General features: G+C 35.0%; 250 protein-coding genes, 1 other RNA gene, 3 riboswitches and 1 other annotated feature (1 of these 255 cut by a window edge). Of the genes, 44 read left to right on the top strand and 207 right to left on the bottom strand.

Translation table 11 applies throughout. The features are described from left to right. On the bottom strand, positions 1-653 hold the 5' portion of the coding sequence (locus ACFPM4_RS01255; RefSeq protein ID WP_382346728.1) for an MFS transporter. The gene continues 634 nt to the left of window position 1, outside the view; only the first 653 of its 1287 coding nucleotides appear in the window; it begins with the start codon at positions 651-653; the stop codon falls past the left edge of the window. A 143-nt stretch (positions 654-796) separates the two neighbouring features. After that, positions 797-1789 carry a zinc-binding dehydrogenase gene (locus ACFPM4_RS01250; RefSeq protein ID WP_382346725.1) on the bottom strand — a complete coding sequence of 331 codons (993 nt, stop codon included), beginning with the start codon at positions 1787-1789 and terminating at the stop codon, positions 797-799. Positions 1790-1940: 151 nt separating this feature from the next. Beyond that, positions 1941-2121: riboswitch (cobalamin riboswitch) on the top strand. Between the two features lie 136 nt (positions 2122-2257). Here ACFPM4_RS01250 and ACFPM4_RS01245 point away from each other — a divergent pair. From ACFPM4_RS01245 to ACFPM4_RS01235, 3 genes are read left to right on the top strand one after another with little or no spacing between them, the layout of a single operon-like run. Next, complete coding sequence (locus ACFPM4_RS01245; protein ID WP_382348124.1) at positions 2258-4516, top strand: ribonucleoside-diphosphate reductase subunit alpha; 2259 nt, start codon at positions 2258-2260, stop codon at positions 4514-4516. Next, a complete protein-coding gene (locus tag ACFPM4_RS01240) occupies positions 4501-4953 on the top strand; it encodes a flavodoxin (RefSeq protein WP_382346722.1) in 453 nt (150 codons plus the stop codon). The genes ACFPM4_RS01245 and ACFPM4_RS01240 overlap by 16 nt, the downstream gene beginning before the upstream one ends. Next, entirely contained in the window at positions 4920-5960 is a 1041-nt protein-coding gene (locus ACFPM4_RS01235) for a ribonucleotide-diphosphate reductase subunit beta (protein ID WP_382346719.1), read from the top strand. Before ACFPM4_RS01240 ends, ACFPM4_RS01235 begins: the two co-directional genes overlap by 34 nt. A gap of 48 nt (positions 5961-6008) precedes the next feature. On the opposite strand, the gene ACFPM4_RS01230 is transcribed toward ACFPM4_RS01235, so the two are convergent. Next, positions 6009-6209 carry a cold-shock protein gene (locus tag ACFPM4_RS01230; RefSeq protein ID WP_144919921.1) on the bottom strand — a complete coding sequence of 67 codons (201 nt, stop codon included), beginning with the start codon at positions 6207-6209 and terminating at the stop codon, positions 6009-6011. Positions 6210-6693: 484 nt separating this feature from the next. Beyond that, complete coding sequence (gene ku, locus ACFPM4_RS01225) at positions 6694-7530, bottom strand: non-homologous end joining protein Ku (RefSeq protein WP_382346716.1); 837 nt, start codon at positions 7528-7530, stop codon at positions 6694-6696. Between the two features lie 125 nt (positions 7531-7655). Here ku and ACFPM4_RS01220 point away from each other — a divergent pair, with 125 nt between their 5' ends. Then, a complete protein-coding gene (locus tag ACFPM4_RS01220) occupies positions 7656-9497 on the top strand; it encodes a DNA ligase D (RefSeq protein WP_382346712.1) in 1842 nt (613 codons plus the stop codon). On the opposite strand, the gene ACFPM4_RS01215 is transcribed toward ACFPM4_RS01220, so the two are convergent. Beyond that, complete coding sequence (locus ACFPM4_RS01215; protein WP_382346709.1) at positions 9498-10217, bottom strand: hypothetical protein; 720 nt, start codon at positions 10215-10217, stop codon at positions 9498-9500. It lies immediately after the preceding gene. 334 nt (positions 10218-10551) lie between these two features. Between ACFPM4_RS01215 and ACFPM4_RS01210 the strand changes: the two genes are divergently transcribed. Further along, the gene (locus ACFPM4_RS01210) at positions 10552-11118 is read left to right on the top strand and encodes a GNAT family N-acetyltransferase (RefSeq protein WP_382346706.1); all 567 of its coding nucleotides are present in this window, start codon (positions 10552-10554) and stop codon (positions 11116-11118) included. Between the two features lie 153 nt (positions 11119-11271). Beyond that, the gene (locus ACFPM4_RS01205) at positions 11272-12636 is read left to right on the top strand and encodes an MATE family efflux transporter (RefSeq protein WP_382346703.1); all 1365 of its coding nucleotides are present in this window, start codon (positions 11272-11274) and stop codon (positions 12634-12636) included. Positions 12637-12674: 38 nt separating this feature from the next. On the opposite strand, the gene ACFPM4_RS01200 is transcribed toward ACFPM4_RS01205, so the two are convergent. Continuing rightward, positions 12675-13388: a CAP domain-containing protein gene (locus tag ACFPM4_RS01200; RefSeq protein WP_382346699.1), complete on the bottom strand. Its 714-nt coding sequence runs from the start codon at positions 13386-13388 to the stop codon at positions 12675-12677. Between the two features lie 411 nt (positions 13389-13799). Here ACFPM4_RS01200 and ACFPM4_RS01195 point away from each other — a divergent pair, with 411 nt between their 5' ends. After that, positions 13800-14039, top strand: coding sequence for a DNA alkylation repair protein (locus tag ACFPM4_RS01195; protein ID WP_382348121.1), 240 nt, complete (start codon positions 13800-13802; stop codon positions 14037-14039). 63 nt (positions 14040-14102) lie between these two features. On the opposite strand, the gene ACFPM4_RS01190 is transcribed toward ACFPM4_RS01195, so the two are convergent. The 12 genes from ACFPM4_RS01190 to ACFPM4_RS01135 all read right to left on the bottom strand — a co-directional run bounded on the left by ACFPM4_RS01190 (position 14103) and on the right by ACFPM4_RS01135 (position 22194). Continuing rightward, positions 14103-15599: a lmo1851 family serine protease gene (locus ACFPM4_RS01190; RefSeq protein ID WP_382346696.1), complete on the bottom strand. Its 1497-nt coding sequence runs from the start codon at positions 15597-15599 to the stop codon at positions 14103-14105. Positions 15600-15724: 125 nt separating this feature from the next. Next, a complete protein-coding gene (locus ACFPM4_RS01185) occupies positions 15725-16516 on the bottom strand; it encodes a M15 family metallopeptidase (RefSeq protein WP_382346693.1) in 792 nt (263 codons plus the stop codon). Positions 16517-16542: 26 nt separating this feature from the next. Beyond that, entirely contained in the window at positions 16543-17250 is a 708-nt protein-coding gene (gene deoD / locus ACFPM4_RS01180; protein WP_144919903.1) for a purine-nucleoside phosphorylase, read from the bottom strand. 119 nt (positions 17251-17369) lie between these two features. Continuing rightward, on the bottom strand, positions 17370-17546 hold the full coding sequence (locus tag ACFPM4_RS01175; protein WP_144919901.1) for a YozD family protein: 177 nt from the start codon (positions 17544-17546) through the stop codon (positions 17370-17372). Positions 17547-17592: 46 nt separating this feature from the next. Further along, positions 17593-17817, bottom strand: coding sequence for a YozE family protein (locus tag ACFPM4_RS01170; protein WP_144919899.1), 225 nt, complete (start codon positions 17815-17817; stop codon positions 17593-17595). A 179-nt stretch (positions 17818-17996) separates the two neighbouring features. Continuing rightward, positions 17997-18143, bottom strand: coding sequence for a YjcZ family sporulation protein (locus ACFPM4_RS01165; protein ID WP_144919897.1), 147 nt, complete (start codon positions 18141-18143; stop codon positions 17997-17999). 126 nt (positions 18144-18269) lie between these two features. Next, positions 18270-18770: a PTS sugar transporter subunit IIA gene (locus ACFPM4_RS01160; RefSeq protein WP_144919895.1), complete on the bottom strand. Its 501-nt coding sequence runs from the start codon at positions 18768-18770 to the stop codon at positions 18270-18272. 61 nt (positions 18771-18831) lie between these two features. Then, complete coding sequence (msrB, locus tag ACFPM4_RS01155; RefSeq protein WP_144919893.1) at positions 18832-19257, bottom strand: peptide-methionine (R)-S-oxide reductase MsrB; 426 nt, start codon at positions 19255-19257, stop codon at positions 18832-18834. Beyond that, on the bottom strand, positions 19250-19795 hold the full coding sequence (gene msrA / locus ACFPM4_RS01150; RefSeq protein ID WP_144919890.1) for a peptide-methionine (S)-S-oxide reductase MsrA: 546 nt from the start codon (positions 19793-19795) through the stop codon (positions 19250-19252). Before msrA ends, msrB begins: the two co-directional genes overlap by 8 nt. A 23-nt stretch (positions 19796-19818) precedes the next feature. Then, positions 19819-20409 carry a YpmS family protein gene (locus tag ACFPM4_RS01145; protein WP_318280849.1) on the bottom strand — a complete coding sequence of 197 codons (591 nt, stop codon included), beginning with the start codon at positions 20407-20409 and terminating at the stop codon, positions 19819-19821. Positions 20410-20429: 20 nt separating this feature from the next. Further along, the gene (locus ACFPM4_RS01140) at positions 20430-21221 is read right to left on the bottom strand and encodes an SGNH/GDSL hydrolase family protein (protein ID WP_382346684.1); all 792 of its coding nucleotides are present in this window, start codon (positions 21219-21221) and stop codon (positions 20430-20432) included. A 130-nt stretch (positions 21222-21351) separates the two neighbouring features. Beyond that, positions 21352-22194: a DegV family protein gene (locus tag ACFPM4_RS01135; protein ID WP_382346681.1), complete on the bottom strand. Its 843-nt coding sequence runs from the start codon at positions 22192-22194 to the stop codon at positions 21352-21354. A gap of 150 nt (positions 22195-22344) precedes the next feature. Between ACFPM4_RS01135 and trhA the strand changes: the two genes are divergently transcribed. Further along, the gene (trhA, locus tag ACFPM4_RS01130) at positions 22345-22995 is read left to right on the top strand and encodes a PAQR family membrane homeostasis protein TrhA (RefSeq protein WP_144919884.1); all 651 of its coding nucleotides are present in this window, start codon (positions 22345-22347) and stop codon (positions 22993-22995) included. A gap of 38 nt (positions 22996-23033) precedes the next feature. Here the strand turns inward: trhA and ACFPM4_RS01125 are convergent, their stop codons facing one another. The 8 genes from ACFPM4_RS01125 to mntR all read right to left on the bottom strand — a co-directional run bounded on the left by ACFPM4_RS01125 (position 23034) and on the right by mntR (position 30091). Then, positions 23034-23519, bottom strand: a complete 486-nt coding sequence (locus tag ACFPM4_RS01125) for a dihydrofolate reductase (protein WP_144919882.1) — start codon at positions 23517-23519, stop codon at positions 23034-23036. Further along, positions 23516-24310: a thymidylate synthase gene (locus tag ACFPM4_RS01120; RefSeq protein WP_144919880.1), complete on the bottom strand. Its 795-nt coding sequence runs from the start codon at positions 24308-24310 to the stop codon at positions 23516-23518. Before ACFPM4_RS01120 ends, ACFPM4_RS01125 begins: the two co-directional genes overlap by 4 nt. A gap of 18 nt (positions 24311-24328) precedes the next feature. Further along, complete coding sequence (locus tag ACFPM4_RS01115) at positions 24329-25021, bottom strand: anthrax toxin lethal factor-related metalloendopeptidase (RefSeq protein WP_382346675.1); 693 nt, start codon at positions 25019-25021, stop codon at positions 24329-24331. A 118-nt stretch (positions 25022-25139) separates the two neighbouring features. Continuing rightward, positions 25140-25745: a YpjP family protein gene (locus ACFPM4_RS01110; RefSeq protein WP_144919876.1), complete on the bottom strand. Its 606-nt coding sequence runs from the start codon at positions 25743-25745 to the stop codon at positions 25140-25142. A 260-nt stretch (positions 25746-26005) separates the two neighbouring features. After that, positions 26006-26440 (bottom strand): BrxA/BrxB family bacilliredoxin, encoded by a 435-nt coding sequence (locus tag ACFPM4_RS01105; protein ID WP_144919874.1) that lies wholly within the window; start codon positions 26438-26440, stop codon positions 26006-26008. Positions 26441-26458: 18 nt separating this feature from the next. After that, complete coding sequence (locus ACFPM4_RS01100; protein WP_144919872.1) at positions 26459-27586, bottom strand: conserved virulence factor C family protein; 1128 nt, start codon at positions 27584-27586, stop codon at positions 26459-26461. Positions 27587-27670: 84 nt separating this feature from the next. After that, entirely contained in the window at positions 27671-29566 is a 1896-nt protein-coding gene (locus ACFPM4_RS01095; RefSeq protein ID WP_144919870.1) for an ABC-F family ATP-binding cassette domain-containing protein, read from the bottom strand. 84 nt (positions 29567-29650) lie between these two features. Next, positions 29651-30091 carry a transcriptional regulator MntR gene (gene mntR, locus ACFPM4_RS01090; protein WP_144919868.1) on the bottom strand — a complete coding sequence of 147 codons (441 nt, stop codon included), beginning with the start codon at positions 30089-30091 and terminating at the stop codon, positions 29651-29653. Between the two features lie 257 nt (positions 30092-30348). On the opposite strand from mntR, the gene cspD reads away from it, so the two are divergent. Then, positions 30349-30549, top strand: a complete 201-nt coding sequence (gene cspD / locus ACFPM4_RS01085; RefSeq protein ID WP_144919866.1) for a cold-shock protein CspD — start codon at positions 30349-30351, stop codon at positions 30547-30549. A gap of 36 nt (positions 30550-30585) precedes the next feature. Here the strand turns inward: cspD and ACFPM4_RS01080 are convergent, their stop codons facing one another. Further along, positions 30586-30777, bottom strand: coding sequence for a zinc-finger domain-containing protein (locus ACFPM4_RS01080; protein ID WP_144919864.1), 192 nt, complete (start codon positions 30775-30777; stop codon positions 30586-30588). Between the two features lie 23 nt (positions 30778-30800). Then, complete coding sequence (locus ACFPM4_RS01075) at positions 30801-31457, bottom strand: reverse transcriptase-like protein (protein ID WP_144919862.1); 657 nt, start codon at positions 31455-31457, stop codon at positions 30801-30803. An 84-nt stretch (positions 31458-31541) separates the two neighbouring features. Here ACFPM4_RS01075 and ACFPM4_RS01070 point away from each other — a divergent pair, with 84 nt between their 5' ends. Beyond that, complete coding sequence (locus ACFPM4_RS01070) at positions 31542-31934, top strand: reverse transcriptase-like protein (protein ID WP_144919860.1); 393 nt, start codon at positions 31542-31544, stop codon at positions 31932-31934. 184 nt (positions 31935-32118) lie between these two features. On the opposite strand, the gene ACFPM4_RS01065 is transcribed toward ACFPM4_RS01070, so the two are convergent. The 9 genes from ACFPM4_RS01065 to aroC form a co-directional block, all read right to left on the bottom strand. Beyond that, the gene (locus ACFPM4_RS01065) at positions 32119-32418 is read right to left on the bottom strand and encodes a DUF6123 family protein (RefSeq protein ID WP_318280848.1); all 300 of its coding nucleotides are present in this window, start codon (positions 32416-32418) and stop codon (positions 32119-32121) included. 15 nt (positions 32419-32433) lie between these two features. After that, a complete protein-coding gene (locus ACFPM4_RS01060) occupies positions 32434-33351 on the bottom strand; it encodes a 5'-3' exonuclease (protein WP_144919858.1) in 918 nt (305 codons plus the stop codon). Positions 33352-33564: 213 nt separating this feature from the next. Further along, a complete protein-coding gene (locus ACFPM4_RS01055) occupies positions 33565-37170 on the bottom strand; it encodes a dynamin family protein (RefSeq protein WP_382346664.1) in 3606 nt (1201 codons plus the stop codon). Between the two features lie 113 nt (positions 37171-37283). Next, the gene (locus ACFPM4_RS01050; protein WP_144919854.1) at positions 37284-37796 is read right to left on the bottom strand and encodes an isoprenylcysteine carboxyl methyltransferase family protein; all 513 of its coding nucleotides are present in this window, start codon (positions 37794-37796) and stop codon (positions 37284-37286) included. Then, positions 37796-38878 carry a type III polyketide synthase gene (locus tag ACFPM4_RS01045; protein WP_382346660.1) on the bottom strand — a complete coding sequence of 361 codons (1083 nt, stop codon included), beginning with the start codon at positions 38876-38878 and terminating at the stop codon, positions 37796-37798. Before ACFPM4_RS01045 ends, ACFPM4_RS01050 begins: the two co-directional genes overlap by 1 nt. A gap of 31 nt (positions 38879-38909) precedes the next feature. Further along, positions 38910-40199, bottom strand: a complete 1290-nt coding sequence (gene aroA, locus ACFPM4_RS01040; RefSeq protein WP_465262174.1) for a 3-phosphoshikimate 1-carboxyvinyltransferase — start codon at positions 40197-40199, stop codon at positions 38910-38912. A 14-nt stretch (positions 40200-40213) separates the two neighbouring features. Next, positions 40214-41323, bottom strand: a complete 1110-nt coding sequence (locus tag ACFPM4_RS01035) for a prephenate dehydrogenase (RefSeq protein ID WP_144919850.1) — start codon at positions 41321-41323, stop codon at positions 40214-40216. Between the two features lie 20 nt (positions 41324-41343). After that, positions 41344-42423 (bottom strand): histidinol-phosphate transaminase, encoded by a 1080-nt coding sequence (hisC, locus tag ACFPM4_RS01030; RefSeq protein ID WP_144919848.1) that lies wholly within the window; start codon positions 42421-42423, stop codon positions 41344-41346. Positions 42424-42530: 107 nt separating this feature from the next. Next, positions 42531-43703: a chorismate synthase gene (aroC, locus tag ACFPM4_RS01025; protein WP_144919846.1), complete on the bottom strand. Its 1173-nt coding sequence runs from the start codon at positions 43701-43703 to the stop codon at positions 42531-42533. A gap of 56 nt (positions 43704-43759) precedes the next feature. Then, positions 43760-43988 (bottom strand) — a binding site (T-box leader). A 331-nt stretch (positions 43989-44319) separates the two neighbouring features. On the opposite strand from aroC, the gene ACFPM4_RS01020 reads away from it, so the two are divergent. Continuing rightward, positions 44320-45393, top strand: coding sequence for a bifunctional 3-deoxy-7-phosphoheptulonate synthase/chorismate mutase (locus tag ACFPM4_RS01020; RefSeq protein WP_382348116.1), 1074 nt, complete (start codon positions 44320-44322; stop codon positions 45391-45393). A gap of 306 nt (positions 45394-45699) precedes the next feature. Here ACFPM4_RS01020 and ACFPM4_RS01015 read toward each other — a convergent pair whose 3' ends face one another. The 11 genes from ACFPM4_RS01015 to ACFPM4_RS00965 all read right to left on the bottom strand — a co-directional run bounded on the left by ACFPM4_RS01015 (position 45700) and on the right by ACFPM4_RS00965 (position 55406). After that, entirely contained in the window at positions 45700-47208 is a 1509-nt protein-coding gene (locus tag ACFPM4_RS01015; protein WP_382346655.1) for a carboxypeptidase M32, read from the bottom strand. Positions 47209-47315: 107 nt separating this feature from the next. Further along, a complete protein-coding gene (locus tag ACFPM4_RS01010) occupies positions 47316-47498 on the bottom strand; it encodes a hypothetical protein (protein ID WP_144919842.1) in 183 nt (60 codons plus the stop codon). Between the two features lie 66 nt (positions 47499-47564). After that, complete coding sequence (locus ACFPM4_RS01005; RefSeq protein WP_144919840.1) at positions 47565-48701, bottom strand: THUMP domain-containing class I SAM-dependent RNA methyltransferase; 1137 nt, start codon at positions 48699-48701, stop codon at positions 47565-47567. A 131-nt stretch (positions 48702-48832) separates the two neighbouring features. Continuing rightward, positions 48833-49227, bottom strand: an RNA gene (gene rnpB / locus ACFPM4_RS01000) — RNase P RNA component class B. A gap of 72 nt (positions 49228-49299) precedes the next feature. Next, positions 49300-49599 carry a cell division regulator GpsB gene (gene gpsB, locus ACFPM4_RS00995; protein WP_144919838.1) on the bottom strand — a complete coding sequence of 100 codons (300 nt, stop codon included), beginning with the start codon at positions 49597-49599 and terminating at the stop codon, positions 49300-49302. A 211-nt stretch (positions 49600-49810) separates the two neighbouring features. Continuing rightward, positions 49811-50245: a CotD family spore coat protein gene (locus tag ACFPM4_RS00990; protein ID WP_382346650.1), complete on the bottom strand. Its 435-nt coding sequence runs from the start codon at positions 50243-50245 to the stop codon at positions 49811-49813. 251 nt (positions 50246-50496) lie between these two features. Continuing rightward, on the bottom strand, positions 50497-51729 hold the full coding sequence (locus ACFPM4_RS00985; RefSeq protein ID WP_382346647.1) for a ribonuclease H-like domain-containing protein: 1233 nt from the start codon (positions 51727-51729) through the stop codon (positions 50497-50499). Positions 51730-51770: 41 nt separating this feature from the next. Further along, positions 51771-53993 carry a DEAD/DEAH box helicase gene (locus ACFPM4_RS00980; protein ID WP_382348113.1) on the bottom strand — a complete coding sequence of 741 codons (2223 nt, stop codon included), beginning with the start codon at positions 53991-53993 and terminating at the stop codon, positions 51771-51773. Between the two features lie 193 nt (positions 53994-54186). Next, positions 54187-54633 (bottom strand): YppG family protein, encoded by a 447-nt coding sequence (locus ACFPM4_RS00975; protein ID WP_382346644.1) that lies wholly within the window; start codon positions 54631-54633, stop codon positions 54187-54189. Positions 54634-54695: 62 nt separating this feature from the next. Beyond that, complete coding sequence (locus tag ACFPM4_RS00970; protein ID WP_382346641.1) at positions 54696-55073, bottom strand: YppE family protein; 378 nt, start codon at positions 55071-55073, stop codon at positions 54696-54698. Between the two features lie 108 nt (positions 55074-55181). After that, positions 55182-55406 carry a hypothetical protein gene (locus ACFPM4_RS00965; RefSeq protein ID WP_382346638.1) on the bottom strand — a complete coding sequence of 75 codons (225 nt, stop codon included), beginning with the start codon at positions 55404-55406 and terminating at the stop codon, positions 55182-55184. Between the two features lie 467 nt (positions 55407-55873). On the opposite strand from ACFPM4_RS00965, the gene recU reads away from it, so the two are divergent. Together recU and ACFPM4_RS00955 are read left to right on the top strand one after the other, a co-directional pair. Beyond that, on the top strand, positions 55874-56479 hold the full coding sequence (gene recU / locus ACFPM4_RS00960; RefSeq protein WP_382346635.1) for a Holliday junction resolvase RecU: 606 nt from the start codon (positions 55874-55876) through the stop codon (positions 56477-56479). A 35-nt stretch (positions 56480-56514) separates the two neighbouring features. Next, positions 56515-59175, top strand: coding sequence for a transglycosylase domain-containing protein (locus tag ACFPM4_RS00955; RefSeq protein WP_382346632.1), 2661 nt, complete (start codon positions 56515-56517; stop codon positions 59173-59175). Between the two features lie 41 nt (positions 59176-59216). Here ACFPM4_RS00955 and nth read toward each other — a convergent pair whose 3' ends face one another. The 15 genes from nth to ACFPM4_RS00880 all read right to left on the bottom strand — a co-directional run bounded on the left by nth (position 59217) and on the right by ACFPM4_RS00880 (position 74618). Continuing rightward, on the bottom strand, positions 59217-59867 hold the full coding sequence (nth, locus tag ACFPM4_RS00950) for an endonuclease III (protein ID WP_382346629.1): 651 nt from the start codon (positions 59865-59867) through the stop codon (positions 59217-59219). Positions 59868-59888: 21 nt separating this feature from the next. Continuing rightward, positions 59889-60590, bottom strand: a complete 702-nt coding sequence (locus ACFPM4_RS00945; protein WP_382346626.1) for a DnaD domain-containing protein — start codon at positions 60588-60590, stop codon at positions 59889-59891. A 138-nt stretch (positions 60591-60728) separates the two neighbouring features. Continuing rightward, entirely contained in the window at positions 60729-62021 is a 1293-nt protein-coding gene (gene asnS / locus ACFPM4_RS00940; RefSeq protein ID WP_382346623.1) for an asparagine--tRNA ligase, read from the bottom strand. 97 nt (positions 62022-62118) lie between these two features. Further along, on the bottom strand, positions 62119-63309 hold the full coding sequence (locus ACFPM4_RS00935) for a pyridoxal phosphate-dependent aminotransferase (protein ID WP_382346620.1): 1191 nt from the start codon (positions 63307-63309) through the stop codon (positions 62119-62121). An 18-nt stretch (positions 63310-63327) separates the two neighbouring features. Next, the gene (locus ACFPM4_RS00930; protein ID WP_382346617.1) at positions 63328-63804 is read right to left on the bottom strand and encodes a cell wall elongation regulator TseB-like domain-containing protein; all 477 of its coding nucleotides are present in this window, start codon (positions 63802-63804) and stop codon (positions 63328-63330) included. 183 nt (positions 63805-63987) lie between these two features. After that, positions 63988-66789, bottom strand: a complete 2802-nt coding sequence (gene dinG / locus ACFPM4_RS00925; RefSeq protein WP_382346614.1) for an ATP-dependent DNA helicase DinG — start codon at positions 66787-66789, stop codon at positions 63988-63990. Positions 66790-67099: 310 nt separating this feature from the next. Beyond that, on the bottom strand, positions 67100-67486 hold the full coding sequence (panD, locus tag ACFPM4_RS00920) for an aspartate 1-decarboxylase (RefSeq protein ID WP_144919812.1): 387 nt from the start codon (positions 67484-67486) through the stop codon (positions 67100-67102). A 2-nt stretch (positions 67487-67488) separates the two neighbouring features. Beyond that, positions 67489-68352, bottom strand: coding sequence for a pantoate--beta-alanine ligase (gene panC, locus ACFPM4_RS00915; protein ID WP_382346610.1), 864 nt, complete (start codon positions 68350-68352; stop codon positions 67489-67491). Between the two features lies 1 nt (position 68353). After that, on the bottom strand, positions 68354-69187 hold the full coding sequence (panB, locus tag ACFPM4_RS00910; protein ID WP_144919808.1) for a 3-methyl-2-oxobutanoate hydroxymethyltransferase: 834 nt from the start codon (positions 69185-69187) through the stop codon (positions 68354-68356). A 228-nt stretch (positions 69188-69415) separates the two neighbouring features. Beyond that, positions 69416-70402: a biotin--[acetyl-CoA-carboxylase] ligase gene (locus ACFPM4_RS00905; protein WP_382348110.1), complete on the bottom strand. Its 987-nt coding sequence runs from the start codon at positions 70400-70402 to the stop codon at positions 69416-69418. After that, positions 70375-71592, bottom strand: coding sequence for a CCA tRNA nucleotidyltransferase (locus tag ACFPM4_RS00900; RefSeq protein WP_382346608.1), 1218 nt, complete (start codon positions 71590-71592; stop codon positions 70375-70377). Before ACFPM4_RS00900 ends, ACFPM4_RS00905 begins: the two co-directional genes overlap by 28 nt. A gap of 12 nt (positions 71593-71604) precedes the next feature. Next, positions 71605-72726, bottom strand: a complete 1122-nt coding sequence (gene bshA, locus ACFPM4_RS00895) for an N-acetyl-alpha-D-glucosaminyl L-malate synthase BshA (RefSeq protein ID WP_382346605.1) — start codon at positions 72724-72726, stop codon at positions 71605-71607. Beyond that, complete coding sequence (bshB1, locus tag ACFPM4_RS00890; protein WP_144919802.1) at positions 72723-73439, bottom strand: bacillithiol biosynthesis deacetylase BshB1; 717 nt, start codon at positions 73437-73439, stop codon at positions 72723-72725. The genes bshA and bshB1 overlap by 4 nt, the downstream gene beginning before the upstream one ends. Before the next feature lie 35 nt (positions 73440-73474). Beyond that, positions 73475-74278, bottom strand: a complete 804-nt coding sequence (gene dapB / locus ACFPM4_RS00885) for a 4-hydroxy-tetrahydrodipicolinate reductase (RefSeq protein WP_144919800.1) — start codon at positions 74276-74278, stop codon at positions 73475-73477. Then, complete coding sequence (locus ACFPM4_RS00880) at positions 74271-74618, bottom strand: nucleotide pyrophosphohydrolase (RefSeq protein WP_144919798.1); 348 nt, start codon at positions 74616-74618, stop codon at positions 74271-74273. Before ACFPM4_RS00880 ends, dapB begins: the two co-directional genes overlap by 8 nt. A gap of 137 nt (positions 74619-74755) precedes the next feature. On the opposite strand from ACFPM4_RS00880, the gene ACFPM4_RS00875 reads away from it, so the two are divergent. Continuing rightward, positions 74756-75631, top strand: a complete 876-nt coding sequence (locus ACFPM4_RS00875) for a YitT family protein (RefSeq protein ID WP_382346600.1) — start codon at positions 74756-74758, stop codon at positions 75629-75631. Between the two features lie 34 nt (positions 75632-75665). Here ACFPM4_RS00875 and ACFPM4_RS00870 read toward each other — a convergent pair whose 3' ends face one another. The 35 genes from ACFPM4_RS00870 to prsW form a co-directional block, all read right to left on the bottom strand. Next, a complete protein-coding gene (locus tag ACFPM4_RS00870; protein ID WP_382346597.1) occupies positions 75666-75866 on the bottom strand; it encodes a hypothetical protein in 201 nt (66 codons plus the stop codon). Between the two features lie 2 nt (positions 75867-75868). Continuing rightward, on the bottom strand, positions 75869-76768 hold the full coding sequence (gene purU, locus ACFPM4_RS00865; protein WP_382346594.1) for a formyltetrahydrofolate deformylase: 900 nt from the start codon (positions 76766-76768) through the stop codon (positions 75869-75871). Positions 76769-76909: 141 nt separating this feature from the next. Continuing rightward, positions 76910-77599, bottom strand: a complete 690-nt coding sequence (locus ACFPM4_RS00860) for a zinc metallopeptidase (RefSeq protein ID WP_382346591.1) — start codon at positions 77597-77599, stop codon at positions 76910-76912. 60 nt (positions 77600-77659) lie between these two features. Beyond that, on the bottom strand, positions 77660-78439 hold the full coding sequence (gene ypjB / locus ACFPM4_RS00855; protein ID WP_382346588.1) for a sporulation protein YpjB: 780 nt from the start codon (positions 78437-78439) through the stop codon (positions 77660-77662). 63 nt (positions 78440-78502) lie between these two features. Next, on the bottom strand, positions 78503-79111 hold the full coding sequence (gene lhaT, locus ACFPM4_RS00850) for a lipoprotein heptaprenylglyceryl N-acetyltransferase LhaT (RefSeq protein ID WP_382346585.1): 609 nt from the start codon (positions 79109-79111) through the stop codon (positions 78503-78505). A 65-nt stretch (positions 79112-79176) separates the two neighbouring features. Further along, positions 79177-79947: a menaquinol-cytochrome c reductase cytochrome b/c subunit gene (locus tag ACFPM4_RS00845; RefSeq protein WP_382346582.1), complete on the bottom strand. Its 771-nt coding sequence runs from the start codon at positions 79945-79947 to the stop codon at positions 79177-79179. 47 nt (positions 79948-79994) lie between these two features. Beyond that, positions 79995-80669, bottom strand: a complete 675-nt coding sequence (gene qcrB / locus ACFPM4_RS00840) for a menaquinol-cytochrome c reductase cytochrome b subunit (protein ID WP_144919784.1) — start codon at positions 80667-80669, stop codon at positions 79995-79997. Positions 80670-80683: 14 nt separating this feature from the next. Next, positions 80684-81193: a QcrA and Rieske domain-containing protein gene (locus ACFPM4_RS00835; protein WP_144919782.1), complete on the bottom strand. Its 510-nt coding sequence runs from the start codon at positions 81191-81193 to the stop codon at positions 80684-80686. A gap of 149 nt (positions 81194-81342) precedes the next feature. Then, on the bottom strand, positions 81343-81801 hold the full coding sequence (locus tag ACFPM4_RS00830) for a YpiF family protein (RefSeq protein WP_144919780.1): 459 nt from the start codon (positions 81799-81801) through the stop codon (positions 81343-81345). 170 nt (positions 81802-81971) lie between these two features. Continuing rightward, positions 81972-82517 carry a ReoY family proteolytic degradation factor gene (locus tag ACFPM4_RS00825; RefSeq protein WP_144919778.1) on the bottom strand — a complete coding sequence of 182 codons (546 nt, stop codon included), beginning with the start codon at positions 82515-82517 and terminating at the stop codon, positions 81972-81974. A 28-nt stretch (positions 82518-82545) separates the two neighbouring features. Then, positions 82546-83805, bottom strand: coding sequence for a tetratricopeptide repeat protein (locus ACFPM4_RS00820; protein ID WP_382346576.1), 1260 nt, complete (start codon positions 83803-83805; stop codon positions 82546-82548). Positions 83806-83824: 19 nt separating this feature from the next. Next, entirely contained in the window at positions 83825-84715 is an 891-nt protein-coding gene (locus tag ACFPM4_RS00815; protein ID WP_144919774.1) for a hypothetical protein, read from the bottom strand. A 104-nt stretch (positions 84716-84819) separates the two neighbouring features. Then, entirely contained in the window at positions 84820-85896 is a 1077-nt protein-coding gene (gene aroB, locus ACFPM4_RS00810) for a 3-dehydroquinate synthase (protein ID WP_382348107.1), read from the bottom strand. A gap of 19 nt (positions 85897-85915) precedes the next feature. Next, positions 85916-86701, bottom strand: coding sequence for a CheR family methyltransferase (locus ACFPM4_RS00805; RefSeq protein WP_382346573.1), 786 nt, complete (start codon positions 86699-86701; stop codon positions 85916-85918). A gap of 120 nt (positions 86702-86821) precedes the next feature. Next, positions 86822-87268: a nucleoside-diphosphate kinase gene (ndk, locus tag ACFPM4_RS00800; protein ID WP_144919768.1), complete on the bottom strand. Its 447-nt coding sequence runs from the start codon at positions 87266-87268 to the stop codon at positions 86822-86824. A gap of 87 nt (positions 87269-87355) precedes the next feature. After that, the gene (gene hepT / locus ACFPM4_RS00795) at positions 87356-88318 is read right to left on the bottom strand and encodes a heptaprenyl diphosphate synthase component II (protein ID WP_144919767.1); all 963 of its coding nucleotides are present in this window, start codon (positions 88316-88318) and stop codon (positions 87356-87358) included. Positions 88319-88336: 18 nt separating this feature from the next. Beyond that, positions 88337-89041 (bottom strand): demethylmenaquinone methyltransferase, encoded by a 705-nt coding sequence (locus tag ACFPM4_RS00790; RefSeq protein ID WP_382346568.1) that lies wholly within the window; start codon positions 89039-89041, stop codon positions 88337-88339. A gap of 19 nt (positions 89042-89060) precedes the next feature. Continuing rightward, positions 89061-89870 carry a heptaprenyl diphosphate synthase component 1 gene (locus ACFPM4_RS00785; protein ID WP_382346565.1) on the bottom strand — a complete coding sequence of 270 codons (810 nt, stop codon included), beginning with the start codon at positions 89868-89870 and terminating at the stop codon, positions 89061-89063. A gap of 140 nt (positions 89871-90010) precedes the next feature. Continuing rightward, the gene (gene folE, locus ACFPM4_RS00780; protein WP_144919761.1) at positions 90011-90577 is read right to left on the bottom strand and encodes a GTP cyclohydrolase I FolE; all 567 of its coding nucleotides are present in this window, start codon (positions 90575-90577) and stop codon (positions 90011-90013) included. A 125-nt stretch (positions 90578-90702) separates the two neighbouring features. Next, the gene (locus ACFPM4_RS00775; protein WP_144919759.1) at positions 90703-90975 is read right to left on the bottom strand and encodes an HU family DNA-binding protein; all 273 of its coding nucleotides are present in this window, start codon (positions 90973-90975) and stop codon (positions 90703-90705) included. A 291-nt stretch (positions 90976-91266) separates the two neighbouring features. After that, on the bottom strand, positions 91267-92745 hold the full coding sequence (spoIVA, locus tag ACFPM4_RS00770; protein WP_144919757.1) for a stage IV sporulation protein A: 1479 nt from the start codon (positions 92743-92745) through the stop codon (positions 91267-91269). 202 nt (positions 92746-92947) lie between these two features. Beyond that, positions 92948-93652, bottom strand: a complete 705-nt coding sequence (locus ACFPM4_RS00765; RefSeq protein WP_382346561.1) for a hypothetical protein — start codon at positions 93650-93652, stop codon at positions 92948-92950. 29 nt (positions 93653-93681) lie between these two features. Next, complete coding sequence (locus ACFPM4_RS00760) at positions 93682-93870, bottom strand: DUF2768 domain-containing protein (RefSeq protein WP_382346558.1); 189 nt, start codon at positions 93868-93870, stop codon at positions 93682-93684. Positions 93871-94236: 366 nt separating this feature from the next. Beyond that, the gene (locus ACFPM4_RS00755) at positions 94237-95292 is read right to left on the bottom strand and encodes an NAD(P)H-dependent glycerol-3-phosphate dehydrogenase (RefSeq protein WP_382346555.1); all 1056 of its coding nucleotides are present in this window, start codon (positions 95290-95292) and stop codon (positions 94237-94239) included. 23 nt (positions 95293-95315) lie between these two features. Further along, the gene (der, locus tag ACFPM4_RS00750; RefSeq protein ID WP_382346552.1) at positions 95316-96626 is read right to left on the bottom strand and encodes a ribosome biogenesis GTPase Der; all 1311 of its coding nucleotides are present in this window, start codon (positions 96624-96626) and stop codon (positions 95316-95318) included. A 102-nt stretch (positions 96627-96728) separates the two neighbouring features. Continuing rightward, positions 96729-97325 (bottom strand): YphA family membrane protein, encoded by a 597-nt coding sequence (locus ACFPM4_RS00745; protein ID WP_382346549.1) that lies wholly within the window; start codon positions 97323-97325, stop codon positions 96729-96731. Positions 97326-97452: 127 nt separating this feature from the next. Then, positions 97453-98586, bottom strand: a complete 1134-nt coding sequence (gene rpsA, locus ACFPM4_RS00740) for a 30S ribosomal protein S1 (protein ID WP_382346546.1) — start codon at positions 98584-98586, stop codon at positions 97453-97455. Between the two features lie 163 nt (positions 98587-98749). Further along, on the bottom strand, positions 98750-99337 hold the full coding sequence (locus tag ACFPM4_RS00735) for a lysophospholipid acyltransferase family protein (RefSeq protein ID WP_382346543.1): 588 nt from the start codon (positions 99335-99337) through the stop codon (positions 98750-98752). Then, a complete protein-coding gene (cmk, locus tag ACFPM4_RS00730; protein ID WP_382346540.1) occupies positions 99334-100017 on the bottom strand; it encodes a (d)CMP kinase in 684 nt (227 codons plus the stop codon). Before cmk ends, ACFPM4_RS00735 begins: the two co-directional genes overlap by 4 nt. A gap of 113 nt (positions 100018-100130) precedes the next feature. Beyond that, the gene (locus ACFPM4_RS00725; RefSeq protein WP_382346537.1) at positions 100131-100313 is read right to left on the bottom strand and encodes a DUF5359 family protein; all 183 of its coding nucleotides are present in this window, start codon (positions 100311-100313) and stop codon (positions 100131-100133) included. A 47-nt stretch (positions 100314-100360) separates the two neighbouring features. Continuing rightward, the gene (locus tag ACFPM4_RS00720; protein ID WP_382346534.1) at positions 100361-101017 is read right to left on the bottom strand and encodes a flagellar brake protein; all 657 of its coding nucleotides are present in this window, start codon (positions 101015-101017) and stop codon (positions 100361-100363) included. 162 nt (positions 101018-101179) lie between these two features. Beyond that, positions 101180-101644: an inner membrane protein YiaA gene (gene yiaA, locus ACFPM4_RS00715; protein WP_382346531.1), complete on the bottom strand. Its 465-nt coding sequence runs from the start codon at positions 101642-101644 to the stop codon at positions 101180-101182. A gap of 222 nt (positions 101645-101866) precedes the next feature. Then, complete coding sequence (ypeB, locus tag ACFPM4_RS00710; protein WP_382346528.1) at positions 101867-103216, bottom strand: germination protein YpeB; 1350 nt, start codon at positions 103214-103216, stop codon at positions 101867-101869. Between the two features lie 18 nt (positions 103217-103234). Next, positions 103235-104047: a spore cortex-lytic enzyme gene (gene sleB / locus ACFPM4_RS00705; RefSeq protein ID WP_382348104.1), complete on the bottom strand. Its 813-nt coding sequence runs from the start codon at positions 104045-104047 to the stop codon at positions 103235-103237. Positions 104048-104191: 144 nt separating this feature from the next. Continuing rightward, positions 104192-104881, bottom strand: a complete 690-nt coding sequence (gene prsW, locus ACFPM4_RS00700; RefSeq protein ID WP_144919730.1) for a glutamic-type intramembrane protease PrsW — start codon at positions 104879-104881, stop codon at positions 104192-104194. Between the two features lie 83 nt (positions 104882-104964). On the opposite strand from prsW, the gene ACFPM4_RS00695 reads away from it, so the two are divergent. Then, positions 104965-105930 carry an asparaginase gene (locus ACFPM4_RS00695; RefSeq protein WP_382346525.1) on the top strand — a complete coding sequence of 322 codons (966 nt, stop codon included), beginning with the start codon at positions 104965-104967 and terminating at the stop codon, positions 105928-105930. Between the two features lie 117 nt (positions 105931-106047). On the opposite strand, the gene ACFPM4_RS00690 is transcribed toward ACFPM4_RS00695, so the two are convergent. From ACFPM4_RS00690 to ACFPM4_RS00675, 4 genes are all read right to left on the bottom strand, one after another. Next, a complete protein-coding gene (locus ACFPM4_RS00690; protein WP_382346522.1) occupies positions 106048-107022 on the bottom strand; it encodes a YpdA family putative bacillithiol disulfide reductase in 975 nt (324 codons plus the stop codon). A 75-nt stretch (positions 107023-107097) separates the two neighbouring features. Further along, on the bottom strand, positions 107098-107679 hold the full coding sequence (locus ACFPM4_RS00685) for an adaptor protein MecA (RefSeq protein ID WP_382346519.1): 582 nt from the start codon (positions 107677-107679) through the stop codon (positions 107098-107100). A gap of 70 nt (positions 107680-107749) precedes the next feature. Further along, positions 107750-108457, bottom strand: coding sequence for a metallophosphoesterase (locus ACFPM4_RS00680; protein ID WP_382346516.1), 708 nt, complete (start codon positions 108455-108457; stop codon positions 107750-107752). Positions 108458-108654: 197 nt separating this feature from the next. Continuing rightward, positions 108655-110565, bottom strand: a complete 1911-nt coding sequence (locus tag ACFPM4_RS00675; RefSeq protein ID WP_382346513.1) for a heavy metal translocating P-type ATPase — start codon at positions 110563-110565, stop codon at positions 108655-108657. 504 nt (positions 110566-111069) lie between these two features. On the opposite strand from ACFPM4_RS00675, the gene ACFPM4_RS00670 reads away from it, so the two are divergent. Then, on the top strand, positions 111070-111627 hold the full coding sequence (locus tag ACFPM4_RS00670; RefSeq protein WP_382348101.1) for an SLOG family protein: 558 nt from the start codon (positions 111070-111072) through the stop codon (positions 111625-111627). Positions 111628-111731: 104 nt separating this feature from the next. Here the strand turns inward: ACFPM4_RS00670 and ACFPM4_RS00665 are convergent, their stop codons facing one another. The 5 genes from ACFPM4_RS00665 to ACFPM4_RS00645 are packed head-to-tail and all read right to left on the bottom strand — an operon-like array spanning position 111732 to position 116080. Then, positions 111732-112178: a DUF2663 family protein gene (locus tag ACFPM4_RS00665; RefSeq protein ID WP_382346510.1), complete on the bottom strand. Its 447-nt coding sequence runs from the start codon at positions 112176-112178 to the stop codon at positions 111732-111734. Between the two features lie 60 nt (positions 112179-112238). Continuing rightward, entirely contained in the window at positions 112239-112982 is a 744-nt protein-coding gene (locus tag ACFPM4_RS00660; RefSeq protein WP_382346507.1) for a LysM peptidoglycan-binding domain-containing protein, read from the bottom strand. 13 nt (positions 112983-112995) lie between these two features. Continuing rightward, positions 112996-113580, bottom strand: coding sequence for a CPBP family intramembrane glutamic endopeptidase (locus tag ACFPM4_RS00655; protein ID WP_382346504.1), 585 nt, complete (start codon positions 113578-113580; stop codon positions 112996-112998). Positions 113581-113582: 2 nt separating this feature from the next. Then, the gene (locus ACFPM4_RS00650) at positions 113583-115031 is read right to left on the bottom strand and encodes a RecQ family ATP-dependent DNA helicase (protein WP_382346501.1); all 1449 of its coding nucleotides are present in this window, start codon (positions 115029-115031) and stop codon (positions 113583-113585) included. Continuing rightward, complete coding sequence (locus tag ACFPM4_RS00645; RefSeq protein WP_382346498.1) at positions 115028-116080, bottom strand: YpbB family protein; 1053 nt, start codon at positions 116078-116080, stop codon at positions 115028-115030. The genes ACFPM4_RS00650 and ACFPM4_RS00645 overlap by 4 nt, the downstream gene beginning before the upstream one ends. Before the next feature lie 239 nt (positions 116081-116319). On the opposite strand from ACFPM4_RS00645, the gene ACFPM4_RS00640 reads away from it, so the two are divergent. After that, positions 116320-116568, top strand: a complete 249-nt coding sequence (locus tag ACFPM4_RS00640) for a ferredoxin (RefSeq protein WP_144919718.1) — start codon at positions 116320-116322, stop codon at positions 116566-116568. Between the two features lie 105 nt (positions 116569-116673). On the opposite strand, the gene ACFPM4_RS00635 is transcribed toward ACFPM4_RS00640, so the two are convergent. The 14 genes from ACFPM4_RS00635 to ACFPM4_RS00570 form a co-directional block, all read right to left on the bottom strand. Continuing rightward, complete coding sequence (locus ACFPM4_RS00635) at positions 116674-117261, bottom strand: ECF transporter S component (protein ID WP_144919717.1); 588 nt, start codon at positions 117259-117261, stop codon at positions 116674-116676. A gap of 162 nt (positions 117262-117423) precedes the next feature. Continuing rightward, positions 117424-117559: riboswitch (FMN riboswitch) on the bottom strand. Positions 117560-117659: 100 nt separating this feature from the next. Further along, a complete protein-coding gene (locus ACFPM4_RS00630) occupies positions 117660-118823 on the bottom strand; it encodes a hypothetical protein (protein WP_382346493.1) in 1164 nt (387 codons plus the stop codon). Continuing rightward, positions 118816-119349 carry an RNA polymerase sigma factor SigX gene (gene sigX / locus ACFPM4_RS00625; protein ID WP_382346490.1) on the bottom strand — a complete coding sequence of 178 codons (534 nt, stop codon included), beginning with the start codon at positions 119347-119349 and terminating at the stop codon, positions 118816-118818. The genes ACFPM4_RS00630 and sigX overlap by 8 nt, the downstream gene beginning before the upstream one ends. A 221-nt stretch (positions 119350-119570) precedes the next feature. Further along, positions 119571-121337, bottom strand: a complete 1767-nt coding sequence (locus ACFPM4_RS00620; RefSeq protein ID WP_382346487.1) for an ATP-binding protein — start codon at positions 121335-121337, stop codon at positions 119571-119573. Next, entirely contained in the window at positions 121334-122050 is a 717-nt protein-coding gene (locus tag ACFPM4_RS00615; protein ID WP_144919713.1) for a response regulator transcription factor, read from the bottom strand. The genes ACFPM4_RS00620 and ACFPM4_RS00615 overlap by 4 nt, the downstream gene beginning before the upstream one ends. A gap of 75 nt (positions 122051-122125) precedes the next feature. Further along, positions 122126-123310, bottom strand: a complete 1185-nt coding sequence (gene ccsB, locus ACFPM4_RS00610) for a c-type cytochrome biogenesis protein CcsB (RefSeq protein WP_144919948.1) — start codon at positions 123308-123310, stop codon at positions 122126-122128. Beyond that, entirely contained in the window at positions 123303-124967 is a 1665-nt protein-coding gene (resB, locus tag ACFPM4_RS00605; RefSeq protein WP_382346482.1) for a cytochrome c biogenesis protein ResB, read from the bottom strand. Before resB ends, ccsB begins: the two co-directional genes overlap by 8 nt. A 14-nt stretch (positions 124968-124981) precedes the next feature. Further along, positions 124982-125515: a thiol-disulfide oxidoreductase ResA gene (resA, locus tag ACFPM4_RS00600; protein WP_144919711.1), complete on the bottom strand. Its 534-nt coding sequence runs from the start codon at positions 125513-125515 to the stop codon at positions 124982-124984. Between the two features lie 96 nt (positions 125516-125611). Then, a complete protein-coding gene (locus ACFPM4_RS00595) occupies positions 125612-126352 on the bottom strand; it encodes a pseudouridine synthase (RefSeq protein ID WP_144919710.1) in 741 nt (246 codons plus the stop codon). A gap of 107 nt (positions 126353-126459) precedes the next feature. After that, positions 126460-126993 (bottom strand): spore maturation protein, encoded by a 534-nt coding sequence (locus ACFPM4_RS00590; RefSeq protein ID WP_382346477.1) that lies wholly within the window; start codon positions 126991-126993, stop codon positions 126460-126462. Further along, a complete protein-coding gene (locus ACFPM4_RS00585; RefSeq protein WP_382348097.1) occupies positions 126993-127589 on the bottom strand; it encodes a nucleoside recognition domain-containing protein in 597 nt (198 codons plus the stop codon). Before ACFPM4_RS00585 ends, ACFPM4_RS00590 begins: the two co-directional genes overlap by 1 nt. Beyond that, positions 127582-128721: a D-alanyl-D-alanine carboxypeptidase family protein gene (locus tag ACFPM4_RS00580; protein WP_382346474.1), complete on the bottom strand. Its 1140-nt coding sequence runs from the start codon at positions 128719-128721 to the stop codon at positions 127582-127584. The genes ACFPM4_RS00585 and ACFPM4_RS00580 overlap by 8 nt, the downstream gene beginning before the upstream one ends. Before the next feature lie 121 nt (positions 128722-128842). Next, a complete protein-coding gene (scpB, locus tag ACFPM4_RS00575) occupies positions 128843-129430 on the bottom strand; it encodes an SMC-Scp complex subunit ScpB (protein ID WP_382346471.1) in 588 nt (195 codons plus the stop codon). Then, complete coding sequence (locus tag ACFPM4_RS00570) at positions 129417-130178, bottom strand: segregation/condensation protein A (protein ID WP_186324607.1); 762 nt, start codon at positions 130176-130178, stop codon at positions 129417-129419. The genes scpB and ACFPM4_RS00570 overlap by 14 nt, the downstream gene beginning before the upstream one ends. Before the next feature lie 257 nt (positions 130179-130435). Between ACFPM4_RS00570 and ACFPM4_RS00565 the strand changes: the two genes are divergently transcribed. Then, the gene (locus tag ACFPM4_RS00565) at positions 130436-130927 is read left to right on the top strand and encodes a DUF309 domain-containing protein (protein ID WP_186324606.1); all 492 of its coding nucleotides are present in this window, start codon (positions 130436-130438) and stop codon (positions 130925-130927) included. 23 nt (positions 130928-130950) lie between these two features. On the opposite strand, the gene ACFPM4_RS00560 is transcribed toward ACFPM4_RS00565, so the two are convergent. The 15 genes from ACFPM4_RS00560 to ACFPM4_RS00490 all read right to left on the bottom strand — a co-directional run bounded on the left by ACFPM4_RS00560 (position 130951) and on the right by ACFPM4_RS00490 (position 144507). Further along, the gene (locus tag ACFPM4_RS00560; protein WP_144919704.1) at positions 130951-131325 is read right to left on the bottom strand and encodes a GNAT family N-acetyltransferase; all 375 of its coding nucleotides are present in this window, start codon (positions 131323-131325) and stop codon (positions 130951-130953) included. 492 nt (positions 131326-131817) lie between these two features. Then, entirely contained in the window at positions 131818-133137 is a 1320-nt protein-coding gene (gene lysA, locus ACFPM4_RS00555; protein ID WP_382346466.1) for a diaminopimelate decarboxylase, read from the bottom strand. 174 nt (positions 133138-133311) lie between these two features. Continuing rightward, complete coding sequence (locus ACFPM4_RS00550) at positions 133312-134799, bottom strand: spore germination protein (RefSeq protein ID WP_144919702.1); 1488 nt, start codon at positions 134797-134799, stop codon at positions 133312-133314. Positions 134800-134913: 114 nt separating this feature from the next. Continuing rightward, on the bottom strand, positions 134914-135672 hold the full coding sequence (gene sigF / locus ACFPM4_RS00545) for an RNA polymerase sporulation sigma factor SigF (RefSeq protein WP_144919701.1): 759 nt from the start codon (positions 135670-135672) through the stop codon (positions 134914-134916). Positions 135673-135684: 12 nt separating this feature from the next. After that, on the bottom strand, positions 135685-136125 hold the full coding sequence (spoIIAB, locus tag ACFPM4_RS00540) for an anti-sigma F factor (protein WP_144919700.1): 441 nt from the start codon (positions 136123-136125) through the stop codon (positions 135685-135687). Position 136126: 1 nt separating this feature from the next. Further along, positions 136127-136477 (bottom strand): anti-sigma F factor antagonist, encoded by a 351-nt coding sequence (spoIIAA, locus tag ACFPM4_RS00535; protein ID WP_144919699.1) that lies wholly within the window; start codon positions 136475-136477, stop codon positions 136127-136129. A gap of 103 nt (positions 136478-136580) precedes the next feature. Beyond that, positions 136581-137723 carry a D-alanyl-D-alanine carboxypeptidase family protein gene (locus ACFPM4_RS00530; RefSeq protein WP_144919944.1) on the bottom strand — a complete coding sequence of 381 codons (1143 nt, stop codon included), beginning with the start codon at positions 137721-137723 and terminating at the stop codon, positions 136581-136583. Between the two features lie 163 nt (positions 137724-137886). After that, the gene (locus ACFPM4_RS00525) at positions 137887-138699 is read right to left on the bottom strand and encodes a purine-nucleoside phosphorylase (RefSeq protein WP_382346462.1); all 813 of its coding nucleotides are present in this window, start codon (positions 138697-138699) and stop codon (positions 137887-137889) included. 13 nt (positions 138700-138712) lie between these two features. Then, a complete protein-coding gene (deoB, locus tag ACFPM4_RS00520; RefSeq protein ID WP_382346459.1) occupies positions 138713-139897 on the bottom strand; it encodes a phosphopentomutase in 1185 nt (394 codons plus the stop codon). A gap of 80 nt (positions 139898-139977) precedes the next feature. Then, positions 139978-140871, bottom strand: a complete 894-nt coding sequence (xerD, locus tag ACFPM4_RS00515; RefSeq protein WP_144919696.1) for a site-specific tyrosine recombinase XerD — start codon at positions 140869-140871, stop codon at positions 139978-139980. Positions 140872-140878: 7 nt separating this feature from the next. After that, positions 140879-141199 (bottom strand): YqzK family protein, encoded by a 321-nt coding sequence (locus tag ACFPM4_RS00510; RefSeq protein ID WP_382346455.1) that lies wholly within the window; start codon positions 141197-141199, stop codon positions 140879-140881. Positions 141200-141483: 284 nt separating this feature from the next. Next, on the bottom strand, positions 141484-141948 hold the full coding sequence (fur, locus tag ACFPM4_RS00505; protein WP_144919694.1) for a ferric iron uptake transcriptional regulator: 465 nt from the start codon (positions 141946-141948) through the stop codon (positions 141484-141486). Positions 141949-142072: 124 nt separating this feature from the next. Further along, positions 142073-142714, bottom strand: a complete 642-nt coding sequence (spoIIM, locus tag ACFPM4_RS00500) for a stage II sporulation protein M (protein WP_144919693.1) — start codon at positions 142712-142714, stop codon at positions 142073-142075. Positions 142715-142798: 84 nt separating this feature from the next. After that, entirely contained in the window at positions 142799-143956 is a 1158-nt protein-coding gene (locus ACFPM4_RS00495) for an endonuclease Q family protein (protein WP_144919692.1), read from the bottom strand. Then, positions 143953-144507 carry an NUDIX hydrolase gene (locus tag ACFPM4_RS00490; RefSeq protein WP_144919691.1) on the bottom strand — a complete coding sequence of 185 codons (555 nt, stop codon included), beginning with the start codon at positions 144505-144507 and terminating at the stop codon, positions 143953-143955. Before ACFPM4_RS00490 ends, ACFPM4_RS00495 begins: the two co-directional genes overlap by 4 nt. 123 nt (positions 144508-144630) lie before the next feature. On the opposite strand from ACFPM4_RS00490, the gene ACFPM4_RS00485 reads away from it, so the two are divergent. The 4 genes from ACFPM4_RS00485 to ACFPM4_RS00470 all read left to right on the top strand — a co-directional run bounded on the left by ACFPM4_RS00485 (position 144631) and on the right by ACFPM4_RS00470 (position 147146). Continuing rightward, complete coding sequence (locus ACFPM4_RS00485) at positions 144631-145560, top strand: aldo/keto reductase (RefSeq protein WP_382346449.1); 930 nt, start codon at positions 144631-144633, stop codon at positions 145558-145560. Positions 145561-145799: 239 nt separating this feature from the next. Continuing rightward, a riboswitch (cyclic di-GMP riboswitch) is annotated at positions 145800-145883 on the top strand. 35 nt (positions 145884-145918) lie between these two features. After that, the gene (locus ACFPM4_RS00480; protein WP_144919689.1) at positions 145919-146074 is read left to right on the top strand and encodes an anti-repressor SinI family protein; all 156 of its coding nucleotides are present in this window, start codon (positions 145919-145921) and stop codon (positions 146072-146074) included. Positions 146075-146143: 69 nt separating this feature from the next. Then, positions 146144-146473: a helix-turn-helix domain-containing protein gene (locus ACFPM4_RS00475; RefSeq protein ID WP_144919688.1), complete on the top strand. Its 330-nt coding sequence runs from the start codon at positions 146144-146146 to the stop codon at positions 146471-146473. Positions 146474-146528: 55 nt separating this feature from the next. After that, positions 146529-147146 (top strand): class D sortase, encoded by a 618-nt coding sequence (locus ACFPM4_RS00470; protein ID WP_144919687.1) that lies wholly within the window; start codon positions 146529-146531, stop codon positions 147144-147146. 38 nt (positions 147147-147184) lie between these two features. Here ACFPM4_RS00470 and ACFPM4_RS00465 read toward each other — a convergent pair whose 3' ends face one another. Then, entirely contained in the window at positions 147185-147442 is a 258-nt protein-coding gene (locus tag ACFPM4_RS00465) for a YqkE family protein (RefSeq protein WP_382346444.1), read from the bottom strand. Between the two features lie 213 nt (positions 147443-147655). Between ACFPM4_RS00465 and ACFPM4_RS00460 the strand changes: the two genes are divergently transcribed. Both ACFPM4_RS00460 and ACFPM4_RS00455 read left to right on the top strand, forming a co-directional pair. Continuing rightward, entirely contained in the window at positions 147656-148309 is a 654-nt protein-coding gene (locus ACFPM4_RS00460; RefSeq protein ID WP_144919942.1) for a 5-bromo-4-chloroindolyl phosphate hydrolysis family protein, read from the top strand. After that, positions 148306-149472 carry a toxic anion resistance protein gene (locus ACFPM4_RS00455; RefSeq protein ID WP_144919685.1) on the top strand — a complete coding sequence of 389 codons (1167 nt, stop codon included), beginning with the start codon at positions 148306-148308 and terminating at the stop codon, positions 149470-149472. Before ACFPM4_RS00460 ends, ACFPM4_RS00455 begins: the two co-directional genes overlap by 4 nt. Before the next feature lie 218 nt (positions 149473-149690). Here ACFPM4_RS00455 and ACFPM4_RS00450 read toward each other — a convergent pair whose 3' ends face one another. Next, entirely contained in the window at positions 149691-150017 is a 327-nt protein-coding gene (locus tag ACFPM4_RS00450) for an iron-sulfur cluster biosynthesis family protein (protein WP_382346439.1), read from the bottom strand. 127 nt (positions 150018-150144) lie between these two features. On the opposite strand from ACFPM4_RS00450, the gene ACFPM4_RS00445 reads away from it, so the two are divergent. After that, positions 150145-150351 (top strand): CDGSH iron-sulfur domain-containing protein, encoded by a 207-nt coding sequence (locus ACFPM4_RS00445; protein ID WP_144919683.1) that lies wholly within the window; start codon positions 150145-150147, stop codon positions 150349-150351. A 44-nt stretch (positions 150352-150395) separates the two neighbouring features. Here the strand turns inward: ACFPM4_RS00445 and ACFPM4_RS00440 are convergent, their stop codons facing one another. The 3 genes from ACFPM4_RS00440 to ACFPM4_RS00430 form a co-directional block, all read right to left on the bottom strand. Next, entirely contained in the window at positions 150396-150731 is a 336-nt protein-coding gene (locus ACFPM4_RS00440) for a YolD-like family protein (protein ID WP_382346436.1), read from the bottom strand. Positions 150732-150745: 14 nt separating this feature from the next. Beyond that, a complete protein-coding gene (locus tag ACFPM4_RS00435) occupies positions 150746-152008 on the bottom strand; it encodes a Y-family DNA polymerase (RefSeq protein WP_382346433.1) in 1263 nt (420 codons plus the stop codon). A gap of 138 nt (positions 152009-152146) precedes the next feature. Continuing rightward, positions 152147-152953 carry an SDR family NAD(P)-dependent oxidoreductase gene (locus tag ACFPM4_RS00430; RefSeq protein WP_144919680.1) on the bottom strand — a complete coding sequence of 269 codons (807 nt, stop codon included), beginning with the start codon at positions 152951-152953 and terminating at the stop codon, positions 152147-152149. Positions 152954-153204: 251 nt separating this feature from the next. Between ACFPM4_RS00430 and proC the strand changes: the two genes are divergently transcribed. Further along, complete coding sequence (gene proC, locus ACFPM4_RS00425; protein WP_144919679.1) at positions 153205-154017, top strand: pyrroline-5-carboxylate reductase; 813 nt, start codon at positions 153205-153207, stop codon at positions 154015-154017. Between the two features lie 96 nt (positions 154018-154113). Here the strand turns inward: proC and rnz are convergent, their stop codons facing one another. Continuing rightward, the gene (gene rnz / locus ACFPM4_RS00420) at positions 154114-155043 is read right to left on the bottom strand and encodes a ribonuclease Z (RefSeq protein ID WP_382346429.1); all 930 of its coding nucleotides are present in this window, start codon (positions 155041-155043) and stop codon (positions 154114-154116) included. 176 nt (positions 155044-155219) lie between these two features. Here rnz and zwf point away from each other — a divergent pair, with 176 nt between their 5' ends. Both zwf and ACFPM4_RS00410 read left to right on the top strand, forming a co-directional pair. Further along, positions 155220-156710: a glucose-6-phosphate dehydrogenase gene (gene zwf / locus ACFPM4_RS00415; protein WP_144919677.1), complete on the top strand. Its 1491-nt coding sequence runs from the start codon at positions 155220-155222 to the stop codon at positions 156708-156710. A 561-nt stretch (positions 156711-157271) separates the two neighbouring features. Then, a complete protein-coding gene (locus ACFPM4_RS00410; protein ID WP_144919676.1) occupies positions 157272-157721 on the top strand; it encodes a YueI family protein in 450 nt (149 codons plus the stop codon). 6 nt (positions 157722-157727) lie between these two features. Here ACFPM4_RS00410 and ACFPM4_RS00405 read toward each other — a convergent pair whose 3' ends face one another. The 5 genes from ACFPM4_RS00405 to mce all read right to left on the bottom strand — a co-directional run bounded on the left by ACFPM4_RS00405 (position 157728) and on the right by mce (position 162679). After that, complete coding sequence (locus ACFPM4_RS00405) at positions 157728-158960, bottom strand: DNA polymerase IV (RefSeq protein ID WP_382346425.1); 1233 nt, start codon at positions 158958-158960, stop codon at positions 157728-157730. A 4-nt stretch (positions 158961-158964) separates the two neighbouring features. Continuing rightward, entirely contained in the window at positions 158965-159429 is a 465-nt protein-coding gene (locus ACFPM4_RS00400) for a chemotaxis protein CheW (RefSeq protein WP_144919674.1), read from the bottom strand. A gap of 109 nt (positions 159430-159538) precedes the next feature. Then, positions 159539-160660 carry a M20/M25/M40 family metallo-hydrolase gene (locus ACFPM4_RS00395; RefSeq protein WP_144919673.1) on the bottom strand — a complete coding sequence of 374 codons (1122 nt, stop codon included), beginning with the start codon at positions 160658-160660 and terminating at the stop codon, positions 159539-159541. A 52-nt stretch (positions 160661-160712) separates the two neighbouring features. Next, positions 160713-162263, bottom strand: a complete 1551-nt coding sequence (locus ACFPM4_RS00390) for an acyl-CoA carboxylase subunit beta (RefSeq protein WP_144919672.1) — start codon at positions 162261-162263, stop codon at positions 160713-160715. Then, positions 162260-162679, bottom strand: a complete 420-nt coding sequence (gene mce / locus ACFPM4_RS00385) for a methylmalonyl-CoA epimerase (protein WP_144919671.1) — start codon at positions 162677-162679, stop codon at positions 162260-162262. Before mce ends, ACFPM4_RS00390 begins: the two co-directional genes overlap by 4 nt. Positions 162680-162825: 146 nt before the next feature. Here mce and prli42 point away from each other — a divergent pair, with 146 nt between their 5' ends. Beyond that, the gene (gene prli42, locus ACFPM4_RS00380) at positions 162826-162918 is read left to right on the top strand and encodes a stressosome-associated protein Prli42 (protein WP_186324605.1); all 93 of its coding nucleotides are present in this window, start codon (positions 162826-162828) and stop codon (positions 162916-162918) included. 62 nt (positions 162919-162980) lie between these two features. Here prli42 and ACFPM4_RS00375 read toward each other — a convergent pair whose 3' ends face one another. The 10 genes from ACFPM4_RS00375 to bcd all read right to left on the bottom strand — a co-directional run bounded on the left by ACFPM4_RS00375 (position 162981) and on the right by bcd (position 174870). Beyond that, positions 162981-163484: a L,D-transpeptidase gene (locus ACFPM4_RS00375; protein WP_144919670.1), complete on the bottom strand. Its 504-nt coding sequence runs from the start codon at positions 163482-163484 to the stop codon at positions 162981-162983. 202 nt (positions 163485-163686) lie between these two features. Further along, a complete protein-coding gene (locus ACFPM4_RS00370; RefSeq protein WP_144919940.1) occupies positions 163687-164157 on the bottom strand; it encodes a BrxA/BrxB family bacilliredoxin in 471 nt (156 codons plus the stop codon). A 134-nt stretch (positions 164158-164291) separates the two neighbouring features. Further along, positions 164292-165326: a methylmalonyl Co-A mutase-associated GTPase MeaB gene (gene meaB, locus ACFPM4_RS00365; protein WP_318280842.1), complete on the bottom strand. Its 1035-nt coding sequence runs from the start codon at positions 165324-165326 to the stop codon at positions 164292-164294. Further along, a complete protein-coding gene (scpA, locus tag ACFPM4_RS00360) occupies positions 165319-167487 on the bottom strand; it encodes a methylmalonyl-CoA mutase (RefSeq protein ID WP_144919668.1) in 2169 nt (722 codons plus the stop codon). Before scpA ends, meaB begins: the two co-directional genes overlap by 8 nt. Continuing rightward, the gene (locus tag ACFPM4_RS00355; RefSeq protein ID WP_382346415.1) at positions 167480-168691 is read right to left on the bottom strand and encodes a methylmalonyl-CoA mutase family protein; all 1212 of its coding nucleotides are present in this window, start codon (positions 168689-168691) and stop codon (positions 167480-167482) included. Before ACFPM4_RS00355 ends, scpA begins: the two co-directional genes overlap by 8 nt. A 337-nt stretch (positions 168692-169028) precedes the next feature. Continuing rightward, positions 169029-170288 carry a dihydrolipoamide acetyltransferase family protein gene (locus ACFPM4_RS00350; protein ID WP_382346412.1) on the bottom strand — a complete coding sequence of 420 codons (1260 nt, stop codon included), beginning with the start codon at positions 170286-170288 and terminating at the stop codon, positions 169029-169031. A 22-nt stretch (positions 170289-170310) separates the two neighbouring features. After that, positions 170311-171294 carry an alpha-ketoacid dehydrogenase subunit beta gene (locus tag ACFPM4_RS00345; protein WP_382346409.1) on the bottom strand — a complete coding sequence of 328 codons (984 nt, stop codon included), beginning with the start codon at positions 171292-171294 and terminating at the stop codon, positions 170311-170313. Positions 171295-171308: 14 nt separating this feature from the next. Beyond that, positions 171309-172304, bottom strand: a complete 996-nt coding sequence (locus tag ACFPM4_RS00340; protein ID WP_382346406.1) for a thiamine pyrophosphate-dependent dehydrogenase E1 component subunit alpha — start codon at positions 172302-172304, stop codon at positions 171309-171311. A 22-nt stretch (positions 172305-172326) separates the two neighbouring features. Further along, positions 172327-173751: a dihydrolipoyl dehydrogenase gene (gene lpdA / locus ACFPM4_RS00335; RefSeq protein ID WP_144919663.1), complete on the bottom strand. Its 1425-nt coding sequence runs from the start codon at positions 173749-173751 to the stop codon at positions 172327-172329. A gap of 21 nt (positions 173752-173772) precedes the next feature. Then, positions 173773-174870: a branched-chain amino acid dehydrogenase gene (gene bcd, locus ACFPM4_RS00330; RefSeq protein ID WP_144919662.1), complete on the bottom strand. Its 1098-nt coding sequence runs from the start codon at positions 174868-174870 to the stop codon at positions 173773-173775. 151 nt (positions 174871-175021) lie between these two features. Between bcd and ACFPM4_RS00325 the strand changes: the two genes are divergently transcribed. After that, a complete protein-coding gene (locus tag ACFPM4_RS00325; protein WP_144919661.1) occupies positions 175022-175258 on the top strand; it encodes a DUF2627 domain-containing protein in 237 nt (78 codons plus the stop codon). 18 nt (positions 175259-175276) lie between these two features. Here the strand turns inward: ACFPM4_RS00325 and ACFPM4_RS00320 are convergent, their stop codons facing one another. The 27 genes from ACFPM4_RS00320 to ACFPM4_RS00190 all read right to left on the bottom strand — a co-directional run bounded on the left by ACFPM4_RS00320 (position 175277) and on the right by ACFPM4_RS00190 (position 198669). Beyond that, positions 175277-176011: a glycerophosphodiester phosphodiesterase gene (locus ACFPM4_RS00320; RefSeq protein WP_382346402.1), complete on the bottom strand. Its 735-nt coding sequence runs from the start codon at positions 176009-176011 to the stop codon at positions 175277-175279. 196 nt (positions 176012-176207) lie between these two features. After that, positions 176208-176999 carry a sporulation transcription factor Spo0A gene (gene spo0A / locus ACFPM4_RS00315; RefSeq protein ID WP_144919659.1) on the bottom strand — a complete coding sequence of 264 codons (792 nt, stop codon included), beginning with the start codon at positions 176997-176999 and terminating at the stop codon, positions 176208-176210. Positions 177000-177261: 262 nt separating this feature from the next. Beyond that, positions 177262-178548 (bottom strand): SpoIVB peptidase, encoded by a 1287-nt coding sequence (spoIVB, locus tag ACFPM4_RS00310; protein WP_382346398.1) that lies wholly within the window; start codon positions 178546-178548, stop codon positions 177262-177264. Between the two features lie 106 nt (positions 178549-178654). After that, the gene (recN, locus tag ACFPM4_RS00305) at positions 178655-180349 is read right to left on the bottom strand and encodes a DNA repair protein RecN (RefSeq protein WP_144919657.1); all 1695 of its coding nucleotides are present in this window, start codon (positions 180347-180349) and stop codon (positions 178655-178657) included. 29 nt (positions 180350-180378) lie between these two features. After that, positions 180379-180828, bottom strand: a complete 450-nt coding sequence (ahrC, locus tag ACFPM4_RS00300; RefSeq protein WP_144919656.1) for a transcriptional regulator AhrC/ArgR — start codon at positions 180826-180828, stop codon at positions 180379-180381. Positions 180829-180928: 100 nt separating this feature from the next. Next, positions 180929-181753, bottom strand: coding sequence for a TlyA family RNA methyltransferase (locus ACFPM4_RS00295; RefSeq protein ID WP_144919655.1), 825 nt, complete (start codon positions 181751-181753; stop codon positions 180929-180931). A 4-nt stretch (positions 181754-181757) separates the two neighbouring features. Then, complete coding sequence (dxs, locus tag ACFPM4_RS00290; protein ID WP_144919654.1) at positions 181758-183650, bottom strand: 1-deoxy-D-xylulose-5-phosphate synthase; 1893 nt, start codon at positions 183648-183650, stop codon at positions 181758-181760. A 194-nt stretch (positions 183651-183844) separates the two neighbouring features. After that, positions 183845-184729 (bottom strand): polyprenyl synthetase family protein, encoded by an 885-nt coding sequence (locus ACFPM4_RS00285; RefSeq protein ID WP_144919653.1) that lies wholly within the window; start codon positions 184727-184729, stop codon positions 183845-183847. Continuing rightward, entirely contained in the window at positions 184726-185004 is a 279-nt protein-coding gene (gene xseB / locus ACFPM4_RS00280) for an exodeoxyribonuclease VII small subunit (protein ID WP_144919652.1), read from the bottom strand. The genes ACFPM4_RS00285 and xseB overlap by 4 nt, the downstream gene beginning before the upstream one ends. Beyond that, positions 184949-186304: an exodeoxyribonuclease VII large subunit gene (gene xseA / locus ACFPM4_RS00275; RefSeq protein ID WP_144919651.1), complete on the bottom strand. Its 1356-nt coding sequence runs from the start codon at positions 186302-186304 to the stop codon at positions 184949-184951. Before xseA ends, xseB begins: the two co-directional genes overlap by 56 nt. 94 nt (positions 186305-186398) lie before the next feature. Beyond that, positions 186399-187262: a bifunctional methylenetetrahydrofolate dehydrogenase/methenyltetrahydrofolate cyclohydrolase FolD gene (folD, locus tag ACFPM4_RS00270; protein ID WP_144919650.1), complete on the bottom strand. Its 864-nt coding sequence runs from the start codon at positions 187260-187262 to the stop codon at positions 186399-186401. 27 nt (positions 187263-187289) lie between these two features. Further along, positions 187290-187676, bottom strand: coding sequence for a transcription antitermination factor NusB (gene nusB, locus ACFPM4_RS00265; protein ID WP_382346388.1), 387 nt, complete (start codon positions 187674-187676; stop codon positions 187290-187292). Positions 187677-187740: 64 nt separating this feature from the next. Continuing rightward, positions 187741-188157, bottom strand: coding sequence for an Asp23/Gls24 family envelope stress response protein (locus ACFPM4_RS00260; RefSeq protein WP_144919648.1), 417 nt, complete (start codon positions 188155-188157; stop codon positions 187741-187743). A gap of 104 nt (positions 188158-188261) precedes the next feature. Next, the gene (accC, locus tag ACFPM4_RS00255; RefSeq protein ID WP_144919647.1) at positions 188262-189611 is read right to left on the bottom strand and encodes an acetyl-CoA carboxylase biotin carboxylase subunit; all 1350 of its coding nucleotides are present in this window, start codon (positions 189609-189611) and stop codon (positions 188262-188264) included. 12 nt (positions 189612-189623) lie between these two features. Then, positions 189624-190106, bottom strand: coding sequence for an acetyl-CoA carboxylase biotin carboxyl carrier protein (gene accB, locus ACFPM4_RS00250; RefSeq protein WP_382346383.1), 483 nt, complete (start codon positions 190104-190106; stop codon positions 189624-189626). Between the two features lie 539 nt (positions 190107-190645). After that, the gene (locus ACFPM4_RS00245; protein WP_144920570.1) at positions 190646-191179 is read right to left on the bottom strand and encodes a SpoIIIAH-like family protein; all 534 of its coding nucleotides are present in this window, start codon (positions 191177-191179) and stop codon (positions 190646-190648) included. Continuing rightward, positions 191179-191811, bottom strand: coding sequence for a stage III sporulation protein AG (gene spoIIIAG / locus ACFPM4_RS00240; protein WP_382348093.1), 633 nt, complete (start codon positions 191809-191811; stop codon positions 191179-191181). The genes ACFPM4_RS00245 and spoIIIAG overlap by 1 nt, the downstream gene beginning before the upstream one ends. A 22-nt stretch (positions 191812-191833) precedes the next feature. Then, positions 191834-192451 carry a stage III sporulation protein AF gene (gene spoIIIAF / locus ACFPM4_RS00235; protein ID WP_144920566.1) on the bottom strand — a complete coding sequence of 206 codons (618 nt, stop codon included), beginning with the start codon at positions 192449-192451 and terminating at the stop codon, positions 191834-191836. Positions 192452-192464: 13 nt separating this feature from the next. Next, positions 192465-193658: a stage III sporulation protein AE gene (gene spoIIIAE, locus ACFPM4_RS00230; protein ID WP_382346378.1), complete on the bottom strand. Its 1194-nt coding sequence runs from the start codon at positions 193656-193658 to the stop codon at positions 192465-192467. A gap of 28 nt (positions 193659-193686) precedes the next feature. Beyond that, a complete protein-coding gene (gene spoIIIAD / locus ACFPM4_RS00225) occupies positions 193687-194073 on the bottom strand; it encodes a stage III sporulation protein AD (protein ID WP_144920561.1) in 387 nt (128 codons plus the stop codon). Between the two features lie 21 nt (positions 194074-194094). Next, positions 194095-194298: a stage III sporulation protein AC gene (gene spoIIIAC, locus ACFPM4_RS00220; protein ID WP_144920559.1), complete on the bottom strand. Its 204-nt coding sequence runs from the start codon at positions 194296-194298 to the stop codon at positions 194095-194097. 66 nt (positions 194299-194364) lie between these two features. Then, positions 194365-194880, bottom strand: a complete 516-nt coding sequence (gene spoIIIAB / locus ACFPM4_RS00215) for a stage III sporulation protein SpoIIIAB (protein ID WP_144920557.1) — start codon at positions 194878-194880, stop codon at positions 194365-194367. After that, positions 194873-195805 (bottom strand): stage III sporulation protein AA, encoded by a 933-nt coding sequence (gene spoIIIAA, locus ACFPM4_RS00210; protein ID WP_144920555.1) that lies wholly within the window; start codon positions 195803-195805, stop codon positions 194873-194875. Before spoIIIAA ends, spoIIIAB begins: the two co-directional genes overlap by 8 nt. Positions 195806-195923: 118 nt before the next feature. Beyond that, positions 195924-196481: an elongation factor P gene (efp, locus tag ACFPM4_RS00205; RefSeq protein ID WP_144920553.1), complete on the bottom strand. Its 558-nt coding sequence runs from the start codon at positions 196479-196481 to the stop codon at positions 195924-195926. 16 nt (positions 196482-196497) lie between these two features. Continuing rightward, complete coding sequence (locus tag ACFPM4_RS00200; protein WP_382346372.1) at positions 196498-197562, bottom strand: M24 family metallopeptidase; 1065 nt, start codon at positions 197560-197562, stop codon at positions 196498-196500. A gap of 1 nt (position 197563) precedes the next feature. Then, positions 197564-198007 (bottom strand): type II 3-dehydroquinate dehydratase, encoded by a 444-nt coding sequence (aroQ, locus tag ACFPM4_RS00195; protein WP_144920548.1) that lies wholly within the window; start codon positions 198005-198007, stop codon positions 197564-197566. A 161-nt stretch (positions 198008-198168) separates the two neighbouring features. Beyond that, the gene (locus ACFPM4_RS00190; protein ID WP_382346369.1) at positions 198169-198669 is read right to left on the bottom strand and encodes a YqhR family membrane protein; all 501 of its coding nucleotides are present in this window, start codon (positions 198667-198669) and stop codon (positions 198169-198171) included. A 197-nt stretch (positions 198670-198866) separates the two neighbouring features. On the opposite strand from ACFPM4_RS00190, the gene ACFPM4_RS00185 reads away from it, so the two are divergent. Beyond that, positions 198867-199214, top strand: a complete 348-nt coding sequence (locus ACFPM4_RS00185; protein WP_382346365.1) for an SA1362 family protein — start codon at positions 198867-198869, stop codon at positions 199212-199214. Here ACFPM4_RS00185 and ACFPM4_RS00180 read toward each other — a convergent pair. Together ACFPM4_RS00180 and ACFPM4_RS00175 are read right to left on the bottom strand one after the other, a co-directional pair. Then, complete coding sequence (locus tag ACFPM4_RS00180; RefSeq protein ID WP_382346362.1) at positions 199211-200095, bottom strand: patatin-like phospholipase family protein; 885 nt, start codon at positions 200093-200095, stop codon at positions 199211-199213. The two genes, ACFPM4_RS00185 and ACFPM4_RS00180, sit on opposite strands and share 4 nt — an antisense overlap. A gap of 108 nt (positions 200096-200203) precedes the next feature. Beyond that, positions 200204-202771, bottom strand: a complete 2568-nt coding sequence (locus ACFPM4_RS00175; protein ID WP_382346359.1) for a vitamin B12-dependent ribonucleotide reductase — start codon at positions 202769-202771, stop codon at positions 200204-200206. A 415-nt stretch (positions 202772-203186) separates the two neighbouring features. On the opposite strand from ACFPM4_RS00175, the gene ACFPM4_RS00170 reads away from it, so the two are divergent. From ACFPM4_RS00170 to ACFPM4_RS00160, 3 genes are all read left to right on the top strand, one after another. Then, the gene (locus tag ACFPM4_RS00170; protein ID WP_144920529.1) at positions 203187-203582 is read left to right on the top strand and encodes a rhodanese-like domain-containing protein; all 396 of its coding nucleotides are present in this window, start codon (positions 203187-203189) and stop codon (positions 203580-203582) included. A 251-nt stretch (positions 203583-203833) separates the two neighbouring features. Next, on the top strand, positions 203834-205534 hold the full coding sequence (locus ACFPM4_RS00165) for a DEAD/DEAH box helicase (RefSeq protein WP_382346355.1): 1701 nt from the start codon (positions 203834-203836) through the stop codon (positions 205532-205534). Further along, a complete protein-coding gene (locus ACFPM4_RS00160) occupies positions 205503-206306 on the top strand; it encodes a YqhG family protein (RefSeq protein WP_382346352.1) in 804 nt (267 codons plus the stop codon). Before ACFPM4_RS00165 ends, ACFPM4_RS00160 begins: the two co-directional genes overlap by 32 nt. 19 nt (positions 206307-206325) lie before the next feature. On the opposite strand, the gene ACFPM4_RS00155 is transcribed toward ACFPM4_RS00160, so the two are convergent. From ACFPM4_RS00155 to comGA, 8 genes are all read right to left on the bottom strand, one after another. After that, positions 206326-206505, bottom strand: coding sequence for a YqzE family protein (locus ACFPM4_RS00155; protein WP_144920523.1), 180 nt, complete (start codon positions 206503-206505; stop codon positions 206326-206328). A 50-nt stretch (positions 206506-206555) separates the two neighbouring features. Then, a complete protein-coding gene (locus ACFPM4_RS00150) occupies positions 206556-207059 on the bottom strand; it encodes a shikimate kinase (protein WP_382346349.1) in 504 nt (167 codons plus the stop codon). 455 nt (positions 207060-207514) lie between these two features. After that, positions 207515-207952: a competence type IV pilus minor pilin ComGF gene (gene comGF / locus ACFPM4_RS00145; RefSeq protein ID WP_382346346.1), complete on the bottom strand. Its 438-nt coding sequence runs from the start codon at positions 207950-207952 to the stop codon at positions 207515-207517. After that, positions 207924-208220, bottom strand: a complete 297-nt coding sequence (locus tag ACFPM4_RS00140) for a hypothetical protein (RefSeq protein ID WP_382346343.1) — start codon at positions 208218-208220, stop codon at positions 207924-207926. The genes comGF and ACFPM4_RS00140 overlap by 29 nt, the downstream gene beginning before the upstream one ends. Further along, positions 208210-208641 carry a competence type IV pilus minor pilin ComGD gene (gene comGD, locus ACFPM4_RS00135; RefSeq protein ID WP_382346340.1) on the bottom strand — a complete coding sequence of 144 codons (432 nt, stop codon included), beginning with the start codon at positions 208639-208641 and terminating at the stop codon, positions 208210-208212. The genes ACFPM4_RS00140 and comGD overlap by 11 nt, the downstream gene beginning before the upstream one ends. Further along, a complete protein-coding gene (gene comGC, locus ACFPM4_RS00130; protein WP_382346337.1) occupies positions 208638-208952 on the bottom strand; it encodes a competence type IV pilus major pilin ComGC in 315 nt (104 codons plus the stop codon). Before comGC ends, comGD begins: the two co-directional genes overlap by 4 nt. Before the next feature lie 15 nt (positions 208953-208967). Further along, on the bottom strand, positions 208968-209933 hold the full coding sequence (comGB, locus tag ACFPM4_RS00125) for a competence type IV pilus assembly protein ComGB (protein ID WP_382346334.1): 966 nt from the start codon (positions 209931-209933) through the stop codon (positions 208968-208970). 10 nt (positions 209934-209943) lie between these two features. Then, positions 209944-211038 (bottom strand): competence type IV pilus ATPase ComGA, encoded by a 1095-nt coding sequence (gene comGA, locus ACFPM4_RS00120; protein WP_382346331.1) that lies wholly within the window; start codon positions 211036-211038, stop codon positions 209944-209946. Between the two features lie 240 nt (positions 211039-211278). Here comGA and ACFPM4_RS00115 point away from each other — a divergent pair, with 240 nt between their 5' ends. The 3 genes from ACFPM4_RS00115 to ACFPM4_RS00105 all read left to right on the top strand — a co-directional run bounded on the left by ACFPM4_RS00115 (position 211279) and on the right by ACFPM4_RS00105 (position 213404). Then, positions 211279-211524, top strand: coding sequence for a DUF2626 domain-containing protein (locus ACFPM4_RS00115; RefSeq protein ID WP_144920511.1), 246 nt, complete (start codon positions 211279-211281; stop codon positions 211522-211524). 114 nt (positions 211525-211638) lie between these two features. Next, positions 211639-212571 (top strand): ABC transporter ATP-binding protein, encoded by a 933-nt coding sequence (locus tag ACFPM4_RS00110; protein WP_382346328.1) that lies wholly within the window; start codon positions 211639-211641, stop codon positions 212569-212571. Continuing rightward, complete coding sequence (locus ACFPM4_RS00105; RefSeq protein ID WP_382346325.1) at positions 212571-213404, top strand: ABC transporter permease; 834 nt, start codon at positions 212571-212573, stop codon at positions 213402-213404. Before ACFPM4_RS00110 ends, ACFPM4_RS00105 begins: the two co-directional genes overlap by 1 nt. A 44-nt stretch (positions 213405-213448) precedes the next feature. On the opposite strand, the gene ACFPM4_RS00100 is transcribed toward ACFPM4_RS00105, so the two are convergent. After that, the gene (locus tag ACFPM4_RS00100; protein ID WP_382346322.1) at positions 213449-214069 is read right to left on the bottom strand and encodes an MBL fold metallo-hydrolase; all 621 of its coding nucleotides are present in this window, start codon (positions 214067-214069) and stop codon (positions 213449-213451) included. A 226-nt stretch (positions 214070-214295) separates the two neighbouring features. Here ACFPM4_RS00100 and ACFPM4_RS00095 point away from each other — a divergent pair, with 226 nt between their 5' ends. After that, on the top strand, positions 214296-214469 hold the full coding sequence (locus tag ACFPM4_RS00095) for a DUF2759 domain-containing protein (RefSeq protein WP_144920503.1): 174 nt from the start codon (positions 214296-214298) through the stop codon (positions 214467-214469). A gap of 108 nt (positions 214470-214577) precedes the next feature. Here ACFPM4_RS00095 and ACFPM4_RS00090 read toward each other — a convergent pair whose 3' ends face one another. The 8 genes from ACFPM4_RS00090 to rpmG form a co-directional block, all read right to left on the bottom strand. Then, positions 214578-215690 (bottom strand): YqgU-like beta propeller domain-containing protein, encoded by a 1113-nt coding sequence (locus tag ACFPM4_RS00090; RefSeq protein ID WP_382346319.1) that lies wholly within the window; start codon positions 215688-215690, stop codon positions 214578-214580. An 80-nt stretch (positions 215691-215770) separates the two neighbouring features. Beyond that, on the bottom strand, positions 215771-217660 hold the full coding sequence (locus ACFPM4_RS00085; protein WP_382346316.1) for an LTA synthase family protein: 1890 nt from the start codon (positions 217658-217660) through the stop codon (positions 215771-215773). A 279-nt stretch (positions 217661-217939) separates the two neighbouring features. Next, entirely contained in the window at positions 217940-218908 is a 969-nt protein-coding gene (locus tag ACFPM4_RS00080; protein ID WP_382346313.1) for an ROK family glucokinase, read from the bottom strand. A gap of 3 nt (positions 218909-218911) precedes the next feature. After that, positions 218912-219118 (bottom strand): YqgQ family protein, encoded by a 207-nt coding sequence (locus tag ACFPM4_RS00075; protein ID WP_382346310.1) that lies wholly within the window; start codon positions 219116-219118, stop codon positions 218912-218914. 13 nt (positions 219119-219131) lie between these two features. Beyond that, a complete protein-coding gene (locus tag ACFPM4_RS00070) occupies positions 219132-220649 on the bottom strand; it encodes a rhomboid family intramembrane serine protease (protein ID WP_382346307.1) in 1518 nt (505 codons plus the stop codon). Between the two features lie 147 nt (positions 220650-220796). Beyond that, positions 220797-220976, bottom strand: coding sequence for a hypothetical protein (locus ACFPM4_RS00065; RefSeq protein WP_144920494.1), 180 nt, complete (start codon positions 220974-220976; stop codon positions 220797-220799). Between the two features lie 42 nt (positions 220977-221018). After that, the gene (locus ACFPM4_RS00060) at positions 221019-221597 is read right to left on the bottom strand and encodes a 5-formyltetrahydrofolate cyclo-ligase (RefSeq protein ID WP_382348089.1); all 579 of its coding nucleotides are present in this window, start codon (positions 221595-221597) and stop codon (positions 221019-221021) included. Between the two features lie 79 nt (positions 221598-221676). Next, complete coding sequence (gene rpmG / locus ACFPM4_RS00055; RefSeq protein ID WP_144920492.1) at positions 221677-221826, bottom strand: 50S ribosomal protein L33; 150 nt, start codon at positions 221824-221826, stop codon at positions 221677-221679. 179 nt (positions 221827-222005) lie between these two features. Between rpmG and ACFPM4_RS00050 the strand changes: the two genes are divergently transcribed. Together ACFPM4_RS00050 and ACFPM4_RS00045 are read left to right on the top strand one after the other, a co-directional pair. Beyond that, positions 222006-222359 (top strand): hypothetical protein, encoded by a 354-nt coding sequence (locus ACFPM4_RS00050; RefSeq protein ID WP_144920490.1) that lies wholly within the window; start codon positions 222006-222008, stop codon positions 222357-222359. 3 nt (positions 222360-222362) lie between these two features. Further along, positions 222363-222875: a hypothetical protein gene (locus tag ACFPM4_RS00045; protein ID WP_382346302.1), complete on the top strand. Its 513-nt coding sequence runs from the start codon at positions 222363-222365 to the stop codon at positions 222873-222875. Between the two features lie 10 nt (positions 222876-222885). On the opposite strand, the gene ACFPM4_RS00040 is transcribed toward ACFPM4_RS00045, so the two are convergent. The 4 genes from ACFPM4_RS00040 to ACFPM4_RS00025 form a co-directional block, all read right to left on the bottom strand. Next, on the bottom strand, positions 222886-224955 hold the full coding sequence (locus ACFPM4_RS00040) for a peptidoglycan D,D-transpeptidase FtsI family protein (RefSeq protein WP_144920573.1): 2070 nt from the start codon (positions 224953-224955) through the stop codon (positions 222886-222888). A 122-nt stretch (positions 224956-225077) separates the two neighbouring features. Beyond that, on the bottom strand, positions 225078-226289 hold the full coding sequence (locus ACFPM4_RS00035; RefSeq protein ID WP_144920486.1) for an MFS transporter: 1212 nt from the start codon (positions 226287-226289) through the stop codon (positions 225078-225080). Between the two features lie 110 nt (positions 226290-226399). Further along, a complete protein-coding gene (gene sodA / locus ACFPM4_RS00030) occupies positions 226400-227008 on the bottom strand; it encodes a superoxide dismutase SodA (RefSeq protein ID WP_144920484.1) in 609 nt (202 codons plus the stop codon). Between the two features lie 101 nt (positions 227009-227109). Beyond that, positions 227110-227595, bottom strand: coding sequence for a DUF456 domain-containing protein (locus ACFPM4_RS00025; protein WP_382346297.1), 486 nt, complete (start codon positions 227593-227595; stop codon positions 227110-227112). Between the two features lie 118 nt (positions 227596-227713). Between ACFPM4_RS00025 and ACFPM4_RS00020 the strand changes: the two genes are divergently transcribed. The 4 genes from ACFPM4_RS00020 (at position 227714) to ACFPM4_RS00005 (ending at position 230498) form a co-directional block, all read left to right on the top strand. Then, on the top strand, positions 227714-228217 hold the full coding sequence (locus ACFPM4_RS00020; RefSeq protein ID WP_144920480.1) for a DUF1189 family protein: 504 nt from the start codon (positions 227714-227716) through the stop codon (positions 228215-228217). A gap of 60 nt (positions 228218-228277) precedes the next feature. Next, positions 228278-228601: a hypothetical protein gene (locus ACFPM4_RS00015; RefSeq protein ID WP_382346293.1), complete on the top strand. Its 324-nt coding sequence runs from the start codon at positions 228278-228280 to the stop codon at positions 228599-228601. 120 nt (positions 228602-228721) lie between these two features. Continuing rightward, complete coding sequence (gene ispG, locus ACFPM4_RS00010) at positions 228722-229831, top strand: flavodoxin-dependent (E)-4-hydroxy-3-methylbut-2-enyl-diphosphate synthase (protein ID WP_382346290.1); 1110 nt, start codon at positions 228722-228724, stop codon at positions 229829-229831. Between the two features lie 85 nt (positions 229832-229916). Next, the gene (locus ACFPM4_RS00005; RefSeq protein ID WP_382346287.1) at positions 229917-230498 is read left to right on the top strand and encodes a hypothetical protein; all 582 of its coding nucleotides are present in this window, start codon (positions 229917-229919) and stop codon (positions 230496-230498) included. The last annotated feature ends 188 nt before the right edge of the window (positions 230499-230686 follow it).

Here is a 230686-nt window from a genome sequence, read left to right as displayed (position 1 = left end):
CGCAATATATTTACTTGCAATTCTTTTTTAACCGTTTGGTTTCTACTTATCTTTTCATCTATTCTTCCAATCGGTACAATCCCTAATAGAAAGATGACTGCACCTACTATTAATGTTAGCCTAATGCTAAAAATCGGTGTGAACACTGTACCAAAAATATCAGTCATTACACCACCAGATAAATTCCCTATTACATTAGCAGCGGTCATCAATCCCGAATGGAGTGCAAAAAGTTGTATTCGTTGTTTTGGTAATGAATTTTCCGCAAGAATTGGAATCATTGAAACTTGAATTAACGCTTGAGTGAGCCCAGTAACAAATGCAGCACCTACCAAAAATAATGCTGGTTCAATCAAACTCCTAGTTATAAGAGAACAACCAGTTAAAATGATACCAAACAGAATTAATTTCTTTCGCCCAAACTTATCACTAAACAAACCCGCAGGTATTAAAATCAATGCCGTTGCTAATGCGGTCATTGAAATAACTTTACCGTTTAATTGATCTGGGTAACCTAGCTCCCGGATATAAAAGTTATATATCACCATAAAAATCCCTAGACCAATCTGAGTTAAGACATTTCCATATATTGTATTCCTTACATTTGAACTGCATTTTTGCCATTTAGACCAAACCCCAAAACTCCATGACATACGATGTATCCTCCACAAAGTATTTCGCAACACTAAATAATAATACTTCGGGAGTCGAAAAATGTAAACAATAAACACTTTATTACTTTCCACATAAAAGAGGTCGAGACAAAGGAATATCATTTTGTCTCAACCTCTTTATCTTATTTTATTACGAAACCAATTTTCCCAAATTGATTTGCTGCTTCTAAGCGTTCAAATGCTTTCTGATAATCACTCAATGGGTACATTTTGTCCATAACTGGTCTTATTTCATGTTTTTCCATAAAATTAATTAATGCAGTTAACTCCTCTGCACTTCCCATTGTAGATCCTAGTAAATTATATTGACCATAGAAAAAATCACGGAGATTGAACTGGACAATATCTCCCGCTGAAGCTCCAAAAATAACAATCGTTCCTCCACGTTTTAACTGATGAAGTGATTTATCAAAGGTAGCAGCACCAACTGATTCAATTACTTTGTCTACTTTCTCACCTGCAAGTTGTAAATCCCAATCTCCATTACTATCAACTGCTTTACCTGCTCCAAGTTCGAGTGCCTTAACTGCCTTTTCAGTTGAACGGGATGTAACATACACATTCGCACCTACCACTTTTGCAAATTGAAGTATGAATGTCACAACTCCGCTTCCTACTCCAGGTAGCAATAACGTTTCACCTTCTTTTATGTTTGCTCTAGTAAATAGTGCCCGATATGCTGTTAAGGCAGCCAATGTAAATACTCCAGCTTCCTCCCAAGTTAAGTAGCTTGGCTTTGGAATTGCATTTTCAGCTGGAATAATAATTTTCTCTGCAAATGTCCCATGCCCAGGTAAACCAATAAGATCAAAGTTTTCCGGAGGTGCAGGGCTTTCTTTTTCCCAATGGAGTCCAGGATTGATAATAACTTCATCACCAACTTGTACATTTGTAACATCTTCTCCTATTGCTTCAATAATACCAGCTCCATCAGAACCAATAATTAATGGTGGATCTGTTGGTTTATGGCGATGGAGAACAAATAAATCCCGATGATTTAATCCGGCAACTTTTAATTTTACTTTTACCTCACCATTACCTGGATTTTTTTCTTCCATATCTCGATAGGTTAATCCATTTATTCCAGCTATTTTTTCATGTACAACTGCTTTCAAGCGAATCCCTCCCCTATATTATTACATTGTAACATTGCTAGATACATTCTGAGTTGAATGATGCTTTTTGTATTGCCAAATTTTATCTCACATGCTAATATGTAAATCGAACACAATATTTAGTTATTTTTAACAAAAGCAAATACAATATGTTGATCTTACGATATAAGGTGCCTATAAAAGGCTTAATAGGGAATCCGGTGTAAATCCGGAACTGTCCCCGCAACTGTAAATGTGGACGAACGGAGTAACCACTGCATCAATTGAGATGTGGGAAGGTCCTAGTAGAATGAAGCATAAGTCAGGAGACCTACCATATATTGTCTGAGTTTCAATTCTTCGGGGATTTGAGAAGATGAAACGATAGCGAAAGTTTTCTTGTCTTTATTTTCCCTATCGTTTGATCTGCTCCATTCCTGGGGCAGATTTTTTTTATGAAAATATGAAAGGGTGTATCCATTGTCTACAATGATTACAAAAGAAAAAGGAAATAGAAATCTACCGTTTGATGAACAAAGACTAATTTCATTTATTAACAATGTTGTATCTATTAATTCATCAGATTTTAATGAAAAAGTTTTACGGAGTATAAAAGCAAAAGATGAAATCAAAGCAGAACAAATAACCTCCCTATTAATAAAAACCGCATTAGAAAATGTGGACGAAGTGAATACGGAATGGTCCTATGCAGCTGCAAGAATTTATTTACGTGATTTGTATAAAAAAGCGAGTCAAAATCGAGCATATGATCAAGAAATGAAATATGGAGATTTCTATGGTTTACTCAAGACATTGGCAGGTATGGGGATTTATTCGCATCATATCCTTCAAAAATATTCTCGCCAAGAAATCATAGAATTTGCTAGTTTAATAGAACCTGAACGTGACTTATTATTTGATTATATCGGCTTACATACATTAGCAACTAGATATCTTGCTACCGACCACGAAAAAAATGTGTATGAGCTCCCTCAAGAAAGATGGCTAGTGATTGCACTTCATTTAATGCAAGATGAACCAAGAGAAAAACGCTTTGAACTTGTGGCTGAAGCATATTGGGCACTATCTAATTTATATATGACGGTAGCTACTCCAACTTTAGCAAATGCAGGACTTGCACATGGACAACTCTCTAGTTGTTTCATTGACACTGTAGAAGACTCATTGATGGGAATCTATAACAGTAACACAGATGTAGCAAGACTTTCCAAAGATGGCGGTGGAATTGGCGTATATATGGGTAAGGTTCGAAGTCGTGGGAGTTCCATTAAAGGATTTAAAGGTGCGTCATCCGGAGTTCTGCCATGGATTAAACAACTTAACAATACTGCAATTAGTGTCGATCAGTTAGGTCGTAGAAAAGGAGCAATTGCTGTCTATCTTGATGTGTGGCATGCAGATATCCTCTCCTTCTTAGACTTAAAATTAAATAACGGTGATGAAAGACAACGTGCTCATGATATCTTTACTGGAGTATGTATTCCAGATCTTTTTATGGAACAAGTAGAAAGACGTGGGGATTGGTATTTATTTGACCCGCATGAAGTTAAAAATGTAATGGGATTTGCTCTTGAGGATTACTTTGATGAAACAAAAGGAAATGGTACTTTTCGTAAAAAATATGAAGAGTGCATTCAGAATAATGAATTAAGGAAAACAAAAATTCCAGCGATCAAAATTATGGCCAGGATTATGAAATCTCAATTAGAAACTGGTACTCCGTTCATGTTTTACCGAGATGAAGTAAATAGAAAAAACCCTAATAAGCATAAAGGCATGATTTACTCTAGTAACCTATGTACAGAAATAATGCAAAATATGTCTCCGACAATACAATATGAAGAAATAATCGACGGAGATACGATCATTACGTATAAAAAGGCCGGTGATTTTGTTGTTTGTAACCTCTCCTCTATTAACTTAGGTAAAGCTGTTCCTGATAATGTGCTAGAACGACTAATCCCTATCCAAGTAAGAATGTTAGACAACGTTATCGATTTAAATACGATTGATGTAAAACAAGCAATGAGGACGAATAAAAAATATCGCGCAATTGGGTTAGGGACTTTCGGTTGGCATCATTTGTTAGCTTTAAAAGGTATTAAGTGGGAATCAAAAGCTGCAGTGGAGCTCGCAGATAATTTATACGAAAAAATTGCCATGTTATCAATAAAAGCAAGCATGGAATTAGCGAAAGAAAAAGGATTTTATCCAACATTTTCAGGCAGCGAGTGGGATACTGGAGAATATTTTAGTCAACGCGGCTATTTTGAAGGTGAAAATGCTAGTAATTGGAAAGAAGTTGCACAAGATGTTAAAGAATTTGGAATTCGGAACGGTTACTTAATGGCAGTTGCACCTAATTCTAGTACTTCTGTTATTGCAGGATCAACTGCAAGTATTGATCCTATTTTCAAACCTTTCTATTATGAGGAGAAGAAAGATTATAAATTACCTGTAGTTGCACCAGATTTAGATCATTATACGTACAATATTTATCGTCGTTCTGCATATATCGTTGATCAAAGATGGTCTATATTACAAAATGCTATAAGACAAAAGCACATTGACCAATCGATTTCTTTTAACTTTTACGTGCCAAATACAATCAAAGCTCAAATTATGCTTGATTTACATTTACAAGCCTGGGAAGCAGGATTAAAAACAACATATTACGTCCGATCAACTGCGTCGGATATTGAGGAATGTGAATGGTGCGAATCTTAATCTGTTATGCAAGTTTCAGTGGAAATACGCAAGAGGTTGCAAAAATAATGATGGATAAGCTTACATTGGATGGACATGAAGTAAGTTTGTATCGAATAGGATCTGGACAAATTCCAGATCCTCGCCAATACGATGTTATGTTTTTAGGCACCTTTACATGGGGAAAAGGTGCAACACCAATAGATGTAAAGGATTTTGTATATGAACTTGGATATAAACCACCGAATATTTACGTTTTTGGAACAGGTGATACACAGTTTGGTGGTGACCAATTATTTTGTTTTGCAACTGTCAAATTAGCAAAGTTTTATCAATCTACTTATCCCCCATTAAAAATCGAGCAAAGTCCTAGGGGTTTTCAAGAAATGAAGGTTATTGAATGGACGGAAGGAGTAATGAAACATTGTCAACAACACTTAGGAAAGTTAGTGTATTAGAACCAGTAAATCCAAATAAGTCAACCGCCCTTTTTGGAGGGAAAGCTAGTGGAATACTCAATTGGAATGATATTGCATATCCACATTTTTATCAGCATCGCGAACAAATACGAGCTTTGTTTTGGCGTGCTAGTGAAGTAGATATGACACATGATATTAAGCAATTCCCAACATTATCAATAGAAGAACAAGATGCATTTTTAAAAATAATTGGTTTACTTGCTACCTTAGATGGACCACAAACAGATATCGCAGCTAGAATAGCTCAATTCGCAACTGATCCATCAGTCAAATCTATTATGGCAACGATTGCTGATCAGGAAAGTGAACATAACCATAGTTATGCTTATGTACTCTCTTCGGTCACTACATTACAAGATCAAATTGAATCATTTGAAACAGGTAGAGTAGATAAAGTACTACTAGAGCGTAATCGAAGAATAGTTGAAGTATATAATGAATTTGCTATAAACCCTACTATTCATACCGTCTTAAAAGCAATGGTCTATACATCATTATTGGAAGGATTATTCTTTTATTCCGGATTTGCATTCTTTTATAATTTAGCACGCAACCAAAAAATGGTAGGTACATCTACAATGATATCATATATTAATCGGGACGAGCTTCAGCATGGACGTTTTATAAGCGAATTATTCCGTGCAACACTTGCAGAAAACCCAGAATATAATACAGAAGAATTTACAGAGTGGGTATATGATCAATTTCGCCATTCCGTCGAACAAGAAATTCACTGGAGTCATTATGTATTACATGCAATAGACGGGATTGATCTAATAGAGATGGAAGGGTATATTAAATATCGTGCCAATAAAATGCTTCGCCTACTTGGATTAAGTGATATATATGAGGAGCACACAAAAAATCCTATGAAGTGGATCCGTGCTTATGTTGATAATTTTGACGGGACAAAAACAGACTTCTTCGAACAAAAATCACGTCAATATACGAAAACGAGTGATTTAAATGGATTTGATGAGTTATAATGCAAACAAAAAACTGCCCATTAATAGGGCAGTTTTTCTGTGAACTTATTATAGTTTAACAACGTTTTCTGCTTGTGGTCCACGTTGTCCTTCAACGATTTCAAATTCAACTTGTTGACCTTCGTCAAGTGTTTTGTAACCTTCTCCTTGAATAGCGCTGAAGTGAACGAATACATCGTTTCCGCCTTCAACTTCGATGAAGCCAAATCCTTTTTCACTGTTAAACCATTTTACTGTACCTGTTGCCATTGGTAAAAACCTCCAAAAATTTTTTAATATGTTACTCATATTTACCGATGTAAATAAAAATTCACATATTATAATCAATACCTACATTGGAGCAGATATTCATTATAACATGCGAATCGTAACTCCAAAAAAAAGATAATATTGAAATGCAGCCTAGTGTTACGCGGTAATGACAGATAGCTTTAAATGATTACTAATTGATAATCCAAAACAACGAAAGCCCTTCCTCTCTCCCGTCTTTGCGGCTCCTTGACCGCGCCAATGAGAATTGACTTAGCAAACCAACCTTTGTAAAGATTGGAGAAAAAGGATTATTAAACGTTATTTAAGCTCATCCTTATCATACATGAGTGATAATGAAAAAGCAAGAAAATGGATAAAATCTTTTTTCCTTATCCGGAATTCTTTCCCAATAAAGGTTTGGGTTAGTCGTTATCTATTTTACCCATTTTCTCATAAATAAAACATTTTCCAGAAAAAAAATTTATGCTTCTTTTTTAACAGCTTTTTTTCGTTTTGCTGGTGCCTTTTTCGTTTGCTTTTGAGCTGGTTTAGTCCGGTCAATAGAAGCTTGCAATGCCGCCATTAGATCTGTCATTTGCTTAGCTGGCTCCTTCTCTTTCACACTTACCATTTCTTTACCATTTGTTTTAGATTCAATTAATTGAATCACTTTTTCTCGATAATCATCTTTATATTTTTCCGGTTCAAATGTAGTAGTCAATTGATCAATTAATAAAATAGCAGTATCGATTTCCTTTTTTGATACTTCATCACTAGCTGGTATATTTGGTACTTCTTTTACATTTCTAACTTCATCAGGGTAATGAATTGTTTCCATTAATAAAACACCTTCATACACACGAATAACAGCTAATTGCTCTTTTGATCTTAACATTATTTTAGCTAACCCAGCTTTTTCAGATTCAATAAGTGCTTTTCGCAGTAATCCATATGCTTTCGCTCCTCCGCCATCAGGAGACATATAATAGCTTCTGTTAAAATAGATGGGATCAATTTCGCTTACCTTAATAAAATCTATCATTTCAACAGCCTTCTCTCCTCCACCCTCACTTAGTGCCTTTAACTCATCATCCTCCACAATTACATATTTTCCTTTTGACACCTCATACCCTTTCACAATTTCTTTCATATCTAATTCCTTCTCACAAGTAGGACACATCTTTTCATATTTAATCGGAGTATGGCACTTATCGTGAAGTGAACGAAACTTTATATCTTTATCTTCTGTAGCTGCATGAAGCTTTATTGGAATATTTACTAAACCGAAGCTAATACTTCCTTTCCACATTGTATGCATCTATCTCACCCTTTCCTGTTTGTTTTTCTTTAGCTTTTGCATAGATGAACACTACATGCGCAGAAACAATTGGGAAAATTTTATTTTAAATAGGATACACTAATGAAAAAAATAGGAGTTGCAAAATGCTAAAACCAATGTTGCCAACGCTATCTTTCGATCCTCCAATGCATGGGGATTGGGTATATGAAGTTAAATATGATGGATTTCGAGCTATTATCGAATGGACAGAGTCTAATGTTCACATATGGAGTAGGAATGGGAAAGACTTATTACCACAATTTCCAGAATTACAACAATTCCTTCGAGAAAATACGAAAGCTGCATCCAAGTTTTTACCACTTATTCTCGATGGAGAAATTATTATTATGGAGAATAACTATAAGGGGAATTTTCAAGAAATCCAAAAACGAGGCAGATTAAAAAACAAAATAAAAATAAATGAGGCAGCTGAAAAAAGACCATGCACATTCATTTTATTTGATATTTTGCGTTCTAATAAAGAACGATATAAGCAACTTCCCTTCATGAAAAGGAAACAAAAATTAGCAAGTATCTGCGAGAAATTGAATTGGCCGTTAAAACCAAGCATGTCCGATACATGTTTGCTTCAAGCCATTCAAAGCTATCACAATTACTCAGAATTAGAACAATATGTGCTATTGCATAATAGTGAAGGCATTGTGGCAAAAACAAAAAATAGTACATGGGAGGAAGGAAAACGAACACATACATGGATGAAACTAAAAAACTGGCGTACTGTGTCTTGTTTTCTCACTGCATATGACGAAAGTAATGGTTATTTCTATGTTGGAGTATTCGATGGTGATGAAATTTTCACACTAGGTAATTTTGTTAATGGATTAGACTCAGAAGTTAAGCATGCTTTAAAAAGGACAATTATCCAAAATGCATATCAAAAAGCTGCAAACATCTATTACATTCATCCAAGTATTTGCCTAGAACTTCACTACTTAGAATGGAATGGAGAACAACTTCGCGAACCTTATTTTAAAGGGTTACAGCTAGAAGTAAAACCAACTGAGTGTACGTATGAGCATTTTTTAATATCAGATGCAAAATTTCCTCCATCCGTATCAATTACACATCCTGACAAAGTATTATGGAAAGTACTTGGTAATACGAAATTAGATTTTTTACGTTATCTTCGGAATTGCTCTAGCTATATTTTACCTTTTTTGCAGAATCGCTTCCTTACTGTCATACGTGCTCCACACGGTGAGTTTGGAGAAAGCTTTTATCAAAAAAGTAAGCCTGAATTTGCACCCGAATTTGTACAAAGTGCAATACATGATGATAATGAAATGATTATATGCAATGATTTAGAAACGCTTATATGGCTTGGAAATCAATTAGCAATTGAATTCCATATTCCATTTCAAACAATTGATAGTCCATTTGTAAGTGAAATCGTACTTGATCTTGATCCACCTTCTCGAGATGAATTTCATTTAGCAAAACATGCTGCAAAAATTGTAAAAAAAGTACTAGATTCATTCCATCTTACTGGATTTGTGAAACTATCAGGGAATAAAGGAATGCAAGTATATATTCCCTTACCAGACAATACATTCACATGGAAAGAAACTCGTGTTTTCACTGAATTTATTGCGAACTTTTTAGTTACGTACGATCCTGATTCTTTCACTATAGAGCGCTTGAAGAAGAACCGTGGTGGGAAGTTATATGTCGATTTTATACAGCATGCAGAAGGGAAAACAATTATTGCTCCCTATTCTGTTAGAAACCATTCGAAAGGGCTTGTAGCAGCACCCATTTTCTGGGACGAGATTAATGAAGAATTGTCACCTACCTCCTTCACCATCCAATCCGTCCAAAAAAGATTGCAAACGTTAGGTGATCCCTTTTCACATTTTTTTGTCACTAAGAAGGAACAGCCATTCCTACAAGTTTTAGATATGATTAACTCCGGTCAACTAATGTAATTACTTAAGAAATAATCCTAAACAAAAATGACGCTCGTAGTCTGTAATATCATTTGCAAAACCGATAATCGGGGTACTTGAATAAAATAACTTTTGCATACGTAATGGCATTAATCCCGTTGAGATTGTCATTATTTTATTTCCGTTTTTGGAAATTACACAATAGCTAGCTGACTTTAACATCCGATAATGATCTTGCCCATTATTGGCGATATACTCTCTTTTGTCGATTTTTAAAGCCTTAAAAACAATATGATTATTATCTGAGATAATCGTCATACTGTCCCGATTATTGAATATATTCCATTGCTTATTCTCATAATGATCGATTATTCGTAACGCCTTTGCTTTTTTATCATCCGCTTTTAATAACAACTTTTTTTCTTTCTTTGATAGTTTTAATATAGAGTATCGACAAAAACCATCTTCTGTATATAACTTCCAATTATACGAAGAGATTGATGTATCTATCATGATATATTTATTCGTTGCTTCATATTTATTAGGAATAGGTAATGTTGTACTTTTATAGGTAAAATACAAATAGCGAATGGAAAAATACACAATCATTATTATAATGAAAATACCTACACCTACTGTAGGTATAAATTGAATAATTTTTAAACTAGGAAGAATAAGGATACAAAAAAATATCGTACACAAAATCACTTGATGTAAATATAAACGCGACATGGCAGCATAGTATTCTCTAATATTCATAAAGCTCCCCCTATTGTGAGGTATGGAACCATTATATGAGAGGTTGTCCACATATATGCGTGGGAAAAAAGCAAATGTCAAAAAAGAGCGAAAAATAGCAAAATTTATATTTAACTTTCTTATTTTCAAACCCCATTTTTTTTTGTATGATGGCATTATGTGATAAAAACTAAATAAAGCTCATAATGGAGGGAAGGCAAATGGTGCGCCACCAGTTTCTTTGATGCTGGTTCTAGTGGGTTCGATTCCCACCCCGAAATTTTTTATGCAACTTTAAAAAATTTCGAGGGTAGGAACGGATACTACGGGACTGCCCTGACTTGGAGGGTATAAAATGCTCAAGAAACGCGAATTATCTGGGCATGAATGTCATGCTCTATTTGAATTAATGACGCACCCGGATGTCTTCCCTTTTGTTCGTCATAAAGCTTACTCATTCGAGGAATTTATGTTTTTAACGAAACAAACAATTGAAGCTGAAGAACGTGGTGAACTAATCTCTAGAACTATTCTAGATGAATGGGATAATCCAATTGGTACCATTAATTTATTTGATATTCGAGATAATGCGGGATTTCTAGGAACTTGGATTGGAAAACCATATCATGGTAAGGGATATAATTCTTTAGCTAAGGACGCTTTTTTTCAAGAACTGTTTTTTGATAAAGAAATTGAAACAGTGTATATGCGAATACGTCAAGAGAATATTCGCTCCAAAAAAGCTGCGGAGAAACTCCCCTACTCTACTTTAGCAAATGAGAGCCGTTCTGCTGTATTCCAGCAAATTAATCAAGAAAAAATAATTTATGACTTGTATGAAATTCCACGTGATTTATATACAATGCACTATTTAAGAATGGATTCAAACATACAAGAATTCCAACATCAATTAAAAGCATAGAACACAAGAACTGTCATCGTCTGACAGTCTTGTGTTTTTTTGTTTAGTTTACATAATAATTTTATTGTAACCATATACTTATATTGAAATAATCTAAAGCTCGTAAAAATGTGCTATAATCTGGAGTACTACAATAGAATCAGAGGGAAAGAAATGGAACAGACATTTACAATCAAAGAAAAAATGAAACAATTGGGAATTATTTTTGTCCCCATTCTTGTTACACAGCTTGCAATGTTTGCCATGAGTTTTTTTGACATACTTATGACAGGTAATTATAAATCAGATCATCTTGCCGGAGTAGCTGTAGGTTCCTCCTATTGGATTCCTATTTCCACGGGGATCAGTGGTATATTATTATCGATCACCCCTATCGTTGCTCAACTCATTGGTGCCCAAAAAAAGAAAGATGTCTCTTCATCGGTGTTGCAAGGTATATATGTAGCCATCACATTAGCAATCTTGATCATGGTAATTGGTGCGCTAACCCTACCAACCATTTTAAATAGAATGAATTTAGAAGAAAATGTAAGGCACGTAGCACAATATTATTTGATTTCGATTAGTATTGGTACTATTCCCCTTTTTATCTATACGGTGTTACGAAGTTTCATTGACGCACTTGGAAAAACTAGAACTTCAATGTTTATCACCTTATTATCACTGCCAATCAATGTGATATTAAATTATCTACTAATATATGGAAAACTTGGCTTTCCGGAACTAGGAGGTATCGGTTCTGGAATTGCGTCCGCCATCACATATTGGTTAATTTTGGTTATCGCGATCTACATCATTCATAAAAAGCGACCGTTTATTCATTTTGGTATATTTAATAGCTTTCCAAGAGCCTCTATCAAAAAATGGAAGGAAATAATTTTATTAGGCCTTCCAATCGGTTTATCAATATTTATAGAAACGAGTATTTTCTCTAGTGTAACTTTATTTATGAGTAAATTTGGTACTACCGTTATCGCTGCTCACCAAGCAGCACTTAATTTTACTTCATTTATTTATATGATACCTTTAAGTATCTCCATGGCGTTAACCATATTGGTTGGGTTCGAAGTAGGAGCAAAAAGATACAAGGATGCTAAATCATATAGTTATATTGGCGTTGGTTCAGGAATAACAATTTCCTTAGTCACCGGTATTTTATTAATAATATTGCGTCCACAAATTTCACACATGTATAGTAATGATTTAGCAGTAATCGAGTTAACAATGAAGTTTTTACTTTTTGGAGCATTTTTTCAATTATCCGATGCCATTCTTGCGCCAATTCAAGGGACATTGCGTGGATATAAGGATGTTAACGTAACCTTTATTATGGCAATCATTTCGTTTTGGATTATTGGCTTGCCAATCGGATATATCCTTGCTAATAATACGAGTATGGGCCCATATGGATTTTGGCTAGGATTAATTATCGGTTTAGCGATTGGAGCAATTACATTAGCGTTTCGTTTACTTATTGTCCAAAAGCGATTTTCTCTACAAGAAAGCGAGCAGTCATAGGTACTAGTAAGTACCATACTGCTCGCTTTTTTATATATTTATTTTCCAATAAATTGTTGTGTCCAGTAATTTCCATCTGCTACATAACCAACACCAATATGTGTAAAGTTCTTATTTAATATGTTTGCACGATGACCTTCACTGTTCATCCATGCTTGAACTACTTCCTGTGGTGTTCGTTGCCCCATTGCTATATTTTCACCTGCAGTACGATAAGTGATACCAAATTGCTTCATCATATCAAATGGTGATCCATATGTTGGACTATTATGGGAAAAGTAGTGATTATTCGCCATATCTTTTGATTTTTCTCTTGCAACTTTGCTCAATTCACTGTCAACTTGTAATGCATTTAAACCATGTTTCGCACGTTCTTGGTTTGTTAAAGCAATTACTTGTTGTTCAAATACACTTAAGTTAGTATTTGTTTCTTCAGTTGGATTTTGTTTGCCCGTATTATTATCAACTGGTTGGCTCGGTTTCGGTTGTTCAACTGGTTTCTCAATTGGCTGCTTAGTCTCTACTTCTTTTTGTTTTTCTAAAGGACGTATTTGTTTAAAGGATAATAATTGATTCCAATCAATTGGTACATTTTTGAGGAGAAACTGATACCAATTTATATTTTCGGAAACTTTCACCTGGTAATATATTTTTTCACTCTTAACCTCATTTTGTTCAGAAGCATCTGCTTTACCAGCAAATGGTGATGCAATTAATACTGCAGCTATTGCGGATACTACAACTTTTTTCATTTCAATTCCTCCTTAGTTACTATCTTCTTGCATCATCATATTATCATATGATTCTTGTAATATTTTTGGATGGAATTGGAAGTTTCATAGACTAGTATTTGATTTATTTTATAATACTTTTACATTCCTATTATTTAGGGAGATTTGCTTAGTAGCTGAAAGTTATATTCTATCTATTGATTGGTTGAATGAGGTAATATAACCATAAATTACTATTAATCAGCTCTTGACAGATTTAAAAAAGAGCTTGTTTATTACTTTCTTTACAATTGCTTCTCAATTTTTAAAGCAAGATGAATACCTTTTGTTGATACATTGCAGATGTCCTTCATGGTTCATGAAATAAGTAATAATTCTATCCATTTTGGTAAAACTACTGTTAAAAATACACATAAAGGAGATAACAAATATATGAGTACTCCATATTGTTGTCCTAATTGTAGAACAAATCGCACAAGGTTTAATATAATAGAACAAGTTGTACAAGCTGTGAAGTTGGACCCTCAATCTGGGACAATTGTAGAAACATTTGAAGAAAATAACGCTGGACCATTTCATGCTAGTTATAACGGCCCTGATAAGCGAATACAATGCGGATCTTGTGGTTTGATAGAAGACGAAAGAACATTTATTAAATTTGGAGAAAGATAAAAAATACCCAAGGTAAGTCATGCAAGCGACTTTACCTTGGGTGTCTTTTTTGTAAAGATCTGTTTATTGTTGAATTAATACCTCTATTGCTTTTTGAACTTGTGGATCATTCTCACGTAAATAATCACTTAAGTTTCTCATTAATCTTATAGTAGTTTCTCCAGTTACAATTCCTGTTTCCTCTAATTCTTCGGACTTTTGGAATTCAATTACAGCTTTTGCAGTTTCTTCATCAAAAAATGGGTCTACTTTTCCTGGATTGAATCCTAATACTTCAAGCATTTGTTCTATTGCCTCTACATCTTTGGACATCACAGATTCCTTCAATTCTAAATCTGGATTTATATATGGTAGAGATGCATACTCCGGTAGTGAAACTTCATAATCAGGCGTAATTCCCTTTTCATGTATCCAGTTTCCCTCAGGTGTTAACCATTTTGCCATAGTATATTTTAGATTAGATTCATCATCAAAATCTTTTTGCGTTTGAACTGTTCCTTTACCAAACGACTTTTCACCAACTAACGGAATATTTGCTGACTCACTTACAGCAGCAGCTAATATTTCAGAAGCACTTGCACTTCCTCCATCAATAAGGACTACTGTAGGGACATCAATTTTCTTCCCGCCCCTTGCCTTCTCGGGAATGACAGTTCCATCACGGTACTCAATCTGATATAAATTTTTACCTTCTGGAACAAATAGATTAGAAATCATTAGGGCTTGGTCTAAAAATCCACCTGGGTTTCTACGAACATCGATTATTAGTGATTTCATCCCTTGCTCTTCCATATCACTTATAGCAGTTGATAAGTCCTGTAATGTGTGGGAAGAAAAGTTTGTAATTTGTATTTTAGCTATGTTGTTTTCTAGCATTTCTGCATAAACCGTATTAATTGGAATTTGATCGCGAGTTATTGTAATTTCAATTAGCTCTTGTTGGCCTTGTCTTTGGATACCAAGAGTTACTTGTGTTCCTTTTTCTCCTCGTATTAGGAGAACTGCTTCAGTTGCACTCATTCCCTGAATATTTTCACCATCTACCGTTACAATTCTATCATTCGGGCGAACTCCAGCTTTTTCAGCAGGTGATCCCTTAATCGGAGATACGACAGTGACATAGCCATCTAATTCTTGAACTTCAGCTCCAATCCCTTCAAATGAAGATGTAACACTTTCTTGAAACTTAGCATTCTCCTCCGAAGTCATATAATCGGTATATGGGTCACCAATAGCATCTACCATCCCATTGATAGCACCATCTATTAATGCTTCTTTGTCAAGATCATCCATGTATTTTCCAACTAATTCATCATAGGCAGTAAAAAGTTTGTTGAATTCCATTCTGCCCATTTTGACTACTTTCTCATCTCCAAATGAAAGAGCTACTAAAGTAATACCAGCTGTTAAGAAAATAACAATAAAAAGCATCATTACAAATTTAAATTTTTTCATTCTTATGTAATTATTATTTTCTTCTTGTTTTACTAAGTGATCATCATTTTCCACTAAACTCACCACTTCCATTTTACAGCAGATTCGCGAAGTAATTCTGCTCATAATTTACAACAGCTTCTTTATTTTAACAGTTTTCTATTAAATATTAAAGAAGAACTATGTTGCAAACAGTCTTATAAATGAATCAAGCCTACCTTAAGTCTAAGGAGGCTTGATTTTTCAAACAACTATATTTTTTTCACATGTTGAAAAAACTCTTCGAGCGTCCAGTTTTTTTCATACATGATGGAAGCCGCCTGTTCACCTACATATCGAAAATGCCAAGGCTCATATTGATAACCTGTAATTTTCTCTTTATCTTTAGGGTAACGGAGAATAAAACCAAAACGATGAGCATTATGCTTGGCCCATTCTCCTTCATCTGTTTCGCCAAATGCTTCTGATAACAAAAACTGTGCACTTTCACTTGTTATATCCATGGACAAGCCTGTTTGGTGCTCACTCTTCCCAGGAAAGGCAACAGCTTGTAAAGCTTGTTCTTCCCCAATATTTGCTATTTCAGCTTGTAATATGGAATCCTGCCGTTTATACGAGCGATAACCGGATACAGCATATAAATAAATGCCATCTGATTCACTAGCTTGAAGCATTCTTTCTAGTGCTTCTGCTGCTTCTTTACGCAAATAACTTTTTTCCACATCTTCATTCCCAAAGATAAAACGTACATCAGGACGGATTAAGTCTTCCGGTACATAGTCTCCAGGTAATGCAAAATCCTTATTTACTAATGCTAGTGTATTATCAGGATTTTGAATTTCAAGTAACCCATTCACATCTTTAATATGATTAAAATACCCAGCTTCCAAAACCAACTCTGTTTCATTTGGATCACGATTTATTTTTTTCTCGTTTGCATCATTTTCTTCACTTATTACAATTGTATCATCTTTTGGTTTCTCATTTATTGCGCATCCTGTTAACAGAATTGTTGTCACTAAAACTAAAATTACTTTATTCATTTATCATCACTTGAATATTAAACAGATTAGACATTAGCGGTAACATTTAGAGCAACCTCAATCATTTCATTAAAAGTTGTTTGTCGTTCTTCTGCTGTTGTTTCTTCACCTGTAATGATATGATCACTAACAGTTAGTACAGATAAAGCTTTTCTTCCATATTTTGCAGCAAGAGTATATAATGCAGTCGTTTCCATTTCAATTGCTAATATGCCATATTTTGCCCACTTTTCGTGATCTGCATGGTCATTATAGAACATATCAGCTGTAAATACATTTCCCACCTTCACTTTTAAACCCTTTTGAATTGCTGCATCATATGCACTCTTTAGTAAGTCAAATGACGCTGTAGGTGCATAATCAATTCCATTACCAAAAATCAACCGATTCATTTGTGAATCAGTTGACGATGACATAGCAAGAATGACGTCTCTTACCTTCACATCTTTTTGAATTGCACCACATGTACCAACTCGTATTAAATTTTGTACATTATAGCTTTGCATAAGTTCATTAATATAAATGGATATTGACGGCACTCCCATCCCGGTTCCTTGTACAGAAATACGTCTACCATTATATTCTCCTGTAAAACCTAGCATATTTCTTACTTCATTATAACAAACTACATTCTCTAGAAAATTTTCAGCAATATATTTGGCTCTTAGAGGATCTCCTGGTAATAAAACAGTCTCTGCAATTGCTCCATTTTCTGCGCCAATATGAACACTCATGAAAAAATACCTCCTTGTAGTTGTACTACCATTCTAATTCTTTGACATTCATCATGCAAATATGTCTTATAATCAAAAAAAACGCTGGTTCAAGACCGAGCGTTGCAATTTCGTAAATATTAATACTCATCTATATCTTCTTCGTCGATAATACATTTCGATAATAGGTATTCGAAGGTGATATCAGCTAATTCATCTGTTTCCTCTTCAGAAGGAGTAAACCCTCTTTTAATTAACTCCTGATAGAAAAATTCAGCGATTTCCTCTGTATCAATAAAGACTTCCATTTCACGCACTCCCATCGCTCCCCTTTCTGAATATTCCACCACAGGTTAGAATTAGCTATTTACTTTCTGATTCTACATATAATTCCCACACATAATCAAAAAATGCAACGGTCGGTAAATAATCAACATTTAATTCTAAGTAATCGCTTAATTCTTGATAATCACTAGATTGTTTTGGGAAACTATGATCTTTATAGGCTGCATTGGCAAAGCTGCTTAACTCATCATTTGCAGATGGTTGGCGAAACTTCATTAAAAAGTGATAAAAAGACTTATTCATTCCTACGAACCCCTTCTAAAACTAACATTCTTCTTTCCAATATAGCGGATTATCAAATTAAGGTAAATAAAAACTGCCTAATTCCTATCGTTCTAATTTCAAATGTATGCTGTTTAGCCATAAACATTCACTGTTTTACATAATAAATTAAAGCCCCCTTTAAACAGGAGGCCTACATTTTATTTTGGAAATGCCCAGCATGCACCAATAATAATGAGTAATATGAACAATACAACAATTAACGCAAAGCTGTTACCAACTCCACCAACATATCCATAACCATAAGATGGGTAACAATAATCATGACATCCATAGCCTTGATACATATATTTCACTCCTCAATTCATTTATCTCTTCGTTCATATCCTATGTATGCGTCCAGTAGGCTGTTTGTGCATTTGCCCAATTATTTTAAAAAACAATAATAAAAGCACCCATATAGGGTGCTTTTATTATTTCGCGGTAATTTCCATGATTGGAGATTGACCTGCTTGTACTTTTCCTACAGATTGTTTATTTATTGAAGAAATACTATCACCATTTGTTATGATAATTGGAGTAATCGTACTACTAGCTTTTTCTTCAACTAATGGAATGTCAAACTCCACTAGTTTGTCACCTACTCGTACTTTTGTTCCTTCACTAATATGGGCTGTAAATCCTTCTCCATTCATTCCAACCGTTTCTAATCCGATATGAATTAATATTTCAGCACCATTTTTTGCTCTAATTCCAATTGCATGTTTTGTAGGAAATAGCTGTATAATCTCACCATCAACTGGACTAACAACTACGCCTTCATCAGGTTTTATCGCCATTCCATCTCCCATCATTTTTTGAGAAAAAACTGGGTCTGGAACCTCATCTAATTGTACAAGTGTACCTGTAATAGGTGAGTGTACAGTGACGGTAGAAGGAACCTCTTCTTTTTTTCCAAATAATTTTTTAAACATTAGCTTACAACACCCTTCATTAATCGGTAAATCATTATATTTTTATCATTTAAAGTAATAATTATTTAAATAACTTCTCATATTCTTCATATCCGTTCTTCGCTAAATCTGCTTTTGGTATGAAGCGAAGTGCTGCAGAATTAATACAATACCTTAATTTTGTTGGCCCAGGTCCATCTGGAAATACATGACCTAAATGAGAATCTGCATTCTTACTCCTTACCTCTGTTCGAATCATACCATGACTAAGATCTTCTTTTTCAATAATCTCTTCTTCATCAATCGGCTTAGTAAAACTTGGCCAGCCACAGCCTGCATCATACTGATCTCTTGAACTAAATAAAGGCTTTCCAGTTACAACATCAACATATATGCCTTCTTGAAAGTTATTCCAATATTCATTTTGAAATGGTGGTTCTGTCCCATTTTCTTGTGTTACATAATATTGAATAGGTGTAAGTTTTTGTTTCAGTTCATCTTTACTCATTTTTATTCCCCCAATGTCTCGAAATAAAACTTGCTCTCCCAGAACCTGTTTGGTATGAGTAGTAATGTTCAGGATTTTTTTTGTAGAAATCTTGGTGGTGGTCCTCTGCTGGATAAAATGGTTTTGCAGGTTCAATCGGCACTACAATTGGACTCTTAAAGCGACCACTATCTTGTAATTGTTGTTTGGATTTTTCCGCTAAGTCTTTTTGTTTATCAGTATGATAAAATATTACTGGTCGATAAGAATCCCCACGATCATAAAATTGACCGTCAGCATCTGTAGGGTCAATTTGCATCCAATATAATTCTAGTAATCGTTCATACGAAAATACATTTGGATTAAACGTAATTTGAACTGCTTCTGTATGACCTGTTCCACCTGAGCAAACTTCTTCATACGTTGGATTTTCTGTAGAGCCTCCGGTATAACCAGAAATAATCTTTTCAATTCCAGGTTGTTCATCAAATGGTTTTACCATGCACCAAAAGCATCCTCCTGCAAATGTTGCTTTTTCCAAACGGCTTGGGTTGTCCATCTGTATCCACCTTTCATTCATAATTATTGACTTACTGGAACTAACATTCTCATCGAAATATTATTCTTTGCAACATCAAATTCTTCTGCCCTTACTTGTATTCCTCCATTTAAACGCATTTCCTGTAGTGCTACATATATTTTCTTATCATTAGGTTGGATAATAACCCATTCAGGTAACTTATAACCATCTTGTATAAATTTTAAGATACGCTCTACTGGTAGTTTAATACCACCAAGAGAAAGTGATTTTTGTACTAGCAACAAGTCACCATTCTCTAAAGCTTGAGGTTCAAATGTCATTCTTAATTGAAGTGTCTTCGAAAAAACCTTAATTTCCCCAAAGAGTTCCACTTCGTCCGTTAATTTAATATAATAGTTAATCGGACCATTTAAACCTTCTTTTTCGATATAATGATTTATTAAGCGATTTAAATCGTGTTTATCGGTACTAATCGTAAACTCTGACATATTTTCTGTTTTTATATTTATTTCTGGATCTTGCACATCTTCCGGAGTATCAAAAATCAAAATTGAGATTAACAAAATTACTGCAATATTAAGTGTGAGTAGCATCAAAAATAGCCATTTCCACTTGTTCTTCATTTTCATCATGATTTAATCCCCTGTAGTCCTTATTCTATTATCTCATCAAGGATTTCATTTTCAGTAAGATGAGATATGATTCTTTCTGCTATTAATTCGTATCCTAAATTATTCGGATGAAAATAGTCTGTATGGAATAAACTTTCTTCTTGATTAAGGAAGATATCTTCAATTGGTACTAAACTAGCATGATCGAATGTTGAAATTATATCAAGACTCGTCTTATTCCATCTCGTTACAATCTCCTGCATCTCATGAATATCTGAAAACCAACCTAAGAAAGGATTATATATTCCTACTAAAAGAATCTGTGTATTTTGATTATAAGACCTAATCTTTTCAATTATTTCTCTTAATCTTTGGCTATACCCTTCCTGGGCAGACACAAACATACTTAATTTTAAATTTAAAATATTACTTTTAAAGACTTCCATTACATCATTCCCTCCAACCGTAATAATAACTGCATCTGACGATTGGATTGCTGATTGAAGCTCCTCATTGTTTAATCTATTCAATAAATCCTTAGTTGTATTTCCGGAAACACCAAAATTTTGAAACTCTGCTGTTCTTATTTCCTCTTGAGATTCTAATAGTGTTTTTAAATATGAAATATAACCACCTTGATTCGTTGTATCACCCACACCTTTTGTAAGGGAATCTCCAAATGCAACAATTGATAAATCTTTAGGAAAAAAAGATTCTGGAGGAAATGGTTTAACTTGTTCGTTTAACAGCTTACCACTAAAGACTGAATCGGAGAATGAACAGCCACTCAAAATCAAGATAAGACTGAAAGTCAGGAGGAAGATTCTTTTCATTTATTCGTTCACCCTAATAGTAAAGATATAATATTATAACATGCTATTGTTTATAGAAAAAATAATTAACCCTAATCTCATAAAAAAACGATCTAAGAAATAGATCGTTTTCTGCATTTTACATAAGCAGTTACTCTAAATAATAGCAAAAGCCAATTGCTCCTGAACCAGTGTGCGTACTTATTACTGGGGTTGTTTCTGCTATCTCAACATCATGAAACCCAATAAGTTCTTCAATTTTTGATTTTATTTCCGATGCTAAACCATACGCATTAGCATGTGATATTCCAATCCCTTTGAGCCTCATGTTTTGAACATCATTCTTAAGTTGCTTCATAATAAAGTTAATGGCTTGTGTTTGACTGCGAACTTTACCAACTGGAGTATATTCTCCTTCATTAAGCATTGCGATTGGTTTTATATTAAGCAAAGAACCGATAAAAGCTTTCCCTCTGCCGATGCGACCACCTTTAACAAGATTATCTAAAGTATCAAGAACGACATAAAGCTTCGTATTGGCTCTAACGTCTTTTAATTTATTTATAATTTCTGATATCGTTAACTTTTCATTTACCATTTTAACAGCTTCTTTTACTTGAAACGAAAGTGCTTTTGCAATATATTCCGAATCTATGACTGTAACCTTGGTTTTTGACATTTCTGCTGCGCTTCTAGCAGACTCTACCGTCCCACTTAGTTTACCAGCCAAATGGATGGACAAAATTTCACTATCGTCCTCCCCTAATTCATCATATAATTTTAAAAATTCACCGACAGCTGGTTGTGAGGTTTTTGGTAATTGTGTTGATTGGTTCATTTTTTCAATAAATTGCGATGGAGTAATATCGACTCGATCTAAGTATGTTTCACCTTCAATAGATATCGATAATGGAATCACATGTATATTTAAAGACTTAATTTCCTCTGGAGAAAGGTCACAAGTTGAATCAGTTACAATTTTTATATTTCTCACATCTACACATCCTTTAATGTTTCATTCCTATTATACAGGTTTTAGTTGGACATGGATATAACTATTTTGAGCACTATTTCCCATATATATTTATTTGCTATTATTTGCAAATAGAACTATGATTGAATAATAGAGAAAGGAGGAATTTCATTGTCAACAACATTTTATACAGACGGGCAATCATATAACTGGAAAGAAGAATTGGCTAACGCGATTACCCATGGAATTGGATTTTTATTGAGCATTCCTGCATTAGTCATTCTCATTGTTGCCGCTGCTCAAAATGGAAGTGCATTAGAAATAGTTAGTTTTACAATTTTCGGTGCATCCATGTTAATTCTCTATTTGTTTTCCACACTACTTCATAGCTTTAAACCTTCAAAAGCGAAAAATGTTTTTGCGATATTAGATCATTCTGCAATTTACTTATTAATTGCTGGAACCTATACACCTTTAGTGTTAGTTACTTTAAATGGAGCTCTTGGTTGGACATTATTCGGTATTGTGTGGGGGCTTGCAATTGCTGGAATAACATTAAAATGTTTTCTCATAAATAAATTTAGAATACTTTCAACTGTATTTTATCTAATTATGGGCTGGCTAGTAATCATTGCTATAAAGCCACTATATACAAGTTTAAGTGCGGAAGGATTTGCACTACTTTTAACTGGAGGAATACTCTATTCAGTTGGTGCCATTTTTTATATATGGCGTAACCTTCCATATTCACATGCAATTTGGCATTTATTCGTAATTGCCGGTAGTGCATTTATGTATTTCTGTGTATTATTTTACGTCTAATAGAATGAAAAAAAGCGAAGCCATGTTGGCTCGCTTTTTTATTTTCTTTCATATATGCGAAATTCATAATCATAAGGGTTTTTTTCATCTTTTACACCTGGTTTGCTTGAAATCAAGGACCAATTATCCCAATTAACTTCTGGAAAGTATGTGTCACCTTCAAAAGTATGAAGAATTTTTGTTACATATAAGCGGTCAACTACATCCATAAATAATCGATAGATTTCTGCTCCACCAGTAATAAAAATTTCTTTTTGTTGTTCTTTGCTCCATTTCAAAAGTTCATCTTTTGTATGAAATATGATACAACCATCTGCCTCAAAATTTTCGTCACGTGTAAGAATTACATTCGTGCGGCCAGGTAAAGCTTTTCCAATTGATTCATACGTTTTTCTACCCATCACGATTGGATGTCCTAAAGTTGTTTCTTTAAAGTATTTTAAATCAGCTGGTATACGCCAAGGTAGATCATTATTTCGACCAATTAAATGATTTTCATCTTCTGCCCACAAAAATGAAATCATACACTTACTACTCCTTTAATTGCTGGGTGTGGATCATAGCCTTCAATGGAAAAATCCTCATACTTAAATTCGAATAAATCTGTTACCTCTGGATTAATGTTCATTTTCGGCAATGCTCTCGGTTCCCTTGATAGTTGAAGTTCAATTTGTTCTAGATGATTAGAATAAATATGAGCATCCCCTAAAGTATGAACAAATTCACCTGGTTCTAAGTTCGTTACGTGAGCTATCATCATCGTTAATAGAGCATAGGAAGCAATATTAAATGGCACACCTAAGAAAATATCTGCAGATCGTTGGTATAGTTGACATGATAATTTTCCATCTGCAACATAGAACTGGAATAAACAATGACATGGTGGCAATGCCATTTTGTCAACATCCCCCACATTCCATGCATTTACTATCATTCTACGAGAATCTGGATTATGTTTAATTTGATCAAGAACCATCTTTATTTGGTCGATTGTCGTTCCATCCGCAGTTTCCCATGATCTCCACTGCTTGCCATAAACTGGACCTAAATTACCATCTTCATCTGCCCATTCATTCCAAATTCGTACACCATTTTCTTGCAAATAACGAATATTCGTATCTCCAGCTAAGAACCATAATAATTCATGGATAATTGATTTCGTATGGAGTTTTTTTGTTGTTAGTAACGGAAAGCCCTTTTGTAAGTCAAAGCGCATTTGATGCCCAAATACACTGATTGTTCCTGTTCCAGTACGGTCTTCTTTTTTCGTTCCATTGTTCAATACTTCTCTACATAAGTTTAAATATTGTTCCAACTAGTACACTTCCTTACGTCAATATAATTCACTGATAAATTGAAAGGTTTGCGGTGCAGTTGCCTTCAATAATGTTTGCGTTTCTGGTGATAAAAAATAATGCGCAAAGCTTTCCGCAAAGTATTCTTCTATATACTGTTGTAAATATAAATGATCAGGATATAAAAGCTTTGCTTCCGTCTGCCATATTTGTTTAAATTGACCAATTTCACTAGGGTCATTATACACAATATTGTATAGGCTATGTGCTAATTCATGATACTCTAGATTAACTGAACCATGTCCTTCTCCTTTATTACTACTACCAATCTTAACATAAACTAGATCAGTCCCACCAATTCCGGGTACATCATCCCATACAATACTTTTCGGATAACCACGGGGAGTAATTCCTCTTAGATGAGCTAAACTCTCGTTATCCGTAAGTTTCCCTTGAAAAAGCACAATTTTAATATTATGCTCGTGCACCTTCTCTAAAATATCTATAGGTAGTCGATCTAGGCGCCCAATTATTTCCTTTACAGCAATTTCATCTTGAAAATTCTCAGGGAGAATAATTATTTCAGCTAGAATTTCTCCCGATTGTAGAATAAGTAATGGGTAACTATCATATTCTGCTAAAGGAATACCACTATATTTTGCATCGGATTTATTAGAGAAGAGGAAAAATGGTGTAAAGATTAAAAATAGAATTATCAGAATTTTCCTCATCTCGTCGACTCCTATTCTAGTAATTGATACTTTATTATACCATCAATCATAGAGTTATAGAGTGAATTTTATAAAGTCCAAAAATTGTAAAAAGCAAGCACTTATTATGGTGCTTGCTTTACACTGTTTGCCATTTTGGTGGTGTATTTTTATCCCAATATATATCCCCTAATGCATAATGAGTTTGAAATTGATCATGGTACGTATGATAGTGAAAATTAAATGTATAGCCTTCTAATGGTGGTTTATCTCTGCGAACATGAAAACGAATAATATCCTTGTTTGTTTCTGTTTCGTAGATATGAAATATCTTTTCGCTAATACCACCAGCTGGCTTTTCCGTGATGGCGAGTCTTTCTAAAGATGCCTCTGGAAATTGCTCTACTGTCATTTCAATTGCTTGTTCAATTTTCGGTAAAATTATGTCTCGAAACTCATCTTCTATTACTCTTGTAATCTTTGGTCCAAATTTCAAAATAGATTGTCTCTCTGCCTCTGAAGTCATCATCGCAATAAATTGTTCTTTGCTAGTTTTTATAGATTCTTCTACAAAATCAGCATGGACCGTAACATTTGCAGTGCTATTTACATTGGACGATTCATCTCGGTGAGGAGATTTATGTAAGTCTTGGTTGTTTGACCAAAGTGCATGTGAAGGGGTTACAACACCAAATGTTAAAATAGAAACTACTACGATTAACGATTTACGTAACCATAATTTCATCGTAACAAATCCCCTTCCGTTTATTCCTTAATATTATTATACTAATTATGTACGGAGGAATAAACAAAAAGTTTCGTTTTTAATGGAATTATAGTAAGGTTTGGTTATAATAGGAATAATGAATGATGAAAGGGGCTTTCTTTTTTGGAGGATATAATTCTAACGATTGGCGCATTCGTAATGATTGGATATTTTGTATATTTAACAATTGCAGATTAATGAAAAAATAAAGCATTGGGATTTACCCAATGCTTTATTTTTTATATGTGTTTTTCAAATGCGTTCGCAAGATTTGCTACGATAGTCTCTACATCTTCGTCTTCAATTTCTTCTCTAGGAATGAAGTGGATAACTTCTTTCCCTTTCAGTAAAGCCATAGAAGGTGATGATGGTTCATATCCAGTAAAATACTCCCGCATTTTTGCAGTGGCTTCTTTATCTTGACCAGCAAAAACAGTAACTAAATTTTCAGGCTTTTTACTACTATTTGTTACAGCTTCAATCGCGGCTGGTCGGGCTAGACCTGCTGCACATCCACATACAGAATTCACAACTACTAGAGTTGTTCCAGTAACAGATTCCATATAACGCTCTACATCTTCTTCTGTTAATAATTCTTTAAAATTAGCTGCTGTTAATTCTTGACGCATTGGCTGTACAATTTGTCTCATATATTCTTCATATGCCATTGACATGTTTCACTCTTCCCTTCTTTAGTTATTCTTTTGTCTTGCCTCCGTCATTTGTTTCCATATCGAACCTTTTGCTTCTTCTCCACCTTCAATACGCTCAATTGCCATTTTTATTTGTAGCTTTACTTCAAATTCAGGATCATTTTCTGCTTCTTTTAATGCTGGTAAAACACTTTGATCCCCTACTTCATAAAGAAACATGGCTGCACGCCAACGGACAATTTTACTTTTATCGCGTAAAGCATTGCTCATTTCTTCCATTGCTTCTGGAAATCCTAGATCCGATAAACAGTCACCTGCAGTTCTTCTAACTGGTACATTGTTATCCTTAAGTCCTTTATATAAAAGGGGTAAAACTGCACGATCCTCAATCATTCCTAAATAAACGACTGCGAGTCTACGAATCGATGCTTTCTCATCATTTAATGCTTTTTCTAATACTGGAATATCCTTTACGGTCGGTGTGTCCATTTGTTCTAATAACTGAAATCGTTTTTTCCAGTCTGGGTAATCAAGCATTTCTGGTGTTAATTTAATTAGTTGTTTCTTTGTTAGTGTAGATGTTGGTTGTTTAGCTCTGTTGACAAGCACTTGTAATCGTTCAGGCGGATAGGTAGCATCTAGTTCTTCAACAATCTGATTACCTAATTCCAATAATTCACCATAGCGAACACCAAAGTCTTTCCATTTCCGAAGTAATATATAATTGTCTGTTTCTAGTTGAGCATCTGACATTGCTTGTTGAAAGCGCTCAGGTAGTCCAAAGCGTTTTTCTTCTGTATCTGTCGTTAACTTTACTTGAAGTGGAATGTCCTTAAACATTTGGACTTGAACATTCACCTCTCCAAAGTGCTCATCCACTTGTTCAGAAGTAGTTTTAGCTGTTTGCCCATCCTCTCCAAATGCTTCTCTAACTTTTGGAAGGATTTCTTCCCAACTATACTTTCCATTTCTTTCCACCGCTAAGAAGTCTGCGACATGATATACACCTTTTACACCGTCAATTTGTAGGATCTTTCGTATGGTTTCAGGTGCACCATTTACATTATCAGCTTTATAATTATTGCTTCTACCAGCAGCCAACTCCTCGTCTAAAATTACCTTCATTGTGTTAGGACTAGGAGTCGGTTCTATCGTTACTATTTTCATATTTACCTCCCCTTCCAACAATCAACTTCACATTACTTAACTTGATTGTACCATATAGATAACTAGCTCTCGAACATTGGGCATTTATGAGCCTTCGACAATCTCTGATAAGTATGTCCATCTTGAAATTAATGCTTCTAAATCACTATTCATTTTATCAATTTCATTTGTTAACTCTTGTGCTCGTTCAAAATCAGTACCAACATTCTCGAGCTCATTCGTTAATATTTCTAACTTATTTTCTATGCTAGAAATGTCATCTTCTATCGTTTCCCATTCTCTCTGTTCATGAAATGATAACTTTTTCTTTTTAGGTTTCTCTTCTTTTTTCTTCGTGATTTCTTCTATTTTTGGTTTATTGTTTGTGAATGTTTTCTCATATTCATTCTGTTCTTGTAAGTATTCAGAATAGGTACCGTAATATTTCTCAATTACACCTTCGCCTTTAAATACTAGTAATTGAGTTGCAGTTTTGTCCAAATAGTAACGATCATGGGAGACGGAAATAACTACACCTGAAAACTCATCAATATAGTTTTCTAATACAGTTAATGTTGCAGTATCTAAATCATTTGTAGGCTCATCCATTAGAAGGACATTTGGTTTTGTCATCAATAATTTTAATAAGTAGAGCCGTCTCTTCTCGCCACCTGAGAGCTTTTGAATTAATGTGCCATGAGTATGCATTGGAAATAAAAACCGCTCTAGCATCTGTGTAGCCGATATCTTTTCCCCGTGCTTTGTTTCAATAACTTCCCCTGCTTCACGAATATAGGATATAATCCGCTTATTTTCATCTAGCTGTTCATTTTCTTGCGTGTAATAAGCAATCTTTACAGTTTGTCCAATGGAAAGCTCTCCAGCATCCAATTCTATATTTCCTGCAATGATATTTAATAAAGTAGATTTCCCACTACCATTTTTTCCGACAATTCCATATCGATCGCCTGGCTTCACTAGTAGGTTAAAGTCTTCTAAAATTTTTTGATTTGGAAAAGCTTTATAGGCATGTTTAAACTCAAATACCTGTTTTCCAAGTCGACTACCTTGTATCGCTATGTCTACATCTGCATTAGTAGAAACTTTACCTAATTCATTTTCTAACTGTTCAAATCGATCTTTACGCGCTTTCTGTTTCGTCGATCTTGCTTTTGCTCCACGTTTCATCCAAGCAAGTTCTCTACGATATAGATTTCTTCGCTTATCTTCCGCTTGTTGCTCTTGTTCTTCCCTTAACGCTTTCGCTGCAATAAAGTCTTCGTAATTTCCCGGGTTCGAATAAATATTACCATTATCCAACTCCAAGATACGAGTTGCAGTTTGATCTAGGAAATAACGATCATGTGTAATAAAAAGAACGGATTTTGGATATTTACTTATGTATCCTTCAAGCCATTTAATTGTTTCATAATCCAGATGGTTTGTCGGTTCATCTAAAAGTAATAAGTCAGGAGTTTCGATTAGCACTTGCGCTAACGCAACCCGTTTCTTTTGTCCACCTGACAAATGTTCAATTTTCCTCGATACATCATTTAAACCAAGCTTTGACAAAATTACTTTAGCATTTGTACTTGCTTCCCATGCATTTTCAGCATCCATTCGTTTCTGTAAAGCGAATAATTTTTCTTGTATCTTCGTATTGCTGGGATTGGCTTCTAGTTGAACGAGGATCTCTTCATATGCTTTCATTAACTTAATGATTGCTGCGTCACTCTGAAACACTTGATCAAGTATCGTATATTCATCGTTTAATTCAGGTGACTGTGCTAGATAACCAATTTTAAAATCTTTTGGATGACTAAAGGAACCTGAATCTGGTTCTTCTATCCCTGCGATTAGCTTGAGAAGACTTGATTTACCAGTACCATTTACACCGATTATTCCTATCTTCTCTCTTTCATTAATATGAAAAGTTATATTTTGAAACAGTGTCTTTTCTCCGTACGTTTTCGTAATTTGTTCAACTGAAAAAATGTTCAATTATCCCCATTCCATTCTCGCAAAAGTTTACATTAACTATTGTAATTGTACCAAAATTCAACTGAGATTAAAAAAAGAACCAGATTAAATCGGTTCCTTATCAGATGATTCTTCATTTTCTACTTGAATTAATCTCAATTCATCCAACACTTTCGGATTTTCTTCAAAATATTGGACGAGATCACCTATGCGGTCTATAGAATTCCAGCTTAAATGGTGCTCGATACCTTCCACATCATCATAAATATTTTCTTCTTTTACTCCAATAAGTTTTAAGAAGTTTTCCAGTAAATCATGACGTTCTACTAACCTCTTACCAACTTTTTTCCCCTTTGTCGTCAAGATGAGACCGCGATATTTCTCATAAACAAGATAATTATCTTTATCTAGCTTTTGCACCATCTTTGTTACAGAGGAGGGATGTACAGATAATGCTTCCGCAATATCTGATACACGGGCATATCCTTTATTCTGAATTAAAATAAATATTTGTTCAATATAATCTTCCATACTTGGAGTTGGCAAAAAAATCCCCCCTATCCAATCAGTAGCATATAAAAGTTTACTATAAAGCAAGTTGTTTAACAAGTGAACGAGCAAACCCAAAAAACTGAATACATTGAATTTAACAATTAATATGAAATTTTCATGAATGTTTCCTTGACTGGATAAAATTTGTAGTGTATATTTTAATTATCATTGAAGAATTGCCTATTTTGACATTTTTTCATGATAATCTTTATGTAGCACTAATGTGCTGATGTTTAGGAGGAAAAAGAAACATGCAAAACGGTAAAGTTAAATGGTTTAACAATGAAAAGGGTTACGGATTTATTGAAGTAGAAGGCGGAGAAGATATCTTCGTACATTTCACAGCTATCCAAGGCGAAGGCTTCAAAACATTGGATGAAGGCGCAGAAGTTTCTTTCGAAATCGTTGAAGGAAACCGTGGACCACAAGCAGCTAATGTAAACAAACTTTAATTATACATGACAAGGCTGGCCACTACGGTCAGCCTTTTATTTATTTTTTAATGAAAGTAAATAGTTCCCCTTCTCTTGGAGAGATTGACCAATTGTACATTGCTTAATACAAAATTGGTGTGAATATGTCTTTCCGTATTGTTTTCTAAAATGTGATTGTAAAAAACAACCATTACAATAGGAAGTAATTAATTCATCAATTTCTCTATAAATGTCAGTACGTTTCATTCCTTCAACCTTTCTTCAACAATTCAATTTATTTTCATGTGACTCTGAATAATTTCTCCTAAGATTGCTTGACTAGCTAATTTATCTGCTTCTTTATTTTGTTTTCTAGATACAATTTCATAATTAACTTTTAGCCCTAGGTTTTTTATTTGTTCTTCAATCCTGTCTAACCATCTATTTAAGACGTCTTCATAACACGGCCATTCTCCTTCTAGTTGTTTTATAACCCCTTGAGAATCCCCAGTGACTTTAATTAGCTGACTTTTTATCCCTATTTCTTCTAGATTTTGAATTGCGTAATACAACGCTGCATACTCAGCTTCATTGTTATTTTCCAATTGTTCTAGCTGTGCATTTAGTCTATATCTGTAGTTATCTTTTCCTTTGTTATAGTATATTACTATGCCAATACCAGCAATTCCGGAATCTAAATGATACCCTCCATCGAAATAAATGTGTGCATTAGTAGGTTCTACTTCTTGTTTCTTTTTGAGCTTACCATATTCCTTCATACTCCATTCTCTCTCCATTTCATCAAGAATGGTAATATCATTAAATCTGCCTGTTTTCATGATATCCTGTAATAGTACATCGAAATGTTCTTCATCGATCCATTCCGATTCGAAATTTATACTAGTAGTCTTTGGACCTTTATATGTTAATTTAAGTTTTACATTCATGATGTACACATCCTATATAAATTCTTTATAATTTATCTATATCCAATCTCTTTTATATTAATCAATTTGTGAGGTGTTTTGTTAATGGTAGAGGTATATATTGATGGTGCAAGTGCAGGTGATCCTGGGTTAAGTGGAGCAGGAATTTTTATAAAAGATAATGGAAAAGTTGAATCATTTTCAATTCCACTTGGTGTAATGAATAACCATGAAGCTGAGTTTCAAGCACTTATACATGCGTTGAAAATTTGTATAAACAATAAATATAACATTGTATCCGTTAGATCTGATTCAAGTGCAGTAGTAGGTGCAATTGAAAAGGAATTTGCCCGAAATGAAAAGTATAGAAATTTGTTAGACCAAGTCCTTTCTTTAGCAGCTGAAATTGATTTATTTTTTATAAAATGGATACCTTCCAAAGAAAATAAACAAGCAGACCAACTCGCAAGACAAGCTATTCAAATGAATGAGAAATAAAGAAAAGTGTGAAGAGAACGAAGGTACACATCAGACGCCCGTGGAAAGCGGAGTGTATTTCCGTAGCAAATATAGTTACACCACCTTTAAAAAAGCCAAACTATCTTGTATATCTTCAAGTAATAGTTTGGCTATACATTCCATCAATATTCTTTTCGACTCAAGCTCTCACAAGTAATCTACATTATAAACTGAATTGATCATTGTTTTTTATAAGACCTATTTCTTCAATTAAGCGAACTGCCTCTGTTTTTTTCGAAATTTTATTTGCATTTAAGGTTTCTAATAAAGATAAGTAGAAGCTACCATCAAAGCTCTTCTGCGTCTTTAACGTCCATTCAATGGCAGTAGATACTAAAAAATCATTCGCACCTGTTAATTGCTTTCCGAAATAAATAAAGGAAATAGCATCATCTTTGAATTTAAATCCTTTACTATCCAATTTCATTAAGTACTGCTCTAATTCGTTACTATTCGTATCCAATCATAGTTCCCCTTTTTACACATTGCTTTCTAATAACTCGAATTTAGCTCCCCAAGTAGATTGCAATATATAATTCCGAACTGTTTTTAATTCTAGTTCGTTTACAATATCCAATGAAGATGGAAGTAAATCTCTCCATTGTGCAGAAAGAATATCAAACTCCAGTGGAACATCACATTTTATTTCGGCAAGAGTTCTCGATAAGTGAAGCATCTCTAAATCCGCTTGAATTTTCTTTTGTACGGAAGGAGCTAACTTCTCAATATTTGCTAATAGACTCTCGATATCTTTATGTTCTCTTATTAATTTATATGCTGTTTTTTCACCAATTCCTTTAACTCCTGGATAACCGTCACTTGTATCGCCCATTAGAGCTTTCACATCTATAAATTGTCTCGGATGTAATTGGTATTCTTCTAAAAAACTAGCCTTTGTATGTTTTTCATAATTCCCATAGCCTTTTTGGAGGATAAAAACATTCACTTGATCATCGACAAGTTGTAATAAATCGCGATCACCAGTTAAAACAGTAACTTCGTATTCTGACTTTTGCTGTTCACAAATCGTCCCGATACAATCGTCTGCTTCATACCCGACAATCCCAATATTTAGGATTCCAAATGCCGTCGTTACTTCCTTAGCTAAATCAAATTGTGGTCGCATTTCCACAGGTGCTTCGGGGCGATTTGCTTTATATCCATCATACAAATCATTCCGGAATGTCACACTTCCCATATCCCAACAAACAGCTGTGTGTGTAGGGTTTATATGTTCAATCGCAGTTAATACATGTTTAATATACCCTTGTACTGCATTTGTAGGTATTCCAGCACTATTAATCATAAAATTCTTACGTACAGCTGTAGCGAAAAAAGAACGGAACAATAATGCCATTCCATCAATTAACAATAAATGTTGTTTCACATTATCCACTCCTGATTTTTTGACTATGAGTATTATACCATATAAAAATAACCATGAAAGAGAATGCCAACAGCAATATATTATAGATACGCACAAAGAAAAGGGCTTATCACTTATGAATTAGCCCTCTTCCGTTCTTCCAAAATACATATTATGGTTTATTTACCTGTAAAATCTATCAGTAGTATTCTACATATCTCAAAGAAATGACAACTGTGACTTCTAAAGAATTTGAAGTTGGTTACGTATGTTTATCCAAGTCTCTAAGTCATCGCTATTGGATAATGCAGAAAACATTAGTTCATATTGCTCCTCCACATTAATGGCAATATGATCTAGTAACAGATTAAATTCTGTATTTAATATAGCTTGATAGAATTGATTCATCTTTTCCAATTCTGTATGCAAATACTCATCTGCTAATGGAGATATAGTATCCTTCATTGCCTCTTCCATCTTTTTCTTCTCATTTTGCTCAAAGAAAGACCGTGCATTTTTAAAGTATTTCAGGTGATTTTCTAATTGCTTCCTATCTATATCCTTAAATGCTTGCATGAATTCAGGAATAGCAGCATCCGAGACTTCAAAAACTGGAATAGATAAATCACGATTGATTTGTTGTAGTTCTTTTTCCATACTTTTCAAGCGTTCTTTTAGCATTTTGTTATAAAAGCGTTCAGCTCTTAAAGAAGTTGCTCGTAATTCTTGCAATAAATCATAACTTGTAGATCCCAATAATTCATCTAAACATTTCTTAAGTTGTTCTTTATTAGGACTTTGGAGAACTGCTGGATTAAATGCTTCTTTAAAGAAATCACTAAAACGATAAAACACTCTTTGTTTAACATAAAATAACAATTCCTTCATTTCTTGTGCTAGCCGTTCTGACACTACACTAATTTCTTGACTCTTTAACCACTTTTGAATTGTTTTTTGTGTTTCTTTTAGTGATGTAACTCGCTTTAGCTTCTCTTCTTCATTCATACTTGCGCTACTAATAAGTTGATCTAATATCGTAATAACCCGATTATACTCTGTTACCGCTGATTGAACTGCTATTTGTGTTAAATCTGCCTTTAGAAAGTGATGGAATTTCTCTTTGAATATATTGATATTTGATTCTAATTTCGTTTGTTCATTCAGGGCTAATTTACTAGAGATACCAAAAATTTTCGGATTACGCACACCATTTTCAGCTAGTTCGGACTGCACATAATCTAGTACTTCCTGTACCTCTTCCTCATCTTTGGCTAAATCAATTGCATTAACGATAAAAAACATCTTATCTAGTTCAAAAGCGTCCTTGACTCGACCTAATTGGATAATAAACTCACGATCTGCTTTTGAAAATGCATGATTATAATATGTTACAAACAGAATGGCATCGGCATTTTTTATATATTCAAAAGCTACACCAGTGTGTCTGGCATTAATGGAATCTGCACCTGGTGTATCAACTAACGTAATGCCTTGTCGAGTAATCTCACAATCAAAGAATAAGTCTATTGCTTCTACAAAACATGCCTGTACTTCATTCCCAACATATTGTTTAAATTCATCTAAACTAGTCGTTAATGTATTTCCTAGATATTGTTCAAAGGTTTCATATCCATTATAAAAAGCTTGTAAAAAGGAAAGATGAATTTTCTCTTTTCCATCTGCATCCGCTTTCGAAATCACTTGTGGAATTAGTTCATAAGCTTGCTCTAATGAATTACAAGTAACTTCGAACATTGACAATGAATGTACAATATCATCTAACATTTGCTGTTTACTTTTAAAATAGATTTTCGCTGTAGCATGCGGGTTTTCTTCCGTTACAGGACAAATTCGATTAATTGCTGCGGTTGTTGGATTCGGTGATACAGGCAGTACACCATCCCCCATCAACGCATTTGCAAATGATGATTTCCCGGCACTAAAAGCTCCAAATAAGGCTATCGTAAAAGATCGATCCTTTAAGCGAGCTATTTTTCTTTCCAATTGTTCACTACTTTTTTGTAGACCTTTTGTATTCCTTAAAATTGGAATTGCCTGCTCTATTGTTGAAAGAACGTCTTCCACTTCTGTAACTTTCATTGGAGGGGGAGTATTTACTCTTTCTTGTACCTCTGAGTATTCCTTTGTTTCCAATTTGACGTCAGTTTCTTCATACACTCGAACATTATCTTGTTCATTATCCCATTTATCTAATAAATCTCTGTAAACTTTTTCTTCCTCACCAGTAGAAATAGTTAATAATTCTACACTTTTCTCATATTCTTTCTCAATTTCTGCAATTTTTCGGTATGCATCAGCACATCTTGTAATGGGCTGTAGCTCTGTTTCTAAATCAGCAGTTTGGTGTTGAACTTTTATTTGTAATGCGTCTGTTATTTGATCAATAAAATTGTCCATTACTTTTTTGGCAATCTTTTTTAAGCGGTTACCAACTTCTTCACAATAATGAAGAATATATTCTCCTGTAACTCCTGCACCTTTATTAATGGCTTTAATAAAGAGGGTGTTATCAAATACAACTTCTAGTTTATTTGCAGAGAATTGTAATTTCTCATCAAATATTTCTAAATCTTTTAACGCTGTAGCTGCCCATTGACGTAAGTGCCAATCAATTTGACTCTCGACTTGCTTTTTAACATTTAATGCGAATGTCTCTAGTCTATTCTCTCTCTCGATATCTGTTTTCTTTTTACTAAATAATAAGCCCACTTTAAAATTCGGTTGATTAGCTTCCAGAAATTGTTCTGCTAATTCTCTAGTTTCAAATGGCATTAAATATGCATTTTTCAATAAATTATGTTGCTCGGTTATTGCTTCTTTTCTCCAATGCTCCACTTGTGCTTCCAACTTATGCTTCGTTTGAATGAGTTCTTGTTCTTTCTCTAGGATATTGGCAAAATCTAATTCGTCGTAGTTCAAAATAATCTTCTCATAAGGTTCGATCTGGTGTTGGACCTGTTCTTTTAACCACTGATTATGCTCATCCACTAGTCGATTCATTGCAATCGTAATTGTTTTATCCATCCATTCGTCCCGATGAACCATAGCATCATTCAAAATCAACTTAACTGCATTAAATTCATTTTCTACATGTGAAGATTGCTTTAATGAAGTAAAAAAAATGCCAGTTGGCTGTACATCCCAATCATCAAAAGATTTTATTACAGATTGTTTAAACTGTTTAAATGTTAATTCAGATTCATTATGTTTATCTATTTGATTAATAATTAAATAAAGATTTGTACCATATTCTAATAATTTTTTTGTATAAATGAAATTTAATTCAGACTGAACATGATTATAATCCATTACATAGAACACAATATCAGCTAGGTGTAAGGATGACTCTGTTGAAATCCGATGTGCATCATCTGTTGAGTCGACACCTGGTGTATCCATAATCGAAACCCCTTCTGGAAGTAGCGATTCCTTTCTACCGATTTCGATTTCTAGAACTTCTTCATTCTTACAATACTCTTTAACAGTTTCAAAACTATATGGTGCTTGAAATAGTACTGGTAGCTCTTGTTGATAATAAACCTTCGCATATTCCGAATCTGATTGAAAAATCTTGACAATATTTGCACTTGTAGGTATTGGACTGGAAGGTAAAACTTGCTCTCCGATTAAAGCATTAATCATTGTAGATTTTCCTGCTGAAAAATGGCCAGTAAATGCGACGATAAATTCATTTTGATGGATCTTTTTTAATAATTTTTCTACCTTTTCTACCCTTGTTGTGTCACCTTGTTGCTTGAACCGCTCCATTAAAGTTAATGTCCTTTGAAGCGGAGAGTTACTCACAGAAGATTGTAATACGGTTTCCATGTCAATAAAACTCCTCACTTGTAGTTACAACTATTTTACATGAAAATTCAATTATTTAATATAAAAAAAAGATTGGACGATAGCCGAGTATTTTCCGCTCGCCAAGTCCAATTCTATGAATAATTAGTGTGTTGTTTTAAAGCACGTTCTTCTACAGGTATTCTTATCGCTAACATTAGTTGGTTTAAGAGAAAGAATATAACAGCACATATATATGCTTGAAATAATAATGGAATTACCAGTAGTTCTAAAGTGACGATTAAATAGTTCGGATGCTTGAGCCATTTAAACGGACCATTATGAACAACTTCAATTCCAGGTAATACGATTATTTTCGTATTCCAATACTTTCCTAATACGGAGATAACCCATATGCGTACAATTTGTAGCAATAAAAAGATTGTTATGTATAGTGGCCACCATATACTTAATTCACGTTCCAATGCCACTACTTCAACTATTAATACAACAAAAAAACTAATATGCATTAGAACCATGTATTTATAATGGTTTTGTCCATACTCCAGTGCTCCTTGCTGTTTCATCCATATTTCATTTCTGCGCGCTATTATTACTTCAAAAAGTCGTTGAATGATAACAACACTAATAAATAGTGTAAAGATCATTACTCCCACCTCACAAGTAATAATTCCGAACTAAAACCTGGACCTAAGGCAGCAATGATTCCATGCTCTCCTTGCCTAATAACGTCATTCATGAAACGCTCTAATACAAATAGCACGGTTGGTGAGGACATATTTCCGTATTCTTTTAAAATATGAAGTGAATGTTCCATTATTTCATGCGGTAGGTATAGAGCTTCTTCATACGCGGTTATTACTTTTCTTCCACCTGGATGAGCAATAAAATGTGCAATATTAGCTTTTGACAAATGATTTTTATCAAGCAAATGAAGTACTTCAGGTTCTAACCAATTTCCTACGATTTCTGGAATACTTTTTGAAAAAATGACATGTAAGCCACTGTCTTTTACATCCCATCCCATCACATCTATGGAATTTTCTAATAAAGTTGATTGTGTATCAATGATGTTAGGCAATGGTCTTGAAGTAATGTCAGTATAATGGACCTCATCCCCTCCAACCAAAACAGATGCAGCACCATCAGCAAATAACGATGTACCTACAATATTTCGTTTGCTAATGTCGTCCAGCTGAAAAGTCAAACTACATAATTCGACTGCCACTACAACTACTTTCGCATGTGGAAAAGCACGGCAATATTCATATGCACGTGATAAACCTGCAGCACCGCCTGCACAACCTAAACCCCAAATTGGGATTCTTTTTGTATGACGATGAAATGGCAAGCGATTCATAATGTGAGCATCTAGACTTGGAGTGGAGATACCTGTAGTACTAATCATAAATATTGCATCAATTTCACTAAATGCAATATTTCTCTCCAAACTATTTGCATGTAGACAGTTTTGAATCGCCTGCACACTTAAATCAACTGCTGCTTCAATAAATGCATTGTTTTGTTCCGAAAATGAATGTTTCTCTTGATACCAATCAATTGTTTTTGCAAAATGTCGTTTATTAATTTCTCCATTTACAAAAACTTGAAGTAGTGATGGAAGATTTTCTACCTTACCTGTGTATAGCTGCCGAACGAATTGCATTGTTTGCTCTTGATCAATGATGTTTTCCGGTACTGTTGTACCAACAGAAATAATTCGTGGCACATTGACATCTCCTTAAGGTAGTTATAAAGAATCATGATTGTAATGCTTGTAATTGTTCAAAAAAGCCAGGATATGAAATTGTAATTGCACTCGTATTTTCAATTTCTGTTACACCTGAAGCAATACAGCTAGCCACTGCTAACATCATCCCAATTCGATGGTCACCGTGACTACTTACTCTTGCTCCATGAAGTTTAGTTGGTCCAGTAATTTTCATACCATCCTCTGTCGCTTCAATATTTGCACCCATCTTCTTAAGTTCAGCAACGACAGTATCAATTCTATTTGTTTCTTTTACTTTCAATTCAGCAGCATCTTTAATGATAGTTGTACCCTCTGCTTGTGTTGCAGCTAAAGCTAATATTGGTATCTCATCTATTAGCCTAGGGATAATATCACCACTAATTTCGACTGCTTGTAAATTTGATGTTTCTACAGCTATATCAGCATAAGGTTCACTAGCTTCATGATTGGCATTTTCGATTGTAATGTTGGCATCCATTTTTTCTAGTATATCCAAAATTCCAGTTCTAGTAGGATTAATCCCAACATTTTTTATCTTAATGCTACTGTTATTTACAATTGCACCCGCCACTAGGAAAAATGCTGCAGAAGAAATGTCTCCAGGGACATCAATTGCTGTTGCCTGTAATTTCTGTCCACCTTCAATCGACTTTGTTAAACCATCCACTTTTACATTACAACCGAATGCTTGAAGCATTCGCTCTGTATGATCCCTTGAATCTTCTGGTTCCGTTACGGATGTTATACCACTAGCATTTAATCCAGCTAGTAAAATGGCAGATTTAACTTGTGCACTAGCGACAGGAGATTGATAATTAATCCCTCTTAAGTTACCACCACGGATTGATATCGGTGTAAACTTACCATCTTCACGCCCATCTATTTTTGCCCCCATTTCTTTTAATGGAAGCGTCACTCTTCCCATCGGACGCTTTGCAATAGATTCATCACCGATTACAGTTGTATGAAAAGGAAGATTTGCTAAAATTCCGAGTAATAGTCTGATAGTTGTTCCGGAGTTTCCAACATTCAGCACTTCAGTTGGTTCTTTTAAGCCCTCTAACCCTTTACCATAAATTTCAACATATTCTCCGTCTCTCTTAATTTCCACTCCTAGCTTTTGAAAACATTCGATCGTACTTAAACAATCATCACCTGTTAAAAGACCAGTAACTGTCGTCTTTCCATGAGCAAGCGCTCCAAACATAACGGAGCGGTGAGAGATGGACTTATCACCAGGCACTTTCATCGTTCCATTCAGCTGAACCGGTTTTGTCGCTTCGATCGTCTTATCCAATCATGAACACTCCTTTACATACTGATATATGTTTCATATCCTTTATTTTCTAGACTAACTTTCGCTCTATTTAAATCTTGTTCTGTTTGGAAACTAAGTCTAAGAACTCCGTAAACATCTTCGCGCGCTTCAATAATTCTAATGTTTGTAATACTTATATGTTCTTTTGCTAACAAAGTAGTAATATCGGAAATAACACCCGGCGTATCCTCTACATCGACAAATAGATCATAGAAGGAGGTGATTGCACCTTTTGCACGGACTGGTAACGAATCTCGATATTTTTTGGCACCATGGAAATAGTCAAATATTAATTCACTATCTCCCTCCATTAACAAATTCCGAACATCCTGCATTTCAGCCATCCACTCATCTAACAAGGTTAATAGTTTTGGTTGATTATGACGTACTATATCTCTCCACATTTCTGGACTACTGGAGGCAATTCTCGTAATATCTCGAAATCCACCTGCTGCTAGAAAATTCACATGATCATTGCTTGCAGCATGTTGTTGAACATGTCTAACTAGACTAGCAGCAATAATATGTGGGAAATGACTTACAACTCCAGTAACTAAGTCATGTTCATCCGGATCCATAATAATAAAATTCGCATTTGTACCTATTAACCAACTCTTTAATTTATTTATCTTTGTCTGTGGTGTTGTGGAGGATGGTGTAATAATATAATAAGCATTTTCAAATAGATGAGCCCTTGCGCTCCCTGGCCCTACTTTATGGGACCCTGCCATTGGATGTCCTCCAATAAACGTTACATTACCTGTAAAATACTGTTCCGCCTTCTCCATCATTTTACTTTTTGTGCTACAAACATCTGTAATAATGACATCTTCCTTTAATGGTAATGTAGAAAGGACTTCTAAACATTGTTCCGCTTTTTCTACTGGGCAAGCTAAAATAATTAAGTCTGCTAGGGAAGCTTCCTCTTGAAAGTTCCCCGTACAAACATCGATAATATTTAATTTTTGCGCAAGCATACAATTATCATGATTCACATCAAAACCAATAATAGTAGCTTCTTTATGTTCCTTTTTAATGGCGAGGGCGACAGAGCCACCAATTAACCCTACGCCAATTAATAATACACGTCCCTTTTCACTCAACTATCTCACGCCTATTCTGTCTAAAGTTTTACTGGGGACAATTCTTTTAATAATCTCATTAATTCGTCATTATCCTCTTCTTTTCCAATAGTAATTCTAATTCCATTCGGAAATGCTCTTACAATCCATCCTTTTTCAATTAAATATTGGAATACATCTTGACTAGACATACCTGGAATCTTTATAAAGATGAAATTCCCTTCTGATGGATAGTAGAAAATTTGTTGCTTTTCAAAAAAATCATAGTATCTATCACGTTCATGTGTATTTAAAATTACTGATTCCTCCACAAACTGTAGGTCATTCAATGCTGCAATCGCTGCTGTTTGTGCAAGAGCTGAAGTATTAAATGGTAATCTTGAAATGTCAAGCTGTTGTATTAAAGATGGTGCACCGATACCATAACCGATTCGAAAAGCGGCAAGCCCAAATGCTTTTGAAAAGGTCCGTAATACAAATAAATTTTCATAATCATCCAATATTTGAAGTGTTTGTGGATAATCTTGGGCGGTAGCATACTCATAGTAAGCTTCATCTACAACAACTAATACATGTTTTGGTACTTTTTGTAAGAAACTTTCTAATTCTTCCTTATTTACATAAGTACCTGTAGGATTGTTTGGATTACAAATCCAGACTATCTTAGTTGCTTCATCTATTTGATTCGCCATTTCATCTAAATCGTGAACCCCATCTTTTAAAGGGACTTCACGAATCTCCGCATTCTCAATAACTGCATGGTGTTTATATTGAGAGAATGTTTCAGCTGCCATCACAGTATTTGTTTCTTCAGATAGTAGTGCTCTACTAAGAATTTGAATCATCTCATCTAATCCGCTGGAGAATAATAATTGCTCTTCTTTCACATGTAAGTAATTAGCCACTTGTTCTCTCAGTTCCATAGCAGCACCATCAGGATAAACAGCAAAGCTCGGAATCTTAGTAGAAATTGCTTCAACGATTGTTGGTGAACAGCCATGCGGGTTCTCATTTGAAGCAAGTTTTACAATTTTATCTAAGTTATATTCCCGTTTTACTTCATCTGTTGACTTTCCTGGTGTATAAGCTTTTAATGTAAGGATTTGTTTTTTTACATCCATGACTACCCCACCCTTTTCTATTTAACATTTATATTGTTGTCAACCACTTCAAGAGTTTCATTCTTTCCGCATTCAACAATCACTTTGTTTTAATTACTTTTATATTATTAGAAGTCTTTAGCGTATTCGTTATGCCTTTGAATATTTTCTTTAATTGCATCCATGCGATCATGACCAAATTGTTCTAAGATTGCTTGTGCTAATTCCCAAGCGACTACTGCTTCTGCTACTACACTTGCTGCAGGCACTGCACAACTATCTGATCTTTCAATACTTGCTTTGAACGGCTCTTTTGTATCTATATCTACAGATTCTAATGGTTTATACAATGTTGGGATTGGTTTCATAACACCTCTTACTACTATTGGCATTCCTGTAGTCATGCCGCCTTCAAAACCACCTGCATTATTTGTTCTTCTTGTATAACCATTTACTTCATCCCATTGAATTTCATCATGAACTTGGCTACCAGGTAAATGTGCTGATTCAAAACCGATACCGATTTCTACTCCTTTAAAAGCATTGATACTCATAATAGCAGCACCTAGTTTAGCCTCCAGCTTTCTATCGTATTGAACATAGCTACCAACACCTATTGGCATCCCTTCTACGATTACTTCCACAATGCCTCCAATTGAATCCCCTGCTTTTTTTGCGTCATCTATTGCTTGCATCATTTTTTCCGCTGCTTCCGGATCTAAGCAACGAACAGGTGATTCTTCTGTTACTTTTTGAAGCTCATCCATCGTGTTATATTGAGTTTTTTGTGCTTTAACTCCACCAATCTCCAGTACATGGCCACCAACTTTAATTCCTAATTCAGCAAGAATGGTTTTAGCTACTGCTCCAGCTGCAACTCGAACAGTTGTTTCACGTGCAGAAGATCTTTCTAATACATTACGCATATCGCGATGACCATATTTAATTGCACCATTCAAGTCAGCATGACCAGGACGTGGTCTCGTAATTTTTCTTTTCACATCTTCTTGTTCTTCGGGGCTAATTGGATCTGCCCCCATAATTTTTCTCCAATGCTTAAAGTCATTGTTCTCAACGACAAGCGCAATTGGTGCTCCTAATGTAACACCATGACGAACTCCACTAGTAATAAGAACTTGGTCTTTTTCGATTTGCATTCTACGACCACGACCGTACCCTTTTTGTCTTCTTGCTAATTCGTAATTTATTTGCTCAGCTGTTAATTCTAATCCTGCTGGAACCCCTTCTAAAATTGTTGTTAGTTGTGGGCCATGTGATTCCCCTGCTGTTAAATATCTCATTTCTCATTCCTCCAGTTATTTGTTTAATGTAAAATACAAAAATCGCCCCTGCAAATTGCAGGGACGATTAAATATCGCGGTACCACCCTCATTGTGAAATAAACATCTCACCACTTAACAAGTTAACGGCTTTTACCGACTTTTTCTACTGATCTAATATTGCAATGTTCGAAAAAGCAGCTCAAGGAAGTAATTCGCAATCAATACTGTGCTGATTCTCACCAACCATCAGCTCTCTGATACTACATGTTAAAGAATGCTACTATGTCCTGTCTTCGCTTTTTTAATTATTATTTAAATTTAATTTTTAGCACATGAACGAGATATTGTAAAGTAATATTTCATTATTTAAAAAACTTTTTCATATGTTCATCTGTTTTTCACACACTTTACACTCAATAATTACATACTATTAAGAAATTTTGTGATATAATAATGGACATAAATCGAAAAAGAAATAAAAGTCCAATAATTTATTTTTTTGTGTTGACATTTATTCCGTTTAGGTCTAATGTATTGAGCTATCAACATAATAAATTCGTACACGCTTTACAGCGTTGAAGCGATGAAGAATTATAGATGTAATAAGGAGGGCATATTCGTGTCAGAACTAGAAATGTTACGTTCAAAAATTGAAAAAACAACTTTAGAAATCTTAGAATTACTTAATGAACGTGGAGAAATTGCACAAGAAATTGGTAAGCAAAAAGAAATGCAAGGTGTAAAACGGTTTGATCCAGTACAAGAAAGAAAATTACTTGATCTAATTGCTGCTAATAACAAAGGCCCATTTGAAACATCTACTGTACAGCATATTTTCAAACAAATCTTCAAAGCAAGCTTAGAATTACAAGAAGATGATAATCGCAAGGCATTACTTGTCTCCAGAAAGAAAAAGCCAGAAAATACTGTTGTATCCGTTTTGGGACAAAACTTTGGGGATGGTTCTCAACACTTTATTATGGGACCATGTGCAGTTGAAAGCTATGATCAAGTAAAAACTGTGGCACAAGCTATGAAGAAACAAGGCTTAACATTAATGCGTGGTGGAGCATACAAACCAAGAAGTTCACCATATGACTTCCAAGGTCTCGGCTTAGAAGGATTGAAGATTCTTAAACAAGTCGGAAAAGAAGAAGGCATGGCAATTATTAGTGAAATTCTAAATCCAAATGATGTGGAAACAGCACTAGACTATGTTGACGTGATTCAAATTGGAGCACGTAACATGCAAAACTTTGAACTGCTTAAAGAAGCAGGTAAAGTTAATAAACCAATTCTACTTAAGCGTGGCCTTTCTGCTACAATAGAAGAATTTATGTATGCAGCAGAATATATTGCTTCTCAAGGAAATAACCAAATTATTCTTTGTGAACGTGGAATTAGAACATATGAGAAAGCTACAAGAAATACATTAGATATTTCTGCAGTACCTATTTTGAAAAAAGAAACGCATTTACCAGTTGTTGTTGACGTAACACACTCTACTGGTCGTAAGGATTTACTTCTTCCGTGTGCAAAAGCTGCATTAGCAATTGGCGCAGATGCTATTATGGCGGAAGTACACCCTGATCCAGCAGTAGCATTGTCTGACTCTGCACAGCAAATGGATATTAATGAGTTTAATGAATTCATGGCAGAAGCAAAAGCTTTCGCTAACGTTGTCCAAAGTGCTACAGTAAACAACTAATATAATAGTATAAAAAGCCAAACATGCTTTGAGGCAAGTTTGGCTTTTTATTATGAATATTTTTTCAAAGGCTCTGTTAAAGTTCATTGTTGTTAACAACTTAGTTGATTGTAGCGGATGTACACGAGACTCCTGCGGGAACAGCACGAGCCGAAGATCCACTTGGCAAAGCGGTTTTCTTTGCCAAGTTAGCTGAGGCCGTGCCCCCGGAAAGCGAGTGTACAGGAGCGAAAATCAACAACAGAGTTTAACAGAGCTTTTTCAAAAAGTATAAATTTTGTTTATTCAACTTGTAAAACACACAAGTTACAAATTATATACTTTTGAGAACTTCTCTGTTAAATAGTTCCCTAAATATTTTGCATTTAACCCTTCTCCTGTTGCACTTTCTAATATTTCCAATGGTTTTTTCGTTTTACCATATTGATGGACATGAGTAGTTAACCACTCTTTAATAGGTAATAATTCTCCGTTCCTTAGTAACTCCTCATAATTTGGCAAATCTTTTAACATCGCATTTTTTAATTGTGCTGCATACATATAACCTAGAGCATAGGATGGGAAATAACCGAAACTACCACCTGCCCAATGAACATCCTGTAACACACCTTCCCCATCATTCTCTGGGCGTATTCCTAAATATTCTTCATATTTACGATTCCAAACTTCAGGTAACTCACTTACTTCTACTTCGTCATTAAATAGTGCTTTTTCAATCTCATAACGAATAATAATATGAAGTGCATATGTTAGATCATCCGCTTCAATTCTTATTAAAGAAGGCTTCGCTTCGTTTATGGAACGATAAAAATCTTCCAAAGAAACATGATCAAACTGACCACTTGCATATTTTTTTAATACATCATAATTTTTCTCCCAAAATGCTAGATCACGGGCTAGAATATTTTCATAAAATAGTGACTGTGATTCATGAATCCCCATCGATGTGCCTGTACACAGTGGTGTTCCTACTAAATCCTTAGAAATATTTTGTTCATATAAAGCATGTCCACCTTCATGTATAGTACCAAACACACTAGTTCTCCAATCATTCTCATCATATCTTGTTGTAATTCTTACATCTCCTGGATTAATACCAATTGCAAATGGGTGTACGGTTGTATCTAATCTACCAGAATTAAAATCATATCCCATTTGTTTTAAGATTTCATGACTAAATGCTTTCTGCTGTTCAACAGGAAATGGTTGGAATAGGAAATCTGTTTGAGGTTGTTCTGCTTCAGATATCTTTTTCACGAGTGGTACTATTACATCTTTCAATTCACCAAATACTTTGTCAATTATATCAACTGTCACACCAGGTTCATACATGTCTAGTAATGTATTATATTTATTTTCTTTATAACCCCAATAGCTGATAAACTTTTTGTTAAAAGCAACTAGTTTTTCTAAATATGGTTGGAACATATTAAAGTCTGCTTTTGCTCGAGCTTCTTCCCACACGCTTTCAGCATTAGCTTGTAAAATAACATATTCTTCATATTCTTTTGCTGGTATTTTCTTATTTTTCTCATAGTTCTTTTTACATTCTTCTAGCGAAAGTTTAGCAACTTCCGATAGTTCTTCTGTTCGTTCTGATAGTTCATTAATAAATTTAGCCATTTCTTCAGATGTTGACATTTGAAATGCTTCTGATGATAGAACACCAATGACTTTAGATCGTTGTTCTACACCATTTTTCGGTGCACCAGTACGCAAATCCCAATATATAAGAGCAAGTGCTTCTTCATATGCCTGCATCTTCTTTATGTAATCTAAAAATTCCTTTTCGAGAACATTAACTTCTTTGGACATTATATAATCTCCCCTTGTAATAATTATTGTTGCCATTATAGTATATCGGTTTTTATCAAAAAAAGGTAAATATAAAAACGCAAGTGTACAAAATATACACTTGCGTCTTAGGAATAAGGGTTATTTCCATTGTGTGTTAACTGATAATTTAGTGCTTTACTAAGACTCAACTCTGCATCTTTTAATTGATCTAGTGCTGATTGAGATGATGTCTGATCTGATTGTAACAATTCATAAGTAGAATGTATTGCTTTAGAAATTATATTAAATTCTTGTATACTCCTAGGCATCGTTTCTCCTCACCTCCACAAAATATACATATAGTATATTCACAAAGGGAGAACTTTATTCCTTTATTATTGTCTAGGAGGTCTAGGTCCCCAATATTGATAAAAGTCAGTTCTTATAAATCCATTAAACAATTTCCGTTTTTTTGTTGCATCTTTCCCAAAGAGCTTTTCAAAATCTGGATGTGATGTAAGGATATAAAGTGACCATGTATCCAATTGTTGGAATACTTTTCCGATATCAACATACAATTGTTCTACTTGTTTTTTTTCACCAATACGTTCACCATATGGGGGATTCCCGATAATGGCACCATATTCATGTCTTGATGTTAAGTCTTTTGCTTGCATTTGTTTAAAAGAAATCATATCACCAAAACCTGCTTCAATGGCATTATTTTTTGCAATATCAACCATCCTATGATCTATGTCAGTACCGATAATTTCAAGTTCTTGATCATAGTTTGCCACGTCTTCCGCTTCCTCACGAACCTTTTCCCAAATCTTTGAATTAATTAATGGCCATGATTCGCTTATAAATTCACGATTAAAACCTGGTGCAATATTCTGGCCGATAAGTCCCGCTTCGATTGGTATTGTTCCAGATCCACAGAATGGATCATGAAGTAATGTCGATGGTTGCCAATTAGCAAGTTTTACGAGTGCAGCTGCCAATGTTTCTTTAATCGGCGCTTCCCCTTGTCCTACTCTATAGCCACGTCGATGTAAACCTGCACCACTAGTATCAATTGTTAAAGTTGCTTTATCTTTTAGTAGAGATACCTCTATCTTAAATAATGCACCTGTTTCTTCCAACCATGATGATTTTTTATACACTCGTTTCATTCTTTCCACTATCGCTTTTTTTACAATAGCTTGGCAATCAGAAACACTGAATAAGGTTGATTTTACGGATTTTCCTTGCACAGGAAAATTAGCGTCCTCTGGCAAATAATCTTCCCACGGCAACGCTTTTGTTTGCTCAAATAATTCATCAAATGTTGTAGCACGAAATTCACCAACAATAATCTTCACACGATCTGCTGTACGTAACCACATATTAGATCGTGCAATCGCGAGTTCATCCCCATCGAACAATACTTTCCCATTTTCTACTTTACATGAATAGCCTAAATCTTTTACCTCTGAAGCTGCAATTGCTTCAATTCCCATTGCCGTCGTAGCCATTAATTTATAGTTTCCCATAGTCTTTCACCCTACGTTTCATAAAAATTATGTAAAAAGACTGTACCTTGCAAATACAATTGACTCGATAGAATCAACTATATTATAGGAACAGTCTCTGTTAGTTTTCATATTGGAACCTATCATAACATTCATGTAAGCCATGTTCTGTACCTTTGTACTACAAGCGGTCATAGGCGGACCTCGTACTCCGGCGGTAACCATCTGTCTGCAAGTATAAAACTTGCCTTTTCCCTTGTTCATTTCCTCAGGAAAAGTGCCCCTACCAAAATTTGAGTTTCTCGCTCGTGGGGTTTACCTCGTTCCACCTCTGTTGTTTCCAACAAAGCTTCGTCACTGTGGCACTTTAAAGGTAGTTGCACCATATCTTTTAAAAGACTTAGGTACTTTCCCTGCCGTCAATCCAGTTAAACCGGATTGCCCTGGCTTATTGTTTCGCCAGGCACGATCACTACGTGCATCTCAGCTCCGTGCGAGCATGGACTTTCCTCTACCGCAATGAATGCGGCAGCGATTACCCGAATGTTATGTGTCTTAGCGACTTCTAATATTATCTCTTTTTCGTATTGAATGCAAGTGTAATTTATGGAAGTACTATTTATTGTTCATCTAATTTTGCACCGAAAACATGCTTTTCTAAATTAGATAGACGCTTTAATATATCAAAGTTAGTTGTTCCAGCTGGTTGAATAGATTGCTTACGACTTTGTTCTTCTAACTGTTTTTTAAGTCGTATATTCTCTTGCTGTAGCTCATCTACTATTTCATGCATACTTTCATAATCTTTAATAATAACATCTAAAAATTTATCAACTTGCTCTTGTTTATAACCACGAAATCCAGTTTTAAATTCTTGTTCTAGAATTTCTTTTGAAGTTAATTTAAGTTTATCTAACATCCGAGACACCACCTTAATCATTCACAATTCCATAACTATATTCTTTCAAAACAAACCGATTTTGTCAATTTATTGATTATGTAAAAAGGAGCATGTATATATTAAAAAACATTTACAAAAAATAGATTTACAGCCGACAAATGTATACATGACAATAGTTTTAATCAACAAAAACGGGAATGAAATATATCATCCCCGTTACTTTTCTTTATTAAAATGGGAAATTAGGCCTTGGACCAAATCCTGGGCCTGGCATTCCTGGACCCTGCATTCCTGGGCCGAATCCTGGGCCTCCCATTCCTGGACCTGGCATTCCTGGGCCGAATCCTGGGCCTCCCATTCCTGGTCCTGGCATTCCTGGACCAAATCCTGGGCCTGGCATCATTCCTGGACCGAATCCTGGGCCTGGGCCTGGCATTACTACATTTTGATTTGTTACCTCAGTTACATTTGATTCTGTATGTGGGAAATAGTGTTGATGCACGATATTTTGATGGTGAACATTTGTTGTGTGTGATGGATGAATTTCTGGTTGAATAATATTTGATTGAGTATGTTTTACACAACATTTTGTCGGATGAACTACAGCTGGTAGCACCTGAGTTCCACAATTTTTCACCGGACCTCCACAATGTCTTTTATTCATGGCATTAACTCCTTTCTCATCAGTAATAAGTTTACACTTACAGCCTATGTAGAAATAGAGGTACATGTACTAATCCAAACACCTATATTTCCAATAAGGGGCTAATAACCATGTTGATTTCCCATCATGAAAACATCACATCTTCAATATTCCGACAGCAAAAAATATAAAAGACATTATTTCGATGTCACTTTTTGTTATTTTATTGTAAAATAGTCGAATGTTGCGCTTACCCGGGAAATGTTTACTAATTAACTGTTTTTATCATATTTCCCATACAAGCGTTGTAATCTTTTATTTACTTCCATAATAAATGAATCACGATTTTTACTATCAATATCATCCAGTTGTAAATGAATTTCTTTAGCCTTTTGGGTGCGTTGTATAGCTGCGTAATAATCTTTAAATTGGTGCTCCATTAACTTAGCTAATTCAATATTTGCATCTCTTTGTATGATCGAATCACCAATATCAGCCACTTGGGCCCATTCTTCGTACGCCTCTTTATATTGCTTTTTACGTTTTAGAGAAAAAGCAAGCTCGTGGCGGGCTACAATGTCTCCTTCTCCTGCTGCTGTCTCAAAAATGGTGGATGCAGCATCCCTTTCTCCAATGTAGTCAAACCACTTTCCAATAATGACTTTATCTTTAGCTGTTTGATGAGGATCAAGGCCATGAATTTGAAAGGTTAAATGAATATATAACGTAATTAGCGATAATATATCCAGCTCATTATGTTTCAGTACTTGGAGCACTGCTTCGGGATCTTTTCTATCCACATAATCAAAATAAATCATCGGTGCTAAATAACCAGGGATGTCATCTGTTCGATGAACCCCTAATATTTCCCTTTCCACATTCACTAGCTTGACCGAGTCCATTCTATCCTTCCATAACCTACGAGCTGCATGATATAGGTCAAAATGTCCATAAGCAGGTAACTTCGGAACATGATCACGCACCAGTCGATGCTGCGTTTTTACTTGTGGCCAATCAAATGCTTTGCCATTATAAGTAACCAAGGTTGTATAATCGACACTTTCCAAAAAACTTTTATAAAAAGGTACTTCAAAACCTGGTTCTGGGAGAAAGTGTTGTTTCAGTATAACCTCATTTTCTCTTACTTGAGCATGACCAAGAAGGAAGATGGAATTCCCAGCACCACCAGATAAGCCTGTTGTTTCCGTATCAAAGAAAAACAAATTGCTAGCTTTTAGGCCCTTTGCTGATAACGGGTGATTACTAGTAGATTCCTCCCAAGCATTGATAGCTGTATATAAATCTAAAAAGGAATAATGTCCATGACGATAATCAATTGGAAATCGCTTCTCCCGTATGAAACAATAATCATCCTCTAATATATAGGGTTTTACACCAGCTGCCTCCCATTTTTCTGAAAAATGTATATCTATTTTTCTTTGTTCTACATTTGCTTCTGGAAAATCAGATGGTTTATCTGTACCACGTATAATATTCCCCTTCATCAGATTCAACTTGCTTTTCAGAGACAATTCCTTTCACATCCTTACGTACTAACGAGATTTCGGATCCTGTTAAGCAACTTAATCGTCGTCTGTTTAGTTGTAGTTGTTCGTAATTCAGTGCCAATGCAAGATGGACAACCTGAATCACATGGACAATTTTTCACCATTGTAAATGCCTCATTCATGATGTCCGCCATCACTTCGTATACTTTCTCACTAATTCCTATACCACCTGGATAGCGATCATAAATAAAGATAGTTGGCGTGTCATTATGAGCTGCCTTTACTTGAGGGACAACATAAATATCTCCTGGATCACACATTGCAAATAAAGGTATAATCGAATTTATCGCATGTGCCACCCCAATTAATCCATACTCTAAGTCCTCTAAGTTAAGATCACCCCAAGTTTGTTTCAGTGAAATCCATGATGCATTTGTATGCAACTCCATCTCAGGTAAGTGGATTGGACCTGAGCCAATATTCTCATGAGTTTCAAATTTTATTTTCTTAAATATCGTTGCCATTGCATTTACAGTTACATCACCAAATGCAATTTGGATATCCTCAGAGTTTTTCTCTTTATCTACTTCTAAAACTTTTAATTGAACAGCTAAATTTGCATCTGTAAAATAATCAACTTCCACCTCTGTAACATATGCTTTTTTCTCTTCCCAATCTAGCTTTTCAACCTGATATTGGATCCCTTGGTGTAAATAGATAGCCTCATCATGCAATAAGGTCATAGCACTAAATGTATCCATTTCACCGATAACCTTTACGTTTGCTGTTTCTGTTTGATCAATAATTACCACATTTTCTTGTGATGCAGATCGTAAACTTATGTTATGAGCTGGAAAAGAATCATTCATCCAAAACCATTTATTGCCATTACGATGTAACACTCTTTCTTCCGTTAAAAAGTCAAGAATATCTTCAATTTCTAAGTCCCCAAAACTTTCCCCAGCTTGAAATGGTAATTCATAAGCAGCACATTTTATGTGATCGACTAAAATAATTAAATTATTAGGATTGATTCTTGCTGTTTCTGGTGATTGTTTAAAAAAGTAATCAGGATGTTCAAGTATATATTGATCAAGTGGAGACGAGCTTGCAACCATAATTACTAATGATTCACCAAGTCTCCTCCCTGCCCTACCAGCTTGCTGCCATGCACTAGCAATTGTTCCTGGGTAGCCTGTCATAAAGCAGACTTGAAGTTGTCCAATATCAACACCTAGTTCAAGTGCATTCGTACTAACAACACCGTAAATATCTCCATTACGTAACCCCTTTTCTATCTCTCTTCTTTGAGTAGGTAAGTAGCCACCTCGATAACCTCTTATTGCTTTAGGTCCGAGTTTATGCTGAATTAATTCCTGTAAGTATTTTAATATGATTTCTACTCTTACACGGCTACGTGCAAAGACAATTGTTTGGATATTATTTTTTAAAAACTCCCCAGCTAACTTACTAACTTCTAAAGTAGCGCTCCTCCTTATGTTCAATTGTTTATGAACAATAGGTGGATTATAAAAAACAAAATGCTTCTTCCCACTGGGAGCACCATTTCTATCAATTAACTTCATATCCACACCACAAAGCATTTCACCTAGTTCTTTTGGGTTAGCAATTGTGGCTGATGTACAAATAAATATTGGATTTGAACCATAAAAATTACATATTCGTTTCAATCTACGGATTACATTTGCCACATGACTTCCAAACACACCACGATATATATGAAGTTCGTCTAACACAATGTATTGTAAGTTTTCAAATAGCGATACCCATTTCGTATGATGTGGTAATATTGCTGAATGAAGCATGTCCGGATTTGTAATCACAATATTTCCTGCTTTTCTTACTCTTTGGCGTATATTAGCTGGCGTATCGCCATCATATGTATAACTATTTATAGGTAACTCTCCGAAATCTATCAATTCATTTATTTCGCTTTTCTGATCCTGCGCCAATGCTTTCGTTGGAAAAATATATAACGCACGTGCGGAAGGATTAGATAATATCGTTTGTAATACAGGTAAGTTGTAACATAATGTTTTCCCAGATGCTGTAGGAGTAACTGCTGTGATACTTTGACCACTGATTGTATATTTATAAGCCTCTTCCTGGTGTGTATAAAGTTCCGTAATTCCACGTGAAGTTAAAGCATTTATAATTTTCGGATGCAAATTTTCAGGAAAAGGAACAGTTTTTGCTTCTTGCTCAGGTAAAGTATGCCAATGTACAATTTGTTCTTTCATTACCGGGTCGGACTGTAATTGTTGTATTAAATCATGAAAGTCTTGCTTCCATTTCAACACTCATCACCTCTAATGCCATTTTAACGAATAAACGTTCGTTTTCAAAGGGGTTACATACAAATATTTATCTACTTACACAAATAGTTATAAAAATTAAAAAAGGAATCGCTGCTCAGATTCGATTCCTTCTTTGTTAAAATTTGAATAATCCCCCTAATCCTTTTGCCATGCCAGATACTTGATTAAATATGTTCATCAATTGACCGGCAGTATTAACCACCTTGTTATAATCAAAGCTACCGTCCTGGGTTTTAAAGGATTGTAAAATACTGTTAAATTGATTATTCTTTGGTTTTATAAATGGGTTTGGTTTTGGATAATAGTGCTGATTCCCTGGCTGGTTTCCATATTGCTCATATAAGTAGCTTTCTTCTGGTTGCAATGGATTTTGAAATAATTGACTTGTTTTATTCCATCTCCCTGTTTGAGTGGGATAGCCATACGAACTTTGCATTGCCTGATGCCCATATATATTTGGAAACGATGGTGGATAATGATTTGGAGGATAAGGACTTTGATAGTGCTGTTGGTACAGCATCCATGTAGGCATAGGCACATGTTGACGAAATTGATGCTGCATGATAATTTCCTCCTGATCTTTTGTTTACTGCTATACACTATGCCTATTTTATGGAAATTGTGTCAATCGCCCGTCTTCAAATAATCATTTAATATATCTAGGAATCTTTTTAATATATATTGGTTAGATTGGATATGATCATTAAATCGTTTTAAACTCGTATCGGGAAAAAATGCACGGATAGAAACCATTTGTATGTTTTCTGCAGTATTTTTAATTTGCATTGGATATAAGTTTTTAGGTTTATGTATCATGATCCAATTAGTAGCAGCTGGTTCCCAAACATCACAAATTTCTTTTATCTTATCCGCAAACGGTTTGACTTGGGTATAGAAGTCTCCCTTCTCCCCTGTTTTTTTACTGTTGATAAATATTTCATTCGCCTGTTCATTAAGTTGATATAATTCCGATGTATATAATTTTAACTCATCTATATTCATTCTTTCTTAAACTCCTTTATTCAAACGAAAAAGCAGCTTCCAAAAAAGCTGCTGTCAATTTTTCTTCATTGTACTTTTTATATCTAAATTTTTCAAGAAAGATTAACTTTATCTTGCAAGAGCAATAGGCTGAGTTTCTTGATTCACTCGTTTTTGAGAATTGTATAGGGACTCCAGCTCCACAATTTTTTGATTCATTTGTTTATCAGTATGTTCCATACGGCTTTTCATCCAATTTTCTTCTAAACTGATTTTTTCTGCGACCATCTTCTCTAAATTATCGATTTGAGAGCTAATGGATTCCAATTTGTTTAATAAATCATTTCTAGTCATTGTTTCGCGCCTCCGTCCTCACCCGTTTTGTTACTTAAATTCGGCGTTTGTTCTGAGCTTCCTGCACGCTTGACAAAACTAGAAGCAATTCGTCAAAGAAAGTGTAGTTCTAACATAGGAAAATAACACTTTCGACAATCCTTCACATCACGTAGAAGGTCTATTTGGACCAGAAAGCTTTGGATTCCCTTCACCAGCTTTTTTATTTCGATCATTCATTCTTCTCTGTTCATTTTTATTTTTCTTTTTCATAAATATATTTCCTCCTTACATATACTTACCTGTGTAAAACACCGGTATATCTATATCATTTGGAATTAGCTTAATTTGATTCATGATTTTACAATTCACTTTTTTGCACATTTTTGAAACAAAAATGGGGGTATAATCGTCAAATAGTGATATCGACCCTTCTCGCTCTCATTTTTTTAAGTTATGTTATAATTTAGCAAGCGAGGTGTAGCAAGATGGAGTTTCATTACCCAAACGGAAGGAAATATAAAGGTAACCCTACTCCTAATAAAAATAAATCAAAAAAGGAAATCTCGTACAGCAATAGGGGTATGACACTAGAGGATGATTTGAATACTACGAATGCTTATTATTTAGCAAATAACATAGCAGTTATTCATAAGAAACCAACACCAATACAAATTGTTCATGTGGATTACCAATCCCGAAGTACTGCAGTAATAAAAGAAGCATATTTTAGACAAGCCTCTACTACTGATTATAATGGAGTTTGGGATGGACGATATATAGACTTTGAAGCAAAGGAAACAAAGAATACTACCTCTTTTCCTTTAAATAACTTTCATGACCATCAAATTAAACATATGAAGTCTGTAGTTGAACATAAAGGTATTGCATTTGTTATACTGCGTTTTGTTAAAACGGATGAACTATTTTTATTAAAAGCGGAGGATTTATTTTTTTATTGGGAGCGAATGATCAATGGAGGGCGAAAATCTATAACAAAAGATGAAATAATCAAATCTGGTTATTCGTTAAAATACTCTCTACATCCTAGAATTGATTATTTGGAAATTGTACGCCATGTATATTCTTTATAATACACCATGGATGAACGTATATAAGAAAGTGAGGAATGATGCAAATGGCTGGAGATTATAAAACTCGAGAAGAACGCCGAAAGCAATCAAAACCTAATAAAAAAACAAAAACAAAAGCAAAAAGTGGTAAAGGCCAAATAATTAAAAAAGCTTTTTTAATTGTATTTTTCATAGGAATACTCGGACTTGTAGTTGGAGGAACGATGTTTGCTATCTATGCTAGTGATGCACCACCGATTGATGAAGTGTTATTAACGGACCCTGTTGCTTCAGAGGTACTTGATATTAACGGTGATGTTTTTGCTGTACTAGGTGCAGAAAATCGTGATTATGTTTCGTATGATGACATCCCTAAAGAAGTTGAGGATGCTGTCTTAGCAATTGAGGATGTCCGATTCTATGAACACAGTGGTATAGATTTACGAAGACTTGCAGGCGCAGTCCTTGCTAATGTAACTCGTGGATTTGGTGCAGAAGGTGCATCTACGATTACTCAACAAATTGTAAAACTTTCTTTCTTATCTGAGGAAAAAACTTTAAAAAGAAAAGCGCAAGAAGCCTGGCTCGCCTTAAAATTAGAACAAAATTATACGAAAGAACAAATCTTTGAAATATATGTAAATAAAATTTACTACGGTAATGGTATTTATGGAATTGAAACAGCAGCTCAATTTTATTTCGGGAAAGAACTAAATGAACTAGAATTACATGAGCGTGCATTTTTAGCGGGAGTACCACAACGTCCAAATGGATATGACCCGTATGTTTATCCAGAGAACGCTGAAAAAAGAAAAGACTTAGTGTTAACCCTAATGGAGATGCATGGAAAAATTTCTGAAGAAGAAATGAAGGCCGCACAAGATATTCATGTAACAGAAACATTAATACCTGAAGAAGATAATGTGGGAAAACCATATAAGTATGACTCATTTGTTGGTCAAGTAATTAAAGAAGTAGAAGCACTTGGTGACTATAATGTTTATGCGGACGGATTAAAGATTCATACTACTTTAGATCCTAAAGCACAGGAATATACGGAAAAAATGTTACTAACTGATGAAATTGTTCAATTTCCTAATGATGAAATGCAAGCTGGTCTTGTCCTTCTTGATACGAAAACTGGTGAAATTAGAGCGATCGGTGGAAATCGATTTAAAGATATAAAACGAGGCAGAAATTATGCTACTCAGCTTTCTGATCGCCAACCAGGGTCTACAATTAAGCCAATTCTAGATTACGGCCCAGCAATCGAATATTTAAACTGGTCTACTTACGAACAAATTGTGGATGAACCATATAAATATTCTGATGGTACTAAGATTAATAACTGGGATAACAAACATTATGGGCAAATGACAATTCGCCAAGCTTTGTATCAGTCTAGAAATATCCCTGCACTTAAAGCATTTCAAGCAGTTGGCAGCGAAAAAGCTAAAGAATTTGCTGCAAATTTAGGTTTACCATTTGATGAAGTATTTGAATCAGCATCTATTGGGGGTATTGAAAATGTGTCCCCAATGAAGCTAGCAGGAGCTTATGCTACTTTTGGAAATAATGGAATGTATAATCAACCACATACGGTTAAAAAAATTGTCTTTCAGGATGGAGAAACAGAGGTAGTAAATAAGGTTACTTCTAAAGTTGCCATTAAAGATTCAACCGCATATATGGTTACAGATATGCTGAAAGATGTACTATCCAATAAAGCTGGTTCCACTGGTAAAAGAGCGATCATTCCTGGCTTACCTGCAGCAGGAAAAACGGGTACCACCAACTATAGTGATGAAGAATACGAAAAATACGACTTAAATCGAAATGAAAGTCCAGTTCCGGACGCATGGTTCGCAGGCTATACAACTAATTATACAATTGCAGTTTGGACTGGATATGATAAACGCAGTACACCAATTCCTTATAAGGATCAACGTATCGCAATGGATCTATATAAAAATCTAATGAGCTATATTTCCAAAGATATTGAAACACCAGATTTCAAAATGCCAAAAAGTGTTGTAGAAGTTGCTGTTGAAAAAGGCACCAACCCAGCAAAAAAACCAAGCAAATACACACCAAAGAGTAATATTGTATATGAATTATTTGTGAATGGTACACAACCAACAGAGGAATCAACTATCTTTGATAAATTAGAAGCTCCAAGTGTATCGGGAGAATATAATGAATCCAATTATCAAGTGAGCTTTACATGGAATCATCCAGAACAAGAAGAAAAAGAACTTCAATTTGAAGTAACCTTGAAGACTTCTGATGGTGGTGAACAATCTCTCGGGACTACTACTGATACGACTCTAACGATTGAACACGCAGAACCAGGTATTTCTTATACACTTGATGTAAAAGCCATTTCTAAAACACAAACAAGTTCATCTGGTACCGCAACAGTAACGGTGCCTGAAATGGAAGAAGAAGTACCAGATGATATACCAGATAATAGTGAAAATCCGAACGGTAACGGAAATGGTAATGATAACAGTAATGGTAACGGTAATGGTAACGGTAATGAAGGAAACCAAGATGGGAACACAGATGGAAACAACACCCCTAACCCAGGGGAAGATAATAAAGATGAGAATACAGAAAATCCTGACGAGAATGAAGAAGACGTTCCTACAGACACACCACCTGAAAATGGAAACGAAAATGGAAATAACGAAAATAACAGAAATAACCAAAACTAAAGAAAGGGCAAGATCCTCTTTTACAGGATCTTGCCCTTCTCTTATTTCATCTTTTTTATTCGTTTCTGCCCTTCTCTACATAAGTCTAACAATGGACATGATAGACATTGCGGATTTTGCGCTTTGCAATGATAACGACCAAAGAAAATCATACGGTGATGTGTCACAGACCATTCATCTTTTGGTACTTTTTTCATTAATGTCTTCTCAACTTCTAACACACTATCTTTCCACCGACAAATTGCAAGACGCTTACTTACCCGCTCCACATGAGTATCAACAGCGATAGCAGGTACACCAAATGCAACGGATACAACAACATTAGCAGTTTTTCTACCTACTCCTGGTAACTTTACTAAATCCTCGATATTGTCAGGAACAACTCCATCAAATTCCGTTATGAGCATTTCACACAACTTTTGAATATTTTTAGCCTTATTTCGAAATAAACCAATCGAGCGGATATCATTCTCTAATTCCGAAAGTGGAACCGCCAAATAATCTTCTGGAGTTTTATATTTCTGAAATAAATCCTTCGTCACTTTATTAACTAATGCATCTGTACACTGAGCAGATAATGATACTGCAATTACAAGTTCAAATGGATTTGAATGAATTAATTCGCAGTGAGCATCCGGAAACATTTCCCCCATCGTATCCAAGCAAAAACGTATTTGTTTTTTATTTAACATCTTATCACCTAATTTTAAGAACTATTGCTCTAACCAATTATATAAAGGCACAGTACCTGACTTCTTGTTATTTAACTGCTGCCCCGCAGTTGTTTTTGGCTTTTGTCTAAATTTTGCTGAATGGATTTTTACTTGTTCCAAAGTTCTTATTCCATTCTTTTTCCATTCAAATAAAATACGATCAATATAACGGAAATTCACTTTTCCAGACAATACTGATTCCCGAAGTGCAGCCTTAATGATAACAGGATCTTGCTTATCTTCATCTAACCACATAGCTAGTGATTCACATTCCATAGGTGAAAGTGGTCTTCCGAATTCTTGTTCAAACATTGTATAAATATCCTGACCTTCATCCAAAACGGTTTGTAAATCTTTTTGCTTTTGTTCTGACATCAGTTCATCCGCAAGCTTTGTCCATAATGGAGCAACGGAATATTTCTCCGATCTTACTTCTTCGGAATTGTCTTTTTCAATCTTTAATAATTGTAATTGAATTAACCTTCTTAATATAAGCGAGCACTCTTTACTCGTTATCGTCATTCTTTCTGATAGCTCTTCTGGAGTCGGAAAGTGATTTCCTTTCTCAATAAATGAAATTACTTGTAAGAGGACAATGAGCTCTTTTTCATCGAGACCGATTTGGCGGTATTTTTCCATAAGTAAAATGGGAATTTGCATCATTCCCGATTCCATCCAGGCAACAATCATTTTATTATCCATGCAACACACCTCTATCTCACTATAACATGGTTTCCGTATTCGATGTTAAAGCCACGCACAAGTTGTACGTGGCCAATGTCAATTTCTTATCTAAAGCTTCTGCACTTAAGTTTTTTAAAGTGCGATTAGTTGTTAGAATTATGGATATAAGCGATTTAATAATCTTGGGAATGGAATAGTTTCTCTTACGTGTTCTACACCTGTAATCCATGCTACAGTTCTTTCTAAGCCTAATCCAAATCCTGAGTGAGGAACTGCACCATATTTTGAAATATCTAAATACCATTCATAAGCTTCGAGTGGAAGATTATGCTCATCCATGCGCTGTTTTAAAAGCTCAGGGTCATGAATACGTTCAGAGCCTCCAATAATTTCACCATAGCCTTCTGGAGCAATCATATCTGCACATAGCACTACATCATCACGATCAGGTGCAGGTTGCATATAGAATGGCTTAATCTTAGTAGGATAATGCGTGATAAAGACAGGTTTATCAAAATGATCCGCTATCGCTGTCTCATGTGGAGCACCAAAATCATCTCCCCACTCAATATCATTAAAACCTTGCTCATGTAAAAACTTAATCGCATCATCATACATAATTCGTGGGAACGGAGCCTTTATATTTTCAAGCTTCGAAGTATCACGCTCAAGTCGTTCTAGTTCTAACGAGCAGTTTTTGAGAACAGATTGAATAATGTAAGATACATATTCTTCTTGGACTTTTAAGCTATCTTCAAATTGGTAAAACGCCATTTCTGGCTCAATCATCCAAAATTCAATTAAATGGCGTCGAGTTTTTGACTTTTCCGCTCTGAATGTAGGTCCAAATGAGAATACTTTCCCTAAAGCCATTGCAGCAGCTTCCATATAAAGTTGACCACTTTGTGATAAATACGCATCTTCATCAAAGTACTTTGTATGGAAAAGCTCCGTTGTTCCCTCAGGTGAGCTTCCTGTTAAAATTGGTGGATCTACTTTAACAAAATTATTATTGTTAAAGAACTCATAGGAAGCTCTGATTATCTCATTTCTCACCTTCATAATCGCGTGTTGACGTCTAGAACGCAACCATAAATGACGGTGGTCCATTAAAAACTCCGTACCATGATTTTTTGGGGTTATCGGATAATCAATTGCTTGATTTATTAATTCTACTTTAGATACGAGCATTTCATATCCAAATGGTGAACGGCTATCTTCTTGGATAACTCCTGTAACATACATGGATGATTCCTGAGTTAACGATTTTGCTACTTGGAACTGTTCATCTCCTACATCGTTTTTGACAACGACTCCTTGAATAAAACCTGTCCCATCTCGAAGTTGCAAAAATGCAATCTTACCACTCGATCTTTTATTTGCTAACCAAGCTCCTATCGTAACCTCTTGGCCAACATATTGATGAACTTCTGCAATTGTAGTTTTCATTTATATACAATCCTTTCCAAACACTTATCAAAGATATTATACAGGGGTCTTAGAAGCAAAACAATTGATGGAAAATTCCCTTATCTTAAAAGGATTGTTACTTCATCATTTTGTTATCTACAAAGTTGTGTATACGGCTAACTGCTGCTTCTAACGCTTCTAATGATGTTGCGTAGGATAAACGAATATTATCAGGTGATCCAAAACCAGAACCAGGTACTACCGCAACTAATGCTTCTTCTAATAATGCAGCTACAAAATCATCTACATTTTCGTACCCACAATTAGATGCTGCTTCCTTTACGTTTGGAAACAAATAAAATGCTCCTTGTGGTTTTTTACATGTGAATCCTGGAATAGCGATTAATTTATCATAGATTATATTAAGTCTCTCTTCAAAGGCATTTCTCATCTTTTCCACTGCTTCTTGAGAGCCGTTGTATGCCTCAATTGCACCAAACTGAGAAGTAGTGGTTGGATTAGATGTAGAGTGACTCGCTAAGTTAGTCATTGCTGCGATAATCTTAGCATCTGCAGCCGCATAACCAATTCTCCATCCCGTCATAGAATGTGATTTCGAAACACCGTTAATAATAACAGTAAGTGCCTTTAATTCAGGTGAAATTTCAGCAATTGAAACATGCTTATTATCACCATAAATTAATTTTTCATATATTTCATCTGAAATGATTAAAATATTATGCTTTACACATACATCGCCTAATGCCTTCAGTTCAGCTTGTGTATATAGCATCCCTGTTGGGTTACTTGGAGAATTAATCACTACTGCCTTCGTTTTGTTAGAAATTACTGTTTCTAGCTGATCTGGAGTGATCTTATAATCATTATCTTCTTTACCTTCTACATAAATAGGTACTCCACCTGCAAGTTTCACTTGTTCTGGATAACTAACCCAATATGGTGTTGGAATGATTACTTCATCACCGTCATTTAACAAAACTTGAAAAAGTGTATATAATACATGTTTTGCTCCACTACCTACCATTATTTCTGAGTTTGAATATGTAAGTTTTTGATCTTGTTGTAGTTTGTTAATAATCGCTTGCTTTAATTGTGGTAAACCACCTGCTGGTGTATACTTTGTCATTCCATCATTCATTGAATCATATGCTGCCTGTATGATATTATCTGGAGTATTAAAATCAGGCTCACCAGCTCCTAATCCGATAACATCTAGTCCTTGAGCTTTTAATTCTTTCGCTTTTGCTGTAATTGCTAACGTAGTCGATGGAGTGAGTGCATCTACTCTTTTTGCTAATGTCCACATAACATTTCCTGCCTTCTTTTATAAATTTTCAATCTTACGCCACCATTTTCCTGAGTCAAAATGTATATAATAATAATTTAGCTTGGAGTCATTATTGATATAAGAAACTTCCCAAATGGGTAAGTCATTTTCCATTCCTAATGTTACATTTAGAATTTCCTGAGGATTTTCTTCAGCGAGTAATTTATTCACTACTTCTTGCTTTGAAACTCCATCTGCTAATTTCTTCTTAACCAGCTTTTTTTCTTCATCTTCAGGAATCCAAACAACCATTTCCTGTTCATCTTCTTGTTTTCCAATAATGACATAATACGTTTCTGACCCATTATACATGTAAAATTCCTCGATAGAGACAATACCAGCTTCTGAAGAGGCTATTTCCTCTGCATACTCTTTAGCAGCTTCTAAAGGTGCACGAGTACTCGTATATAGCCAGTAAATTCCACCTGCTGCTAATAGTAGGAGAACCGCAATTATAAGTATCCATTTTTTCAAAAGAAATTGTCCCCCTTACTAAACAATATTTGTCATTCATAACGTATACTACTAAGGCAATAATACATGTAAGCAAAGCATATTATCATTATATCAGGAATTGTTGATATATGATGTAATTTGCGTACAAAATAACAAATTTTAGCCCACATAGTCTGGGGTTAACTAAGTGTTAACCCCAGTTTATAACCACTCGTTGATTGCCTTAATAATATCCCTAATTTCGCCTCTTTCCACTTGGACAGGAGGAATCGATCGCAAGAATGCTTTTCCATATGTAGTAGTATCAATCCTACGATCAAACACTATTGCAATTCCCCGATCCGTATCCCCGCGTATTAATCTGCCAAACCCTTGTTTAAAACGAATAACAGCTTCTGGTAACGAATGAGTAGAAAAAGGATTTTTACCAGCCTCTTTGATTTCTTCATATTTAGCAGAAATGACAGGGTCATCAGGAGGTGAAAAAGGAAGTCGAACAATTACCAAACATGATAAATCTTTACCAGGAATATCAATGCCTTCCCAAAAACTACTTGTTCCAAACAGGATTGCTTTATTAAATTGTTGAAAACTCCTCGTTAATCTTGTCCTACTTCCTGCAGTAATCCCTTGACCTAATAAAACAAAATCTTCTAATGCCTCTGATTCCTTCACTAAGTTATACGTTTTACGCAACATGTCATATGATGTAAATAGAACAAGCATCCGTCCCTCAGTAGCATCAGCAATCGCAATTAAATGATTCGAGATTTCTTCTATATACTGATCATCCACAGTGCCTCTAACTTCTGGTAAATCTGTAGGAATCATTAATTTGGCGATATTTTTATAATCAAATGGTGATTGAATAATTTTTTTAATTGCTGAATCGTTATTTAAACCAATTTCATTCACGAAGAAATGGAATGAACTATTTACTGTTAAAGTAGCGGATGTCATTACTACACTATTCTTCTTCGTAAAAAAGCCGTCAGATAATACAGTAGCGAGATTAAGTGGTTGCCCAAACATACTTATGCTATTTGGCAAGGCACGAATATCACCTTCTACCCAAACAACCTCTTTCTCTTCAGGCCTTATAATCAATGTTTTCAATGTATCTCCAAATAACTGCCATTTTTTCATGAAACTGTTTACTTCCTCTAAAAATGCACGTTCGCTCTCGGATAGTTCTTTATATTGTTCCTTTAGTAATTGTAAACGGTTATCCAGGCCTCTTAATATACAGCGATGAAAATCATACACTCTTTCAGCACACATTTGAAGAGCCTGCCAACTTCTACTTTCTAGTATCTTTTTTGTAATTCGAAGTTGATGCTTTGTCGTCAGTTTTCCATTGTGGACCGAGTTATATAATAACTTACCTAAAATAAGAAAAAAGTCATCTAATTCCACTTCCAATTGTGAAAGTGCATTTTCTATTTTCTCAGAAGGAATTTTTGGTTTTAATTTCCTTTGTACAATCAACTCTTCAAATTTATATAAAAGTTGTTTTTTCTCTAATGACCCTAACCTTCCCAACCAAAATTTAACCGAATTGTATTCGAGCTTCTTACCAAAACATTTTCTCGCTGCTTTTTCAAAATTATGTGCTTCATCAATAATCATGTACTGGTAATGAGGAAGAATATCCCCATCTTTTTCTGCATCAGCCAGTAACATTGCATGATTCGTAATTACGATATCTGCATTAGTTGCTTGGTTTCGAGCATGCAAATAAAAATCCCTAGACTTCCATGGATCTTTTTCTTGTGAATAAAACCAACCATCATGTTCTACTCTTAAACGATATATTTGTCCACCACTTGAAAAATTCAACTCATCTAAATCACCAGTTTCGGTTTGGACTAGCCAAACAAGAATCTGCATTTTTGTTAGAACTGTATCGTAATGGTGATCAACTTCACTTAAAGAATGCTCAAACTTCAACATGTTAATATAATTCCTTCTTCCTTTGAAAACTGTAGCTCGGAATGAAAAAGGAACAATGTTTTTTATTCGTTCAAGTTCTTTATATAAAAGCTGATCTTGCATCTGAATCGTATATGTACTAATGATAACTGGCTGCTTATTTTCAACTGCAAAATAAAGTGCTGGGATTAAGTATGCCAATGACTTCCCAATCCCGGTTCCAGCTTCAATAATTGCATGTTTATTCGTTGTAAACGCTTCGTTTACTGTATCCATCATCGAAATTTGGCCATCTCTTAGTAAGAGGCGATTTTTACTATTATCGAAAAGGAATTGTTTTTCTTTTTTAGTTTTTGGAAAAGATACCTTTTGAGAAAGTATAGGTGTTTCTGGAACTTGTTTTTTCCTAATGGCAATTCCTCTAAAAACTTCTAATTCCACTTGTAAATCATCAATTGTTCTTCTTTTATCCATTACAATCTTTGTAAATAAGGAATCGATATCGCTTTTCAAATAATAAGCTAATGCAGATAATTTTTCTAAAGTAACTAATGGTAATTTTCTTGCTTTGTTAATGAGTAATAATAATAATTCTGCCGTAACCAGCGCATCACTATCAGCTTGGTGTGGATTTTCATGTTGAACACCAACTAATTCTGAGAGATCAGATAACTTATAACTTTGTGCTTCCGGAAGCATGATTTTTGCAAGTTCAACTGTATCCACTGTTTCGATATTAGCTAATGGCAAGCCAACTTCTGACAATTCATTCTTCAAAAAACCTAAATCAAATGGGACATTATGCGCTACAAAAACAGAATCTAATAACAATTTATATATTTTAGGTGCAATTTCTGAAAAATCAGGTGCATCTGCGACCATTTCATCATTAATTCCGGTTAGCTCTTCAATAAATGGAGGAATCTCTACTCCAGGATTAATAAAAGATGTATATTGATGAATAATCTTATAATTTTCAATGACAACAGCAGAAATTTGAATGATTCTATCTCCACGTCCATGCGTATTTCCTGTTGTCTCTAAATCGACTACAACAAATTTTTTTGCCATTATGACCACACCTAACATCAAATTCAAATAATCTTAGAAAATTATACCATACTTACAGATAAGCAGAAATAAAACCAGCCATAATATAAATACTGGCTGGTTTCATAATTTTATTAATTGGCTCTGTTAAAGTTCATTGTTGTTAACAACTTAGTTGATTGTAGCGGATGTACACGAGACTCCTGCGGGAACAGCACGAGCCGAAGATCCACTTGGCAAAGCGGTTTTCTTTGCCGAGTTAGTTGAGGCCGTGCCCGCAGAAAGCGAGTGTACAGAAGCGAAAATCAACAACAGAGTTTAACAGAGCTTATTAATTAAAAATTGTTGATTCTGGTTCATAGTCAATCATTTCAACTATCTTGTTTTCTGCATTCATTAGAGCAACTCTTGGACGATGTGTTGCGACTTTGTCTTCTGGAACTAATGCATATGAAATAATAATTACAATATCTCCAGGTTGAACAAGTCTAGCGGCCGCACCATTTAAACATACAACTCCTGAGCCTCTCTCACCTTCAATAACGTATGTCTCTAATCGTGCACCATTATTATTATTAACAATTTGAACTTTCTCATTAGCAACAATACCTACTGCATCTAATATATCTTTGTCTATCGTAATACTACCTACATAATTTAAATTTGCTTCTGTTACGGTTGCTCTATGGATTTTGCCATTCATCATTGTACGAAACATATTCAAGAGCCCCCCATTTCCTCTAAGTTGATAATCATATTATCTATTAATCGTGCTCTAGAAAACTTCACGGCAATCGCAATAATTATTTTGCCTTCAATTTGATTTATCGATTGTAATTCGGGATACTTCAGAATCTCAACATAGTCAATTATTCCATTAGTATTTTCATTAATATGATTTTTAATAATTTCTACGAGTTTAGTCGTATTATATTCTCCATTCATCATTGCTGTCTCAGCCAATTGTAAACTTTTGTAGAGATGTGGCGCTTGTGCTCTCTCTTCCTCATTCAAGTAAACATTACGTGAACTTCTTGCTAGACCATCTTGTTCACGAACAGTAGGAACAGGAACTAATTCCACTGGTATGTCTAAATCTTGAATTAGTGCTTCTACTACTGCAACCTGTTGGGCATCTTTTTGTCCAAAGTAAACATTATCCGGCATTGTTATATTAAAAAGTTTAATTAATACGGTCGCAACACCATCAAAATGTCCAGGTCTACTTTTCCCACACAAGACATCCGTTCTACTAACAGCTTTTACATCAATGGATAAGTCACGTGGATACATATCATCTCTTTGAGGTAAAAAAAGTATATCTACTCCAGCTTCCATTGCTAGTTTTTTATCTCGTTCTACATCCCGTGGATATGCTTCAAAGTCTTCACCTGGACCAAATTGTAAAGGATTAACAAAAATACTCATAATAGTAATGTCATTATTTGCAACTGATTCTTTCACCAGTCTTAAGTGGCCGTCATGTAGAAAACCCATTGTAGGGACAAATCCTATAGATGCACCTGTTTTCACTAAGCCTTTTGCTTTTTCTTGCATGGCAGCTTTTGTTGTAATAATATCCATATTACTTTCCTCCATACAATGATTGAACATCTTCTTCATTCATTGTAAATGTGTGCTCTTCTGCTGGGAATGTTCCTGATTTTACTTCACTAATATATTGTTGAAAACTTTCCTTCATTACATGGTTCACATCACCATATTGCTTCACAAACTTTGGTAAGCGATCAACACCAAAAGTGACAATATCATGCAAGACAAGAACTTGACCATCCGTATGCTTTCCCGCACCTATCCCAATTACTGGAATATCTAGTTTTTCGCTTATAAGCTTACCTAGTTGCCATGGGATGCATTCTAGCACTAATGCAAATGCCCCAGCTTCCTGACATTTAATTGATTCCTGCAATAATGCTTGGGCAGATTCAGCTGTCTTACCTTGTACCTTATATCCACCTAACACACCAACTGTCTGTGGTGTAAGACCTAAATGTGCTACTACTGGAACACCTGCAGTAGTCAAGGCTTTAATGGTATTAATAACCTCACCGCCGCCTTCCACTTTAACAGCATGGGCACCACCATCTTGCATAAGACTTGCAGCAGCAGTTAATGCAGATTCTTTACTTATGTGGTATGACATAAAAGGAAGATCAGCAACGATGAATGTTGATTTTGCACCTCTTTTTACTGCTTTTGTATGATGTACCATGTCTTGTATTGTTACTGGAATAGTTGAATCATAACCGAGTACAACCATTCCTAATGAATCACCTACAAGCAACATGTCAATTCCAGCTTCTTCCGCTAGTTTTGCTTGTGGATAATCGTAGGCAGTAAGCATTGTTATTTTCTCACTTGCCTGCTTCATCTTCATAAAATCATGTGTAGTCTTCATTTTCTCGTCAACCTCCTAAAAATATTCAGAGGTGGCGAAGGAGCAATAATGTCAAAAAAAATAGTCCTCTCCATATAGGCAGAAGGACTCCTTTATTCCATTACTCGTTTCGGCCCTCTGTCCTAGTCCACAATGGATCAAGGCAGAAAATATGATGGTAAGGGTATTTCATGGTGCAGTTCATCTGATACTGCCCAAAGAAATTATAACAAAAAAATATAATTTTGACTATGTACAGATATCAATGTCTGCAGAATAAATAAGTTGAATATTTCCTTGATTATCTGCTAGCTTTAATACACCTTCATCCGTTATCCCAATTGCTTTTCCATAAATATTACCGGAAACGGTTCTTGCTATTATTTCTTTTCCGATACTAATTGCATATTTTTCCCAAATTTGCTTTAATGGCACAAAACCTTGTTCCACATATAATTGATAATATTCTTCAAAATATTGCATAATCGATTGAATTAGCGCAACTCTTGATACAGAATTGTTGGCTTGTATAGAAAGTGAAGTCGCAATATCGCGAACATCTTCAGGAAAATCATCTTGTGTATGATTTACATTAATACCGATACCAATGACAAGATAATTAATATGATCAGGCTCACCTTGTACTTCCGTTAAGATTCCAGTTACTTTTTTCCCATCTAACAATATATCATTGGGCCATTTTATTTCTGGACGTAGTTGCGTAACTTCTTCTATTGCTTTAGCAACAGCAATGGCTGTCAACAATGTAAATTGTGGTGCTTTTTCGAGGGGGAGTTTTGGTCGAATAATTAAACTCATCCAAATTCCTTTCTTCTTACTTGAATGCCATTCCCTTGCCATACGTCCTCTTCCTTGAGTTTGTTCCTCTGCAATAACTAAAGTTCCTTCTGGCGCTTGATTACGCGCAAACTTTTTAGCCTCAATTTGTGTAGAATCGACTGTTTCGTAATGGATAATATTACGCCCAATGAAGCTCGTACGAAGACCAAATAATATTTCTTCCTCGCTAAGTTGATTTGGTTTCCTAATAATCCGATACCCTTTTTTCTTTACAGCTTCCACTTCATACCCGAGCTTACGGAGATCCTCGATATGTTTCCATACAGCTGTTCTGGAACAACCAAGTACATCGGCAAGATTCTGACCAGATAAATATTCATCATCACTTGCTGAAAGTAATGCATTCACTAATTTTTTTCTGATGGAATTTGACAAGACTGTACCCACTTTCTTATCTCCATTTTCTCATTTTGCAAACGACTATCCAATATCATTTGTTCTATCTCTTCTAACATGTTTTTAATCCATGGTCCTGGTTCACGATTTAACCATTGAGCTAACTCTGTTCCATTCACCTGCATTTCAGAACGTTCATGAATTTTTAATTTCTCATACTCTAGTTTTAGTTTTTTTAAACGACGATCGGTATCATTTAGTTTGTGAATAGTAGTAAAGATTTTTTCGACCGAACATGCAATTTTAAATCCAGCACTGTATAAGCTATAACTTGTCCAATCATTTTCTAATCTCCATAATAAAAAATGATACATTGTCGTTATTAACTTTATCTTTTTACTTGGTAATTTCCATTTACTAAGGTCATTTTTTATATCCTTAGACTTATGTAAGTATACTGCTAACACCCATAATTCCACCTCATTTAATTGCTGAATAGGTAGTGTTAAAGCAGTCTGAATGGTAGCTTGATTATGATAGAGTGATGGCCAATATTTGTATATGTTTGTTTTTAGCGCTATAGCCAAAGCTTGGTGGTTATATGCCCCACTTAGGAGTTTTACCATTTCTGCTGTAATTCTTTCTATCGCAATGTGTTGTAATAAAGGAGCTTTATGAAAAAGCTCCTGCATTGTATTATCCTCCACTTTAAACCCTAACTGGCTCACAAAACGAATCGCACGCATCAGTCGTAATGCATCCTCCTCAAACCTATCAGCAGGGTTACCAACAGTTTGAATCAATTTAGATTCCAATGCTTCCTGCCCCTTAAAAGGATCAATTAGTTGTCCGTCGCCTGAAAGTGCAATAGCGTTAATGGTAAAATCACGCCGTTTTAAATCTTCTTCTAAGGAACGGATAAATGTTACAGTTCCTGGTCTTCGATAGTCCACATAATTAGACTCAGAACGAAATGTAGTAACCTCAAAACTTTGTCCTTTATACAGTACAAGTATTGTTCCATGCTCAATTCCAACATCAACCGTAGAAGAGAAAATTTCTTTTATTTCCAGTGGTGTAGCAGATGTCGCTATGTCCACATCATGGATTTCTCTATTCAGCAAGAAATCCCTGACAGCTCCACCAACGAAATATGCCTCATATCCTGCTGCTTCTAATTTGCGAATGACAGGTAAAGCTTCTATAAATAATTGATTTAACTTTATCATTCGCGACCCACCTTACATAAATGATTGATAGATTTCTTCATATTTAGTGACGATATTTTGCGAGTGAAAATATTGCTTTGGTGTTGCTGTTGCATTCGCAGAAAGTTGTTCCCAAAGTTCATTATTCTCTAATAATTTTATTGCTCGATTACTAATTTCCTCCGTATTGCCTAATTCACAAATATAACCATTATGACCATCCATAATCACTTCAGGAATTCCACCAATATTTGTACCAATACAAGGAACACCACAAGCCATCGCTTCCAAAGCAACTAGACCAAAACTTTCCTTTTCTGAAAGGAGAAGCATTAAATCACTTATAGAGTAGATTTTTTCAAGTTGATCTTGTCTACCGAGAAATAATATCTTATCATCTAAATTTAATTTTTTGATTAATTGACAGATTCGATTTTTCTCAGGACCATCCCCGACAAGTAATAGCTTCGCACGTAATTTATGCGAAATCTTGTGAAAGCTTTTAACTACATCTTCTACTCTCTTCACTTTGCGAAAATTGGAAACGTGGATAATTACTTTTTCATCTGCTTCAATATCTAATTCCGCTTTTAAATGATGAGAATTTACTTTTCGATACACTCTTTCGTCTATAAAGTTATGGATTACATGGATTTCTTTATCAGCGGCGATTACTTCTGCTGTTTGTTCTTTTAATGCATATGATACAGCAGTAACCGCATCTGATTTCTCAATTCCAAATCTAATTGCCTCCACTAATGTAGAGTCATATCCTAATACTGTAATGTCTGTACCATGCAAAGTTGTTACAATCTTTACATTCGTTCCTGCCATTTGCTTGGCTAGAATAGCACAAACGGCATGTGGTATTGCATAGTGAACATGTAATATATCGAGATTCTCTCTCTTAATGACTTCAGCCATTTTACTTGCCAAAGCGATATCATATGGAGCATATTGAAAAACAGAATATTGATTCACACTTACTTGATGAAAATGAATATTCGGATGTAATACATCTAATCTGAACGGCATATTGGATGTTATAAAATGTATCTTATGCCCTTTCTCAGCTAATAATTTTCCTAGTTCTGTCGCAATGACACCTGAGCCACCCACTGTTGGGTAACATGTTATACCAATTCGTAAACTCATACATTATCACCTAACAGGTCATTATTTATTAACAGTGGCTTACTAGATAAGAATCCTTCCGCAAAGCTTACACCTACTTCTTTCCCGAAAAGTCTCTCTCGTGCAGTTACACTATCAATATATCCATCTGTCAAAGGAGTAGAAACCCCATCATCACTAATGAAAAACTGTGATGAATATGCTTCAAGAGCATTAATTTTTTCCGTTATAAAATCAGAAATATCAACGACGAAATCTGGTCTGGAAAAACCATTAATCATATAAAAATATAAATTCTGAGCTTTATGAGGCTCTAACTCACCTTCAACAGTATATTTCTTTATTCCAGCTGAAAAAAATGCTTCTTTTACAAGATTGGCACAATTCCCATGATCTGGATGTCGATCTTGAAAATACGGTGCAAAAATAAGTTTTGGCTTATATGTACGAATAATCTGAGTGATTTTTCTAATATTATCATCTGTTACGTAAAGACCTCGGTCAGGTAATCTTACATTTATACGCTCTGCAACGCCTAAAATTTCTGCTGCATTTTTTGCTTCTACTTTTCTACTCTCCACTGTTCCATTAGATGACAACTCCGCTTCTGTCAAGTCACAGATGACCACTTGCTTATTTCGAGCTGTCCATTTAGCAATGGTACCCGCCATGCCAATTTCTACGTCATCAGCATGGGCGCCAAATGCTAAAACATCGACCTGTTGATCATTCATTCCAATTCCCCTTTTTTACCTTCGTATCCATTTCATTAATTTATTATATTGTCTAGACCATAAACTAATGTATTTAGGTTCATGACTGTATCCACAGACATCTTTACTCCTGACATGAAAGAAGCACGGTTGTAAGAGTCATGACGGATTGTTAATGATTCTCCTTCTGCACCGAATTGTACTTGTTGATGAGCTACTAGGCCAGGTAACCGAACACTATGAATTCGCATGCCCTCAAAATCTGCGCCCCTTGCTCCTTGGATCGTTTCCTTTTCATCTGGATGACCTTGTTTTTGTTCTGGTCTATTTTCAGCAATCATTTCTGCTGTTTTAATGGCAGTGCCAGATGGTGCATCAAGCTTATTATCATGATGAAGCTCGAGAATCTCCACATTAGGAAAATATTTAGCGGCCATTTGCGAAAATTTCATCATTAAAATAGCCCCAATTGCAAAGTTCGGTGCTATGATGCAACCAATTTCTTTTTCTTCCGCAAGTGACTTCAGTTCAGTTAGTTGTTCTTTCGTAAACCCTGTTGTACCTACTACAGGTCGAACTCCATGTTGTAAAGCAGTTTTCGTATGTACATAACCTGTCTCTGGGATAGTTAAATCAATTAAAACATCCGCAGGAACGTTGCCTAGACACTCTGCTATATCAGAATATATAGGGACCGCTACGTTTGGTAAACCTTCGACATCTGAAAGCATCATACCGTTATTTTTACGATCAATGACAGCTACTAACTCAAAATTTTCTACTTCTTGAACAAGCTTTACTGCTTCTTTCCCCATACGTCCTCTTGGACCTGCTATAACTATTCTTACGTTATTATTCATTTGTTTCACCTTCTCCTATTCTAGTCCATCTATCCTTGTCACGTGTATTAAATTTGTTCATTACATGATCATGTGCAGTTTGCAAATCAATTTGTAATGAATTCGCCAAACACATTATAACAAACTGTAAGTCTCCAAGCTCTTCTTCAATTGTTTTTTCTTCCTCAGATTCTTTCTTTGGTTTTTCCCCATAATAATGATTTACTTCTCTTGCAAGCTCACCTAATTCTTCTGTAAGACGAGCTATTAAAGCAAGTGGACTAAAATATCCTTCTTTAAACTGACTTATGTATGCGTCCACCTCTGCTTGCATTTGCTGAATCGTTTTTTCTTTGTTCATATGCAGCCACCTTCCAACTTTATGTTAGCTAATTATTTTTTTATATACAAATAATAATGCTTTATTGTAGTAGTTTTATAACAATTGTGGAATATTGTAAATAGATATTTTCATTATAGACTATTGGAGAGGATAAAATGGTTTTTCGAATTAGAATTAAAAATGTAATATTTATTTTATTAGGAGCAGCCATCTTTTCATTTGGCATTGTTCATTTTAATATGCAAAATAATTTAGCGGAAGGTGGATTTACAGGAATCACCCTCCTCCTTTATTTTTTATTTAATTTAGACCCTTCTATATCAAATCTAGTTTTAAATATTCCCCTCTTCTTAATTGGTTGGAAGTTATTAGGTAGTAAATCTTTTATTTACACTATGATAGGTACAGTGTCCGTTTCTATCTTTTTATTTATTTTTCAACGCTTTCAATTTGATATCCCCCTTGAAGGAGACTTATTCTTAGCAGCTTTGTTTGCAGGAATTTTTATTGGTATTGGGCTTGGTATTACCTTTCGCTACGGTGGGACCACAGGAGGAGTCGATATTATTGCACGCCTTCTCTTAAAATATAAAGGTTATAGTATGGGGCGTACCATGTTCATTTTTGATGCCATCGTGATTACCGTCTCTTTAATTACATATTTGAGTTATAAGGAGGCAATGTATACACTTGTTGCTGTTTTTCTAGGGGCTCGAGTAATTGATTTTATGCAGGAAGGTGCCTATGCTGCACGTGGCGTAATGATTATCTCAGAGGAAAAGCATGAAGAAATTGCGAGTGAAATATTAAAACAAATGGATAGAGGAGTAACAGTATTAAGAGGTTATGGCTCATTTACGAAGAAAGAAAAAGAAGTATTGTATTGCGTAGTAGCACGTAATGAAATAGTTCATCTAAAGAAATTAATAAACGCCATTGATCCTCATGCCTTCGTTTCCGTTACAGTCGTGCATGATGTGTTAGGAGAAGGCTTCACACTTGATGAAAATAAACGGCCAATAGAAAGATAAAAATAATGTTAAAAGCAAAAGCATTTAGACAATGTTAAAAAAGGTAGCGGAAATCAACTAAATTAATTAACATATAGTTCAAAGGAATTTTTAGCTCCATAATGCAAAATGTATTTCCTCCGCTAGGATTTTTCCAATTATTTTGAATAAAAGCCAAACTATCTTGAAAATTCAAGGTAGTTTGGCTATTAATTCTATCAACAGTCTTTTGCTCTAACCTTATCATTCTTAACATAATTAAAAAACAATCGTTTTATTTCCATCGACGATGACTCTGTCCTGTAAATGCCATTTTACAGCTCTTGCTAGAACGCTTCTTTCAATTTGTCTACCAATCCTTTTTAAATCTACCACTTTATCACGATGATTAACTCGTTCTACGCCTTGTTCAATAATCGGACCTTCATCTAAATCATTTGTCACATAGTGTGAAGTAGCACCAATTAGTTTTACTCCACGTTCATACGCTCGTTCATATGGTCTTGCACCAATAAATGCTGGTAAAAATGAATGATGAATATTAATTATCTGATTCGGGTAATGAGACACAAATTCAGGAGTTAAGATTTGCATATATCTCGCTAATATAATTAGTTCTATATTATGTTTTTTCAAAATTTCAAGTTGTTGTGCTTCAACTTGTTTACGGATATCTTTATTGGCAGGAATATAATAAAACGGAATTCCTAGTGATTCTACAGCTTCTCTAGAATCTTCATAGTTACTAATGATACATTCAATGTCCATGATTAACTCACCATTTTGCCACTCCCATAGTAACTCCATTAAACAATGCGGTTCTTTCGAGACAAATATCGCAGTTTTCTTAATATCAGTAACGTAAAGAAAATCGTATTCCATATTAAACTGTTGAGCTATGTCTGAAAAAGCTGTTTCTAATAAAGTCCGTTTTCCTCTTAATCCTGGACATTCAAATTCCATTCTAATAAAGAAATTTCCACCCTCTGGGTTAGCAGAATACTGACTTGATTCAATAATATTTGCGCCATTATCACGTAAAAAACTGGAAACTGCAGCAACAATTCCAGGTTGGTCAGGACATTTAATTAATAGTCTTGCTCGATCCTCATTTTCTTTTCGAAATAACTTATTCTTTTCACTAACATGATTCCCCATCTAAAATACCTCTTTACTTTTTTAATAGATATTGTACGGCTTTTATTAGAATAATGCAAAAGGTAATTGATAAGATACAAATCGACTATCAATTACATAAAATAAACAAAAAAAGAAAGAAGCTGAGTGGTTCAGCTTCTATTAATCATCACTTGTAATATTTGTATAAATTAGTATTAAACGAACTAGTTCTAAGACTGCAACTGCAGCTGCTGCAACATATGTCATTGCTGCGGCGTTTAGAACTTTTCTTGCATCACGTTCTTCGCTATTATTGATGATACCAAGTGAAACCACTTGATCCATCGCTCTTGTTGATGCATTAAATTCAACTGGCAGTGTAACAATTTGGAATAATACTCCTGCTGCCATTAAAATAATACCGATTAACATTAGTTGAGAAAATGCAGTAAAAAACATACCTGCTAGGATAAATATCCAAGCAGCATTTGAACTAATGTTAGCAACAGGGACTAATGAATGACGAAAACGTAATGCTGCATATCCTTCTGCATCTTGAATAGCATGTCCTACTTCATGAGCTGCTACTGCTGCACCTGCAACGGAATGATTGTGGTAATTCGCTGAAGAAAGATGCACCGTTTTTGTAATAGGATTATAGTGGTCACTTAATAAACCTCTTGATTCGTGAATAGTGACATTGTGTAATCCATTTGCATCTAGTATTCTTCTAGCAACTTCTGCACCACTCATCCCAGCTGTGGTTCGAATTTTAGAGTACTTCTTGTAAGTACTTTTCACTTTCATCTGTGCCCATATTGGAACTATAATGATTATCGCTAAATATATCAAGTAATTACCTAAGCCCATTTCTTCCCTCCATAAAATACAAATACTATATCTTTATTTTATTGGATTATTACTATCTGGTCAATCATCAAGGTCTCTCCTTTTTTTCTGTACCTTTTGACCACGATATTTCCGCCAACTAACATAAGATAGAGTAGAAACTATAATACTACCAGTCATTATAATTACCCACCATATAGATGGATCTGTATCATCTTCATCAAAATCAGTAAATAATTTTTGTAAATCAACTTCAAAGCTATCTAACTCTTGTAACCAAGCTTCTTCCGAAAATGCAGTTCTAGAATTATCAATAAAAGCTACTTTAGAATCAAGCATTTGTACTTTCTCTACTGATACATCGATCTTAATACTAGGTTGAATAACAGAATATACAGCAAGGAAATCATTTAATTGCTGATTGTATAATACCGCATCACCTTGTAACGCAGCATTTTTTACAGCACGAAAAGAATTTAAAACAGAACCTTCCATCCCGACCCATAATGGTTGATATTTAGACATAACTGCATCTGTAGCAAGTCTAAAGGAAGTTACTTGTCTAATCCGCTCATCCTGGTTGAGACTTACACTTGTAACTGCATTTAGTGCATTATGATGTGCTGCTGTTAAAATTCTTAGTTCATCCATCGTAAATTGGTATTCCATAATACCTTGTTCTGAAAAAAGCTCCCCAAATCTTTCTAAAGACAATTTCGCCTCTTCTAATTTCGAAAACTTTGTTAACTTTAATGCTTCATCCGCAAGTTCATCAAGTTCAGCAAGCGATGATTTTGCATGGACTGGAAAGCTTATACACAATAAGCAAATAAATAACAGGAATACGGATTTCCATTTCATACTTGTCCCTCCCCATACTACTGTTAAACTGTATGAGTAAATGGACAAGAATAGACCTTATAATCAACTATGATACGAAGGAATATGAAAGTTTTTTCCTTGTTTCATTATTCGTACATAGTATAATGCGATTCCAATACAAACAATACTGAGCCAGAATGTAAAATAGCCAATTTCTTTTACATATAATTCTAATCCCGGATACTGTGGGTAGTGCATATACACATAGTCTATAACATCATTATGTAAAGTCCATACAGCTGCTAAAAGAACATGCCATAATTTAAGTTTATAAAAACGACCATATAAAATAGCTTGAAGCGCCATGGCACCGTGAGAAGCAATTAACATATACCCTTGCCAAGACAAATCACCTAAAACAATAAGGGATAGTATATTCATTACAACAGCCCAGATTCCATATTTCACTAACGTGATTAATGCTAGTGCTTCTATGATTGGCCAGTTTTTGCCGAGGATAAAAGCGAGTAAAACGAAAGTGAAAAATAAACTAGCTGTAGGACTGTCCGGTACGAATGGGATAAAAATCGATGGGGTAGTTGCTAGCTGGCTTTCATACCAAATATATCCATAAATAGAGCCTGCTCCATTAATAAGAAATAAAAGCCACAGAAATCTTTTATCAGCTAATATTGTATAGATTACATTCATACGGGAAACGGGATCCTCCTCTGTTTTTCAAAAAAAGAGCCGGCAATGCCGACTCTTTTTTATCCCTATTCTTCTTCTAAGCTTACGATAAATTCTGCAAGTTTTTCTAAATCTTCCTCAGAACCTTCGTATTGCCCTGCTGGCATTTTTCCAATACCATTATGAGCAATATCGATAATTTCTTCAGCAGATTTGTCAAGGTTTGTCAAAGCTGGTCCGACTCCACTAACTCCTTGGAGATTATCACCATGACAGTTAATACAGCTTTGTGCAGCATATACTTTATAACCTTCTGCTTCTTTATCAACTTCTACTCCTTGAACAATCTTCCCTTGTTCTTTCGCAGCAGCCCAGTCATGCATGTCTGCTGCTTCCCAAGTTAAATAGAAGACAGCTGCGATTGCTAGTAACATAAAGCCAGTAGCAAATGGACGTTTTGTAGGTCTGCGTTCTGGCCCACGATCGATAAATGGAGCAAGCATTAATCCACCAAATGCTAGTCCAGGAATTACCGCAATACCAATAATATTATATGGACCTGATGCATATGTGTATTTAATTAATTGATATAAGAATAAGAAGTACCAGTCTGGCATTGGAATATATCCTGTATCAGTTGGATCCGCAATCCTTTCTAGGGGACTTGGATGCGCAACTGTTAAACATAAAAATCCAATTAGGAAAACAGCCCCTACCAACCATTCTTTAAGTAGAAAGTCAGGCCAGAAAGCTTCTGTTTTACCCGGATATTCTGAATAATCCTTAGGTATATTTGGTGTTCTTTCTGCTTTTACACGTGAATCACCAACAAATTTCATACCTTTTCCACGATGCATTACGTTCCCTCCCTTTTTAACGATTTTAGTAGTTGGTTAACTTAATTTTACAATGGTCCGGAAATACCTTGTCTCCGAATCATGATAAAGTGAGCAGCCATTAAACCAATTAATGCCGCAGGTAGGAAGAATACGTGAATCGCAAAGAAACGTGTTAATGTTTGAGCACCTACGATTGTTGGATCTCCCGCAATTAATGTTTTCATCCAAGGTCCAACTAACGGAACGGACTCAACGATATCTAATGTAACTTTTGTTGCGAACAACGCTTTCATATCCCATGGTAATAAGTAACCAGTAAGTCCTAACGCTAACATAACAAAAAAGATAAGTACTCCGACTATCCAGTTTAACTCACGTGGTTTCTTATAAGCACCTTGGAAGAAAACGCGTAGCGTATGTAAGAACATCATTACAATTACAAGGCTAGCTCCCCAGTGATGCATGCCGCGGACAATTTGTCCAAAAGCAACTTGATTTTGTAAATAGTATACAGATTCCCAAGCATTTTTAATATCAGGTACATAATACATTGTTAGGAACATACCTGATAGAATTTGGATGACGGTAATGAAAAATGTCAAGCCGCCAAAGCAGTAAACAAATGCAGAAAAATGATGTGCCGGGTTAACGTGTTCAGGTACTTCATGATCTGCAATGTCTCTCCATATCGGCGTAATATCCATCCGCTCGTCAATCCAGTCATATACTTTATTAAGCAATGATTACGCCTCCTTTACTTTACGAATGGATTTTGTTCTGGTGTTCCAAGCATTAAAAAGCCATCTTGCTCTCTAGTTGGATAAGCATCCAATGGTCCTCTTGGTGGTGTTCCTGGCACGTTCTTACCATCTTTCGTGTACAATCCAGCATGGCATGGACAAAAGAACATATCAGGATGTTTTTCACTACCGTTCCAGTTAACGTTACAACCGAGGTGTTTACAAATTGGTGATAGAGCTACAATTTCTCCATTATCATTTTTGTAAACCCAAGCAGAACTAGTTGTTTCTGCAGTATACCAAGCATCCTTTTGTTCATAGGTGAAATCGACACGAACTGGTTCTGATGTAATATCAGCAATTTTCTTATCTGTCATTTTGAAATCACCGCTTGCTTTTGCACTTAATACAGGATCAATTGCAAAACGAAGCATTGGCATTAACATTCCCGCAGCCATGAAACCACCAACTCCTGTGAGTGTGTAGCTGAGAAATTGTCTTCTTGTTACAGGATTCTTGCTCATCCTTTTCCCCCCTCTATCAGTAAGGTAAAGTCCATCGGACATTTTTTATGCACATTACAAACTAGGACATTATCATGATATATCAATATTTGAGTGAGGTCAATCATATACAGAACTAAAGATTGTCAACAATGTGGCAAAGTTGTTAACTATTCAGATAACTGCCATCCTTCAATAATATCATCCATAATGTTATTCAATTGCTTGTCCATCATGGAATGTTTATAATGCTCATCCATATCCTTTATAGGTATAGAAGGTACATAAATAACTTTACCAGTCAACTCTTCTTCGTGTTGCTTCCATTTCTTATCGGAAGTTAAAAAGAATACATGTGAGAACCCACTCGTAATTGCCTGTTGTGCCCATTGTTGAAGCTCGACTTTTTTAAGATCAGGTTCACCCATATATGTAAATGGAGGAATAACTAGCATTCTTCCTTTAAACTGCCTTTCTAAGTGCAACGATAACAAATCAATAAATTCACCTTGCTCTACTACACGTCTCATTGACTCTGTAAAGCTAATAGGTACTAATGGGATAATGGCAGTATCAATATATTCACGTTCCTTTAGAAAAACTTCCACATCTTTAGCTGTCCAATTCACGTATTACACCTCTCTATCTATTATGTTCTATATGCTATATTATCATTCATCATCTGAATGTTCATTAAAAAAGTATACTGAGCGTGGAAAATAAAAAAGCCTAACTATCCTTGAAAGAATTCAAGTAATAATTGGCTTCTAATTTGATCGCACTTTTTTGTATTAGTTTATTATGATTTCCTTAATTCATTTAATTGCTTAGATAAACGTATAAAAGTTTCTCTATCTTCATTATCTAAAGCTTCGTCAATTGCTTGTAAGAGGCGATTTTCCTTAAATGATTTTATGCTATGTTGTAAGAATCTTTCTGCGTACTTGCGGTCCTTTTCATCTAAATGGACTTTCTTCTCTACATATGGATTTTCCTCTAGTACTGCAGCATATTGATGTGATGCATTCGAACCTCGAAAGTTTATTTGAATAAAAATATCCTCATCACGATTTAGTCTAATATCATGAAAAGACTTTTCCGCATCCGTTGTCATGATATTTTCCTTATAAAATCGGAAAGGTACTTCTCGTGAACAATGTGTTGACATTATTAATCCACGTGGGCAACATTGAGCATCTTCTACAAAATGCACTTTCTCCATTAGTTGATCATGACTCATTAAATAGTTGAGAATCCATACAGATTCTCTCCTCTTCAATTGATATCGATTTAGAAACCAGCGAATGAAATCCTTTTTCTCGTTGACAGATACAGGGGTTTCCATTATTTTCCCTCCTCTGCGTAAGATTTTCTTATTCCTCAAGCCGCTCTAAGATTGAAATCCACTCTTCATTAGTCGGATCATTTTCCTTCAGCTTTTTAAAAATGATAGTTGCTTCACTTCTTCTGCCTTCTTCAAGTAAGAAATAACCATAATCCTTTAAGAACTCATTGTTATTGTTAACTTCATTATATGCAACTTCATATTCATTTAATGCCAGTGAATATTGTTCTAAGTTTTGGTAACTTAATGCAGCATCCCAATGAAATTGAGCGTCATCCCCAACTCCATCTGAGAACATTTTCGAAATTTCCAACACATCTTCATATCTTTCTTGATGAAGAAGTAATTTATTTAATGTTAAACCGGCCTCTGTAAATTCTGGATCAAGTACAATTGCTTGCCTTAAATAATTTTCTGCATCTTCTTCATTTCCAAGTTTCAATGCTAGTTTTCCGGCATAATGATACAACTCTTTATTAAATTCATCCACTTTCATCCCAGCTACTACTGTATCTAATGCCTCTTCTAATCTTTCTTCATGTTCAAAGCTATGTGCTAAATATAAGTATAAAGAGTGATATTCTGGATCAATTTCTCTCAGTTCAGTAAAAGCATCAATAGCTTTTTTGTAATTACCTGACTGATAAGATGTTAATCCATAACCAAATAACACATTGATTTCTTTTTTATTCTTTAAGGCATTTTCATAATAAACAAGTGCCTCTTCAAATGCTCCTCCAGCACTAAGTGCTTCAGCCATTCTACTATTGATATCTACATCTGCAATGGTGAATTCCTTTGCATCTAATAATTCTTTAAATATGCGCGATGCTTCTAGAAAACGACCTTGGGTTAAAAACAATTCTGCTAAAGCATAATCAATTACAGTTTCATGTGGGAGCATTTGTTTTGCTTGTTTTAGTTTATTTTCACTAACCTCATATAATCCCTGCATTTCATATAAGTCTGCTTCTAATAGCAATGCTGCTGGATAATTAGGATCATCTGGTTTTACCATTGATAAATACTGATATGCTTCATCTTCTCTATCTAATTCAACAAGTAGTTCAGCAATACTAACAATTATTTCACCGTCATCGTTATAGTTTTTCAGTAGGTGTTCATAAAGTTCTTTTGCTTCCTCCAAGTATCCAAATCGTGCTAATTCAAGTGCGGCATTGTATTTATCCTCATCTGATCCAGCTGATTTTATTATTTCAAATTGCGCTTTGGCTTTTTGTAAATTTTGTTCTTCTAAATACTTCAACATACTTTCTACGGCTTTCATATAAATAATCCTTCCTTCGTTAAACAAATATAGCTGTTTTATGAATAATTAGTTCCTCACCCGTTCCTGAACGAAATATTGGTACTTGATTTATCGAGACATATTTTCCTTTATGAACGGATACATCTGGGTATAAATCAACACCATACGGATACCCACGCCGCTGTTCATCGTCCTTTTTCATAAAAAAGAGATTATAACTTAATTCGCCACCTACTTTTAAAATTCCTTTTTTCGGATACAAACCAATTTTTTTGATTATGTCGATTGATAGTGGCTTATTCTTTTGTAATGGACTGGGGAGATGGACAATTTTTTCATCTTCTAAAAGGGTTGTCCACTTTTGCAATAACATTTTTTCACTAAATAGTTTTAATTCAGATGTAAATATTGGAATAAATATTGGATTAAGAGGAAAAGAAATATCTCGTATCCATCCCCACGGAATAGAGTACAATTCTTTCATTTTTGTGATTTCAACAAATATGATTGGTATTTTTTCTCGTTTACATTTTCGAATTAAATCTGTTGTTATTAATTTAGCATTTATTTGGATTCCCAACAAAAAATCAACAGGACTATTGAGAAGTGACATTCTTTTTCTACGTAATGCTTGATCAAATTCACTTATTCGATTAATTGTAAAATTAGTAATAATTGTGCCGCATCCTTTTAAGACATATTCATTTAAAAATTTTGCTTTAAACTGCTCAAAAGGAAATTCTGGAAGGTCAGGAGCAAAGAAAATATAAGAGGGAGTAATGAGAAAAGTGCTAGCTTCCATTTTCATTACATTGTGGTAACTTATATTAGGTCCAATATACCGAAACTCGTTATCTTTAATCATAAAGGACAATTTTTCTTTTTGTCCATTTTCAATGTATGCTGCGTTCTCTATCACATATTGCATATCTACATATCCCTTCCTTTCATTCTACTACGAAATAATGCTCCTATACATAGCTATGAATGAAAGAAAGGAATCATGCTCATTAATCTAGTGAATCGTATAAATTAATTAATAGAAAAGCTTGAAAAAACACTTCTTAACACATCTTCACTTATTTCTTGGATTACCGGTTTGCCAATATCCTCTAATAAAACAAAACGAGGTTTATTAGCATAAGACTTTTTATCACGTTTCATTCCTGCCAAGCCTAGTTCAAAGTTAAAATCCTTCGGTAACTGCGATTGATAACCAAGCTTCTCAATCCATTTTTTAAATGTTTCTATATCAAATTGTAATCCTAATACCTCTTCACTTAAATATAAAGCATAAACCATACCGGTCATAACTGCTTCTCCATGTGTAACTTTTCCATATCCTGCAGTTGCCTCAATAACATGACCCAACGTATGGCCGAAATTCAATATTGCTCTAAGACCTGACTCACGTTCATCTTCCGCTACAACTGCTGCTTTTATTTCAATTCCCTTTTTTAATATATAATTTAGTTTCTCTTCGTCCACTTGTTGTAAATCTTGGATATTCTCTAGTAAATAGTAATAGAAATCTCGATCAGCAATAAGAGAATGTTTAACAGCTTCCGCAAAGCCTGAACGTATTTCGTGAGCAGGTAATGTCTTTAAGAATGTTGTATAATAAAATACAGCTTCTGGCTGATGAAAAGAACCAATCATATTCTTTCCGAGTGGATGATTAATTCCTGTTTTACCTCCTACTGCACTATCATGAGCTAGTATCGTTGTAGGTACTTGAATAAACGGAATACCTCTCATATAAGTAGCAGCTGTAAAACCAGCTAAGTCCCCTACAGCTCCACCACCAAATGCAATAATACAAGATTTACGATCTAAGCCATTTTCGAGAGCAAAAGTTAGACATTGCTCATATACAGAAAATTGCTTTGCTTTTTCACCAGTTGGAACTTGGAAGAAAAAAACATCGTCGTTTTTAGGGAGTACATCTTTCAGTGTATTTAAATGTAATTCTCCTACTTTTTCATCAGTAATGACTAACAGTTTTGTATAATTTCGTTGTTGGAGGTGATTAGAAAGCTCTGTTAAGGCACTGTTCCCAATAAACACTGGATATTTTTTTGATGGAGTTTCGACTGTTATTTCCACTATTGTTCCCCCTTATTTCCCTTTATTTTATTTCTGCAACTTTACGGTAGAAGAAAGTGTCTTCTATTTCAAATCCATATTGACTAGGTGTGAATATTTGCTCTGTACTTCCTACAAATAGAATTCCTCCTGGAGCTAATGCTTTTGAGAATTTCCTATATAAGTCATCTTTTGCAGGCTCTGTAAAGTAAATAGATACGTTCCGACAAACGATTAAATCAAAATTTGATTGGAATTGGTCTGATAATAAATTTAACTGCTGATATTGAACTGTTTTTTTTACTTCATCTGATATTTTATAAAGAGAACCATCTTTCTGAAAATGCTTTTTCAGCATATCCTCTGGCACTTCAGCAATGGAACGTTCATAATATATACCTTGCTTAGCTTTATTGATCGCTCCTATATCTATATCAGTAGCAAGAATGGAAATATCCTTCAAAGGTAAGTAATGTGATAACACCATTGCTATGGTATATGGTTCTTCTCCTGTAGAAGATGCAGCACTCCATATTTTCAACTTATTTTTCTTAGCTAACAATTTTGGGAATATTTTATTTTGTAATACATCCCATCTACTGCGGTTTCGATAAAATTCTGTTACATTGATTGTCATTCTATCAAGGAATTCATCAAGTAAAGCTGAATTATGTAACATCCCTTTATAGAATTCTGCAAAAGAGGAAAAACCCCTTTTTTGGTATAAGGATGTAAGTCTTCGTTTCATTTGCGCTTCCTTATACAAAGATAAGTCAATCCCTGTTTTTGCTTTGATATTCTCAATAAATTGCACATAATCATTTTCCAACCTAAAATACCCCTATCATCTTGCATTTTTCAACATGTTAAAGGAAAAACCACCTGCTTTAACAGGTGGTTAAAAGCTTATGTAATTATTTTCTGTTCCTAATTGATTGGATGATGTACATTAATATATCCAGTTATCAATTAACTTAGAGTATTCAAGTAGTTCATTTTCCTTGAAAAACAACTTAATTTCTCTATCTGCACTGTCAACCGAATCTGAACCGTGGATAATGTTTTTTCGAACAATTAAGCCAAAATCACCACGGATAGTACCTGGAGCTGCTTCATGAGGTCTTGTCACGCCCATCATTTGTCGAGAAATTTGGATGACATTTTCGCCCTGCCAAACCATCGCAAATACTGGACCCGATGTAATGAAGTCGACTAATTCTCTATAGAACGGTTTGTCTTTATGCTCTATATAATGCTGTTCCGCTTGTTCTTGCGAGATTCGCATTAATTTCGCCCCAATTAGTTGGAAGCCTTTTTTTTCAAACCGTGCAACGATTTCTCCTATTAAACCTCTTTGTACCGCATCTGGTTTCACCATTAGAAAAGTTTTTTCCATTCATCCGTCACCTCAGAAATAATATCGAATAAGCCCAAAAAATCTTATAAAAATAATATCATTATTTTCTAACAATAGCAAAATTTATTAATACTTTCTATTACCAATATAATTTATTATCTCTTCAAGTGGTTTCTTTGCCTTATTATTTGGAAGTTGTTCTAAAACATTTTTTGCTTTTTCTAAATAACGACGACTTATTGCTTTGGAGTATTCAATTGCTCCTGAAGATTTTATTAATGCAATGATGGAATCCATTTCTTCTCTAGATGTATACTCATTAACTTTGATAATTTTTGACTTAATATAATCATCGCGCATTGCATAAAAAACAGGTAGTGTTATATTACCTTGGTGTAAATCCTCACCTGCAGGTTTTCCTAACTCTTTCTCTGTACCAATGAAATCTAAAATATCATCGGTAATCTGGTATGACATGCCGATATAATAACCAAATTTAAAAAGTTGCTTATGTATTTTCTCACTTGTACCTGCAGCTACTGCACCTAACTCACAGCTAACTGCTATTAACAAGGCTGTTTTTCTTTTAATTCTTCGCAAATAATCTCTTACTGATTGATTGAATCGATATTTATCCTTTATTTGTTCAATTTCACCTAAGCATACCTCGATAATCGCATTGGATAAAATTTTATGTGCAATAGAATTCTCAATGCTTGTCATATACTCTAGAGATCTAGCTAAAATATAATCTCCGGTATGTAATGCAATTCGATCATTCCATGTATAATTTATCGTTGGCTTACCTCTTCGTAAATTGGCATTATCTATGACATCATCATGTACGAGTGATGCCATATGTATCAATTCCAACGCGATTGCAGCATTTTTAATTTTTTCGATATCATAGGACCCAAACTTAGCTGAAAGAAGGACAAAGACAGGTCGTATTCTCTTTCCCCCTGCCTTTAATAGCTGAATAGAAGCTTTTTCTAAAAGTTCTACATCCGATTTGACAGCTACTTCCATTCCTTTTTCAATTATCTCAAAATCCGCTTTCAAGCTCGAATTAAGTAAAGTTAGTTTCATTTTTCTTCCACCTAGGGTTCATTTCTCTTTCGTTCCAATATGGGCAGCAGCAACTCCACCACTGAATGATTTGTAAATTACGTTTACTAATCCAGCTCTCCAAAACATTTGAGCTAGTTCTTCCATTCCAGGGAAATCCCGTGCTGATTCTTGTAACCATGAATATTCTTCATAACTTTTTGCAAAGACTTTACCAAATAGAGGCATGATATAGCGGAAATAAGCGTAGTAAGCTTGACGGAACACTGGGAGAGTAGGTTGCGAAGTTTCCAAACAAACAGCCATCCCGCCTGGTTTTAAGACACGCTGCATCTCTCTTAATACTTGCATATAATCAGGAACATTCCTTAGTCCGAAGCCAATTGTTACATAATCAAAAGAATTATCATCAAAAGGAAGTTCCATTGCATTACCTTGTATTAACTCTATTTGTTCTAATTTTTCATGTGATACTTTTTCTTGCGCAATTTTCAACATATTATTACTGAAATCTAGTCCAATAACGGTTCCACTACTTCCAACTGCCTTCGCTAAAGCAATCGTCCAATCACCAGTCCCACAACAAATGTCTAATGCTTTTTGTCCTGGCTGGACGTCCATTTTTTTCATTGTTTCCTTACGCCATTTTTTGTGTTGTTGAAAGCTAATGATTGAGTTCATTTTATCATATTTTTCATGAATATTTTCAAACACTTTATGTACACGTTCTTCTTTTGTTTGCATGGTTGTAGAGTTCCTCCACTTATTGACTTGACAATAAAGTAAACTGTTTAATTACTTCATTCAATCTTGTTTGGATTGTAATAGGAATGTTAGGAATGATTTTTGACAGCTCTTCTAGCTTTGCCTTTGATTCATAAATATAATGAGTACATTCGTTAATAATAATATTTTTTTCATCATTACTAAGATTTTCTATAGGAAAATTATCATCTAATTGTAAACATGCTAGCTTAAGTTTCTTGATAAAGATTGTTTCATTTTGAAAATGGATAGATTCCAATTCAGAAACCATTTTTCTAAAAAACAAAAATTCCATCATTAATTCTTTCTTCGTATCATCCACATGAAAGTTTTCGCTAAATTGATTTACTAATGTAGACTCGATGTTCTTCATATTTTCAATTAATGACTCTACTTTACCATTTTGGAATTGATATATAGAGATTTTGTGCTCATTAATAATTTTAATAGCTGTAGCCAGTAATCTAATCAATTGTATATTAGAGTAATCTGCTAATATACTGTAATACAAACCACTATAATAATCTCCTGCAAGGATGGCAAGTTGTCGTTTCTTCATGGGAACATTAGGATTTGCAACTTGCTCATGGGTTTCCATTGCAAGATGGGCAAGCACTGTTGCTGTAACATAATCAACAATTTCTTCCTTCGAAAGAGATGAATCATGAAGAGACCAAGATAGAAAAAGAATTCTATCCATATCTAAATCCAACGGTTCAATATGTTTATTTAAATAGTGATTGTTTCTTATATTATTTATATTTACAATTATTGATTCAACTTGTTGATTAAGGGTATTAACCACCATATTTGTAAGCCTCGTTTCTATCACGGAAAATCACAGATCAAATAATTGCTCTAGAAGTAGTATACCATAATGATATACTTCATGTTGATTCTGAATCGTTATAAAAGAAGCAAATACCATCATTTTTTATTCCTTCTACTTTATCGATGAATCAACGAAAGAACTTCTGAACGAGTTTGACGATCTGATGCAAATACCCCGCGAACTGCTGAAGTAATTGTTTTTGATCCAGGCTTCTTAACGCCTCGCATTGTCATGCACATATGTTCAGCTTCTATTACAACCATTACCCCTTGTGGTTCCAGCTTCTTCATCATAACATCAGCAACAGTTGATGTGATTCTTTCTTGTAACTGTGGTCTACTAGCAACTGCTTCCACTGCTCTTGCTAATTTACTTAAGCCTGCAACTCTCCCATTTTGCGGTATGTATGCAACATGTGCTTTCCCAAAAAAAGGAACAAGATGATGCTCACACATTGAAAAGAAAGGTATATCTTTTACTAGAACTAGTTCTTCATGCTCTTCACCAAAAATTGTATCAAAGTAATCAGCTGGGTCTTTTCTTAGACCAGCAAATACCTCTTGATACATTTTGGCAACTCTTTTTGGAGTATCAATTAATCCTTCTCGTGATGGATCTTCTCCAATTGCTTCTATTATCATTCGCACAGCTTCTTCTATCTGTGCGACATTAACCTCTGCCATTACTTTTCCTCCTGAGTAGAAAATGATTACTTATAATAGTTCATATTAGCATATGTTATCGGATAAATAAAAATAGAACTGCCTAAAAGGCAGTTCTAGATTTTTGCGCATAAAAGTATATGTAATTATTTAACAGCATCTTTAAGCGCTTTTCCTGGTTTGAATGCTGGTACCTTACTTGCAGCGATTTCGATTTCTTCACCAGTTTGTGGGTTACGTCCTTTACGAGCAGCACGCTCACGAACTTCAAAGTTACCAAAACCAATAAGGGCTACTTTATCACCGTTTGCTAGTGCATCTTGAATAGATTGGAAAACAGCATCAACAGCTTTAGTTGCATCTTTTTTAGAAAGCTCAGTTGACTCAGCAACAGAGTTAATTAGTTCAGTTTTGTTCATACCATTCACCTCCTCCCGGTTATTGAGAGATCTTGTTCTGTAGCTTTTAGTACATTTGTGAACAATTTTTTGAATTTCTATACATACAAATGCTAGAAATCGGAAAAATTACTGATAAAAGTGCGTTTTAACAGCAATTCTTTTAAAAGATTAACATAACTTAATAAGCTTAGCAAGAATAAAGAGTGTATAAATAGAGAAAAGATGCCGATTTTAGTCGATTTCGGCACCTTTTTTTACTTCTTTATTCATTTGATTTGTCGTTTCCATTTCGCGACACTATTACACTACTTATAGTATTATCGCAATTAGGCCACCTGAACCTTCATTAATTATCCGTTCAAGTGTTTCTTTCAGCTTATACCTTGCATTTTCTGGCATCATTGCAATTTTCGCCTGGATACCCTCTCTAACTAAAGAACTTAGGCTTCTGCCAAATATATCAGAATTCCAAATGGATAATGGGTCATCCTCAAAATCTTGCATTAAATATCTCACTAGTTCTTCACTCTGTTTTTCTGTTCCAATAATTGGAGCAAATTCTGATTCTACATCTACCTTTATCATATGAATGGATGGTGCTACTGCTTTAAGTCTTACACCGAAGCGCGCACCCTGTCTAATGATTTCTGGCTCATCCAAACTCATATCAGCAATCGAAGGTGCAGCAATTCCATAACCTGTCTGTTTCACCATTGCTAATGCGTCTGAAATTTGATCATATTCTCTTTTTGCATCCGCAAAGTTCTGCATTAGCTCTAATAAGTGATCCTTCCCTCTTACCTCTACACCCACTACTTCTTTTAATACATTGTCATATAAATCATCTGGAGCAAACAAGTCAATCTCCGCAACTCCTTGCCCCATATCGACACCAGCTAATCCCGCATTTTCAATAAAATCATACTCATAGAATTGTTGTACAACACGGTCTACATCACGAAGACGTTTAATATCTTTCACAGTTTCTTTTACAGCTTCTTGATAGTTATTTCGTAACCAATGATTTTCTTTTAAGACCATAACCCAGCTTGGTAAGTTTACATTTACTTCTAATACTGGGAACTCATACAACGCTTCACGTAACACATTCATTACATCTGCTTCTCTCATTCCCTCTACAGACATTGCTAATACTGGAATATCGTATTTTTTCTGTAATTGGGAGCGAAGTGCTTCTGTCTCTGAGTGATGTGGTCTTGCTGAGTTAATAACCATGATAAATGGTTTACCAACTTCTTTTAACTCATTAATTACTCTTTCCTCCGCCTCGACGTAGTCGGATCGCGGTATTTCGCCAATTGATCCGTCTGTCGTAATGACTACACCAAGGACAGAGTGTTCTTGAATTACCTTACGTGTACCAATCTCTGCTGCCTCATGGAATGAGATTGGTTCTTCATACCAAGGAGTATGAATCATTCTAGGACCATTTTCATCCTCGTATCCTTTTGCTCCAGGTACAGTGTAACCAACACAGTCTACAAGTCTAACATTTACTTCCAACCCTTCTTCCACTTGAACGGATACAGCTTGATTAGGAACAAATTTTGGTTCTGTTGTCATTATTGTTCTACCAGCTGCACTTTGAGGTAGTTCATCTTGCGCTCTAGCTCTATCTGCTTCACTCATGATGTTTGGCAGTACTGCAAGCTCCATGAACTTTTTGATAAATGTGGATTTACCCGTTCGAACAGCTCCAACTACTCCTAAATAAATGTCTCCACCTGTTCTTTCTGCAATATCTTTGAAAATATCCACCTTTTCCAAGAGGTTCCCTCCCATCATTAATTTAAAGCAAGTGTTCAAAAAGGAGGACTCTTTTTGAACAACCTCTTAAAGGGACATAACATCCGTTAAACGTTGGTTCATTTTATGTTTATGATGTTGTCCGATTCTAATATGACTATATTTAAAAGAATATAAGAAAAATCCTTCTTCCACATTATATTTAGCGAAAGAAGGATTATTCCTATTCCAAGTAAATAGGTTCATTGTTTTTATCAACAGTATATGGTAATGAGTAAGCAGGAACAAAATAAGAATCTTTAGTTAATAGATTTATTATATTTTCTCCTGGTTGGAAGGATTCCTCTGATTCTTGTATGGCGTGGTATAAATCACTTATATAATCAACATATATTTCGCCAGAACCAGTTATTACAAAGGATAGATTGTTTTGGGTAAACGGTGATATTACATATGGTTCACTATCATATCCTAATTTAGAATAGTCTAGTGTAAAGATACTTTTTGTAATGGAATCTTTGAAAGGTGGATAACCTTGTGATCTAATTCTTATTTTAATTTCTCTTATCTTTTCAGCAATTCTTAAATCAAATACTTTTACAGTTGGATTTGTTTCAACATCCACTAACACATATTGAAATACTCCTCCACTTTCATAAGCATTTCCTGGAGGCTCTGGTATGTATTTTGGTTGTAATTTTTTAAAATCAATCGGATATTTAATATAGATAGGCGTGTCCTCGTCACGAGTTTTAATTGGTAACAGTCCGCCTTCATCTTCTTGGTATTTTTCTACAGCATTTTGGACTGAAATAATTTGGTCTTCATAAGGAACCTGATTCTCAGCTTTTCTTTCCTCTGGATACATACACCCTGTTAGTAAGAAGGTGACAACTATCGTTACTAACAATGCTGCTTTACTTTTCATAGGTGTTCATCCTCTCATATACAATATTGTTAATTTGTAGGTCCAGTTAAAACGATCAGCATAACGATTATTCCACCAGTAATCATCATTATCCAAGCGATAATACTCGTTAACACTTTTAATATCTTATTTTCAAGTTTATATCTACTCACATAGATTACAAACATCGCTAAAGCAAGTAAAATCATCCCAATTATTGAGATCCACATTTTTTGCATAGAAAGTGACATAATTTCTCCTCCGAATATACTAAATACATAACAAATATTATAACATCTTTACATCATAACTTGTCCGCAAAATAATTACAAAATAGTGATAAGTAACTAAGAAAAGAGGAAGGCGGTCGTTTAGGGGCGACAAGCAAATGTTCTGAGACAAAGAAAGGTGCTCTTTACCTTTCATTGGCTCAGGTTATTTGACCTCGAGCCCCTACCGCCTGAAGCTAGACAAAAAAACATGAAGCAATGATAAATCATCGCTTCATGCAGTGACAAATCCATACCCATTCCACCTGTTTAAGCAATTCTACAATGCATTATATGCAGTTAAAAATAGAACGCATCGTCTTTTGCCTAGTGTTTCTATTGTTGTTCCATTTGTTCATGAAAAATATCTACAAGTTCTTCCATTTCATTCGTTTTTAGGCGAGCCATTAATCGTTCAACGCCTGTTCTAGCATCAACGCCATTAAAAAGAACATTATATAATACTTCAGTAATAGGCATAGTACAATTGTATTTTTTCGAAAGTTGGTATGCTGCCTTCGTCGTTCTTACCCCTTCAACAACCATACCCATATTTTCTAATACTTCTTCCAGCTTTTGTCCCTTACCAAGCATATTACCCGCTCTCCAATTACGAGAATGTACACTTGTACATGTAACAATTAAATCTCCTATGCCGGTTAGTCCAGAAAATGTTAATGGATTGGCACCCATTTTGGTACCTAATCTGGAAATCTCTGCTACACCACGTGTAATTAATGCAGCTTTGGCATTATCACCAAAACCTAACCCATCTGAGATACCTGCAGCAAGAGCAATAATATTTTTTAATGCTCCACCTATCTCCACCCCAATTAGATCAGGGTTTGTATAGACTCGAAAATGCTGGTTCATGAATAAATCTTGTACCTTTTCTGCTACTTCCATATTTTTTGATGAGACTGTAACGGTCGTAGGATGTCTTAAACTAACTTCCTCCGCATGACTTGGTCCAGATAAAACAACAACTTCATTTAAAATTCTTTCTGGAGCTTCTTCCTCTATCATCTCTGAAATACGCATTAACGTATCTGGTTCAATCCCTTTGCTTACGTGGACAAAGGTTAATGGATTTTCTTGAAATTCTGCAATATCTTGAATGATACTTCTAATTGCTTTCGTTGGGACAGCAATAATGACAGTTTGAATTTCTTTTATTGCATCCTTGAGTGATGTGTAGGCAACAATGGAATGTGGTAAATCGATATTAGGCAAATATTTTTCATTCGTATGTTGCTGGTTGATTTCTTGTTTCTGATTGTCATTTCTTGTCCATAAACGTACTTGGTGCCCATTGTCAGCTAATACCATAGCAAGTGCTGTTCCCCAGCTACCTGCTCCTATGACAGCAATATGTTCTATTACTTTGCTCATTTTCTCACCTACTTTTTAAAAAATTAAGATCGTTGCCTAGTAATTATTCGGATTGGAGTGCCTTCAAATCCAAATGCATCTCTTATTCGATTTTCAAGAAATCTCTCATATGAAAAATGCATAATCTCTGGATCATTTACGAACACAACAAAAGTTGGTGGTTTAACAGCAACTTGGGTCGCATAAAAGATTTTTAGTTTTCTACCTTTATCAGATGGTGTCGGATTCATCGCAACTGCATCCACAATCACTTCATTTAAGATACTTGATTGTACACGCATGGAATGATTTTCGCTTGCTGTTTGTATCGCAGGTATTAAAGTCGTTAAGCGTTTGCGCGTTTTAGCTGATACAAACACAATAGGAGCATAATCCAAAAATAGAAAATGCGCTCTAATTTTCTCTTCAAATTTCACCATTGTTTTCTCATCTTTTTCTACTGCATCCCACTTATTAACAACAATAACTACTGCTCTTCCTGCTTCATGAGCATAACCAGCAATTTTCTTATCTTGTTCGAGTATTCCTTCTTCTCCATCGATAACAACAAGCACTACATCAGATCGATCTATTGCTTTTAATGCCCTTAAAACACTATACTTTTCAGTGTTTTCATATACTTTCCCTTTTTTTCGCATACCTGCAGTATCAATGATTGTATATTTTTGGTCATTATATTCATAAGTAGAATCAATAGCATCACGAGTTGTTCCTGCAATATTACTTACAATTACTCTTTCTTCCCCAAGAATTGCATTCACAAGAGATGATTTCCCAACATTCGGTCTTCCTATTAGACAAAATCTGATTACATCATCCTCTACTTCATCCGTTGTTTGTGTCGGAAAATGCTTTACCACTTCATCAAGTAAATCACCTAAGCCGAGTCCATGTGCACCGGAAATCGGAAATGGATCACCAAACCCAATTGCATAGAAATCATATATTTCCGCTTTTTGTTCTGGATTGTCCACTTTATTCACGGCTAATACAACAGGTTTTTTAGAGCGGAATAATATTTTCGCTACTTCTTCATCAGCTGAAGTAACACCTTCCCGACTGTTAACGATAAATATAATTACATCCGCTTCATCTATCGCAATCTCAGCCTGTAAACGGATTTCCTCTAAGAATGGAGCATCACCTATTTCAATACCACCTGTATCAATGATGTGAAACTCATGTGTAAGCCAGTCACCTACACCGTAGATTCTATCTCGTGTAACGCCTGGAGTATCTTCGACTATCGATACTCTTTCTCCGATTATTCTATTAAAAATTGTTGATTTTCCAACGTTAGGTCTTCCTACAATTGCAACTGTCGGTTTTGCCAATTTAATCACTCACTTTTATGTCTTTTATGTCACGTTAGTAAATATTGGAACTAGCCAATTACATCCATAAAATATACCATATTATGCTACAATATGATATTTTTATTGGCTAATTTTCCTCATCTTATTAATTTTTGGTACTTTACTTAATTTCATAATAGTCTCGATGCAAATAAATGCTGCTGAGACAATTACAATGATATCCATATATTCAAGAGATCCAACAATATAAGGAAAATCCATTCGCGATAGTATTGCTGCAAATACTATATCACCTTGTAAGGAACCAAGACAAACAAAAATACATCTTTTAATAATGGAGGACGGATAAATCACATAAGAAATAAATAGTAGCAGAAATGATAACAGTATTTTTCGATCAATAAAAATCATGACTGGATCATATAACTCTAGTAATAAAAAACCTGCATAACCAACCATTAATGCAAAAACTGCAAATAAAAGATGTAATTGTTGTCTCCAAGAAAATTTACTTGTTAAATAATAGCAAATCAATAGCAATATGATACTAGAACCACTAATTTGTAATGACATGACGGAAAAATGTACCGGATGAAATATTATCATTATTAGTGCAAAAGCTGCTATTGGCAGACGAAAAGCTTTACTTTTCTCCATAATAAATGTCGAATAAATCCATAGTACCCAAATAAATAATAGATATAAACTGCCTTCCAATTATATACACCTCCCCTAACATTATAGGAAAGGATGTATGAGTCTAATCAAAAAAACATACAAAATTCTACATACACACAAAGATTTCTCAATAAAAAAAGGATGTCATAACGACACCCTTGAATTTTTATTGAAATTTCTTTAGTTTATCACCAATAACATCACTTATAGAAAAACCTTTATTCTCTTCAGGTAATTCATAGTCGTCTTGCTGATATTCTTGTTCTTCTAATTCTTTAATACTTAATGATAAACGATGGTCATTTTCATTCACATCTAGAACTTTTACTTTTACTTTTTGACCTTCTTCTAACACTTCATGTGGAGTGCCAATATGTTTGTGGGAAATTTGTGAAATATGAACGAGACCTTCAACACCAGGTAGAACTTCAATAAATGCTCCGAACGAAACTAGACGTTTTACAGTACCTTCTAGTACTGCCCCACGTGGAGCTTTTTCCGCTACACTTTCCCAAGGTCCTGGTAAAGTATCTTTAATAGATAACGAAATTCTCTCATTATCACGATCGACAGAAAGGACTTTTACCTTTACTTTTTCGCCTTCTGAGACAACATCTGATGGTTTTGCTATATGTTCATATGAAATTTGTGAAATATGAACTAGTCCATCTACACCACCAATGTCTACAAAAGCACCAAAGTCAGTTAGACGTTGAATTGTACCATCCAATACCGCTCCAACCTCTAGTTTTTCTAGTAATGCTTGTTTATCGCGATTTTTTTCTTCTTCTAATACTGCGCGATGAGATAAAATTAGGCGATTTTTGTCTTTATCTAATTCTACAATTTTAAAAGTAAGAGTCTTTCCTTGATAATCAGAAAAGTCTTCTACATAATGATCCTCTACCATAGATGCAGGCACAAATCCTCTTACACCTAAATCAACAACAAGTCCACCTTTGACAATCTCATTAACTTCAGCTTCAAACACTTCATTATTCTGATAGCGTTTTTCTAATGTTTCCCATGCATTCTCCGCATCTACTTTTCTTTTCGAAAGTACGAGTAATTCTTCCTCTACCTTAGTTACTACTAAATCAAGGATATCCCCTTCACTAACGACATCAGATGCCTTTTCAACATGAAGACTTGAGAGTTCACTGATAGGAATAATACCATCTAGTTTACTGCCTTCAACATCTACTAGTACTTGCTTTTCTTCAATTTTAGAAACAGTTCCTTTTACGCGATCTCCCTCAGTAAAATCCTTCACTTCAATACTATTCATGTCTTCAGTCATATGTATTCCTCCTATCCGACTTTAAAAACTATTAGGATATAATTATTCAATATGAATGGTTATATTTATCCAATCATTAAAATAATTGTCTTGTTACTAACTTCTTACAATATGGTGACTTTGTCAAGCAATTGAGCCTAAAGCATGTACAAAAAATCCAAATTTATTTTACACGATTTTCATCATATAATTTTTTAATTTCTGCCATAATTACATCTGTTGCAATATCTGCTGACACTTTATTTTCACGCAATTCCGTAAAGTCAATTGGTTTTCCATAAACAACTTTTAATTTTTTAAATGGTTTATATGGTCCAATGATGGCACATGGTACAATTTGAGCATTTGATCGTAAGGCAAAAAAACCAGCTCCTGCTAACCCTTTTCCAACCTCACCATTTTTACTCCGTTTACCTTCTGGAAACAACCCAACAACCTTACCTTCTTTTAAATATTTTAGTCCAGTTCTTAATGCTTCTCTATCACTCATACCTCGTTTGACCGGGAATGCATTTATATTTGTCATTAGCTTTTTGGACCATTTATATTTAAACAATTCTGCTTTGGCCATAAAATGGATTGGCCTTGGTGCAGTTACTCCAACTGTTGGAGGGTCTAGATTGTCAATATGGTTAGCACATAAAAGCACAGGCCCTTCCATCGGAAAGTTCTCCACACCTTTTATTTCAATTCTATATAATGGTTTTAAGATTGACTTCACTACCATTTTCGCAAAACTATAAAAGGTCAAACTTCTTCCATCCTTTCCATAGCTAATGCCAGTATTTCATCCGCAACTTCATCAATTGATAAGTTTGAAGTATCGATTTCGACTGCATTTTCAGCCTTTCTAAGAGGAGAAATTTCACGCTCTGTATCTTGCTTGTCCCTTAATGCAATTTCTTCCTTCAATTTTACTAGATCGGAAGGAAAACCTTTCTGGACGTTCTCGAGATGCCGACGTTGTGCACGAATTTCTACACTTGCCAACAAGAATATTTTTAACTCGGCATGTGGTAAAACGTGTGTTCCAATATCCCTACCATCCATAACAATTCCGCCATCTTGTCCCATTTGTTGTTGACGTAAGACCATTTCTTCGCGAACTATTCCTAATGCAGCAATAGAAGAAACGGTATTCGTAACTTCAGCTTCACGAATTTCATTTGTAACATCTTTACCATCAAGTAAAATAATTTGCCCATTGGTAGCTGGCTTAAGTTCAATATTCGTTTCAGACAATAATTGTCTTAATAAACTTTCTTCCTTTATGTCTATTTTCATTTTTAGTATTTTATACGTTATAGCTCGATACATTGCTCCTGTATCCACATAGACATAGCCTAATTTCCCTGCGACTATTTTAGCTACAGTACTCTTCCCTGCAGCTGCAGGGCCATCTATCGCAATGCTAATTTTTTTATTTTTCATTTTTTCTCACCTGCTTAGTTATCTGATTACGATCATTTCTTCCTAATCTATATTACCATATAAACATGAACTTCTTACATTTTTCCATAAAAAAATGAAGACGAGTTTTGTCTTCATTCTTTATTATTAAATACGTCTAATTTAGGTTGTTCTTCAGAATCCATTACACCTTCATACAAATAAACTTTATTTAAATAATCGATTACAGGTGTTCTATGTATATAAGTTTGCACGATTACTAGTATAATTAGCTGTATTAATAAAATTTTAAATATTATACGCTCCACTGTCTTCATTTAAAACACTCCACTTTTTTCCATAGCATCGGCAATTACACAAATTATTATTCTATATGTACACCTTTTTTTCGATATTCTAATTGCTTTTCAAAACAATAGCGAATAATTAATTGTTGATCATGTTTGCTAATATCGGAAAACTGTAAGGATACTAGATTAATTTTATTGTGTGTAAAGGTTCTGATCACTTGACAGGACACTTTCATATAGTGCGGCTCAGTTGTCGAAGGTATGATTATATACGCATTGCCTTTAACACCAGGATTCAAATGCATGTCATTAGGTAAAATAGCTGAACAACCACCAGCACTAATATCAAATGTAGTAGTTGGAAGAAAATCTTCAGTGTCAACAAATTGTAGGGATATATCTAAAGATGCCTCTACTCGCACAAATTGTCTGCGTTGAATTTTTGACATTTGTTCAAATGGAGGCAATGTCAGTACTAGGAGAGGTATTGAATTCATTTCTCTACCAATTACTTGTGATTGAAAGGTATATGCAACATGTGTTTCCTGATGAACAAAATTAACATGTAACAATTCATCCGTAATTAAGTATTTTGTCTTTTTAGAATCTACACCTATTGGATATGAAATATACAGTTTATCATTATTGTAATCTTCGATAGTTGCTTTTAACTTCTCCCCCTGATTCTCTTCGCTTAATTCAATAATAATTTCCATTCCAATTGTAAACATCGTATGTCACTTCCCAACCGTATTCTCTGTCTATTATCTCATGGAAAGTACAATTCTTCTACTTTCTATCTATTTAATAAACTAAAAGTCTAGAGAAAACTAAAAACCCACTCCAGTTTACAAAAAAATGGAGTGGGCTTATACCTAACTTACAGCATTTATTTATTCCATTTCCCTTGCTCTTTGTGTATCTCTCACGTTTTTCTGTACTGTAATCGCTGCAAAAATAGAAAGTACATAAGCCATCCCAAAGAATCCTTTTTCAGAAAGCACAATACTGCCTGCATTGTATAGACCAATTGCCATTAATGCAATCGCTATGATTAAAGCAAACCAACTTACCCCATAATAAATATTTGTAACGGGTATCCCTTCATCCCTATCCCTTACAGACTTTTGAAGTGAAACAGCTGCAAACAATCCAAATACGAGAACAGAAAAATAATAGCCTTGCTCATTCAGTTCCATATTTGAGTTATACAAACCGATTAAGTATGAAATGACACCGACAAATAACGCACCCCATGCAGCTGCTTTAAATGGACCAGTAGGCTCGCCTTCCCTTCTAACAACTTCACGACCAGTTTTCTCTTCCTTTGCGACTACATCCTCATTATTTTCTGACATTCTATCCCCCCTCGGTCCAATCCATATTGTATATATATTATGCAACCATGAAAAAAAGCACTCTCTCTATAAGATGCATATAGCTCTTATAAAATGAAAATGCCTAGACAAAAGAATGTATGTAGAATTTAAGCCAAACTATTGCTTGAAATTATAACTATTTCAAGATAGTTTGGCTTTGTATGAGCAGCAGTATTGCTACACTAACATTGTTCCATATTGTTACAATACATTATCATATATAGGTTCTGCGTTTTGGAGTTTTTCAATTTTTTCTTCTATACCATTTTTCGCATTAATATAAATACGATATGTGTCATTATCTAATGTACCAATAAACTCATAGCAAAGTACTTCTTCCCCTAAATCATTAACAATAATCGCAAGACTATTATCCATAATTTCTACATTTGAATTAATATAACCTCGTGCATCCTCCATTGAAATCTCGGGATCGACAATCTCTCTATCACGTAGGCCTTTTAAATAATCTCCAGCAGAGAATCCAACCACTTGCCCATTATCTAGTGCTACTTTTACTTTTATTGATTCAGGATAAATCAATACACCATTTTGGACTGTTACAAAAGTAAGTAACCCTGTATTATCATATTGCATACTTTGTGATAATTCCAAATTCTTATAATTATGCTTTTGTAAAAAATCACTCGCTTTATTCACAGCATCATTTAAACTTATCTTCCGATCTCCTACTTCACGATGATTCATAAACCAGATAGGATATCCACCTTTTTTTGTTAAATCCATACTAACACCTTGACCTTTCCCATCATCAAGGTTGACACTAAAAAATCCATACGGTGAACCTTTACCGCTTTCTGCAACATTATATTCGGTTACTTTTTTTAAATCCGCATGTTTCTTAGCAAGTTCAAGCGCCTCATCTTCAGAGATTTCTTTACCCTTTATATGCTCAAAATTTTCTTCTTTTTCTTGAAAAGGCATAATAGATGGATTTTGCAAATTTTCCTGATCAAAACCTTCTGCAGTTTTTTCTACAGTTTTAAATCCATCAATGATTGTATTATCTGCCGTTTCTTTTCCTGAAGCTAAAGCCAGCTCCACATCCATCCAGCGCAAATTGTTTTCTAAAACTAAATGTTGAACTTTACGTAATTCTCCACGAATTTCATCACTTTGTGCGTACAATTCTTTTAACAGTCCATATTCATCATCCGAAAGTGGTTCTTTATCTAAGTCTCTTACTGCAGTACGGTAACTAAAGTTTCCAATATTCGTTAAAAACTCTTCCGTTTTATTAAATGGCAGTAATGTTAATGGTAGTTGCCCTACATTTCCTCGAGCTTCGGATGTAATTCTCCACACGTCAGCAAGTGCAGGTGATAACGATTTCCTTGAATTCATTGCAAGTGCTGTACCAATTTTATCGTGAAGAATATCAATTTGGTAGGATAAGTCGTGGAAAGAGCGCTGATAATTATTTTCTGCATTAATTAATATAGCGTTCTTTTCCTGATGCTCTTGATAACCCCAATATGCTGCTCCAGCAACTCCAATTGCCAATACAACAATCAAAATATTCCTAACCATATATTACGACCACCTTTATTATTTACAAAATATATGTTTCCCAATTCTTTTAATTTGCGGTCTAGACCAAATCCACCCACTTGTTGCGGTATCTGGATTGAAATAATATAATGCATTTTGCGATGGATCCCATCCATTGATCGCGTCGAGAACAGCTTCCTTCGCTCTTTCATTAGGAGTTAGCCAAATTTGTCCATCAGCAACAGCTGTAAACGCACGTGGCTCAAAAATAACACCTGCTACAGTATTAGGAAATGATGCACTATTAACTCGATTTAATATTACAGCTGCAACAGCAACTTGTCCCTCGTATGGTTCTCCACGAGCTTCTCCGTATACCGCATTAGCCATCAGCTGTATATCATTTTGTGAAAACCCAGCAGGAGTATTTGTAGCTGTTGGTTTCGTCGGTGATGTAGGTGTATTTGCTTGTGTGTTATCTCCTTGTTGTTGTTTTCCTGTACTTGTATTTCCTTTTTTATTTGCTTTTGTTTGTTTTGCCAAATCCGTACCACCGTAATGTGTAAATGTATTTCCTTTTCTTATTTGTTCTTTTACCCATTTTTCGTGGTACTTTGATGCTTTAACTAACTTATCCTTTGTCTCACTTCCAGCTAATCCATCAATATCCAATCCATAGTCTTTTTGAAAGTTCCTTAACGCCCAATATGTTCCCCAACCGAAAACTCCATCAATTTCACCTTTATAAAATCCAATGTATTGAAGTCTAGCCTGGAGCTCAATCACATCATCTCCTACAGCACCTCTTTGAATAATTTGATTAGAGAATGCATGTGCATCATTTACAGGAGTTGAAGAAATTGTAAGCATTGTGCAAAGTAATAAAACGGATATCAGCTTTATTGTTCTGCTATATCTCATTTTCATAGCCTCCAAAAATTATATTCTTTGGATAGTGTCAGATAGTTTCTATACTTTTATGCACAAAACAAATAAAAAAACGCTCATTCTTATTTAGAATGCAGCGTTTTTATTTTCATTTTGATTATGAAAATGTTTTCTTGACAAAATGTGAGCATGTTTTACTTTACGGAGACCAAAATACCATAAAAATAACATAAACGGCAGGATGTAATACATCCAATTAGTACCTATTACTAAAATATAATCATATAACCCATGCAATATATAAGGCACGACGAAGGATGCAACTAGCCAATAATGGAAGCGACCATATATGTTAAATTTCGCTTTACCAAGATAATAACCCATTAGCACTCCAAATATCGCATGACTCGAAACTGGTAATAAAGCTCTACCAATTGCAAATTCTATTCCATTAGCAGTTAGAAATAATATATTCTCAACAGTTGCAAATCCTAATGAAATACTAGTACCATAGACAATACCGTCATATGGTTCATCAAAGTCTGCATGCTTATATATAGCTATAAATAAAAGAAACCATTTAAAGAATTCTTCCATTAAAGCTGCAGAGAAAAATGCATGTAAAAAACCATTATTAATTAAACCTTCCTCTTGTAATACAAATTGTATAAACATAATTGGGAAAGTTAATATAGCTCCTAATAAAAAAACACGAAATACATTTCTAACCGGCTCTTGCTCAAATTGATCACGTAAGTAAAAATAACTAACTAGAGCAAGTCCAGGGGCAATACCGGCAGAAATAACGCCAAGCATATGCAGCCCTCTTTTCATTCTTTTTATTAATCGTATCATGGAAAGCATGAGATGGAAATAACAATTTATTCAGAGGTGTTATAATGAAACGCATTCTTGTAATTCATACCGGAGGTACTATCGCAATGGAGGAGAATCACGAAACAGGAGTTGTAACTCCTAAAGATGAAAATCCTCTTCCACAGATTTCAAAACAATTTGAAACTACCGCAAAATTAATTTTAAAACAACCTTTTCTTCTTCCCTCTCCACACATAACACCTAAGGAGATGCTTTTATTAAAAGAACTAATAGAAGAAGAATATGAGAAAAACAATCTAGATGGTGTAGTAATTACCCATGGTACAGATACACTTGAAGAAACTGCATATTTTCTTGACTTAACAGTAAACTTGAATATCCCCATCGTTTTGACAGGTGCAATGCGATCCAGTAACGAAATTGGTTCAGATGGATTATATAATTTTATCGCTTCCATCCGTGTTGCATGTTCCGATAGTGCAAAAAACAAGGGTGTACTAGTTGTTCTAAACGACGAGATTCATACAGCAATGAATGTAACAAAAACACACACAACTAATGTATCTACTTTCCAAAGTCCACAATACGGACCTATTGGTCTTGTTACAAAGCGTGATATAATTTTCCAACAAAAGCCGGATAAATCGGAAAAATATGCTATTAAGGATATTAATGTAAGGGTGGCACTGTTAAAAGCTTATTCAGGCATGGAAGCAGATGTTTTCCACTCCCTTCATCAATTAAAATATGATGGAGTAGTTATAGAAGCATTTGGAACAGGTAATTTACCACCAGCAACAATCGAGGGAATAAAGAAGTTATTAGACGCACATATTCCAATTGTACTTGTATCCAGGTGCTTTAATGGAATAGCTCAAGATACATATCAATATGTCGGGGGTGGTAAACAATTAAAAGAAATGGGGGTTATCTTCTGCAATGGACTAAATGGTCCAAAAGCAAGAATCAAAGTATTAGTTGCATTATCATCACAAATAAAAAAACCACTTAATGAAGTATTCACTTAAAGAATAATCGGAGAGGTATTTTATTAACAAATGTAAGAAATACAACTTAAAAAAAAGTGGAGAAAAATCGTTTTTTCTCCACTTTTCTAGATTTGTTCACTTTTTAAATTATGCCATTTATAGAACACTTTTTTCCATTTCGAGAATATGTTTAGCAATTTGTTCTCCATGAAACCTTCCGTTTTCGATGAAAATTTCATTTGCATCATTTCCTGCCGCAATAACTCCGGCTATAAATAAATTCTTCACATTTGTCTCCATAGATTCTGGATTAAAATGAGGTCTTCCAGTTTCAGAATCAATTTGCACTCCCATATTACTGATAAATGTATGATCTGGATGATAACCTGTCATTGCAAATACAAAATCATTACTTATTTCCGTCTGCTTACCCTCAACCTCATATACAACTGAATGCTCTGTAATTTCTTTTACATGTGCATTGAATTCCATTTTAATTTTGCCATGTTTCACGAGGGATTGGAACTCTGGAATAATCCACGGTTTCACACTTGGAGAATAATCGCTTCCCCGATACAGACAAGTAACATGTGCCCCTGCATGATGTAATTCCAATGCTGCATCTACTGCAGAGTTTTTACCACCAATAACAACTACATCCGTGTCGAAGTATGGATGTGCTTCTTTGAAATAGTGGAAAACCTTGTCTAGTTCTTCTCCTGGAACCCCCATATAATTTGGACTATCATAATAGCCTGTTGCAATTACAACATATGTAGTTTCATAAACCCCTTTACTAGTTGTAACCGTAAAAACATCACCATGTTTTTCAACATTTTCAACCTTTTCAAAACGATTAATTCGCAAATCCTTCCTTTTTACTACTTCGCGGTAATATGTAAGAGCTTGATTTCTTCTAGGCTTACGTTCTACCGTAATAAATGGTACATCGCCTATTGCTAATTTCTCACTCGAACTGAAAAAAGTTTGATGTGTTGGATAATGGTACAGCGCATTTACGATATTACCTTTTTCTATAATTAAAGGATTCTTCCCCGCATCTTTTAAGGCGATGGCAGCAGCTAAACCACATGGGCCTCCACCAACGATAATACAATCTTCTTTTTGCATTACATAACTCCCCTATCCATATCATTAAAAAACTCCTATTAATATGATAGGAGTTTTCAAAATATAGTGCAATTATTAAGTTCTAAAGTAATGATTTAGTGTATTAATTGCATTATTTTCAATAATCATTTTTCCATAATCATCTAGGAATGCAGAAGTAATAGTTGAAATCTCACCAAACTCTTCTGTAATCGCTAAAAGTGATTCATTTGGTTCTGTAGATTTTTCTATAAGTAAATAATACACTTCTTCCAATATATATAAAGTACTTATTAATTCATTAAATTGAAGATTTTCAAGTTCATTCACTAATGTTATACAATCCTCTATATCAGCAAAAGCTACTGTTAAATAAATTGGATCCAAATTTACTTTTAGAGTCATTTCATCGCTGGAAAAGAGCTCATCTACTTCATCTTCATCAATCGTTAATATGAGAACTAATTCTTTAGCTGTTAATGAATAAATTTCAATTGATACGGCTCCTGTTGATTCAAGTTGAAACATTCTACTCGCCTCATCCAGCATTTCGTCAAATAATGTATCCCATACAAATGATTCTTCTAGCAACTCTTCTTCCGAAAGGCCTTTATATGTCAATTCTTCAAATGAAATGATATATTTTATTTGATTTGGTGCAATTCGTTCTAATTTCACTGAATCCGCCCCCTGCATGTAGCTCTTACACCATATTATGAAACAGGGGTTAGATGGTTCATAAGAAGTTTTATCGAGGTTTTAATGTAATTAAATGCGTTTCAGGTTTGGCCCCTAATCGTAAAGGAATTAAAGTTGTGCCATATCCATTGCTTATAAGAAGCTTACAACCCTTTTTTTCCTCAATGCCACCTTTTTTATATCTGCCAAAACCCAATATGCGAATTTGCCCTCCATGAGTATGGCCGCTTAATACTAACGACAAACGATGATTATCGGGCAACATATCCATTACACTAGGGTTATGACTTATTAAAATTTGAAATGAACTTGGTTCAATATCTTCCAATAAGCTTTCTAGCGAAGGAACTTCTTGCGTAGTGACATCATCTAATCCAATAAGTGCAATGTTATTGTGATTCATGTAAAAAATTTCATTTTTAAGCAAAATTACGCCACTTTTTTTTAATAACTCTTGAAATTTCTCTTGGTTGACTTCATAATCATTATTCCCCCAAGTAAAGACAACAGGTGCGATTTTTCTTAATATCATTACATTTTCTTGTACTCTTGATAATGGTACACCCTTTTCAGTTAAATCTCCCGCAATAATAACGATATCCACTTTCCCTTTCACTTGTTCAATCATGGTAGAATTAATTTTTCGTCTATGAATATCAGAGATAAAAAAAACGCTTAGCTTTCCTACTTCTTTCGGGAATTCAGGAAAAGTCATTGATACAAGTTCAAGGTTGTTTTCAAAGGCTTGTAATAACATATAAATGAACAATAGGGATAGTACGATACACCCGAAAATTATTCCATAAACCATGAGGGACCACACCTTATTTTTAAACTGATTATACCATTTACTTCATTATTGTACGATAAATAGTAATAATCATTCTTATTTCACAATTCTCCATAAAAAAGGCTAAGCAGAAATCGCACATACATTTCTACTTAACCAAAGCTTTACTTTAATAATCTTAAACCATTTAATATGACTAAAATGGTACTTCCCTCATGCCCAATTACCCCTAACGGTAAATCCAATACTTGAAAAAAATTAGATGCTATTAGTAATAAGATCACAATTATAGAAAAAGCAATATTTTGTTTAATAATTTTATTCATTCTTTTTGATAATCGGATGGCTTCTGATATTCTTATTAAATTATTCTTCATCAACACTACATCTGAAGTTTCTAATGCTACGTCAGTACCTTCTCCCATGGAAATACCTACATCTGCAGTCGCTAATGCTGGTGCGTCATTAATACCATCTCCGACCATTGCAACATGTTTGTATTTTTCTTTTAATTTTTTAATATGTTCTACTTTATGAACGGGCAGACATTCCGCTATATATTCATCTATGTTACTTTCAGACGCAATATTTTTTGCTGTTTCTTCACTATCCCCAGTTAACATGATAGTATGAATTCCCTCTGCTTTAAGTAATTCAATTGCTTTTATTGCATTAATTCGAACTTTGTCTTTCAAAGCAAATAATGCAATAACTTTATTTTCTAAACTTACATATATTACTGTTTTTCCATTTTTAGCAAGAGATTTTCCATAGCCATCTAGAAAGTTATTTGCTGCTTCTTTTCCAACAAATTCAGCTTTACCAATTTTCCACGTTCTTGAATCTACAACGGCCTTTATTCCCCAACCCGGCACATCATCTAAACTATCCGGATGTAACAATTTATCATGTCCTTGTTCTTTCCCGTATCTAACTATTGCATTAGCTAATGGATGGTTTGATTCGTTCTCAATCGATGCAACTATTCGAAGAATTGCTTGTGCATTTAACTCATCATCGACAAACATATCCGTAACCTCTGGCATTCCTCGCGTCAATGTTCCAGTTTTGTCAAATGCGATAGCATGAATATTACCTAGTTGCTCTAAATGAACTCCTCCTTTAAAAAGCAATCCCTTCTTTGCGCCGTTAGAAATCGCTGATAAAGTTGCTGGCATAATGGAAGCCACAAGCGCACATGGAGATGCTACTACAAGTAAAATCATGGCGCGATATAAAGTTTCCGTCCAACTCCATCCTAATACAAAATGTGGTAAAAACATCATGACCCCTACAACAACTAATACAATCTTTACATAAACACTTTCAAATCGTTCAATGAATAATTGTGATGGTGATTTTTCACTTTGAGCCGATTGTACTAATTCAATAATTTTTTGAAATAATGTATCTTTGCTAGTCTTCGTAATCTTTACAGTAATAGAACCATTTAAATTTACAGTTCCTGCAAATACTTGATCAAGCTTACTTTTTGTTACTGGTATTGATTCACCAGTTATAGTTGATTCGTCTAACGTGCTTGCTCCTTTAATAATTTCACCATCTGAGGGAACCCTTTCACCAGGTTTGATTAAAATATGATCACCTATATTTAACTCCTCAACATGAACTAATTCTTCCTTATCATTCATTATTCTTAAGGCTTTTTCAGGCTGTAATTCCATTAACGATGAGATTTCAGCACGACTCTTATTCATTGTATAAGTTTCAAGAGCACCACTAATAGAAAAAATAAAAATAAGTATCGCGCCCTCTGTCCAATAGCCGATACTAGCTGAACCAATTGCAGCAAAAATCATTAACATCTCTACATTCAGCTTCTTCGTTACTATTGTTTCTTCAATTCCTTCTTTCGCCTTTGCAAAACCTCCAATAATAAAAGCTACTACGTATAAAATGATTGGTATTACTGACATATTTCCTTCTAATATCCAAGCAATGATGATTAATATTCCACTAAAGATTGCAGCAACTAATTCACTATTTATCCTTATCTTCTCTAAATAATTTCTTGAGGCTATTGATTTCTCACTCTTTAACACATGTGCATCCATCCTTATGTGACACCTCCATATGACTCGTACCTTATTTATAATAATTATTATATTTTAATGATATTAAACTAATCGTTTGTTGTCAAATTTTAACTGAGAAAATACATCTTTTAGCGATAATGATTATTAATATCATGTGTTATACAATTCTATATCAGTTATTTAATTATAATTATTATAATTTATTGCAAGTTTATTAGTATGAATTTCCATTGTATATCTCAACAAACTGGTATATACTATATATACAAGCTGCATTGCTCGTATTGATAGCAAGTTTTAACCTTTAAGCTGTAATAGGGAGTTTAAAATCGAAACAGAAATGGCAAGCCTCGTTCACTTATGTAACAAGGACATACAGGAATGTTTCTGCGAACACCCACTTTTAGGAGTGGTGGTTTAAAACTTTCTTTGACAAATACGACAAAGGCGGCTTTAATTAAACATGACTTTGAACCAGTTTCCTACGGGAACTGGTTTTTGATTTGGACTGGGGATGTTTACATGAAACGACTTATCGTGACTGGTTATAAACAACATGAACTTGGTATATTTGATGAAAAACACCCGGGAATAACATACATAAAAAAAGCAATTGAAAATCAATTGCTACCATTAATCGATGAAGGATTAGAGTGGGTTATTATTAGTGGACAACTAGGAGTAGAAATATGGACAGCGGAGCTAATAATCGACTTAAAAAAACGCAATTTCCCCATCAAATATGCAGTAATCACCCCTTTTTTTGATCAAGAAAAAAGGTGGAATGAACACAACCAAGAAAAATATCAACCGATCATTGCAAATGCTGATTTTTACACAAGTGTGACAAAAAAACCATATGAGGCCCCTTGGCAATTCATCGAAAAAAATAAATTTCTGATTCGCAATGCCGATGGGTTATTGCTTATTTACGACGAAGAAAATGAAGGATCACCGAAATATATAAAAGAATTAGCTGAACACTATGCGGAGAAACTTGATTTTGAGATCTTCATCATTAATGGATATGATTTACAAGTGATAGCTGAAGAAGAACAGGCGAATCAGGATTTTTATTAATTGTAGATTATTTGGAGTGCCTGAAGCTTAAATAAACAATTAGAGTAAAAGTGAATAGGGGCTCTCAAAAAGTCAGTTTTCTTGACTTATTTGAGAGCCCCTTCTCATTTACTTACATGGTATAAATTAATATCATACTTCTTTTTCATCTTTTCGTATATTGCATTTCTTTCGTGTTTGCTTTCGCCCTTCCACACATCATTTGCCTTATCAATAATTTCACATCGAAGAGCATGAAATTCTTTCTCGAGTTTTTCTTTTTTTTCATTAAATATTTTAACTGCACCAAAAAGGATGAATGCAATACAAATAAGTGTAGCGAAATGTGAATTACGAAGAAACGAAGAAAAAGCATCCATCATAGATATATCATAAGGTTCTATTCCAGTTTTATAAATAAAATAAAAGGCAAAAAAACTATATAGGAATGCCGAAGTTAAGAAAATAAAATGAATATTTTTATAGCGAATGAATTTTAATTTTTTATTTATTAAATTTTGCAGCATATACTTCGTACTATGATCATCGATATTTAGCAAGAATGGTTCCATAAAAACCCCCCTCGATAGCCGTTCACTAATAAATATGAACAAGCTTATCAAGGTATGCCATTAAGATTGTGGTATTTTTAATGTTTGTCCAATCTTCACTTCGATTCCTTCTAGTCCATTTTCATTTTGTATAATTTCCATTCCAGTTTGACTATTAAAGTACTTCATCGCAATACTAAAAAGCGTGTCCCCTTTTTGTACAGTGTGAAATATATACGTTTGTTCCTCCTTTACAGGTTCCTCTGTTGACGTTTGCTCAGGTATTGTTTGCTCTTCCTTCGAGATTTTTTCTTCCTGTTCTATTTGATTCATGTTTTCATTTTCTTTAGGTTCTTCTGGAACTTGTTCTTCATCTTTTACATTCTCAGGTTGAGTGTCTTGATTATTCATCTCGTTAGTAGATGGTGTTTCAATAATGTTCTCATTATCATTAACTTCTTCGAGATTCTCTAATTCATTATCAGTATCTAAACTAACATCTTCTTGACCTTTATCGTCCCCTTCTACAATTCCTTCCAGTTCATCCTCATCTTCATGAAATGAAATTTGTTCTCCTCCCCTATTTACCGTCTCTGCATTTGATGGTTTTTCATTATTAATGTAATAAATAAGAAATGAAGCTGGTAATAATAAGAGAATTATTACAAGTACAAGTGGGATTGATACTTTAAAACTTTTTTTCTTTTGAGTTGAGTTCTCATTCTTAATATTTTTTCGTTTCTTCGTTTTTTTACCGTGAAATTCACTCCTTGACGGGAGAGATGTGGAAGCTTCATAAAAGTCATGCTTCTTATCAGATGCCATCGAAATTACCTCCTCAATCAATATTGTTCCTTATTGATTTACGACTTATATATATACCCAGTAAAAAATCAATAGTAAAATGCATGACGATACTTGGCAATAATTGCTGTTCCGTCCAATCATATATAAAACCAATCCAAAAGCTTAATACGATAATATTGATCAGAAGGAACCATTTTGACCAGTAACGGATGTGTGTCAATGCAAATATAATACTCGCAACTACTAATCCAAACTTAGTTTGAATAACACCTCTAAATAACAATTCCTCCGCAACTGCAATTAATAAAGTCATTGCAAATATTTTTGGTATAGATAATCCTTTAAAAATCTTCTCATTTATACCACCATCATCAAAGTAGTGAGGTGGCACAATCTTCATAAATAGCAGATCTATGATTACTACAATAATTCCACTTACAGCACCAATGGCTAAATAACGGAAATTTATTTGGAACATGGAGTCAGGAATGTTTTGCATAAAAATAAAACCTAATATAATTGCTAATAAAATTATTGCAAACTGAGATATATAAAGGTGAAAACGCAACTCCTTACCAGTTAAGTTTTTCACTATTTCTGCCTGACTATGCTTCATCATTAATCACTTCCCAAAAGCAGCAATCGCAAATTATGTTGCCACGTTGTTTCCCGCTCGCTAGAAATTTGTTTATTCGTATCAAAATATTGATCGACTTCTATTGAGCAAATATCACAGCATTGTGCTGGTACTGTTTCACAATCTTCATCAAAGTACGAATATATTTGCTCTCTTCTGCAATACTCTGAGTGAATCCAACTTATCATTTGCACTATTTTTTTTTGCTTGTACTCCATTCGCTCCTGACAAATATTTCTAACATCGGCAACACTTACTTTATTATTATAATAAAATGCCAGAAATCGTAATTGAGTTTCTGAAAGCTGCAGTTCTTGAATTAGCTCCTCTTGTTTCTTGATATTAGCTAATTGAAAATAACGATCAATTTGGTTATCGTCTGGTAACTCTGATTCTATAAGCCGTTTTGGTATTTGTTCATCTCCACGAGTGTAAAGGAGAACCGCAATACTAGGCTTCCCATCACGGCCAGCTCTTCCAATTTCCTGCAAATAGGATTCTAACTGTGCAGGTGGATGATAATGAATCACAAAGCGTATGTTCTCTTTATTAACTCCCATACCGAAAGCACTTGTTGCACAAATAATTTGTAACTGATCATACAAGAATTGTTGCTGTATTAATATACGTTGCTCTTGATCCATACCACCATGATACACTGATACCTTAGCAAAGCCTTCAGCCTTTAAGAATTCTGCAGTCTCCTCTGCTACTCGTTTACTAGAGAAATAAATAATACCTGGTTTCTGTATTCTAGCTATGAATTCCCTTAACCGATCTCTTTTCTCTAAGCTATTATCAAGTTTTTCAACCACCATACTAATATTCGGGCGATCTACAGAGAAGATAAATTCTTTTGGGCTGTCAAGCTTTAAAAAATGTATAATATCTTTCCGAACATCTTTCGTTGCAGTAGCAGTTAAAGCTAATGCTGGTGGGTTTCCTAGAATTCCCCTTATTTTCCCTACACTCAAATAATCTGGTCGAAAATCAGGTCCCCATTGTGAAATACAATGTGCTTCATCAATAACAAATAAGGATATATTTACATTTTTTAGGTGTTTAATGACCTTTTCATTACTAAGCATTTCAGGGGAAATAAAAATAAAGCGATAGTCATGTAAATTTTGAAACATATGATATTTCTCTGTATTTTGCAAGAAAGAATTAATAGCTACAGCTTTCTTCTCCCCTAATATTCGCAACTGTTCAACTTGATCCTGCATTAGTGAAATTAATGGTGATACAACTAGAACAGTTCCCTCTACCATATAAGCAGGCAATTGATAACATAGAGATTTTCCTGTTCCAGTTGGGAGCATTGCCAAAACATCATGCTGGTTTAGTACCGCTTCAATAATTTCTGATTGCCCAGGACGGAAAGATGTATAACCAAATTTTTCTTCAAGTACTTGTAATAGTTTATTCACCGTTTAACACCTGCCCTTGCAAGAACTAAGCGAATTTGAAAATAGGAAGATTCTTTCACACATTCTTTAATTGGCTTTAATTTTTTTATTCCTAGTTTATTAGCTGCTTCAGATACTCGCTTCACCAAGTGTTCATCAATAAAAGGTGTGATCGAAAAATGAGGGTCTGCATATGCAATCTCGATAATATGGTCTTCTATAGTACTCACTTTTAACTGTCTGATCCTTGCTATTTCATCAATTGAGTAATTTTGATTTAATAAGTTATATGTATAAAGTGTTGATTGCGTGAAGGGAACTTGTTTAAATACATCCTGTATTAATGAGAATAATACAGAGAATTGATCCTTATGAGAAGCTACCTTTTCTACAATATAATGGAGACAATTTAGATAGCGGAAATATGCTTCAATTTCATTCATCGTATATTTTTCTGCAATCTGACTTCCAGTTAATCCTATCTTTTCATATCCGCTAAACCTCTCAATGATAAAATTGGGTTCCTCCGGAAAATCATTTGAAAAGATATAAAACAATTCGTTATATAATTGTTCTTTTAATTGTGAAATATTTTTATGTCTAAGAATATATTGCTTTACCCATGTAGCAGTATCAGGGTCTCTTTGTATTGGATAATAACGTGTACTGGAATAATTGAAATGAGAAATTGCCTGTATCAATAATGTCAATCGCTTCCACATCTGAATAGAAGCATCTTGAAATTTCCAACCATGGATAAAAGTTGGAAATGGGTGTTTTTGAAAGAAAGCAATATAAGCCTCTTGACCTTGATTGGAAACAACAGCATGTAGATTAGATTCTGGAAAGTGGATATATTGTTGTTTCTTTAATTGTTCAATCAGTAAATCATATTGCTGACGCTTTAAACGTGGTAATACCTTAAAGAACGTAAGCATGTCATATAAATGCCCATCTTGTATCGTCTGTGATGATTTCTTTCCTGTTAATAAGTGAAAGATTGAATATATGGTCCGTTCACTATTTACTTTATGTAAACAATGTAATATAACAGCTTGCAAAAAAGTCATATGTTCCAATCTCCTTGGTCAATCGTTAATATCATATTAACATGGAAAACAATTTTCGACTATGTATTCCTACAGTTGGACGTTTTCGACAAATCATATTCGGTTTTCTTGTCAATCTTTCTATTAAAATGTAATTTTGTTGAAATATTCACGAAAGAGTCTTAAAATGAAGGAGTAGTTTTTTCAATAATTATCCGATTACATGGTTAAATATAGAGGTTCACTGAGGAGGATGGCTTATGCCAAAGTTTACGATAGTTGATAAAGATACATGTATTGCTTGTGGAGCATGTGGCGCTGCAGCACCTGATATATATGATTACGATGATGAAGGCCTTGCCTATGTAATTTTAGATGATAATACCGGTACAGAAGAAGTACCAGATATATTAGAAGATGATTTAATTGATGCTTTTGAAGGCTGTCCTACAGATTCGATTAAAGTATCTGATGAACCATTTGATGGCGATCCGTTAAAATATGAATAACAGAACAAAGCGAGCATCTATAGCGGAAATTAACAGTCAAACTTAAATATGAAATAAGAGGCTTCCAACAAGTCAAATTTTGGTGACTTATTGGGAGCCTCTTTTTTATATCGTATTATTTTTTATATTAAAATTCTTCATTAATCTACTACTTAAACGACTATATAATAGTAAGAAAAGGACGGTAACAATCAATCCCTTAATAACATTAAATGGAAGAATTGATGCTACAACATAGCTGCGTAACTGTGCATTTGTCATTGGATCCCAACCTAATAATCCAATATATGCTGGTAAAAGTACAAAATAGTTAAATACACTCATAAATACAGCCATGAAAATCGTACCAACAATTAATGAAATAAGTAATCCTTTTTTCATTTTCAAATATTTATATACGTAATACGTTGGTAATACAAATAATACACCTGCTAAGAAATTGGCTATATGTCCAATTGGAATTCCTGTAGCACTACTTGAAACGGCATAATCAATAATATTTTTGAATAACTCTACAAGTACTCCAGCTAGTGGACCAAAAAGTATTGCAGCGATTAGTGCAGGAATATCGCTAAAATCAACTGTTAAAAACGGTGGAAATGGTGGGATTGGAAATTTAATTAGCATTAATACAAAGGATAAACTGCTAAGCATTCCAATCATAACTAGTGTTTTGACATTAAACTTCTTCATGTTTCCTCTCTCCTTAGAGATTCATCTCTATTGTAGAAGAAAGGTTGACTTACTACTTATTAGCAGCCAAATAAAAACCCCCAAAAGAATAATCTTTTGAGGGAGAATAATAAGGCATACATTAATAAGCGTTCAAAACCTGCAATTTGAACACAAGACAACCTCCATCTTCTCCCATCCAGACTATACTGTCGGCTTTGGAATCGCACCAAATCCTGCTTCATCAGAAGCTCGCGGGCTTAGAAGCTATTGCTTCATCACCGCCGGTGGGGAATTGCACCCCGCCCCGAAGACGAATCATATTTTTTTATTGTACAATAGTATTATACATGACTAATTTATATTTGTGAAGTGTTAATATGAAAAAATAATGTACTTCCTAATTAAAAGTAGCTTTTTTATTGTGAAACATACTTATTTGATGCCAGTGGTACTCTCACAGGTTCTTCTAAATTGATTCCTTCCCACATTTTTGGTGTGAGATTTTCAAATTGAACAGTGTCATAACCAAATTCCATACTAGTTAATAAAATCCCTTCCAGCATTCTCATATTATCCTCTTGATTTCCTTCTGTTAAATTAAAAACTTCTTTGAAACGGATGCTTAATTGACTATTTTCAATTGCAACTTCCAATTCAACATTTTCTGGAATAAGTGAGAAATAAAAATCGCTTGGAGAAACTTTCATATCTGCAATTGCATCTAGAACATTATCTGACTCTAAATCAGCAGGAACTATATATTTATTCCCATTTTCTATTGGGTATACATAATAAGGTCTTTTTAATATGTCATTTATTTGTAATTCTGGCACTTCTCCATATTTCCCTAATTCTACTGGATTTCCATGTCCATCAGTAAATTTCACCACTTCTACATCATCGAACCTTAAATTGTATTGAAGCATTGTCATAATATGATTCTCAAATTGCTCAAAAATCTCTCTGTTACTATCATCAATTGATATGATGACCTCTTTAGAATTCCCTTCATATTTCGCTTGTTTTATCATTTCATTTAGCTTATAGAAATTAGGATTAGCTTCTTTAAGTTCTCTAGAAATATCAGCTTGTAGCGTAGATGAATTTTCCCCTTTTGGCACTACTACACTTATTGGAACAACGATTGCGTCATTTGTTAAAATTGTAGATAGATTTACTTCATTATTTGTCATATCTTCTTCATATACAGCGGTTTTTAAACTAGATGTCATAATCGACTGTTGCTGATCTGAAGTATCGAAATGTTGTACACTTTCTTTTTGTACTGCATTTTCATTATCAAGTGCTATCGATTTACCTTCATATTTTTCTAACTGCACAGAATCATTTGAACTATTATTTGATGAAAGTAAATCCTGTTGCAATAGTGTTGGTATTAATAATAAAAATAGTAAAATACCAGCTACACTTGAAAGTGCAGGAATTACTATCGATTTTCTCCGTTTTCGGACTTGTCGCCTATTTATATCACGCAATATCACATGTTCGGGGCGTTCATCTGTAATACTTGGTAGTTTCTTAAAGAGTTTAATTAACTCTTCATCTTTCTTATTACTCATAAACACTCTCCTCCTTTCCTTGGACTAGCTCCATCTTGGCTCTAAGTGCTTTCATAGCTCGATGTTGTGTCGTTTTCACTTTACTTTCTGTCCAATTAAGAGCTTCAGCGGTTTCGGAAATAGAAAAATCATTAATAAATCGCATAATTAATACTAAGCGATGATTCGTCGAACAAGAATCCAAACATTTATACAACATTTTTACTTCTTCATTTAATATTGTACTATCCTCAGGCAACGGGGATGTATCTTTTATTGATTGGCGATCCCAATCAAATTTATCATACAAGCGATCACGCCAACTTTTCTGTTTACGGAAATGATCAATTGCTACATTTTTAGCAATGGAAAATAACCATGTTTTTTCAGAACTTTTACCTTCAAATTTATCATAAGAATTCATCACTCTTATATATACTTCTTGTACTAAGTCTTCAGCCTCCTCACGGTTTTTCACCATATAGAATAAGAACTGAAATAAATCTTGATGATACTTGCTATATATGTCTTGAAACACGGAGTTCATTTATTAACCTCCCCCGTTATTAATTAGTCGTATTAGAATCAAAAAAGTTACAAAAAAGTTAAAAATGTATGTAGTTATTAATTTTGACATAATAAAACGGATTGAACAACCTTTTCAAGATTATTCAATCCGTTAATGAAAAAATATAACGATTTACAGATACTACGTATAGTTTTGTTACTCATGGAACAAGATTTCTTTACAGATTTCTACATTTTCTCTTATTGAGGTAGGTTGAAGGAGAATGTAGTTCCATTCCCTAATTTACTTTGTACTGAAATTTGCCCATTGTGTGCGTCTATAATATTTTTGGCGATAGCTAGTCCTAAACCTGTTCCTGCTCTACCTCTTGTTCTTGCTTTATCAGCTTTATAGAAGCGTTCAAAAACGAACGGAAGGTCTTCAGCTGGAATTCCAGCGCCATTATCCTGTACAGAAATATTAACTCCATTCACCGTCTTAGTAAGTGTAATAATTACATGACCATTTTCCGGTGTATAGCGAATTGCGTTGTCAATTAGGTTCGTTAGTACTTGCTCGATTCGATCAGGGTCAAGCTTCACTACTATATCATGAACTTCAAAGTTTCCTTTCAGTTCCACACCATTTTCTTTCGCAATTCCACCAAATTTATTTATGATTCGATGGAGAAATTGTTCCATATTCACTTCTTCATAATTCAAACTTAAATGTCCGGCTTCCATTCTCGCAAGGTCAAGCAGTTCATTTACAAGTCTTCCGATACGAAGCGATTCATCGTAAATAATTTGAGCTAATTCCTTTTTCTCTTCGTCTGTTTCGACAACATCATCTATGATAGCTTCACTATAACCTTGTAACATTGAAATCGGCGTCCTAAGCTCATGTGAAACATTCGATACAAAGTCAATCCGTAATTTATCCAATCTTCTTTCTTCCGTCATATCGCGTATAACGGTCACAGCTCCACGTACACTCTCTTGATTTTGAGTATAAAGTGGGCTAATGATCATTACATAATATCTTCCTTGCAGCTCTAGTTCACCTGTTTGTTCTGTTTCAGTTTCTATCGCTTTCTGCAATAATTCTGCTAGTTTGAAAGGTATTGGGCTTCCTTCTTCTTCATTTTCATAATGCCATTGCTGTAAAAAGCGATCTGCTGGTGGATTAGTAATTAATATTTCACCGCTTTGACTAAAGGTCATCACACCATCCGCCATACTACTTAAGATACTTTTCAATTGCTCTTTTTCTTGACTTAAAACGTTCATATTAATTTTCAAACGTTTTCCCATTTGATTAAAGGCAATGGCCAATTCACCGATTTCATCATGACTTAAGAATGGTACTTTCGTATCAAACTTACCTCTTGAAACCTCAAAAGCCGCTTCTTTCATCTTTCTTAATGGTAGCGTAATTCGTGTTGATAAGAAAAAAGCGAAAAATGTTGTCAATACAATAGCAATTCCAGCTGCAAGAAGAATAATTTTTGTTGTTTGCTGGGTTGTGCTTTGTAATGATGACAAAGATTGATATACAAAGATGGCTCCATTCTCATCATAGCTATTATGGAGCGGAACACCAACGACTACTAAGTTGTTATACCTAGTAATCTTTTCATCGGCTGAAACTTCTAATTCCTTTATAACTTGTTCCTTTTGTGAGAACACCTTTGAGAGGTCATTGTCCTCTATCAAGATATTAAAAGGTAATTCATTATTTGAGGTATATGGTGAGTACACGTAATCATTTTTATTGTACGCAATAATTACTCCTAAAGGTTCTTCTACTATTTCAAATATGATCTTTTCACCTTGAGTATCATTCTCATGTGATGCCATAATGCTTGATATCTTACTAGCTTGTTTTTCAAGCCCCTGCTCAATTTGATCAATATGGTATTTCTCAAAAAACTCTAATAACAAAATCGTTAGAATGATTAGAACAAATGAAACAAGAGCAAGAATAGTAAGCCATAGTTTACCTACAACGCTACGCCATAATCTCATTCATTACCTGCCTCAAACTTATAGCCTACTCCCCATACTGTTACAATCATTCCTGCTGCCTTTTCTGAGACTCGATTTAATTTTTCACGTAGTCTTTTCACATGGGTATCAACAGTACGTAAATCACCAAAAAACTCATACTGCCATACTTCTTTTAATAAATGTTCCCGATCAAATACTTTATCTGGCGATTTCGCAAGGAAATGTAGTAATTCATATTCCTTTGGTGTTAAGTTCACTTCTTGTCCATCAGCCATGACTCGATGTGCGTCATGATCGATGGAAAGATGTGGGTATACAATAATATCCCTTGCAGATGCATTAGCTGCAATAAAACCAGTTTGAGCTGATCGCCTTAATAATGCTTTAACCCTTAGTACTACTTCCCTAGGACTAAAAGGTTTTACGATATAATCATCTGTTCCAGCTTCAAAACCTTGAACTCTATTTGTTTCTTCTCCCTTAGCAGTTAACATAATCACAGGGGTTGTTTTCTCTTCTCTAAGTTCGTTACAAACCTCAATACCATCTTTACCTGGCATCATTAAGTCAAGTAAAATACAGTGATAATCATTGTTTAATGCTAATTGTAGAGCATCTTCACCATTATCTGCTTCGTCAATGACATAGTTTTCACGTTCTAAATACATTTTCAATAATCTGCGGATACGTTCTTCATCATCTACTACTAAAATCTTAATTTGCTGATCCATTACTATCCCCCCGACATACTATTATTATTATTATACTACAATATTAACAAAAGCTCTTACTTTATGGGGTTCTACTTATGCCGCATATGAATGTAATCCGGCAAGTATTAGATTGACTGCGATTAAATTAAACATCATAATACCAAATCCGATTACAGCTAACCAAGCAGATTTTTCGCCATGCCATCCTCTTGATAATCTTAAATGGAGGAAAGCCGCATAGAATAAGAATGTGATGAGAGCCCATACCTCTTTTGGATCCCAACCCCAGAACCTACTCCATGCCTCTTGTGCCCAAATCATTGCAAATACAAGAGCACCTAGTGTGAAGATTGGAAAACCAATTAGTACAGAACGATAACCTACTTCATCAAATAAATCTAAGTTTATCTTCTTGACTAGTGGTTTTAATAACGTACTAATTCTACGTCTAGTTATTAATCTTACTAACCAATAAAGTGCTGTACCAGTTAAAATAGACCAAAGGAGTGTATTAAATCGTTTAGCATCAATGATTGCCGGCATATGGATACTAGGATCTAATCTATCTTCGGTTAATAGTACACCTTCATTAGGTCCAATTAATGCAGGTAAATTATAATTTTGAACCACTTTTTCTCCATCTTTGTTAATCCATTCAAAATCAGCTTGATAATTTGCGAACGAAAATGCTGTTGAAATAATGATGAATCCCACTGTGACTACGAGAGTATACATAACAGCCTCTAGCCAAAAAGTTCTTTTACCTTTTTGTGTTGTATCTACAGCTTTTAATAAATATATAATCCCAGCTACAAAGCTAATTGCTAATATCGCTTGACCCATTGCTGCGGTTGTAACATGGATATATAGCCAATGACTTTGTAATGAAGGAATTAATGGACTAACATCGGATGGGAACATACTTGCATATGCAATCATTAACATCGCTACAACAAGTGCAAATAATCCGAGAGTATTTACTTTGTAAATAAAATAAATAATGATAAAAGCTCCAACAAGCATCATTCCGAAGAACGTTGTAAATTCAAACATATTACTTACTGGTGCATGTCCAGCTGCAATCCAGCGTAAAATAAAGTAACCGACCTGAGAAACAAAGCCGATGATGGTGATAATTATCCCAATTTTCGACCATGTATTAGGCTTATCATTTTTCTCACGATTTCTCTTATCACGAATTCCACCACCGAAAAACAAGGTAGCGATTAAATAGAGAATAAAGGAAATTTCTAAAAGATTACTGCTTGTATTAAGCAAGGTCGTCATTTGTCTTCCCACTTTCTTTACCATTTGTTTTCTCTTCTTGCTGATCCATAGGTTCTGGAATACTTGTATCTGTAATTATCTTGTTAATTTCACGCTTTAATGTATGCCAGTTTTTATTCGTATGGCCAGCAATCAATACGTCACCGTTCACTTGTTGTAACCAAATTCTTCGGTGATTCCAATATGAACCTTGAATAACACCAATCATAAAAATTGCACCACCAAGGGAAAGAATCCATAATGTTAAATCTTTCCTAACCGTCAATACCGTTGCATTTCGAGTAGACATCGATTTAAACGCCATTTTATAATCTGTTTCTCCTAGAGGCTCAACAGTTTGCTGTATTGCAGCAAAACTAACTTCCCCTTCTGGGTGCTCTGGTGAGAACATTTTAAATAAAAAGGCAGGATTATTTGGTACTGTTAAATTTGTTTGTGGTTCGCCATTCTCAGCAAATCCTGAGAAATCCGGATAATAACCCATTAATTCTAGCTTATAACCAGGGCTAACTTCGTACTCGTGCTGAGGATCGAATAAATCAATCGTAACTTCTCCAATTATTTTTTCGGATTCTTTTTCAAGAAAATTAAATGTCATTTTATGAAATTCATTTATCTTATAACTCATTTGATATAAGGCATAATTATCAAATTTTAATGGTTCATTCACCCGAATTTGAAATTCATCAATTTTTTCTAATCCTTCACTTTCACCAAGAATCATATCAGGATCTCTTTTATACAGGACAACGTCAGATTGAAAATTTTTCACAACTACTCCAGCCCGATTTATCGCATCACCAAAAACTTCTCTATCTGTTTCCGGATCATATACATCCATTGTGAACTTTTTATTTTCGAGAGCATATTCATCATTTGTACCTGGTATTGTTTTGATTTCTCCTTCACGTAACCATAACTCTTCATCGATATACATTCCTGGAACAAATCTCAACATACCACCAATAAGAAAAATGATTAATCCGATATGATTAACATAAGGACCCCATCTAGAAAAGCGCCCCTTTTCGGCGAGAATATTGCCATCTTCTTCACGAATTTTATAGCGACTTTCTTTTAAGCGTTGTTTAATTGTTGCAAAATCATCCTTCGTACTTTCTGTTGCAGCTACCCTATTAAACAATCTTTGTCTTTTCAGGAAGCCCTCATGGCGACTTACTCGCTGATTTTTTAATGCTCGGTATAGTGGAATAAAACGGTCCAAACTACAAATAACAAGTGAAACTCCAATTGAAGCTACTAATAATAAATACCACCATGATTTATATAAATCATGAAAACCTAGTAAATAATAAATAGAGCCAAATACACCATAATGTTCCGAATAATATGTATGTGGGTCAACATTAGGTGTTATATACATTATTTGTGGTAGGATTGTTCCAAGTGCAGAGGCAATTAACGTAATGATAATTAACCAGACACCAACTTTAACAGATGAAAAAAAGTTCCATATTTTATCTATTATCGTTTTATTATACGTCTGTGACCTACGTGCACTTCCTTCATAGCGCATATCATGTAAGCTTTCTTTTTTCGCTTTTTCGGTTAACGCTCTTCCACAGGATTCACATAGAATAGTACCGATTGGGTTGACATGACCACACTCACATTTTATTTCTTTCATAACTTAGTCTCCCCTTATGGCTTAATACTTTCCATCATTGCTGCAATTTTCTCCTCCGTGAGACGACCTTCCTCTATTTTAATTATTTCTCCCTCTGGGTTAATTAAAAAAGTAGCAGGTAAATTGTATATATTATAAACATCTCGTACATCACGATTTTTATCTTTTAATACTGGAAATGATAGAGGATATTTATCTAGAAATTTTTCTATGAAATAATCAGGTTCCCCTACATTGACAGCAAGAATTTCGACTCCTTGATCTTTATACACTTTATACTGGTTTTCCATATCTGGCATTTCATCTTTACAAGGCTCACAATAAGTGCCCCAAAAATTCAAGAAAATGCCTTTTCCTTTATAATCAGACAGCTCATGCCGATCACCGTTCATATCCACTAATGAAAAGTTTGGCGCTTTATCACCTACTGTCACTTTAGAATGCTTGTCTTTCGTAAAGCTCGCATATAATGTATAGGCAACCGCAATAGCCATAATTGATAATATGATGGTTCTAATAACAAGGCGCTTTTTTTTCTTGTTGGCCATTCACAAATACCCCCTAGCTGTGATTCTTATCGAATCCATTATATCATTAACGGATTTATATCCATTGTTATTGTTTTGAAGGTTATGTGAATCTTTCTAACCAAGATTTCTGCCTTCACCATTTTCAGCTAGATGACGCAATTGTTTCACTTCATGCGGAGTTAACTCTCGAAACTCACCTGCATTCAAGCCACGCAAATGTAAAAAACCATATTGCTCCCGTTTTAATTTAAGTACTGGGTGTCCAATTGCTTCCATCATTCTTCTAACCTGTCTATTTCTACCCTCCGTGATAACTATCTCAATAATTGCACTTCCTTTGCTCTTGTCGATCGATTTCAATTTAACTTTCGCAGGAGCAGTCATACCATCTTCTAGTTTTATACCTTTTTCTAATCTTCTTAACGATTCTTTAGTTGGTATCCCTTTTACTTTTGCAATATACAATTTTTGTATACCATATCGGGGATGAGCTAATAAATTAGTAAATTCACCATCATTAGAAAGAATTATTAATCCGGAAGTATCGTAATCAAGCCTTCCAATTGGATAGATTCGTTCACTAACATGTGGAAAATAATCTGTCACTACTTTTCTTCCTTTGTCATCACTTACGGCAGAGATAACACCACGTGGCTTATAAAAAAGGAAATACTTTTTATCTTCTCGACTTATAGGAATTTCATTGACTTCAATTTTATCTGAAGAGGATACTTTTGTACCAAGCTCCTTAACTACTTTACCATTAACTTTAACCTTACCTTCTTTTATCATTTCTTCCGCTTTCCTTCGGGATGTAATCCCTGCTTGTGCTATTACTTTTTGTAAACGTTCCATTTACTTCACCTCAATATTCATTATCCGGCATTTACTGTATGAATTATTACATAAGTTAGGTAAAATTCAAAGAAACAATACTTTGCATGCATAAAAAAAAGTCCAGTTTAAGAACTGAACAAAAATGTAACAATTATTATTGCTGCTGTAATTCCAACAAGATCTGCGAGTAATCCTACTTTAAGCGCATCTCCCATTTTCTTTATCCCTACTGCACCAAAATATACAGTTATTACATAAAAGGTCGTATCTGTACTTCCTTGTATGGTAGAAGCAAGTCTCCCAATAAATGAATCTGGACCATGAACCGAAATGATATCACTCATTAACCCTAATGCAGCATTTCCAGAGATTGGTCTAATTAAAGCCAATGGTACGATTTCAGCTGGAACACCGAGTATATTTAATAAAGGTCTGAACAATTGAATAAAAAAATCCATTGCTCCTGATACTCTAAAAACTGTAATTGCAACGAGCATTCCCACCAAAAACGGGATAATAGTTACAGCAATTTTTACTCCTTCCTTACCACCCTCCACGAAATTTTCATATGCAGGCTTCTTTTTTATTGCACTATAAACCAAAATAAAACCGATAATGACGGGGATGATCCATAATGAAATAAACGAAATAATTTGCATTATTTTTTCCCGCCCTTTCTCATTCTTCGATTATAGAAAAAGCGATCTATCGTAATAGCTGCTACTGTTGCACAAACAGTTGCAAGTAAAGTTGGGCCAACTATTTCTGTAGGTGACGCAGAATCGTAATTCATTCTAATTGCTATTACAGTTGTTGGTATTAGTGTAAATCCTGCTGTATTCAAGGCCAAAAATGTAATCATTGACCTACTCGCTGTTGTTTTTCCACCGTTTAACTGTTTTAATTGCTCCATTGCCTTAATGCCTAATGGTGTTGCTGCATTCCCTAACCCTAACATATTAGCTATAATATTCGACAATATGTAGCCAACAGCTGGATGATCTTTTGGTACTTCAGGAAACAATCTAACTATTAAAGGCTTAAAAAGAGAAGAAAGTTTATCTAAGAGACCTGACTCCTGAGCAATCCTCATTATTCCTAGCCAAAATACTAAAATACTAATTAAGCCAATACACAAGGTTACAGCTTCATTTGCTGATTGAAAGATTGCTTCGTTCACTTCATCCATTCTTCCATTAATAGCTGCAAAAATAAGCCCTATCACTGTCATAGCTATCCATATATAATTAATCATGGATCGCACCAATCTTTCCAAATAAAGAGTTAAACAATTTTTGCCACCATGGTAAACTATCTTCAGTATCTAATGTACGTATAAAGACTGGGAATTGTAATACCTCTTCATTTTGAAAGTATAGAACCCCAACTCCGATTTTCCCGGAAGATGTTTTATTTAATTTATTAAGATGAAGTAACTTGTATTCTATATTTACCTCATCTGTTTCCTTATCGTTTAATGGATAAAAGATAGGATCCTCAATATATATCTCTCTATTTTTTAAACCATCTACCTTTACTTTAATAGGTCCTTCTTCTAACACTTTCCTTACCGGAAAAGCAGAAAAACCATGTTCATACATATTTATGTGGTCATTCCAATCGTTACCATCATTTAATGTAACGACTATCAGCTCTGTACCATCTTTCTCAGCAGTTGTAATTAACGTTCTACCTGCTCTTTTTGTAAACCCAGTCTTACCACCTGTAGTATATTTATATTTTTTTAGCAATCTATTTTTATTTGTCCATTGTTGCATTCCACTTTCGCGTTTAAATTTATACACTTTAGTACCCGATATTTTTTTAAACTCCTCATTATTCATAGCATAGCGTGTTAATAATGCCATATCATAAGCAGTAGAATAGTGCTCTTCATGATCATCTAGCCCATGTGGATTTGCGAACACGGTATTTTCCATTCCTATTTCTTCTGCTTTCTGATTCATTAGAAATACAAATCCTTCTAAACTACCACCTACGTGTTCAGCAATAGCACGTGCTGCATCATTTCCAGATCTAAGCATTAAACCATAAACTAAATCCCTTAACTTGATTTTCTCTCCTACTTGAAGATATATGGAAGAACCCTCTGTATATACAGCCTCTTTACTAACAGTTACAAGTTCGTCCATTTTTCCTGATTCAATCGCTAGAATAGCTGTCATTACTTTTGTGATCGATGCTATTCGGTGTACTTCATGAGGATTAGTTGCATATAATATCCTGCCAGAATCCTGCTCCATTAATACAGCACCAGAAGCACTAACATTAAACGCAGAGCTTTCCTTCGCAAAAACAAGATTGTATAGCAAAGTTAAAACAAGTGTAGATATGATCATGAATGTTATATTTTTTCTACCTCTCATACTCTCGCCCCTCTAAATGCACGTTCACCCTTTACATGAAAAGGTATTTGTACAAGTCTATGCATGTACACCTTTGATATGAATAAAAAAAATGTCGGGATTATCTCCCGACACTTGTAATTTACTTCTCTATATGTTCATTAAACTTCTCAAAAAATAAATCTGTTTCATCCTGAAACTCATCTTCCTCCAACTTGGTTGGAATTTCCGGAAGTTCTTGCAAATTTTTCAATCCAAAATAATCTAGAAACTCATTGGTTGTTCCATATAACTTTGCTCTTCCAGTTCCTTCTGCTCTACCGACTTCCATGATTAATCCTTTAGATAATAATGTATGGATGGGACGTTCTGTTTTCACACCACGTATTTGTTCAATTTCTTGTCTTGTTATTGGTTGTTTATAAGAGATAATCGCAAGTGTTTCCAGACTTGCTTGTGAAAGTGTAGATACACTAGGATTCTCAACGAGCTTCTTCAAATAATCACTTAGTTCTTTCTTTGTTGCAAGTTGATATGTTTCCGCTAGCTCTATAATCGTAATTCCTCTAGAGGTATCATAATCATACATTTCCTTTAATTTGTCTATTAGAGTAACTGTCTCTAATTCACTGATATCCATTGCAGCACTTATTTGTACTACAGATAAGCCTTCATCGCCTGCTGCAAACAATAAACATTCCAATATTCCTAGCAATTTAGCTTCTTCCAACCTGAATACCTTCCTTTCGATTCGACAAATAAATATCACCGAATGTCCCATCTTGTTCGACAATAATTTCGTTACGTTTCATTAATTCAAGCATTGCCAAGAAGGTAATAACTAAATAACGCTTATCATTCAGTGGAAAAAAATGAAAAAATGAAAGTTTAACATCAGACTTTCTAAGTTCTTCTAATATTTCTGTCATCCGCTCATCAATAGAAATATCTTTATTTGTAATTTTTGTCGTTAAAGGTTTTTGTAATTTTTTTCTTCTTAATAATTTATGGTAAGCACCTAACATATCAAATATGGTTACATCCATTTGAAGAGAATCTATCTGATTAGCATCGACATACGGAGATAAATCTACTGGTGGCTTTGTGTACATCAAGCTTCTTTCTTTTTCTTTCTCTTTTAAATTCTTCGCTGCTTCCTTATATTTTTTATATTCTACAAGCTGTTCTACTAACTCATCACGAGGATCTTCCTCTTCAAAAAATTGTTCCTCTAGATCATCTTCTTCATGATTTGGAAGAAGCATTTTACTCTTAATAGCCAGTAGAGTAGCAGCCATTACAAGGTATTCACTAGCTACATCTAATTGAAATTCTTTCATTGCATGTATATATACTAAATACTGTTCCGTTATTTCTGCCATTGGTATATCGTATATATCAATCTCTAGTTTATTAATTAGATGAAGTAATAAATCAAGAGGTCCTTCATAGGCCTCAATTTTCACGTTATATTCCATCTTCATTCACCAAATTTCAAACAATATTAAGGGCACACCAATATGCTATACCTTATAGGCATAGAGCTACAGATAGATGCATATTAATTGTGTTATCCCTTAAATAAAGATAATTTTCCACTCTTAATCATATAACAGTTAGAATGGAAAATGAAGAAAAACTGATACAAAAAGACAAAAAACGACATTTAGATTATTTATCGTTATATGCTATGATAGTATTTTAACTGAATGCTTTTTGGTTGGGAGTTGAAATTTTGAAATACCCGTTAGCTTATATAGAGTATTTGTATTATTTTCACATAGATAGAGATTACTTCGAATGTCATGAAGTATTAGAATCACATTGGAAGAATAACGGAAAAGAACGTACATCCATATGGGTTGGTCTAATACAAATTGCAGTTAGCTATTACCATTACCGCCGTGGGAATAAAATAGGTGCAATCAAAATGCTAAATAAGTCTCACCTATTATTATCATACAAAGAAAAAGAGATAGAAGAACTCGGGTTGAACTATAACGAATTAATGCGAAAGCTAGAGAGAAGCCTTTTAGATTTGCAAGAGAACTTGCCATATAGAGCAATCACCTTGCCAATAAACAATCCTATATTAATGCAAAAGTGCTTAGATTACAGTAATAATTCCGCTATTCATTGGTTTGATGAAATCGATGAAGCTCCATATGAAATTATTCATAAGCACAAATTACACCGAACAAAAAATTATGTATATGCTTCTAGGTAAAATTTTAAAAGCTCAGAAGGAAATTATTCTTCTGAGCTCTCATCGTCATTATGAAAATTACATTTTTCAAAAAAAGGTACTGTAAAATCTGTAGGGTAAATCTTCTTCCCTTCAAAGATTCCTTTTAAGGAATGGAGCATATTCTTCCCTATTCCTTCATGGCGGTGTGATGGATTAACAGATATATGGTGCACTTCCACTTGATCTTCTAACATGCGGACACCAATTAGTCCTGTTATAGTAGTATCTTCTGCTTTCCATAAAAAAAGCTGCCATTCTGGATCTGTCTCGTATTTTTTCATTGTAGATTGGAGTACTTTTAAATCTTTCTCATTAGGCATGAAAGATAAAAGCCCCATAGCGATCTTTTCAAAGTTTTTCTTATAACGTATTAACATAATATTGATCCCTCGTTTTTTCTTTTCCCCGTGGTTGCAAATTACATGTATCTTTCATTCTGAGGTAAAATAATCACTCGCCTTACATGGATCACTAAGAAAATCAATTCTTGGATGATTAGCGATTAGGTGCAACAAACAGCCAATAACCAAATCCCCATAGTATTGTTATGATGAAGATCAAAATAAATAAAAGTAAATTTTTGTTACGCAATGAAAAGTAACACCCCTTAGTCTACAATAAGCAATAAAATGGATATTGTGACTTAATATGTATCATTGTACCGAGATTTTTGTATTTTAGCAAATGTATCGTAAAAAAGTAAAAAAACCGTAATTATTACCACGTATATTTTGTCGAAAAATAGATTTTATGGAACTGACTCGAAGCTGTCCATAATTTTGACACTGATTTCTTCATATTATTCCATCACCGAAAAAAAACTGCAGGCAACTCATTAAAATCGAGTTTCCTACAGTTTGTACCCGTAATTATATACGGGTTTTCTCATTAAGTGGAAGATCAAGTCTTAGTAAATCTTCATATGTTTCACGTTTTACAACAAGCTGAGCATGACCATTCTCAACAAACACCACCGCTGGTCTTGGGATACGGTTATAGTTATTTGACATCGAGTAACCATATGCGCCCGTACAAAAAACTGCTAATATATCATTTGATCCTGCTTCTGGAAGTGGTAAATCCCAAATAAGCATATCTCCTGACTCACAGCATTTTCCAGCAATTGATACCGTTTCTTGTGGTTTTTCATCTGCTCGATTTGCAAGAACTGCCTCATATTTTGCATCATACAATGCTGGTCTTAAATTATCTGTCATCCCACCATCAACAGCGAGATACTTTCTTACATTTGGTACTTCTTTACTTGAGCCAACGGAATATAAGGTTGTACCTGCATCTCCTACAAGTGATCTACCTGGCTCAATCCAAATTTCAGGCATAGGTAAACCTAATGTCGTTGTCACATTCTTAACTTCTGCAATCATCGCTTGCACATATTCAGAAGGCTCTAATGGTGTATCGTCTTCCGTATAGCGAATTCCAAATCCACCACCTAGATTTAACACCTGTGGTAAAAATCCAATGGTTTCATTCCAAGCAGCTAATTTTTCAAGTATTTTCTTCGCAGCTAAAATAAAGCCAGTTGTTTCAAAAATTTGCGAGCCAATGTGGCAATGAAGCCCTAGAACATTTAAGTAATTACTTTCTAATGCCATTTTCAACGCTGCTTCTGCTTGACCATTCGCTAAATCAAATCCAAACTTAGAGTCTTCTTGACCAGTTAGAATATAATCGTGTGTATGAGCTTCAATGCCAGGGGTAACCCTAATTAAAATGTTCACTTTTTGCTCACGTCTTGAACAAATATCATTTAATAAGTGAAGCTCGTGGAAATTATCCACAACAATGCAACCGATTTGATAATCTAATGCCATTTCTAATTCAGTTTCACTTTTGTTATTACCGTGAAAATGAATTTTTTCGACAGGGAATTCAGCTTTAATAGCAGTATAAAGCTCTCCTCCTGACACAACATCAAGGGATAAACCTTCTTCTTTAATTACTTGTAACATTGCTACAGTTGAAAAAGCCTTACTTGCATATGCAACTTGAGCTTTTACCCCTAATTGTTCGAATGTTTTTTTAAATCCTTGTGCCCTTTGTCTGATTAGTGCAACATCATACACATATAATGGCGTTCCGATTTGCTCTGCAACTTCGACCATATCTTTCCCGCCAATTTCTAAATGTCCATTCTCATTGATTGTTGCAGTTCCGTATAAATGCATTATTCTCCCCCTATTTTGGCTACACAACCGTCCTCCGGAAAATATAATCCTACCCATTGGTTATACGCACAAATACGTTCGATTGCTCCTCGTTTTTTCAAAAGAAAGACACTATGATAAGTGTCTTTCTTTTTTTGTGTAATAAACTTTACCATACTATTAAAAATTGCGCAATTACTTCTCCGATTTAGGAGGTTGGCGATATCTATCCTGCGGATGTACAATACTCGGGCGGAGTAATGCTCCAGGAACAGCTCTTCTAAAGATGATATGCGTAAATGCGGCAGGATGGAATGGTAAAAGCGGCCATAAATATGGTGCGTCTAAAGGACGTAAATGAGCTAAATAGATAATGAAAATTGTTGCACCGATTACTAAGCCTGGTCCATGAAAGATCGCTACTAGTACTAATAGAAACATCCGAACTATTTTATTAGCAACACTTAGTTCATAACTTGGAGTAGAAAACGTACCTACTGCTGCGACGGATACGTATAAGATAACTTCTGAATTAAATAAACCAACATCCACTGCTATTTGACCAATTAACACCGCAGCAATTAAACCCATTGCGGTTGATAATGGTGTTGGTGTGTGTATAGCTGCAATTCTAAGAAATTCTATTCCAAGGTCGGCTAATAACAATTGAACTACTAATGGTATTTCTGATTGTTCATTTGGACCAATATACGCTAATGTATCAGGTAACATAGTTGGTTGTAATACAAATAGAAACCATAAAGGCAGAATAAATATAGATGCCCATATCCCTAAAAATCTAGTCCATCTAACAAATGTACCCACTGTAGACGATTGCCGATATTCTTCTGCATGTTGGACATGATGAAAATAAGTAGTGGGGGATATGATGACACTTGGAGATGTATCTGTATAAATTAATACATGTCCTTCTAATAAATGAACAGCTCCTACATCAGCTCTCTCCGTATACCTAACGAGTGGAAATGGATTAACTCCCTGCTTCATTAAATATTCCTCTAATGTCTTATCTGCCATCGATATACCGTCAACATCTATTTCCTCAATTTCTTTTCTAATCTTATCAACTAGACGTGGATCGGCAATACCATCAATATACCCGATTGCAACATCTGTTTTTGACCTTTCACCAACTTTAAACATTTCAAACCTTAATCGTTCATCCCGGATCCTTCTGCGAGTTAAAGCTGTATTAACAATAATATTTTCTACATATCCATCTCGCGAACCGCGGATAACTTTCTCTGTATCAGGCTCTTGTGGAGTTCTACCTGGATAAGAACGAACATCGACAATGAACGCCTTCTCATCCCCTTCAATAACAACAGCAATTAGACCTGATAAGACTTGGTCTACTAGCTCATCTGTTGTCTTTACTTCCTCTACAGAATAGTGAAGTAAACGATTTTCCACAATTTCATGTATTTTTGATGTTGGTCGTTCATGATCATTTAAATTGACTAACTCTTTAATGATTTCTAGCACGTACAACGTATCTACTAGTCCAGTTACAAAATAAATATGGATATCCTTTTTTAATACTACTAATTTTCTTACCCCAACATCAAAACTTGTTCCAAGCCCAATTCGTTCTTTAAAGTATTGTTCTAGATTATCTAGATCCTTATCGATTTTTCGTGCTGTAATCTCTTCTTTGCTCATCGTTTCTTCTCCCTTTCCAGGTTAATAACGATAATCATACTGGTTTTTGTGAATCAATCTTTAGTATGCTGCAATTTCTTGCAATCATTCAAAAAAAAGAACACATGGCACCTACTAGGTATCCATGTGTTCTTTCATTTGCTCTAATATTTTCTTTTCTAACCGTGAGACCTGAACTTGGGATATACCGAGACGGGCAGCAACCTCCGATTGTGTTTGATCCTTATAATATCGGAGGTACACAATTAAACGTTCTCGTTCATCTAACCCCCTGATTGCTTCTTCTAGAGCGATCTTATCAAACCATTTATGTTCGTTTTGATCTGAAATTTGATCTATTAAAGTAATTGGATCACCATCGTTTTCATACACTGTTTCGTGAATGGAAGCGGGCGTTCTGCCTGCATCTTGTGCCATAATTACTTCTTCGCGTGATACCTCTAAAAAATCAGCAATTTCACTAATTGTCGGAACTTTTCCGTCTCGCTTTGCAAGTTCATCCCGAGCTTTCCTAATTCGATTGGATAATTCTTTTAAAGATCTACTTACTTTTACTGTCCCATCGTCACGAATAAAGCGTTGAATTTCACCTATAATCATTGGAACTGCATAGGTAGAAAATCTCACATCGTAAGATAGATCAAATTTATCAACCGATTTTAATAAACCTATACTGCCTATTTGAAACAAGTCATCTGGTTCATATCCACGGTTTAGGAAACGTTGTACGACAGACCATACGAGTCTAACATTCTTCTCTACAAGAATATCCCTCGCTTCTTGGTCACCTTCCTGACTCCGTCTTATATATTCTTTCACTTCGGCATCTTTTAGAAAGCCCTTATCTGTATCTTTTTTAAGTTCCACATCCATAGGCGCGGCTCCTTAATTACATAAAGCTTTTTTTTTCGTTACATATTTTATTAAACGAATCGTGGTGCCTGACCCAGGGTGTGATTCTACTTCCAGTTTATCCATAAAATTTTCCATAATCGTAAAGCCCATACCTGAACGCTCTAAATCTGGCTTGGTAGTAAATAATGGTTGCCTTGCTTCCTCAATATCTGCAATACCGACACCATTATCCCTAATAATGAGATCTATCATATCATCATCAATTGTTACAGAAATATATACAATACCAGCCGGATTTTGTTCATAGCCATGAATGATGGCATTTGTTACGGCTTCTGACACAACTGTTTTTATTTCTGTTAATTCATCCATGGTTGGATCCAATTGGGCGATAAACGCTGCAACCGTTACACGTGCAAAAGACTCATTTTGACTTAAAGCACTAAATTGAATCTGCATTTCATTTCTCATATTATGCAACCCCCAATCTTTCTAAAGCAAATTGTTCTGATGTTTCCAGTCTAATTATCTTAAACAATCCGGACATTTCAAACAATCTTTTAACTGGTGGGGTGATTGCACATACAACCATTTCGCCTTCTCTTAATTTAATTTGTTTGTATCTACCAAGTATTACTCCCAGACCTGAGCTATCCATAAATGATAACTTTTCTAAATTCAAGACGATGTGATGAATATCAAATTTTTCAATTGCATCCGTTACTTCCTTACGAAGTTGTTCCGAAGCATGATGATCTAGCTCACCTTCTAGTCGAACACATAGAACATCTTGTTTTACTTCTAAATCAATTGTAAGACTCACTACACATTAGCCTCCTCGCTCTTAAGGTATAGTGAGTCAATTCTACTTTAAGTAGGTGAATTCCTTCTTAAAGACAAAACTAGAAGTAATTCGTCATTATTTCCTATTTTATTTGCGTAAATAAACCGAATGAACGCTTAAATAGTTGCCACCATTTTGCCTTTTCTACGTCATTTTTTGCATATAATGGTGTCTCCACAAGGACCTTTTCATTGTTTTTTATAATTAGAGTCCCTACTTTATCGCCTTTTTTAATAGGTGCTTTTAGTGATTTGTCTAATTCAATATCTTTCGTTAGCTTATCTAGTTTCTCACCTTTTTTAGTTAAAACGGAAATAGGCTCATCGGTAACAGCTTCCACTTTTTTTTCTGCACCTTTACTTACCTTAACAGTACCTAAAGATTCTCCTTTTTTATGCACTGGATGTGTAGCATATTGAGAAAAAGAAAAATCTAGCATTTTAGAAATTTGCGCATTTCTACTTTTAGAAGTTGGTGCCCCAAATACAACTGCAATTACACGCATATTATCCTTCTTTGCTGTAGCGGTTAAACAATACATTGCATCTCTTGTAAAACCTGTTTTCAAACCGTCAACACCAGGATAAAATTTAACAAGTTTATTCGTATTAACTAACCAGAATTCTTTCTCGGTATCTTCACGTAAATAAGACTCATACATTTTCGTAAACTCTGTTATTTCTTCATACTTTAATAATTCCTTCGCCATCATTGCAATATCATAAGCGGAACTGTAATGACCTTCAGCAGAAAGACCATTCGTGTTCTTAAATTGTGTATTTTCTAGTCCTAGCTCTTTTACTTTGTCATTCATCATCGCAACAAATGCCTCTTCACTTCCAGCAATTTTCTCAGCTAGTGCAACAGAAGCATCGTTTGCAGATGCAAGGGCAATTGCCATAAGTAACTCTTTAACTGTCATTTCCTCGCCAGGCTCAAGAAAGATTTGTGATCCACCCATAGAGGCTGCATTTTCACTAGTTGTCACTTTCTCATCATAAGAAAGTTTACCACTATCAATTGCCTCCATAATTAGTAGCATTGTCATTATTTTTGTCATCGATGCTGGGGGTAATTTTTCATGAATATTTTTATCATATAAAATGGTTCCAGTATCTCTCTCAATAAGAATGGCTGACTTTGAATCTTCCGAAAGTTCTACTTGATTACTTTGTTTTTCCTCGGCTATTACAGATTGCGAAAATACAGCTAGAATCATAAACATACTAATGAATACACATGTTATTCTTTTCACACTAACCCCTCCAATAATATCCTTCTCTTACGGAAATGTTTTCCATAGCCCCATTTTCTCCAGACTAACTTTATTTATACAAAAAGGCATGAAAAAAAGCCGAAGAAGAATCTTCAGCTTTTGTATTTTACAATTAAAGTTCTTTCACGATACCTTCAATTAATTGGAGAAAGTTAGTTCGAACTTTTTCAGTTGTTTCTATTACTTCGTCGTGAGAAAGCGGTTGGTCTAATATTCCTGCTGCCATGTTGGAAATACATGATATTCCGATAACACTCATACCAGAATGAACAGCTACAATTACTTCAGGCACAGTTGACATACCAACTGCGTCCCCTCCTAGCGTTCTTATCATTCGCACCTCTGCAGGCGTTTCATAAACTGGACCCGTATTTCCTACATAAACACCTGTTTGGACATTTATCTTAAGATTGTTTGCAACATCTTTCACTAACTGTATATGTTCTTTATTATATGCATTTGACATATCTGGAAAACGAACGCCGAATCTCGATTCATTTGGTCCAATTAGGGGATTGCCTCCCATATTATTGATATGGTCGGTAATAATCATTAAGTCTCCAGGTTGAAACTGTTCATTTACCCCTCCTGCTGCATTGGTAATAATCACATCTTCCACACCTATAGCCTTCATCACACGAACAGGGAAAGTGACCTCGTTAAATGAATAGCCTTCATAATAATGAAATCTTCCTTGCATCGCTATAACTTCTTTTCCCATTAATGTTCCCATTACTAGTTGACCTGCATGTCCCTCTACAGTTGACAACGGGAAATGAGGGATTGTTTCATAAGGAATTTTAACAGGTTGCTCTATTTTATCTGCAAGTACTCCTAAGCCAGACCCGAGTATTAGGGCAACTTTAGGAGAACCTGAATATTGTTTGCGTATATATGTTGCAGCTTCATTTATTCTATCTAACATTATGCATTCCCCTTTATACCAAATCTGTTAAAAAGCTTGTTCCGGCACCTTGCCAAGATACGTTAAAATTATGTGCAATTGTAGCACCAACATCCGCAAATGTTTGACGTAACGGTAATTCATTACCATTATCAAATTTTTTCGAATAAATTAGTAACGGTACAAATTCTCGTGTATGATCTGTGCCGTGATGTGTTGGATCATTTCCGTGATCTGCTGTAATGATAAGTAAATCATCATCATGTAGACTCTGCATTATCTCTGGAACTCTAGCATCAAATTCCTGCAATGCTTCTCCATATCCAATTGGATCACGTCTATGGCCATATAAGGCATCAAAATCCACCAAATTCACAAAGCTAAGACCAGTAAAATTAGAGTTCATGACCTCCAATAACTTGTCCACCCCATCCATATTTGAAACTGTTCGAATCGCTTTTGTTACCCCTTCACCATCATAAATATCGTTAATCTTTCCAATCGCAATTACCTCTAATCCTGCATCTTGTAACTCATTCATAACAGTTCTACTAGATGGTTTTAAAGCGTAATCATGACGGTTGGAAGTACGTTTAAAGTTACCTGGCTCACCAATAAAAGGGCGCGCAATAATTCTTCCTACTTTATATTCTTCCGCTAATGTTAACTCACGTGCCTTTTCACAAATCCGATATAATTCATCAATTGGAACTTCTTTCTCATGGGCAGCAATTTGTAGTACGGAATCAGCAGAAGTATATACAATCAATGCACCAGATTCCAAATGCTCTTCCCCAAGTTGTTCAATTATCTCCGTTCCACTTGCAGGTATATTACCAATAATGCTTCTGCCAGAGAATTGTTCAATTTCTTTCAATAATGAATTAGGAAAACCATCTGGGAATACTTTAAATGGTTCTGTTGTAATTAAACCCATTATTTCCCAATGACCCGTCATCGTATCTTTTCCGTTCGATGCTTCTTGCATCTTTGTATAATACGCTATTGGTGTTTCTACTGTTTCTATCCCTTTAATTTTTTTTATGTTGGAAAGCCCAAATTTTTCGAGATTCGGCATTTTGAGCCCATTCATTTTTTCTGCAATATGTCCAAGCGTATCGGCGCCTTCATCATTAAATTGCTTTGCATCTGGAGCTTCGCCAATACCGACAGAATCCAATACAATTAAATGGACTCTGTTAAACTGCTTTTGTTCCATCAACTGCTCCTCCTTCATTAAGATACCATTATCATACCCTGTTAACGAAGAGTTAACAGGGTAATTTGTCAGTTCTTTTATTAGGCGCGTGGATGATATTGGGCATACACATCTTTCAACCTTGTTTTTGACACGTGAGTGTATATTTGAGTAGTTGATATATCAGCATGTCCAAGCATTTCTTGGACGGAGCGTAAGTCCGCTCCATTTTCAAGTAAGTGGGTAGCAAAGGAATGTCTTAACGTATGTGGAGTAAGATCTTTTTCAATATTTGCTTCTGCGGCTAGCTTTTTAATTATTTTCCAGAACCCTTGTCTTGTGAGACGATTACCGTGATGGTTTAAAAATAATGCTTCTGTTTTATGTTTTGCGGAGCGTAATTTTGAACGTGAGGAATGTAAATAATTCTCAATTGCTTTTGCGGCAATATTTCCAATTGGAACGATTCTTTCTTTGTTTCCCTTCCCAATACAACGTACAAAACCCATCGTTAAATGTACATGCTCCAAATCAAGATTAATTAGTTCACTTACCCGTATTCCTGTAGCATAAAGAAGCTCTAGCATTGCTTTATCTCGTATCCCAAACGGAGTAGTTTCATCTGGTGTATTCAGTAACAATTCTACTTCCTTGAAATTCAGAACCTTCGGCAATGTTCTTTCCATATGAGGTGTCTCTATATGCACGGATGGGTCTTGATCAACAGCCTTTTCTCTTAACAAAAATTGATGAAATGCTCTGATAGAGGCTATGTGTCGAGCTACTGTTTTAGCCGACTTCCCTTCTTGTTTAAGAAAAGCTAAAAAATGAACAATGTGAATACGACTAACATCATTCAATGTTTGGATTTCTTCCACTTGCTGTAAATATTGTAAATAGCGTTTTAAGTCTCTTTCATAAGAAATAATCGTATTATGAGCTAACCCCTTTTCCACCATCATAAAATGAATGAAATCTTGCAATCGATCTTGCATCTATACCCTACTCTCCATTCTGATAAAAAAGCAAGAGCCGAGAAAACCAATCATTCCCTTCGTTCTCAATTGGTTGAAAAGCTTTCACTGCTTTACCCTCTGGCTCATCATAACGCTTATAATTTTGGTATTCTTGATTTATCCACATAATACCATAATAGAAGAGGATCGTGCATCCAATAAACAATATTAGAATTCGAAAGGTCTTAAAAAAAGTCTTAAATATGTTTTTCATTATAATCATCCCTTTTGAAGGCATTGTTTTATGTATGTTAAAGATAAATTCTTCCTTTACCATCATATGTCCAGCTTGTCTTTTATTATTCATGCGGAACGATATTTTTTATAAAAACATATAAAAAACCTTTTCTATCGAGGTAAACATTGAAATTTAGTGGTAGACAATTTATATATGAGGACAATTATTTAGATAAAAATGAAAAACTGTCTTCATAAAGATGAGTAAAGTAACAGCATCCCTATGATTCCATAGGGTGTTCGCCATACCTCATCGAACTCTATGGCTACTAAAAAACAAAATCTTTATATCAAAAAAGACCGTAGGCAACTCGATTTCATCGAGACTGTCTACGGTCTAGTAATGTTAATTGATCATTCATTTTCTGATTTATCTTCAGTCTTATCATGGCAGCGCCAGCAAATTCCGTGAAAGGTTAAACGATGGTCTTTAACTTTAAAATTCCAGTCGCGTTCCACAATCTTCTCTACATCTTCAAGTAAGTCTTCTTGGATTTCATCAACTGCACCACACTCTATACATACTAAATGATGATGAAAATGTGCTGCGCCTTCTTTCCGTAAATCGTATCTTGATACTCCATCACCAAAATTAATTTTGTCAACTACTTTTAATTCTGTTAATAGTTCTAATGTTCGATATACTGTAGCAAGACCTATTTCAGGTGCTTTATCTTTTACAAGCATAAAGACATCTTCTGCACTCAAATGGTCTTCTTCGTGTTCTAATAGAACTCGGACCGTGGCTTCACGCTGAGGAGTAAGTTTGTAACTTCCGGAATGTAATTGTTTTTTTATTCTATCAATTCGACTTTCCATTCTATATGTATCCTCCCTTGCCACTATCCCCTTCATTATATCAGATTGACTATTATTTTCAAACTAAAATAATTATTAAATAGAACTTAATAAGGGAGACTTGGCATGACAGGAAAATCGATATTTAAAACCCTGCAATAATTGCTTTCATTAGAGCTGGTGTTAGATACGCTTCAATACTTGCAGCAATTGTTATCACTAATATTGTAGCAATATAAGCAAGAACATATCTTGAAAATACTGGTACTAGTTGAAATGAAAATGTTTGTCTAATAAAAATTTTTCTAATTAATTTTATCGATAGAGATACCGAACAAGCTGCAACGAAAATGAACGCAGGAATAATAAATAAATTTTGAGGCAATAAAGAACCAAAAGCAAGTAATAAGCCCTGCCATCCCATTTGATTAACAAAAAACCCTACAGAAAAACCAACAACAATCCCCTTAATAAATAATAAGACAAAGATAAGTGGAAGTCCGATGATGGATACCCCTAATATCCAGATTAAACCAGCAAATTTCAAATTGTGTAGAAAACTTAATTTTAGCAAATCTTGCGATGAGACCATTGCCCCTTCTTCCACTTGTCCAAAAAATTGATTTAAATAATAAAATAGATCTTCTTTTTGATGATCCGATAAACTATTAACCATGATAGCCCCAAAAATAATCCCCATTAAGAATAACACCATAAGGAATAAATATATGGATGAATGTTCTTGTAAATGCCTAGTTATAAGATTAGAAGAGAGTCGTTTGCGCATCTATTATTTCCTCCTGTCCTCCAGTTAATATAATTTATGAAGGACAGAACTTATATATGACTCCAGAATCTATTATTTCCTATACTATTTTTTTACACTTCCGTATTTCCCTCCACCACCAGCTGTTAACTCTAGTGTACCGCTCCTAGCAGCAATAATTAACTCTACTAAATTTTGTTTTACTACTTTTTGTAAATCAGCCGCCTCGACTCGATGAAGTATATTCATCTCTGTCCCAAAATGATAGAGAAGGTTTTCCATCGCCTTCGGTCCAAGTCCTGGGATGAATTCCAATGGAACCTGATGAATGTATGGTGGTCTTTCCGGCAAGTTCTTTGCATCTGCTAATTGTGCTATTCGTTCAGAAACACCTTTAGTGAATTTAGTAGAACCACAATTCAGGCATGTTTCTGCTTCTTGTGGGGCAAAGCATGTAGCACATGTTGTGCGGTAATATTTGCCTAAAAATGGATTCAATCCATAATTCGCGATTACTCTATTTCCACTTTCCTGGCGCAATGCTTTTAATAAAGCTTGAAAAGTTGGTGCCTCTAGTTCGAGAATTTGATACTCTCTAGCAATTTTCGCTAATGAATGTGCGTCTGAATTTGAGACAAAGATAAAATGATGCAATTCCGCTATTTGATCTGCCATTTCGGTATTAGAACTTAATCCAAGTTCTATTCCATCTATTAAATCCGGATTCAAAACTTCTGTTAGTGATTTGTTAACCCCTTTTCCATATAAACTTTTAAAAGGAGTAAATACATGTGCAGGGATAAAGATACCACCAAGTTCTTTCACTTTTTCTTGTAAAACAAGTGCACTTTCGTACATCCTCTGAGTACTTAATTGCAGATTTTTCACTCGCAATTGAAGCCAATATGAAAACTCCTTTAATACAGACAGAGTTGGAAAATATGCCAATACATGAATCGGTCCTTGACAATTATCATCATACACTTCTATTTCAGAGCCTGGGATTAAAGTTACTTCATCCTCGTAACGAAAACCTCCTCCTTCCTGCTCTACAAGTTGTCCAGAGTCTAGCAATTGCTCTATTTCTGCAATCACCTCTGGGGAATGACAATCTATTACCCCTACAATATCCAATCCTTTCGGAAACTTTGCTGCTTGTAAAATATTTGTTAAGGTTAACGTCTTACTAGCAGTAATTTTAACTGGTTTATTTGTAAATGTACGCCCGATATGTATATGTAAATCCGTAAAATATTGTTTCATTTTGATATCATCGCCAATTTCATTTGTAAGTATTGGACAGCATAAGCAGTTTTCGCATCATAAATCCACTTTGTTTCCACTGCCTTTAACGCGTCATCTAATGATAATTCATGAAGTTCCACAAATTCATCTTCATCTCCGGCTAATGGGTTTTCCACTTTTTCTAAGTTTGTTGCAATATAAAGATGGAGTAGCTCATTAGCAAAACCAGGAGAAGTATAGAAGGAAATAAGATGCTCTATATTCCCAGCACGATAACCTGTTTCTTCTTCTAATTCTCGTTCAGCTGTTAACTTGGGCTCTTCTCCAACCTCGAGCTTTCCTGCAGGAATCTCCAGTAAGGACCGTTCAAGTGGTTTTCTATACTGTTCTACCATTATTATCTTATTTTCAGCGGTTAACGCAATGATAGCAACCGCACCTGGATGTTTTACAATCTCTCGTTTCGCCTCTTTACCATCTGGGAGTAATACGTCATCCACTTGCAATTGAATTATTTTCCCTGAAAAAATCGCTTCTGACTTAATTGTTTTTTCTTCAAATTTCTTCACTGTTTTCCCCCCTAATTTTACCTTTCCATATCATAGCATAGTGTTACCAGAACTTTAATTTTGTTTTCATCTAATTATATCAGTTAATATAGAAAGTAAACGAATGTGAAGGTGGGAGGAATTATGGAGAAAAGAAGACTTGGCAATTCCGATTTATTTGTATCAAAAATTGGACTTGGTTGTATGTCACTAGGTACTAATAAAGAAAAAGCTACTTATATAGTCGAAGCTGCACTGGACGAGGGAATTAATTATTTTGACACAGCTGACTTATATGATTATGGAATAAACGAAGAAATAATCGGCAGCATCTTACGTCCTCACCGTGAGGAAGTCATTATTGCAACGAAAGTTGGTAATAGATGGACGGAGAAAAAAGATGGATGGCACTGGGATCCATCAAAGTCATATATTAAAAATGCTGTAAAAGAAAGCCTCCGCCGGCTAAATACAGATTATATAGACTTGTATCAACTCCATGGTGGTACCATTGATGATCCTATTGACGAAACAATTGAAGCTTTTGAAGAATTAAAGGCAGAAGGACTTATTCGGTACTACGGAATATCCTCTATACGCCCTAATGTCATACGTAGCTTCGCAGAAAAGTCAAATATTGTTAGTAACATGATGCAATATAGTCTGCTTGATCGACGTCCTGAAGAACTTATGCCTTTCTTAAAGAAACATAATATTAGTATTGTAACGCGTGGTTCTGTTGCAAAAGGTTTGCTTAGTGAAAAAATGATTGAAAGTTTAGAAGCAGAACACTATGATTGGGAAAGTTATTTAGATTATTCAGCTTTAGAAGTAAAGGAAATCATTAATAGTTTAAAAGCAAAGCTCTTAGATACAAATACTCGTACTCTTAATGAAATCGCATTACAATTTAATTTAGCTCATGACCAAGTCGCATCTGTCGTTACAGGAGCTAGTTCAGTAGAACAAATTCGCGACAATGCTCGTGCAGTTAACGCGCTTCCGCTATCAAAAGAAGAGCTTGCATATATTGAAATGATTACAAAGAAAAGCATCTATACCAATCATAGATAACTTTATAAATTTTGTTCAACAAAACGATCGTAATAACTGTTTTTCTTAACAATTTTCACCCTTATTTTTATAGACATCACGCATAAATTTTTTCCGTTTTATTTAAACCGTCTATTTTCGACACGATTCGATATATGTAGCGTAATAATACACCCTATAAAAAACCCTTCGACATCGACATTTTTCTTGAGATTGTTACTTTTGGAGTAGCTATAATATAGGTATAAAGTGATATGTTTCAAAGATAAAGGCAAGTCTGATCGAAAGGCAGATACGCAAAGCCACAGGCCTACGGTAGGAACTACGGCGGCTGGGTTACCTAAAACATACCTAAACTATTGATGTCGGAGGGGTAACATTGGGTAAAACACTAAAAGATATTCACCTAGATGAGGAATGGGTGGAATTAATTGTATCTGCTATAGAGTCAGGAATAAGTGTAGAAAATATTCGCCAATTTTTTAGAGAGCGCTCTCATGTTGTTCCATCAACATCTACTGGAAAATTGAAATGATTTTTTGTTCTAAATATGAAACATGCCTTCGTTATATGTTATAATATACCCGAAGGATGGTGACGATACATGATTGGTGAACGCATACGTGAATATCGAAATATCAACAAAATGTCTTTATCAGAATTAGCCGAAAAAGCTGGTGTTGCAAAATCTTATTTAAGTTCGATCGAGCGCAATATCCAATCGAACCCTTCTATACAATTTCTTGAAAAAGTCGCTGCCGTTTTAAACATCTCTGTTCAAACATTACTGCATGGAGAAACAGATGGAAACCAAGATGCAAATCTTGATAGTGACTGGGAAGATCTTGTCCGTGAAGCAATGTCTTCCGGTATATCCAAACAGGAATTTCGTGAATTTCTTGAATTCAATAAATGGAAAATGAGAAATAAATAATAAATCAAATAGTAGCCTTCTATACTTTCTATTAAGGATGGTGTTCACGATTATTATGCGGAAGCGACTATTTCAACTTGTCTCCGTTGTTTTGATTTTGACTGGAATCATCTTAGTAGCTACTGCACTGAAAGACATTTATCTTGTAGAAAAGAAAACGAATCTTTCATTGGCACAAGCAAAAGAATTAGTTCATCATGAGTCAGGTCTCAAAAAGGAGATACCTAAGAATGAAACAGAAGTATTGGATATTTCCTTTGAAAAAGGCGAAGTAATTGGCATATTAAATATCCCTAAGTTGGATGCGGAACTTCCTATCATCGAAGGTACAGATGAAGAAGAACTAGAAAAAGGTGTTGGACATTATTCCAATACTGTGTTCCCAGGTCAACCAGATCAAATACTATTATCTGGCCATCGTGATACTGTTTTCCGTAAATTAGGTGATTTAGAAAATGGTGATATTTTTCATGTAGAAATGCCTTATGGGGATTTTTATTATGAAATTATTGGTTCTCAAATCGTAGATGCTGATGATACAACTGTTATTCGCTCTACTGCTCCTGACGAAATCCTAACTGTATCAACTTGTTATCCGTTTTATTTTATTGGCGATGCTCCTGATCGCTATGTATTAACAGCAAAGAGAATTGAATCGCCTGAATCTATTTAAAAAGGCTTGGTTTCCACATGTGGAACCAAGCCTTTATATTATTTAAAATCTTTCCAGTTCAGTGATGTTTCGTTTAATAATTCCTCGAAAGATTTATTTTTTTCACGTTGTTTTCTTTCCTTTTGTAAACGTGCCTTTTCAGCCGCTTTTTTCGCTTCTTCTTGCTCGAGCAATTGTTTTTGAGTTTGTTTGAGTTTCTCTAACGTCTCTATATTTAGACCATCTTTTAAAGTGAGCGCATCTGAATCTTTTTTCTGCTTATTATGCTGTGGTTGTTTTTGTTTTCTTTTTGCCAATTTCATCCACCCCTTTTTCCTCTACTTCCTATCGTCTTACATTTTTTATTGTAAATCAATCTTTTCAACGTATGTTTTTATAGTTTTTTGTTTATCGCTTTCTATACTTTAAATAGCACAGTTAATTACTTATAATAGATATATAGGTGAAACTTTTCTTACCATCAGTCCGTAAATAATGTAAGGATAGTTTGGGATAGGAGTCGATGCATGTTGAGGTCTATTTATTCATTTTTTCTCGGTATGTTTACTGCCGGCGAAACATTTATTATTTGGTTAATTTTATTACTTGGTTTTGATTTGAATTTTCTTAATTCCTCTCTCCTTGCAATTGCAATCGGTGGAATTACTTTTTTCACAATTAAAACTGTGATAAATTATAAATTTTTGAAAAAGAATAAATTAACAAGAAAAGAATATGCCTATATTCAAAGAAATTTACAAGACGCAAAGAAAAAAATCAGTCGACTACAAAAAGCGTTCTTCTCTGTTAGAACAATGGGTGCGTTTAAGCAGCTATATGAATTGACAAAACTTTCGAAACGCATGTTTGGAATTATTAATAAAGATCCTCGTCGTTTTTATCGTGCAGAACGTTTTTTCTTCTATCATCTTGATTCTGTAGTAGAATTATCTGAACGTTATGCAATGCTTGCTGCACAACCTGTTAAAAATGAAAAAATGTATATTTCCTTAAAAGAAACGCAAAGCACCCTAGAGGATTTAAGCGAATCGATAAAAAAAGATATATACCATGTTTTATCTGCTGATATTGATGACTTAAACTTTGAATTAGATGTTGCTAAACATTCACTAAAAAAACTGGACTACAAGCCGCTTGATGATGAAAGGAGCACGAAAGAATGAGTGAAAATAATCAAACGAATTCCGTTTTAAAAACAGATAGCCTAGATGACTTACTTGCAAATCCATTTGGAGATGATGAGCTCGTACCACAGCCTGCCCCTAAGGTGGAGGCCAAACCTGCACGCTTAGTTGATACATTACCTGAGGAAAATCGAAAGCGAGCACTAGAACTTGCAAAACAAATTGATCCAGCTAATCATCAGGCCGTGATTGCTTACGGTACTCAAGCACAAGGCCAACTATTGAACTTCTCTACCCATATGTTGGATCACGTTCAAAATAAAGATATCGGTCCTATTGGGGATATTTTAAATGATTTAATGAGTAAGCTTCGCGATGTAAATCCGGATGAATTAACACCTGAGAAAAAGAATTTCTTTGCGAAGATGTTTGGAAGAATTTCTAACTCGATTCAAGAAATTATGTCTAAATACCAAAAAACTGGTGCGCAAATTGACCGAATAACAGTTAAATTAAATCAATCAAAACAAACGTTAGTTGATGATATTAAAACGTTAGAACAGTTGTATGAAAAAAATAAAGAGTACTTCCATGCCCTAAATATTTATATTGCTGCTGGTGAACTCAAAATAGAAGAGTTACGTACACAGTTAATTCCTGAATTAAAGAAAAAAGCAGAAGCATCTGGGGATCAAATGGCTTATCAAGAAGTAAATGATATGGTACAATTCGCGGATCGCCTAGAAAAACGTTTATATGATTTGAAATTAAGTAGACAAATTACGATACAAAGTGCACCGCAAATCCGAATGATTCAAAACACAAACCAAGCACTTGCGGAGAAAATTCAAACTTCCATTATGACAGCAATTCCACTTTGGAAAAATCAAATTGCAATTGCATTAACTTTAATCCGTCAACGTCAAGCTGTTGAAGCTCAAAAGCAAGTTTCGAAAACGACGAATGATTTATTGCTTAAAAATGCCGATATGTTAAAAACAAATACAATTGAAACTGCACGTGAAAACGAACGTGGACTTGTTGATATTGAAACATTGAAGAAAACACAGTCTAACCTAATTACAACATTAGAAGAAACAATTAAAATCCAACAAGAAGGTCGTGCAAAACGTGCACAAGCAGAACAAGAACTTGTCACTATGGAAAACGAGCTGAAAGAAAAGCTGCTAAAATTAACATAACAATAGTAAAGAAGATGGGACAAAACCATTTGAAAACTAGACGTAATTAGGACAATGTATAGTGTAACTATACGCTTTGGAAATACACTTCGCTGATTAGTTTATATTCGTATAGTGGACCCCTTCTCGAACGCAGAATAAAACCGAACTATCTTTGATTCAAACGATAGTTCGGTTTTTAATTTCATCTATTTTCTTTTGTCCCAGTCTCACTGTTGTTATTGAATCGTGCAACTCATTCTGCCATTTAATATTTCTCCTGGGCTCACTAAGCGGAATAATCCTGTTTGTACGGAATAATCTAGCTTTAATTCATCTGCAAAGAAAATTTCCTTTGATTTTTCTATATAAACATCCATGGCATTTGTTTTTAAGGCAATATCCTCTTGATCTAATGACTGCTGCTTCATTAATTGTAGTGTTGGTACTCCACTTACTGCACAACCACAGCCATCTGTTTCATATTTTAATTTTACCACAAAATCTTGATTCTGCTTTTTTGCTTCGATTTGGTTTACAGCTTCGTCTGTAATCGTTAGTTTCATCAAAATGCACCATCCTTTCTCCCTTTTATTTTACCATATTACCCTCACTCTCATATATAAGGTTGCATTTCTTTGCTTTACCTTCTAGTATTTTAATTACAAGAATATATAAGGGGTGTGTTTAGTTATGGATAAAGTACAAATTAAAGTGAATGACAATGGCTCTTATCGAATTACCGGTAATGTAGAATTAATAGATGGAGAAGGAAATGTTATCCCTACGAAACAAACATTTTCATTATGTCGCTGTGGTCTATCCAAGCGCAAACCTTTTTGCGATGGATCTCATAAAGGTGTATTTGAATCATCTGTAAGAGCAGAAGAAATTGACTAAATTTCTTGTAAAAAGCCCGCAGTCATTTATGATTGCGGGTTTGTTCATTCATCTATCATATCGATTTGATCAATAGTCTCTACATTAATCCATTGCTTTTGCTCTTCTTCATCCAGTAGGCATAACTGCTGTTTTAAAGGGTTGTAAGAAATAATCCTCCCTTTTATTTGATCATACTGAGCAACGTTAAAATACGTAATAATCACTTGCGTACAATCCTTCATTGCCTCTTCCGCTCTCTCATTTAGTATCTCTAATTTCTGTTCATCTAACTGTTTGGCTTGCTCTTGTAAATCTTCCTCTGCCCAACTCCGCAGCATTTTTACATGTTCTGGAAGCATCAGTGAATTCCATTTTATTCGCCCCCTGTCACGAATCATACGCTCCCCTCCTTCTATGCTTTATGCCCACCAACAAGAGCTGCTCTTCTCCGTGTTGTTCCACCTTCTGTATAAGAGATAGCTCTCAATAGAGACGTTGCTCCATGCCGGCGACGAATTTGATCAACGACATATCCAAGTTCCTTTTCGCGCACCTTGTTTGGCTTAAATAAATCTAATTGCATGTGCTGATCATCTGTAATCTTAGCTAATGTTATAGATATTTGTCGCACTATCTTTCCAGTGTAATGTGTTTCGAAAAGTTTACAGCAGACCCGATAAATATCCATTGTTGTATTTGTCGGCTCCTCCATCGTGTAGGAACGCAGAAAACCACCGCTAAATTCCTTTTCACTATAACCAATGCCGAGACTGACTGTTCTCCCCGCCTTACGAGATTCTCGCGCTCTTCTTGCAACCTCCTCACACATTTCTAATATGACCGTCATGATTTCTTCTTTTTTCTCATAATCACGTAGTAAAATTTGGCTTTTTCCAAAACTAATTTGACCTTCCATAATCGGTGCACCTAATTCGGAAAGATCCACTCCCCATGCGTGATGGTAAAGTTGATTCCCCATTACCCCAAACTTCTTTTCAAGCAAATTTAAATCACTCTGTGCAAGTTGACCTACTGAAAAAATCCCCATATTATTTAATGTTTTTTCAACACGCCGACCTATCCCCCACATTTCTCTTAATGGGGTTACTGGCCAAAGTTTATCCGGTACATCCTCATATGTCCATTCTATAATCCCATTTTTCTTTGCCTCTAAATCAAGAGCAAGTTTTGACATTAACATATTAGGACCAATACCAATGGAACAAGTCAATTGAAATTCACGCAGTAAATCATCTTTGATTTTTTCGGCGACTGTTCTAGCATCGCCCCAAAGAGCACTCGTTCCATCAACTTTAATAAAACTTTCATCGACACTATAGACATGAATTGCTTCCTTTGGAACATAGCGATGAAGAAGCCGGATAATTTCCGTAGATATTCGTAAATACAGACTCATTCGTGCTTCCACGAGTTTAATTCGTTTATCATTTGGAATTTCAAATAATCTTGATCCAGTTTTGATACCGAAGTCTTTCTTCATACGTGGAGATGCAGCAAGGACAATACTTCCAGGCTGGCTTAAATTACCGACTACAGCAAGATGACATTGTAATGGATCGAGTCCTTGCATTACAGCTGAACAGCTCGCATAAAAGCTTTTCATATCAATACAAAGTATTTTATGACGTGGTAGCATATTATACTCTACAGCCATTTTCCTCGTCTCCTTTAACAACGAACATTTGTTCTAATTATACGCCGATTATAGAGAATTATTCAATGGAATTTATTCCCTAAAACAATAAAAACCCGCTTCCGTAGAAGAGAGTTTTTTGTTTTAACTTATATACATTTATTTTTTGAAAAAGGCCTTTTTACCAAGTCGTTCTACAATACTTGGCATCATTGTATGCAGAGTAGCAATACTATTCATCCAACGCGGCAAATTGATTTCGCGTTTGTTTGAAAGCATCACTCGCACAATTTTTTCTGCAACCTTTTCTGGTTCTAGAAGTAAACGTCCAACATTTTCAAGATAAGAACCACCTGGATCTGCCGTTTGGAAAAAACCCGTTCGAATTGGCCCAGGATTAACTGCTGTTACATACACACCAACTTGCGACATTTCCATTCTTAATGCATTCGTATAACCTAAAACAGCATGTTTAGTTGCTGCATATACACTTGACTTCGGAGTCGCAATTTTACCCGCCTGAGACGCAATATTGATAATATGGCCATACTGCTGTTTTGACATCGATGGTATCACTTGCTGTGTACAAGTGATTAAGCCAACAGCATTAACAGAAAACATCGCCTCAACATCCGCTGAATCAGTGTTTTTTGCCTCTGCAAATATCCCAAAACCAGCATTGTTCACAAGTACATCAATCGTCCCTGCTTGTTTCATTATTTTTAGAAAAACTTGTTTGACTTGCTCTCCCTGAGAAACATCTAATGCAAAAGCCGTACATTTTACAGCATATTGTTGATGAACAGTTGCAACTATTTTATCTAACTTCCTTTTATTACGAGCAAGCAAAAAAAGATTAGCCCCGTTTTTGGCGCATAAATATGCTAGTTGTTCACCTAATCCTCCAGACGCTCCAGTAATCACTATATTCTTTCCGCGAATCCTATTATTTAATATGCTTGCCATACCATTCAAACTTCCTTTATGAAAAAATTCACTTAATTATACATGCCATGATTAAATCTCCAATTTGCTAGTGACTTCTTATCATTTTCCTATAACTACGGTGGAGGTTCAGCATTAATCTCCGCCTATGGACAGGAACTAACATTATTCTACTATACTAACAGATTATTGAGAAAATATCTTGACAATTATTGTTATAATAAGCATAATCATATAAATCTAAAGATTATTAATATTAAGGGGGGATCGCGATGAAAATAGCATTTGTAGGTGCCGGTTCAATGGCAGAGGCAATCATCGCAGGTATGCTTTCAAACAATATCTGCCCATCTGAAAATATATATGTCACAAATCGCCATAACGAAGAAAAGATGACGAAACTAAGACAAAAATATGGGATTTCCTCAACATATGATATGAAAGAATTACTGAAAGATACTTCGATCATCATACTAGCAGTAAAACCAAAGGATGCTAATGAAGTACTCGAAAAGATACGTACATATATACGAAATGATGTATTAATCGTTTCTGTTATGGCAGGAATATCAATAGAACAGATGAAAGATAAGTTAGGGATGGATTGTGCAATAGCTAGAGCAATGCCGAATACCTCTGCTAGTGTAGGGCTTTCTGCAACTGCCCTTGTCTTTAATAATATCGTTACGGAGGAACAAAGAAGCGTTGCGACTGATATTTTTTCAAGTATCGGCATGACAACCATTGTAGAAGAGCATCAACTTGATATCGTAACAGGTTTATCAGGAAGTGGACCAGCTTATATCTATTATATTGTAGAGGCGATGGAACAAGCAGCTATTGAAAATGGTTTAGATAAATCAGTTGCTAAAGCATTAATTATCCAAACATTGTCTGGAGCAGCAGAAATGCTTAAATCATCTGGAAAAGAACCAGCTAAATTAAGAGAAAATGTTACAAGTCCTGGAGGAACCACTGAAGCAGGCCTCCACGTATTAGATGAACTAGGAGTTGGCCAAGCTTTTATAAAATGTATAGAAGCCGCAACGAATAAGTCCAGACACTTAGGACATTCGAAAATATAAAAAAAAGCAGGTAAGCTACTACACCTACCTGCATGAGATTGATATAATATAAAACAGTCTAAAAGAAAATAGGAATCGAAGTGAAATTAGCAGTTATCATTTACTTCCAACGGGAACAGCTAATTCAAAAAAATCCGAAGCTATTACCGTATTTGGAAAGATACCTTTTGCTTCTTCAAGCAATTGCTTTGACTGCTCTTTCAAATATCGTGAACTAATATGATTTAAACATAACATCTTAACTCCTGCTTCCTTTGCGAGCTGAGCAGCTTGTGTAGTAGTGGAATGAAAATATTCAGTAGCCATACCTTCACTTCCTGCAGCAAAAGTTGCCTCGTGCACTAATAAATCTGCACTGTCTGCGAGTTTAAGAGCATTTGTACATGGTCGCGTATCACCCAGAATGGTGATAATACGCCCTTTTTGGTCCGGTCCTAGGTAATCATGGCCAGCAATGGTCCTACCATCATCTAAGGTAATAATTTCACCGTTTTTTAAGCGCTGATAAATTGGTCCTGGCATGATACCTTCCGCCATTAACTGGGTGGCATCAAGTGTACCAGGTTTATCTTTTTCCGTAATTCGGAAACCAAAACTTGAAATGGCATGATCTAATAAACGAGCTTCTACAAGAAATTGCTCATCTTCAAAAATAATCCCTTCCGTTATTTCAACAATTTTAAGTGGATATTTTAGATGCGTTTGACTTACTTGTAGGGAAATATCAATATAATCGCGTATTCCTGGTGGACCATACACCGTTAAATCGGACAATCCGCCTTGAAAAGATCTACTGCCTAATAAACCTGGAAGGCCAAATATATGATCACCATGCAAATGAGTAATAAATATTTTTTCTATTTTTCTCGGTTTCAAAGATGTATGTAATATTTGATGTTGAGTTGCTTCACCGCAATCAAAAAGCCAAACTGCATTTCTCTCATCTAATAGCTTCAAAGCAAGTGAAGAGACATTGCGATGCTTAGCAGGAACTCCGGCTCCTGTTCCAAGGAATAATAATTCCATTTTCATCCCTCAATTATTAAAGTTTTTTTATATTTTATCATAGTTAATTAAGCAGCAATGAAACTTTTCTGAAAAAATCAGCAATATTAGTCGTCTTTTCTCAGAGTAATTGGTAATATATAAGAAAGCAAATTTTTGATGGGAAAGTTTACGTACAGAAAAGAGAGGTATTCGATATGATTCAAACAGAAACGCCAGCATCACTGATAATGATTTTCGGAGCAACAGGTGATTTAGCGAAAAGAAAACTATACCCTTCCCTTTATCACCTTTATAGAAAGGGCAAACTTGCGGATCACTTTGCAGTTATCGGTGTAGCAAGACGCCCTTGGACAAATGACGTTTTAAGAGAACACGTGAAGGATTCTGTCCTCACTTCGATAAAAGATGCTGAGAATATTGATGACTTTATTTCTCATTTTTATTATCAACCACATGATGTAAGTGATTCTAACTCATACATAGAGTTGAAAAATTTAGCAGATGAACTCGATAATAAATATACTCTACAAGGAAATCGCATTTTCTATTTAGCGATGGCACCTGAATTTTTCGGTACAATCGCAGAGCATTTGAAAATGGATGGATTAACAAACACAGAAGGATTCAACCGCTTAGTAATTGAAAAGCCATTTGGACATGATTTAGAATCTGCCATTCAATTAAACAACCGGATTAGAAATGTATTTCCTGAAAACGAAATATACCGAATTGACCATTATTTAGGAAAAGAAATGGTGCAAAATATCGAAGTAATACGCTTCGCAAATGCTATTTTTGAACCTCTTTGGAATAACCGCTTCATTTCTAATATCCAAATCACTTCAAGTGAAGTATTAGGAGTGGAAGAACGAGGCGGATATTATGAAACAAGTGGAGCATTACGAGATATGGTTCAAAACCATATGCTACAAATGGTTGCATTACTAGCAATGGAACCACCAATAAAACTTACACCGAAAGAAATTCGCAGTGAAAAGGTAAAAGTACTTGGTGCTTTACGACCTGTTGAAAATGAAGAAGTACCACAATATTTTGTACGTGGACAATATGGACCAAGTAATTTAAATGGTCAAGAAATTCCTGGTTACCGCGAGGAACTTAATGTGAATCCAGATTCAAATACGGATACGTATGTTGCAGGAAAGTTAATGATTGATAATTTCCGTTGGGCTGGTGTCCCATTCTATATTCGTACAGGAAAGAGAATGCAAACAAAATCAACAAAAATTATTATTCAATTTAAAGACGTACCAATGAACTTATACTATAAGTCAGATAATCAACTAGCACCGAACTTACTGGTAATCCATATTCAACCAGAGGAAGGTATTACATTACATCTAAATGCTAAGCAATCGTCTGGTCATTCAACAGAAACTACTCCGGTGAAACTAGACTTTTCTAATAATGATATTGCAGGTCTCAATACTCCTGAAGCTTATGAGAAATTATTACATGATTGCTTACGTGGTGATGCCACAAACTTCACACACTGGGATGAGGTTGCATTATCATGGAGCTTCGTAGATAAGATTAGTAACTTCTGGGAAAATGAAAAAGCAGCATTTCCTAATTATGAAGCAGGATCTATGGGACCAAAAGAAGCAGACCAACTACTTGAAAAAGATGGATTCTTCTGGTGGAATGTATCAAATCTTGAATAAGTTGTTTAAAGCACTTAAAAAGTGAGGCTGGGACAAAATAATGTAAATGGAATTAAAAGCCAAACTATTTCCTGAATTACTCAGGATAGTTAGGCTTTTTTCCTATAAAAATTAATTTGTTATGAAAAACGTTTTTTTTAAAATTGCAGTGCTGTTCTAATAGGATGGAATTGTCTACAATGTAAGTAGATTAATTTTTAAAGTGTAATCTAATAAGGAATGACGTGTATAGCGAAGGAAATACACGAAGACTCCTGCGGGAACAAAGGCCTCGATGAGACCCCGAAGGCGCAAGCCGAGGAGGCTCATTAGCCTTGTCTAGTTGTAGGCGCTATCGGCTCGAGGTCAAATAACCTGAGACATGAAAGGCAAAGAACGCCTTTCTTTGTCTCAGAACATTTGCTTGTCGCCGATAAGCAAGCGCCTTTCACTTTTCTAAGCCCGCGGAAAGCGTAGTGTATTTCCGTAGCGGTATTGAAATTCTAACATTGTATAAGACCTATTCCCTTATCCGAACCTTTCCACCACTAGAAGAATATAAATACCGCGGAGGTGTTTGCCGTGAATAATTCCAATATAGATGATTATTTAAAAAAAGGAATGTACGGCGTAAAACAAACTAAGCCAGACGAACGCAGAAAATTCCTTGGTACCATTAGAGAAAGAATAGTCGTCGCACTGACAAAGAGTCAAGTGATGGAAAAAGGAGTATATCCTGAGGTAGTAAAACTAATGAAAGATCATCCAAAAGCAACACTATTATTAAACGGAGATCTCGACTATGCTTATCTTTCTGATTATATTGCCAATGCAAGAAAAATAAATATCCCCTTTTCAATCGTAACCAATAAGGAATCCAATACAGACATCGGTTTAGTACTCGCATATGACTATGCTATAGATAAAGAAGAAATCTATATAGAGAAACAGGAACCAGAGCATAAGCCAGAAGAAGTGAAAACGAACAAAAAAAATGTAATCAGTAAGCTCATACACTTTTTAAAAAAGTAATATGTACTATTTTTTGTCATTTTCACCTTTTTGTAATTCGCTTCCCTTTCGAACAACTTTTTTTCCATATTTATTTACAAGTGTATCAATTGCTTGATAGAGCGGCTCTTTCTGAGCTGCTTTTTCATATGTAAATAAGTCAAGTTGTTCATAAGCTTCATCTTCATCAACTATGTCCTGGGCAGATAACCCTAGTAGTCGAACAGGATTTCCATCCCAATTCTGCATAAACAATATTTTTGCAGCATGAAATAAATCCACTGGTTTCCTAATTGGATTAATTATTTTCCTGCCTCTCGAAATTGTTTTTCTATCTTTATAACGAATAATTACTGCTACATTCTTCGTCATATACCGTTTCCGTTTCAATCTATCCGAAAGACTAATTGCAAGATTCTCTAAAATATCCAATAGTTCGGATTGATTTGTGATATCACGTGGTAATGTAATGGAACTGCCTACACTTTTATTTTCTTTCCCTGCTTCTGGATCAACAGGACGTGGATCAATCCCATTTGCTCTTTCTTGTAATTGGATGCCACGAATACCAAGAACAGCTCTTAATTGGATGTCATTTGCCTGAGCAAGATCGCCGATTGTATGAATATTAATGGTTGCTAACTTCTCAGCTGATTTTGCTCCTACACCATGCATTTCAATCGTTGGTAGTGGCCAAAGCAAGTGATGTATATCGCGCTTTCGCAAAACCGTAATCCCTAAAGGCTTTTTCATATCAGACGCCATTTTTGCCAAAAATTTATTAGGAGCAATACCAATACTACATGGCAAATCAAGTTGATTCAGTAGCCTATTTTGAATAGACTGAGCTATTTCAATTGGTGTTCCTAACTCATAACATTCTGTAATGTCTATATACCCTTCATCAATAGAAACAGGCTCAACAAGCTCAGAATATTGACGTAGCTCCTCAAACATTGCACTTGATGCTTTGCGATAACGATCAAAGTTAGGTCGTTTCACAATTAATTGTGGGCATAATTTTTTAGCTTCCCACAGTGGCATTGTTGTTTTAACCCCAAATTTACGTGCTTCATAACTACAAGTGACAATAATTCCTTTGCGCTCTTCTTCATTACCAGCAATAGCTAGAGGCTCGCCCTTTAATGATGAATCATAAGCCATCTCTACAGATGCAAAAAAACTATTCATATCCACATGAAGTATGACACGGCCATTTTTAGGATAAAAACTCGTTACCTCATTTATTTGTGAATACATTGCATTACACTGTTTCCTCTTGAGATTGTAAAAAATCTTTAATTTTCTCCATGTCTTCTAACATTTCAAGGAGATTGACTGGATCAAGAATAGCAATTATCCCATCCTCCATGCTCGAAAAGGCAGATATATATTTGGTTTGCTCCTTGATTAACTCTATTTGTCGTAACACTTCTGGTGCTATTTCTAAGATTTCTTTAGTCATTTTAACTAACAATCCATATGTAAAATCAGCTGCTTTTAAAATAATGATACGAGATTCACTACTAATCTCCATTATGTCGCCGTAAAGAATACATTCTAAATCAAATACTGGGATTAATTCGCCTCTTACATGGATAGTTCCTCGCATGTATTCAGGAAGATTTTCAACCATTTCTATTTCGGATGTTTCAATAGATTGGACAGCAGCAACTGGAATCCCATATTCCTCACTTCCAGCATGAACGACTAATATAGTGTCTGACATAATAATTGTCCTCCTTCCTTAGGAAAAAGCAGGTTACTATAACAGTACCTGCTTTTAATATCTATTATACTGCATATGGTACAATGCAGACTAGCTGAAAAAAGCAACCTTAGCGATTTGCTACTTCATCAACAATTGCAACGACGAGTTCAGCAAGCTTATTTAATTCTACAATTGGCATCCGCTCATTAACAGTATGAATCTCTTCATAACCAACACTTAAATTAACTGTAGGGATGTTAAATCCTGCGATAATATTAGCATCACTGCCACCGCCACTTGCATGTAATTCTGGAGAACGACCTATTTTGGTCACAGCGCTTTTGGCAACTTCAACAACTTCATCACCATCTGCATATTTAAATCCTGGGTACATAATTTCAACTGTTACATCAGCAGAACCACCCATGCTTTTAGCCGTTTCTTCAAAAGCGGATTTCATTTTTTCGACTTGAGCCTCCATTTTTTCTGGAACAAGTGAGCGTGCCTCTGCCAAGATATACGCTTTATCTGCAACGATATTTGTTGCTTGTCCCCCTTCAAAACGGCCGATATTAGCTGTTGTTTCTTCATCAATTCTTCCAAGTGGCATTTTTGCAACTGCTTTTGCAGCGATGGTAATCGCTGAGATTCCTTTCTCAGGTGCTACACCAGCATGAGCTGTCTTCCCATGGATAACTGCACTAATCTTGGCTTGTGTCGGTGCTGCAACGATAATATTACCAACCTGCTCATCACTATCTAGTGCAAAACCATATTTTGCATTAATTAGTGAAGAGTCAAGAGCTTTAGCACCGACAAGTCCAGATTCTTCTCCTACAGTAATAATAAACTGGATATCCCCATGCTCGATATTTTGTTCTTTTATTACTTTCAACGCTTCTAACATTGCAGCTAGCCCTGCCTTATCATCTGCTCCTAAGATTGTTGTGCCATCTGTTACTATATAACCATCTTTAATAGATGGCTTTACTCCATTACCTGGTACGACGGTATCCATATGTGAAGTGAAATAAATCGGGTCAACCCCCTCTTTATTCGCTTTTAGAGTACAAATTAAATTTCCTGCACCATGTCCTGTTTCTGCAGTTGTATCATCTTCAAATACTTCCACGCCTAAACTTGAAAATTTCTCTTTTAATACTTTTGCAATTTCAGCTTCATGTTTTGTTTCTGAATCTATTTGGACCAATTCAAGAAATTCATTTAATATTCTTTCTTCATTAATCATGTTGTGTAAAGCCTCCATATTTTTATATTTTCTATCATATTACTGAGAAACCCTATAAAGGAATATTACCATGTTTTTTCTTAGGTCGCACTTCTCGTTTATTACGGAGCATTTCTAATGCTTGAATTAACTTTATTCTCGTTTCACGAGGATCGATGATATCATCTACCATACCATGGGCTGCTGCAATATATGGGTTTGCAAATTTCTCACGATAGCTCTCCATTTTTTCTTGGCGTGTTTCCTCTGGATTCTCACTATTTTCAATCTCACGTGAAAAAATGATGCTAGCAGCACCGTGTGGTCCCATCACGGCAATTTCAGCATTAGGCCATGCAAATACTAAGTCTGCACCAATCGCTTTACTGTTAAGCGCTACATATGCACCACCGTAAGCTTTTCTTACAATAACAGTAATCTTTGGGACAGTGGCCTCTGAATAAGAATAAAGAATCTTGGCTCCATGCCTAATGATACCACTATGTTCCTGTTTAATACCTGGAAAAAAACCTGTCACATCTTCAAATGTGATAAGCGGTATATTGAATGAATCACAAAAGCGAATAAACCGTGCTGCTTTATCAGAAGCATCAATGTCTAAGCTACCAGCCATAAATTTAGGTTGATTGCAGATAAGCCCCACTACTTCACCGTGTATTCTTGCAAACCCTACGATGATGTTTTTAGCAAATTCTTTATGAACCTCAAAAAAGCTATTGGAATCCACTACTTCTAATATTACTTGTCTCATGTCATACGGTCGAACTGAATCAAACGGAACAATATCGAGCAATTTAGATCGATAATCATCTTTACCATCAAATTTCTTTTTATCAGATGTTTCTTGATTATTTTGTGGTAAATAGTCTAATAACTTTCGGACCATCGTTAACAATTCTCTTTCCGAATCAGCTCGAAAGTGAGCATTTCCACTTATGGTATTATGAACTCTTGCACCACCTAAATTTTCAGAGCTAATATTCTCTCCTGTTACGGTTTCTATTACCTTAGGTCCTGTAATAAACATCTGACTCGTATTATTTACCATAAAAACAAAATCAGTAATTGCTGGTGAATATACCGCTCCACCTGCACAAGGTCCTAATATGATCGATATTTGCGGGATAACACCAGAGTATATGGCATTACGATAAAATACATGTCCATAACCATCAAGCGACACTACCCCTTCTTGAATTCTCGCTCCACCAGAATCGTTTAATCCGATAAACGGTGTTCCATTCTTAGCTGCTAAATCCATCACTTTGCTAATTTTCTCTGCATGCATTTCTCCTAATGCTCCACCTAATACCGTAAAGTCTTGCGCGAATAAATAAACTGGCTTTCCATTAATTTTGCCAAAGCCAGTTACAACTCCGTCACCAGGATATTTCGTTTTGTCTAGTCCAAAATCAGTCGATCGATGCTCTATAAAAGGATTGAGTTCAACAAAAGTACCACGGTCAAGTAATATATTGATTCTTTCCCTTGCTGTTAGTTTACCTTTATCATACTGTTTTTGAATGCGTTCATCCCCACCACCCAATTCTGCTTGCCGACGACGATCGTAAAGTTCATTTAATTTATCATATATATCAGTCATGATAAGTCGCCCCCTGCAATCTTCTTTTCATATAATTCAACTAGTACTCCATGTGCCGATTTGGGATGAATAAATGCAATTAAACTATCATTCGCCCCTAATTTAGGCGATTCATTTACTAATTTGACCTGATTTTCGGTTAGTTCTTTCATGCTCTTTTCTACAGAATCTACTTGAAAGGCAATATGATGGATTCCTTCACCATACTTTTCAATAAATTTTGCTATTGGGCTATCACAACCTGTTGCTTCTAATAATTCAATTTTGATATTATCTGCTTCCAGAAATGCTACCTTTGTTTTTTCGGATGCTACTGTCTCTATTGAAATCAAAGTTAATGGTAAAATTTGTGTATAGAATGGAATCGTATTCTGTAATGACTTAACGGCGATGCCAATGTGATCTATGTGTTTCATTGTTCCGCCTCCTAAAATATATTGAAAAAAGTCTCCATTCTATATATATTCCTATTTACGTCATACTTTCCTATAAAAGAAAGGTTGTACAAAACAGATTTTCTCGATAAAATAATAATAAATCAAATTTTTTAGGGGTGCATGACATGTCCAATAAAAAAATTCAAAAGATAGTAATTTATATCATGCTCATCTCAATGATTGCAACGACAATTTTTGCTGGAGCTTCCATGTTCTAATAAATGAATAAACAAAAAAGGTGAGATAGATCCACATTCGGATTATCTCACCTTTTTTCATATTAAATTGCTCCATATTTTTTTGCTAATTCTTCCATTGATTCAGAAGAATTTACAATTAAGATTTTCGTCCCAATTAATACACGGTCATATAATTGCTCTAGTTCTTTTTTTGGCATTCTTATGCAGCCTTGCGATATATATTGCCCTATCGATTGTGGTTGATTAGTTCCATGGACTCCATATGTTCTACCATCAGTGCCTCTTGCATCAAAACCTATCCATCTTGACCCCAATGGATTAAGTGGACTTCCACCCGGAATGTCTAATTTTCGATAATAAGGATTAATCGCCTTCACTGTGATAGAGAATAATCCTTCAGGTGTGAGTTCATTTGTTTTTCCCGAAGCTATGCTACTTTCTAAAACAATTTGTCCACCTTCAAATAAAACGAGTTGATTGGATTTTTTATTTACAATTACAAGCGAGTCACCTGGTAGAATATTAGCATCAAATGGCCAAAACGTTGTGTTGATTAACATCATGATAGAAAATAATAATTTCATTATAACAACCTCTTTTCACTTAGTTTGTGAAAAAAGAAGAAATTACATACAATAATAATGATGACAATAAAGGTCTTGACGAAAGTAAACCGACTCGGCATAGCAGAATATCCAGTTGTGTCATTTCATGTATGCAAAAAAACCAAACTATTTAGAATTTAATTCCAGTAATAGTTTGGTTTTTCATTTTAGTACTTTTTAATTAAACCTCTTCACAATATTCATCGAAATATCTTTGTAGTTTGTTTACAACAGACATTGGATCATGGCCTTCAATTTCATGACGCTCCACCATTGTTAATATCTTTCCATCTTTTAATAATGCAAAAGAAGGCGAGGATGGTGGGTAATCAGTGAAATAACTACGAGCCTTTGCTGTTGCTTCCTTATCTTGTCCAGCAAAAACAGTTACTAGATGATCTGGACGCTTATCATAGTGAATAGCATGAGCTGCAGCTGGGCGTGCAATACCTCCAGCACATCCGCAAACAGAGTTAACCATTACTAATGTTGTTCCTTCTCTATTTAAAGCAGTATCAACATCTTCAGGTGTAGTAAGTTCTTCGTAGCCTGACTTAACCATGTCTTCACGTGCCTGTGTTAGAATGTCATTCATATAAAGATTAAAATCCACTGTACACAACTCCTTATAGGTATGTTTACTTATATTCATATCATAGCAGTAAATATACATTTTTATCAAATATGTTGATGCTCCATGTTTAATTCTTGGAGGAAAAGGGAATGATACTACTACATCTAGATCCATACCCCTAAACTCCCTAGATGTTTTTTTGGACAGCAAACTTAGCGCTGTCCATTTTTTTTGGAGTTGTACACAGAAAATAGTAAATCTACAGCTTGCGGGACTGTAATTTCACCATTTTCCAATTGCTCATCAATTCGCTTTTTCTTCTCTATCACTTGTTTATTTTGAAAAAAAGACCTTTCTAGCCTCTCCATCACAAGTGAGTGAAACCATGCATGCACTTGAAATTGACGATTCGTTTCAAAGTAATTTCGAATCTTAGCTTCATGTATAAACCCCTCTATTAAACTCCATATTTCCTGCCAACCTTTACCAGTAATAGAGGAACATAAGAGAACTTGTGGTTTCCACCAATCGATTCTTGAATGTATTAGGTGTAATATTTGCTTGTATTCTCTCCGTGTTTGTTCTGCTATTGATAAATTATCACCGTCTGCTTTATGGACAATGAGAGCATCTGCTAATTCCAGTATTCCTTTCTTTATACCTTGTAGTTCATCTCCTGCTCGCGTTAATACTAATAATAAAAAAAAGTCAACCATGCTCCGAACAGTAACCTCGCTTTGTCCCACGCCAACAGTTTCCACCAAAATAATGTCATAACCTGCTGCTTCACATGCAATAATCGCTTCTCTTGTTCGTTCGTGGACACCACCTAATGTCCCACTAGAAGGACTGGGACGAATATATGCATTCTTATGTTTACTTAATGCTTCCATTCGTGTTTTATCTCCTAATATACTTCCACCAGTAATGGTAGAACTTGGATCAATAGCTAAAACTGCTACACGAAATCCAGCATCACATAACATCATTCCAAATCCTTCAATAAAAGAACTTTTCCCAGCACCTGGTACACCCGTAATACCAATTCTTATCGAACGACCAGCATATGGTAACAGTTGTTGAATAATCGTTTGTGCCTGTTCTCGATGTCGTTCCGTTTTGCTTTCGATAATTGTGAGGGCCTTAGCAAGTATTGCAATGTTTTTCTTTATGACTCCATCTACGATTTGCTGAATAGACATTTCTCGATCATGTTGCTTTTTAAAGAAGCGAATTTGGTCAGGCATCATCTTCATCTTCTTTCACGTAACCAAGCTTTTCAAATATCTTCTCTAGTACCGTTTTAGCAGCTTGAGGAATGATTGTACCAGGTCCAAAGATTGCTGCAACCCCATTTCTTAGTAATTGTGCATGATCTTGCTTAGGTACTATCCCACCAAGAACGATGAGAATATCATCACGTCCAACTCTTTTTAATTCACTTATTAATTTTGGTACGAGTGTTGTATGTCCACCAGTTAACGAGCTAATACCAATTACATGTACATCATTTTCGATTGCTTGTTTAGCAGTTTCCTCCGGGGTTAGAAATAAAGGTCCAATATCAACATCAAAGCCAATATCAGCAAATGCAGTTGCAATTACCTTTGCTCCGCGATCATGACCGTCTTGCCCCATTTTAGCAATTAAAATCCTCGGTCTTCTTCCTTCCTGCGTTAAAAAATCATTTGCCATTTGCTTTGCCAAATTTATCTCCTCATCATTTGTATAATGAGATTGATAAACACCACTAACTGATTGATTTATGGCTCGATAACGGCCAGATACTTTTTCAATTGCAGCAGATATTTCTCCCAATGTTGCCCGTTCCCTCGCAGCAACAATCGCAAGTTCTAATAAATTAGTACCATCTCTATTTGCCCCTTCTATTAACAAGCTTAGAGCTTCCTGTACCCTCTTATTATTACGCTTTACTTTGAGTTCTCTTAATCTTTCTATCTGTAAATTCCTTACTTCCATATTATCAATATGCAATATTTGCATCGATTCCTTCTCTTGCGGTTGAAAGCAATTTACGCCGATAATTTTCTCGCTTTTTGAATCAATTTTCGCTTGTCTTTCAGCAGCTGCTTCTTCAATGCGTAACTTTGGTATACCAGTTGCTATTGCTTTCGCCATCCCACCTAATTGCTCCATCTCCTCCAGATGCCCCCAAGCTCTACTCATTAAGGAATTTGTTAGAGATTCCACATAATATGATCCACCTAAAGGATCCACGACATCGGTTAACCCCAGACCGTTCTGTAAGTAGATTTGTGTATCCCTTGCAATACGCGCTGTTAACTCGGTTGGCAATGCAATGGCTTCATCCAATGCATTTGTGTGTAATGATTGTGTTTGACCTGTTACTGCTGCATGAGCTTCAATTAAAGTACGAATAATGTTATTGTATGGATCCTGTTCAGTTAAGCTCCAACCAGATGTTTGACAATGTGTTCTGAGAGCAAGTGATTTAGGATTTTTGGGATTAAATTGACTCATCAACTGTGCCCACATCATTCTGCCAGCACGTAATTTTGCTACTTCCATGAAATAATTCATCCCAATACCCCAGAAGAATGAAAGTCTAGGTGCAAAATCATCAATTTGTAGTCCAGCTTCAACACCCGTTCTCACGTACTCTAATCCATTTGCCAATGTATACCCAAGCTCTATATCTGCAGGTGCGCCTGCTTCTTGAAGGTGATAACCAGAAATAGAAACACTATTAAACTTTGGCATGTTCTTAGTTGTGTAGGAAAAAATATCTTTAATGATACGCATCGACATATTAGGAGGATAAATGTACGTATTTCGAACCATATACTCTTTTAAAATGTCATTTTGTATAGTGCCTGCTAATTGATGGGTCTTCACACCTTGTTCTTCCGCAGCAACAATATAAAATGCCATAATCGGGATAACTGCACCATTCATCGTCATGGATACAGACATTTGATCTAAAGGAATATCCTTAAATAATAACTTCATGTCTTCTACAGAATCAATTGCTACTCCAGCCTTCCCAACATCTCCTACAACCCGCGGATGATCCGAATCATAGCCACGGTGTGTTGCTAAATCAAAAGCTACAGATAATCCTTTTTGCCCATTCGCAAGACTATTACGATAAAAGTTATTACTCTCCTCTGCCGTAGAAAAACCAGCATATTGTCTTATCGTCCATGGACGAGTTACATACATTAATGGGTATGGTCCTCTTGTATAGGGTGGTAAACCGGGGAAATTATTTATATGTTTCGTATCGACTATGTCTTTATCCGTATATAGTGATTGAATAGTAATTCTCTCTTTTGTTTCATATTCCATTTTATTTATATGAACATTTGGCAAAATTCCACTGTTTTCCTTAAAAGGATGAATGGATTGAAAGTTAGGTTTATTCATCTATATCCCCTTCTTTGTTCTGCCATTTTCCTATCGTATTTTGAAAATCACTCTCTCGTAGTGAGTGTAATATGCCACCATTTTGGTCAATTTTCTGAAAAATCTTCCATGCTCCATCTATTAGTTTTTCAGTCAATGCCTCCACATAAAAGGAACCTCCACAAGGATCTGATACTCGATGGAAATATGCCTCCTCCCGCATAATTAGCTGAGTATTGCGAGCGATTCTAGTCGCCAACTTATCTTCTTCATGAAATGGTGTTACATGTAAATAATCAATTCCACCGATAGAAGCTGCTAACGCCGCTGTTCCTGCACGTAGAATAATATCATGTTCATTAAAAGGTCCACTTGATTGCTGGAATGTAGCTGTTTCTGCTGATATTGTGATATCTGCTTGATGAATCTGATAAGCATTAAGTATCGTTCTCCATAAGACTCGAAAAGCCCGAATTTTTGCTATTTCTACATAAAATTCATCCCCAATCTGAAAATGAAATGCTATTTTATTTACCGTTTTCTCAGGAGACCAACCTAGCTTTTTCATACATTCGATATAATAAACTGCCTCTGCAATAGCTAACGCTAATACAGCTAGAGTATTAGCACCTCCATTGCTATATGGTATCATATCAACCAAAATGACTTTCAGCTCTCCAAATGGATCAGCTAGTTTTTGGACATTCTCTAGCCATTCAACTGATAATTTGCTTATCACTTTCTTGTTTAGTTGCGCAGAAATAGGATCGGTAGCAATAATGCCTATTACATGTTTGAATGGAACTTCTAGGAGTTTTTTGATGATAAGTGGATAATTTGACGTACGAAGAACAAAAGGAATTTCATTTACCGTCATTATTTTTTTCAAATCATTAAAATCTATTTGTTTATGATCAGATAAGTAATCACAATCTATTGCAATAGCATCTTGTCCATTACATATGGCTAGCCTAACCATATCCACCAAAGTATTCCAATCACGATGTTTCATCTTTTGTGAAATTTTCCAGTTATTATTAAAATCACGGGCATTAGAATATAGTTCAGAGTTAACACGGTGTTGCCAATCTGAATTAACATATAAAGGCTTTATTAGCATACCTTCTTTAGTATGTTTTACTGGGATAGATTGCTTTATTAACCGCTCCCATGTCTTGTAATTGTAATCAGGAAACAATGTTTGCTTCGCTTTTTCAATAAACAAAGAGTATCCCTCCTCTTTTAAAAAAAGATTCGTTATACTAACATATGGCAAGCTACATTCATGTTAGTACTGCAGAATAAGCAAAAGAATAAAAAAAGAAGCTGTTACAAGATAAAATGTAACAAGCTTCTTCTTTCTGTTTGGCTCTGTTAAAGTTCATTGTTGTTAACAACTTAGTTGATTGTAGCGGATGTACACGAGACTCCTGCGGGAACAGCACGAGCCGAAGATCCACTTGGCAAAGCGGTTTTCTTTGCCAAGTTAGCTGAGGCCGTGCCCGCGGAAAGCGAGTGTACAGGAGCGAAAATCAAGATCAGAGTTTAACAGAGCTTTCTGTTTAATAAACAGATGTATTTTCTTTTGGTATATTTTCTAGAATTTCTTTTACTCGTTGGAGGAAATGGCCACAAATAAGACCATCCAATACACGATGATCTAGTGATAGACAAAGATTCACCATATCTCGTATTGCAATAGCATCATTGACCACAACAGGACGCTTTACAATTGATTCCACTTGCAATATTGCAGCCTGTGGATGATTGATAATCCCCATCGATTGAATGGAGCCAAACGAACCAGTATTGTTTATCGTAAAAGTTCCACCTTGGGTCTCTTCACTTTTTAGCGTACCATTACGAACTTTTTTAGCAAGTTCAGCAATATCACGAGCAATTCCCTTTATTGACTTTTCATCCGCATTTTTTATGACTGGAACAAATAATTCATTTTCCTTTGCGACAGCAATCGAGATGTTCACATCTTTCTTTTGTACAATTTTATCTCCTGCCCACATCGAATTAATCATCGGGAATTCTTTTAAAGCTTGAGCTACTGCTTTAACAAAGAATGCGAAATAAGTTAAACTAAAGCCTTCACGTTGTTTAAATTCATTTTTTAATGATTCTCGGTAGCGAACTAGCTTTGTTACGTCTACTTCCATCATCATCCAAGCATGCGGAATTTCATCAAGACTTTTACGCATTTTATTAGCAATTGCTCTTCTTACACCGGTAACAGGAATTTCTATATCACCTGCAGCAGTTGGAATAATAGTTTGTTTTTGTTGGCTATGAGTTTTCACTTCAGGAGTATTTTCCACTACCGGTACATTCGCTGGAATAGAATTTGTATCAATTAACTTCTGAAGGTCTTTTCGCGTTATTCTACCATCTTTACCAGTTCCATTGACTTTGGATAAATCAATATCGTGTTCTTGTGACATTTTTAAAACAGCTGGAGAAAATCTAGTTTTCCCCGTTTCATTAGAATCTGATTGTTTTACTACTGTCGGGTTATCACTTTCATTTACTTCTTGCACTTCGGTATTTGTATCATTAGCTTGTCCAGTGGTTCCTTCTACATTGATTGTACATATTGTTACACCGACTGGCTGCACAGACCCTTCCTCTACTAGTAACTCGTTAATAATTCCTGAGAATGAAGATGGGATTTCTGCATTAACTTTGTCTGTCATGATTTCCGCTAATGGGTCATATTTATTTACATGATCACCAGGCTGTACAAGCCACCTGCTGATTGTTCCCTCTGTAACACTCTCGCCGAGCTTTGGCATGGTAATTTTTTCTGTCTTCATGATGATAACCTCCTTTTACCTGTTAGAATTCAGCAAGCTCCCTCATTGCATTTTCGACTTTCTCAGGATTGACTAAGAAAAACTTTTCCATCGTTGGAGCATAAGGCATAGCAGGAACATCAGGCCCAGCCAATCTCTTAATTGGAGCGTCAAGATCGAATAAACAATGTTCAGCAATAATCGCGGCAACCTCACCTAAGATACTGCCTTCTTTATTATCTTCTGTCACTAATAATACTTTTCCGGTTTTTTTAGCTGCTTCAATTATTGCTTCTTGGTCTAATGGATATACTGTACGCAGATCTAAAATTTGTGCATCAATTCCATCTTCCGCTAATCTTTCAGCTGCTTGTAATGCAAAATGAACACACAGTCCATATGTAATTACAGTAATATCTTCTCCTTCCCGCTTCACTTCCGCTTTTCCAATCGGCAAAACATAATCATCTTCAGGGACTTCCCCTTTAATCATCCGATATGCCCGTTTGTGTTCTAGGAAGAGTACAGGATCCGGATCTCGAATAGCTGCTTTTAATAAACCTTTTACATCATAAGGAGTGGAAGGCATCACTATCTTTAAACCAGGTTGATTAGCAAAGATAGCCTCTATAGATTGAGAGTGATACAAAGCACCATGAACACCACCACCATATGGTGCCCGTACAACAATCGGACAACTCCAATCATTATTGGAACGATAGCGAATTCTCGCTGCTTCTGACATTATTTGATTCACAGCTGGTAAAATAAAATCAGCAAACTGCATTTCTGCAACAGGACGATACCCATACATTGCAGCTCCGATTCCTACACCTGCAATAGCTGATTCAGCAAGTGGAGTATCCATTACCCTTTGTTCTCCGAATTGCTCGTATAGACCTTGGGTCGCCTTAAATACGCCACCTTTTACTCCTACATCTTCCCCTAATATAAATACTTTTTCATCGCGTTCCATTTCTTCCCGAAGTGCCATCGTGACAGCTTCAATATAAGAAATTACTGGCATTTAGATTCCCCCTCTTACTCTGGAGCATAAACGAACGTTAAGGCATCTTCAGGCTTGGCATACGGAGCATTTTCAGCGTATTCTGTCGCTTCGTTCACTTCCTGCATAACCCGATCGTTTATTTCCTTCTTCATACTTTCTGTTAGAATTCCACACTCCTCAAGATAAGTTTCAAAAAATAGTACAGGGTCTTCTTTCTTAATTTGTGTTAATTCTTCATTAGAACGATAACCACGGTCATCATCATCAGAGGAATGAGCTGTAAATCGATGTGTAATGGTTTCGATTAATGTAGGTCCTTCTCCACGACGGCCTCTATCAGCTGCTTCTTTGACTACTTTATATACTTCTAATAAATCAAGTCCATCGACCGTAACGCCTGGCATACCATAACCAATCGCACGATCGGATACTTTTTCACAAGCCAATTGTTTCTCAATCGGTACGGAAATGGCGTAGTTATTATTCTCACACATGAAGATAACTGGCAACTTTTGCACACCTGCAAAGTTTAATCCTTCATGAAAGTCACCTTGATTGGATGAACCTTCTCCAAATGTAACAAATGAAACTAAATCACTCTTCTCCATACGTGCTGCAAGCGCAATTCCAACCGCATGGGGAACTTGAGTTGTTACAGGTGAAGAACCTGTTACAATTCTATTTTTCCTTTGACCATAATGACTTGGCATTTGCCTTCCGCCTGAGTTAGGATCTTCTGCCTTTGCATAAGCAGAAAGAAAAATATCCTTTGGTGTCATACCAAATGCTAGTACAACGGCTAAATCTCGATAATACGGTAAAATATAATCCTTCTCTCTATTCAATGCATAAGCAGCACCAACTTGGGCTGCCTCTTGCCCTTGACAAGAAATGACGAAAGGAATTTTACCAGCACGATTTAATAACCACATCCGTTCATCGATACGCCTTGCCATTATCATTGTCTCATACATATTTAAAACATCTTGATTACTGAGGCCAAGCTCAGTATGCCGATTATTTGCCAAATTAACTCCTCCCCAAATTGAGTTATATATGGATCGCTTTTCCATCCACCGCTAATGCCGCTTCCCCAATCGCTTCACTTAAGGATGGATGTGGATGAATAGTATTCCCAATTTCCCATGGTGTAGCGTCAAGAACACTTGCAAGACCTGCTTCAGATATCATATCTGTTACATTAGGTCCGATCATATGAACTCCTAAAATATCATTCGTCTTCTTATCTGCAATGACTTTTACAAAACCATCTGATTCTCCAAAAACAAGGGCTTTTCCTGTTGCTTGAAAAGGAAATTTGCCCATTTTTATTTCATAACCTCTTTGTCTTGCTTCCTCTTCTGTATAGCCAATACTAGCAACCTCTGGATGACTATACACACACTTAGAAATATGCTCATAACGAAGGGGCTCTGTTTTAGTACCAGCTATATGCTCGACAGCTCTTATACCTTCATGGGATGCAACATGTGCTAATTGCAAACCGCCAATCACATCACCTATGGCATATATATGGGATTCCTTCGTTTGATAATGAGCATTCACTTGAATATATCCATTGTCTGTAATAATGTCAGTATTTTGTAGCCCTATATTTTCAATATTCCCTTCCCTACCAATAGAAACGAGAATACGATCAACAGTAAATGATTGGAGTGTTTCATTTTTTTCAGCGGAAATTGTTACGGATTCCTCATTCTTCGTGAATGTCTCCGGCAATATTTTTGCATTTGTAATAATACGGATTCCTTTTTTATGCAATAGTCTTTCCAATTCTTTAGAAATTTCTACATCTTCCGTAGGAATAATACGATTGGCATATTCGACTACTGTTACGTCTACACCAAAATCAGCTAGCATTGAAGCCCATTCAATTCCTATTACTCCTCCACCTACAATAAGCATCGATTTGGGTAAATTCTCCATTTCTAATGCTTCATCAGAGGTAATAACAGTAGAACCATCTATATGAAGTCCAGGCAAGCTACGTGGCTTAGAACCTGTAGCAATTATAACATTTTTTGGAATTAACATTTCATTTTCTTGTCCATCTTCTAATTCCACGGAAATGGTCCCGGGTACTGGAGAAAAAATAGATGGTCCTAAAATTCTTCCAAAACCATTATAAATATCAATCTTCCCTTGTTTCATTAAATATTGTACACCTTGGTATAGTTTTTCTACTATTGCTGTTTTTCGGGATTGAACTTTAGCAAAATCAAGGGTTGTGGTATTTGTAACAACACCAAATTCATCACTACGTTTTGTTAATGAATATACTTCTGCACTACGTAGCAATGCTTTACTTGGGATACATCCTTTATGAAGGCATGTCCCACCAATTTTATCCTTTTCTACAATTGCTGTTTTAAGACCAAGCTGTGATGCACGAATTGCTGCAACATAACCACCTGTTCCTCCACCAAGGATAACTAAATCATATTCTTGTGCCAAGTTACTTCCCTCCTGTTTTTCTTACATCCTATTTGCTAATATATGTTTATTATTAAGAAGGAATTGGCTCCTTGATTTTCTCATTTTTTCAATTCGCTCCTCAGCCATACGGTCTGCAGCAATATAGGTTGGTATTTGATCACGCTTGGATATTTCAATAACTTTTTCTACATTTTGATAAATTGCTTCTACCTTTTTCAATGCTCGTTCTTTGTTATAACCGTATAATTCATCCGCGACATTAATTACTCCGCCAGCATTTATTACATAATCAGGAGCATATACGATACCCAACTCATGTAGTTTGTCACCATGCTTTGTCGATTGTAATTGATTATTTGCTGATCCTGCAATTACTTTCACTTTAAGTTGAGGGAGAGTTTCATCGTTTATCACTGCACCAAGCGCGCATGGTGAAAATATATCTGCCTCTACAGAATAGATATCATTCGGATCAACTGCTTGTGCTTGAAATGCTTCTTGGGCACGCTTAACAGCTGCTTCATTAATATCCGTTACAATTAACTTCGCACCCTCTTCGTGTAAATAACGGCAAAGCTCAAATGCTACGTTACCTACCCCTTGGACAGCAACTGTCTTCCCTTCAAGTGAATCAGTTCCAAACGCTTCTTTAGCAGCAGCTTTCATCCCAACATAACACCCATATGCGGTGACTGGTGAAGGGTTACCGGATGAACCAAAAGCAGGAGAAATTCCAGTAACAAAATTTGTTTCTTCATGAATAATATCCATATCTTCTACTGTTGTACCTACGTCCTCTGCAGTGATATAACGGCCATTTAATCCTTGAATAAAACGACCAAAGGCACGAAACATTTCTTCATTCTTGTCTTTACGTGGATCTCCAATGATGACTGTTTTACCACCACCAAGGTTTAATCCTGCGGCTGCATTCTTATATGTCATTCCTCTTGCAAGGCGTAATGCATCAATAATTGCATCCTCTTCAGATTTATATGTCCACATGCGTGTACCGCCAAGTGCCGGTCCTAAAGTTGTATCATGGATTGCAATAATAGCTTTCAAACCAGATTGTTCATCTTGGCAAAACAACAATTGCTCATAATCATACTCATTCATATATTCAAAAATTTTCATTATAATCCTCCAGGAAATAAAATTTATGACCTTATCATGATACCTAATCATAATTCCATTCTATACCATTGTAACGAAAAGCGTCATTCTTGACAAATCATAGCATTGGTATATGATTTTTTTATGGCAATTTTTTTTAAGGGGTAGTGGTATGGGACGAGTTATTGCACTAATTATATTGTTAATCCCCGGTGTTCTAGCTGGATATGGTATTAAATTAATGAGAGATATGCTATTTGGTGTACTTAACCCGCCATTTGGCTACTTATGGTTACAATTTTTATCTGGACTTATATTTTTTGTATTAGGTCTAGGTTTTATTGCTGGGTTTATTTTGCATCGTGATCGCAAGAAAAATAATGTACAAGATCGTTTTAAAAAACGCTAGATCTCTGATAGATGAGATCTAGCGTTTAATTTTCGCTCTCAATTTCACTGCTTTTTCAGGATAGTCGGTTATAATCGCAGAACAATTTGCTTGAATAAAGCGTTTCATATCTTTTTCTTTATTAATAGTGTACGGCCTAACTGCAATACCGTTTTCAATGGCTGTTTCAATCATTTCATTCGTAATAACCTTATATTTTGGGTGGATTCCAATTGACCCTAACGTCTTAGCATATTCCCAAGGTTTGTATAAAATATCATTGTATAGTGGTGCAGTCTCCATCTCTGGATATTGATTATTTATGTATACAAGTGAATAGTGGTTAAATGATGAAATAAAAGTCCTTGTCACAAGGTTAAATTCTTTTATGAGTTCAATTACTTTATCTTCTAATCCTTCATGTGGTTGATCACTATTTTTCAATTCAATATTACACAATAACTGATTCCCGGAAAGCCATTCAAACACTTCACGTAATGTTGGAATACGTGAGGCTTTATTAAAAAAGTGTTTATAATGGTAATTTGCTTTCAGTTTTTTTAATTCAGCTAATGTAAGCTGATTTATATATCCGGTCCCGTCTGTTGTACGATCTACTGTATTATCATGGATTACGACAATCTCGCCATCTTTCGAAAAATGAACGTCCAATTCAATTCCATCTGCACCGGCCTTCTCTGCAGCTTTAAATGATTCCATTGTATTTTCTGGGTGTGTCCCGGCTGAACCCCGATGTGCTAATATAAGGGTCATTTTTTCACCACCTGTATTTTTAATAAATTTTTTGCTAGTTCAAGTATACCACTAAGAAAAAATATCCTCATGTACACTCTATTCAAAGAGATTAATTTAAAGAAAACAAAAGCCGAACTAACTTGAAATAACAATTCAAGAAATAGTTTGGCTCTAGTGAAGAAATAATTATATTGTCCTTTTAATCAAAAAATCATTATGATGCCTTATGCTCTAAACGTAATTTATCTGCTACCATTGCAATAAATTCCGAGTTTGTTGGTTTTGCTTTTGACATACTTACTGTATAACCGAACAAGGAGGAAATAGAATCAATATTACCACGACTCCATGCTACTTCGATAGCGTGGCGAATTGCTCTTTCAACACGGCTTGCTGTTGTGTTATATTTTTTCGCTATGTCTGGATACAGAACCTTTGTGATGGATCCAAGTAACTCAATATCATTGTATACCATCGTAATTGCTTCCCTTAAGTATAGATATCCTTTAATATGTGCTGGTACACCAATTTCATGAATAACGGAAGTAATACTAGCTTCTAAATTTTTGGGTTTCGATTCAGATTGTGACTTCGCGGCCATTGTTGGTGCTTTCCGCTTCACCTCACTACCTTTACCATTTACTTGGCGTATGTGATTTGCCAGATGCTCTAAATCAAATGGTTTCAGTATGAAATAAGAAGCACCAAGTTCAACAGCTTTTGTTGTAACATCTTCTTGGCCGAATGCAGTTAGCATGATTACGTTTGGAAATTTAATTTCCTTGGATTCCCGTAATTTTTCTAATACACCCAGACCATCAAGATGTGGCATGATGATATCTAATATTAAAACATCAGGTGATATATCTTCTAAAAGTTGAAGGCAATCCTGACCGTTATGTGCCATACCAACAACTTCCATATCATCTTGCGAAGAAATAAATTCATCCAATAAATTGACTAATTCTCGATTATCATCCACAATACAAACTTTGATTTTTTTCACTTCTTTTTCCTCCTCAAGTCCGAAAAATATATATATAATTGCTACTTTATTTTCCCCTAATACTTAAATACGCCAAAGAATAAGAAAATCCTTTAAATTTATTCAAAATAAATAAATAGTACTATGATATCTCACGTTTTCATTAAAATGCTTCATTATTCAACGGTTTTCGACAGGCAGAACAACCTAATGTCGAATTATCTTTATTTTATCATATTTTTCACTAAATTCGCACACAAAAAAAAGAAGAGGGTCTACACCCTCAACTTACCTTTTCTTCCGATTTGCCTCGATCATATATATTAATTCCGGCCTCATGCAACATCCATTCTATGTGTACACCATAGCCAGAAGTAGGATCGTTTACAAACACATGAGTTACTGCACCTATTATCTTTCCATTTTGAATGATTGGGCTACCACTCATTCCCTGTACAATACCACCTGTCTTTTCAAGCAATTTAGGGTCTACCACTTTAATTACTAACCCTTTTGTCGCAGGGAATTTTTGTGGAATCGTACTAACAACATTTATATCATATTCTTCCACTTTATTACCATCAACAACAGTTAATATTTTTGCTGGACCTTCTTCCACTTGATGAGAAAGAGCAATCGGTAACGGTTTATCCGTAATTCCGTTTGATATCGATTGATTAAGTTTTCCAAATATCCCAAAAGGACTATTGATTGTAATATTACCTATCACTTCTCGATTCGCTGAAAAACGTGCAAGTTTTTCACCCGGAACACCATTCTTACCTTTTTCAATTGCCGTTACTGTTGATCTTACAATTTGTCCATCTTCGACAACAATTGGTTTCTTTGTGTCCATATCAGATATTACATGACCTAAAGCACCATATTTTTTTGAAATTGGGTCAAAAAAAGTCATTGTTCCAATACCAGCGGCTGAATCTCGAATGTATAAACCTAATTTGTATGTTTTATCTTTCTCATCTAACATCGGACGAAGTTTTGTGTCAAATTTCTCTTCTCCACGTTGAATAGAAAGATTTAACGTTTTTCCGTCTTTCCCAGCATTATTGACAAAAGGTGCTACATCCGAAAGGCTATTGATTTTTTCACCATTTATTTTTGTGATAATATCTCCTACTTTTATTCCAGCTTCTTCCCCAGGAGATAACTTATCTTTTTCAGTAGATACTAAATGGTGACCTACCACTAGTACGCCCAATGTATTTAGCTTAACTCCAATAGACTGACCACCAGGATAGATTCTAAAATCTTTTAGTACATCCACATCCACTTTTTTTACTGGAAACCCGGCAATTTCTAAAATAATTTCATCTTCACCGGCATATTTTCCACTTACAGCTAATGTGGCGTCTTCATTATGAATATTTATACTGGTGGGAGTTGAAGATACAGCTATAGCATCCCCAGTATGAATACTTTGCTTTTGTCCCTCAAAAACAGTAATTTTATCAGGTATTTGTAAATATTGTTGAAATGGCTTATAAAAGCTAAGCATTAGAAGTGAAACAAGGAGAATTCCACCTGTTATTTTTCTTATTTTCTCATACATACTTATGATCATCTCCTCGCTTTCTAGCCCACATCTATAATTTAGCCTGCTTTGTCATCATTTATAAGTGGAAGAAAATAAAAAAGCTGTCCAATGAAGGATAGCTTTAAATATTTTTTACCTTATATGCAATTTCTAGCAATTCCTTTGCATGTTCCTTTGTTAATTCCGTTATTTCCACACCTGAAATCATACGAGCAATTTCATTAATTTTATCTTCTTTACTCAATGATGCTACTGTTGTTTTCGTTCTTCCAGCAGTGGATTGTTTTGCTATAAATAAGTGAGTATCTGACATTGCTGCTACTTGCGGTAAATGAGAAATGCAAAGTACTTGTGAATTTACGGAGACCTTATGGATTTTCTCAGCTATCGCTTGAGCAACTCTACCACTAACACCAGTATCAACTTCGTCAAAAATTATCGAAGTTATACCTTGATGTTTGGAAAAAATGGTTTTTAAGGCAAGCATAATACGTGAAATTTCTCCACCTGAAGCAACTTTAGATAAAGGTTTTAACGGTTCACCTGGGTTTGTAGATATATAAAATACAATTTCATCTAACCCATCTAGTTTAAACTCGGTAAAATTTTCATGATTCGATAAAAACTTTGGTTCAAAAATTGTTTTTTCCATATATAGTTCTTTTAATTCTTGGTGAATTGCTGCCGTTAATTTTTTCGCCCATTTTTTCCTAATTTGACTAAGTTGTTTCCCTTCTAATTGTAAATCTTCTTTTAATGAATCCAGCTTACTTTGTAATTGACCAATACTTTTATCACGATTCGTTAGCACTTCTATTTCTTCTTCAATTTTAGAACTATATTCTAAAATTTCTTCCACAGTGGATCCATATTTTCTTTTTAATTGGTTAATCTCATTGATGCGTGCTTCTATTTCATTTAATCGTTCTGGGTCATATTCTAATGAATCTAATTCATTTCTAAGGGTTGAAGCTGCATCTTCTAATAAATAATAACAATTCGCGATTGTATCATGTAATTTTTGATAGCGACTATCAATTTCTGCAGCTACTTCCATATGTGCCATTGAATGACTTATGTAATCTAAACCTGAATGTTCATTTTGTAACCCTTCATAACTTGATTTAATTGCAGCAAAAATCTTCTCGAAATTATTTAATTGTCTTCGTTCATCAGCAAGTAGCTTATCTTCATTTAACTCTAAGTTAGCTTGTTGTATCTCTTGTAATTGAAATTGAAGTAAATCCAACCGATGTGCCATTTGCTGTTCATTTTCACTTAATTGTTTAATTTTCTTAGCTGTCTGTTCATATTGAACATACACTTCACGATAATTTTTTAATGCTGGGGCAATTTCTACTTTGCCATATTGATCAAGTAAATGAAGATGGATGGACTCGTCCATTAATTCTTGATGTTCATGCTGACTATGGATGTCGACTAAAGTAGCACCAATTTCACGTAATGTAGAAATTGTTACTAATTTACCGTTAACTCTACATACACTTTTTCCATTTACGGATATCTCTCTTCGTAAAATGATCATACCTTCCTCTATCTCTATGCCAAAATCCTGTGCTCGCGAATAACACGGATGGTTTTGATCTACGAAAAACAAACCTTCAATCTCCGCTTTTTTCTCCCCATGACGGACAAACTCTGATGAACCACGACCACCTACTAATAAATGCAATGCATCAATTATGATCGATTTCCCAGCTCCAGTTTCCCCTGTTAATACGGTAAGGCCTTTATTAAAAGTGACAGCTATTTCATCTATAATCGCAAAATTCTTAATCGATAATTCTTGTAACAAATTATCTCCCCCTATTACGGAATGCCTTTTTATAACATATCAATAAATCTGTCGTGAATAGTAACTGCATCTTCATTCGTTCTACAAATGATCAAGCACGTATCATCCCCACAGATTGATCCCATAATTTCATCCCATTCTAGATGGTCAATTAATGCTCCAACAGCCTGAGCATTTCCCGGAAGTGTTTTCATCACAATCAAATTTTGCGCATAGTCAATCCCAACAAATGAATCAGTTAACGCACGCTTTAACTTTTGCAATGGATTAAAGCGTTGATCAGCTGGAAGACTATACTTATAACGCCCATCAGCTAAAGGTACTTTAACTAGATGTAGTTCTTTAATATCACGAGATACTGTCGCTTGTGTAACATTGAAGCCTAAGTTTTTTAATTGCGATACTAAATCATCTTGTGTCTCAATTTCTTTTGTTCCAATTAATTCACGTATTTTAATATGGCGCTGACCTTTCGTCATTAAGTTACCACCTTTTTTGAATCTGAATTTTTATACCTACTTACTGATTATTATAATATTATGTAAAGTAAAGGACAATCCAAAACGGATTGCCCTATCGCTAACTTTTAAGTTTTGCATGTGCTTCTTTTACGATTTCATAGAGTGGGGCTGACAAATGATCGATACCACCACGATCATGTCCCTTCCACTTTAAATGAATTAAAAACTCTATATTTCCTTCCCCACCAGTAATGGGTGAATAGGAAAGATTTTGCACATCATATCCTTGTTCCAGTGAAAAATCTTTTATTTTCTTTAACACTTGCTCATGAATTTCAGGCTCTCTTACGATTCCTTTTTTGCCAACTTGTTCCTTACCAGCTTCAAATTGTGGTTTTATTAATGCAATAACATCACTATCTGTCACTAGTAAGTTACGAAGTACAGGTAAAATCAGTGTTAAAGAGATAAAAGAAACATCAATCGTAGCAAAGTTAGGCAAATCTTTTATAAGATGTTCTGGTTGCACGTAACGAAAATTCGTTCTTTCCATCACGACTACCCTTTCATCCTGACGCAACTTCCATGCTAGCTGATTATAACCTACATCAAGCGCATAAGACATTGTCGCTCCATTTTGGAGGGCGCAATCAGTAAATCCACCTGTCGATGCTCCAATATCTATTACTACTTTTCCTGCAACAGAAACATTAAACTCTTTTAAAGCTTTTTCTAGCTTTAATCCACCACGACTTACATAAGGCAAAGGATTCCCCTTTACAACTAGAGGAATATCCTCATTTACCTTCTCTCCTGGCTTATCAAGTCTCGTTTCATTAGTAAATACAATTCCAGCCATTATAGCTCTTTTTGCTTTTTCTCGTGTTTCACATAAACCACGTTCTACGAGCAAAATATCTAGTCGTTGTTTTTTTGGTTTCATCTGCTTACGCCCTTTTTTTCTGTTCAGGAAGTATCTTGGTTAACTTTGCCTTAATTGCTTCTGAAGTCATGCCAATCTCAGCATAGATTTCCTTCACACTACCGTGCTCAATAAATTGATCCGGAACACCTATCCGTTCAATCGTTGCATTATGATAGCCATGCTCATGTGCAAATTCTAGAATACCACTACCGAAACCGCCTTTTAATACAGCTTCTTCTATCGTCAGGATTGGTACTCCAGTAGCAAAAATATCGTGTAACATGGACTCATCTAATGGTTTAATAAATCGAGCGTTCACTACTTGAACAGATATTCCTTGCTTTTCAAGACTATTAGCAGCTTCCAGAGCCATTGGTATAGTAGTTCCAAATGTAAGAATGCATGCATCTGTTCCTTTTCGTAATATTTCCCATGAACCTATTGGAATCTCTGTTAATGTTCCATCCATAGGGACACCGTATCCATCACCTCTTGGGAATCTAAGTGCGATTGGTCCCTTATCATATTGTACAGCTGTGTATACCATATGTTGGCCTTCGTTTTCGTCCTTTGGCATCATCACAACCATATTTGGCAAATGTCTTAAAAAAGCAATATCAAAAACACCTTGATGCGTCTCTCCATCTGCTCCTACTAGACCTGCACGATCAACACCTATAAATACATTCAAATTTTGCCTACAAATGTCATGTAATACTTGATCATACGCTCTTTGTAGAAAAGTAGAGTAAATAGCAAGAAATGGTTTCATTCCTTGGGTGGCAAGGCCTGCAGCCATTGTCGCTGCATGTTGCTCAGCTATCCCAACATCAAACATTCGTTCCGGGAATTCTTTTGCAAAGTTTTCCAGTTTTGAACCAACTGGCATTGCAGGTGTAATTGCAACAATTCGTTTGTCTGTGCGTGCAAGGTATCGAACAGTTTCACTGACAAGTGAACTCCAAGATGGAGCTTTATTTACAGACTTTATTAGGTCACCAGTTTCGATTTTATATGGACCTGTTCCATGCCATGTTCCAATCTTGTCATCTTCCGCTGGACTATAACCTTTTCCTTTTTTAGTGATAACATGTAACAAAACTGGGCCTTCTGTTTTCTTTGCGTACTGGAAATTTTCAAACAAGTCATCAAAATTATGTCCATCAATAGGTCCTAAATAAGTAAAACCCATTTCTTCAAAAAACACACCGGATACAAGCAAATATTTTAGGCTATCTTTCACTCGTTCAGCTGTAGCTGCGAGCTTTCCACCTACAGCAGGGATTTTCTTCAACAAATATTCTAATTCATCTTTCGCCCATTTATACTTACCTGCAGTCCTTAATTTTCCGAGAACATTATGAAGTGCCCCTACATTAGGAGCAATCGACATTTCATTATCATTTAGGATAACCGTAATATTTTTCTGACTATCCCCAATATGATTTAATGCTTCTAATGCCATTCCGCCTGTTAGTGCACCGTCACCTATTACAGGAATAACATAGGAAGACTCCCCTTTAACATCTCGTGCAATAGCCATTCCCATTGCAGCAGATAAAGAAGTAGAACTATGTCCAGTCTCCCAGACATCATGTTCGCTTTCAGACATTTTTGGAAAGCCACACAATCCTTTATATTGTCTTAACGTATCAAACTGGTTTGCTCTACCTGTAAGAATTTTATGAACATATGATTGGTGTCCAACATCCCATATTATTTTATCTTGGGGGCTATCGAATGCCTTATGTAGGGCAATTGTCAATTCAACTACACCTAAATTAGGTCCAATATGGCCGCCTGTTTTCGAAAGCTTTTCAATCAAAAACTTGCGGATATCCCCACTTAGTTCTTCTAGTTGTTGATTATTCATTTTTTTTAGAAATGAAGGGTCTTTAATTGATAAAAGATCCAACAGGACCACTCACTTTCATTCATCAGATTTTATCTTGATGTTAAATTTCTGTAACATTTGATTGAAAAAATAGCCGCTAGCACTTAAGTGATAACGGCTAATAACACTTCATATTCATTAAGTTAAAACATATTCGCACAAGTGAATAATTATAATGGGATTATAACACAAGCATATGTTTTCATCAATCATTGTTAATTATTGCGCCCTGCAATTAAGTCCGTTAAATATAAGAGCAGACCGCTGTTTAAATTTAATTGTTGTAAAATCGTTTTAGCTTCCGTTATTTGCTTATGTAAATGGTCCTTAGCACCATCTAATGTGAGCAGTGCTGGATATGTACATTTCAACTTTCCATCATCACTACCTATAGGTTTACCAATCACGTTTTGATCTCCGATGACATCTAAAATGTCATCTCTGATTTGAAATGCCAGTCCTATATGTTGTGAAAAACGTTCCAAGGATTGAAGTTGTTCATCACTAGCTCCACCAATAAGCGCTCCTGCTAATACACTAAAAGTTAAAAGCTTACCTGTTTTATGGTGATGAATATATTCTAAGTCGGCTAGCTGAAGAGCTTTATTTTCCGCTTGAATATCAGCTACTTGACCAGCAACCATCCCTTCTGGGCCAGCGCTTTTTGCTAATTGTGCTATTAACCATAATTTTTGTTTATCTGTAAGGTTTGAATCTTCTGCGATTAATTGAAAACTATATGTTAATAGTCCGTCACCTGCTAAGATTGCAAATCCCTCTCCGAATACTTTATGATTGGTCGGAATACCTCTTCTTAGATCATCATCATCCATACTTGGCAAATCATCATGAATGAGTGAATACGTATGAATCATTTCCAATGCACATGCAGTTTTCATTCCTAATTCAGGCTTTTCATTAAAAGCATCAATGGTTGCAAATAATAGTATGGGACGAATCCGCTTCCCCTTTGCCGTTAATGAATATGTAATGGATTCTTTTAATACTTTCGGAGCTTCTAAAACATTAACCGCTGCAGCAAGTTCCTTATCTAAAAGGGTTTTGTACTTTTCCACGAAACTTTCATATTGTACTGTCAATCGCGTACCTCCTCTTGCAAATGAAACTCCTCTTCACCATCATCTGTAAGTACTTTTGTAAGCTGAGCTTCTGCATTTTTCAATTTGTCATGGCAAATCTTAGAGTAATCAATACCTTTTTTATACATATCCAATGCTTCTTCTAATGGAATATCTCCTTCTTCTAGTCGCTGTACAATAGTTTCTAATTGCTCCATTGCTTCTTCAAATGAAATTTTTTTATCCAAGATTCTCACCCTCTTCAATAAAATCAACAGTACAATAATACCTTCCATCCGCAACATGAACTTTTATTTTATTACCTTGTTGAACTTGGGAAGTCGATTTAACTACCACATTATCTTCTGTGTAAGCAACACTGTATCCTCTACGTAAAATATTTAATGGACTAAGTGCATCCAATGTAGCAATTTTATTTGAAAATGTTGCTGACTTTTCCTTTAGCATTGTAACCATAGACTGTTGTAGTTGTTGCTTCAAATGTTTCAATTTTGTTTTACTTATTTCCAACTTCATAGCTGGGTGATGAGTTGCTAGTTTTCGATCAAGTTTTTGCAACTTATCTCTTTTTTTATTTATGATTATTTCTTGACTTCTTATTAAACGTTCTTGTACCCTATCCAAGTATTGCCATTTTTGTTCATAAAGTTTCTGAGGGTTTCGAAAAATATATGATTGTTCTAAGTTGTGTAATTTACTTCTCTGCTCTTTTACAATTGTGGACATCCCTCTAAACAAGCGATTCTTTCGGTTAAGTAGGCGTTCCATTAATTCTTCAATATGCGGTACTGCCAATTCAGCTGCTGCTGTTGGGGTTGCAGCTCTAATATCAGCTACAAAATCAGCAATTGTAAAGTCTGTTTCATGTCCTACAGCTGATATAATGGGGATTTTTGAGTTAGCAATCGCTCTTGCAACTATCTCTTCATTAAAAGCCCATAGTTCTTCAATAGAGCCACCGCCACGACCAACAATTAGCACATCAGCAATTGATAATTTGTTTGCTTTATCAATAGCACTAGCAATTGACATACCAGCTTGTTTACCTTGAACTAATGCTGGTAGTACAATCATTTGTCCAATCGGGTATCTTCTTTTTATTGTTGTAATAATATCTCTGATTGCTGCACCTGTTGGTGATGTAATAATTGCAATCCGTTTTGGATATTCTGGAATTACTTTTTTTCGATTAGTGTCAAATAAACCTTCATTTTCCAACTTTGTTTTTAGTTGTTCATAGGCAAGAAATAATTCTCCAACACCATCAGGTTGCATTTCTTGCACATATATTTGGTATTGACCACTAGATTCATAAACGGTAATACTGCCACGCACCAAAACGTTCATACCGTCCTCAGGAATAAATCTTATCGTTCTTGCTGCACTTGTAAACATGACAGCCATTATCCTAGCCTTATCATCTTTTAATGTGAAATAAAGATGTCCACTGGAGTGTCTCTTGAAGTTAGATATTTCGCCTTTCACATATATATCAGTTAAATGGGGATCTGCATCAAATTTCCGTTTTATGTATTTCGTTAATGCTTTTACTGTCAAATAAGGAACATTCGTCATGCATTTTCACCTTCTATTCAGAAAGAAAAGCTGCACCCAAATATATGGAGGATGTCAGCTTTTCTTTTAGTTAACCTTATTTTACTACGTTCTTTTACTGATTGCGATTGTTTAGCACATTTCTAGCGGATTTTACAGTATTGGCTAAGAGCATTGTGATTGTCATTGGACCAACTCCTCCTGGAACTGGTGTAATATATCCTGCTTTCTCTACAACGTCGTCGAAATCAACATCACCACATAGTTTATTGTTTTCATCACGATTCATTCCAACATCTATCACGACTGCCCCTTGTTTTACGTAATCCTTCGTAATCATCTTCGCTTTACCAATAGCAGCAACTAAGATATCAGCTTTTTGTGTAAATGATGCTAGATCAGGTGTTTTTGAATGGCAGTAAGTGACTGTTGCATTTTCTCTTAATAGTAACTGCCCCTGTGGTTTACCAACAATATTACTTCTTCCAATAATCACTGCATGTTTACCTGAGATTTCAATACCTTCATGCTCCAGCATTTTCATTACCCCGTAAGGAGTACATGGAAGGAATGTATCTTGTCCAATCATCATTTTACCTACATTTATTGGATGGAAGCCATCTACATCTTTGGTATGTGAAATAGTTTCAATTACTTTTTGTTCTGATATATGTGCGGGAAGTGGGAGTTGAACTAAAATACCATGAATATCATCTTGATTATTTAGCTCTTCAATTTTAGCAAGAAGTGTTGCTTCTTCTACATCTTCTGGCATTTCAATTAATAATGATTCCATTCCAATTGCTTTACAACTTTTTTGTTTTGATGTTACATATGTTCTGGAAGCGGGATTATTCCCAACTAAAATAACAGCAAGTCCAGGTTTTATACCTGCAGCAGTCAATTCTGCAACTTCCTGCTCTAATTCTTTTCTTATTTTGGCAGATATTTCTTTACCATTGATAAGTGTTGCTGACATTCCATCTCCCCCTAAGTATGCAAAAGCTTATAAGTTGTCTTTTACCTTTGATAGTATACCATTAATGAATTTACTTGATTTTTCATCTCCAAAACGTTTTGCAATTTCAATCGCTTCGTTTAGCACAACATTACTTGGAGCATCTTTTAAGTATTTTAATTCGTACACACCAATTCTCAATATATTTAAATCAACTTTAGCAAGTCGACTTAATGTCCACTTCTCTAAGTGTTTTTCGATTTCTTCATCAATTTCATTGCGATTTTCCATCGTCCCTTCAATTAACGTCTTTAAGAAAATGTCTGATTCTTCTTCCTCCAGGACATATTCAAGGGCTTCCGCTGGATCTGCACCACTCATGTCAATTTGATATAAAGCTTGCAAAGCCTTTTCGCGAGCAACTCTTCTCTTCATGTCATAACTCCTTTAAGTAAAAAATCCATGAAAAAGCCAAGGGTGATTTACCCTGGCTTTCTCATCATTGCTCATCAAAATCTTGACTGTTATCATTCTTATGATTTTCAAAGGCAACTCCAACAATATGGACGTTTACTTCAGAAGCCTCTAAAGCTGTCATATTATACAAAGTTTGATTGATGTTATCTTGGACTTTTTGTGCAACTGTTGGGATCGATACACCGAAATCCATTAAGCAATAAACATCTATTTTTATGCCTTCATCCGTTAAATCAACTCTAATCCCTTTACCATGAATTTTTTTACCAAGACGTTCAACAACTCCAGATGCAAAGTTTCCACGCATTTGTGCGATTCCTTCTACTTCAGAAGCTGCAATTCCTGCAATTACTTCTATGACTTCAGGTGCAATCTCAATTTTCCCATGGTTTTGACCATTTTCGTTTGTCATTTCTAACATATTTAAGTTTTCTTCCACTATAAAGCACCTCCGGTTTATTGTACTTGTTCCATTCCAAAGCCTACCGACTTTTCCTTTCAGCTGAGGGATCCATCGTAGGAATGTCGATGAACAAGCATTTCTTATTTCATCACATCGTGAAGTTCAAGAAATTTAGTATTAAAATCACCACTCACAAACGTTTCATTTTCCAATAAGTTCAAATGGAATGGAATGGTTGTTTTAACTCCTTCAATAATAAACTCTTCTAGTGCACGTTTCATTCTGGCAATTGCTTCTTCACGTGTTGCACCGTATGAAATTACCTTTGCTATCATTGAATCATAATATGGCGGAATTGTATAGCCAGGATATGCTCCAGAATCAACTCTCACACCTAACCCACCAGGTGGTAAATACATATCAATCTTTCCTGGAGATGGCATAAAGTTCTTCTCTGGATTTTCCGCATTTATTCTACATTCAATGGACCATCCACGGAATTCCACTTCATCCTGTGATAGTGATAGTTTTTCACCATTTGCCACTCTAATTTGCTCTTTAATTAAATCTACCCCAGTTACCATTTCTGTAACAGGATGCTCAACTTGGATTCTAGTATTCATTTCCATAAAGTAATACTTACGATTTCTATGATCATAAATGAACTCAATTGTACCCGCACCAGTATATTGTACAGCCTTTGCTGCTTGGACAGCTGCAGCACCCATCTGCTCACGCATTTCAGAGTCAATAGCTGGAGACGGAGTTTCTTCTAATAGTTTTTGCAATCTTCTTTGTATAGAACAATCACGTTCACCAAGATGTATTACATTTCCGAAGTTATCTGCTAATACTTGAATTTCTACATGACGAAAATCTTCGATGTATTTTTCAATATAAACTCCAGCATTACCAAAAGCAGTTAATGCTTCTTGTTGAGTAATATTAATACCCTTTATTAATTCTTCTTCCGTTCTAGCGACACGGATACCTTTACCTCCGCCACCTGCAGTAGCTTTAATAATTACAGGATAGCCAATTTCTGATGCTAGTTCCACTGCCTGTTCTATATTCTCTATTATTCCATTTGATCCCGGAACAATTGGGACTCCTGCAGCTTTCATTGTTTCTCGGGCAACATCTTTTGTTCCCATTTTGGCAATTGCTTCAGGACTTGGCCCAACAAAAGTAATATTACATACTCGGCAAAGCTCAGCAAAATCTTCATTTTCAGCTAAAAAACCGTATCCTGGATGGATGGCATCACAATCAGTTAACTTAGCTATACTAATTACGTTTGCAGTATTTAAATAACTTTCTTTTGAAGTTTTAGGTCCAATACAGTAAGCTTCATCCGCTAATTGAACATGTAAAGCTTCACTATCTGCCTCAGAGTATACTGCTACTGTTTCGATGTCCATCTCTTTACATGCTCTGATGATTCGAACTGCTATTTCTCCTCTGTTTGCTATTAAAAGTTTCTTAATCATGGATTTCTCTCCTTATAACGGCTTTACTAGGAATAATGGTTGTCCATACTCAACAAGTTCGCCATCTTTCACGAGGACTTCCACAATCTCTCCTTCAACATCCGCTTCTATTTCGTTAAATAACTTCATTGCTTCTACAATACATACCACTGTATCAGCTTTTACTTTAGATCCTACTTGCACATATGCTGGATTGTCTGGAGATGGCGATTGATAGAATGTCCCTACCATTGGAGAAGTAATTTTATGTAAGTTCTCAGCAATGTTATTCAATGGTTCCGACGGTGCAGCCTGTCCCTGAACTGCAACTACAGGTTGTTGGTTTGTTACAGGAACTTGTTGTACGCTTTGTTCTTGAACTGCTTGTACTACTTGAGTTGTTGTATTATTTTTTTTCAGTTCTAACTTGGATCCTTCATGTTCATAAATAAATTCATCAATATCAGATTGTTCAATTAGTTTTATAATTTCACGAATTTCTTGTATTTTAAGCATAGATGACACTCCTTTAAATTTATGAGTAGCTGCTAATATCATAATATAATACCTTATCAAAATTCAATGCTGTTCGTCGATAAATTAATAATTATAAACAAAATAAATATTTTTCTCTAGTAATTTTCTAACATAACATTCATAAAAGCGAGAAAAACTTTTTTATTAAATCTAATTCCTTTCTTTTTCATAGTTTTTCACTGAGAGAAATACACATTAAAAACTGCAGAGAAATCGTTTGTTCTAAAAAATAAATGGCTCTGTTAAAGTTCATTGTTGTTAACAACTTAGTTGATGGTAGCGGATGTACACGAGACTCCTGCGGGAACAGCACGAGTCGAAGATCCACTTGGCAAAGCGGTTTTCTTTGCCAAGTTAGCTGAGGCCGTGCCCGCGGAAAGCGAGTGTGCAGGAGCGAAAATCAACAACAGAGTTTAACAGAGCTAAATAAATAAAAAAAAGCCTAACTATCTTGAAAATAATTCAAGCAATAGTTTGGCTCTTAATTCCATATACATTCTTATTTCCAGTCATAAGAATTAATTAGATGCAAATTTTACTTGTGGAATATATTGAGTACCTACTTCTGCACCAACAAGTTCCATGATTTCTACTGCAGCAGAACGGGAATGCTCTTCATCTGCCTTTACTGTAATATCAACTAAGTTATTTTCAATTTTAACTAATGCATCACTGTAACCTAGGTTCTTAATATAGCTCTCTAACGTTTTTTCAATTGTACTTATCTCACTAATTTCTTCCATTTGATTATAAATATCCATCTTTTCATCTGCTGTTAACTCATCAGATGCTACTTGTATTGTTAAATCTTCCAGCATTTTTCCTCTCTTATCTTCTAAGTTCATTCGAACCATATCAAAAACTTCATCTCCAGCAGCATCCGTGATAATCTTCATATCTTCATCACTAATATTCTTTCCAGTTTCGTCCGACTCCTGTCCACCAGTTGCTAAGTTATTATTTGCTGGATCTGATGTGACATAATATACAGATAGTACAACTACAAGACTTAACATTGTTAATAACCATACTGTTTGCTTTTTTAATAACATTAGGAATCCCCCTTAGATTTTTTAGGTAGTACCGATACTCTGTGACTTGGTACATCTAGTGATCTCGTTACAGCTTCTCGTATCCATTTCGCCACTTGTAAATTCTCAGCACCTCCCGCTACAACTAGTACACCTTTAATTTCTGGTTTCCTTGTTTCTAACACAATTGGTTCATCATTAATAATGACTGTTTGGTCTTCTTTTGTTTGTTGTTCTGTTTTTCTAGTACCGTTATTACCATCTTCCTCCTGAGTAATGCCATTTGTGATGACCGTATTTTTATCGATTATTTTCTTCTCTGTTGATTCTACATTTACGACTACAGTTACATCTGAAACGCCTACAATACTCTCTAATGCATCTTTTAATTGTGTTTCATAGTAAATCTCATATTCTTCTATTTTATTATTTACGTCGCCTTTGCTTTTCCCAAACGTTTCAGTACTAGAGTCATCTTCACTTTGGAATACTGCAGCAGGTTTATCTTCTCCACCATCTTTCCAAAATGTTCCTATTATCATAAATAGAGCTCCTAAAATTAATAAAATCAGTAGGTATACTGGTTTTTTATCATTGTTTTTACCGGGAGGTTGAATTTTAAGAGCTGAAATTTTTTGTTTGACCCATTCCATAGGAGTTTTTTTGTTCATAGACTTAATTAGATGCCTCCCCCGACACAATCTCAATCATATCTTCTTGGACTTCCCAGCGATCCACTAATAATGATTTGATTGCTTCATAATCGGTCGTTTCTTCATCCATCTGTTTTTCGTTGATGTTGATTTCTATTGGTTTAATGGCTTCTATAGCACTTCCTTTTGTAGCAGAATCGACTGCCTTTAGCTCGACAGTAATATTTTGTATGTCATCCATTGTGAGGTCATTTTCTGCCGGAGCTTTAATATTAATGCTTTGAATCTCTACTTGATACTTCTCTATCAACTCCTTTTCCACTCCTGTTTTCATTTGGACAGCCATTTGCTCTAATGTATATTCGGCTTGAGCAGCTTGTATCACATTTTTTTTCGATTCTATTTTATTTCCGATTGAAAATTCTTGGATATCCATATTTTTTGTTAAGGAGGAAAGGACTTCTTCAAAATCAGCCGATAATATTTTAAATATTGGTGTAATAATAATGGCCATTAAAATTAAGCCTGTTGCAAGTTTGGTATATTTCTTTAATTCTGTATCTGGGAGGAGCATATCAATGACCATGGCAAGAAGGAGAAATATTATAATGTTTCCAACCCATTCGCTAATAAATGCCAAATGTACTCCCTCCTTACCTAATCATTAATGTTATATTCCCAGAAGAAATAATAATCGTCATACTGATAAAAAACATAAAAGCTACGATTGCTAGAGCAGCAAAAATATACATCATACATTGGCTAACAGCATTGAGACAACTAATAACTGGACCATCACCGACTGGTTGTAATAAGGCTGCTGTCAATTTATAAATGAGAGAAATAACAAGAATTTTTACTGCAGGGAAGATTGCAATTAATAAAATAATGACGGCACCTGCGATCCCTAATGTGTTTTTAAGCAATACAGAGGCAGTCAACACAGTATCAGCAGCATCCGTAAACATCTTTCCTACTACAGGCACAAAATTACCAGTTACATATTTTGCTGTTCGAATCGCTACCCCATCCGCAACTGCAGCAGTAGCCCCTTGAATGGAAATTACACCTAGTAATACAGTAATAAAAATCCCTAATACCCCTAAACTTACCTTCTTCAATAAATCTGCTAATTGAGAAACTTTAAACTGGCTACTTAATGTATTGGCAATACTTAAAAATGTTGATAGAAATAAGAGAGGTAGAACGATATTTTTCATCACAATTCCACTTATATTCACTAAAAACACTAATATAGGACTAAAGAATGCAGATGATGCTACTCCACCTGAAGAAGCTATTAATGCTAATAACAATGGTATTAGCGCAAATATAAATTGACTCATCATATCAATAGCTCCGATAGCATATTCCGCTGCAACTCGAAAACTATTGAGGGCAATGATGACTAACACCATAAAAATAACCGAATAGGCAACCTTGCTAACAGATCCTTGTTCAAATGCACTATGGAGAGATTGTAAGAATACACTTAATATCGTTAGAAGCATCAGCGAACCAAGCAATTTAATATTGAGGACAATCTCTTGAATCATAAAATTCATTATTCCGCTTACCCAATCCTTAAACGAAAAAGACTTGTCCCCTTTAATAAATTCAAGCAATGTCCCTCTTTTGCTTTCTGGTAAATAACTGCCATAGTCATCTACGATCTTATCCCAATACTTCGTAAGCTCATCAACACCTAGCTCGTCTAAATAGCGATCCATATAGTTGTTATTTGCTGCGTCATCTACCTGTTTGTTTTCTGGTTCTGTTGCATGTGCATTGTTAGTAAACAATAAAGGCAGGAAGCAGATACAAAGAATTAGCAGCCATTGCCGCATTATTCTCACTCCGTTCCTTTTAATAGATTTAGTTGGATGGAATCATCGTAATAATCGTTTCTACTAATGCAGTTAAGATTGGCACTGCCAATGCCAGTATTAATATTTTTCCCGCAAGCTCCACTTTCGAGGCCATAGAACCGAGGCCAGCATCTTTACTAATCTGTGCTGAAAATTCAGCGATGTATGCAATCCCTATTATTTTCAATATTGTTTTAATGTACATTGAGTTTACGTTAGCACTAGATGCCAGACTTTCAATCATGGAGATGATTTTTTGAACTTGATCAACAAGAAATAGAAATATACCGGTGCCCGCAAATAACACGAGTAAAAATGCAAAATTAGGCTTATGTTCCTTAATGGCAAGTGCTAAGAAAGTAGTTATTAGGGCAATCCCAGCAATTTGTAAAATAGCAATGGTGGATTCCCCCTATCATTGAAATAAAAACACGGATCTTATTTTTTGAAACAGACCATCTACAATGGAGACGACCATAAATAAAATATAAATAAATCCAAACAGTGTAACCCATTGTGCATATTCTTTTTTACCAACCTGGTCAAGTATGGTATGTAGAAATGCTACAATAATACCAACTCCGGCAATTTTGAAGATGACATCTACCTCTATGCCCATCTAATTTCCTCCTATCATTAACAAACCGAAATCCAATCGAAATTATCAACTTATTATTCCTCTCGATTAGATAAGAAGAATAACAATTAGCATCCCCGTCAATATTCCAAAGCTTTTTGCCATTTTTTCATATTTCACTTGTTTTTCTCTTGCCCCTTCTTCTTCACGGGTTAGATGGGAAAGAGTTAACATAATCTGTTTCTGCTCTGTTTCACGATCATGACGTCCTAAGTTTTCTCCAAATTGAAGTAGTATCTCATATTCTCCTTGCTTTAAAAAAGTCTTCTTCCAAATTGTTTTAAGACTTTGTTCCCATGCTGCTTTAACGGTTATTTCTTCTTGAAGTAAGTTTTGTTCAAATAAGCGAAAATGACTGGCAATAGGTTCAGCCATTTGCTTCGATATTCTTCGTGCTGCCTCCCCAAGCGGGGTGTGTCCAAACATGATTTCTGCCTCTAATGTTTCCAATGCATTTCTAAATTGTTGTAGCTGTTTCGGTCTAATACTTAACCGTTTTGAATATTCAAATCCTGCCCATGTTGTCGCAGCCAAAATAAAAATCGCACCTATCATCTTAAACATATACGGCAGTTCCTTTCTTAAGAGTAAGTATATTTCCAATACTATCTCGAATAGCTGAGACCGTTCCTGGTCCATTTCCGCGAGATAGTTCTATGAATCTACCAAATACTTGTTGATCTATTATTTGCTGTAATAATGGCCGTTTCTTTATTTCAGAAAACGTATTCCCATGTGTTGTCATGATTAGTGTAATACCAGCGTTTACCGCTTCCATAATCGCAATACTATCTTCCTCACGCCCAATCTCGTCGACTATAAGGACATCTGGGCTCATGGAACGAATCATCATCATCATTCCTTCTGCTTTAGGACATGCATCCAGAACATCTACCCTTGTCCCAAAATGCAATTGAGGCGTACCGTTCACACAACCTGCGATTTCAGATCGTTCATCTACAATTCCTACCTTCAATGGCGGTATGCCCTTTTCTTTTATACCAGTAGAAATGATTCTTGCTAAATCCCTTAATAAGGTTGTTTTCCCGGTTTGTGGAGGACCAATAATCATTGTACTTTTCCATTTTTGTTCGTAAATGTATGGAAGATAGGATTCTGCCACACCAATTTTTTCACGAGCAATTCTAATGTTGAAAGATGATAAATGTCTAATTGCTTTAACATAACCATTTTCTAGTATTACTTTCCCTGCTAGACCAATTCGATGTCCTCCGCGGATCGTAATATAGCCTTTTTTTAATTCTTCATCCATCGTATAGAAGGAATGATTAGCAATTTTACTTATAAACTGATCTGCATCATTTTTCGTGAAAATATATGGGAGAAAATAAGGAACACCGCGAGAAGCAACTTCTACTTTCCTGCTAACTCGAAGTCTTATTTCTTCAATTTCAGCGACTATACTATCAGGAAGCTTGGCTATTTGTTCACTAATTCGTAACGGCAACATTTGCAGGACTGATTCCATCATGTTTCTCTCCTTCCATCACTCACTACTAATATGTATTCAGCTTGTCTTCAAATATGAGATTTTCTAAACATAAAAAAACCGAGGAACAAAAATCCCTCGGTTTTTTTCATCATTATTATGCTCTTGAAACATATGAGCCATCTGAAGTGTTAATAATTAGTCGATCACCAGTATTAACGAAGAATGGTACTTGTACCACTAATCCTGTTGCAAATCTTGCTGGTTTTGAACCGCCAGATGCAGTATCACCTTTAATTCCTGGATCAGTTTCAATTACTTCAAGTTCTACTGTATTTGGTAATTCAATTCCTAATGTTTCTCCACCATACATGATAATATGAACTTCCATATTTTCTTGTAAAAACTTTAGTTCATATTCGATTTGAGATGCAGGTAATTCGATTTGCTCATATGTTTCATTATCCATGAATACATGCATATCGCCACTCGCATACAAATATTGCATTCTTTTATTGTCTATTTGTGCTTTTTCAACTTTTTCACCGGCTCTAAATGTCTTTTCTTGAACTGCACCAGTGCGAAGATTTCTTAATTTTGATCTTACAAATGCAGCTCCTTTTCCTGGCTTTACATGCTGGAAATCCATTACGCGCCAGATAGAACCATCTGTTTCAATCGTTAATCCTGTACGAAATTCATTTACTGAGATCATTTAATTTCCTCCAAAATTATAAGATAATAAGATCTTTTGTGGAATGCGTTAATGTTTCATTCCCGTTTTCGGTGATAAGAATATCATCTTCAATTCGAACCCCGCCAATGCCAGGTAAATAAATTCCTGGTTCCACTGTTACGACCATTCCAGGAACTAACTTAGTTTCAGAGCGAAATGATAGACCAGGACCTTCATGTACTTCTAAACCAATACCATGTCCTAGAGAATGACCGAAATTCTCACCATATCCTTTTTCAGTGATATAGTCTCTAGCGATTGCATCTGCCTCAATCCCAGTCATACCAGCCTTTATTTGGTCCATCGCTCGAAGTTGTGCCTCTAAGGTTACATCATATATTTCCTTTAATTGTGACGATGGATTTCCTACGGCTACTGTGCGAGTAATATCCGATACATATCCTTTATGTAGTGCCCCGAAATCCATTGTGACGAAATCGCCAACTTCAATTTGTTTATCAGTAGCTACTCCGTGTGGTAATGCAGCTCTTGCACCAGATGCTACAATAATATCAAATGAAGAGGATGTTGCACCACATTTTCTCATGAAAAATTCAAGTTCATTTGATACTTCTAATTCTGTAACTCCAGGTTTAATATAGTCAAGAATATGTTTGAATGTTGCATCCGCAATATCCGCCGCTTCTTTCAGAATACTAATTTCTTCTTCATCTTTGATTAAACGCATATTCTCAATCATATTAGAAACAGGTACTAATTCAGCAGTCTTTACTTGCTCTTCATATTGCTTCCAAACAGAATAGCTAAGATGGTCCTGTTCAAAGCCTAATTTTTTAATACCAAGTTCTTTCACTCGTTCAGCTACCTCACTAATGATAGGGCCGTTATGCTTTATTATTTCAAAATCAGTAGCTTGTTCAGCAGCTTGTTCTGTGTAACGGAAATCTGTAATGAACAGCGCTCTATCTTCTGAAATTAGAACGACACCTGCAGTACCTGTGAAGTTAGTCATATAACGACGATTATATGTACTAGTAATTAATACACCATCAATATTAAATTGATTAAATTGTTTTCTAAGTTTATCTAGCTTTGACATTTTACCCCCTCTTTCCTAAATAATTCATCATTGCATGGACTGCCATCTCATACCCGTAAAACCCAAAACCAGCAATTTGGCCAATACATTCTGGAGCTGTAACAGAATGTTTTCTAAATTCTTCTCGAGCATGTACATTGGAAATATGAACTTCAATCACTGGTATCTTAATTGCCGCAATTGCATCTCTAAGCGCGATACTATAGTGAGTAAGAGCTCCTGGATTTATAATTACTCCTTCAAATCCTTTTTCTTCAGCTTGATGTAAATGATCAAGTAAAGCTCCTTCATAATTAGATTGAAAACACACGATATCGATCCCAATCTTTTGACCAATATTCACAAGGCCCTCTTCTAATTGGTGCAACGTGTTATTCCCATAAATGCCTGGTTCTCGTTTCCCAAGCATGTTGAGGTTCGGTCCATTTAATACTAGCATTTTCATCCATTTTCACACCCTAGAAAGAAAAGTTTTCCAGTACACATTTTACCACAAAACCTTCGGGTACACATACTATAAATAGTGAAAGTAAGGATGATTGAAAAAGATTATAGCTCTTTGTATATCAATAATATCCATTTTCCATGTTAGTTCGTGTTACCTTATTACGACTCTTGTTGCTCTAATTTTATTTTCTCCCAGTACTGCTGTTCTTGGTACTCGTAGGAAATCGAATACCCGATAAATATACCATATAATATAAAGAAACAAACTTCTGTTACAATTGTAAGAAGCGGATATTTCCAAATTTGATCTAGTCCTGGAATGATTGGATATAAGACGAAGTACAACAATAGAAAAATAACAGCTCCAAATACTGCTCCCCAAATAATTGATTTTTGCTTCCTTAATGTAAAGTAATACAAAAGGGCAACAACTATGGATATTATTCCATATAGTAGAGTAGCAATCACGATTCCAAGCCACCCTTCTTTCCATTCACCTTGAAAAGGTGCAAGAATGAGATCCGGATTAATATCAGTAAATTTAAAAGTGTGCGCAAAAAAACCGATTAATGAACCAAGTATTCCTGCTACAAGTCCTGTTATAATCGTCAATTGCATAAGATTCATATGTGTTTTATTTACATTTTTTTCTTTTTCCAAAACATCCACCTCCATTTATATCATGTCCAGCATTACTTAAATTTGTGCATGATTTTATTTAAGGTGGTGAAATTTCCTATATTTTAGTACAATAGTGATAATGACGAAGAAGTTTTTCAAGTTAAAATAAATATATTTTAGTATACTTACGGTTCTTTCTGGGAAATATAGTAATAAATTCCTGAGGAGGTGGGGGCTTGAACATTCGTAATTGGATAGTAGGAGTTGTAGCAATCCTTGCATTAACTGGTTTAGCCTCAACATTAATACGTAATCCTTCTAGTCTACTTAAACAATTATTAACGATGGTTGTTATTACAGCATTAATTATTGTCATTTATAAAGTGTGGATGCGTAGGAAACCTAATAGCAAAGATAGTATCGCATATGCGAAAGCAGTAAAACTATCAAAAAAACGTAAGCGACAAGCTAATAAAACAGTAATCAGTTCGTCTCGAAAACGGCCACTTCGGAAAAAATCTACTGCTCACCTAACTGTAATAGAAGGTAAAAAAAATAAGAAAAAAGATCGAGCGATTTTTTAATAAGTCCACTTATTTAAAAAGTCGCTCGTTTTTTTACGCCCTCTTTCTATTAGTGTTGCTTTTTTTTCATCAGATAATGAGAACTCTGCGGTTAGACCATCTTCCATCGGAATAAATATGATGTCCTTTTCGTGTTTCCGAGATATATACCTCGTATCGTGAGCATCTTTCATCGTAATAAACAGTGCTTCGAAAAGGCCCAATCCATTTTTTATTATTCGTTTGGGTTGTTCTTCTAAATTTTGACTTAATTTCACTCCAATAACTGGCCTGGATCGTCTTCCATTCTCATTTTCAAATAACCATATTGGGAAATTACTAAGTAATCCGCCATCGATCACAATACTTGTTCCTGCAAGCGAGCGGAGTTTTATAGGTTCGAAAAAAAACGGCAGCCCACAACTCATTCTAACAGCTCGGGCAACGGGAAAAGTCTCTTTAGGTATTCCATATTGATCTAATTCATTTGGCAAGACAACCATTCTCCCTGTGGATAAATCAGACGCTATTAATCTTAATTTATTTTCTGGTAAATCGCCAAATGTATAGATTCCTTTTGCAGCTAACTTTTTACTTAACCACTCTTCCAGTGCTTCTCCTCGATACATACCCATACGCCAGTATAATAATAGCCATTTTGCAATTGAAAATGGGAGCAATGTGTTTCGCGCATCTAAAAAATCCTTCATGTCTGTTTCTTCCATGATTGATAATATTTCTTTACTCGTATAACCAGCAGCAATAAAGGCTGCCATAATGGCCCCTGCGCTTGTGCCAGCAACTTGTTTAAAAACAAAACCTCTTTCCTCTAATTCCTGGTATGCACCAATAAGGGCAAAACCTTTTATTCCACCACCCGAAAAAACACCATCAATTTCCACGCTGTCATCCCTCTTTTCGGAAAGCTTTATATATTTTTAATTGTTTATTGTAGTATTTAGAACAAAAAACAGGCCTTCCTATAAAGGAAAGCCTGTTTTAATTATTTATTATAGTCCGCACTTAAGTTGGGCATTACAGTTATCACATGTGTTACATCCACCGATTTCTTTTACTTGTCCTTTTCGACATACTGGACAAGTATTACCGATTTCAGAACCAATTGTAACACTTGTAGAACGAAGATCTTGGATTGTATCAACCAAGACAACTGGTTGCTTAAAATCTGGTTGTTTGAACTCTAGTTGTTCGCTTTTTTCCATTTGATTGTCTTCAGCTTTTAAAGTCAATACTTGTGAATCACGGCTTCCATCTACATAGACAGTACCGCCTTTTGCTCCACCTTTGTATAGACGTTCGTATACTTTCTCCACTTGTTCAACAGAATATCCTTTAGGTGCATTTACCGTTTTAGAAATAGAGCTATCAATCCAACGTTGGATTACACATTGAACATCTGCGTGTGCTTCTGGTGAAAGGCTCATTGCAGTTACAAACCAGTTTGGTAAATTATCTGGATCTACATCTGGATTGCTCTTCAAGTATTCTTCCACAATATCTGCTTTTACTTCGATAAACTTACCAAGTCGTCCACTACGGTAATAAGTGAAAGAGAAATATGGTTCTAATCCAGTTGAAACTCCAACCATTGTTCCAGTGGATCCTGTAGGAGCAACAGTTAATAAATGAGAGTTACGGATTCCATTTTCTAAAATTGATTTCTTTAAACTTTCAGGCATTTTTTTCATGTAACCAGTTTCTGTAAATGCTTCTCGTAGACGTTGTGTTTCTTCAGGTGTTTCACCTACTAAGAATGGGAAACTTCCTTTTTCTTTCGCTAATTCAACAGATGTTTCATAAGCAGTAATCGCAATCGTTTCGAACACCTTGTCCACTAATTCATTTCCTTCAGGTGATCCGTATTCTTTCTCACAATAGATTAATAAATCAGCGAGACCCATAACACCAAGACCAACACGACGTTCGCCAAGAGCCTGTTTTTTGTTTTCTTCTAAGAAATACGGTGTTGCGTTAATAACGTTATCTTGCATACGCGTTCCAATACGAACAGTTTCTTTTAACTTCTCAAAGTTAACAGTTTTATTTTCTTTATCTGCCATTTCAGCTAGGTTTACAGCAGCTAAGTTACATACAGAATATGGTGCAAGTGGTTGCTCACCACATGGATTTGTTGCTACTACTTTTTGACCATAGCTTTGTGCATTTGTCATGTCATTAGCATTATCAATAAAGAAAATACCTGGCTCTGCAGAGTATGTTGCGCAAATGTTAATTAAGTTCCAAAGTTCTTTCGCTTTTATTTTGCGATATGTGCGAACTTTGCATCCTAATTTTTCCCACTCACGAACGTCTCCAACTTTTTGCCATTCTTCATTATATATTTTCATTTCTTCTTCATTGTAATTTTCCACATCAGGGAAGCGGAGTTCATACTCAGCATCGTTTTCAACAGCTTCCATAAACTCTTTTGTTAAGCATACTGAAATATTAGCTCCAGTTAAAAATTCAGGATTATGAACTGAATATGTTCCACCATCCGCTAGTTTTTCTTCTGCTTCACGGAAAATAGAATCACTAAATCCACCAGCACCAGGGATATTACGGTAGTTTAGGATACCTTGGTACATAGCTTCTTCTGTCATTGTTAATGGTGTAAATTTAAGCTTGTCTTTTGCAAGTTTCTTAATTACTGGATCTGTTGTATTTTCAATTAAGAATTTCAATATATGTGGATTTTGCATTTTTGAAATAATAAATTCAGCAATATCAGGATGCCAGTCTGCAAGCATGATCATTTGTGCTCCCCGTCTGGATCCACCTTGTTCCACTAAATGTGTTAGTTTCGCAATGTCGTCAAGCCATGAAACAGAACCAGATGATTTACCATTTACACCACGTGCAAGTGTGTTACGAGGTCTTAATGTAGAACCATTTGTTCCTACACCGCCACCACGGCTCATAATTTCCATTACTTGCTTACGATGCTCAGAAATACCTTCTCTTGAGTCAGCAACAAATGGCATAACATAACAGTTAAAATACGTTACATCTGTATCCGCCCCTGCACCATATAAAACTCGTCCTGCAGGAACAAAATTTAAACTAGCTAATTCTTTATAAAATTTCTCGAACCATTCTTTGCGCTTCTCTTCTGTTGTTTCAACAGCTGCTAAACCAGTAGCATTTCTTTTGGCAATTTGTTCATAGAAGATTTCAAGTGGTTTTTCAATAATGTCTAGAGGGCGAACAATTAGGCCAGTCTCTCTTTCTTTTTCATCATCGAGGGAATTACGGTATTCATCTTCCACTAATACCTCAGCAACTTTGGATTCCCAATCAATTTTTTTAATGAATCCTAGTCCTCTTGCTGGGAATTTTGGATCTTCCTTAATTGTTAAGACTACGAAGTCTCCTTCTGTTAATGTTATTTTTTCAGTATCCTTAAATGCATAACGGTCAATCATGACAAGTCTAGATACACCTTTATGGGTGATCTTCATGTCTGGTGTAATAGGATGTACAGGATTGAACAAACGAATATCCTCATTGAGCCTTTCTACATTCAGGGTTAATTTATTAGTAGATGTAATAGACACTACTCCAACTCCTTCATACTTTACTCTTAATAAAAGTTACCACATATATATCCTAAAAATCAATGATTAAACACAATATGTTGAATATATTTTTCGGCAACCACACTACATATAGTAAAAATTAAACCACAAACCTTTTTTGTCAAATTTAAAAATAGTAGATATCGATAGAAAATGATAGATTACATGATAAAACCTCTCAAAATCTGCGGTTTTTGGACAATTTTTGCACTTGCGATAATCCATTCGTCTCCAAACATGCGATGTAATGCTATTTAGAAGCAAAATCATATAAAAGTGACTATTTATTAAAATCTTTTTTAGCAGAAAATCAATTATCTATAAAAAGATTTTGATTCAATACGTAATGATGCATATAATAGAGGTAGGCTATTAGTAGAAAGGGGAAAACAAATTGGGTTTTTTATATACCATACTTATCATATTAGGGGTATTTATTATCGTCTCCCTATTTAATTACTTCCAGCAAAAAAGAATCTTAAAAACATTAACAGAAGATGAATTCCGAGCTGGATATCGTAAGGCACAACTTATTGATGTTCGAGAAGCAAACGAATTTGATGCTGGACATATATTAGGAGCACGTAACATTCCAGTTACACAACTTAAATCACGATTGAAAGAAATCCGTCCAGATTTGCCAGTCTATTTATACTGTCAAAGCGGTATGCGTAGTGGAAGAGCTGCACAAATTTTACACCGCAAAGGTTATCGCGATCTCTCCCACTTACAAGGTGGATTTAAAAAGTGGACCGGAAAAATTAAAACAACAAAAAAATATAATAGTTAATCATCAGGCTGTCCCTAACATCATGTAGTGGACAGCCTTTTGTATAGATAGAAATGATGGACTTTATTTATTAGCTGAGTCTGAGACTCCAAACTTTTATCCGACATTTTACGATAATATAAAAAAACCAGATTACCGTAGTATCTGGTTTTTTTATATGTTACTGATAATAAATCCAATAAAATTTGAAGAATTGGGTATAATACGTAAAACCAACACTGAATTTCCCTTTATCTGCTAGGAGGATTTGTATGTCTATCAAAGTTAACTTTGACCAAACTTGGCAAGAAAGTTTTTTGCAAAAATTAGAGAATGATGGACCATGGGCAAATTATGATTTATTTAAATTAGCGATAGAGGCGGAAAAACATTTAAGCATTCCATCTTTTGAAGGATTAGTAGCACCAACATTTTTACCTGACCTCACCCCTCTTCCTCATCAATTAGAAACTGCAAGACAAGTAGTAGAAAACATGAATGGAAAAGCAATACTTGCAGATGAGGTTGGTTTAGGGAAAACAATAGAAGCAGGTCTCATATTAAAAGAATACATGATTCGTGGACTAGTAAAGAAAGTTCTAATTCTCGTGCCAGCCTCTTTAGTATCCCAATGGGTACAAGAACTAAATACTAAATTCTATATCCCTGCAATTGGACAAAGAAAAAGTTATGTATGGGAACAATATGATTGCGTTGTTTCTTCCATAGATACTGCTAAACGAAGCCCTCATCGAGAGATTATCGCTGAACAAGATTATGACATGGTCATTATAGATGAAGCTCACAAGTTGAAAAATCATAAAACTAAAAACTATGAATTTGTTCAAGCTCTCAAAAAGAAGTTTTGCTTACTATTAACAGCAACCCCAATTCAAAATAAAGTAGAAGAGATTTTTCATCTTGTATCATTATTAAAACCAGGTCATCTTGGTAGCCAAAGTGGATTTTTAGAAAAATATAAGAATCAAAAAATATCCATGCAAGATGATCAATATCTAAAAGAACTAGTTAATAAAGTAATGATTCGAAATCGACGTGGTGATACTGGTATTGAGTGGCCGGAAAGAATTGTAGAAACTATTCCAATCGACTTTACGTCGGAAGAACGTGAATTGTACGATTCTATTGAATCTCTTAAAGAATCCGTATCCGGGTTACCAGTACATGGATTCTCACTCGTGACTTTAAAACGAGAAGCATGTAGTAGTCGTGAAGCAGTTTTTCTTACTTTAAAAAACATGTTAGCAAAACAAGAAAACCCTTCTCCAACTTATATTGAAAAATTAAAATTTATTCAAAGTAAGATCGAAGCAATCACACAAAATTCAAAAGCAGTTAAGGCGCTAGAACTCATACAATCAATTGATGATAAAGTAATCATATTTACAGAATATCGAGCAACACAATTATACTTACAATGGTACTTACAGCAAAATGGTATTAAATCCGTTCCATTTCGTGGTGGATTTAAACGTGGAAAAAAAGATTGGATGCGAGAATTATTCAAAAATCATGCTCAAGTATTAATCGCTACAGAAGCTGGTGGTGAAGGGATTAACTTGCAGTTCTGTTCTCATATTATTAATTTTGATTTACCATGGAATCCAATGCGCCTAGAACAAAGAATTGGTCGTATTCATCGACTAGGACAAGAAAATAATGTTCATATCTATAATTTTGCAATTAAAGATACGATTGAAGAAAATGTCCTAAAACTGTTATATGAGAAAATCAATTTATTCGAACGAGTTATCGGTGAACTAGATGAAATACTTACGAGACTAGATTGTAGAAATATTGAAGAGTATTTACAGGATATCTTCCTAAAATCACAAACAGAAGGTGAAATGAAAGTAAAAATGGGTAATTTATCTTCATTAATACAGTTTGCCGATACAATCCGAATGGAGGATGAGGCCCATGCTGCAGAAGGAAATACATCAATATCTTGAAACTTTCTTCACAAGTAACAATTGTACAATTGAAGAAAATAATGACGGGTATATGACAGTACAACTAACAATTGATATGGATAAGGCGCTAATGAATCGCCCATTTTATTGGACTTATTTGGAAAAGACCGGTGGGGTTCCAAATCCAATGAAAATAACTTTCATCACCAATGCTGAAAATGTACCAGCAGATTTAAAAGGTGAAGCGATTCATTTCGGCGCTCCAAGGCTTCATCAATTATTTGCTACTACGAAAAAATTATCTTCACATATTCGACTTTATGAAGAGCCTAAACGAATGGTAGTGAACCAACAGATTCCATTGCATCCTTGGTTATTACTTAACCTTAAAGTTTCTTATCGTTGTGACCGGAAACGTGATGTATTTCAGTCATACGGATTAAATTTAATTAACGGCACATTAATAGAAGACTTTTTCCAAGCTACAGAAGACCTGTCACTAACACCTAAAATACCGGATTATTGTTTTACTGTTTCTCCAATTATTAAACCAGCAAGTGGAATTAAACGAATAGAAAATTATGTTATCGGAAATATCCAAGGGAAAGAACACAAATGGGCTGAAGAAGCAGTTGCGCGCTGGAACGAAGATTTAACATTATTAGATCATTTTTATGAAGATCATGATGAAAAGCCTGAAACATATGAGATTGAAAAGCAAGCACTACAAGAACAATATGAGCCAAAAGTAAATATTGAAATTATTAATGGAGGTATTTACTACTTGGCATCAAACATGATAAAAGGCTAACCCCTTCCATCGTTTAGGGTTAGCCTTTCCTTTTAAACATCATACTAATGGATAACGGCAGTAGACCGAACCATTGAAAAATTGCAGGAGGCTTTGCCTCTTTCTTTTCCAACCGCAATTGCCTGCGTTCTTCTTTAGGAATTTCGAAATGTTTAACAAATGTTTCAGTAATGTACTTTATATAATCATTTGTTGACAAGATTCCCACCTACTTTCTACTATTATTAGAAAGTATGGACAATTCCTTATTCATTTCATACGCTTTAATATTAGTTCTGTTACCTCTTCCATTGTAAGAGTGGATGTATCAATAGTACAAGTAGCACATTCCTTATATAATGGTAAACGATTATGATACATTTGAGTTATTTCAGCTAGTGATTTATTTTTGAGTAATGGTCGTGTATCATCTTCAGCTAATCGTTCTACTACAACATTCGGTTCACACTCCAGAAAGAAAGTATTTCCTGTCTCTTTTAATAATTGACGATTCTCAGCTCTTAAAATAATACCTCCACCAGTTGTAATTACAGCATTCTCACTCACAACTTGTCTTAATACGCGTGACTCTACATTGCGAAAGTACTCTTCGCCATGTTGATTAAAGATCGTATTTATTGTTCTTTTTTCCTGTTCTTCAATAGTTATGTCTGTATCAATAACAGGGAGACCAGTTATTTGTCCTAATAATTGTCCAATTGTTGTTTTACCCGCTCCCATAAAACCTATTAATATGATTGGTCCACTATACACCTAATACCCACCTTTATTATTCTCTACTATGAAACTATCATATCACTCATCACAAAGTGAGACCATCATCCATTTTTATTTTTTATTAGCTCTGTTAAACTCTGTTGTTGATTTACGCTCCTGTACACTCGCTTTCCGCGGGCACGGCCTCAGCTAACTTGGCAAAGAAAACCGCTTTGCCAAGTGGATCTTCGGCTCGTGCTGTTCCCGCAGGAGTCTCGTGTACATCCGCTACAATCAACTAAATTGTTAATAAAAATGAACTTTAACAGAGCCTTTTATTAAACCATTTATTTGATTTTCATAATATTGTTTCATTTCATGCAGAAAATTGATTTTAGATATATAAACAATGGATATTTCTATTAATACAAAGAATATAATCATTGTAATGATTATAACGAGAGGATAGATTGACCCCTTTTGACAATCTAAAATCTTCTTTACCTCCTTTATTACTTCGGTATTTTAAAATGTGCTTGCTCTTTTATACCATTTTCAAACTCAACATTCAAAATGAGCCGCTGATCATCTTCGATAAAGTTCAAAAACACGATATGGTGTAATACGATTTCATGCCCTCTATCATTGACCCTTCTTCTCATCATGTTTCCATAAATCTCATGTGTATACATCATGTTATTCTTATAGATAAAGATGCGCTGCCTGCGAACATCCACCTTTTCACTACCTTGCAGCTCGTTCCGTAATTGGATTAAATATAAATTCCATTCAAAATCCTCCTTCACCCGTACAGAATGGTCCAATTTTACATAAATGTGAAGAAGAATTGGTATCATGAACAATACTGCCGAGACAATCATCAGTGAAATAATGGATTCTAAGAGTGTAAAACCAGCTTGCTTATTCTGTACAGTATTCATATTCTTCATAAAATACACAAGCCCTCCACTCACCATTTACTTCTTTCAGTTGATAGTGGTACTGCACCCCTCTAATATATCTATCCTCCATAACATTAGATTCCGTATCCAATTCTAATTGTTCATACAATATCCGAAAAGCGGTTAATTCCTTTTCAGAATCTCGTAAATTGGAAAGCATAGTGATCATGATGGGAAGTAATGAAGCACATACTATAAACAACATGGAGATGGAAAATATTGATTCTATCAACATATAGCCAGCCTCATTCTTCAAAGGAAAACCTCCCACTTCCAATTCTCAAACTCAGTCTTACTGGCTGTGAGTTTATTTGGAAATCGATTGTGCCAAAATGAGATACAGTCCCTTGTGGTGAAATCGAGAATTTATTGATGGTTGCTTTAGTGATAAAACAATTGTTGGGTAAATGTTTATAGAAGAGTACTTCTTTCTTTCCTGTCTCAGCTTGATAGCGATTATTTGTAATATGAAAACTTACAGTAACAGGTTCTTGCCGATTAATTGCAAAAGCATGGGCATAGTATAAGTCAGTCTGTAATTGAGCAATAAACGTTCTTTTTTGTACCGTTTCCCAGAAACTATTCCAAGCAATTACACTTGTTGAAAGTATAATGGTTGAAATAGTGATGACAATTAATACTTCTATCAATGTAAAACCTTTTGAATGATTGCTCATTGCTTAATCGAGACAACTCCATCCATCAATTCTAATTCAGCTCCATTTGGGCACTCTCCTCCAACTTCTTTTTCCATAAAATCTTCTAATTCTTCTAGACTTTCTGGATAACGGTATTTATCCATATGGAAGAGCTGTACCTGACTTTGTAGCATATGAACCAAAGCCTCACAGCCTTTATTATTTACACTATTGCTTTGTTTCGAAATATTAGGTAACGCAACAAGTAAAATAACGGATATGGCAAGTAATACGATCATCATTTCCATGAGGGTAAATCCTCGTTGGTTGAACAATTGAATTTTATTCATTACGTTTTCTCCTTTTTATATGTTTTCGATTAATTGAAACATAGGTAAAAAAATGGCCATGTATATCAAGATGATTAATAACCCGATGAAAAGGAAAATAATCGGTTGTATTAGTAAAAAGAGTTTCGTTAATTTCTCTTCTAATCTTTCAAAGCAAACCTTACTATAAAATTGCAACTCACTATCTAATCTCCCATTGTACTCACCATGTGCAATAATACTCGCTAAATCCTTTTCAAAAAAAGCGAATATAGAGAGTGCGTCTGATAATTTTTTTCCATTAATAAGTTGACTCCTCAAATCAGTAGCCATCTCATGCAATAACGGAAGGAATGTTTGCTCTCTCATAATCGTAATAATTTCACTGAATGAGTAACCACACCTTAATAAGCTGCTCCATTCACGTGCTATGAAGAATGTCTGATAAAGCGTGTAATAAGATCCTATGAATGGGAGTTTCGAAAAAAATGTAGCAATCGAGACAGCAGATTTTTTTTTGACACGCCACTTACATATAAAAAAAATCAACAATCCTAGTAATAAAATAAGGAGTAAATAGTATGGGAGAAAAGACAATACTTGAAGGCTAAATGATGTATGGGAACCGTGGTTGTGTGCCATAGAAGTATAAAGTATTTGTATACGCGGGAGTAATAATGTGTTTAATAATATAGTTACGACGAACAAAGTGAGGAGCAATATTAGCGGATATTGGAGTAATTTTACTAACTTTTTCTTCCCTTCTTCCTTTTTCAGTAAATACGATCCTGCTTCCTGTAAGGTTGTGGAGATATATCCGTGTTTTTCAGCGAAATAAATTTGTGTACAGACCTGTTTATCAAAATGATTTCTTAAAAGAACTTGATATATTGAATCTCCAGTTTGCAAATCATGTATCATTGAATTCAATATACTTTGGTGGAATCGCAGCTTACTTAAAAGACTTAAAACCTCTAGCAGGTTAAATCCGTTATTTAACATCTCACTACATCTAATGAGAAATATACCCTGTTCTTTTAAGGTCATTTTTTTCTTCCACAATCCAGCGACCATATTCTTCTGCTGAAATATACCCAAGTGCAATCCCCTTTCTAATCAAGTCTTGGAGTTTCGCATAATTACTTATACCTCCCTTCCCTTGCGTAAGAGCAATTGATTCTTTCAATGAGTCACCGTACAGAATTTCAAATATCCCTGTTCTCGCTTGCCTCATTTTTAAACAATACTTCGAACAGGCATATCCACAATAAGCACAATTAATCGTAACAAGTCTTTGTGCTGTAATTGCTAAAAGTGTTTGCTCCATCTCTTGAGGTTGAATTCCTAATTCAAGAAGACGATAAAGTACTCCCTCTGCACTTCTAGCATGAATACTGGACAAAACAAGATGTCCAGTCATCGCCGCTCGAATTGCAACTCTTGCTGTTTCTGCATCGCGAATCTCACCGATAAGTATGACATCTGGATCATGGCGTAATATAGCGCGTAAGCCATTACTATAAGTAATTCCAGCTTTTTCGTTTACTTGGACTTGTAGTAAATTTTCCGTTTGTCTTTCAACAGGATCTTCCAATGTTACAACATGCCTATTTAATGTAGAGGCTGAATACTCTGCAAGTGCATACATCATCGTAGTTTTTCCGCTTCCTGTAGGACCGCTAAATACTAACATTCCATGAGCTTGTCCCATAAAGGTAGTAAGTAAGTTGGATTGGGATGGAAATAAGGAAAGTTTGTCATATGAAAGAGTTTGTTTCTGTGGAAGGATACGGATTACAATACTTTCTTTTAATTGAGCAGTTGGAAGGGTAGAAATTCGAAGGGCTATTCGTTTTCCCGAAACATTTGTTTCAAGAGAACCACTCTGAGGTTTTCGTTTCTCACTAATATCCATAGCAGCTAAGAACTTCAAATGAGAAATGAGACGATCGCCTCTTTCCAGTGATATTTTCTTCACTGAAAATAATCTCCCTTGAATTCTATACTGTACGACATATCCATGTGTATAAGGGATCAAATGGATATCTGTAGCGGAATCATCAAAAGCATTTTTTAATATTTGTTCTACTAGCACCTCGGTAATCATTTATGCATAAAGCACCACCTTTCCTATTTATGTTACATATATGATTCGACATCTTTCATCATTCTCCTGCTACATTTTAAAATATATTATTAATTCTTGTTTTATTGAGGTATAATATACGTGAATACATGTGAATATCACGTATTCGTCACAATCTTATCTTCTGATATATTTACTTTTTCAAACAACTTCCTTTATAATAAGGAATTGATGGACACTGGCTACAAAGGAGGGATACATATGGATCGTATGTACAGAGTATTAGGATTCTGGACTGGTATTATGGCTATTATGTTTTATTTAGGACACATGGACAAAACGGCATTATTGTTTCTCGGACAAACTGGATTTTTTGTACTATTAAGTTACTTAAAATTATCTGAACGGATGTATATGTATGTATTTGGAGCATACTTAACCGTATTTTTCGCTGGATTTACATACTATACATTATTCCTAATGCCTCCGGGTGGCGGACTAAGCTAATCCTTTAAAAAACTGTTCCCTATTTGTTGGAACAGTTTTTTATTTACAATTTTTCGAAACCTTTTTATCCGTCACTCGTATATAAAAATATGTTAAAAAGAAAAGAGGGAAATCATGAGTAACACAATTTTAAAGGTAGACAATTTAACCAAAACAATCGGCTCTAAGAAGATTGTGGATGATGTCAGCTTTGAAATCCCTAAAGGGGAAATATTCGGTTTACTTGGTCCAAATGGTGCTGGTAAAACAACAATTATTCGGATGATTGTTGGACTGATTAACAGAACTGGTGGAAAAGTAAACATCAATGGTCATGACTTAGATACGGATTTCAATGGTGCACTCAATGAGATTGGGGCAATTGTAGAAAATCCTGAATTTTATGGTTATATGTCCGGTCGTAAAAATTTACTGCATTATAAGCGGATGTCTAGAAACGTTATCACAGATGAAAAATTAAAAGAAACAATCGAGCTGGTAAAGTTGGAACATGCGATTGATCAAAAAGTAAAAACGTATTCGTTAGGTATGCGCCAAAGACTAGGAGTTGCACAAGCAATTCTACATAGTCCTTCACTTCTCATACTGGATGAACCAACGAATGGCTTGGATCCATCAGGTATAAGAGAGTTCCGTGATCACTTACGTCAACTTGCTGATAATGGAACTGCAGTTTTAGTTTCATCCCATTTACTTTCTGAAATGCAGTTAATGTGTGACCGCTTTGCAATTATCGAGAAAGGGAAGTTACTTCATATTGAATCGATGTCAGACACGACAAATATGGAAGAAACCCTTCTCCGTGAAGTTACATTTACTGTTAATAATTGCGATCAAGCCATCGCATTACTTAAACAGTCCTATGATAATGTAACGAAGAAAGACGATAATCAATTTACAATCATGATTGATTATAACTCAATAGCAGAAATCAATAAAACACTCGTACAAGGTGATATACACGTTTATGAAATTTCTAGTGTGAAGAAAACATTAGAAGATCGCTTCATGGAAATCACGAATGCTGCAAAAGAGGTGAATGTTTGATGATTGGTTTAATACAAAATGAATTAATGAAGATTTTCTCTAAAAAAAGTTCATGGATCTATATGATTATACTTTTCGTACTTGCACTAGGCGGGGCAATAATTTACTTCTTTATCATAAATAAATTCCCGGAAATTGGATTTGGGACAACAGAATCTACTAGTACATGGCATTACATGAATAATATTGTGTATGGTTTAGGTTCACTCGTTACCTTATTTAGTGTAATTGTTGCTAGTGCCATTGTAGCAGCGGAATTTTCTTCTGGAACGATAAAGCAATTAATGATCCGCCCACATGCTCGTTGGAAAATCTTATTATCAAAGTACATTACAGTTATCCTATATGCATTAATGCTATTAATTAGTTTAAATGTTGTAGGATTTATTATTGGTTCCATTTTCTTTGGATTTGGAGATTTCAACGCTACAACCACAGAAATTGGATTATCAGGAGAATTTGAAGTTGCCATTGGTGCTCAAGCTCTGAAGAAAATGTTACTATTACTTCCTAGTTTGGTTATAACAGTTACTATTTCTTTTATGCTCTCCACTCTATTTAGAAGTCAAGCTTTGGCAGTAGGTGTCGGTGTCGGTGTATTATTCATTTCAAGTACAATTGGTCAAGTAATAATTTTATTACTAAATTTCGGGAAATTAACATGGTTGAAGTATTTAATCTTCCCACACTTGGATTTATCAATTTACGCAATAACTGATACATTAGCAGAAGGAGTAACAGTTGGTTTTTCTGCAGTATTGTTGCTCGTGTACTATGTTATTTTCATGACGCTTACGTTCTTGTTCTTCCAAAAAAGAGACATTGCATTTTAACAATAAAAGCTTCTGTGCATTTCTGTGCACAGAAGCTTTTATATTTATAGAAACGGATTGGATTCTTTTTCCTGCTTGATGGTAGTTGCTGTTCCATGACCAGGTAGAACGATTGTATCATCAGGTAGTGTGAATAATTTACTCTCGATACTGGTAATTATTTGTTCATGATTACCACCAGGTAAATCTGTTCTTCCGATACTATGATGGAATAACGTATCACCTGCGATAACTATATTTGCTTCCTTACAGTAATAAGAAATACTTCCAGGTGAATGCCCTGGAGTATGGTATGTGCTAAATGAAAAATCACCAATATTTAGCTTACCTTCTTGAGAGATAATCTTATCGGCTGGGTTTACTGTAATTTCAGCACCAAAGAAACTAGATCTATTCAAAGACGGATTTGTTAGCCAATCTTCTTCAAGTTCATGTATATATACTGGAATCCTCCAACGATCACGTATAGCATCAATTGCACCGATATGATCAAAATGAGCATGTGTCATTAAAATGGCTTTAGGTGAAAACTGCTGTTCTTCTACATACTCAACTAGCTCTCTACCTTGCGCTCCAGGATCAAATACGATGCAATCATTATCCTCATTATAAAGAATGTAACAGTTTGTTTGTAATGGCCCTAACGGAATTTGCACCCATTTCATTCTACATCCCTACTTTCATTACTAATATTCTCCATTTTACCATGTAAATGTTTTAAGTTAAAAAATACACTTAAATAAAAAGCTAAGTTAAACATATACTACATTCATAGAAGTTTCACTTTTAATGACTCGACAAAGAACAAAAAAAGCTATAGAATAAGTTAGAGTGTATTGCCTTGACTACATAATAATTACTGAATTGATACAGAAGGGAGCTATTTATAGAATGGGTACTGCTATTATATTTCTTTTAGTTGCTTTACTTGCAGTTTTTGGCACAATTAGCGCATTAAAAAACAAAAACTTTCTTGGAATTATATTCGGTGCAGGTGCATTAGGAGTATTTGGTTTCTTTGCTATCATGACGTTAATAAAATTACCAGAATCACTCCCTCAGTAATTTTAAAAAGGGCTGTGTATAAAAAGTCCTAAAAATGAAACAAGTGGAGAAAAACTACGTTTTTCTCCACTTGTTTTTTTATTCTTCTCATTTTTTCCACGATGCATTTTACTTAATTAGGGATATTCTTATCCCTTTTTGTAAATCGAGTACCTCTTCCAATTCGAATCCATATAAACATTTTAATCCGTCAGGTGAACATGATAGTGGCTTGTTCTCCATATTCTCGAATTCTATAACATCTTCCCCTACCACAAGGTCTAGGCTGATTAAGTTATACCCATCTGTATATAAATCAACACTACCATGGTTAAGTGGAGCAAAAGTAAGAAATTTAGACTGTGTTGAAACAAAATCATAGTACGGAACTTGCCAATCTGAATATTGAGTTAAACTGGGAATTGATAATTCGAATAATAACTTAGAAAAATCCTGCGTATAAAACGAATATTGTAAAGTGGATTGTATTTCGTCAGGTACCGTAATTACCATTACAGTATCTGAAAATGTATCATACCGAAATACTTCTTGCATTACACTCGAGGAATCATCTCGTTGGTTAAGAGATTTTCGTATTAATGGAGCAAAGAAGGACATTTCTTCTTCCGCCCAACTTTGTATTAAAATATCCTCTTCGCTTAACCATTTATAAAAAGGCTGGATATTATCTATTTCTTCCATTTGCTGATGGCTAACATTAATTTTATGAACTTTAAAAGTCCAGTCTTCATAAAAAGCTGTTGTCAGCATAATATTCGGATTAAAATCATTCCATTCATATGCAAGTTCAAATGACTCAATGGCAGTTTCAAATGTTATTTCTCCTTTATTATCCATAAAGTATACTTGGGCCAAGTGCCCATTAGGAGATGTATGTACAAAGATTTGTTCTTTAGATTCATGAATTAGCACGTTTACTATTGGAGATTCACTAGTGAGTATAACGTTAGTTTCTCCATTCATGATGTTATGTTTATTCAAAATATATTTACCTTCGCTTGTAAAAGAATAAAGAATATGGTGATTATCTAACCAACCATACACTCTTTCAAATTGATCTTTTGTAATATTAATTGGGATAATAGAATGAATCTTTTTCATGGATATCGAGTTGTCTTTTAATGGGTGAGTAGAAGGAGGTAAACTTGTCTGCTCGATTGTACATCCAACGAGTAAAAGAACTGAAATAATACATATTAAGATTGTAAAATTCCTTTGCACAAGTACCCCCCTTTTCTTCTAATCTGTTATGGAAGTTGAAAAAGAAACTCCATCAATATGTATTGAGGGAGTTTCTCACATTATTGAATCGAAAGCTTTTGATCTCTTTTTTCATAAAACCTTAATAAATCACCATAAATTATCTTATCTGAATACTCTAGCTCTTTCGTTGCTTTTTCCTGGAATGGTTCACATAAACTCGGTTCTATAGGTTCACCAGATATCGCTGAGAAACATGTGTTATTTGTAAAAACATATTCTTGAGTGATAAAACTACCATCCCGAAATATTACTGTGTTTGGATGTTCCTCAGAGAATACATCTCCACCAAATTGAATATCCCCTCTTGTATCAATACCGATTAAATTTAATAATGTTGGCTTCACGTCAATTTGGCCACTTACAGTTGAAATAACACTTCCGTTACCTTCGTCCGTAACACCTGGGATATGAATAATGAACGGGACTTTTTGTAAGTCAGCATTTACAAAAGGTGTAACCTCTTTCCCAAGATATTGTTGCATTGCCTCGTTATGATTTTCCGATATTCCATAATGGTCACCATATAACACAATAATTGAATTTTCGTAAATTCCTTGATCTTCTAATTCTTGAATAAATTCTTTCAAAGCTTCATCCATATATCTTACTGTTGTAAAATAGCGATTAAATGTTCCACTATTAGAATCGTATTCTGGAATAAGTTTATCTTCTTCATCTAAGTGGAAAGGATGATGGTTTGTTAATGTAATCATTTTTGTATAAAACGGCTGTCTCATCATTTTCATTTTTTCCACAGACTGCTCAAAGAAATACTTATCTTTCATCCCCCATGGCTCTTTTGAATTCTCAGGTGTTATCTCATAATCAGCTGCAGAATAATAGTAATCATAGCCTATAGCTTCATACATAATATCGCGGTTCCAGAAGCTCTTATTATTTGCATGCATAGCTGAAGTATAATAACCCATGTCACGTAATTGATTAGCCATAGCGTTAAGTGTATTACCTGAGTGTGTAAAAAATACTGCACCTCTACTTAAACCATACATCGAATTTTCTACGATAAACTCAGAGTCAGATGTTTTTCCTTGTGCAGTTTGATGATAGAAATTATCAAAGTAATAACTATCCTTAATAAAATCATTTAAAAACGGAGTTATTTCCTGTCCATACACATCATTATTAATGACAAAGGATTGGATGGATTCCAGTGAAACAAGGATGACATTTCTCCCTTTCGCAACCCCAAACATCTCTGAGTTTGGTTCCACATAATTTGTTTCGATATAGTTTTCAATGGCTGCTAACTCACTGCTATCTGCAAGCGCTCTTTGTGCAGATGATTTAGATTGGAGAAAGACATCATATAAATGATAATTATATGTTCCTAAATTTTTAATGAGCATTTCACGATCAAAGGTTCTTGTTAATAATTGTGGGCGCTCTGTTTCTGCTAAACCAAGATTAAGAAACAACATGGCAGCAGCAATCAAAAAGTAAGCACGTCTGTTTAGTTTTTTTATCGGGTTAAGTTTTTCTGCATTCTTATACAATTTCATCAATGCTATTAACAAAACAAGATCTAGAAAATAAATAAAGTCATACCAGTTAATCTCTGTGATAGCACTTTCTTTTAAGTCGCCAAAATTACTCGTTTGAAACAATACAGGTAATGTTAAAAAGTCAGTGAAAAATCGATAAAACACTACATTGCTGTATAGGATGATACTTAAGATAATACTGACAGTGATAATATATCCATTCCGTAATGAGTCCCTTTTAAAGAATAACGACACACCAATTACAAAAAGAATAAAACTTAGCGGGTTTATAAATAAAATAAACTCCTGCATGATATTTTCAATCTTGATGTTAAAGCTAGTTTTATAGACAAAATAAGTTTTCAACCAGAGCATGACAATTGCGAATACCGGGATCAACATATTTGCCTTTTTTAACTTATTCACTAAAATAGCCTCCCTATTTAGGTGACCCTTATAAGATGTTATTCTTACATTTTGTAAATCGTGAAATTCTAATCAATATCATATTCCCTTTCTTTTTCAGACGCAATGATTAAAAAACACAATAAATCGACATAGCTTCATATTTCTTACCCTATATATAGACGAATAAACGCAGGCAAAAGTTTCAAATACTTGTCCATTAATTTAATTTTCACTTTTTAGACACAAAAAAAAAGGATAGCTGATTTCTCTCCTCTATCCTTCTTTATATATTTTATGTTAGTTTTTGTTTGCTGCTAACCAAGCCGCTCCAACTATTCCTGCATCATTACCTAATTGTGCGAAAACAAGTTTTGTAGATTGAGCAACAGGTTTAAATGTATACTTAACAAAGTATTCTTCAATTTTTTCCAACAAGATGTTACCAGCTTTAGATACTCCACCACCAATTACAACACGCTCAGGATTGAATAGACTGCCAATGTTTGCAATTGCTAGTCCTAAATGGTCCGCTAGTGAATCAACAGTCTCTAGCGCAAGTTGATCTCCAGCTTTTGCAGCATCAAAAATAGCCTTAGCTGTTAAATCATTGTTTTGTAAATATTGTCGTAAAGTAGAATCTACAGCACTACCTTCTAATTTATCTTTAGCAGTACGAACTATTCCAGTTGCAGATGCTAATGTTTCTAAACAGCCTGTTTTCCCACAATTACATTGATACCCACCGTTCGGAACAGAGGTAATATGTCCAATTTCTCCAGCAGCACCTTTTGCACCATGTACGATATCACCATTTACGATAACTCCACCGCCAACACCTGTACCGAGTGTAATACAAATTAAGTCTTTTGCTCCAAGTCCAGCACCCTTCCACATCTCACCTAGAGCAGCAACATTTGCATCATTTTCGATTGCAACAGGAACTCCAACTTGCTCTTGAACCAAGTCACGAAGATGAATTGTACCTTGCCAGCCTAAATTCACTGCTTCAAATAGTAACCCTTCTTCTGTATTAACAGGGCCAGGAGCACCAACTCCAGCAGCTTTTAATTTTTCCTTTGTTTCGTTTAACTCAGTAAGTTTTTCGCTAACTGCAGCACCAATATCAGATATGATTGTTTTCCCCTGATTTTCAGTATTTGTAGGTATTTCCCATTTATGTAGAATATCACCTGCTTCTGTTACGAAAGCTAATTTTACTGATGTTCCCCCAATATCAATACCTAATAACCATTTTTCATTGTTCATTTCTTAACCCTCTCTCTTCTTTTCCTCTTTTTTCATTTCATTACGCAATATTGCAAGACCTAATTGAAGTTCTTCTATACTTATAAAATGATGAAAGTATAGTTCTTTTAATTCGGATTCCATTATTTCTAAATCCAACATTCTTTCACCTATATAGACGATTGTACCAAATTTTTTAAGTAATTGCTGTACATCATATACTGAATTCAACCAACACACCACACTAGGATTGACTAATATTTTCTAGAAAATCTTTATATTTTTGTTCATTTGATAACGAAACTGCTTTTTCTACGTGTTCTTTTGCTTTATCGTAATTTCCTTCATCATAATATAATAATGAAATATTGAAATGAGCTTCATGGAAATTAGGATTAAGCTCAATCGCTTTTAATAAATGCTGTTTTGCATCATCATATTTCTGTAATTGAATTTCTAAATAAGACAATTGAAAATATGTAACCGCGTTTCCTTTTCCATCGGCAATATAATTAGAAGCAAATTCATATGCCTCATCCACATTACCCTTTTCCATTTTTTCTTGCAATTGTGCATTCACTACATCTGGTCGATCTATTTGATAACCAATAAACAGACAGCCAACTGTAATAATTAGTGTTCCTAACAATGCAATTCCTTGTATTTTCATATTCCGTTTTTTAGGAAAATTGACGATCGCAGTCGCTAAAAAACCACCAATTAATCCGCCAATATGACCTGCATTATCAATACCTGGTACAGTAAAGCCAAATACTAAGTTAATACCAATCATAATGATGACATTCATTCCCATTGTTCTAAAGAATAACGGGGTGTTAACAACAGCTAAGTATAAAAGGGCTCCAAAACATCCAAAGATAGCACCGCTTGCACCAGCTGATAGATTAGGACTTAATATAAAGCTAGCTAGTGAGCCGATGAATCCTGAGAATAAATAAATCCAAATAAAACGTGTATGCCCAAACATTTTTTCAACTGCAGTACCTAAATAATATAACGCGAGTGTATTCATGACAAGATGTAAGAATCCAATATGTAAAAAAACTGGCGTGATAAACCTCCACCATTCACCTTCCATGATTAAGGGATTATATTTGGCACCAAATTGAATCAATGTTTCTGAGTTTGTACTCCCACCCTTCGATTCTAAAATTAAAAACATTACTACTTGAATCGCCATTAAAATATAAGTGAATAACGGTTTGGAATGTTCAAAAATACTACGTTCTTCCTTCTCTTGCATTACTGCCTTTTGTAGGACTGCTTGCCTTAGTACAAATATCTCTGATTCTTCATATTGATCTTTTAAGGTAAATTCAAGTTTCCCATTAGTCAAACTTTCAATTTTTGCTATTGACTCGTCCAAATTATCTCTAGTAACTAAGAGGGTAGAAAATTTTGTTTTACCTGGTTTTATCGTTAAGATATTTTCGAATGTATTATTCGCTTCATCTACAGGTGGATATGGAGAAACGTATATGTTGAGGATGTTAAGTTCTCGTAAATACAAATGTTTCCGTAATTTCTCTGCTTGTACTAATGCCATTTGTTGATCTCTTTTAACAGCATTCGCCCAATCTAAGTTTTTTTGAACTAAACGAATAATTCGTGCCTGTTTATTTTTTGGATTTTCAAACCACATCTCTGTTTGGTTTTCATTTACCCTTATGAGTCGATAACCACTATCATTAATAAAAGAATAAGATAGTATCCATTGTAAGAAATGTTCACGCTCTACCAATACAATTTTCCCCACTTTCTACATTCACAAAGAAGTATCATAAAAAAAGAGCACCTAGATACATGTATTCCTTTGCCTAATTAATTATATATACTTTATTTTAACTTCTAATACTGGGAATACACTACTAGGATGCTCGTCTATTTTTTATTTACCAAAAACTGACCCGATCACACGGTCTTTAACTCCTGGTATTTTCATTACTGTATTTACACTAAGTTTACTTAAATAATCGTTACTTAGTGCCATATCTAATAATTTATAGCGATATTTATATGCAGCTCCAAGTGCAGTGCCAACCATCAGTAATGTTAAGCTTGTTTTCATCATACATCCCTCCTATGCTTAGAATGACTTGATAAGGAGGAATTATTCCGTAAAGCTATTGCAGTCTATAATTTTCATTTCTGTTATTATTTTCATGACTGGTAAATCAAATGACTCGATTGGAATCTCATCTAGTACTTGTTCTGAAAAGGCAAGAGCTAATGTTCTCCCAGTAAAATCACTTAAGTACCGATCATAATAGCCACCACCAAATCCCAAACGATATCCTTTTACATTAAATGCAAGCCCAGGAACAATCATTAATTTAATTTCATTTTTGGGGATTTCTTTTGTTTCATCGTTTTTAGGTTCTAATAAACCATGATAGATAATTTCCAATTGCGCAAACGATGATATTTCCTTAAATTTCATTTCCCTTGTTTTCGGGATACATTTTGGTACAACCATTCTTTTCCCTTGTTCCCAGCCTTTTCTTATTATTTGTCTTGTATCTACTTCAGGAAAATTGGAAACTGTAATGGCAATTGTATCCGCTTCTTTCCATTCATTTGAAGAAAAAAGCGTTTGTGCAATCTGATATGAGTAATGTTCATATGTAACTTGATCCAAATTATTCAATTGTGCTTTCATTTGGTTTCTTAAATTCGCTTTATTCACCATCACCACTCCATTGTTCCTCTATTATAGCAAAAAAGCCAAAAACACTATGGAAGAGTGTTTTTGGCTTTTGTTCGATTATTTATTTAGTTTCACGGTGCAAAGTAACTCGTTTTTCTCTTGGGCAGTATTTTTTAAGCTCAAGACGGTCAGTAGTAGTACGTTTATTTTTTGTTGAAATATAATTACGCTCACTGCATTCCGTGCAAGCTAAAGTAATATTAACACGCATGTATTTCCCTCCAAATCTTCAATGCATTCTACACTATTGATACGACTTTTCTATAATAGCACTATTTTTTGAGAAATGCTAGTGGATTTTTGCTGAATTACTCGATTCAGCATATCATTCATAGAGGATAGACGCAATCTATGGTATAACTAGTATATATCATGCAACTGAGGTGAAACATGGATACGATTATCATTATTTTATTAGCAGCTTCCATCATCCTTTTTATTATTTCCTTCTTACAACCAGATAAAGTTAAATCGCTGGAAAAAGAAGTAGAACAACTTAATATGACCATATTACAAGAGCAATACTTGGTAAAAAAACGATTAAAAGTATTAGAAGAAGAATTGTTAATGGAGCAAGGTGTTGATATAATTTCTCGAAATTCACTAGAACCAAACGAAATCTTAAAGAATCTTGTTATTGCATTACATAAACAAGGAAAAAATGTACACCAAATTTCAAAACAATCCTCCTTACCATTGGAAACAGTAAAAACTATTATCCACCAAACATTTGGGAGGGTTTAATAAGTGAATCGAAATTCTACAAGAGCATTTGCATACGGTTTATTACTTGCAAGTATTCTTTTATTTGTTTATAAACAATTTCTCCACGAAGAACAAGCTTCCGATAAACACGAAGTAAAAGCGGGTTATATAGAAATAGAAAAAAGTGAATACGAAACATTGAAAAGTGATATAAAGCATTGGAAATCTCAATATGATGCATTGGTAGCAGAACAAAAAGAAGCAGAGAACAAAAAGATTGAAGAAAAAGCAGATGAGCAAGAAACCGGACAACAAGAAACAAAGGAAGCAACACCTGTTCATTATATATTAACTATTCATGCAGGTATGTCTTCCAATGATATTAGTAAACAGCTAGTAGAAGTTGATATTATCGACAATGCAAAAGAATTCAATGATTATTTAGCTAACCAAGATTTGCAACGCTATATTCAAGTTGGAACGTATGAATTACATACTGCAATGGAAATAGAAGAAATTGCCAATATTATTACAAAGAAAAAAGCAGGTAGCTAATACCTGCTTTTTAATTTTCATTATTTTCTTCTTGATTATCAGATGTTTCATCATCTTCATTAGAATCTGCATTGTTATTTGCTCGTTCTGCTTTTAAATCAAAATATGCTTTTAGAACTCTTTTTCCAATTAATGAGTTGATTCCAGTATCATTATACCCATCAAGATAAGCTGAAGGAACGACAACTGAAAATGCGATTTCCGGGTTTTCAAATGGTGCATAGCCGACAAGTGTCAAATTCCATACTTTTTTACCTTGATCATATGTCTCAGCTGTTCCTGTTTTACCAGCAGCACGATATTTACGATATGGTTCAGCATCAAAAGCACGACCTGTACCGATAGAATTATTATGAAATACACCCCACATCGCATTTTGCACGTGTTCAATTTCTTTATCTGTTGCATCAATACGATTTAATACTTTCGGCTGAATTTCCTTCACTATCGGACCGAGTGTACCATCTCCATCGCCCGGTTCACGAATCTCCTTCACTACATGAGGTTCCATGCGGTAACCGCCATTTGCAATCGTGGAAATATATTGAGCAAGCTGTAACGTTGTATAGGAATCATATTGTCCAATAGCAAAGTGTAAAGCGTTACCTGCTACCGCTTCTTCAATATTTCCTTTATACCCTATCTGTTCCCCAGGAAGATCAATTCCGGTTCTAATTCCTAAACCAAATTGGCTAAAGTGATAGCGCATTTGATTAAATGACTTTATTTTATCCATAATTAATTGGCCAGGCTTATACTGTCCATCACCCATAGCTATTGCAAGTTTAAACATGTAAGAGTTAGAAGAACGTACAATCGCATACGTATCATTAATGTTCATTTTTCTACTAGAATTAAACCATGAACTCATAGTAGGTGTACTTGGGAGTACAATTGGTTCATCAATCAAGTATGAGCCAGGTTTAATAACTCCAGTCATGTAGCCCGATAAAACCGTAGCACCTTTTATGGCTGATCCTGGTACATATGCTGTCGTAAAATTCCCAGCAGCAAAGTCTTTAAAGGTATATTCATTGGTATCCTCATCTAATGAATATTGCTTACCTGATAACGCAAGTATTTCTCCTGTATGAGGGTCCATCACTGTCACAAATGCACGATCTAACAAATTAGTGCCTGGTTTCTCTTTTGAAGCTTTTAATTCTTCTTCAATAATTTTATCAATTTCCATTTGTAATTCCATGTCCATAGACAGTACGAGATCTTTCCCACGTTGACCTTCTTGAAGTAGTTCTTTTTCAAGGACCTCTCCAGATCTTGTTATATTCTTTGTTTTTTCTTTTTGTCCTCGAAGGACATCTTCATATTGCATTTCAATATAACTTACTCCTACTCGATCATTACGACTGTAACCTCTTGCTTCATAATAATCAAGCTTCTCAGCTGGTAAACCTGGCTTTACAATACCTAAAATTGTTTTCAAAGAATCTCCATATAAGTATGTACGATCCCAATCCATTGTTGTATCTACACCTGGGAGCATATATAAATGTTCACTCACAACAGCAAGTTCCTCTAATGTTACATCTTTATTCTTAATAAATTGTGGATCTAGAGCATATCCACTTGTCATCTCTCGATAAATAGCCAAAACTTCTAACTCGTCATCCGTTAGGGAAGCTAACTCTTCATCTGTAACTCGTTCGCGCTGTAATTTATATATTTCATTACTCTCTAGTGAGTCTAGTTCTTCCTCAGTTACTTTTGCTAGTGCTTCTTCTGGATGTTTCATTAACCAAAAGTCAACTTTATCCCGATGTGTAATGCTACCGGTATCCTTTTCAATCATTTGTGCTAACTTTTCAGCAGTTTCAAGTGTTTGTTTCTGATCAAATTTCTTTGGAGCTGTATACATAATAGCTCTTTGTGGCTCATTACTCACTACTTGAGTATGATTACGGTCATAAATGATTCCCCTAGGTACTGAAGTGCTTACTGTCACATCATCTGTCCGTTCAATTTGTCTCTTTGCATCTTCCCCATTCACAATTTGGACAAAACCCAATCGGAGAATTAATAATGAAAATAAAACAAATACAACAAAAAACAACATGTTCATACGAAACGGAACATGAGTTTTATTCTTATTCTTTTTTTTCAAAGCGGATCAATCCCTTCGCCTTCATACCTCCATTGTAAAAGAAAAATGGCTACTTTTCTACACTTAAATATCAACTATCCTTATTGGGGCTTTAATTTTAATAATAAAAATGCAGCTAACGTATGCCCTAATCCTAATATAAGTAAAAGAATTGGTATACTTTTTTCTGCTGGAAAAAAGTAGATTGCACCAATGAAAATTAAGATAGAAATGATTCTTCCGGTGTTTAGAAATGCTTCTCTTACAACTATATATTCTATTCTCATTTCAGCAGGCTTCCAAGCCTTCCCTATCACATCAAAAGTCATAGATGAATATGGAACAAGCATAAGTGGATAGGCAAGTCCGATTATCGTTGCATAGATTAACAGCCTCGTGTATGTAGGGTCAAATACGATTAAATAAATGGCTGCATATAATACGATACCACCGAATAGCATGACTTTTTTCCGTTTTTCCTTTTTTATCAGTTTTGTTGCTAATGAAAACATAATAAAGGACATTCCTGCATGTAAAAGACCAAAAGTACCTAGTGCAAGTTCATTATTTGTTTTGATAAAGACAAAAACAGAAATAACAAATAGAAATGTACCTTCCCTAAGACCTTGTACCAGATGTGCATTTGTAATCAATTTCCAGTTTATATTCTTTTTTCTTTCTTGATAAATCCTTTTGATTAAGTATTGGCCCGAAGAAGGTCTTCTTTTTAAATATAAGCTAGTCACAACTGCCGCTACAAATAACCCTAACGAAATAGAGAAGATTAAAGTGTAACCTATGTTGGAAGCAAAGCGTGTGATGATGAAACCTGCTGATATTGGTCCAATAATTCCACCGATAGAACTTAAAGCCCCCATAAAACCATTAAAAAAATCACGTGTATCTGGTTCAGTAATCTCAAATGTAAGTACATTAAATGCTAGCCAATAAAAGCCATATCCAATACCAAGTAAGGCGCCAAGTATGATTAAAAAGCTAGATGCACGTTCACCAAAAACAAGAACTGCAATGAAAAATAATGATAAGAAAACAACCCCTAGTCGAAGAACAATGACCCGATCTATTTTCTTTGCCCATCTACCTGCGACAAAAAAAGTGATTGGTTGCATTATTGTACTAGAGAGGTTGTATATAGCTAGGTCCATGAAATCCTTCGACTGTTTCCAAAGATATACGTTAACAAACGTATTAGATAATGCAATACTTAAAGCGTATAAACCACCAATTGTAAGTAATAGAATTAAATCACGAGATATTTCAATTTCACTGAACATTTTTTTGAAATTAATCATACACTACTCCCCTTTACTTCTATTTATCATTAGTGAAGTAAGGAGAATTATTCTATAAAAAAACGAGTTACTTAAAAAAGTAACCCGTTTTTTTTATAGTATTCACTTATTTATTTTGCTGCGTCGTAAAGTTTTTGAACTTCATCCCAGTTTACAACGTTCCAGAATGCGCTCATATACTCAGGACGACGGTTTTGATATTTTAAGTAGTAAGCATGCTCCCAGACATCAAGACCCAAGATTGGAGTTTTTCCTTCAGATAGTGGGCTATCTTGGTTTGGAGTGCTTGTAATTTCTAGCTCTCCATTATTTACTACAAGCCATGCCCATCCTGAACCGAAACGGCCAGCACCTGCAGCTTGGAATTCTTCTTTAAATGTATCAAAGCTACCAAATTTGTTATTGATTGCTTCAGCAAGTGATCCGCTTGGTGCACCTCCGCCATTAGGAGAAAGAAGAGTCCAGAATAATGAATGGTTTGCATGACCCCCACCATTATTTCTTACCGCAGTACGGATGGATTCAGGCACTGCATCAAGGTTAGCAATTAATTCTTCTACAGATTTACTTGCTAAATCTTCATGTCCTTCTAGCGCCTTGTTTAAATTAGTAACATATGTGTTGTGATGTTTTGTGTGGTGAATGTTCATTGTTTCCTTATCGATATGAGGCTCTAATGCATCATAACCATAAGGTAATTGCGGTAATTCATAAGCCATTATTAAATTCCTCCCTATGTAATAATTTTGAATCGTTCCACGATTCTTCATTACACATTCAGATTATCAAAAATGGTGGCTGTATTCAAATTTTTTGCTTACTATTTCCAAACTTGAAATAAAAAGTATGCAACCATAATAAATTGAACTACCGCCTTTACAGCAACACTACTAATAAACCCTACTACAGATCCTATCCCTATCTTTATTGCTTCCTTCCAGTTTGTACGATTTACTAGTAATTCTCCAGCTATTGCCCCGATAAAAGGACCTAGTAGTATACCGAACGCTGGAATAATGAATGGGCCAAATATTAATCCTATCGTACTTCCCCATATTCCCGCTTTGGAACCACCGAATTTCTTTACACTATATAAATTAGCAAAGTGATCTGCAATAAATAATAAAATGACGAACAAAATTTGAATCGTCCAAAATAGCCAACTCAAATCAGAAAAACTAAATAAAAAACCATAAAGAATGTACGCTCCTAATAGGAAGAGAACACTAGGTATTACTGGGTAAACTAGCCCAACAAACGCAACAACAATTAAAGCTATCACAAGTATCCAATACAATATTTCCATACAAATGTCACCATCCTGTTAAAAATTGAATCTCAAATAAAGAAATTGTCTATTAAAAACTTGAAAAATAACTATTAATCCATCTACACTATTGGTAGCAAGAGAAGGACGTGATATAGTGAGAAACATTTCGCTCTTACAGATATTTTATAAAAGCTTATATTCTTTTACGGATATCGCTAAGTTTAGGTTTCTAAGTATTGGAAAAACAATTCAATACGTATTTATTCTTATTTGTATATACTTTGTACCATCACTGATTAATTCCATTATTATTGAAAAAGATTCAACTAATCTTATACCAGATTTCGATGCTGGAAGTGTAGCAATTATGCTACCCATCTTCATTTTCTTTATGTTTGTGTTGAATACAGGAATCTTATTTCTAAAAGTATCTATATTAGCGTATATAGCAAAAGGATTAGCAAATCTATTAAAACGGAAACTACCATATCGATTAAGTTGGCGATTAACAGCATATAGCATCACCCTACCAACTATTATTTTTGGATTGGAGCCACTTCTCCCCTTTACTATTCCGTATGGATTTTTCATTGACTTAGCATTAACGTTTTTCTATATTTATGCAAGCATTAACAAGATGCCAGTAACAAAAAAATAGGACATATTATGACCGTTCTCTTCATATGCATAATATATAATAGGAAGAGGCGGGATAATAATGAAAAGAGTTTTCGTTCTATTCGCAGCAATCATAACAATGTATGCCATCTATTATGATTTAACTGCTGGTACACTCCCTACAAGTTCGGCACAACAATCTATTGCAGTAAACAATCCAGTTCAAATTGAAGACCCAACATATGAAATTATTAAGATACTTCCTGGTGATACAGTGATTTCTGTCATGGAGAAAATCCAGCAAGGACCAATTCCAGTATCAATCGATCAACTTGTAACAGACTTTGAAAAAATGAATGAAGGTATAAAACCAGAGCAAATTCAAATTGGAAAAAGTTATAAATTCCCTACGTACAATGAGTAGTAAACATAATTACTACTCATTGTGTTGTCAATTTATATAAAACACTGCTACAATAAACTATATCTATTAAAATAAAGATAGATTGATAATGTTTCATTTTTTATAAAGGAGAGAAAACTCTTGGGTGAAATAATACATCGTACAAAAACTCGTCCTGTCAAAGTTGGTAATTTAACGATTGGTGGCAGTGACCAAGTTTTTATACAAAGTATGACAATGACAAAAACACATGATGTGGAAGCTACAGTAAATGAAATTAATCGACTAGAAGAAGCTGGTTGTCAAATCGTTCGTGTAGCTTGCCCTGATGAACGAGCTGCAAACGCAATTTCTGAAATTAAGAAAAGAATTAATATCCCACTTGTAGTCGATATACATTTTGATTATCGTCTTGCTTTAATTGCAATAGAAGGTGGAGCAGATAAAATTCGGATTAACCCAGGCAATATCGGTAAACGAGAAAAAGTCGAGGCTGTAGTAAAAGCAGCTAAAGCTAAGGGGATTCCAATTCGTATCGGTGTTAATGCTGGAAGTTTAGAAAGACATATTCTAAAAAAATATGGATATCCAACAGCGGATGGGATGGTTGAAAGTGCCCTCCACCATATTCAAATTCTAGAAGAATTGGATTTTCATGATATTATCGTATCCATGAAAGCCTCAGATGTAAATTTAGCAATCGAAGCATATGAAAAAGCTTCACGCGCATTTGATTATCCACTCCATCTTGGTATTACAGAAAGTGGTACTCTCTTTGCTGGAACAGTAAAAAGCGCTGCTGGTCTAGGCGCGATTTTAAGTAAGGGTATTGGTAATACATTAAGAATTTCTCTAAGTGCTGATCCAGTGGAAGAAGTGAAAGTAGCTCGTGAGCTATTAAAATCATTTGGTCTAATTTCTAATGCAGCAACACTAGTTTCATGCCCTACATGTGGAAGAATCGAGATTGACTTAATTAGTATTGCAAATGAAGTGGAAGAATATATTCAAAATATTAAAGCACCAATTAAGGTCTCCGTATTAGGCTGTGCAGTTAATGGTCCTGGTGAAGCTCGTGAAGCAGATATAGGGATTGCAGGTGCCCGTGGTGAAGGACTATTGTTTAAAAAAGGAAAAACAGTAAGAAAAGTTCCAGAAGAAACAATGGTGGAAGAACTTAAGAAAGAAATTGATATCATGGCTGCGGAATATTTCAAAAAGCAAAAAGAAGAACAAAATGTTACGAACTAAATAACATTGGAGGAGCTATCGCTGGTGATAGCTCCTCTTATTTTATGGTACAATAAATCTATTATGTAGTAAGGAGAAATTATTCATGCAGAAACGTTTTGGAATTGACATAGATGGAACCGTTACTTGCCCTACTTCATTAGTTCCTTTTATAAATGAAGATTTTGGATTAAATATTACACTGGATGACTTAACAGAATATGAAATTGATGCAGCTTTAAATCTACCAAAAGATAAAGTTATTCAATGGTTTATCGATACAGAGCCTAGAATTTATGCAGAATCGCCACTAGCAGAGGGTGCAAAACCTGTTTTATCTAGATGGGTTCAAAACTATGAATTATATTTTATAAGTGCTCGCACCCCTAATCTATTAGACGTAACACAAAATTGGTTTAAGCAAAACGAAATCAATTATCATCATATTGAGCTAATCGGCTCGCACGATAAAGTCGCAACCGCTCAAAAACATCATATTGATTTATTTTTTGAGGATAAGCATGATAATGCAGTTGCTATTGCAGAAGAGCTACAAATCCCCGTCATCCTATTCGACACACCCTACAACCGCAAACCTGCACCAGAAAAGGTAATACGCGTATACAACTGGAAAGAAGCAGAAGCATGGGTAGAAAATTGGATACAAGATACTAATAACGAAAAATAAAAATCTCTTATTGTGAATGAAAGTGGCTGGGACAAAACGATTTGACCTGGATGTAAATCCGAACAATGTAAGTATAGCTATACCGCTTCGGAAATACACTTCGCTTTCCGCGGGCGGCTAATGAGCCTCCTGATATGAACGAAACTGTCAAGGCTCCCACTCAATATTTTGTAATATAGATTTTTGGG

Source organism: Lederbergia graminis, assembly GCF_042655485.1.
GTDB lineage: Bacteria > Bacillota > Bacilli > Bacillales > Bacillaceae_C > Lederbergia > Lederbergia graminis.
This window is presented reverse-complemented; position numbering and strand designations above follow the sequence as displayed.

Bases quoted from the DNA above. Each gene is read 5' to 3' on its own strand.
- ACFPM4_RS01245 (WP_382348124.1), top strand. From the start codon at position 2,258: ATGATTACAAAAGAAAAAGGAAATAGAAATCTACCGTTTGATGAACAA.
- ACFPM4_RS01240 (WP_382346722.1), top strand. From the start codon at position 4,501: ATGGTGCGAATCTTAATCTGTTATGCAAGTTTCAGTGGAAATACGCAA.
- ACFPM4_RS01230 (WP_144919921.1), bottom strand. From the start codon at position 6,209: ATGGCAACAGGTACAGTAAAATGGTTTAACAGTGAAAAAGGATTTGGC.
- ku (WP_382346716.1), bottom strand. From the start codon at position 7,530: ATGCATACAATGTGGAAAGGAAGTATTAGCTTCGGTTTAGTAAATATT.
- ACFPM4_RS01220 (WP_382346712.1), top strand. From the start codon at position 7,656: ATGCTAAAACCAATGTTGCCAACGCTATCTTTCGATCCTCCAATGCAT.
- ACFPM4_RS01215 (WP_382346709.1), bottom strand. From the start codon at position 10,217: ATGAATATTAGAGAATACTATGCTGCCATGTCGCGTTTATATTTACAT.
- ACFPM4_RS01210 (WP_382346706.1), top strand. From the start codon at position 10,552: ATGCTCAAGAAACGCGAATTATCTGGGCATGAATGTCATGCTCTATTT.
- ACFPM4_RS01205 (WP_382346703.1), top strand. From the start codon at position 11,272: ATGGAACAGACATTTACAATCAAAGAAAAAATGAAACAATTGGGAATT.
- ACFPM4_RS01200 (WP_382346699.1), bottom strand. From the start codon at position 13,388: ATGAAAAAAGTTGTAGTATCCGCAATAGCTGCAGTATTAATTGCATCA.
- ACFPM4_RS01195 (WP_382348121.1), top strand. From the start codon at position 13,800: ATGAGTACTCCATATTGTTGTCCTAATTGTAGAACAAATCGCACAAGG.
- ACFPM4_RS01190 (WP_382346696.1), bottom strand. From the start codon at position 15,599: ATGAGCAGAATTACTTCGCGAATCTGCTGTAAAATGGAAGTGGTGAGT.
- ACFPM4_RS01185 (WP_382346693.1), bottom strand. From the start codon at position 16,516: ATGAATAAAGTAATTTTAGTTTTAGTGACAACAATTCTGTTAACAGGA.
- deoD (WP_144919903.1), bottom strand. From the start codon at position 17,250: ATGAGTGTTCATATTGGCGCAGAAAATGGAGCAATTGCAGAGACTGTT.
- ACFPM4_RS01170 (WP_144919899.1), bottom strand. From the start codon at position 17,817: ATGAATAAGTCTTTTTATCACTTTTTAATGAAGTTTCGCCAACCATCT.
- ACFPM4_RS01165 (WP_144919897.1), bottom strand. From the start codon at position 18,143: ATGTATCAAGGCTATGGATGTCATGATTATTGTTACCCATCTTATGGT.
- ACFPM4_RS01160 (WP_144919895.1), bottom strand. From the start codon at position 18,770: ATGTTTAAAAAATTATTTGGAAAAAAAGAAGAGGTTCCTTCTACCGTC.
- msrB (WP_144919893.1), bottom strand. From the start codon at position 19,257: ATGAGTAAAGATGAACTGAAACAAAAACTTACACCTATTCAATATTAT.
- msrA (WP_144919890.1), bottom strand. From the start codon at position 19,795: ATGGACAACCCAAGCCGTTTGGAAAAAGCAACATTTGCAGGAGGATGC.
- ACFPM4_RS01145 (WP_318280849.1), bottom strand. From the start codon at position 20,409: ATGATGAAAATGAAGAACAAGTGGAAATGGCTATTTTTGATGCTACTC.
- ACFPM4_RS01140 (WP_382346684.1), bottom strand. From the start codon at position 21,221: ATGAAAAGAATCTTCCTCCTGACTTTCAGTCTTATCTTGATTTTGAGT.
- ACFPM4_RS01125 (WP_144919882.1), bottom strand. From the start codon at position 23,519: ATGATTTCATTTTTGTGGGCAGAAGATGAAAATCATTTAATTGGTCGA.
- ACFPM4_RS01115 (WP_382346675.1), bottom strand. From the start codon at position 25,021: ATGAGGAAAATTCTGATAATTCTATTTTTAATCTTTACACCATTTTTC.
- ACFPM4_RS01110 (WP_144919876.1), bottom strand. From the start codon at position 25,745: ATGAAATTATGGTTACGTAAATCGTTAATCGTAGTAGTTTCTATTTTA.
- ACFPM4_RS01105 (WP_144919874.1), bottom strand. From the start codon at position 26,440: ATGTCAATGGCATATGAAGAATATATGAGACAAATTGTACAGCCAATG.
- ACFPM4_RS01100 (WP_144919872.1), bottom strand. From the start codon at position 27,586: ATGAAAATAGTAACGATAGAACCGACTCCTAGTCCTAACACAATGAAG.
- cspD (WP_144919866.1), top strand. From the start codon at position 30,349: ATGCAAAACGGTAAAGTTAAATGGTTTAACAATGAAAAGGGTTACGGA.
- ACFPM4_RS01080 (WP_144919864.1), bottom strand. From the start codon at position 30,777: ATGAAACGTACTGACATTTATAGAGAAATTGATGAATTAATTACTTCC.
- ACFPM4_RS01075 (WP_144919862.1), bottom strand. From the start codon at position 31,457: ATGAATGTAAAACTTAAATTAACATATAAAGGTCCAAAGACTACTAGT.
- ACFPM4_RS01070 (WP_144919860.1), top strand. From the start codon at position 31,542: ATGGTAGAGGTATATATTGATGGTGCAAGTGCAGGTGATCCTGGGTTA.
- ACFPM4_RS01055 (WP_382346664.1), bottom strand. From the start codon at position 37,170: ATGGAAACCGTATTACAATCTTCTGTGAGTAACTCTCCGCTTCAAAGG.
- ACFPM4_RS01050 (WP_144919854.1), bottom strand. From the start codon at position 37,796: ATGATCTTTACACTATTTATTAGTGTTGTTATCATTCAACGACTTTTT.
- hisC (WP_144919848.1), bottom strand. From the start codon at position 42,423: ATGGATGTAAAAAAACAAATCCTTACATTAAAAGCTTATACACCAGGA.
- aroC (WP_144919846.1), bottom strand. From the start codon at position 43,703: ATGAGATATTTAACAGCAGGGGAATCACATGGCCCACAACTAACAACA.
- ACFPM4_RS01020 (WP_382348116.1), top strand. From the start codon at position 44,320: ATGTTACGTTCAAAAATTGAAAAAACAACTTTAGAAATCTTAGAATTA.
- ACFPM4_RS01015 (WP_382346655.1), bottom strand. From the start codon at position 47,208: ATGTCCAAAGAAGTTAATGTTCTCGAAAAGGAATTTTTAGATTACATA.
- ACFPM4_RS01010 (WP_144919842.1), bottom strand. From the start codon at position 47,498: ATGCCTAGGAGTATACAAGAATTTAATATAATTTCTAAAGCAATACAT.
- ACFPM4_RS01005 (WP_144919840.1), bottom strand. From the start codon at position 48,701: ATGGGAAACTATAAATTAATGGCTACGACGGCAATGGGAATTGAAGCA.
- gpsB (WP_144919838.1), bottom strand. From the start codon at position 49,599: ATGTTAGATAAACTTAAATTAACTTCAAAAGAAATTCTAGAACAAGAA.
- ACFPM4_RS00990 (WP_382346650.1), bottom strand. From the start codon at position 50,245: ATGAATAAAAGACATTGTGGAGGTCCGGTGAAAAATTGTGGAACTCAG.
- ACFPM4_RS00985 (WP_382346647.1), bottom strand. From the start codon at position 51,729: ATGAAGGGGAATATTATACGTGGTACAGATAAACCATCTGATTTTCCA.
- ACFPM4_RS00980 (WP_382348113.1), bottom strand. From the start codon at position 53,993: ATGAAAGAACAAATTGTACATTGGCATACTTTACCTGAGCAAGAAGCA.
- ACFPM4_RS00975 (WP_382346644.1), bottom strand. From the start codon at position 54,633: ATGCAGCATCAATTTCGTCAACATGTGCCTATGCCTACATGGATGCTG.
- ACFPM4_RS00970 (WP_382346641.1), bottom strand. From the start codon at position 55,073: ATGAATATAGATGAGTTAAAATTATATACATCGGAATTATATCAACTT.
- ACFPM4_RS00965 (WP_382346638.1), bottom strand. From the start codon at position 55,406: ATGACTAGAAATGATTTATTAAACAAATTGGAATCCATTAGCTCTCAA.
- recU (WP_382346635.1), top strand. From the start codon at position 55,874: ATGGAGTTTCATTACCCAAACGGAAGGAAATATAAAGGTAACCCTACT.
- ACFPM4_RS00955 (WP_382346632.1), top strand. From the start codon at position 56,515: ATGATGCAAATGGCTGGAGATTATAAAACTCGAGAAGAACGCCGAAAG.
- nth (WP_382346629.1), bottom strand. From the start codon at position 59,867: ATGTTAAATAAAAAACAAATACGTTTTTGCTTGGATACGATGGGGGAA.
- ACFPM4_RS00945 (WP_382346626.1), bottom strand. From the start codon at position 60,590: ATGGATAATAAAATGATTGTTGCCTGGATGGAATCGGGAATGATGCAA.
- asnS (WP_382346623.1), bottom strand. From the start codon at position 62,021: ATGAAAACTACAATTGCAGAAGTTCATCAATATGTTGGCCAAGAGGTT.
- ACFPM4_RS00935 (WP_382346620.1), bottom strand. From the start codon at position 63,309: ATGTGGACATTAGCAAAAAGAGTAGATGCACTCACTCCATCGACTACG.
- dinG (WP_382346614.1), bottom strand. From the start codon at position 66,789: ATGGCAAAAAAATTTGTTGTAGTCGATTTAGAGACAACAGGAAATACG.
- panD (WP_144919812.1), bottom strand. From the start codon at position 67,486: ATGTTTCGTACAATGATGAATGGCAAAATCCATAGAGCAACCGTAACA.
- panC (WP_382346610.1), bottom strand. From the start codon at position 68,352: ATGGATATTATTACAACAAAAGCTGCCATGCAAGAAAAAGCAAAAGGC.
- panB (WP_144919808.1), bottom strand. From the start codon at position 69,187: ATGAAGACTACACATGATTTTATGAAGATGAAGCAGGCAAGTGAGAAA.
- ACFPM4_RS00900 (WP_382346608.1), bottom strand. From the start codon at position 71,592: ATGATAAAGTTAAATCAATTATTTATAGAAGCTTTACCTGTCATTCGC.
- bshA (WP_382346605.1), bottom strand. From the start codon at position 72,726: ATGAGTTTACGAATTGGTATAACATGTTACCCAACAGTGGGTGGCTCA.
- bshB1 (WP_144919802.1), bottom strand. From the start codon at position 73,439: ATGAATGATCAACAGGTCGATGTTTTAGCATTTGGCGCCCATGCTGAT.
- dapB (WP_144919800.1), bottom strand. From the start codon at position 74,278: ATGAATAATAACGTAAGAATAGTTATAGCAGGTCCAAGAGGACGTATG.
- ACFPM4_RS00880 (WP_144919798.1), bottom strand. From the start codon at position 74,618: ATGAACAAAGAAAAAACGATTCAGCAAATGCAAGCAGAGGTGGACGCA.
- ACFPM4_RS00875 (WP_382346600.1), top strand. From the start codon at position 74,756: ATGGTTTTTCGAATTAGAATTAAAAATGTAATATTTATTTTATTAGGA.
- ACFPM4_RS00870 (WP_382346597.1), bottom strand. From the start codon at position 75,866: ATGTTAAGAATGATAAGGTTAGAGCAAAAGACTGTTGATAGAATTAAT.
- purU (WP_382346594.1), bottom strand. From the start codon at position 76,768: ATGGGGAATCATGTTAGTGAAAAGAATAAGTTATTTCGAAAAGAAAAT.
- ACFPM4_RS00860 (WP_382346591.1), bottom strand. From the start codon at position 77,599: ATGGGCTTAGGTAATTACTTGATATATTTAGCGATAATCATTATAGTT.
- ypjB (WP_382346588.1), bottom strand. From the start codon at position 78,439: ATGAAATGGAAATCCGTATTCCTGTTATTTATTTGCTTATTGTGTATA.
- lhaT (WP_382346585.1), bottom strand. From the start codon at position 79,111: ATGAATGTAATCTATACAATATTAGCTGATAAAAGATTTCTGTGGCTT.
- ACFPM4_RS00845 (WP_382346582.1), bottom strand. From the start codon at position 79,947: ATGCATCGTGGAAAAGGTATGAAATTTGTTGGTGATTCACGTGTAAAA.
- ACFPM4_RS00835 (WP_144919782.1), bottom strand. From the start codon at position 81,193: ATGAGCAAGAATCCTGTAACAAGAAGACAATTTCTCAGCTACACACTC.
- ACFPM4_RS00825 (WP_144919778.1), bottom strand. From the start codon at position 82,517: ATGGAAACCCCTGTATCTGTCAACGAGAAAAAGGATTTCATTCGCTGG.
- ACFPM4_RS00820 (WP_382346576.1), bottom strand. From the start codon at position 83,805: ATGAAAGCCGTAGAAAGTATGTTGAAGTATTTAGAAGAACAAAATTTA.
- ACFPM4_RS00815 (WP_144919774.1), bottom strand. From the start codon at position 84,715: ATGCAATATGTGATAGAGAACGCAGCATACATTGAAAATGGACAAAAA.
- ndk (WP_144919768.1), bottom strand. From the start codon at position 87,268: ATGGAAAAAACTTTTCTAATGGTGAAACCAGATGCGGTACAAAGAGGT.
- hepT (WP_144919767.1), bottom strand. From the start codon at position 88,318: ATGAAACTAACTTTACTTAATTCGAGCTTGAAAGCGGATTTTGAGATA.
- ACFPM4_RS00790 (WP_382346568.1), bottom strand. From the start codon at position 89,041: ATGCAAACAAAAGAAGAACGTGTACATAAAGTGTTTGAAAATATTCAT.
- ACFPM4_RS00785 (WP_382346565.1), bottom strand. From the start codon at position 89,870: ATGGTGGTTAATACCCTTAATCAACAAGTTGAATCAATAATTGTAAAT.
- folE (WP_144919761.1), bottom strand. From the start codon at position 90,577: ATGGCAGAGGTTAATGTCGCACAGATAGAAGAAGCTGTGCGAATGATA.
- ACFPM4_RS00775 (WP_144919759.1), bottom strand. From the start codon at position 90,975: ATGAACAAAACTGAACTAATTAACTCTGTTGCTGAGTCAACTGAGCTT.
- ACFPM4_RS00765 (WP_382346561.1), bottom strand. From the start codon at position 93,652: ATGAAAAGTAAAGCAGCATTGTTAGTAACGATAGTTGTCACCTTCTTA.
- ACFPM4_RS00760 (WP_382346558.1), bottom strand. From the start codon at position 93,870: ATGCAAAAAATGTGGATCTCAATAATTGGGATGATTTTACTTGCTTTA.
- ACFPM4_RS00755 (WP_382346555.1), bottom strand. From the start codon at position 95,292: ATGAGCAAAGTAATAGAACATATTGCTGTCATAGGAGCAGGTAGCTGG.
- rpsA (WP_382346546.1), bottom strand. From the start codon at position 98,586: ATGACTGAAGACATGAATAGTATTGAAGTGAAGGATTTTACTGAGGGA.
- cmk (WP_382346540.1), bottom strand. From the start codon at position 100,017: ATGAAAAATAAAAAAATTAGCATTGCGATAGATGGCCCTGCAGCTGCA.
- ACFPM4_RS00725 (WP_382346537.1), bottom strand. From the start codon at position 100,313: ATGAAGACAGTGGAGCGTATAATATTTAAAATTTTATTAATACAGCTA.
- ACFPM4_RS00720 (WP_382346534.1), bottom strand. From the start codon at position 101,017: ATGTTTACAATTGGAATGGAAATTATTATTGAATTAAGCGAAGAGAAT.
- yiaA (WP_382346531.1), bottom strand. From the start codon at position 101,644: ATGTCAGAAAATAATGAGGATGTAGTCGCAAAGGAAGAGAAAACTGGT.
- ypeB (WP_382346528.1), bottom strand. From the start codon at position 103,216: ATGGTTAGGAATATTTTGATTGTTGTATTGGCAATTGGAGTTGCTGGA.
- sleB (WP_382348104.1), bottom strand. From the start codon at position 104,047: ATGCTTACAATTTCTTCAACTCCTGTAAATGATGCACATGCATTCTCT.
- prsW (WP_144919730.1), bottom strand. From the start codon at position 104,881: ATGCTTGGCGTTATTTCTGCCGGTATTGCCCCTGGACTTGCTCTAGTT.
- ACFPM4_RS00695 (WP_382346525.1), top strand. From the start codon at position 104,965: ATGAAACGCATTCTTGTAATTCATACCGGAGGTACTATCGCAATGGAG.
- ACFPM4_RS00690 (WP_382346522.1), bottom strand. From the start codon at position 107,022: ATGCAAAAAGAAGATTGTATTATCGTTGGTGGAGGCCCATGTGGTTTA.
- ACFPM4_RS00680 (WP_382346516.1), bottom strand. From the start codon at position 108,457: ATGTTATTACAAGCCTTTGAAAACAACCTTGAACTTGTATCAATGACT.
- ACFPM4_RS00675 (WP_382346513.1), bottom strand. From the start codon at position 110,565: ATGGATGCACATGTGTTAAAGAGTGAGAAATCAATAGCCTCAAGAAAT.
- ACFPM4_RS00670 (WP_382348101.1), top strand. From the start codon at position 111,070: ATGAAACGACTTATCGTGACTGGTTATAAACAACATGAACTTGGTATA.
- ACFPM4_RS00665 (WP_382346510.1), bottom strand. From the start codon at position 112,178: ATGGAACCATTCTTGCTAAATATCGATGATCATAGTACGAAGTATATG.
- ACFPM4_RS00660 (WP_382346507.1), bottom strand. From the start codon at position 112,982: ATGGCATCTGATAAGAAGCATGACTTTTATGAAGCTTCCACATCTCTC.
- ACFPM4_RS00655 (WP_382346504.1), bottom strand. From the start codon at position 113,580: ATGAAGCATAGTCAGGCAGAAATAGTGAAAAACTTAACTGGTAAGGAG.
- ACFPM4_RS00645 (WP_382346498.1), bottom strand. From the start codon at position 116,080: ATGACTTTTTTGCAAGCTGTTATATTACATTGTTTACATAAAGTAAAT.
- ACFPM4_RS00640 (WP_144919718.1), top strand. From the start codon at position 116,320: ATGCCAAAGTTTACGATAGTTGATAAAGATACATGTATTGCTTGTGGA.
- ACFPM4_RS00635 (WP_144919717.1), bottom strand. From the start codon at position 117,261: ATGAAGAAGTTTAATGTCAAAACACTAGTTATGATTGGAATGCTTAGC.
- ACFPM4_RS00630 (WP_382346493.1), bottom strand. From the start codon at position 118,823: ATGAGTAATAAGAAAGATGAAGAGTTAATTAAACTCTTTAAGAAACTA.
- sigX (WP_382346490.1), bottom strand. From the start codon at position 119,349: ATGAACTCCGTGTTTCAAGACATATATAGCAAGTATCATCAAGATTTA.
- ACFPM4_RS00620 (WP_382346487.1), bottom strand. From the start codon at position 121,337: ATGAGATTATGGCGTAGCGTTGTAGGTAAACTATGGCTTACTATTCTT.
- ACFPM4_RS00615 (WP_144919713.1), bottom strand. From the start codon at position 122,050: ATGGATCAGCAAATTAAGATTTTAGTAGTAGATGATGAAGAACGTATC.
- resB (WP_382346482.1), bottom strand. From the start codon at position 124,967: ATGAAAGAAATAAAATGTGAGTGTGGTCATGTCAACCCAATCGGTACT.
- resA (WP_144919711.1), bottom strand. From the start codon at position 125,515: ATGGCCAACAAGAAAAAAAAGCGCCTTGTTATTAGAACCATCATATTA.
- ACFPM4_RS00595 (WP_144919710.1), bottom strand. From the start codon at position 126,352: ATGGAACGTTTACAAAAAGTAATAGCACAAGCAGGGATTACATCCCGA.
- ACFPM4_RS00590 (WP_382346477.1), bottom strand. From the start codon at position 126,993: ATGCAAATTATTTCGTTTATTTCATTATGGATCATCCCCGTCATTATC.
- ACFPM4_RS00585 (WP_382348097.1), bottom strand. From the start codon at position 127,589: ATGATTAATTATATATGGATAGCTATGACAGTGATAGGGCTTATTTTT.
- ACFPM4_RS00580 (WP_382346474.1), bottom strand. From the start codon at position 128,721: ATGAGAGGTAGAAAAAATATAACATTCATGATCATATCTACACTTGTT.
- ACFPM4_RS00570 (WP_186324607.1), bottom strand. From the start codon at position 130,178: ATGGAATATAACGTGAAAATTGAGGCCTATGAAGGACCTCTTGATTTA.
- ACFPM4_RS00560 (WP_144919704.1), bottom strand. From the start codon at position 131,325: ATGTTAATACGTTATAAGAAAAACTTTGAAAAGATCGCTATGGGGCTT.
- lysA (WP_382346466.1), bottom strand. From the start codon at position 133,137: ATGCATTTATACGGAACTGCAACAATCAATGAGAATGGACATTTAGAA.
- ACFPM4_RS00550 (WP_144919702.1), bottom strand. From the start codon at position 134,799: ATGAGCAAAGAAGAGATTACAGCACGAAAAATCGATAAGGATCTAGAT.
- sigF (WP_144919701.1), bottom strand. From the start codon at position 135,672: ATGGATGTGGAACTTAAAAAAGATACAGATAAGGGCTTTCTAAAAGAT.
- spoIIAB (WP_144919700.1), bottom strand. From the start codon at position 136,125: ATGAGAAATGAAATGCAGATTCAATTTAGTGCTTTAAGTCAAAATGAG.
- ACFPM4_RS00530 (WP_144919944.1), bottom strand. From the start codon at position 137,723: ATGTTTATGATTCTAGCTGTATTTTCGCAATCTGTAATAGCCGAGGAA.
- ACFPM4_RS00525 (WP_382346462.1), bottom strand. From the start codon at position 138,699: ATGTTAGATAGAATAAATGAAGCTGCAACATATATACGCAAACAATAT.
- deoB (WP_382346459.1), bottom strand. From the start codon at position 139,897: ATGGAACAAAAGCAGTTTAACAGAGTCCATTTAATTGTATTGGATTCT.
- xerD (WP_144919696.1), bottom strand. From the start codon at position 140,871: ATGCAAGATCGATTGCAAGATTTCATTCATTTTATGATGGTGGAAAAG.
- ACFPM4_RS00510 (WP_382346455.1), bottom strand. From the start codon at position 141,199: ATGAATAATAAAAGACAAGCTGGACATATGATGGTAAAGGAAGAATTT.
- fur (WP_144919694.1), bottom strand. From the start codon at position 141,948: ATGGAAAGTCGAATTGATAGAATAAAAAAACAATTACATTCCGGAAGT.
- spoIIM (WP_144919693.1), bottom strand. From the start codon at position 142,714: ATGCGCAAACGACTCTCTTCTAATCTTATAACTAGGCATTTACAAGAA.
- ACFPM4_RS00495 (WP_144919692.1), bottom strand. From the start codon at position 143,956: ATGAAACAATATTTTACGGATTTACATATACATATCGGGCGTACATTT.
- ACFPM4_RS00485 (WP_382346449.1), top strand. From the start codon at position 144,631: ATGGAGAAAAGAAGACTTGGCAATTCCGATTTATTTGTATCAAAAATT.
- ACFPM4_RS00475 (WP_144919688.1), top strand. From the start codon at position 146,144: ATGATTGGTGAACGCATACGTGAATATCGAAATATCAACAAAATGTCT.
- ACFPM4_RS00470 (WP_144919687.1), top strand. From the start codon at position 146,529: ATGCGGAAGCGACTATTTCAACTTGTCTCCGTTGTTTTGATTTTGACT.
- ACFPM4_RS00455 (WP_144919685.1), top strand. From the start codon at position 148,306: ATGAGTGAAAATAATCAAACGAATTCCGTTTTAAAAACAGATAGCCTA.
- ACFPM4_RS00450 (WP_382346439.1), bottom strand. From the start codon at position 150,017: ATGAAACTAACGATTACAGACGAAGCTGTAAACCAAATCGAAGCAAAA.
- ACFPM4_RS00445 (WP_144919683.1), top strand. From the start codon at position 150,145: ATGGATAAAGTACAAATTAAAGTGAATGACAATGGCTCTTATCGAATT.
- ACFPM4_RS00440 (WP_382346436.1), bottom strand. From the start codon at position 150,731: ATGATTCGTGACAGGGGGCGAATAAAATGGAATTCACTGATGCTTCCA.
- ACFPM4_RS00435 (WP_382346433.1), bottom strand. From the start codon at position 152,008: ATGGCTGTAGAGTATAATATGCTACCACGTCATAAAATACTTTGTATT.
- ACFPM4_RS00430 (WP_144919680.1), bottom strand. From the start codon at position 152,953: ATGGCAAGCATATTAAATAATAGGATTCGCGGAAAGAATATAGTGATT.
- proC (WP_144919679.1), top strand. From the start codon at position 153,205: ATGAAAATAGCATTTGTAGGTGCCGGTTCAATGGCAGAGGCAATCATC.
- rnz (WP_382346429.1), bottom strand. From the start codon at position 155,043: ATGGAATTATTATTCCTTGGAACAGGAGCCGGAGTTCCTGCTAAGCAT.
- zwf (WP_144919677.1), top strand. From the start codon at position 155,220: ATGATTCAAACAGAAACGCCAGCATCACTGATAATGATTTTCGGAGCA.
- ACFPM4_RS00405 (WP_382346425.1), bottom strand. From the start codon at position 158,960: ATGTATTCACAAATAAATGAGGTAACGAGTTTTTATCCTAAAAATGGC.
- ACFPM4_RS00400 (WP_144919674.1), bottom strand. From the start codon at position 159,429: ATGTCAGACACTATATTAGTCGTTCATGCTGGAAGTGAGGAATATGGG.
- ACFPM4_RS00395 (WP_144919673.1), bottom strand. From the start codon at position 160,660: ATGATTAATGAAGAAAGAATATTAAATGAATTTCTTGAATTGGTCCAA.
- ACFPM4_RS00390 (WP_144919672.1), bottom strand. From the start codon at position 162,263: ATGACTGATATATATGATAAATTAAATGAACTTTACGATCGTCGTCGG.
- mce (WP_144919671.1), bottom strand. From the start codon at position 162,679: ATGAAACACATAGATCACATTGGCATCGCCGTTAAGTCATTACAGAAT.
- prli42 (WP_186324605.1), top strand. From the start codon at position 162,826: ATGTCCAATAAAAAAATTCAAAAGATAGTAATTTATATCATGCTCATC.
- ACFPM4_RS00375 (WP_144919670.1), bottom strand. From the start codon at position 163,484: ATGAAATTATTATTTTCTATCATGATGTTAATCAACACAACGTTTTGG.
- ACFPM4_RS00370 (WP_144919940.1), bottom strand. From the start codon at position 164,157: ATGAATATAAGTAAACATACCTATAAGGAGTTGTGTACAGTGGATTTT.
- meaB (WP_318280842.1), bottom strand. From the start codon at position 165,326: ATGCCTGACCAAATTCGCTTCTTTAAAAAGCAACATGATCGAGAAATG.
- scpA (WP_144919668.1), bottom strand. From the start codon at position 167,487: ATGAATAAACCTAACTTTCAATCCATTCATCCTTTTAAGGAAAACAGT.
- ACFPM4_RS00350 (WP_382346412.1), bottom strand. From the start codon at position 170,288: ATGAAGACAGAAAAAATTACCATGCCAAAGCTCGGCGAGAGTGTTACA.
- ACFPM4_RS00345 (WP_382346409.1), bottom strand. From the start codon at position 171,294: ATGCCAGTAATTTCTTATATTGAAGCTGTCACGATGGCACTTCGGGAA.
- bcd (WP_144919662.1), bottom strand. From the start codon at position 174,870: ATGAAAATTTTTGAATATATGAATGAGTATGATTATGAGCAATTGTTG.
- ACFPM4_RS00325 (WP_144919661.1), top strand. From the start codon at position 175,022: ATGGGACGAGTTATTGCACTAATTATATTGTTAATCCCCGGTGTTCTA.
- ACFPM4_RS00320 (WP_382346402.1), bottom strand. From the start codon at position 176,011: ATGACCCTTATATTAGCACATCGGGGTTCAGCCGGGACACACCCAGAA.
- spoIVB (WP_382346398.1), bottom strand. From the start codon at position 178,548: ATGTATGAGAAAATAAGAAAAATAACAGGTGGAATTCTCCTTGTTTCA.
- ahrC (WP_144919656.1), bottom strand. From the start codon at position 180,828: ATGACGAAAGGTCAGCGCCATATTAAAATACGTGAATTAATTGGAACA.
- ACFPM4_RS00295 (WP_144919655.1), bottom strand. From the start codon at position 181,753: ATGAAACCAAAAAAACAACGACTAGATATTTTGCTCGTAGAACGTGGT.
- xseB (WP_144919652.1), bottom strand. From the start codon at position 185,004: ATGGAAGGTATTATTGTACTGTTGATTTTATTGAAGAGGGTGAGAATC.
- xseA (WP_144919651.1), bottom strand. From the start codon at position 186,304: ATGACGAATGTTCCTTATTTGACAGTAAAAGCATTAACGAAATACATA.
- folD (WP_144919650.1), bottom strand. From the start codon at position 187,262: ATGTCAGCAACACTTATCAATGGTAAAGAAATATCTGCCAAAATAAGA.
- nusB (WP_382346388.1), bottom strand. From the start codon at position 187,676: ATGAAGAGAAGAGTTGCTCGCGAAAAGGCTTTGCAAGCTTTATATCAA.
- accC (WP_144919647.1), bottom strand. From the start codon at position 189,611: ATGATTAAGAAACTTTTAATAGCAAACAGAGGAGAAATAGCAGTTCGA.
- accB (WP_382346383.1), bottom strand. From the start codon at position 190,106: ATGCTTAAAATACAAGAAATTCGTGAAATTATAAAACTAATTGAACAA.
- ACFPM4_RS00245 (WP_144920570.1), bottom strand. From the start codon at position 191,179: ATGTTATTAAAAAAGCAAACAGTATGGTTATTAACAATGTTAAGTCTT.
- spoIIIAG (WP_382348093.1), bottom strand. From the start codon at position 191,811: ATGGAATGGGTCAAACAAAAAATTTCAGCTCTTAAAATTCAACCTCCC.
- spoIIIAE (WP_382346378.1), bottom strand. From the start codon at position 193,658: ATGCGGCAATGGCTGCTAATTCTTTGTATCTGCTTCCTGCCTTTATTG.
- spoIIIAC (WP_144920559.1), bottom strand. From the start codon at position 194,298: ATGGGCATAGAGGTAGATGTCATCTTCAAAATTGCCGGAGTTGGTATT.
- spoIIIAB (WP_144920557.1), bottom strand. From the start codon at position 194,880: ATGTTTAAGATGATAGGTGCGATTTTTATTTTGGCTGCGACAACATGG.
- spoIIIAA (WP_144920555.1), bottom strand. From the start codon at position 195,805: ATGGAATCAGTCCTGCAAATGTTGCCGTTACGAATTAGTGAACAAATA.
- efp (WP_144920553.1), bottom strand. From the start codon at position 196,481: ATGATCTCAGTAAATGAATTTCGTACAGGATTAACGATTGAAACAGAT.
- ACFPM4_RS00200 (WP_382346372.1), bottom strand. From the start codon at position 197,562: ATGTCAAAGCTAGATAAACTTAGAAAACAATTTAATCAATTTAATATT.
- aroQ (WP_144920548.1), bottom strand. From the start codon at position 198,007: ATGAAAATGCTAGTATTAAATGGACCGAACCTCAACATGCTTGGGAAA.
- ACFPM4_RS00165 (WP_382346355.1), top strand. From the start codon at position 203,834: ATGTCTATCAAAGTTAACTTTGACCAAACTTGGCAAGAAAGTTTTTTG.
- ACFPM4_RS00160 (WP_382346352.1), top strand. From the start codon at position 205,503: ATGCTGCAGAAGGAAATACATCAATATCTTGAAACTTTCTTCACAAGT.
- comGF (WP_382346346.1), bottom strand. From the start codon at position 207,952: ATGAAGAATATGAATACTGTACAGAATAAGCAAGCTGGTTTTACACTC.
- comGD (WP_382346340.1), bottom strand. From the start codon at position 208,641: ATGAGCAATCATTCAAAAGGTTTTACATTGATAGAAGTATTAATTGTC.
- comGC (WP_382346337.1), bottom strand. From the start codon at position 208,952: ATGAATAAAATTCAATTGTTCAACCAACGAGGATTTACCCTCATGGAA.
- comGB (WP_382346334.1), bottom strand. From the start codon at position 209,933: ATGTTAAATAACGGATTTAACCTGCTAGAGGTTTTAAGTCTTTTAAGT.
- comGA (WP_382346331.1), bottom strand. From the start codon at position 211,038: ATGATTACCGAGGTGCTAGTAGAACAAATATTAAAAAATGCTTTTGAT.
- ACFPM4_RS00115 (WP_144920511.1), top strand. From the start codon at position 211,279: ATGGATCGTATGTACAGAGTATTAGGATTCTGGACTGGTATTATGGCT.
- ACFPM4_RS00110 (WP_382346328.1), top strand. From the start codon at position 211,639: ATGAGTAACACAATTTTAAAGGTAGACAATTTAACCAAAACAATCGGC.
- ACFPM4_RS00105 (WP_382346325.1), top strand. From the start codon at position 212,571: ATGATTGGTTTAATACAAAATGAATTAATGAAGATTTTCTCTAAAAAA.
- ACFPM4_RS00100 (WP_382346322.1), bottom strand. From the start codon at position 214,069: ATGAAATGGGTGCAAATTCCGTTAGGGCCATTACAAACAAACTGTTAC.
- ACFPM4_RS00095 (WP_144920503.1), top strand. From the start codon at position 214,296: ATGGGTACTGCTATTATATTTCTTTTAGTTGCTTTACTTGCAGTTTTT.
- ACFPM4_RS00080 (WP_382346313.1), bottom strand. From the start codon at position 218,908: ATGAACAATGAAAAATGGTTATTAGGTATTGATATTGGGGGAACATCA.
- ACFPM4_RS00065 (WP_144920494.1), bottom strand. From the start codon at position 220,976: ATGAAAACAAGCTTAACATTACTGATGGTTGGCACTGCACTTGGAGCT.
- ACFPM4_RS00060 (WP_382348089.1), bottom strand. From the start codon at position 221,597: ATGGTGAATAAAGCGAATTTAAGAAACCAAATGAAAGCACAATTGAAT.
- rpmG (WP_144920492.1), bottom strand. From the start codon at position 221,826: ATGCGTGTTAATATTACTTTAGCTTGCACGGAATGCAGTGAGCGTAAT.
- ACFPM4_RS00050 (WP_144920490.1), top strand. From the start codon at position 222,006: ATGGATACGATTATCATTATTTTATTAGCAGCTTCCATCATCCTTTTT.
- ACFPM4_RS00040 (WP_144920573.1), bottom strand. From the start codon at position 224,955: ATGAACATGTTGTTTTTTGTTGTATTTGTTTTATTTTCATTATTAATT.
- ACFPM4_RS00035 (WP_144920486.1), bottom strand. From the start codon at position 226,289: ATGATTAATTTCAAAAAAATGTTCAGTGAAATTGAAATATCTCGTGAT.
- sodA (WP_144920484.1), bottom strand. From the start codon at position 227,008: ATGGCTTATGAATTACCGCAATTACCTTATGGTTATGATGCATTAGAG.
- ACFPM4_RS00025 (WP_382346297.1), bottom strand. From the start codon at position 227,595: ATGGAAATATTGTATTGGATACTTGTGATAGCTTTAATTGTTGTTGCG.
- ACFPM4_RS00015 (WP_382346293.1), top strand. From the start codon at position 228,278: ATGAAAAGAGTTTTCGTTCTATTCGCAGCAATCATAACAATGTATGCC.
- ACFPM4_RS00005 (WP_382346287.1), top strand. From the start codon at position 229,917: ATGCAGAAACGTTTTGGAATTGACATAGATGGAACCGTTACTTGCCCT.